This window comes from Pseudomonas sp. GG8 (genome assembly GCF_052976945.1).
On sequence record NZ_JBRIIP010000001.1, the window covers coordinates 5,340,600 to 5,562,121 of the forward strand.

Genomic DNA, 221,522 nt, shown 5'->3' on the forward strand with positions numbered 1-221,522 from the left:
GCAAAAGGGTCACACCGAGCTGTATCGCGGGGCGGAATACGTAGTCGACTTCCTGCCCAAGGTGAAAATCGATGTTGCGATCGATGACAAGGATCTTGATCGAGTGATCGAGGCAATAACCAAGGCTGCCAACACCGGCAAAATCGGTGACGGCAAGATCTTCGTGGTCAATCTGGAACAGGCCATTCGCATCCGTACCGGCGAAACCGATACCGACGCAATCTAAGCCGCCAACCCCAACGCCCCAGGAGTAAAACAATATGACTCTGCGTCAATTCGCAGGGCTAGGAGCCCTGTTGTCCCTTGTAATCCCTGGTCTGGCCATGGCGGCAGACCCAGTGGCTGCGCCTGTCCTCAATTCCGGCGACACTTCCTGGATGATGACCTCGACGGCGTTGGTGCTGTTCATGACCATTCCCGGCCTGGCGCTGTTCTACGGCGGTATGGTTCGGTCGAAAAACATTCTTTCTGTAATGATGCAGTGCTTCGCGATTACCGGTCTGATCAGTATTCTGTGGGTCATCTACGGCTACAGCATTGCATTCGATACGACGGGGATGGAGGTGGGCGTCGTCAACTTCAATTCCATCTTCGGCAGCCTGGGCAAGGCATTCCTCGCTGGCGTGACGCCATCGAGCATCACTGGCCCGGCAGCGCTGTTCCCTGAAGCGGTGTTCGTCATCTACCAGATGACCTTCGCCATCATCACCCCGGCGTTGATCGTCGGAGCATTCGCTGAACGGATGAAATTCTCCGCCATGCTGGTCTTCATGGGTATCTGGTTCACGCTGGTCTATGCGCCAATCGCGCACATGGTCTGGAGTGGTCCGGGCGCACTGTTGGGTGATTGGGGCGTTCTCGACTTCGCTGGCGGCACCGTGGTTCACATCAACGCCGGTGTAGCGGGCCTGGTTGCCTGTCTGGTACTGGGCAAACGTAAAGGCTTTCCGACCACCCCAATGGCTCCGCACAATCTGGGTTACACCCTGATCGGCGCGGCAATGCTTTGGGTAGGTTGGTTCGGCTTCAACGCCGGCTCCGCTGCTGCGGCCAACGGCACTGCCGGTATGGCAATGCTCGTGACCCAGATTGCGACCGCTGCTGCCGCACTGGGCTGGATGTTCGCTGAATGGCTGACCCACGGTAAGCCAAGTGCTCTGGGCATCGCTTCGGGTGTAGTTGCCGGTCTGGTTGCCATTACCCCTGCCGCCGGTACTGTTGGGCCAATGGGCTCCCTGGTGATCGGCCTGGCTGCTGGCGTGGTCTGCTTTTTCTGCGCTACAACCCTGAAACGCAAGCTGGGCTATGACGACTCCCTGGACGCTTTCGGTGTGCACGGTATCGGCGGTATCCTCGGCGCGATCCTGACCGGTGTATTCGCTGCACCTTCGATGGGTGGCTTCAATGCGGCAACCACCGACATTGCGGCACAGGTCTGGATCCAGTGCAAAGGCGTAGGCTTCACGATCATCTACACCGCGATTGTGACCTACGTCATTCTCAAGGTCCTGGACATGGTCATGGGTCTGCGTGTGACTGACGAGGAAGAAGCTGTCGGCCTCGACCTTGCGCTGCACAACGAACGTGGCTACAACCTGTAAGTCGACACACAAAAATTGCCCGGGCGACCGGGCATTTTTTTGTCTGAAGTTTGTCGATACACACAGGATAGAGAGGGTTATTTGCTTTTGGGCGGCGGCTTACACAAAAGGTGGTCTATTACGCGCTTTGTTTTTTCTTCCAGCGCGTTAGAATGCGCGCCGAAGCGTGGAGAACTGTATGTGGCAACAGACGCTGATTACTCTGCGAGCAAAGCCTCGCGGGTTTCATCTGGTAACCGACGAGATACTGGCAGGCCTGCCTGAGCTGCGCACTTGTCGGATCGGTCTATTGCATCTGTGGCTACAGCATACCTCGGCCTCGTTGACCATCAACGAGAATGCCGACCCGGCTGTGCGTCGTGATTTCGAGCGTTTTTTCAATCGTCTGGTGCCCCAGGGTATGGACGTATATGAACATGACGACGAAGGCCCCGATGACCTGCCGGCGCACTTCAAGGCCAGTTTGCTTGGCTGCCAGTTGAGTTTGCCGGTCACGGCGGGGCGATTGGCGCTGGGCACCTGGCAAGGTGTTTATCTGGGTGAGCATCGTGACGTTAGCGGTGCTCGCAGAGTCCTCGCCACCTTGTACGGTGATGAGGCATGACCACTGATTTTCAGCGGTCGTTGATTTTTTTCCGGCAGCCTTCGACAGTGGGCGTAGCTGGGCTATAACTAATCTGCTTTCGCAAGTCATGAGGTAGAACATGAGCGACGATGACAACGATGAAATGGTAGACGATCTGGAAGGTGAAGAGGACGGTGAGGAGCTCGCTGCTGCTGCCGAAGACGATGGCGCCGACGCTGATGACAGCATCGAAGCCTCGGTCACTCCCACCAAGGGTAAAGCCAAGGCCGCTGTCTCGGTGGATGAACTGCCGAGCGTAGAAGCCAAGAACAAAGAGCGCGACGCTCTGGCCCGTGCGATGGAAGAGTTCCTCTCCAAAGGCGGCAAGGTTGTCGAGGTGGAGCCCAACGTCGTTGCCGATCCGCCGAAGAAGCCTGACAACAAGTACGGTAGCCGACCTATCTAAACGGTCGTTTATCGAACAAAAAAAAGCCCGCTGTCGCCGCGGGCTTTTTCTTGTCTGAAAATTGCTCTCAGCCCCAACTCGCCAACAATTCCGGCAATTGCATCAGGCTTTGAATCTCGGCGTCAGGCTGCCTGTCGGCTTCCCAAGCTTTGCCTGTGGGATTGAACCAGATGGCGCGAAACCCAACCTGCTGCGCCCCTGCGATATCGTCGCCGGGGTGGTCGCCGATGTGCACGGCTGCGCTGGCATCGACCTTGCCGCGCTTCAGCGCTTCAAGGAACGGGGCCGGGTCGGGTTTGCCGATGCCCAGCTCTTCGGCACACAGGGCGAACGCGAAATAATCAGCCAACCCCAGGCGGCGGATGTCGGCATTGCCGTTAGTCACAACCCCCAGGGTGTAGGTTTTGGCGAGAATTTCCAGCGTCGGCTGAGCCTCGGGGAATATCTCGATTTGATGCCGTGCGTGCAGGAAGACTTCGAAGCTTTTGTCGGCCAATTCCTGCGCGTGGGCATGTGCGTAGCCAGCATCCTCCAGCGCATGAAACAGCACGCGTCGACGCAGCGCGCTGATTCGGTGCTTGAGCGTGGGGTCGGCCTCGACCAGTCGTGCGCGTATGGCCCACAGATGCTCCACCGGCACCGGGCCGAGATTCGGCGCGTGTTCGGCCAGCCAGTCACGCAGCACGGCTTCGGCGCTGACAATCACCGGCGCGGTGTCCCACAGGGTGTCATCGAGGTCGAAGGTAATCAGTTTAATCATGATCGGTGCCCTTGCTGCGTTTGGCCCTGGGATGGGCGCTGTCGTAAACCGTGGCCAGATGCTGGAAGTCCAGATGCGTATAGATCTGCGTGGTGGTGATGTCGGCGTGGCCGAGCAGTTCCTGCACCGCGCGTAGATCCTGTGAAGACTCGAGCAAGTGGCTGGCAAACGAATGGCGAAGCATGTGTGGATGCAGATTTTGCCCCAGTTCGCGTTCGCCCGCCGCTTTCACGCGTAGCTGAATTGCCCGGGGACCCAGGCGACGCCCTTGCTGGCCGATGAATACCGCATCGTCCTCCGGATTGGCCAGTGCGCGCAACGGCAACCATATTTCCAGGGCTTCACGAGCCTTCTTGCCCACTGGCAAAACGCGGGTCTTGCTGCCTTTGCCGAGTACTTGAATCAATCCGTCACTCAAATCGAGTTGTTCGAGATTGAGCCCGGTCAGTTCCGACAGGCGCAGGCCCGACGAGTAGAACAGTTCCAGGATCGCTTGATCGCGACGAGCCAGAAAGTCGTCCTCGACCGCGCCGTCGAGCAATTGCAGGGCGCGATCGGCATCAAGGGTCTTCGGCAGGCGGCGCTCGCCCTTGGGTGGCGACAAACCGTTGGCTGGATCGTGATCGCACAGGCCTTCGCGGTTCAAGTAACGGTATAGGCCGCGAACCGCTGACAACAGGCGCGCCAGGCTGCGCGAAGACTGGCCTTGCTGATGCAGACGGGCGATCAGGCTGCGCAGGTGCTGAATATCCAGCGCCGACCAACTGCTTAGCTGCTGTTTTTCGCAAAACGCGAGGACTTTGCCCAGGTCACGGCGGTAGGCTTCCAAGGTATGGGAGGACACTTGGCGCTCACTGCGCAGGTGCGTGCAGTAAGCGTCAAGTTGACTTTCCATGGTCAGCGAACCGAGCGTAGTGACTGGGTGAAGCGCGGCAACACCCGGCCCAATACTTCTGCGATATAGCTGAGAAACAGCGTGCCGACGGAGCTTTTGTAGTACTGCGGATCGCGGCTGCCGATGGCCAGAACGCCATGCAGGCCTTGATGAATCAGGGCAACGACGGCGGTTGAGCCGATTTGTTCGCCTTGTTCGCGGCCGAACAAAAAGGTCAGCTCGTGCTCGCGCAGTGCGCCGCAGACAGTCTTGTCGCCCGAGATCAGGCCACCGATGGCTTTCTGCGCGTCGGCACTGCTGACCCAGCGGCCTACGGGCATGGGGTTGTCGCTGAACAGAATGAGGCTGACGAAGGGCACCTGAAACTCTTCGCGGAGGCTGTCTTCCACGGCGATGACCACTTCTTCCAGGCTACTGGCGTCCATCAACGCGAGGATCAGGCGACGGGTCTTGTCGAACAGTCGATCATTGTCGCGCGCCACGTCCATCAGTTGCGAAAGGCGGTGGCGCATCTCGATATTGCGGTCGCGCAACAGTTTGAGCTGGCGCTCGACCAGCGATACGGTATCGCCGCGCTGGTGCGGGATGCGCAAGGCTGGCAGGAGCTCTTCGTGTTCAACAAAGAACTCCGGGTGATGACGCAAGTAAGCGGCGATAGCCTCCGCCTCAAGGGCTGGCGCTGCGTTGTCGGCAGGTGCTTCGCTGGGCTTTTCGGCTGAAATCTGAGGCTGATCGGTCATCGGATTTGCTCACTCATAGACGAACCTGTCCTTCGTAAACCCGCACTGCAGGACCCGTCATCATCACGGGATGGCCTGGGCCTTCCCACTCAATGGACAAGCGCCCGCCAGGCAGGTCGATCAACAGGGGCGAATCCATCCAGCCCTGACTGATGGCAGCCACCGCCGCCGCGCAAGCGCCGGTACCGCAGGCCTGGGTTTCCCCTGCACCACGCTCCCAGACGCGCAGTTGCGCGCGTTGGCGATCAACCACATGCAAGAAGCCGACATTGACCCGGGCCGGGAAGCGCGGGTGATGCTCCAGCTTCGGCCCAAGCTCATGCACGGGCGCATTATTGATGTCTTCGACACGCAAAACTGCGTGTGGATTGCCCATCGATACTGCGGCAAGCTCAATGATTTGGCCATCGACTTCGACGGGATAGCTCGGCGCCTGTTCGTCGGCCTGAAACGGAATCTCTTCTGGAATCAGGCGTGGAGGGCCCATGTTGACGCTGATCTGGCCGTCGCTGCGTATGTCCAGTTCGATGATGCCGCTTTTGGTTTCCACGCGAATCTGGCGCTTGGTGGTCAGGCGTTTGTCCAGCACGAAGCGGGCAAAGCAGCGCGCGCCGTTGCCGCACTGCTCGACCTCGGAGCCGTCGGAATTGAAAATCCGGTAACGGAAATCGACCTCCGGGTTGCTCGGCGCTTCGACCAGCAGCAGTTGGTCGAAGCCGATCCCGGTGTGGCGATCACCCCATTGTTTGGCGTGCTTGGGCAAAATGTGCGCGTGCTGGCTGACCAGGTCCAGAACCATGAAGTCGTTGCCCAAACCATGCATCTTGGTAAAACGCAGCAGCATGGGGTTACTCCGGCAGCAGGCTTTCGCCAGCAAACAGCTCTGCCACAGTCTCGCGGCGGCGCACTTCGAACGCTTCGGCGCCATCGACCAATACTTCGGCGGCGCGGCCGCGGGTGTTGTAGTTGGAACTCATGACGAAACCATAAGCCCCAGCCGAATGCACCGCCAGCAAATCACCCTCGGCCAGCACCAGTTGGCGCTCCTTGGCCAGGAAGTCACCGGTTTCGCAGATCGGTCCGACGATGTCGTAAGTGCGTGGCTGGCCGTCGCGTGGGCGAACGGCGCTCACGTCCATCCAGGCCTGATACAACGCTGGACGAATCAGGTCGTTCATCGCCGCATCGACGATGGCGAAATCTTTGTGTTCGGTGTGCTTGAGGTATTCAACCTGGGTCAGGAGCACGCCGGCATTGGCTACGATGAAGCGACCGGGCTCGAACACCAGTGCCAGGTCACGACCGTCAAGACGCTCACGCACAGCCTTGATGTAGTCGCTGGCCAGCGGGGGTTCTTCGTCGCGATAACGCACGCCCAAACCGCCGCCAAGATCCAGATGGCGCAAGTGAATGCCGCAATCGCCAAGGCGATCGACCAGCGCCAGCAAGCGATCCAGTGCATCAAGGAACGGCGGCAGGCTGGTCAGTTGCGAGCCGATATGGCAATCGACGCCGACTATATCCAGGTTCGGCAGTTGCGCGGCTCGGATGTACACGTCTTCGGCGTCGGCGATGGCGATGCCGAACTTGTTTTCTTTGAGCCCGGTGGAGATGTACGGGTGGGTGCCCGCATCGACATCCGGGTTGACGCGCAGGGAGATCGGCGCGCGTACGCCCAGCTCTGCGGCCACCACTTGCAGGCGCTCCAGCTCGTCGGTTGATTCGACGTTGAAGCAGTGCACGCCGACTTCCAGGGCGCGACGCATGTCTTCGCGAGTCTTGCCGACGCCGGAGAACACGATTTTTCCGGGTTCGCCGCCAGCGGCCAGCACGCGTTCCAGCTCACCCCGGGACACGATGTCGAAACCAGCGCCTAAACGCGCCAGGACATTGAGTACAGCCAGGTTGGAGTTGGCTTTTACCGCAAAGCACACAAGGTGCGGCATACCGTCCAGTGCATCGGCATAGGCACGGTATTGCGCTTCGATGTGCGCGCGGGAGTAGACGTAGGTCGGCGTGCCGAAACGCTCGGCAATGGCAGACAACGCTACAGCCTCCGCGAACAGTTCACCGTCGCGGTAGTTGAAGGCGTCCATGGGTGTTCCCTAGTAAGTAGAGTGCTTATGCGATTGCGATTGCGATGATTTTGCTTGGTCTTCAGGGGATTTGCTGTCGTCGGGCAGGTACAGCGGCCCTTTCTGACCACAGGCAGAGACGAGGCAAGCGACCGCGAGGAGCGCAGCAAGGGAAGAGATCAGGCGCTTCATGGCGAAATCCTTTGTAAAAGCATTAATTGCGCACGAGTATACCGGCCACCCAGCGCCTTGCCTATGCGGCCGCCTACCCGTCCGGCGGGGCTCCGGGCAAGGCCCTGATGATTTGTCCCGGCGCGATGATGCATTATCGACATTGCCGCCTGCTGTTGGGCGGGTATGCTTTGCATTTGTCCGAATGCGACCGTATCTTGCGGCGCTGCGTCACCGGTAGACACTTTTTTGAGGTTCCCGTAATGAGTTTGACTGAAGCCCGCTTTCACGATTTGGTCGATGCCACCCAGCAAGCGCTGGAGGATATTTTCGATGAGAGCGATCTGGATCTGGACCTGGAAAACTCGGCCGGCGTGCTGAGCGTGAAGTTTGAAAATGGGACCCAGCTTATTTTCAGCCGCCAGGAACCGTTGCGTCAGCTATGGCTGGCCGCGCGTTCCGGTGGTTTCCATTTCGACTACGACGAAGAGGAGAAGCGTTGGGTGTGCGACTCCAGTGATGAGTTGCTCAGCGAAATGCTCGCACGCATCACTCTGGATCAGGCCGGCGTCGAACTTGAGTTCGACGAGATCTGACAGTGGCCGACAGCACCGCTTCCGCGCCGGTCAAACCGGCGAAACCCTTGTTCAGCAATGTCAGCCCGGCAGTGCCGTCGCCCTGCATCAGCGTGTGCCGGCTCGATGAGCAAAAGGTTTGCCTGGGTTGCTGGCGTCCAGTCGAAGCTATTCGCGAATGGCGCTCGGCTGATGATCACCGGCGCCGGCAGATTTGCGCGGAGGCCGAGCAGCGCAGGCTAGGCCTCACTCGAACGTGAGTGGCTGTCCGCTAAACCTCGCCGGCTTGTGTATTTATTAGGCTGTGATAGTGTCCGGGCATGCCTCATTTGCTTGAGGCCCGTCAAAACCCCGCCCGAATCGGCGGGGTTTTGCTTTTATCAGGCAGAATAAAAGGAGCCTGTCAGGATCATGAGCACCGCACCTTCAATCATCCTCACCCGACTCGACGTGCAACGTCTTGAGCGTCTCCTCGACAGCCTGGATGAGGGCACGCCGGGCATTGAAGCGCTTCAAGCCGAGTTGGATCGCGCCGAACAAGTGGTCGGTCACGAAGAAGTGCCTGCCGGTGTCGTGACCATGAACTCACGTGTGCATTGCCGCGAAGAAAGCAGTGGCAAGGATTACCACCTGACGCTGGTCTACCCGCAAGATGCAGGCGCCGAAGGCACGGTGTCGGTGCTGGCGCCGGTCGGCTGTGCACTGCTGGGCTTGCAGGTTGGTCAACACATCGACTGGCCCGCGCCCGGCGGCAAGACGCTGAAGCTGACGTTGCTGGAAGTGGAATATCAGCCGGAAGCGGCGGGTGAGTACAACCAGTAAGGCCCCTGATCGCGGGCAAGCGCGCGTCTACACGTAGAGTGCCTGCCCTGCGGTCGCAGCTCAGGCTGCATCCATTGCGCTATTCAGCGCTCTTTCCAGATCCGCTTTGTAGCGTAGAAACAGAATGCTTTGCCCGCATACATCGCCCAGTAAACCGGACAGATCAAGGTCGGTGATGTAGCAGCGATAGCGCTCGGTTTCGCTGCGTTGTTCGAGAATCTGTTGGGCGACCACGGCGAATAACTGCTCACCATATTCCAGTTCGGAAAACTCTCGGTGGTTGCAGTACAAGGTGACATTCACCTGTCCTGGCGCCGCTTCGTCAATGATTGCCTGCACGTCATAGAACGGCTTTTCGAGTGGGATGGCGGGCGTCACGCGGGGCTCTACTCGCCGGGCGCGGCCTGCGCCGGTGGGCAGCACCTGGTAGTACAGGGTTTCCAGCGAGGACGGCTTCAGCGGATTGTCCAGCGGCAGCAGGGCGCCACGTCGATACACCAGCGACTGGAAGAAGCGTTGCAGCGGCACCAGCAGGCTTGATTCATCGTGGTACGGCAAACGCTGATGCCATAACGCGTTGTGCTCATCGAGCACATAGAGGTCTGCGTGGGGTTCGTTGATCCGGTAAAACACCTGAATGCATTCCGGCTGGCCATGGGGCAGGATCAGCGTCAGGTCATGCTCATCCAGTGCGTTCGTGTCCAGGTGCAACGGGCTGTAGCTCGGTAACTCCTCGCTCAAGTAATCAAGCAGCGCTGGCAAGCTGGGCAATGCCACGTGATTGACGTGTCCGGGCACCATTTCCAATACGTGGTAGTGCTGCTGAACCTGGATCAGGTAACGGTGATTGAGGCGTCGGGTGAGCAGCAATTGGGCGGTGTGGACCAACTCTTCGACCCGCTGGGCAATGGCTGTCGCGCGGTTATGGCAGAAGCAGCGCACGCGCACATGCGGTTGCTCCGGGCCTTCGGGCAGGTTGCTGAGGAATTCGCTCAGGCAGTCGAGTAGCGCATGGGGCCCGTCGTAACGGCTGACCAGTATTTCATTCCAGCTGTTGAGGGTGATCTGGTCGAGGGTCAGCACCAGATTTTCCCGAACGCCGGCATAGCTCAGCGAGTCGGTGCGTTCGGTGGTCATCAGGATATTCAGGTCCCGGTGATGTTTGAGCGGATCGATGCCGACGTTGATCAGTAACAGCACTTCGCTGGGCACGCTGGGGCGCAACAGCGATTCTTCGCTGACACTGGCGAGGGGCATTTCTATGGCCTGCTGCAGGCTGCCGATCAGGTTGAATAACTCAAATTCGGTCAAATCACTGCTGCCTGGGTGCAGCGCCAGGCGCGTGGTGGTGTCGATCACGTTGTTGCGATGGCACCAGACCAGCAGTTCAAGCAGTTCCCGGCTGCGCTTGATCGGTGAAAAATGCTCCCATTCCTGCGCGCCAAGGCTGCCGTTAAACAAGCCCCACTGGGTTTTTCCCGGCTCGCGGCGATTGGGCGAATGCACCAGTGTCAGTGTGTCTTCGGCCAGGTCCGGGGCGATGCCCGGATTGATGAACTCGACCTTGCCGGCCTTGCGCTCGAAGGCGGCATACAAACGACGGCCGAGCACGTTCAGGTCGCGCTTGTTGATCACGCTGACCGCCCGTTGCGTGCGGGCAAACTGAGTGAGAAACCGGTAGCTGTAATTGAGCTCGTTGACCAGCGCGCGGCGTTCAGTGGTGACCTGTCGGACTTTCCACTGGCTGCGACTGTCGAGCAGCGCCAGGTGGCGTTCGTCCCAGCCCCATTCCTTGGCCAGTCGCTCCAGCAGCACGTGCTGCCAACGGGAGGTACGCTGGCGTGCGGAGCCGGTGAGCTTTTTGTTGACCTTCAAATACAGGCTGCGCCGCACCAGTTCCAGACGCTCCGGTTCGTTCCGGGCGTTGAGGTACTCTTCTATGCGTCGGTACACAACCATGTACGGGTCCAGCTCGTCGAGGTCGAGCTTGTTGGCGAAGACCGCCTGTTTGAAGCGCAAACTCAGACACTGCCCGTGCGGATGTTCGCTGGCATAGACCTCGATCAGCAACAGTTTGAGCACCGACTTGTAAGGCGACTCAATGCCTTTAAACAGTTGCCACAGGCCTGCGCCAATGAACTCCCCAGGTGGAATGTGCGCCATATGACCGAGGTCGAGCATCTCTTCGGCCCGGATGAAGCGCTTGGACAGCAGCGTGTGGACGTACTCGCTGTACCGCTGTTCGTCGTAGACCGGCACCAGCCACCATAAGGGTGTGCGGCCTGCCAGCCAGATCGCGGTGCGATAGAACTCGTCCAGCAGCAGATAGTGCTGGGTGGTGCCGCAATCTTCCGAGCTGAGTTGGGCGTCGCGCTCACCGAGGGTGAAGCGTTTTGGATCGATCAGAAAGAAGTGTGCTTCAGCGCCCTGGGTCGCTGCCCACGCTTCCAGTGCCTGGCATTTTTTGCGCAGTTCGGTGAGCGCGTCCTCGCCCAGCTCGGAGTCGTGACAGACCCAGACATCCATGTCGCTTTGCTCGGCCTGGGCCAACGTGCCAAGGCTGCCCATCAGGAACAGGCCGTGGATCGGCTGCGGCGGATTGCCGTGGCGCGGCTTGTAGGAGAACGATCGGGTCAGTCGTTGGGCTTCGGCCAGTGCCAGGGTATCAGGTTCATAGCTCGTCACCCCGGCAGGCGTGCTGCCGGAAACGTAACCGGGTAGCAGCGGGTGATTGACGTGAAAGAACAGCGGCAGCAGCGTCAACACGGCCTGTTGCCGGGTTGACAGACCTTCCATTGCACGGCCGAGCCGCCCATCGTTGAGGGTCAGAAAGCGGGCGCGCAACTGGTTGAGGACCTTGCGGTCGATCCCCTCATCCAGGTCGGGACGAATTTCATACGTACGCGTCATCGCAAATAACCGGCGGGCGAGGCTCGAAAGGAGGGCTCAGGGCGATGAGCAGTTTACAGCCTGTGATCAGGTACTTTTAAGCTGATTATTTATTTTGACGTCAAAATTTGAACGAGTGCACTTCGGGGAAAATGAAGAGCATGAGGAAGGGCTCGCGAATTGGTTATGAGGGAGAACCAAACCTCCCGCGAGCCAGGCAGCGTTTCAGGCCGTTTCGGTTACATTCAGGATGGTCAACAGCGATTGGGTATGCTCGGCAGCTTCGAGCCCTAGACTGGTCAGATAACCGCCATCGGGTTGGGTGATCAGCCCTTTTTCGAAGAGTCGCTGTACTGCTGCAATCGCGGCGGGAGCGGCTACGTGATGGACTTTCAGGCCCTCAAGGGTATTGCCCAGATTGAACAGTGCGAGGATTTCCAGTTCGGCAACCAAATCAGGGGTATACGACATAGGCACTCCAGACATTTCCAGTAATACGCGGCAGCAGGTCTGTGGAGTGTCTCGAGTCAAGGCACAGGAACGAGCTGTTCTGCGCTTATTGAGCTCTTGAGGACCCATAAAGCCGGCTTGGCGTGACAGCCCCGGAGGTTATGCGGCAGCGGGGCCTTTGCAGTGTAGTCAGGCTGTAGCTTTTTTGCCTATGTATCTCTGGCCGGTCGTCATTTGGCTTCGGGCGGCAGCTCTGGCAGGGCGCGAAGTGCCTGTTCGTACCACTCAGTATTGAAAGGACGGTCCTCTTCAAGCAACGCATCAATTTCAACCGCCAGCACGTGGGCCATAAGCTGGAGGATTTCTGCACGCTCGTAACCCACCAGGGTGAGTTTGTTGAACGTGGCTTTGGCAGCGGGTGGATTGTCGCTTTCGATCTGGTTTTCGATGGCCTGAGTCAGGGTCGATTCAGCGAATTCTTCGTCATCGTCGTTGTTGTCAATTTGATCGGTCATAAATGTTCCTGAAAAAAGAAGGCTGTGTAGGAGCGCGCTTGCAACTCCGCGCTCCTGCAGGCTTTTATTTTAGCGGGTTGCCAGCAGCGCCTTGCCACGCACCACGGCCGCTTTGACCTGGGCGGGAGCCGTGCCGCCGATGTGGTTGCGGGCGTTGACCGAGCCTTCGAGGGTCAGCACCGCGAACACGTCCTGATCGATCTGGTCGCTGAACCGGCGCAGTTCTTCCAGGCTCATCTCGGCCAGGTCCTTGCCGCTTTCCACGCCGTATTTCACCGCATGCCCAACGATTTCGTGGCAATCACGGAACGGCAGGCCGCGACGGACCAGGTAGTCCGCAAGGTCGGTAGCGGTGGAGAAGCCACGCAAAGCCGCTTCACGCATTATCGCGTGCTTGGGTTTGATCGCCGGGATCATGTCGGCAAACGCACGCAGTGAGTCGCGCAGGGTGTCGGCGGCGTCGAACAAGGGTTCCTTGTCTTCCTGGTTGTCCTTGTTGTAGGCCAGTGGCTGGCCCTTCATCAAAGTCAGCAGGCCCATCAATGCACCAAAGACCCGGCCGCTTTTGCCGCGCACCAGTTCAGGCACATCGGGGTTTTTCTTTTGCGGCATGATCGAGCTGCCGGTGCAGAAGCGATCAGGCAGATCAATGAATTGGAACTGCGCGCTGGTCCACAGCACCAACTCTTCCGAGAAGCGCGACAGGTGCATCATCGCCACGCTGGCCGCAGCGCAGAACTCGATGGCGAAGTCACGATCGGAGACGCTGTCCAGCGAGTTGCCGCCGACAGCATCGAAGCCCAGCAGCGTGCAGGTCAGTTCGCGATCAATCGGGTAGGTGGTGCCGGCCAGCGCCGCGCTGCCCAATGGCAAGCGATTGAGGCGCTTGCGGCAGTCGACCAGACGCTCGTAGTCACGGCTGAGCATTTCGAACCAGGCCAGCATATGGTGGCCGAAGGTCACCGGCTGTGCGGTTTGCAGGTGGGTGAAGCCGGGCATGATGGTCTCGGCTTCACGCTCGGCTTGCCCCAGAAGACCTTCTTGCAGGCGGGTGATTTCGGCCAGGATCACATCGATTTCGTCGCGCAACCACAGGCGGATATCGGTCGCGACCTGGTCGTTACGGCTACGTCCGGTGTGCAGTTTTTTGCCGGTGATACCGATGCGGTCGGTCAGACGCGCTTCGATGTTCATGTGCACATCTTCCAGGTCGATACGCCAGTCAAAATTGCCGGCTTCGATCTCGGACTGAATGGTTTTCAGGCCGTCGATGATGGTGTCGCGCTCGGCGTCGGTCAACACGCCGACGTGGGCCAACATGGTCGCGTGGGCGATGGAGCCCAGGATGTCGTGGCGATAGAGGCGTTGATCGAAGGTGACGGAGGCGGTGAAGCGGGCGACGAACGCGTCGACGGGTTCACTGAAGCGGCCGCCCCAGGACTGATTGGTCTTGTCGGTGCTCATGGGTTCGCTCGTTAGTCTGCAGGCTGCTGTTTAAAAAAATATGGCGTGGCCGATTTTGAAATGGGCGCAGCGATAATAACAGGGTTGCTGTTATTTTATCCTTGACCGGCTTGCCGCTGGGTCCCGTGACGCAGAGACTGGTCCAATGCGAAATAACCGTTTGAACCCGGGTGCAGCGCCAGCGCCCGGCAAAGAGTTCTTCTTGCCCGAACTGTGCCTGCCTCAGGCATTATTGGTGCTTGTGGTGCTGGCCGAACTATTAGTGATGGTGCTGGTGTTGGTCGAGCCCATGTACCCGATGTTCGATTGGGTGCGACTGGCGTTGATTTCGCTGTTTGTACAATGGATCGTGCTGCTCTCGGCAGCCTTGCTGTGCGGGCTTCGGCCTTGGCTGGCGCGCCTGCGTGCGGGTGTCGCAGGTCTTTTGTGTTGCGTGCTGGTGGTTGGCTTGACCCTGCTGTGCACGGCGGTGACCGACTATTGTGAGCTGGATGGATCGGCTTCAGTTGGCGCAATGGTCGAGCGTTATCTACGGTATTCGTTGATTGCCTTGATTATGTCTGCGTTGATGCTGCGTTACTTTTATCTGCAGAGTCAGTGGCGCAAACAGCAACAGGCCGAATTGGGGGCCAGGATCGAATCGCTTCAGGCGCGCATTCGCCCGCACTTTCTGTTCAATACGCTCAACAGTATTGCTAGTCTGGTGGCCAGCGATCCGGTCAAGGCCGAGCACGCGGTGCTGGATCTTTCCGACCTGTTTCGTGCCAGTCTTGCCAAGCCGGGGAGTTTGGTGACATGGCATGATGAGCTGGAGTTGGCGAAACGTTATTTATCAATTGAGCAATATCGTCTTGGCGAACGTCTACAGTTGGAGTGGGCAGTGAGTGCAATTCCAGACGACTTGCCGATTCCACAGCTAACCTTACAACCACTGCTTGAAAACGCCTTGATCTACGGGATTGCTCCTCGGGTCGAAGGCGGCGTAGTAAGGGTTGAAGCAACCTATAAAAAGGGAGAGTTCATATTGTGTGTCAGCAATCCCTATGACGAAGTCGCCAAAAGGCAGACTTCTAACGGTACTCATCAGGCGCTGGTAAACATTGGTGCACGCATTGCGGCACTTTTTGGTCCCCGCGCCAGTCTGAGCGTGGAGCGCCGTGACGGTCGTCACTTCACCTGTCTACGCTATCCTTGTGCGAGACTTACGCAGGAAGCCAAAGCAATATGAATGTCCTGATCGTTGATGACGAACCCCTGGCCCGCGAGCGACTAAGCCGCCTGGTCAGCGAACTCGAGGGCTATCGGGTCCTCGAACCCAGCGCCACCAATGGTGAAGAAGCCTTGGCGTTGATCGACAGTCTCAAGCCTGATGTCGTGTTACTCGATATCCGTATGCCCGGCCTGGATGGTCTGCAAGTCGCCGCTCGATTGTGCGAGCGCGAGACGCCGCCCGCGGTGGTGTTTTGCACCGCCCATGACGAGTTTGCCCTGGATGCCTTTAAGGTTAGCGCCTTGGGTTATCTGGTCAAACCGGTGCGTGCCGAGTATTTGCTCGAAGCTTTGAAAAAAGCCGAACGACCCAATCGGGTGCAGCTGGCGGCATTGACCCGGCCAGCAGCCGAAAGCGGCACTGGCCCGCGGAGCCATATCAGTGCGCGAACCCGCAAAGGCATTGAACTGATTCCGCTCAACCAAGTGATTTATTTCATCGCGGATCATAAGTACGTGACCCTGCGCCATGAAGGCGGCGAGGTGCTGCTGGACGAGCCACTCAAGGCGTTGGAAGATGAGTTCGGTGATCGTTTCGTGCGTATCCACCGTAATGCACTGGTCGCCCGTGATCGCATCGAGCGCTTGCAACGTACGCCTTTGGGCCATTTCCAGCTGTTTCTCAAGGGCCTCAATGGTGATGCGTTGATCGTCAGCCGTCGGCATGTGGCCGGAGTGCGCAAGATGATGCAACAGTTGTAAAACGGCGCGGGCAAGCCCTTGCAGGAGTGCGCTTGCCGGCCGTAGCGGTTTGTTGAGTGCCTAAATGTTGATCCTGCAGATGCCATCGCGGGCAAGCGCGCTCCTACTGAGGTAATGGCTGAGCTGTTATTATCCGTCAAATCTATCAAGTACGGATTTACCCATGTCCTCTCGCGAAATCCGCATTGCTACCCGCAAAAGTGCGTTGGCCCTGTGGCAGGCCGAATACGTTAAAGCCCGTCTGGAGCAGTTTCATCCAGGGCTGGTCGTGACGCTGGTGCCCATGGTCAGTCGTGGCGACAAACTGCTCGACTCGCCGTTGTCCAAAATTGGCGGCAAGGGTTTGTTCGTCAAAGAGCTGGAAACGGCCCTGCTTGAGCATGAAGCCGACATCGCGGTGCACTCGATGAAAGACGTGCCCATGGACTTCCCCCCAAGCCTTGGCTTGTTCTGCATCTGCGAGCGTGAAGACCCACGCGACGCTTTTGTGTCCAACACGTTCTCCAGCCTGGATCAGTTGCCTGCGGGCAGCATCGTCGGCACGTCGAGCCTGCGTCGCCAGGCCCAATTACTGTCGCGTCGACCTGATCTGGAAATCCGTTTCTTGCGGGGTAACGTCAATACCCGACTGGCGAAACTGGATGCCGGCGAGTACGACGCGATCATCCTTGCCGCCGCCGGTTTGATTCGTCTTGGTTTCGAAAACCGCATCACCTCGGCAATCAGCGTCAACGACAGCTTGCCCGCTGGTGGCCAGGGTGCGGTTGGCATCGAATGCCGTAGCGCGGACACTGAAATTCATGCCTTGCTCGCACCGCTGCATCATGCCGACACGGCTGTGCGGGTTACCGCCGAGCGCGCCTTGAACAAACACCTGAATGGCGGTTGCCAGGTTCCTATTGCCTGTTACGCCGTACTTGAAGGCGGGCAGGTCTGGTTGCGTGGTTTGGTGGGCGACCCTGCGGGAGGTCTGCTGCTCAACGCTGAAGCCCGAGGCCCGCAATCCGAGGCTCAGGCACTGGGTGTGCAGGTCGCTGAAGCGTTGCTGGCCCAGGGCGCGCAAGCCATTCTGCAAGCGGTGTATGGCGAGGCAGGCGAAGAGTGACCGGTTGGCGCCTGCTGTTGACCCGTCCTGCGCAGGAATCGGCAGCGCTGGCGACAGTGCTGGCCGAGGCCGGCATTTATAGCAGTAGCCTGCCGTTGCTGGACATCGAGCCGCTGGCGATTACGCCGGCGCAGCGCTCGATCATTTTCGATCTGGACCTTTACCGCGTGGTGATCGTGGTCAGCAAGCCGGCCGCACGTCTGGGTTTGGCGTTGATCGACGAGCTCTGGCCGCAACCGCCGATACAGCAATGGTTCAGCGTTGGCGCGGCGACCGCGCAGATTCTTGAAGACTATGGCCTGGACGTCACTTATCCCGCGCGCGCCGACGACAGCGAAGCCTTGCTTGCGCTGCCGCAGTTGCAGCAAGCGCTGGCGCTGCCGGGAGCGCGCGTATTGATTCTGCGTGGGGAAGGTGGCCGGGAGTTGCTGGCCGAGCGGTTACGCGATCTAGGTGCTAGTGTCGACTATCTGCCGTTGTACCGACGTAATCTGCCGCATTATGCAGTTTCGGAGTTGCCACGACGCATCGCAGCGGAACGCTTGAACGGCCTGGTGGTCAGCAGTGGGCAGGGGTTTGAACACCTGCGTGAATTGGCGGGCAATGCCTGGCCTGATGTGGCCCGGTTACCGCTGTTCGTACCGAGCCCCCGGGTTGCCGAGTTGGCGCATGCCGCCGGGGCCCGGACAGTTGTTGATTGTCGTGGCGCTAATGCCGCGGCTTTGCTGGCGGCGTTACGGGAACACCCCGGGCCCGCCCTCTAGACGTAGCAAAGGCGAACTCTTTCAGAATAGAGTCGTCATTGATGTGACTGCGCCCTAATGCAAAGGATGGATACGTGAGCGAAACAGTCTTGCCTAAAGAGAATCTTGAACCGCGGCTTGAAGCGCCTGCGCCAATGTCGACCGAGCCTTCAAAGCGCCGTGGCAATAGCTTGGTGATTTTAGCGTTACTGCTGGGGGCTGCGGGTGTTGCTGCTGGTGGGTGGGGTGTCTGGCAGGTGCGCATTCTGCTGGCGGGCCATCAGCAACAGTCGGGGCAATTGCAGGATATTGGCGCGCAGACTCAGACGCTCAAAGAGAACGAGCTCCAGTTGGCGATGCGTCTTGCACAGTTGCCTGCAGCGGATGAACTGGAAAATCGTCGGCGGCTGGTCGCCCAGCTTCAGGGCGATCAGCAGCGCCTGAGCCAGCGCCTGGAAACCGTGCTGGGTGCCAGCCGAAAAGACTGGCGACTGGCCGAGGCCGAGCATCTGGTACGTCTGGCGAGTTTGCGCTTGTCGGCGCTGCAAGACATCAACAGTGCTCAGGCGCTGGTGCAGGGTGCGGATGAAATCCTTCGCGAACAGGATGACCCGGGTTCCTTTGCCGCACGCGAGCAGTTGGCTAAAAGCCTGGCTGCGTTGCGCAGCGTGGAGCAACCTGATCGCACCGGCCTGTTTCTGCAATTGGCGGCCTTGCGTGATCAGGCCGCACAGCTCAATGCGTTGGCGCCCGAATATGAAGACAAGGGCGGGTCGTTGCTGGGATTGACCTCCGACAGTGACACCTCCAGTCGTTGGGTGCAGTGGTGGGATAAAATCTCGCACTACATTCGTATTGACTTCAATGCGGACAAGAACATTCGTCCACTGTTGGCAGGACAGAGCCTGACACAGGTTCGACTGGCCTTGACCCTGGCGCTGGAGCAAGCTCAGTGGGCAGCCCTCAATGGCGAGCCGCAGGTGTATACCCAGGCCCTGACTGAAGCGCGCAGTGTGCTGCTCGGTAATTTCAATCAGGACAACCCGCAAAGCAAGTTCCTGGACGAGCGCATTCAAGCCCTGATTACTCAGCCGGTATCGGTGATGACACCCGATCTAGCGCAAAGCCTGAGCGCCGTGCAGGCTTACCTTGAGCGTCGTCATGCGTCTGTCGAGCAGCCTGCCGCACCTGCCAAGCAGGAGGCCCGTCCATGAAGCGTGCCTACCTGATCCTGTTCGGGGTGATTGTTGTCGCGGCGTTGATTGGCGTGGCTATCTCCGAGCACTCAGGCTACGTGTTGATCGCGTACCAAAACTTCCGTTACGAATCGAGCCTGTGGGCAACGCTGGCGCTGCTGGTGGTGATCTGGCTGGTGGTTTTCCTGCTGCGGGCTTTGTTCAATCTGCTGACAGCATCGGGTGGGGTGGTCAATCCGTGGTCGCGGTATAACCGCAGCCGTCGTGTGCAACTGGCGATCGAGCAAGGTCAGATGGACCTCGCCGAGGGCCGTTGGGCCAGTGCCCAGCGCCACCTCCAGCGTGCCGCCGAAGCTGAGCGTCAGCCGCTGTTGTATTACCTGGGCGCTGCACGCGCGGCAAATGAACTGGGCCGTTACGAGGACTGTGACAACCTGCTTGAGAGAGCGCTGGAGCGCCAGCCGCAAGCCGAGCTGGCGATTGCGTTGAGTCATGCGCAGTTGCAGCAGGATCGTAGTGACATCGAGGGTGCACTGGTGACCTTGCAAGCGATGCATGACCGCCATCCGCATAACGCCCAGGTGTTGCGCCAGTTACAGCGTTTGTATCAGCAGCGAGGGGATTGGTCGGCACTGATTCGACTGATGCCCGAGCTGCGCAAGGACAAAGTGCTGCCGCCGTCTGAGCTGGCGGAGCTTGAGCGCCGTGCCTGGGGTGAGAATCTCTCCCTTGCAGCGCAACGCGGGGAGGAAGGCGAAGCGGGTCTGCAGTCGCTCAACAAAGCCTGGCAACAGCTCACGTCGGCACAACGTCAGGAGCCGCCGCTGGTCTTGGCCTATGCCGAGCAATTACGCCAACTGGGCGCCGATGCCGAGGCGGAAGAGGTGCTGCGTACAGCACTCAAACGCGACTACAACAGTCATCTGGCCCGTCTTTACGGATTGTTGCGGGGCCGCGATCCCGCGCGACAACTGCAAACAGCTGAAGGTTGGCTCAAAAGTCACCCTAATGATCCAAGCCTGTTATTGACGCTGGGTCGTCTGTGCCTGCAAAGCAGTCTGTGGGGCAAGGCGCGGGACTATCTGGAAAGCAGTCTCGGCCAGCAGCGTAACCCAGAGGCTTGCGCCGAACTGGCTCGCTTGTTGGCGCAACTGGGGGAGACCGAGCGCAGTAATCAGCTGTTTCAAGAAGGTTTGGGCATGCTTGACGAGCGTTTGCTGGCTCGTCCGCTTCCGGCAGTGGGTCGGGCCTAGGCTGGTTGGGTGTGTCCGCCCCATTTTGTAGGAGGCGTCCTGCCGCCCAGTAGGGCGCAGGAATGATCTTGCAGAGAGCGGTATTTATTCCGTTCAACTGCGTCGGCACATGCCTACATCATTGCAGAAGTATCGCTATGCCCTCGCCTTGAAAGGGTTATGCGCTTTCCTCTACCGTAATGGCCCTCGCACTCTGTTACGGATTAGCCATGCACCTGGCCCGCTCGCGTTCTCTGTTCCTCTTGGCATTTATTGCCAGTGTGTTTGTCACTTGCGTAGCGTTATATCTGGAGTATGGCGTAGGGCTTCGGCCCTGCTCGCTGTGTATCCTGCAGCGCGCCTTTTTGATCACTTTCGGTGTCGTCTGCCTGGTCGCGGTTGTACATTCGCCTGATAAGGCCGGTTGGCGGATGTACTCGTTTATCGCCTTGCTCTGCGCCCTTTCGGGGGCGGTGGCGGCGGGGAGCCAGGTCTTACTGCAAAGCCCGCTTCGGGGCGACGTGGCGGCCTGCCTGCAAGCGCAGAACGCTTCGCAGGAGGCGATGCCCCTGTTCCTTGCGCAGGCATTTGAATGCGCCGCCGGCTGTACTGAAATCCATTGGTCGCTGCTGGGTATGAGCGTTGCCGAATGGAGCCTTTTGGCGTTCGCCGGCATGATTTTTTTTGCGGCTTACCCGTTGTTTCAGCGCGTCGGCGTCGGCGCGAACGATGCACAGGAAGCCTGAAATACGGGTAAATATTAAACGCTTGTATGAACTTTATCTCCTGCGTACCTTGATGGGGTTGGCGTGCGGGCATAATCTTGGCCGCACGCGTCATTGGAAATATGCTGCCTACCTGGCTTTATCAGACCCGTCTCTGTCATCGAGATTTATTAGAACGTCTGGAGGCGGGTACAGAGCAGCATGACCCTGAAGGGAAGAGAGATCATCATGTTGGAAAGTTGTCAGAATGCTCAGGAGCGTTGGGGCGGGGTCAATCTGCTGATCGATCGCTGGTTGCAGGAGCGTCACGAGCTGGTTCGAGCCTACGGTGCTCTCGGCGGGACGCCCGAGGCGTTGGCGGATGACCGCGTATCATTGCAGAAATTCTGCGAAATTCTGGTCGATTACGTTTCAGCGGGGCATTTCGAGGTCTACGAACAGCTGACCAATGAGGCCAAGGCCTTCGGCGATGAGCGTGGCCTTGAGTTGGCCGAAAAGATTTATCCGCGCCTGGATGTCATCACTGAAGTGGCGTTGGCGTTCAATGATCGCTGCGACAAAGGCGATTGTACCGATGGCGAAGTCGTTGCCGTTGAGCTCAAGAAGCTGGGCGGTCTACTGCATGAACGCTTCGAACTCGAAGACTGCCTGATCGAAGTGCTGCACACATCCCATGAAATAAAAGACGTGGCCCAAGCCTGAAGTCTCGACATTACCGGGCGCGCGCCCTGCGCCCCGGTTTCTGATACCCCGCTCTTACGGAGCGACACCCAATAGCTCAATATCGAACACCAGCGGCGTGTAAGGATCAATCAGATCCCCGGCGCCCTCTGCGCCATAGGCTTGCGCGGAAGGAATGACCAGCCGCCATTTCGCACCTACCGGCATGCCTTGCAATGCGCTGGTCCAGCCAGCAATCACGCTATCAAGGCGGAACCATTGCGGTTGGCTGTTTTGATCGAAGATGGTCCCATCCGGCAACCGACCTACATAGCGCACTTGCACTCGGTCCGAAGTCGTCGGTTTTGGACCGTTGCCAGGTGTCAGCTCTGTCAGCAGAATCCCGTCCTCCAAGACACGAACGCCCGGCTTGGCTTTTTCGCTGTCCAGGAAGCGTTGCTCGGAACTCATCGCAATTTCGCTTTGCGGCTCTGGTGGCGGACTGTCTTCTGCCTGCGCCATGGAGGCATCATGGTCTCTGAGTATCTGTTCAATGCGTTCATCTTTAAGCGCGAGCGGCTTGCCTTCATAGGCCCGCTGCAGTCCTTCGATCAGTGCCGGAAGCTGCAGGTTCGGAACCTCCTGGCGCAGGCGCTCGCCAAGGCTCGCGCCCAGACTGTAGGCCAGGTCATGGTCATTGGCAGGGGTGGCAGTTTCAGCAGCGTGAGCGAGTGGTAGCAAGAGAAACAGAGACATTAATACGTAACGCGACATGGTGCTCTCCAGCCTGGGAAGAGGGCAATTATGCCAGTGCAATCGCTAAGGTGTTGCTCGGTATGAAAGGAATTTCATGAGGTTGTCACACGCTCCTCTACCAACTTTCATCCCGTCGTGAACCGCACGGCCATTGTTACTGTCAACATGGCCTAGCGGCGGTGCAGGCAGAGGTCTAGTATGAGCCGCAATCAAGCCAGCCAGGAGGTCAGTCATGTCGGCCCAAAAGAAGCCAGTAAACACCCCATTGCATTTGCTCCAACAGCTCTCGAGCAGCCTGCTCGAACATCTTGAAACTGCTTGTTCCCAAGCGATGGCTGATGCTGAAAAATTGCTCGCCAAATTGGAAAAGCAACGCGGTAAAGCTCAAGAAAAACTGCACAAATCCCGTATCAAACTGCAGGATGCCGCTACCGCCGGTAAAGCCAAGGCGCAAGCCAAAGCCAAGCAGGGTGTGTCTGAACTTGAAGAGCTGCTCGATGCGCTGAAATCTCGTCAGTCCGAAACCCGCACTTACATTCTGCAGCTCAAGCGCGATGCTCAAGAGAGCCTGAAGCTGGCTCAGGGCATTGGTCGTGTCAAAGAGGCCGTGGGTAAAACCTTGAGCCTGCGTGATGCAAAACCGGTAGCCGTAAAAGCCTCTGCACCTGCAGCCGCCAAAGCTCCGGCTAAAACAGCCGCCGCGAAGGCTCCTGTAAAAGCGGCAGCAAAAGCTCCGGTCAAGGCGCCTGCCAAACCCGCTGTTAAAGCGCCCGTCGTAGCCGCCAAGCCAGCCGTAAAAGCTGCCGCCAAACCTGCCGCGAAAAAAACGGTTGCTGCAACCGCTGCTAAACCTGCTGCCAAGCCGGTCGTCAAACCTGCGGTCAAGGCACCTGTTAAAGCGGTCGCCGCCAAGCCGGCAGCCAAACCTGCTCTGGCTAAAGCGCCAGCTGCCAGGGCTCCCGCCAAAGTGGTTGCCAAGCCTGCTGCAGTGAAACCAGCCGCCAAGCCTGTTGCAAAACCTGCAACGCCGTCAGCGTCGACCACGCCGACTGCCGTTGCCCCTGCAGCAGCGCCAGCTACTGGCAACGTCACACCTGTCAGCGCTTCCTAAGGCTGGTTCGCCTCGACGCGCAGCACGTGCAGCGCGTCGAGGTTCTGGGGGGCAGCGTCGCCAGCAAGACCTTCCAGCCACGCCATCAGATCCTTCGTTGTCCCTGCTGACCAGTCCTGCGTCAGTGCTTCAAGCCGCGAAAGCAATTCGCGCTCGGCCTCCAGTTCCAGCCCCTTTACCTGCTCGCGCAACTTCCCCCACTCGACGTCATTGACCGCCGCTGCTCGCCAACGGATGCGTAATGCCCTGAGTGGTTGCACCACTTCATCGTGCCAGGGCGTGGCCAATTGTCTGATTTCCCGCAAACGGTCGGCGGTGCAAGCCACTCCACGTTGCCCCAGCCAGGCACCACACAGCAGGGTGCAGACGTTGGCCCCGCTGGCTTGCAGGCGCAGGCATGCCTTTTCCACACCCGGGCGGGTATAAAGAATGAGGGTGAAACTCCACAGATCAGAAGGCATAGTCATCTACTTGTTTCGGACGAAGCTGGTAGACTCCGCCGCCATTATGATTCGACTTCAAAACCTGACTTTACAGCGTGGCCCGCAACGTCTGCTAGAAGACGCTGAGCTGACCCTGCACCCCGGCCATAAAGCCGGCCTGATCGGCGCCAATGGCGCCGGCAAATCGAGCCTGTTCGCTTTGCTGCGGGGTGAACTGACCCCGGACGGCGGCGATTGCCTTGTGCCTGCCGATTGGCGCATTGCTCACATGCGCCAGGAGGTCGACACGCTCGATCGCCTGGCCGTGGACTATGTTCTGGACGGCGACTTGCGCCTGCGCCAGGTACAGAGCGATCTGGCAGCCGCCGAAGCCGCGCATGATGGCGCCGCCCAAGCGCGCTTGCATGCCGAGCTGGACAGTGCCGACGGCTACACTGCCGATGCACGAGCGCGAAAGTTGCTTGCCGGGCTGGGCTTTACCAATGAACAGACAGAACGTCAGGTCGGAGATTTCTCCGGTGGCTGGCGGATGCGTCTGAACCTGGCGCAGGCGCTGATGTGCCCGTCGGACCTGTTGCTGCTCGATGAGCCGACCAACCACTTGGACCTCGACGCCATTCTTTGGCTCGAAGACTGGCTTAAGGGCTATACCGGCACCCTGTTGCTGATCTCCCACGACAGGGATTTCCTTGATGCGGTGGTGGATCACATCGCTCACGTCGAGCAGAAAAAAATCATTCTTTACCGCGGGGGCTACAGCGCCTTCGAGCGCGCCCGTGCCGAGCGTCTGGCCCAGCAGCAGCAAGCCTACGACAAGCAACAAGTGCAGCGCGCGCACATGGAGAAATTCATTGCACGCTTCAAGGCTCAGGCGACCAAGGCCCGTCAGGCTCAAAGTCGGATCAAAGCCCTTGAGCGCATGGAAGAGTTGTCCGCGGCGCACGTCGATTCGCCGTTCGACTTTACCTTCCGTGAGTCCGATAAAATTTCCAGCCCGCTGCTCGATCTTTCGGATGCGCGTTTGGGCTACGGCGAAAGGGCCGTACTGGAAAAGGTCAAATTACAGCTTACGCCGGGTGCGCGAATCGGTTTGCTCGGTCCTAACGGGGCGGGTAAATCGACGCTGATCAAAAACCTCGCGGGCGAGCTTGAGCCGTTGAGCGGGCGATTGGTGCGTGGCGAAAACCTGATCGTTGGCTACTTCGCTCAACATCAGCTGGACTCCCTCGACTCCAAAGCCAGCCCGCTGTTACACCTGCAACGTATTGCGCCGACCGAGCGCGAGCAAACCTTGCGCGACTTCCTCGGTGGTTTCGACTTCCGCGGTCCGCGTCTGGACGAGCCGGTACTGAATTTCTCCGGCGGCGAAAAAGCGCGTCTGGCGTTGGCCTTGATCGCTTGGGGCAAGCCAAACCTGTTGCTGCTCGACGAACCGACCAACCACCTGGATCTGGAAATGCGCCTGGCTTTGACCATGGCCCTCCAGGAATTCAGTGGCGCGGTATTGGTGGTTTCCCACGACCGGCATTTGCTCAAAAGCACCACCGACGATTTTTTGTTGGTGGCCGATGGGCTGGTGCAGACCTTCGATGGCGACCTGGAAGATTACGCGCGCTGGCTGGTGGACTACCGTCTGCGCAATGCACCGGTTAGCAACACGCCGGTCAATGCCGATAAAACCGACAAGAAAGCCCAGCGCCAACAGGCTGCTGCTTTGCGTCAACAGCTGGCACCGCACAAGCGTGAGGCTGACAAGCTTGAGCGCGACCTCGGCACGTTGCATGAAAAGCTGACCAAGGTCGAAGCCGCATTGGCCGACAGTGCGAATTACGAGGCGGCGAACAAAGACAAGCTGCGGGACCTGTTGGCCGATCAAGCCAAGCTGAAGGTGCGTGAAGCCGAGCTTGAAGAAGCCTGGATGGAAGCCCTCGAGCTGCTTGAAGGCATGCAGGCCGAGCTGGAAGCCTTGTCCTGATCAATGCGCGTGCCTGTTGTGCATTGGCACGCAGGCCTTAAAAATAAATAGTCATTTTTCGGCGCAAACATTAGCTTAGAAGGCATTCCGGTCTTGCCTGAGGTGTGTGATGTTGCTTGAAACGTGGCTGGCATTTTTTGCCGCCTGCTGGGTTATCAGCCTGTCTCCAGGGGCTGGCGCTATCGCCTCCATGTCGTGCGGGTTGCAATACGGTTTCTGGCGCGGTTACTGGAACGTGCTGGGCCTGCAATTGGCGCTGGTGTTGCAGATTGCGATTGTTGCGGCGGGTGTGGGTGCAGTCCTTGCAGCGTCCGCACTGGCCTTCAGCCTGATCAAATGGTTTGGCGTACTCTATCTGGTCTATCTGGCCATCAAACAATGGCGCGCGCTGCCCAGCGACATGGCCGATGACGCCGCCGTACGCCCGATTGGTCGGCCCTTGAGCCTGGTCATGCGCGGCTTTCTGGTGAATATCAGCAACCCCAAGGCCCTGGTGTTCATGCTGGCGATCCTGCCGCAATTCATCGACCCGCATCAGCCGCTCCTCGCCCAATACCTGATCATCTGCGCCACTATGGTTGCGGTCGACCTGACGGTGATGGCCGGTTATACCGGGCTGGCTTCGCGAGTGTTGCGCCTGCTGCGCACGCCTAAGCAGCAGCGCCGGATGAACCGGACCTTTGCTGGATTGTTCGTCGGTGCAGCGGCATTTCTGGCCACGATCCATCGCGGTACCGCTTGATTCAAATCGTCGATGCCTGACTTGCCGTCATCGAGAATGAATTCGCTCCCGCAGAGATTGCGCGTTGGGCGCGCGCAGTCTCGTTCGCGAACAGACCATCGCACCCACAGACATGCTCAGGAGGCTGTGCGGCGCGGTGTCGCACCGTCCATCCCAAACGTAGCTGCATGCGAACGAGAAATATTGATACAATGTAATACAACGCATTCTTATTTGGGATTCCTTGATGTCTTTCCCCTCCCGTTTTTGGGCTTGGCTGATGCTGCCCGTGTTTGTCCTGTGCAGCTTCGAGTTGCTGGCTAACCCTGTTGATGGCGCCGCTCAGGCGTTACACATGCTGGGTTATATAGGTGCGGACTATCCCGCGACCGTTGCTGATGGAAAGGTCATCGATGAATCTGAATACCGCGAACAGTTGGAATTTCTGACCGTCTTGCAGGGTTTGATTGTCACGTTGCCTGCCCGTGCGGAGCGCACGGAGCTGGAGCAGGGCGTTGGCAGCTTGCGCGAGGCCGTGAGCGAGCATCAAGAGGGCGCGGCTGTAGCGCGCCAGGCTCGACTACTGGCGGCGAAGCTGGCGGTGACGTACGAAGTCAGCCAAGCCCCGGCAATCACCCCCGATCCTGCCCGCGGTGCGCCGCTATACGCCCAGCATTGCTCGGTGTGCCATGGTGACGCCGGGGCAGGTGATGGCCCGGCCGGGATTGGTTTGACGCCGCCGCCCGCCAATCTGCGTAACAAGGCCCGGCTCGACCACTTAAGTCTGTATGACGTTTACAACACGCTGGGCCTGGGCGTGCAAGGCACGGACATGCCCGCGTTCGCCGACCAACTGGACGACCGTCAGCGTTGGGACGTGGCGACCTATATCGCCAGTTTCACGGCTGATCCCGCTGCGGCCAAAGGCACGGTATTCAATTTGGCCGATCTGGCCCGGCAAACGCCGGCAGAAGTGAGTGCGGCTCAAGGTGTTGAGGTTGCCGCGACCTTCCGTGCCCAGCGCGCCCAGCCGCCGCAAGCACAACGTGGCCCTGGGCAACTGCTCGAATACACCCGCATGACGCTGGACAGGAGCCTGGCGGCGTACCGTGCAGGCGATCACGAGCAAGCGTATGACCTGTCGGTCGCGGCCTATCTGGAAGGGTTTGAGCTGGTTGAAAGCTCGCTGGACAACGTCGACCCCAACGTTCGCAAGGCCACTGAAAAATCCCTGATGGCTTACCGTCAGTCGTTGCAGGATGGCCTGCCGGTAGCGCAGGCAGCGCAGAAGCTGGAAGCGGCTAAAGCCCTGCTCAAACAATCGGCGGATCTGCTCGGCAGCGATGGCCTGAGTCTGTCGCTGAGCTATATCTCGGGTCTGCTGATTCTGCTGCGCGAAGGTCTGGAAGCGATTCTGGTGCTGGCGGCGATTCTGGCGTTCCTGCGCAACACTGGCCAGGAGTCGGCGGTACGCAGCGTCAACATGGGTTGGGGGCTGGCCCTGCTCGCGGGTCTCGCGACGTGGGCGGTGGCCGCGTATGTGATTGATGTCAGCGGCGCTCAGCGTGAATTGCTTGAAGGTGCCACGGCATTGTTTGCCAGCGTCATGGTGTTGTGGCTCGGGGTATGGATGCACGACCGCCGTCATGCCGCCGCCTGGCAGGATTACATCAAGAGCAGCCTGGTGGGCGGTGGTGGCCGTTTTGGCTTCGCAATCCTTGCCTTCTTCTCGGTCTATCGCGAGTTGTTCGAGGTCATCCTGTTCTACGAAACCCTGTGGCTGCAGGCCGGTCCAGCGGGTCATAACGCCGTGCTGGCCGGTGGCGCGACGGCGCTGGTGTTGTTGGTCGGTCTGGCTTGGGTGATTTTGCGCGGTTCGGCCAAGCTGCCACTGGCGCTGTTTTTCAGCATCAACGCAGGGCTGCTGTGCGGGTTGTCGGTGGTGTTTGCCGGGCATGGTGTCAAGGCGTTGCAAGAGGCCGGAATCTTCGGCACGCGTCCGGTGCCGTTCTTCGAGTTCGATTGGCTGGGTATTCATGCCGACGCGTACTCGCTGTCAGCACAGGCAGTTGCCTTGTTAGCGATTGCCGTGTTGTATGGCCGTAGCCGTTTGGCTGAGAAACGCCGCATTCCGGCGGTCTAGGAAAACTGTATGCGCGTCTGGATCGATGCCGACGCTTGCCCCCGGGCAGCTAAAGACCAAGTCATCAAGTTCGCTTTGAAGCGTCATTTCGAGGTATTGCTGGTGGCTGGGCAAAGCCAGGTCAAACCGACGTACGCGTGCGTCAAATTGATCGTGGTGTCCAGCGGGCCAGACGCGGCGGATGATTACCTGGTCGAGCATGCCGTGCCGGGCGAACTGGTGATTTGCAGCGATGTGCCGTTGGCGGATCGGCTGATCAAAAAAAGCGTTGCGGCACTCGACCCTCGGGGCCGCGAGTTCGACCCGCAGAACATGGGGGATCGTCTGGCGGTGCGAAACCTGTTCACTGACCTGCGTGATCAGGGGCAGATGAGCGGTGGCCCAGCGCCCCATGGCGACCGTGAAAAACAAGCGTTCGCCAATGCGCTGGACCGGATTCTGACGCGGCTGACGCGGGAATATCCTTAAATCAGGATTGGACGGTTTTCACCGTTAATCGTCGTTTTCCTGCGTCAACTCAATCACCCGATCCACCAGTTTGTTGATCCCGGCTGCCGCTTCGCTGATCGACTGGGCCGTCATGTAGGCCGGGGTGCTGACCAGTTTGCGTGCGGTGTCCTCGACAATCTCGTCAACTGCACACTCTTTGTGGATGCCGCCCATTTTGCAGATGGCCTTGGCGGTGTCCGGGTCGTTGCCGATGGTGCAGGTTACGCCCGGGCCATAGATTTTCGCGGCCAGCACGGGGGAAATGCAGATCAACCCTATGGGTTTCCCTGATTCGGCAAAGGCTTCGGCCAGCGTCAGAAGCTCAGGCTGCAGGCTGCAATGGACGCCTTCGAAGGCGAAATTGGACAGGTTTTTCGCCACGCCAAATCCACCCGGCATGATCAGCGCATCAAAATCCTCTGCATTGGCCTCGCGAATATCCTTGATCGCGCCACGGGCAATACGTGCAGACTCGATCAGGACGTTGCGCGACTCGGACATTTTTTCGCCGGTCAGATGGTTGATCACATCGTGTTGCGCAATATCAGGGGCAAAACATTGAACCTCGACGCCGCGTTGGTCCAGGCGCAGCAGGGTGAGGACGCTCTCATGGATCTCCGCTCCGTCCTGGACGCCGCAGCCGGAAAGAATCACTGCCACTCTCTTTTGCATCGCGTTTTTGCTCCTGTTCATGGCGCTGAATCGGCTGATTCGCACGCTGGCCGTTTCTTTAAAGGCTGTGACAAGAATGTCGTTAAATGTCCACTAATTTGTCATTCGCTGCCATAGGGTTTTGGCCAATCCGGGCCTAATCTTTGGCAAGAGGCCTCCTGAGTGGCAACCCCATGAATTTGATTCTGTATGCCGTGCCGTTCTTCTTTGTGCTGATTGCCGTGGAGCTGTTGGCTGATCGTTGGCGCAAGGTTAATACGTATCGCTTGTCCGATTCGATCAACAGCCTGAGCACGGGCGTGCTGTCGACTACCAGCGGCTTGCTGACCAAGGGCGTCGGCGTGCTGACCTACGCGTTTGCCCTTGAGCATCTGTCGCTGCAGCAGCTTTCGCCCGACAGCCCATGGGTGTGGGTGTTTGCGTTCGTGCTCTATGACTTCTGTTACTACTGGCTGCACCGCATGGGGCACGAGCGCAACGTATTGTGGGCGGCGCATTCAGTCCATCACCAGAGTGAGGAGTACAACCTCTCCACGGCTCTGCGTCAGACCAGCACCGGCTTTCTGCTCAGTTGGATTTTCTACCTGCCGATGGCAGTGCTGGGCGTGCCCTTGCTGGTGTTCGTCAGCGTCGCGGCGCTCAATTTGTTGTATCAGTTCTGGGTGCACACCCGCCACATTCCCAAGCTGGGCTGGTTCGAATGGGTGTTCGTGACCCCGTCCAATCATCGTGTTCACCATGCGCAGAACCCTGTTTACATGGATCGCAACTACGGCGGAGTGTTCATTGTCTGGGACAGATTATTGGGTTCTTTCCAGGAAGAGCTGGACAGTGATCCAACGATTTTCGGTGTCACCACGCCACTGGCGAGCTGGAATCCATTATGGGCAAACGTGCAGTTTTACGCCCAACTTGCCGCCGACGCACGGCGTACCGAGAGCCTGTGGGATGCGCTGCGGATCTGGTTTATGCGCACCGGCTGGCGCCCGGCGGATGTCGCGACCAAGTACCCGCTGGGCAAGGCAGACCTGAGCCAGTTTCGCAAATTCGAGGTGCCGTTAAGCCGTTCGCAGCAGGTCTACATCGCCGCGCAGTTCGCTATCCATGCTGCGTTGGGCAGCTACCTGATGGGGGTGGGCGACAGCTTGGCCCCGCCGGCACTGGTGCTCGGCTGGGTCTGGGTCACGCTTGGTTTGTTTGTGCTCGGCGTGGCGCTGGAGAACCGGCCTGGGGCGATCAAGCTGGAGTGCGCCCGTCTGGTGCTGAACGTGCCGTTAATGGGGCTTGCGCAGGCGCTGGGGCTTTGGGCCGTGAGTCCGCTGGGCTGGGTGACCTTGCTGACTTACGTGCTGCTGAGCGCAATGGGGCTGTATTGCGCTCGCGGACATTTCATTCGTTTGGCTGACTCTTGACGTCAACGGTGACGACTTTGGCGGACGTCATTTCCAGCTCTTTGGCAATGCGTGCGGCTTTGATTCGTCTACGTAGCCACAGAACGCCGCCAAGCAATAGCAGGGCGCCCAGCACCCAAAGCTCATATTTTTTGACGTTACCCAGCAGACCTTCGAGTAGTGCGCCAAAGTGATAAGCGGCCGCACCCAGTGCCGCGGCCCAGACACCGGCACCCAGGCCATTGAGCAGCAGGTAGCGCCCAGGCGGATAACCGGACAGGCCAATCGCCACCGGCATCACGGTACGCAGCCCATAGACGAAGCGAAAACTCAGCACCCAGATATCCGGGTGTTTGCGAATTTGCTCCAGGGCCTTGTCACCCAATAACTGCCAGCGCGGTTTGCGTGCCAGCAACTTGCGGCCGTGCTTACGCCCCAGGAAATACCAAAGCTGATCACCGGCGTAGCTTCCAAGGAAGGCCACGACCACGACCATGTTGATATCCATGTAACCTCGGAACGCAAGAAAGCCGGCGAGGACAAGGATCGTCTCACCTTCAAAAAAGGTTCCAAGGAAAAGGGCAAAGTAGCCAAAGTCCTGCAAAAATTGTTGGAGCATTGTCTGGGTGCTGGCGAAATGAACGCGCAGCCTAACGCTTAGAAGACATTCAGGAAAGTGTGGATATGTGTCTCGACGTGAAGAATTCCTACGGAGACAATGGTTGCGTCCTACCGTCGCACGTTGCGCATAGATGTCATACATTGGTCATAATGGTGGCTTATAACTGTCACGCTTGCCCGCCTGCGCGGGCTATGGAGTCTTGCCGTGAGCTTTACCCCCGCCAACCGCTTGTTTCCTCTTACCCGTTTGCGCCGTAATCGTCGTGATGATTTCTCCCGTCGCCTGGTCCGTGAAAACGTATTGACCGTCGACGACCTGATCCTTCCGGTTTTTGTTCTCGATGGTGAAAACCGTCGTGAAACGATTTCGTCGATGCCGGGCGTTGAGCGTCTGAGCATCGACTTGTTGTTGCAGGAAGCTGAGCAGTGGGTGGCGCTGGGCATTCCGGCGTTGGCGTTGTTTCCGGTGACCGCGCCCGAGAAAAAGTCCCTTGATGGTGCTGAAGCCTGGAACCCTGAGGGGATTGCTCAGCGAGCCACTCGCGCGCTGCGTGATCGTTTCCCTGAGTTGGGTGTGATTACCGACGTTGCCCTCGATCCGTTTACCACGCACGGTCAAGATGGCATTCTCGACGCAGATGGCTATGTGCAGAACGACATCACCGTCGATGCGCTGGTTAAACAAGCGCTGTCCCATGCGGCTGCCGGCGCGCAAGTAGTTGCGCCTTCTGACATGATGGACGGTCGCATTCAGGCGATCCGCGAAGCCCTTGAGCTTGCCGATCACGTGAATGTGCGGATCATGGCGTACTCGGCGAAATATGCCAGCGCCTACTACGGGCCGTTCCGCGATGCGGTAGGGTCGGCGCTGAACCTGGGTAAAGCCAACAAGGCGTCCTATCAAATGGACCCGGCCAACAGCAACGAGGCGCTGCACGAAGTCGCGGCCGACTTGTCTGAAGGGGCTGATATGGTGATGGTCAAGCCGGGTATGCCGTACCTGGACATCCTGTACCGGGTCAAAGACGAATTCAAGGTACCGACCTTCGTCTATCAGGTCAGCGGTGAGTACGCGATGCACATGGCCGCGATCCAGAATGGCTGGTTGAGTGAGGGTGTGATTCTTGAGTCCCTTACCGCTTTTAAACGTGCAGGTGCTGACGGCATTCTTACTTATTTCGCCGTTCGTGCTGCTCAACTGTTAAAAGGGCAATAGTCCCTATCAGGAACACCCATGAATACCGAAGGACTCACCGAAGCAGCTGTTCAGATCGCCGTCCAGGAGGCTCAGCCGGTGGTTGAGCCAAGCATCGAAGTGCTGCCCGTCCCTGAAGTGCTACCCGTACCGGTGGCACAGGCCATCGTCATCCCGAACCTGGACGACAGCAGCCTGTACATCCATCGCGAGCTGTCGCAATTGCAGTTCAATATTCGGGTACTGGAACAGGCGCTGGACGAGTCTTATCCATTACTGGAGCGGCTGAAGTTTCTGTTGATCTTCTCCAGTAACCTTGATGAGTTCTTCGAAATTCGTGTTGCCGGCCTGAAGAAGCAGATCACTTTCGCTCGAGAACAGGCGGGCGCAGACGGTTTGCAGCCCCATCAGGCGCTGGCACGGATCAGCGAGCTGGTGCATGGTCATGTTGATCGCCAATACGCGATCCTCAACGACATTTTGCTGCCCGAGCTGGAAAAACATCAGGTTCGCTTCATTCGTCGTCGTTACTGGACGGCGAAGCTCAAGGCTTGGGTTCGTCGCTATTTCCGTGACGAAATTGCGCCGATCATCACCCCGATCGGGCTCGACCCAACGCACCCGTTTCCGTTGCTGGTGAACAAGAGCCTGAACTTTATCGTCGAGCTGGAAGGCGTTGACGCCTTCGGTCGCGACTCAGGGCTGGCGATCATCCCGGCACCGCGTCTGTTGCCGCGAATCATCAAGGTTCCGGAAGAGATCGGTGGGACAGGGGACAATTATGTATTCCTGTCATCGATGATCCACGCTCACGCCGATGACCTGTTCCAGGGCATGAAGGTCAAGGGCTGCTACCAGTTCCGTTTGACCCGAAACGCCGACCTGGCGGTCGATACCGAGGACGTCGAAGACTTGGCCCGTGCTCTGCGTGGCGAACTTTTTTCGCGTCGTTATGGCGATGCAGTGCGCCTGGAAGTCGCTGATACATGCCCGAAACACCTGTCCGACTACTTGCTCAAACAGTTCAACCTGAGCGACACCGAACTGTATCGCGTCAACGGTCCGGTCAACCTCACGCGTCTGTTCAGTATCACCAGCCTGGACAGCCATCCTGAGCTTCAGTACACGCCGTTCACTCCAGCGATCCCCAAGCTGTTGCAGAACAGCGAGAACATTTTCAACGTGATCAGCAAGCAGGACATTCTGCTGCTGCACCCGTTCGAGTCCTTCACCCCCGTGGTGGACCTGCTGCGTCAGGCAGCGAAAGACCCGCATGTGTTGGCGGTCCGGCAGACCCTGTACCGCAGCGGTGCCAACTCGGAAATCGTCGATGCGCTGGTCGATGCTGCGCGTAACGGCAAAGAAGTTACGGTCGTGATCGAGTTGCGTGCGCGTTTCGATGAAGAATCCAACCTGCAACTGGCCAGCCGTCTGCAAGCGGCCGGTGCGGTGGTGATTTATGGTGTGGTCGGCTTCAAAACGCACGCCAAGATGATGCTCATCCTGCGCCGTGAAGCCGGTGAAATCGTCCGTTATGCGCACTTGGGGACGGGTAACTACCACGCCGGCAATGCTCGCCTATATACCGACTACAGCCTGCTGACCTCCGATGACGCCTTGTGCGAGGACGTCGGCAAGTTGTTCAGTCAGTTGATCGGCATGGGTAAAACGTTGCGCATGAAGAAGCTGCTGCATGCGCCGTTCACCCTGAAAAAAGGCATGCTCGACATGATTGCCCGCGAGACGCAGTTCGCGCTCGATGGCAAGCCGGCGCACATCATCGCCAAGTTCAACTCATTGACTGATCCGAAGATCATTCGCGCGTTGTACAAGGCCAGTCAGTCTGGCGTGCGTATCGATTTGGTGGTGCGGGGCATGTGCTGCCTGCGTCCTGGAATTGCCGGCGTTTCGCACAACATCTATGTGCGCTCGATCATCGGTCGCTTCCTGGAGCACACGCGGGTCTTCTACTTCCTCAATGGCGGTGAAGAGCAGATGTACCTGTCCAGCGCTGACTGGATGGAGCGCAACCTCGACAAGCGGGTCGAGACTTGCTTCCCGGTGGAAGGCAAAAAGTTGATCCTGCGGGTCAAGAGGGAGCTGGAAAGTTACCTGACCGACAACACCCATGCCTGGATCCTGCACTCGGACGGTCGTTACGTCCGCAGCACGCCAACCGGCAACCAGAACCCGCGCAGCGCCCAGGCCACTCTGCTTGAGCGCCTGAGCAACCCGGTCCTCAGCGTACGCTGAAGACGATACCGACTCGGGTCAACCACTCCGCTTCCTGCGCGAAGTCGGCCTGAGTCAGTTGGTTGTTTTCCAGCCAGTTGTCCGGGAACAGCGCGTCCAGGTTCTGACCGTTCGCGTGCAAGGTCACTTGCGGCATCTCTTGGGTGCCACGAATGTGATGGAACAGGATCGCAAAGCGCAGCAACACGCACAGGCGAATCAGCTTGATGCCTTCATCGCCGAACTCGGCGAACTTGTCCTTGGGAATATTGCGGCGGTGGCCACGCACCAGCAGGGCCAGCATGAGCTGATCTTCGCGGGAGAAACCGGCCAGGTCAGAGTGTTCGATCAGGTACGCGCCGTGCTTGTGGTAGTGATAGTGGGCGATGTCCAGCCCCACTTCATGCACCTTGGCGGCCCAGCTCAACAGCTCGCTGTACAGATCGTCTTCCAGGTCCCAGGCCGCAGCGACCTGCTCAAGGGCGTGCAGGGCTTTGTGCTCGACACGGGCGGCCTGTTCAAGGTCAACGTGGTAACGCTCCATCAGCGAGCTGAGGGTGCGTTCACGGACGTCTTCATGATGGTAGCGGCCCATCAGGTCGTAGAGCACACCTTCACGTAGGGCGCCTTCGCAGTGATCCATGCGGCTGAGTTCCAGCGCATCGAAAATCGCCTCGAGAATCGCCAGACCTGCCGGGAAAATCGCCCGGCGGTCAGGCTTGATGCCTTCAAAGTCGATTTTCTCGACATCGCCGAGTTTGAACATCTTGCGTTTGAGCCAGGACAGCCCTTCGGCGTTGACTTCACCCGTGCCATGTCCGCCGGCTTTGAGTGCCAGGCCAATGGCGCGGATGGTCCCAGACGAACCGATGGCTTCATCCCAGCTCAGGCGATGCAGCGCGTGTTCGATGCTCATGATTTCCAGACGCGCCGCCGTATAGGCCTGTGCATAACGGGCCGGGGTGATCTTGCCGTCACGGAAATAGCGTTGGGTGTAGCTGACGCAGCCCATCTGCAGGCTTTCGCGCAGCAGCGGTTCGAAGCGCTGGCCGATGATGAATTCGGTACTGCCGCCACCAATGTCGGCCACCAGGCGTTTGCCAGGCGTATCGGCCAGCGTATGGGACACGCCAAGGTAAATCAGGCGGGCTTCTTCGCGGCCGGAGATCACTTCCACGGGATGACCAAGAATCTCTTCGGCGCGGCGGATGAACTCGATGCGGTTGCGTGCTTCACGCAGGGCATTGGTGCCCACGATCCGCACCGAGCCAGGCTCCATGCCGTTGATCAGTTGGGCAAAGCGCTTGAGGCAATCGAGCCCGCGCTGCATGGATTCTTCAGTGAGCAGGCGCTCTTCAGTGATCCCGGCCGCCAGCTGAACCTTCTCGCCCAGCCGCTCCAGTATCCGGATTTCGCCAAGATTGGCTTTGGCCACGACCATATGAAAGCTGTTTGAGCCCAGGTCGATGGCGGCTATCAAAGAAAGATTCTTGGGTGGGGACTGCAGCATGATCAATGGTCTCGGTCGATAACCCGGCCATCGTGCCACGATCCACCTCTGGCGCCAACGCGAAGCGTCGCGTCAAGCCACCCGAGTCAGGCCATTCGCGAATAAATTCGCTTCTCTCCGCTCAGTTGCGTGCGGAAGGCCAAGGATTGGAGCCCGATTGAGGTGAGATGCTCATCGCCATAACCAGGCTCATGCATCGTCATAGCGAGACTCAATCACCCCTGACTTCCTGAATGCGGCCAGTCCCGCTATGATGAGCGACGTTTTTAGCCTACGACCTCGGAGACTTTCCATGAGTAGCGACCTTATCAAACACGTCAGCGATGCCAGCTTCGACGCCGATGTCCTCCAGGCTGCCGGTCCTGTACTTGTTGATTACTGGGCGGAGTGGTGTGGCCCTTGCAAGATGATTGCCCCTGTTTTGGACGAGATCGCCGAGACTTACAAGGGTAAGTTGACCATCGCCAAGCTGAACATCGACGAAAATCAGGAAACGCCAGCCAAGCATGGCGTGCGCGGTATCCCGACACTGATGCTGTTCAAGAACGGCAACGTAGAGGCCACCAAGGTGGGCGCGCTGTCGAAGTCGCAGTTGATGGCGTTTCTCGACGCAAATATCTGAAACACCAAAAGCCCCGCAGATTGCGGGGCTTTTTCATTGTGCGGGACTAGACGCCCTGAAAGTCAGGTGTTACATTCGGCCCCGCAATGGTTTCTCCGTTGTCCCCTGCTAGCCGTCGCCGACGCTCTCCTTTCGAATTAGTACGCGATCCTGTCGCTTTCTCTGCGGCGCGGCCTCATTAAGCCAAAAGCTTAATTTCCCCTCCCATACATGATTACGTCATTCCTATATGAACCTGACTGAACTCAAGCAAAAGCCGATTACCGATCTGCTCGAAATGGCCGAACAGATGGGCATAGAAAATATGGCCCGTTCGCGCAAGCAGGATGTGATTTTCTCCCTGCTGAAAAAGCACGCCAAAAGCGGCGAGGAAATTTCCGGTGATGGTGTGTTGGAGATTCTCCAGGACGGCTTCGGATTTCTCCGCTCTGCAGACGCTTCCTACCTTGCCGGTCCAGACGATATCTACGTCTCTCCCAGCCAGATCCGCCGTTTCAACCTGCGCACTGGCGACACCATCGTCGGCAAAATCCGTCCACCTAAAGAGGGCGAGCGTTATTTCGCGCTGCTCAAGGTCGACACGATCAACTACGACCGTCCGGAAAACGCGAAGAACAAGATTCTTTTCGAAAACCTGACGCCGTTGTTCCCGACAGTTCGCATGAAGATGGAAATCGGTAACGGTTCCACTGAAGACCTGACTGGCCGGGTGATCGATCTTTGCGCCCCGATCGGTAAAGGTCAGCGCGGTTTGATCGTTGCGCCGCCAAAGGCTGGCAAGACCATCATGCTGCAGAACATCGCGGCGAACATCACACGTAACAATCCGGAAGTGCATCTGATCGTACTGCTGATCGATGAGCGTCCGGAAGAAGTGACCGAAATGCAGCGCACTGTGCGCGGCGAAGTGGTTGCCTCGACATTCGACGAGCCGCCAACCCGGCACGTCCAGGTCGCCGAAATGGTGATCGAGAAGGCCAAGCGTCTGGTCGAGCACAAAAAGGATGTGGTCATCCTGCTGGACTCCATCACCCGTCTGGCTCGCGCCTACAACACCGTGATTCCAAGCTCCGGCAAAGTGCTCACCGGTGGTGTCGATGCTCACGCCCTGGAGAAACCGAAACGTTTCTTCGGTGCTGCACGGAACATCGAAGAAGGCGGCTCGCTGACCATCATCGCCACCGCGCTGGTTGAAACCGGCTCGAAGATGGATGAAGTGATTTACGAAGAATTCAAAGGCACGGGCAACATGGAACTGCCTCTGGATCGCAAAATCGCTGAAAAGCGTGTGTTCCCGGCGATCAACATCAACCGTTCCGGTACCCGCCGCGAAGAGTTGCTGACCGCTGATGACGAGCTGCAACGGATGTGGATTCTGCGCAAATTGCTGCACCCGATGGACGAAGTCGCTGCTATCGAGTTCCTGATCGATAAGCTGAAGCAGACCAAGACCAACGACGAGTTCTTCCTGTCGATGAAGCGTAAATAACAGGTCGGACCGTGTGAAAAGAATGGTGTCCCTCGGGGCACCATTTTTTTTAGCTGAAAATCCCCGTTAAGCGCAGCTATTGCGCGTTGATGAGCTGCCGCCGACCTTCAGAGCAGGTAGGATGTGCGTCTATTTGATGAATGGCCTGGTTAATGAAATTCAAGGATCTGCGGGATTTCGTGCAGCAGCTTGAGCAGCGCGGAGAGTTGAAACGCATTCAGGTGCCTGTCTCGCCGGTGCTTGAGATGACTGAAATTTGCGACCGGACCCTGCGCAACAAAGGTCCGGCTCTGCTCTTCGAAAAGCCCATCGGTTACGACATTCCGGTGCTTGGCAACCTGTTCGGCACGCCTCAGCGCGTGGCGATGGGCATGGGCGCCGAAGCCGTCAGCGAGCTGCGTGAAATCGGCAAGCTGTTGGCGTTCCTCAAGGAACCCGAGCCGCCTAAAGGCCTGAAAGACGCCTGGTCGAAGCTGCCGATCTTCCGAAAAATCATTGCCATGGCGCCTAAAGTCGTCAAAGACGCACCGTGCCAGGAAGTGGTCATCGAAGGCGATGATGTCGATCTCGGGATGCTGCCGGTACAAACCTGCTGGCCGGGCGATGTCGGTCCGCTGATTACGTGGGGACTGACAGTCACCAAGGGTCCGAACAAGGACCGGCAAAATCTCGGTATCTATCGTCAGCAAGTCATTGGCCGTAACAAAGTCATCATGCGCTGGCTCAGCCACCGTGGTGGTGCACTGGACTTCAAGGAGTGGTGCGATAAACACCCTGGCCAGCCGTTCCCGGTGGCGGTGGCGCTGGGTGCAGACCCCGCGACTATTCTCGGTGCCGTCACGCCGGTGCCTGACAGCCTGTCTGAATACGCCTTTGCCGGTTTGCTGCGGGGTAATCGCACCGAGCTGATCAAGTGCCGTGGCAACGACCTGCAAGTGCCTGCCAGTGCGGAAATCGTCCTGGAAGGCGTGATCCATCCCGGCGAAATGGCTGCCGAAGGCCCTTACGGCGACCATACCGGTTACTACAACGAAGTCGACAGCTTCCCGGTGTTCACCGTCCAGCGCATTACCCACCGGATAAAACCGATCTATCACAGCACCTACACCGGGCGGCCACCTGATGAACCGGCGATTCTCGGTGTGGCGTTGAACGAAGTCTTCGTGCCGATTCTGCAAAAGCAGTTCCCGGAGATCACGGACTTTTACTTGCCGCCTGAAGGTTGCTCGTACCGCATGGCCATCGTGACCATGAAGAAACAGTATCCCGGCCACGCCAAGCGCGTAATGCTGGGGGTTTGGTCGTTCCTGCGACAGTTCATGTACACCAAATTCGTTATCGTCACGGATGACGACATCAATGCCCGTGACTGGAACGACGTGGTCTGGGCTATCACCACGCGGATGGACCCCAAGCGTGACACTGTGATGATCGATAACACACCCATCGACTATCTGGACTTCGCGTCGCCGGTGTCCGGATTGGGGTCGAAGATGGGCCTGGACGCAACTCACAAATGGCCGGGAGAGACCACGCGCGAGTGGGGTCGGGTTATCGTCAAGGATGAGGCGGTGACACGCCGGATCGACGATATCTGGAACGAGTTAGGAATAGATTGATGCGCGTAACCTTGCAGCCGTCTGGTGCGGTACTGGAGATGTTGCCCGGCGAAGGGATACTCGACGCCGCGACACGTCTTGGCTATGAATGCCCACAAAGCTGCCGGAATGGTAACTGCCATATTTGTGCCGCGTTGTTGGTGGAAGGCCGCGTATTGCAGGCAGGGGTGACGCTGAATCATGGCGAGATCTACACCTGTCTGGCCGAGCCCCTGGAAGACTGCATCGTGATGTGGGACGGGGTGCTGGCGCGCGGAGAACTGCCGGTGCGCAAACTGGCCTGCCAGGTGAGTGAGTGCGTCGAAGTCGGTGGCGATGTGTGGCGGGTCGGCTTGAGAGCTCCCGCTGGCAAGCCGCCGCGCTATCACGCCGGGCAGTACTTGATGATCGAGCGCGAAAATGGCGAGAAATCAGCCTTTTCCATGGCCTCGGCCCCCCATTGCGGGCGCGATCTGGAGTTGCATGTGCTGGTGCGCGAAGCCAGCGCACAGAGCCTGATCGAACAATTACAGCGTAATCGCATCGTGCACATCGAAATGCCCTACGGCGATACCCATCTCGCTGAATTGCCCGAGGGGCCACTGGTGCTGATTGCCGCGGGTACGGGTATGGCGCAGATGCACAGCCTGATCGAGCATTGCCGTGCCAAGGGTTTCAAACACCCGGTGCACCTGTACTGGGGCGTGCGGCGGCCTGAAGACTTCTATGAGCTGTCCCATTGGGACGAGTGGAAGCAATTGCCTAACCTGCACCTGCATAAAGTGGTCAGTGATTTGTGCGGCTGGGAAGGTCGTTGCGGCATGCTCCATGAAGCCGTGTGCGAAGACATCAGCGATTTGTCGTCGGTGTATGTTTACGGCAGTGGCTCCCCGGCGATGATCTACGCCACCCTCGACGCCTTGGTATCAGCGGGCATGGATGCGCATCAGATGCGTGCCGATGTCTTTGCTTACGCCCCAAGGGCGTAGCAAGTCTGTGCGTAGGCTTTAGAAGCGTACGCCGACGTTGATCATGGTCGCCGAGGTCCCCAGCAGAACCAGTTCGGTGGTGACGGGGCCGAAGTGAACACCCACCGACGGGATGATCGCTGGCGCGATGCCAAAGCGATTCAGAGGGATCTTGTCGCGGTATTCGCCACGATATCCATAAAGCAGCCCGCCCGAGATCTTCACATAGACCGGATAATTGGCGCTCTCATAGCGCTTGCCGATATAGGCGTAGGCCGACTGTTGGTCGAACGAGTTGCGAAAGCTTGCCGCGCCATAGACCAGACCTGAGGCCTCGTTGCGCTCCAGACCAATCAGATGTTGATGGTCATTGTGATCGGAGTCGGAGGAAAAGTGACGGGTGTAGACGCTGGCCTGAACAAGCCAGAAGCCGTCTTTTTTATCTTGCGACTCTTCAGCAGCCTGCGTGCAGGTCGCCGAAATGAACAAAAGCGCGGCCAAGACCGTGCTTTTTCCTGATGTACTCATTATTGCTAACTCTCTCAGCCGGTATTGCCATGAAGCGGCTTTATACGCGGGTCGTATAGGTTGAAAGGGTAAATTGTCCATGATTTGAATAGGAAGTTCCTGTTTTTTCCTCAATGGGAGTAGCTGACAGGTCTTTTTATCTGCTCATTTGAGTGGGTTCAGGCTGGCGGGCCTGGGCGGTGGATTATTTATTGCATAATATTTTCAGACGTGTGGGCGCTGCAACGTGACGGGCAAGCCTCCGACAAAGTCTGATATTTAAGCGTCTGATGGCGAAGTTGTTGTCGATGCGTTTCCCCGCCCGATGCCAGCGGGGATGTTCTGCGGCGCAAAGGTCGGGTACAACTGGCAGTAGCAGGGCCAGGGGGGAAGGAAATGGGGAATGAATTCAATAGTTTGATGACGGCTGCTCATGCCGGTCTGGAACTCGGTTACCCACCAGTGATTGATCTGGGGCCGCAATTGACCCTCGAACAACTGATGAACTCAATGCAGAACACCATGAAGCTGCATCAGGGTGGCCCTGTCTGGTTGTTCGCCTACGGCTCCTTGATCTGGCGCCCCGAATGCTCCGCCGTGGAGCGGCAGCGCGGTAGGGTGCACGGTTATCATCGTGGTTTGTACCTGTGGTCCCACGAACATCGTGGCACGCCCGAACTTCCCGGCCTGGTGTTTGGCCTGGATCGCGGCGGCTCATGTAGCGGGTTTGCCTACCGCCTGCCCGAAGACTGTCTGCAAGAGTCTTTATTGGCGCTCTGGCAGCGCGAGATGCCTTATCCCTCCTACCGACCCCATTGGCTCAGCTGCCGCCTCGAAGATGGCACTCGGGTCCGCGCATTGGGTTTCGTGCTTGAGCGTCACCTGCCCAGCTACGCCGGCAACCTGCCCGACGCGGTCCTGAGCCAAGTGCTGGCCACGGCCTGCGGCCGCTCCGGCACGACCCGCGACTACGTCGAACAAACCGTCAGCGCCCTGCGCAGCCACGCCATGCCGGATTTGAACCTAGAGGCGCGGCTGAAACGGTGTCAGTCCGCGTCTTGTGTTTGACGCCGCACAGACAAGTCGGCTGTTATGGATTGGGCATTAACGAACCCGCACCACCACCTTTCCAACGGCTTTCCGCTGTCCCAGCGCATTAATCGCATCCGCCGTTTTTTCTAGCGGATAGACCTGAGACACCAGTGGTTTCAACTTTCCTTCCGCATACCAGTTAAACAACTGCTGGAAGTTGGCGGCATTGTCCTGAGGCTGTCTTTGCGCAAATGACCCCCAGAACACCCCAACCACCGAAGCCCCCTTTAACAATGCCAAATTAACCGGTAATTCTGGAATCCGGCCACTGGCAAACCCGACTACCAGCAACCGACCGTTCCAGGCGATGGCGCGGATGGCCTGGTCGAACAGGTCGCCGCCGACCGGGTCATAGATGACGTCGGCACCCAGGCCGTTGGTGAGGCGTTTGATTTCGTCTTTGAGGTTGGTTTCGCTGTAGTTGATCAGTTCATCGGCGCCAGCGGCTTTGGCGACGGCGAGTTTGTCGGCGCTGCTGGCGGCGGCGATGACTCTGGCGCCCATGGCTTTGCCGATTTCGACGGCGGCCAGGCCGACGCCGCCTGAGGCGCCGAGCACCAGCAGGGTTTCGCCGGGTTGGAGGTTGGCGCGTTGTTTCAGCGCGTGCATCGAGGTGCCGTAGGTCATGCTGAACGCGGCTGCGGTGGTGAAGTCCATCGTTTCAGGCATGGGCAGTACGTTGTAGGCGGGCACTGCGACGTGTTCGGCGAAGCTGCCCCAGCCGGTCAGGGCCATGACCCGGTCGCCGACTTTAAGATGGCTGACTTTTTCACCGACCGCTGAAATCACGCCTGCCGATTCGCCGCCCGGTGAGAAGGGGAAGGGCGGCTTGAACTGGTATTTGCCCTCGATGATCAGCGTGTCCGGAAAATTTACCCCGGCAGCATGCACGTCCATGACGATTTCGTTTTTCTTCGCTTCAGGGTTGGGGACTTCTTCCAGTACCAGCGTTTCGGCGGGACCGAAGGCTTTGCACAGCACGGCTTTCATCGGGCTATTCCTTTTGGAGTTATAGCCGATAAGTGTAGATAGGTGGGTTTGTGGGTCAATCAGCATGCCCCGGCCTGATAAGCAGGCATAAGCTGGCTCAAGCTGAAGTAAGCTACGCAGCAAATCGGATAAGGAGTGAACTGTGAAAGCGTGGATGATCATGTTGTTGGCGTTGTCACTGCCCCTGGCGGCATCGGCTCAAGAAAGCAAAGAAGGTAAAGAGGGCGATGCGACGAAAGTGGCTTATGTCACGCTGACGCCTGCGTTTGTCGGCAACTACGCCCTGGATGGCGGGCCGAAGTTGCGGGTCTATAAGGCCGATATCGCGCTGCGGGTTACTGGCGGGGATGCCGAGAAGGCGGTGAAGCGCAACGAGCCACTGATTCGTAATCAGCTGGTCGCGTTGTTCTCCCAGCAAACCGCTGAGACCATGAACAACGTCGAGGCCAAGGAAAAGCTGCGTCAGGAAGCGCTCAAGCAGACTCAGCAGATCATGAATGATGAAGAAGGTAAGCCGATTGTCGAAGACTTGCTCTTCAACAACCTGATCGTTCAGTAATCGGGCCTGTCTCTGGCCTCTATGAGGCCAGGCTTTTACGGAAGCGCATCAGCGCGACCACGAAGAACAGTAAGCCGATGGCGATCAGCGCCAGCAGGTCGGGCCAGACCACGGCAAGCCCGGCATCGCGGAACAGAATCGCGGCGCTGAGGCTGACGAAATGGGTGGAAGGCGAGGCCTGCATGACCCATTGCAGCCACTGCGGCATGCTGTCCAGCGGGGTGCTGCCGCCTGAAAGCAGGAGCATGGGGATGATCACCGGAATCGCCAGCAACCCGAACTGCGGTGTCGAGCGGGCGAGGGTAGCGAGGAATATCCCCAGTGCGGTACTGGCGAACAGATAAAACGCCGTGACCATCAGGAACAGGCTCATGGACCCGGCCAGCGGCACGCCCAGCGCGGCCTTGACGATCACTTCCAGTGAAAGCCAGGTACACACCACCACAACCAGCGCGTTGCTGCCGATTTTCGCCAGCATGATTTCCAGCGCGGTCAACGGCAAGACCAGCAAGTGGTCGAGGGTGCCGTGCTCGCGTTCGCGCAGCAGCGCGGTGCCGGTCAGGACGATCGCCAGAATGGTGATGTTGTTGACGATCTGAATCACCGCTAGAAACCAGCCGCCCTCCAGGTTCGAGTTGAACAGCGCCCGCGTGGTCATAGTCGCGGGTACGTTGCGGGCGGCGGCGTCCTGACCGCTGTACTCGAGCAGCACCCGTTGGAAGATCCGTGCAATGTAACCGGCACCCATGAACGCCTGGCTCATGGCGGTGGCATCGACGTTGACCTGCACTGTGGGCTGACGACCGGCCAGGAGATCGGCCTGAAAGTTGGCCGGTACGTTGATGACGAAGGTGTACTGACCGCCGTCCATGGTCTGATCCAGCCGGTTGTAGGCCAACGGCATCGGAACCTGGAATTCTGGGGGCAGCAGCGCCTCGCTGAGTTGTCGGGACACATGGCTGTGGTCTTCATCGACTATTGCCACGCTGGCATTGTGGACGCCGATCACGGAGCCGGCGGCCGGCATGTAAATCGCCACGGTGAAGGCGTACAGCAGGAACAGCAGCAATACGCTGTCGTGCCCGAGGCTGGTGAGTTCCTTGAAGCCCAGGCGCCAGATGTGTGCAAGTTTGTTCATCAGGCCTCCTGCTTTTTCAACATGGCCAGGCTCAGCCCGGTGAAGGCAATAAAGAACCCGAACAGCGCCAGGCACTGCGGCCAGAGTTCACGCAGGTCCAGCGCTTTGGTGAAGGTGCCTACGGCGATGTCGAGGAAGTACCCTGCGGGGAACAACATGCCCGAGACCGCTGCGGCGCCGTCCAGGGATGAGCGCGGCACGATCAGCCCGGAAAACTGAATGGTCGGCAGGCTAGTCAGAATCATGGTGCCGAGGATCGCGGCAATTTGCGTGCGGGTGAAGGCCGAGATGAGCAGGCCGAGGCTGGTGGTCGCCAGCACGTACAGCAATCCGCCGAATGCCAGGGTCAGGCCACTGCCCTTGAACGGTACGCCAAACAGCCACAGGTTCATCGCCACCAGCAGGGCCAGGTTGATCAGGCTGACCACCAGATAGGGCACCTGTTTGCCCAGCAGGAACTCCAGGCGGGTCAGAGGTGTGGCGTAGAAGTTGGTGATCGAGCCCAGTTCCTTTTCGCGGACGATGCCCAACGCCGTGAGCATTGCCGGGATAAACGCCAGGATCAGCGCCATGACACCGGGCCCGATAGCGTTCACGCTGACCACATCCTGGTTGTAGCGAAAGCGCGTTTCCAGCTTCGCGGCGGCACCGGGGCCTTGAGGTCGACTGCTCAGCGCCGCCATTTGCACCATGTTGTCCTGATGCACCTGCTCCACATAGTTGCGGCTGGTTTCGGCGCGAAACGGCATGCCGCCATCGAGCCATGCGGCGACGGCGGGTTGCCGCCCTGCATACAGGTCACGGCCAAAGCCGGGCGGGATTTCCAGTGCCAGTTTTATCTCCGAGCGTTGCAGGCGTTTGTGCAGCTGGACCGAATCGGTGATGGGCGTACGTTCGTCGAAATACCGGGAGCTGCGGAATGCTTCCAGGTAGGCGCGACTTTGCGGTGTCTGGTCCTGGTCGTACACCGCGAAGGCCAGGTTCTCGACATCCAGGGAAATGCCGTAGCCGAAGATCACCATCATGAACATCGCGCCCAGTAGCGCAAACCCAAGGCGAACCTTGTCGCGCAGCAACTCTTTGCCTTCACGGCTGGCCACGGCGATCAGACGTGCGAAGGTGAAACCTCGTTTCGTCGCCTTGGGTGCCGTGGGTTCAACACCCTGGATGGTTTCACTGTTGGACGGAGCTTTTTCGATATTGCCCTGAGCTTGCTCCAGGCAGGTGACAAATGCAGCTTCCAGCGTTTCGCCACCGAACTGCTTCTGTAGCGCGGCGGGCGTGTCGCAGGCCAGCACCTTACCGGCGTGCATCAACGAGATACGGTCGCAGCGCTGGGCTTCATTCATGAAGTGAGTGGAAAGAAAGATCGTCACCCCTTGCTCGCGGGACAGTTCGATCAGCAAGCGCCAGAAGTCATCCCGAGCGGCCGGGTCGACGCCCGAGGTAGGCTCATCGAGGATCAACACCTGCGGGCGGTGCAGCACTGCAACGGCCAATGACAGACGCTGACGCAAGCCCAGAGGCAAGTCGCCGGACTGCTGCGTGGCAACGTCGCCAAGGTCGAAGCGCTGGATCAGCTCGGCGATCCGTTCGCGGCTTTGGTCTTTGGGTAAATCGAACAGTCGCGCATGCAGCTCCAGATTCTGCTGCACGCTGAGTTCGCCATACAGCGAGAAGCTCTGCGACATGAAACCGACCTGCTTGCGTGTCTCCAGATCCTTGGCGTCCACGGCCTTGCCCAGCAGCGTGGCGCTGCCTTCGCTGGCCGGGATCAAGCCGGTGAGGACCTTCATGGTCGTGGTTTTGCCGCAACCGTTGGAACCGAGGAAGCCGAAAATCTCACCTCGGCCGATGGCAAAGCTGACCTTGTCCACTGCGGTAAAGTCGCCGAAACGCAATGTCAGCTCGTGGGCCTCAATGGCGATTTCGCTGTTGTCGCCCACGCGCGGTGTAATCACCAGTGGCTCGCTGTTGCGGCGCTTGTCGCTCTGGAAGTGAGTGAACGCCTCGTCGAGTTTGCCGCTTGGCGTGGCGCCTGCCAGCTCGCTGCTCAAACCCTGGGCGATCAACTTGCCGCGATCCAGCATCAGACACTGCTCGAACTGCTCGGCCTCTTCCATGTAGGCGGTAGCCACCAGCAGGGTCAGTTGCGGCCGTTGGCTGCGTACCTGCTCGACCAGCTCCCAGAAATGCCGACGTGACAACGGGTCAACGCCGGTGGTGGGTTCGTCGAGGATCAGCAGGTCGGGTTCATGGATCAGCGCGCAACACAGCCCCAGCTTCTGTTTCATGCCGCCGGACAGCTTGCCTGCCGGGCGGTCAGCGAAGCTCGTCAGGTCCGTCGCGGCCAGCAGGTTGAGCATGCGTTGATCGCTCTCGGCCCGGGACAGGCCGAACAGTGTGGCAAAGAAATGAATGTTTTCCCGGATGGACAGCTCGGGGTACAGGTTATTGCCCAAGCCTTGAGGCATGAACGCAATACGCGGATAAAGGCTGCTGCGATGGCTGCGTTTCTCGATTGAGCCACCGAGCACCTGCAAATCGCCTTGCTGAAGCTTTTTCACTCCGGCAATCAGCGCCAACAGGCTGGACTTGCCCGCACCATCGGGGCCGATCAGCCCGCACCGGGTGCCGCTGGGCAGGCTAAAGCTGATGTCGCTCAGGGCTTGCCGTTTGCCATAACGGTGGCTGACACCCTTGGCTTGCAGCGCCATATCGCTCATTGCAGGTTAGCCGGCCAGTCCACTGTGGCGGTGCGTACGTAACCTGCACCTGGCATGCCCGACTTGGCTTGAGGGATGGCGCTGACGTCGGTCAGGCGCAACTTGACCCGAAACACCAGTTTTTGTCGCTCATCCCTGGTTTCAACTTCTTTGGGGGTAAATTGCGACTTGTCCGCGACAAAACTGATACGGGCTGGCAAGGGTTGGAGGGGCAGTGCGTCGAGCAGGATGCGTGCATCGTCGCCGACGGTCAGCTTGCCGGTGACCGAGGTCGGCAGGTACAGATTCATGTATCGATCATTGGGGTCGATCAGCAGCAACACCCGTCCGCCTGCGGCCAATACTTCACCCGGCTCGGCCAGGCGCAGCTGGATAATGCCGTCCAGAGGGGCGCGCAAACTGCTGTCGTCAATCTCGCTGGTCAGCTGTGCAACCTGTGCCTGAGCGGCACCGATGGCTGCGCCCACCGCGCCGACTTGCGCACGGGCAGAGACGACTGCTGCGTTGGAGGTGTCGAGCTTTGCTTGCAACTGGTCAATCTGCTGGCGGCTGGCGTACCCGCGCTCAAACATGGTTTGGGCGCGCTTGAGTTCCTGGTTGGCCAGCAGTTGTTCGCTTTGGCGAAATTGCACATTGGCCTGGGCGGCAGCGTAGTTTTCCCGCGCACGCAGTACTTCGGCTTCGGCCTGGGCACGTTGTGCTTCCAGGGTGCGGGTGTCCATGCGCGCCAGGAGTTGGCCCTTGATCACCTTGTCGCCTTCATCCACACGGACTTCGGCCAGACGCCCCGGAATCTTGCTGGCGATCTGTACTTCGGTGGCCTCCAACCGACCATTGCCCATGTATAGCCCTTCGGGCAGGCGATCACGGGTAGATTTCCAGTAACCAAAGCCACCGGCAGCGACCAATAACACGATCAGGGCGATAGCAAAAAGACTGGAACGACGGCGATTCGTTGGCATGGGTGCATCCTGCTCTTAGTACATCCAATTCTGACAGACCCCGGGTTTACTCCCTTGATGTCAGTCAAACAGTCGGCGAAGCGTACGCCGTTTGGGAGTGTGCTGCATGTGGCGTGGTCGTGACTGCCGGGTTCTGCTTGATCAACGTAACGCCAGGATCGCTTCCCACTCATCAGGCGTCACCGGCATGACCGAGAGCCGGGTACCTTTTTGCACCAGCGGCATCTGTTCCAGCGCGCTCTGCTGCTTTAAATAACCTATTTTAATGACTTTCGGAAACGCTTCGACGAAGCCAACATTCACCGCGCTCCAGCGATTGTTGGCGGCGCTGGATTTGGCGTCGAAATAAGCGCCGCCCTGGTCCAGCGCAGTGGGGTCAGGGTAGGCAGCGTCGACAATGCGTCCGATGCCGACGATACCCGGCTCCGCACAGCTGGAATGATAGAAAAAGAACGTGTCACCTGGCGCCATGGCCCGCAGGAAGTTCCGTGCCTGGTAATTCCTCACCCCGTCCCAGCGGGTTTCGCCAAGACGCTGGAGGTCGTTGATCGACAGTTCTTCCGGCTCGGACTTCATCAGCCAGTAGGCCATGGGTTGCGCTCCTGAATCGGGTAATGGTCAAGTTGTTGAACGATTTCATGACTAACCGACGGTCGGTTGACGCCAGCATTTGCGTGTCAGTTCGCGTTGTCGGAGAATGCCCGGGATTTTAAGCATCGCGCTGCTGCACGGCCTATAAAAACCGTAGCGGACATCGTATTGATTTGCCTAAGGGGGGGCAGTCGATGAAACGCAAACCGGATGTATTGTGGGTATTGGCTTTCTTGTTCGGTTTGGGTGTGGTGACTACGGGTTACGCGCAAAGCCTGTGGGCAAACAACGCTGATGCTCCGGTTGAAATCGTACAACAGCAGAAAAAACCATTGCAGCGACACTGATTGCTCCCATGCCTGGCGTGGGGCGGATCAGCCATTCAATACCAGCGCTTATCCGTCACGGTGCCTTGTAGTGGCACATCCCAACTGGCTTGCGCCAATCGCTCCACCTTCTGGCATTCATGTGCGAGCCCAAGCAACACGGGTTTCTGCCAAGCCTTTCTGCGCGCCTGATAGGCCAGGCTGCGGTCGTAAAAACCGCCGCCCATGCCCAGCCGACCGCCTACGTCATCAAAGCCAACCAGTGGCAAGAAAATCAAATCCAGGGCCCAGATCGTGCGCTGCTTTGCCGCATTGATGTGGGGTTCCGGGATGCGGAAGCGATTGGGCCTGAATTTTTCGCCGTGGCGCACTTGCTGGAAAACCATCTTGGTTCGCGGCCAGGCGCTGAGCACGGGCAGATAGGTTTTCTTGCCGCGTCGTTGAGCCGCACGCAATATCAGGCGCGGATCGATTTCACCGTCATTGGGGAGATACAGGGCGATGTGTCTGGCGCGGCGAAACAGAGGATGTTGCGCCAACTGCCGGTATAAGCCGAGAGCGGCCTGGCGTTGCTGGCTTGGGTTCAAGGCGCGACGGGCCTTGCGCAACTGAGTGCGCAGTTGCTGGCGTGAAAGAGGCGCGGGATTGGTCATCTGCGCTGATCCAGAAGCGAGTACGGCACGGCGGCGTACGCGTGATGACCATTGCCAGTCAGCGAGACGGGCAATGGACAGAAATAAAAGACTCCCCGACGAACCGCTGTCGGTGTAGCCCTTGAACCCGAAAGTTCAAGGTGGAGATTGCAGGAGGACTTAAGGCTTTCCGTCAAGCGGACATGCACACCGTCCCCAACGTGCAACCCCCGTGGTTGTGCGTATCGGCTCAGGGACATGACCGACTGGCAAGCACTCCAGGGAGCGGTCGCAAGTATACCCGAAACGTTACGCAAGAATCACTTTTGGCTGGGTTCCGGATCGGTGGCCAGCACTAGATCAACCCTTTCCAGCAGATCGCGTACTTGCTCGCGGGTCGAGCCACTGGCTTGAACGTCAGGCACTGCCTGCTTGTGCAGCAAGTCATGAGTGATGTTCAGTGCCGCCATCACGGCGATGCGGTCGGCCCCGATGACTTTGCCGCTGCTGCGGATTTCGCGCATTTTGCCGTCCAGATAACGCGCCGCGCTGACCAGATTGGTGCGCTCTTCCTGAGGGCAGATGATCGAGTATTCTTTGTCGAGGATCTGAACGGTAACGCTGTTATTTGAACTCATGAGTCTTGCTCCAGGGCTTTGAGGCGCGAAATCATCGATTCAACCTTGTGACGGGCGATTTCGTTTTTCTCAATGAGGTGAGCGCGTTCCTCGCGCCAGGTTTTTTCCTGAGCTACTAAGAGTCCATTTTGGCTTTTAAGTTGCTCGACACGCTTAATCAGCAACTCCAGTCGAGCCATCAGCGCTTGCAAATCGGTGTCTTCCATTGTGTCCCACTGAATACTTTCTGATGAATGGCGCAGCAGCTGGCGTTTTGACACGCTAAAAACAGCGGCTTCGACAGTCTTGGCGAGTCTGCGGGTGCAATCGCTGGAAATAAATGACCGCACGCCCTAGGATACAAGACCTCCATTCTAGACATTGCGCCGCTTGGCGCCTAGTTACCCATGCCTATTCAGAATTCCCCGTACAAAGCTTTTGCCACCCTGCTCAACAGCAGCGGTCATTCCGTCTCTCCGGCCGAGTTGCACGGCTTTCTTCTGGGCCGCAGTTGTGCCGGTGCCGGCTTCGATGTCGACGGCTGGATGGTCGATGCGACCGAAGTACTGGGCGCCGCGCCTGAAGATAACGTACGTCAGGCGTTGATCGGATTACAGGAAATGGTCAAGGGTGAACTCACCAGCGACGACATGACGGTTGTGCTCTTGCTCCCCAGCGATGACGCGCCGCTTGGCGAACGCGCCATCGCGCTGGGCGAATGGTGCCAGGGCTTCCTCGCGGGTTTCGGGCTGACTGCTCGCGACAATGAGATCAGCACCGAAGCCATGGAAGTGTTGCAGGATTTGGCCGCTGTCGCTCAAGTGCAGGACGCGCTGGAAGACTCCGAAGACGGCGAGACCGACTACATGGAAGTGATGGAGTACTTGCGCGTCGCCCCCCTGTTACTGTTCACCGAATGCAACAAGCCCGCCGTGCCTGAGCCGAAACCTTCTTTGCATTGATTACTCATCATTGGCGCTCCCGGCGTTGAGCCTGTGATCCAGGCGCATCGCCGGCGGCGCCCAAAAGGGGACCTCACCTGCCTTATGATCCATATCCCGAAGTCGGAATACGCCCGTCGACGTAAAGCCCTGATGGCGCAGATGGTGCCCAACAGTATCGCCATTTTGCCAGCCTCTGCGGTGGCTATCCGCAATCGCGACGTCGAGCATGTCTACCGTCAGGACAGCGACTTCCAGTACCTCAGCGGCTTCCCCGAACCGGAAGCCGTGATTGTGCTGATCCCTGGCCGTGAGTACGGCGAGTACGTGCTGTTCTGCCGTGAACGCAACCCTACGCGCGAGCTGTGGGACGGTCTGCGTGCCGGGCAGGAAGGCGCAATGCGTGACTTTGGGGCCGACGACGCGTTCCCGATCAATGATATCGACGACATCCTGCCGGGCCTGATCGAAGGGCGTGACCGGGTGTATTCGGCTATGGGCAGCAACCCTGAATTCGATCGTCATTTGATGGACTGGATCAATGTGATTCGCTCCAAAGCGCATCTGGGTGCGCAGCCGCCGAACGAATTTGTTGCGCTGGATCATTTGCTGCACGACATGCGTCTGTATAAATCAGCGGCAGAAGTCAAAGTCATGCGCTGCGCCGCCGAGATCTCAGCGCGAGCCCATGTGCGCGCGATGCAGGCCAGCCGTGCCGGCTTGCATGAATTCAGTCTGGAAGCCGAGCTGGATTACGAGTTCCGCAAGGGCGGGGCGAAGATGCCGGCCTATGGTTCCATCGTGGCCTCGGGCCGCAATGCCTGCATCCTGCACTATCAGGGAAACGACGCATTGCTCAAGGATGGGGATCTGGTGCTGATCGACGCGGCCTGTGAGATCGACTGCTACGCCAGCGACATCACGCGGACGTTCCCGGTCAGCGGTAAATTTTCGCCTGAGCAGAAAGCGATCTACGAGTTGGTGCTCAAAGCGCAGGACGCCGCATTTGCCGCCATCGGCCCAGACAAGCACTGGAACCAAGCGCATGAAGCCACGGTGCAGGTCATTACGGCCGGGTTGGTCGAGCTCGGGCTGCTGGTGGGCGACGTTGGCGATTTGATCGTCAACGAGGCCTATAAAGCGTTTTACATGCACCGCGCCGGTCATTGGCTGGGCATGGACGTGCACGATGTCGGCGAATATAAAGTCGGCGGCGAATGGCGTGTGCTGGAAGTTGGCATGACGCTGACCGTGGAGCCGGGGATTTATATCGCCCCGGATAATCAGACCGTCGCGAAGAAATGGCGTGGGATTGGTGTACGGATCGAGGATGACGTTGTGGTGACTAAACACGGTTGTGAAATTCTTTCTGGTGGCGTGCCAAAAACCGTCGCCGAGATTGAGGCCTTGATGGCCGCTGCACGTGTCGAGGCAGCATGAGCCGGGTCAATCTTGCCATTGTGGGCGGCGGCCTGGTGGGTGCCAGTCTGGCGCTGGCCCTTCAGGCGGGCGCCAAGGCACGCGGCTGGAAGATCGTTCTGATCGAACCCTTTGCACCGGGTGATGCGTATCAGCCGAGCTACGACGCACGTTCGTCAGCGCTGTCGTTTGGCGCCCGGCGAATCTACGAGCGCCTGGGCGTGTGGCAGCAGATCAGCCGCCGTGCCGAACCGATCCTGCAGATCCAGGTGTCCGACCGTGGGCGTTTCGGCGCAGCACGTTTGTCGGCGATCGAAGAGGGCGTTCCGGCGCTGGGCTACGTCGTGGAGAACGCCTGGCTGGGCCAATGCCTGTGGCAAGGCCTGGACAAAGACGTGATCAGTTGGCGTTGCCCGGCCGAGGTCAAGCGCATGCAGCCGTTGACGGATGGTTATCGGCTGACCCTGGATGATGAAACCGAGCTGGAGTGCGACCTGGCGATTCTTGCCGACGGCGGTCGCTCGAGCCTGCGCGAGCAATTAGGCATTGGCGTCCGGCAGCGGCCTTATAACCAGAGCGCGCTGATCGCCAACATCACCCCGAGCGAAGCCCATTGCGGCCAGGCTTTCGAACGTTTCACCGAAGAAGGCCCGATGGCGCTGCTGCCGTTGCAGGAAAACCGCTGTGCGCTGGTCTGGACCCGTGCGGGGATGGATGCGCAGCGCTTGGCCAATCTGGATGATCGTAGTTTTCTCAGCGAGCTGCAGGGCGTGTTCGGTTATCGCCTGGGCGCTTTGCGTCAGGTCGGGGCGCGGCATATTTATCCGCTGACGCTGGTCGAGGCCGAAGAGCAAGTGCGGCCGCATCTGGCGGTACTGGGCAACGCCGCCCATAGCCTGCACCCGATTGCCGGTCAGGGTTTCAACCTGTCGTTGCGCGATGCCGATGCGCTGGCGGAGGCGCTGCTGGCGAGCCAAAGCATGCCTGGCGATTTCGCCACGTTGCAGGCCTATCGCGAGCGTCAGCGACTGGATCAGCAATTGACCGTGGGCTTCTCCGATCAGGTCACGCGACTGTTCGGCAGCTCCCAGCCCTTGGTCGGTGCCGGACGCAATCTGGGCCTGCTGGGACTGGATCTGTTACCGCCGGCCAAACGCTGGTTTGCCCGTCAGGCCATGGGGTTGGGAACTCGATCCGATGTGTGACGCGCGGATTCTTAAAACACGGCTTAGGCCACAAGCGAGAACGATTTAAAGCATGGAAACGCGCGCAGATCTGCTGATTGTCGGGGCTGGAATGGTCGGTAGCGCACTTGCGCTGGCGTTAAAGGACAGTGGCCTGGAAATTCTGGTGCTCGATGGCGGTCCGCTGAGCGTCAAGCCCTTCGATCCGCAGTCAGCGTTCGAGCCGCGGGTCAGTGCCTTGTCCGCAGCGAGCCAGCGCATTCTTGATCGTTTGAACGTGTGGGACGGCATCGCCGCACGCCGCGCCAGCCCGTATCGCGAGATGCAGGTGTGGGACGGCAGCGGCACCGGGCAGGTTCATTTCTCGGCGGCCAGCGTGCACGCCGACGTGCTGGGGCATATCGTCGAGAACCGCGTGGTTCAAGATGCTCTGCTTGAGCGCTTGCATGACAGTGACATCGGGCTGCTGGCCAACGCGCGTCTCGAACAGATGCGCCGTTCCGGGGACGATTGGCTGCTGACGCTGGCCGACGGTCGTGTGTTGCGTGCGCCGCTGGTGATCGCCGCTGATGGCGCTAACTCGGCGGTACGCCGCCTCACGGGGTGCGCGACCCGGGAGTGGGACTACCTGCACCACGCCATTGTCACCAGCGTGCGCACCGCTGATTCGCATCAGCACACCGCTTGGCAGCGCTTTACCGATGAGGGGCCGCTGGCGTTCCTGCCGTTGGAACGTGAAGGCGAGCATTGGTGCTCGATTGTCTGGTCGGTGACCCCGACCGAAGCGCAGCGCTTGATGGCGCTGGGCGATGATGAGTTCTGCCGCGACCTGGAAAAAGCCTTCGAAGGCCGTCTCGGCACCGTGCTCAGTGCTGACCCGCGGGTGTGCGTGCCATTGCGTCAACGGCACGCCAAGCGCTACGTGGCCGAAGGCCTGGCATTGATTGGCGATGCGGCGCACACCATTCACCCGCTGGCCGGGCAGGGCGTCAATCTGGGCTTTCTGGATGCCGCAGTGTTGGCCGAAGTGTTGCTGCATGCCGCCAGCCGAGGCGAACGCTTAGCCGATGTTCGCGTACTCAGCCGTTTTGAGCGCCGCCGCATGCCACACAACCTGGCATTGATGGCGGCAATGGAAGGCTTGGAACGCCTGTTCCAGGCCGATCCACTGCCCTTGCGCTGGTTGCGCAACACCGGCCTGAAGTGGGTCGATAGCCTGCCGGAAGCCAAAGCGATGTTCGTGCGTCAGGCGTTGGGATTGTCCGGTGACCTGCCTGAACTGGCCCGGTTGTAGGGGGCGGCGTAACATCCGGTAACGGCTCCGCTGTCAGTTTGGTTGAGAAGGCAAATGGGATTCACTACCATTTCGACTCAATTTTCTGACACGAGACCACTCCCATGCAGGTAAGCAAGCGTATTCTGACTGCCTTGGCACTGACAGTGCTCGGCAGCGCCGCCCAGGCCGCCGATGAGGTAGTGGTGTACTCATCGCGTATCGATGAGCTGATCAAACCGGTATTCGACGCTTACACCGCTGAAACCGGGGTCAAGATAAAGTTCATCACGGACAAGGAAGCGCCGCTGATGCAACGGATCAAGGCCGAGGGCAAGAACGCCACGGCGGACCTGCTGCTCACGGTCGACGCCGGTAACCTGTGGCAAGCCGAGCAAATGGGCATTCTCCAGCCGTTTACCTCACCCGTGATCGACGCCAACATTCCTAAACAATACCGCTCGTCCACCCACAGCTGGACCGGTCTGAGCCTGCGCGCGCGGACCATCGCCTACTCCACCGACCGGGTCAAACCGGCTGACTTGTCCACCTACGAAGCGCTGGCGGACAAAAATTGGGAAGGGCGCCTGTGCCTGCGTACGGCGAAGAAGGTCTACAACCAATCGCTGACGGCGACCCTGATCGAAACCCACGGTGCCGAGCAGTCCGAAAATATCCTCAAGGGTTGGGTCAATAACCTGTCGACCGACGTGTTCTCCGATGACATCGCTGTGCTGGAAGCGATCAACGCCGGGCAGTGTGATGTCGGCATCGTCAACACTTACTACTACGGTCGTCTGCACAAGCAGAACCCGAAACTGGCGGTGAAGTTGTTCTGGCCCAATCAGTCGGATCGTGGCGTTCACGTCAATCTTTCGGGCGTCGGCTTGACCCAGCACGCACCGCATCCTGAAGCGGCCAAGGCATTGGTCGAGTGGATGACCAAGCCGCAAGCGCAGAAAATCTTTGCGGACATCAATCAGGAGTTCCCTGCTAACCCAGCCGTTGCGCCATCGGCAGAAGTCGCCAGCTGGGGCGCCTTCAAGGCGGATACTATCCCCGTCGAAGTGGCAGGCAAGCGTCAGGCTGAAGCTATCCGCATGATGGATCGCGCTGGCTGGAATTGAGTTAGCCAGGCATACCCTGTCGCCTGGATCGCGGGCGAACGCGCGCCTACAGGTCGCAATCTGCTGTAGGCGCGCTTGCCCGCGATGGCACTTTTCGTATTTCCCCTCTTTTGAGAACCCTCCGTGGCCCATTCCGCACAACGCCGTTGGTACCCGCTGGTCTTTGCCATCGCGGCGTTGGTGCTGTTGCCGGTGAGTGTGTTGCTGCTGTCCTGGCAAACCATCGATCAGCAAATCTGGGGGCATTTGTGGGAAACCCAGATGCCGCGCCTGTTGGGCAACACTTTGCAGCTCATCGTGGGCGTCGGTATCGGGGTGACCGTGCTCGGTGTCAGCCTCGCGTGGCTGACCAGCTTGTGCGAGTTTCCCGGCCGTCGCTGGCTGGATTGGGCATTGATGTTGCCGTTTGCGATTCCGGCCTATGTGCTGGCGTTCGTCTTCGTCGGCCTGCTGGATTTCGCCGGGCCGGTGCAAACCCTGCTGCGCGACGTGTTTGGCAGCGGCCTGCGCCTGCCGCGCGTGCGATCCACCGGCGGGGTGATCATCGTCCTGGTGTTGGTGTTCTACCCGTATGTGTATCTGCTGGCGCGCACGGCGTTCCTTGCGCAGGGCAAGGGCTTGATGGAAGCGGCGCGAGTGCTCGGCCAATCGCCCTGGCAGGCGTTCTGGCGAGTGGCGTTGCCCATGGCGAGGCCCGCGATAGGCGCAGGTGTGGCGTTGGCGCTGATGGAGACGCTGGCGGACTTCGGTGCCGTGGCCGTGTTCAACTTTGACACCTTCACCACCGCCATCTACAAAACCTGGTACGGCTTCTTCAGTCTCTCCAGCGCGGCGCAGTTGGCGAGCCTGTTGCTGCTGGCAGTGATGGTCGTGCTGTATGGCGAGCGCCGTGCCCGTGGTGCAAGCCGCCCGAGTAACGAGCGCCCCAGGGTCAAGGCGCTGTACCACCTGCGCGGTTTGAAAGCGCTGGCCGCCAGTGCCTGGTGCGGCTTGGTGTTTGTCTGCGCGTTTGTGATTCCGCTGCTGCAATTGGTCGTGTGGGTCTGGCAGCGCGGCCGCTTCGATCTGGATGAGCGCTACACCGGGCTAATCCTGCACACCCTGTATTTGGGCAGCATGGCAGCACTGATCACTGTCAGTGTGGCGCTGATCCTGGCCTTCGCCCGCCGTTTGGCGCCGACCCAGGCGATCCGCTCTGGCGTGAGCCTGGCGAATCTGGGTTATGCGCTGCCGGGTTCGGTGTTGGCCGTGTCGATCATGCTGGCGTTCAGCTATCTGGATCGCGAGTTGGTCATCCCGCTGTCGACTTTGCTCGGCGGGGCTGGCAAGCCGTTGCTGCTGGGGAGTCTGGCGGCATTACTGCTGGCCTATCTGGTGCGGTTCATTGCGGTGGCCTATGGGCCGCTGGAAAATAGCCTGGCGCGCATCCGGCCTTCGCTTCCAGAAGCCGCGCGCAGTCTGGGGGTCAGCGGCCCACGGTTGTTCTTCAAGGTTTACCTGCCATTACTGGTGCCCGGCGCCTTGAGCGCTGCGCTGCTGGTCTTCGTCGATGTGCTGAAAGAGATGCCGGCAACCTTGCTGATGCGTCCATTTGGGTGGGATACCCTGGCGGTACGAATCTTCGAGATGACCAGTGAAGGCGAGTGGGCGAGAGCCGCGTTACCCGCGCTGACCCTGATTCTGGTGGGGTTGCTACCGGTCATCGGTTTGATCCGGCGTTCGGCCCGTCAGATCGGCTAGGTGCGGGCCCATCACCATGCGGATACAATGCGCCGCAATCGGTGCGGTCTGTCAGACTCGTCGGGTCGTTGAAACCTGCTGGAAGCCTCTGTTTTAGAGGCTTTGCCCGGTGTCGCGCCTCTCCGCACCTTCGCCACGCCCGGAAGGAGAAACCCATGGGACAGCGTACGCCCCTCTTTGACCTGCACGTCGCACTTGGCGCCAAGATGGTCGATTTTGGTGGTTGGGATATGCCGTTGCATTACGGCTCACAAGTCGAGGAGCACCATCAAGTGCGCCGCGACTGTGGGGTTTTCGATGTTTCTCATATGACCGTCATCGACATCGCTGGCAGTCAGGCCAAGGCCTGGCTCCAGTATTTACTGGCGAATGACGTCGGTCGCCTGCTTGAGCCTGGCCGAGCGCTGTACAGTGCAATGCTCAACACCGAGGGTGGTGTGATCGACGACATGCTCGTCTATCTCACCGACAGTGGTTATCGTCTGGTGGTAAATGCGGCGACTGGCGCCAAGGACCTTGCCTGGATGCACGCGCATCTGGCGGGCTTCGAGGTCCAACTGGTCGAGCGTAGCGACCTCGCGATGTTAGCGATTCAAGGCCCCCACGCGCGACACAAAATCGCCGAACTGGTGACCAGCGCACGCGGTGCATTGATCCAGCATCTGCAGCCCTTCGAAGGGCGCAGCGAAGGCGACTGGTTCATCGCCCGTACCGGTTACACCGGTGAAGACGGCCTGGAAATCATTCTGCCCGCGGCTCAAGCCCCAGGGTTTTTCAACGATCTGGTCGGCGCGGGTATTTCGCCTATCGGCCTGGGCGCACGCGATACGTTGCGCCTTGAGGCCGGGATGAACCTTTATGGCCAGGATATAGACGAGCAGGTATCGCCGTTGGCGGCCAACATGGCCTGGACCATCGCCTGGGAGCCTGCCGAGCGTGATTTCATCGGGCGCACCGCGGTTGAAAAAGAGCGGGCTGCGGGCGTGAAGCTCAAGCTGGTCGGGCTGGTGCTGGAGGAACGCGGGGTATTGCGCGCCCATCAGGTCGTCCGAATCGCAGAAGTTGGCGAAGGAGAGATCACCAGTGGTAGTTTCTCGCCTACGCTAAGCAAATCGATTGCCTTGGCGCGTGTGCCAATGGCGACCGCTGACCGGGCCGAGGTGGAAATCCGCGGCAAGTGGTATCCGGTTCGCGTGGTACAACCTAATTTCGTACGTCATGGCAAAGCCTTGATCTAACTTTCTCTGGCGGTTTTTCCGCTGACCTGATGTAGAGGATGACTATATGAGCAATATCCCCGCTGATCTGCGTTTTGCCGAAAGCCACGAATGGGCTCGCCTTGAAACTGACGGCACGGTAACCGTTGGTATCTCCGACCACGCTCAGGAAGCCTTGGGTGATGTCGTGTACGTCGAACTGCCGGAAATCGGCACAGTGTTTGCCGCTGGCGATACAGCGGGCGTGGTCGAGTCGGTTAAAGCAGCGTCGGATATTTACTCGCCAGTGTCGGGTGAAGTGATTGCGACCAACGAAGGCCTGGGTGGCTCCCCGGAGCTGTTGAACAGCGACCCATACGGGGCGTGGATCTTCAAGGTCAAGCCAGGCAACACCGCCGAGATGGAAAAACTGCTGGACGCAGCGGCTTATAAAAGCGCGATTGGCGAGTAACGATTTAGCGCAAAGAAGGGCCGCGTGAACAGTGTATAGATAGTTTCTCTACACAAATGGCAATCTCTTCCTAGACTCAATAGGCCTCGACCTGTCGAGGCTTTGTCTTATAAGAGAGCGCCGTCATGTCCCAGTTGCCGTCCTTGAGCCAGTTGCAAGACCCGAATGTCTTCCTGCGGCGCCACCTTGGCCCGGATGCCAGGGAGCAGCAGGCTATGCTCGAAACACTTGGCGTGACCAGCCGAACGGAACTGATCGAGCAGACGGTGCCGCCGGCCATCCGCTTCAATCGGGCGCTGGAGTTGCCTGCCGCGCTCGACGAGGACGCCGCGCTGGCCAAGCTCAAAGGCTACGCCGAGCAGAATCAGGTGTGGACCAGCCTGATCGGCATGGGCTACCACGGCACCCTCACGCCGACCGTGATTGTGCGCAACGTCCTGGAAAATCCTGGCTGGTACACCGCCTATACGCCTTATCAGCCCGAGATCGCTCAAGGCCGCCTTGAATCGCTGTTGAATTTTCAGCAACTGACCATCGACCTGACGGGTCTGGAACTGGCCAACGCCTCCTTGCTCGACGAAGCCACCGCTGCCGCCGAGGCCATGGCCCTGGCCAAGCGCGTCGCCAAGTCCAGAAGCAACTTGTTTTTCGTCGACGAAAACTGCCACCCGCAAACTATTTCCGTGGTTCAGACGCGGGCGCAAGGTTTCGGCTTCGAACTGATCATCGATTCGGTGGACAATCTCTCCAGGCACAAGGTCTTTGGTGCGCTGCTGCAATACCCGGATACCCACGGAGAAATTCGCGACCTGCGCCCGTTGATCGAGCAACTGCATGTCCAGCAAGCGCTGGCCTGCGTGTCGGCTGACCTGCTTAGCCTGTTGCTGCTGACCCCGCCGGGAGAAATGGGCGCCGACGTGGTATTTGGTTCGTCGCAACGTTTTGGCGTACCGATGGGCTATGGCGGCCCGCACGCGGCCTATTTTGCCTGTCGCGATGAGTTCAAACGTGCAATGCCGGGGCGGATCATCGGTGTGTCCAAAGACGCGCGTGGCAACGTGGCTTTGCGCATGGCCCTGCAAACCCGTGAACAGCATATCCGCCGCGAGAAGGCCAACTCCAATATCTGCACCGCGCAAGTCTTGCTGGCCAATATCGCCAGCTTCTATGCGGTGTATCACGGGCCTGAAGGGCTCAAACGCATCGCCCAGCGGGTTCACCGGCTGACGACCATTCTGGCTGCGGGTTTAGCGCGCAAAGGGCTGCAGCGCATCAACAGGCGGTTCTTCGACACCTTGACCCTGGATGTCGGCGGTAGCCAGAGCGCGATCCTCGACAGCGCCAGGGATGTACAGATTAACCTGCGCATTCTTGGGGACGGCAAGCTGGGGCTGAGCCTGGATGAACGTTGCAGCGAGGCGACCGTAGAGCGCCTGTTCGATATATTTCTGGGGGCCGATCATGGGCTTAACATCGCCGAACTGGACGCGGAAACTCTGGAATCAGGCATTCCCGGCGCGTTGCTGCGCACCTCGGCGTACCTGACCCATCCGGTGTTCAGCATGCATCACAGCGAAACCGAGATGCTGCGTTACCTCAAGCAGCTGGAGAACAAGGACCTGGCGCTGGACCAGTCAATGATTCCCCTCGGTTCGTGCACCATGAAACTCAACGCCACCAGCGAAATGATCCCTATTACCTGGCCCGAGTTCGCCAATCTGCATCCTTTCGTTCCACGTGAACAGGCGCTCGGTTACACCTCCATGATTGACGAACTCGAAGCCTGGCTGTGCGCGATCACCGGTTTCGACGCTGTTTGCATGCAACCCAACTCCGGCGCGCAAGGCGAATATGCCGGGCTGCTGGCGATCCACAAATACCACCTGAGCCGTCATGAGGATAAGCGTGAGATTTGCCTTATCCCTTCGTCGGCGCATGGCACCAACCCGGCATCGGCTCAGATGGCCGGTATGCACGTGGTGATCGTTGAGTGCGACAAGGCGGGTAACGTTGACCTTGCTGACTTGAAAGCCAAGGCGCAAGAAGCGGGGGACACGTTGTCGTGCCTGATGGTCACCTATCCCTCTACCCATGGCGTGTATGAAGAAGGCATTCGCGATATCTGCGAGATTATTCACAGCCATGGCGGCCAGGTGTACATGGATGGCGCCAACCTCAACGCCCAGGTCGGGCTGGCCCGGCCAGCAGACATCGGTGCCGATGTGTCGCACATGAACCTGCACAAAACGTTCTGTATCCCGCATGGCGGTGGCGGTCCAGGCATGGGGCCGATTGGCGTGCGCGCCCATTTGGCGCCGTTTGTGGCCAACCACCCGGTGGTCCCGCTGGAAGGGCCGAACCCGCAGAATACGGCTGTCAGCGCTGCGCCTTGGGGCAGCGCAAGCATTTTGCCGATCAGTTGGATGTACATCGCGATGATGGGCCCGCAATTGGCGGATGCCAGTGAAGTGGCGATCCTCAGCGCGAATTATCTGGCGCAGCAATTGGGTGGCGCGTTCCCGCTGCTCTACAGCGGCCGCAATGACCGCGTCGCGCACGAGTGCATCATTGATTTGCGTCCGATCAAGGCGCAAACGGGGATCAGCGAAGAGGACGTCGCCAAGCGCCTGATGGATTATGGTTTTCACGCGCCGACCATGTCATTCCCTGTCCCCGGCACCTTGATGATCGAGCCCACTGAAAGTGAGTCCAAGGCAGAACTGGATCGCTTTATCGAGGCGATGCTCAGTATTCGCGCGGAAATCACCGAGGTGCAAAACGGCAGTTGGCCTGGCGAAAACAATCCGTTGAAGGGCGCACCGCATACCCTGGCTGACATCACCGGCATCTGGGAACGCCCGTACAGCATCGCCCAGGCAGTCACGCCCACTCGGCATACACGGCTGCACAAGTATTGGCCCGCGGTGAACCGGGTAGACAACGTTTACGGTGACCGGAATCTGTTCTGCGCCTGCGTGCCGGTGGATGAATATCGCTAAGTAGTGGCCATAAAAAATGCCGCTCGATGAGCGGCATTTCAATGTGCGCTAGCGGTCAGTCATGAATCATTCGGCGGCAACCAGATTCTTTGTCAGAATCGCGTTCGCCAGTTCCATGTCCGTGGCTTTGAGCCCTGGGTTATCGGTACGTACCTGTTCCATGGCAGCTTCCAGGAACGGACCGCGGATACCACCTTCGCTGGCGACGAAGCTACCCGCATCATCCTGAGCGGCAACGATCAGCTTACGGTCATGTCTGAAGGTCAGGTATGTGGAAGCTGTTGTGGCGCCTGATGAAAGCACGTCTCGCAAGAATCCGTCTGCCATTGCTGACCCGACGGGGAGTGAAAGCAAAGCCAATGTAAATACTGCAAGCTTAAGGCGCATGATAGGTGACTCCGACGTGGTTGTTCTAAAAGATTGGATTGTCGAAGCCTCGTCGGAGTTCCGTACCTGACTCAGGATATAGCTTCAACTCTCAAAATAGCGCCTTCCTGTCTGACTACCCGCACCTGACTGCCCACCGGCAAGTCGGGGCCGATTACCATCCACACGCCATCATTCACTTTGATCTTTCCGCGTCCGCCGACAATCGCACTCTGGACCACAAACGTGTGCCCGATCAGTTCTTGCCCGCGCATGTTCAGACCCGGTTGATCCGAAGGACGAACCACGTTGCGTTGACGCCGCCACCAATACAACGCCGTCAGGACCGAAAGCAGACCGAACAACAGAAATTGCAGGGTCCATGGCAGCGCGGGGATCAAAAAGCTGATAACCCCGACGCCTGCCGCTGCGACACCGATCCACAGCAAATAGCCGCCAGCGCCGAACACTTCAAGAATCAGCAACACCGTGCCCAGCCCCAGCCAGTCCCAGAACGACAGGTGTTGCAGGTAGTCCCAGATCATGGGTCGCGCCTCAGCCCTTTTTAGTGTCGAAGGTAGCTTTGACGATCTCGCCGATACCGCCCACGGCACCAATCACTTGACTGGCTTCGAGTGGCATCAAGATCACTTTGCTGTTGTTGGCTGACGCGAGTTTACCCAGCGCATCGATGTATTTCTGTGCGACAAAATAGTTGATCGCCTGCACGTTGCCGTTGGCAATCGCTTCGGACACCACTTGGGTGGCCCGTGCCTCTGCTTCGGCTTGACGCTCCCGCGCCTCGGATTCAAGGAACGCCGCCTGACGACCGCCTTCGGCTTCGAGGATCTGTGCCTGCTTCTTGCCTTCAGCGGTGAGAATCGCCGATGCCCGAAGGCCTTCTGCTTCCAGAATCTGCGCGCGCTTGATCCGCTCCGCTTTCATCTGCCCGGACATTGCAGCCATCAGATCGGCGGGCGGGCTGATGTCCTTGATCTCGATCCGGGTGATCTTTATTCCCCATGGCGCGGTCGCTTCATCGACAGTGCGCAGCAGCTTTTCATTGATGCCGTCGCGCTGACTAAGCATGGCATCCAGTTCCATGGAGCCGAGCACCGTACGGATATTGGTTTGCAGCAGGTTACGGATCGCGTGCTCGAGGTTATTCACCTCGTACGCGGCCTGCGCGGTGTTGACCACCTGAAAGAAGCACACCGCATCAATCTGCACCGTGGCGTTGTCAGCGGTGATGACTTCCTGCGGCGGGATATCCAGCACGCTTTCCATCACATTGATCTTGCGCCCGATACGGTCCATCACCGGCACGATGATGTTGAGGCCCGGTTTCAGGGTATTGGTATAACGGCCAAAGCGTTCCACCGTCCATTGATAACCTTGCGGCACCACCTTGAAACCCATGAACACAATGGCAATCGCCAGCCCGACGAAAAGTAAAAGCACACTACCGATTTGCATAACGGTTCCCTGTTTTGGTTATGGATTGTCTGGTGATGAACGGCTCATTTAGGCAGAAATACGAGGGTGATGGCGATATAATTCAGAATAGATTTGTACAAAATGTGCCGAATACATTGGCTTCCACAGGACATGTGCTGTCCAGTGTGGAGCCAATTCATTCGCGATGACAGTGTGTCAGACAAGGATAACCATCACCGCTGCTCACTCTGCGGCGTTACCCGCAACACCTCTTCGAGCGTGGTCAGCCCGGCGGATATTTTCTGCGCGCCGGACAAGCGCAAGCTGCGCATGCCTTCCTTGAAGGCTTGGCGGCGTATGGCGGTGAGGTCGAGGTCGGCGCTGATCAGGGCTTTGACGCTGTCGGACATCAACATGATTTCGTACACTCCGGCGCGGCCGCGATACCCGGTGTCGCGACATTCTACGCAGCCGACAGCGCGTTGAGCACCGCTCGGGACAGGTGCTTGCCACGGGCGGGTCAGGGTTTGCCAGTCGCTTTCTTCCAGCTCGATGGGGGCTTTGCAGTGCGGGCAGAGAGTGCGCACCAGTCGTTGGGCCATGACGCCGAGGAGGGTGGCCTTGAGCAGGTAATGGGGCACGCCCAGTTCCAGTAGGCGGCTAATGGCGCTCGGCGCGTCGTTGGTGTGCAGGGTGGACAGCACGAGGTGGCCGGTCAGCGCGGCCTGGATCGCCATTTCTGCGGTCTCCAGATCACGAATTTCGCCGATCATGATGATGTCCGGGTCCTGACGCATCAGTGCGCGCACGCCGCTGGCAAACGTCAGGTCGATGTTGTGCTGGACCTGCATCTGGTTGAACGCCGGCTCGACCATCTCGATGGGGTCTTCAATGGTGCAGAGATTGACCTCCGAGGTCGCCAGCTTTTTCAGGGTTGTATAAAGCGTCGTGGTCTTGCCCGAACCGGTTGGGCCCGTGACCAGAATGATGCCGTTGGGTTGCTGAGTCATGTCCTGCCAGCGGCGCAGGTCATCGCCGGAAAAGCCCAGTTGATCGAAGTTTTTCAGCAGCACTTCCGGGTCGAAAATCCGCATCACCATCTTTTCGCCGAATGCGGTGGGCAAGGTCGACAGGCGCAGCTCGACTTCGCCGCCCTCAGGCGTGGTGGTCTTGACCCGGCCATCCTGCGGTTTGCGTTTCTCGGCAACGTTCATTCGCCCCAGGCTTTTCAGGCGGCTGACGATGGCCATGGTGACTTGGGCTGGAAATTGATAGACGTTGTGCAGCACGCCGTCGATGCGAAAACGCACGGTGCCCTGTTCACGGCGGGGCTCGATATGGATATCGCTGGCACGCTGCTGGAACGCATATTGGAACAGCCAATCGACGATGTTGACGATGTGCGCGTCGTTGGCGTCGGGTTCCTGGTCACTGGCGCCGAGCTTGAGCAACTGTTCAAAATTGCCCAGATTGCTCATTTTCAGATCAGAGGCATTGGCACCGCTGACCGACTTCGCCAGCCGGAAAAACTCCACGGCCAAACGCTGGATGTCTGCCGGATTGGCGACTACGCGTTTGATCGGCAATTTCAGTACATGCGTCAGGTCTGCTTCCCAGGCGCTGACGAAGGGCTGGGCACTGGCGATGGTCACCGATTCGCGGTCCACGGCCACCGCGAGGATCTTGTGTCGTTGGGCAAAAGCGTACGACATCAGCGGCGTGATGGCCGCAACGTCGATCTTCAGCGGATCGATGCGCAGGTAAGGCTGACCGACCTGCTGCGCGAGCCAGAGGGTGAGGCTTTCCAGGTCGAGCTTCTTGCCAGGCCGCTTTAAATCATCGAGATGTTGGGCGGCGATGAACTCCAGCGGGTGCAATTGAATGTTCAGAGCTGAACGGCGCAGAGTGAGCGCGTATTCAGCACTTTCTTGATCGGTAAACCCTTGAGCAACCAAGTCGTGTAGCAGATCGTTGAGATCCAGCCAACGGTCTTGGGTAACTGAGGCGAGGACGGACATGCGGGCTCCTTGGGACAGTTCTGCTCTGACCGGCTAATGGCAAGACAAGAATAGTCCCCGGCGCGTCGCATGTGTTACCCGGAGCGAGGTGAAGGGTTGCGAAAATTTACCGAATCATTATCCGACGGCCAGAACTACCTGTTGCGGTAAGACGTTCTGAATTGGATTGGGTTCCAGGGTGACTGAACAAATATTGATCAAGTTACGCATTTTTTCGCCAATGACTTGCGCCCGGTGCCAGCTTAATCCGTCCAGCTGGACGTCAATCATCAGCATCTGATCTTGCTGCAAAACGCTGACCTGTTGCGGAATCAAATACTGCATCGCAAACAGATTCAGCACCCGGCATAAAAGGTCGGGCTCTGCCTCGGCAAGGATTTGATAGTACGCACGGGTATGGGCATTGCTGGAGGACCAGACGTCAGGGCGCAGTGGCGCGGAACTTGAAAATTCAAACGTTGGCATGCGGGCCTCTCCTGTTTCTACTGAGGGAGATTTTTGCATACGGAAAAAGAAATTTCTTATCGATGATCGATTGGATTAGCCTTATTGCGACTTGTTAATGCAGGTTTATCTGTGAATAGGAGATTTTTATGCAAGGCGAGCTGGACCTCTATGATCGGAAAATTCTGGCGTTGCTGCAGGAAGACGCTTCGCTCTCCAGCGCGCAAATTGCCGAACAGGTCGGCTTGTCGCAATCGCCGTGTTGGCGGCGCATTCAGCGTCTCAAGGATGAGGGGGTAATCCGACGTCAGGTCACATTGCTGGACCGCAAGAAAATCGGCCTCAATACGCAAATTTTCGCCGAGGTAAAACTCAATGCCCATGGCCGCTCCAACTTCACGGAGTTTACCGAAGCCATTCGCGGTTTTCCGGAGGTGCTGGAGTGTTATGTGCTGATGGGGTCGGTGGACTTTTTGCTGCGCATTGTGACTGCGGATATCGAGGCTTATGAGCGGTTCTTCTTTGAGAAGTTATCGCTGGTGCCGGGGATTCAGGAGGTCAACTCGACGGTGGCGTTGTCAGAGATCAAATCCACCACGAGTTTGCCGATATTGGGCTGACGGGGTGCCAGGTGGACCGCGTCAGGCCATTCGCATTTGAATTCGCTCCCCCGGAAAACATGCAATCCTTGTGGGGCGAATTCATTTGTGAAGTCGGTATTACAACCGCAGCAAGGTCTTCCATGCGCGGCTTTGGAACACCACAACGGTCTGTTGCACGCGCGCGTCGAGGATTTCGTCGCTGATCGGCTCAAGCGCCAATTGCTCAAGTTTGTTCAGCTCGCCGTACAAGCGGTCCAACTCTGGCAAATCCAGTACGCCACGGGCCAAATGCAGCCAGGCCTGAATGCGTTCTATGCGCGGCAGTTGTTCCGCCAGGTCTTCCGGTTGTTGCTGATAGCGACCCAATTGCAGCGAAGTCGCTTCTTCAGCCAGCAGGCGCGGTACCCAGTTAGCCAGTTGCGCCGCGCCCTGGCGGTTGCCGCGGGTGTTGCGGTCAGCGGTCCAACTGCGAGCCAGCAGCCAGCGCGAGGTGTTCAAGGAGAACAGGCCCCAACGGGTGTCGGTAAGCTCTTCGATGAACTGGGCGGGCGCTTCGGTGCGGACGTCGGGGTCGTCTTGACCGGCCTGGACCAGCGGGCGCCAGTCTTCGAGCAAGGCGTCCAGCGATGCGCGCAACTCGTGGGTCGAGGTGCGTGGCGCGGCCTGACCCAGGCTGCCAACCAACGCGCGCAGTTCGGACAGCAACGCCACCCAATCCTGCAACAAACGCCAGTGGCCGTTGAAACGGTACTGCTCAGCCAGACGCTGGCTGCTGGCCAACAAATGCCAGGCCAGCGCGGCGAAGGCGTCGTCCAGCGGCATTTCTGCGGTCAGTTCAGGTGCCGGTAGGCTCAGTGAGTAGCTATTGGCGTCGAACAGGCGATAGCCACGCTCGGCTTTGCTGATGTCGCAGGGCATCAACGGCAGCGTGGCAGCCAGTTCAGCGGCCAGCTCCAGCAGCGCGGAAGGATCACCTTCGCGCAGTTCCAGCTCCAGTTCGCAGATTTCTTCTTCCTGCTTGCCAGCAACTACCCGGCCTAGGTCCAGAGCAGCTTCAATCACGACTTTAGCCTTGCCACGACCCCAGGCGATTTCCGCACGTTCGCGGACGAAGTCGGTGGTGAACGCCGGTTTGATGGTCTTTTTATCCAGCTCGGCCAGCTCTTCCGGCCAGCATTCGCCATCGAGCTTTTTAAGGTCGAGCTTGGCTTTGGGCAGATCCCAATTGTATTCATTGCGCTCGGACAGGCCAGCAACGCTTTGCCCGCGAGTCTTCAACGTCTGAATGATCGCGTCGCCATCACGGCGCAGGCGCAGGGCCACTTTGGCATTTGCCAGGTCGCGTTCAGGCGTGTCGAAATACTGATTGAACAGCTCAAGGCGTTCCCAGCCACTTTTGTTGCGCTTTTTCAGCAGTGGGTGGTCGCGCAGGGCGGCGAGGGTTTCGCGGCTGACGCGGAGTTTGATTTCGGTTTCTTTCTGCATGGCCGGGGAATCCAAGCGCTAATCGCTAATAACGGGAGCGCAGCCTGCAAATACGTGGCTGCTGAGGCCGAACAGTGTACAGGACATGTTTATTCATGGGGGCCGATAGCCCTATGATGGTGCTCAAACGAGGAGATTACTCATGCCCTTGCCGTCCATGAAAGACCAGTTTTCCGCGTTGATTGCAGCGCCGTCGGTGAGTTGCACCCAGCCCGCGCTGGATCAATCCAACCGTGCCGTGATCGATCTGCTGGCGACCTGGCTGGGTGATCTGGGGTTTGCCTGTGACATTCAGCAGGTGTCGCCCGGCAAGTTCAACCTGTTGGCGAGTTTCGGCAGCGGCCCGGGCGGTCTGGTATTGGCTGGGCACAGCGACACCGTGCCGTTCGATGGCGCGCTGTGGCAAACCGATCCGCTCAAACTGACCGAGGTCGATGGGCGTTGGGTAGGGCTGGGCAGTTGCGACATGAAAGGCTTCTTTGCCTTGGTCATCGATGCAGTGCAGCCGTTGCTCGATCAACCGTTCAAGCAACCGTTGTTGATTCTCGCCACCTGCGATGAAGAAAGCTCCATGGCCGGCGCTCGAGCGTTGGCCGCAGCGGGTCGTCCTTTGGGTCGTGCGGCGGTGATCGGTGAGCCGACCGGGCTCAAGCCGATTCGCCTGCACAAGGGCGTAATGATGGAGCGCATCAATATTCTCGGCCGCAGCGGCCATTCGTCCGACCCGAGTCTGGGTCACAGCGCGCTGGAGGCGATGCACGCGGCGATCAGCGAATTGAAGGGCCTGCGTCAGCAATGGCAAGGCGAATACCACAACCCGCAGTTCAGCGTGCCACAGCCGACCCTGAACTTCGGGTGCATTCATGGCGGTGACAACCCGAACCGGATTTGCGGTCAATGCTCGCTGGAGTTCGACATGCGGCCCCTGCCGGGCATGGACCCGCAGGTGTTGCGTGCCGCGATTCGGCAGAAGCTGCAACCGCTGGCAGAACTGCATAAGGTGCAAATAGACTATGCGCCGCTGTTTCCCGAAGTGCCGCCGTTCGAACAGGCCGCCGATGCCGAATTGGTGCGCGTCGCCGAACGTCTGACCGGGCATCGCGCCGAGGCAGTAGCGTTTGGCACCGAAGCGCCTTATCTTCAGCGCCTGGGCTGCGAAACCCTGGTTTTGGGCCCTGGTGACATTGCCTGTGCTCATCAGCCAGGCGAATACCTTGAAATGTCACGCTTGCAGCCTACGGTGCGTCTATTACGTCAGTTGGTTGAACATTATTGCCTGACCCCCGCATGAGTCGGGTCAGCTCAAGTGATTTCGAAGCCGTTGGGCTCTAAATAGAAGGAGAATGCGCGTGTTGCCAAGCCTGTTCCGACGATAACCACCACAGTGCTGTGTGTGTTCTTACGCGTTCGTCCAATCTTTTACAGGCTCTTCAAGTCATGCCCGACTACGTTAACTGGCTTCGCCACGCTTCGCCGTACATCAATGCCCACCGCGATTGCACCTTTGTTGTCATGCTGCCCGGCGACGGTATAGATCATCCGAATTTCGGCAATATCGTCCATGACCTGGTGCTGTTGCACAGCCTCGGCGTGCGACTGGTGCTGGTGTACGGCTCTCGCCCGCAGATTGAAAGCCGTCTGGCGGCGCGCGGCCTGACACCGCAATTCCATCGTAATTTGCGGGTCACCGATGCGGCGACCCTCGAATGCGTCATCGACGCGGTAGGCTCCCTGCGTGTCGCTATCGAAGCACGCCTGTCCATGGACATGGCCGCTTCACCGATGCAGGGTTCGCGCTTGCGCGTGGCGGGTGGCAATCTGGTGACTGCGCGGCCGATTGGTGTGGTCGAAGGCGTGGATTATCACCACACAGGCGAAGTGCGCCGGGTCGACCGCAAAGGCATCAACCGCCTGCTCGACGAGCGCTCCATCGTGTTGTTGTCGCCGCTGGGGTATTCGCCGACGGGGGAGACGTTCAACATCGCCTGCGAAGACGTCGCCACCCGCGCCGCCATTGACCTGGGCGCGGATAAATTGCTGCTGTTCGGTGCCGAGAGCGGCCTGCTGGATGACCAGGGCAAGTTGGTGCGCGAGCTGCGTCCACAACAAGTTCCGGCGCACATGCTAAGGCTGGGGAGCAACTATCAGGCCGAACTGCTCGATGCAGCGGCGCAAGCGTGCCGTGGCGGTGTCGGTCGCAGCCATATCATCAGTTACGCCGAAGACGGTGCTTTGTTGACCGAGCTGTTCACCCGCGACGGTTGCGGCACGCTGGTCGCGCAAGAGCAGTTTGAACTGGTGCGTGAGGCGGCGATTGAAGACGTCGGCGGTTTGCTGGATTTGATCACTCCGCTGGAAGAGCAGGGGATTCTGGTGCGCCGTTCGCGCGAAGTACTGGAGCGCGAGATCGAGCAATTCAGCGTGGTCGAGCGCGAAGGGCTGATCATTGCCTGTGCCGCGCTGTACCAGATCGCCGATTCAGATGCTGGCGAGTTGGCCTGCCTGGCCGTCAGTCCGGAATACCGCCATGGCCGGCGTGGCGATGAACTGTTGGAGAGGATTGAAGCCCGGGCCCGGGCGAAGGGCTTGAAGACCCTGTTCGTCCTCACCACCCGCACCGCGCATTGGTTCCGTGAGCGCGGGTTTGAGCCGAGCAGCGTCGACCGCCTGCCCAGCGCACGAGCATCGCTTTACAACTATCAGCGCAATTCGAAAATCTTCGAGAAGGCGTTGTAGGGGCTGTGTCCATCGCGGCGGAACGTGCTTGTAACTGCACGTCCTGCCGCGATGGCGTCAGTTACTGATCGCCAAAATGCTTGCTTGATACGAACCGACAAACGTATCGAAATCGACAATCTCTTCGGTTTGCTCCAGCTCGACCTGTTGGGTAATTGAGTTGCGGGCCAGGGTTTCGAAGTGCAACTGTTCTTCAGCGCTCAACGGTTCGCTGCGGAAGTACTCAGCGTGTACCTGGCTCTGACGGAAGGAGAACGCGGTGAAGCCTTCCTTGTGTTCAGTCATGCTTGCCAGCACTTGTGCCGAAGGTGTCCGTGAAGAATCGTTGACCTTGGCCAATTGCGCGGCCAGGGCTTTAACGTGTTCTTCGCCGCCGTGGCTCTGATCAAGTAGCTGCGACAACGGTGCGATTTTTTCCAGCAACTCGGTGGCCCAGGCTTTCAAGTCGATCGTGGTGTCGTTACGCCGCAATTCCAGACCCGGACGACGACCTTCCTTGACCACCGTCAGGAAGTTCGAGGCTGCGTTGGTACATTCGTTGTTCGCCAGTTGCGGGCTGTCCTGCAGGGCGCAATACAGCACGAACGCGTCGATGAAGCGCGCTTGCTGCAAATCGATACCCATAGGCAGGAAAGGGTTGATGTCCAGGCAGCGGACCTCAACGTATTGCACGCCACGGGCCACCAGCGCCTGAATCGGACGTTCGCCGGAGTAGGTCACGCGTTTAGGGCGAATGTTGGAGTAGTACTCGTTTTCGATCTGCAGGATGTTGGTGTTGAGCTGAATCCACTCGCCATCCTTGTGGGTGCCGATCTCGACATACGGCGGATACGGCGTCGCCACCGCTTTACGCAGGCTGTCGGTGTAGCTGGTCAAGTCGTTGTAGCACGGGGTCAAGCCGGCCTGGGCGTTGCTCTGGTAGCCCAGATCGCTCATGCGCAGGCTGGTGGCGTAGGGCAGGTACAGCGTGTCGGCGTCCCATTGCTCCAACTGATGCGAGCGACCGCGCAAGAAGCTTGCATCCAGTGCCGGCGAGGCGCCGAACAGGTACATCAGTAGCCAGCTGTAACGGCGGAAGTTGCGAATCAGGGCGATATAGGACGCCGACTGATAGTCGCGGTCCGTGCCGACAAAGCCTTCGGCCTGCTTGAGCAGCGGCCAGACTTTTTCCGGCAAGGAGAAGTTGTAGTGAATGCCGGCGATGCACTGCATGGTCTTGCCGTACCGCAAGGCCAGGCCTTTGCGATAGACGTACTTGAGCTGACCGATATTCGAGGTGCCGTAGTAGGCAATCGGGATATCTTCTTCGGCTGGCAGCGGACACGGCATCGAAGGGCTCCACAGGTACTCGTTGCCGAGCTTGCTGTAGGCGAATCGATGGATCTTGTCCAGGCTGGACAGGGTTTCGGCCGGGTCCGGCAGCGCGGGCGTGATGAACTCAAGCAGCGACTCGGAGTAATCGGTCGTGATTTGCTCGTGGGTCAGCGCTGCGCCCAGTTGTTCCGGGTGCGGTGTCTGCGCCAGGCGTGCTTCGCCCGTCACGCGCAGGCATTCACGCTCAATCCCGTGCAGGCACTGCTCCATCAGGGAGAGGTTAGTGCGCTCGCTAAGCAGAGCCAGGCGGCGGTTGAGAAGTTCGCTCAAGTTGGATTCCTTCACGCGTCGGTCGCCCCAATATGGGGGTGGAAATGACGGTCTACAAGGGTGAAGAGAGGAACTGGCGTTGTCGCCTGGTTTTGGTTTGAAACGCCGATGCCCGTTACTTGGTCTGGCCGCAGCCCGAACAGAAAATTCCGACACTGTTTTCGCAGTGCCGAAATTAACCCAAATCGACGTGCGACAGCTAGATGACTGCGAACGTCCCTTGTGCTTTTGCGACCAGTTTGTCGCCCTGCAGCACTTCTGCCTCGACAACCAGCGTGCGCCGCCCGGCATGCAACACCTTAGCGATGCACAGCACCTCGCCTTCGGACACAGCCCGGACGTAGTTGATCTTGCACTCGACCGTCACGCTCTGCTGATCGAAACCGTGGGAGCTGGAACAGGCCAGCCCCATGGCGATATCGACCAGGCTGAAGATCGCACCGCCATGCATCACGTTGCCGCGATTGCGCAGGTGAGGTTCCAGCGCCAGGCTGACTTCGGCAACGCCGTCGTCCAGGCGCTGCAGCTGGCAGCCGAGCATCTTGAAATAAGCGCTCTGGGTCAGCCCTTCGGGGATGACCATCAACGTTTCTTCAACTGTTTGGCGTTGGCGAACAACGAAGCCATTGCGTTATTGGTCGGTGCTGCGGCTACCGGGGCTTCCTTGCGGGGCGTGGTTTGTTGTTGCGAGCGAGGAGCAGACCCAGGACGCGCGCCACGGGCACCGTCGATTTTCTCGCCTGGGGTGTCGCTCATGCGCATCGACAGGCCGACGCGTTTGCGCGGGATATCGACTTCCATGACCTTGACCTTGACCACGTCACCGGCCTTGACCGCTTCACGCGGGTCCTTGATGAACTTCTCGGACAGCGCGGAGATATGGACCAGACCGTCCTGATGCACGCCGATATCGACGAAAGCGCCGAAGTTGGTCACGTTGGTGACCACGCCTTCGAGGATCATCCCCAACTCCAGGTCCTTGAGCTCTTCGACGCCGTCTTGGAACTCGGCTGTCTTGAACTCGGGGCGAGGGTCGCGGCCCGGTTTTTCCAGCTCTTGCAGAATGTCGGTGACGGTCGGCAGGCCGAAAGTTTCATCGGTGTATTTTTTCGGATCAAGGCGCTTGAGGAAGCTAGCGTCGCCAATCAACGAACGGATATCACGGTCTGTTTCAGCGGCGATGCGTTTTACGAGCGGATAGGCTTCCGGGTGAACTGCCGAGGAATCCAGTGGGTTGTCGCCGTTCATTACACGCAGGAAGCCGGCAGCCTGTTCGTAAGTCTTTTCGCCGAGGCGACTGACTTTCTTCAACGAAGCACGGGTCTTGAAGGCGCCGTTTTCATCGCGGTGAGCGACGATATTTTGCGCCAGCGTGGTGTTCAGGCCAGAGATGCGGGCGAGCAAGGCAACCGATGCGGTATTCACATCGACGCCAACAGCGTTCACGCAGTCCTCGACCACCGCATCCAGGCCTCGCGCCAGTTTCAGCTGCGAAACGTCGTGCTGGTACTGACCGACACCGATAGATTTCGGATCGATTTTCACCAGTTCGGCCAACGGGTCTTGCAGGCGGCGGGCAATCGACACCGCGCCACGGATCGTCACGTCCAGCTCCGGGAATTCCTTGGCAGCCAGCTCGGAAGCCGAGTACACAGAGGCACCGGCTTCGGACACCATCACTTTGGTCATTTTCAGACCTGGGTATTTTTTGATCAGTTCGGCGGCCAGTTTATCGGTCTCGCGGCTGGCAGTGCCGTTGCCGATAGCGATCAGGTCCACCGAATGCTTGGCGCACAGTGCGGCCAACACGGCGATGGTCTGGTCCCACTGATTCTTGGGTACGTGCGGATAAACCGTCGCGTAATCGAGCAGCTTGCCGGTCGCGTCGACCACCGCCACTTTGCACCCGGTGCGCAGACCAGGGTCCAGGCCCAAGGTGGCGCGAGGGCCAGCCGGTGCCGCCAGCAGCAGATCATGCAGATTGTGCGCGAACACATTGATCGCTTCGGTTTCCGCGCCGTCGCGCAGTTCGCCCAACAAGTCGGTTTCCAAATGGGTGTAGAGCTTGACCTTCCAGGTCCAGCGGACCACTTCGGCCAGCCATTTATCGGCGGGGCGATTCTGGTTTTGCAGGCCGAAACGCTCGCTGATCATCATTTCACACGGGTGCATGGCGCCAGGCAGCTCTTCGCCAACTTTCAGGGATGAGCTGAGAAAACCTTCGTTACGACCGCGAAAAATGGCCAGGGCGCGGTGCGATGGCATGCTTTTCAGGGGTTCGTCGTGTTCGAAGTAATCGCGGAACTTGGCGCCGGCTTCTTCCTTGCCAGCTACCACGCGGGCGCTGAGAACAGCCTCGTGTTTGAGGAAGCTGCGCAGTTTCTCCAGGAGGTTGGCGTCTTCGGCGAAGCGCTCCATCAGGATGTATTTGGCGCCTTCGAGGGCGGCTTTCACATCGGCCACGCCTTTTTCCGCGTCGACAAACCGTGCTGCCTCGCTTTCCGGGTTCAGGGTCGGGTCGTTGAACAGACCGTCGGCCAACTCGCCCAGGCCAGCTTCCAGGGCAATCTGGCCCTTGGTGCGGCGCTTTTGTTTGTAGGGCAGGTACAAATCTTCGAGGCGGGTTTTGGTGTCGGCGAGTTTGATGTCGCGCGCCAGCTCCGGGGTCAGCTTGCCTTGCTCTTCGATGCTCGCAAGGATGCTGATGCGCCGCTCGTCGAGTTCGCGCAGGTAGCGCAGGCGCTCTTCCAGGTGGCGTAACTGGGTGTCATCAAGGCTGCCGGTCACTTCTTTACGGTAACGGGAGATGAACGGCACGGTTGAGCCTTCATCCAGCAGAGCGACGGCCGCTGCGACCTGCTGTGGGCGGACACCGAGTTCCTCGGCGATGCGGCTGTTGATGCTGTCCATAAAACCACCTGGCAAATTGTGAGCAAATAAAACGCGATTGGCCATTGTCAGGCGCTACCTGACTTCAAGGCGGCGCATTATACCCAGCGATCTCTGAATAGGGGGATTGCGCCCTTTCACGAGGGCTACCAACAACCGTTGCTGGCGACTCAGGAAAAATCTGCTAACAATGCACACAGTACGTAAACCGGCAGCTACGCCATAATGCGCACCGAGATCAAAGGAGCATCTAATGAGCAGTACTGCACAACCTGCTGAAGGCGAAAAAATCCTCATCGTTGACGACGACCCAGGATTAAGCAGCCTGTTAGAGCGTTTTTTCACCAGCAAAGGCTATCGCGCGCGCGCCGTGGCCAACGTCGAGCAAATGGATCGCCTGCTCGCACGCGAGGTTTTCCACCTCGTTGTCCTCGATTTGATGCTGCCGGGTGAAGACGGGCTGTCCGCTTGCCGCCGCTTGCGTGCTGCGAACAATCAGGTGCCGATCATCATGCTGACCGCCAAAGGCGATGAGCTGAGCCGAATTCGTGGTCTGGAGTTGGGGGCTGACGATTACCTGTCCAAGCCGTTCAACCCCGATGAACTGGTGGCACGGGTCAAAGCCGTATTGCGTCGTCAGGCGGTGCCTGTTCCCGGTGCGCCAGGCAGTGAAGATGAGTCCGTGACATTCGGTGACTATGAACTGTCGCTGGCAACCCGTGAGCTCAAGCGTGGCGATGAAGTGCACATGCTGACCACTGGCGAATTCGCGGTGCTCAAAGCGTTGGTGATGCATGCCCGCGAGCCGTTGACCCGCGACAAGTTGATGAACCTGGCCCGTGGACGCGAGTGGGATGCGTTGGAGCGTTCCATCGATGTACAGATTTCGCGACTGCGTCGCTTGATCGAGCCGGACCCTTCCAAACCGCGCTACATCCAGACTGTCTGGGGCGTGGGTTATGTGTTTGTTCCCGATGGTGCCGGAACCAAGTGATTGGCGCTGTGTAGGCGCCAACCAGGACCGCTGAGTCCTGACTGACACACTCGATAGCCCTGTTCAGGGCTATCGACGTTTTGGGTCGAGGCGTTTACGCGACGGATACCAATCGCGCTTCGCCATTTTTGCGAGCCTGGCTCGCGCCTGCAAAGTGTGTAGCGACTGCAATGAAAACCCCGCTCTGGTTCCCGCAAAGCTTCTTCTCTCGCACTCTGTGGCTGGTGTTGATTGTCGTGCTGTTCTCCAAGGCACTGACCCTGGTTTATCTATTGATGAACGAGGACGTGCTGGTCGACAGGCAATACAGTCACGGTGTTGCGTTGACCTTACGCGCCTATTGGGCGGCGGATGAGCATGATCGCTCGGCGATTGCCGAGGCTGCCGGGTTGATTCGGGTGGTCGGCGGCGGCGTGCCCGAAGGCGAGCAACATTGGCCGTACAGCGAGATTTATCAGCGTCAGATGCAAGCCGAGTTGGGTGCGGACACCGAAGTGCGTCTGCGGGTGCATGCGCCGCCAGCCTTGTGGGTGCGGGCCCCAAGCCTGGGTGACGGTTGGCTGAAAGTACCGTTGTACCCGCACCCACTGCGCGGCCAGAAAATCTGGAGTGTGCTGGGCTGGTTCCTCGCCATTGGCTTGTTGTCCACAGCCTCTGCGTGGATCTTCGTTCGACAGCTTAATCAGCCGCTTAAGCGTCTGGTCTTTGCTGCCCGCCAGTTGGGGCAAGGGCGCAGTGTCCGATTGCCGATCAGCGACACGCCCAGCGAAATGGCCGAGGTATACCGCGCCTTCAACCAGATGGCCGAGGATGTCGAGCAGGCCGGGCAGGAGCGGGAATTGATGTTGGCGGGGGTCTCCCACGACTTGCGAACCCCCTTGACCCGCTTGCGTTTGTCCCTTGAGTTGATGACGCAAGAGAATGAACTGACCGATGGCATGGTCCGCGATATCGAAGACATGGATGCAATCCTTGATCAATTCCTGGCGTTTATTCGCGACGGGCGTGATGAGGAAGTCGAAGACGTCGACCTGAGCGATCTGGTGCGTGAAGTGGTGGCGCCGTTCAACCATCCGACCGAGCAGATTCGGTTGTGTCTGGAGCCGATTCCACCTTTCCCGTTGCGTCGGGTTTCGATGAAGCGCTTGCTGAACAACCTGATCGGCAACGCCATGCACCATGCCGGTAACGGCATTGAAGTCGCTGCTTATGTGTCAGGTGACGCCAATGCACCCTATGTGGTGCTGAGTGTGCTCGACCGGGGCGCCGGGATCGATCCGTCGGAGCTGGAGGGTATCTTCAACCCCTTCATCCGTGGCGACCGTGCGCGTAGCGGCAAAGGCACCGGTCTGGGCCTGGCCATCGTCAAGCGTATTGCGGCCATGCATGGTGGCAATGTCGAGCTGCGAAATCGTTCTGGAGGCGGCCTGGAAGCGCGAGTGCGCTTGCCATTGGGGCTGATGTTGCCGAGGGATGCGGTTTAAACGTTATGCACTGACTTCGCTCCCGATCCATCCATTGCGGGAGCGAATTCATTCGCGAAGACTCTTTGTTACTCTTCCTGCTCAACAAGACCTGACACTCCGGACAGGTCTTGTGTTTTATCCGTTCTGTCAGCCCTTGCCTTTGGTCCGTGTCATGTTCGGGCCGCTGTTTTTCTCCAGGTATTCAATGATCATCCCGGCAACGTCCTTGTTGGTGGTGGTTTCGATACCCTCAAGGCCCGGTGACGAGTTCACTTCCATCACCAACGGTCCGTGATTGGAGCGCAGGATATCCACGCCCGCCACGCTCAGCCCCATGACCTTGGCGGCGCGGATGGCCGTCATGCGCTCTTCGGGTGTGATTTTGATCAGGCTGGCGCTGCCGCCACGGTGCAGGTTCGAGCGAAACTCCCCCGGTTTTGCCTGACGCTTCATTGAGGCGATGACCTTGTCGCCGACCACGAAGCAGCGAATATCCGCACCGCCGGCTTCCTTGATGTACTCCTGAACCATGATGTCCTGCTTCAGGCCCATGAAAGCCTCGATCACCGATTCGGCGGCAGTGGCCGTTTCGCACAGCACCACACCAATGCCTTGAGTCCCTTCCAGCACCTTGATCACCAAGGGGGCGCCGTTGACCATCTGGATCAGGTCGGGGATGTCATCCGGGGAGTGCGCGAAACCGGTGACCGGCAGGCCGACGCCACGGCGGGAAAGCAATTGCAGCGAGCGAAGCTTGTCCCTGGAGCGCGCGATAGCGACCGACTCGTTGAGCGGGAAGACGTCCATCATTTCAAACTGACGCAGCACGGCGCAGCCATAGAACGTCACCGAAGCACCAATCCGCGGGATCACCGCATCAAAACCTTCCAGCGGCTTGCCGCGGTAGTGGATCTGCGGCTTATGACTGGCGATGTTCATATAAGCGCGCAAGGTGTCGATCACCACCATCTCATGGCCACGCTCGATGCCCGCTTCGACCAGGCGACGGGTGGAATACAGACGCGGGTTACGCGACAGCACAGCGATCTTCATGCAGCACCTTTGGTAGAGGTAGTAGAGGCCGGGAATGCCGGCTTGTCCTGAACGTATGTAATGCCTGGATTGACTACCAACTGGCCGTCGATCAAAGCGTTTGAGCCGAGCAGCAGCCGATAGCGCATGGCTTTACGGCAGGCCAGTGTGAACTCCACCGGCCAGACCCGATCACCCAACGCCAGGGTGGTGCGGATGACGTAGCGGACCTGTGCCTGGCCATTGGAGCTTTTTATGGTTTTCATCGCGACCAGTTGCGCTTCGCAACGGCGATGGCGCAGTTGCACCACCGTGCCGAGGTGCGCGTTGAAGCGCACCCACTTTTCCCCATCGCGTTCGAACGGCTCGATCTCGGTCGCGTGCAGGCTTGACGTGCTCGCCCCGGTATCGATTTTCGCGCGCAGGCCAGCCACCCCTAAATCAGGCAGCGCCACCCACTCGCGAAGGCCAACGACCGTTAAATGATCAAATGTTTTCAAAACGATTCCGTACGCCTCAAACAGTCCGCCAAGCACCAGGATCTATCTGGGCCAAGGCTTTAAATGCAGGTTTGGCGAACCAGAAGCCTTGCATCAGGAAAATCCCGCAGTCAGCCAGAAAGTCTCGCTCCCCAGGCGTTTCGATGCCTTCGGCGATGACTGTAACGCCTAACTCTTCACAGATTGTGACAACCCCACGAACGATAATCTGCCGAACGCGATCGTGATCGATATCGCGGATCAGCGCCATGTCGAGTTTGATCAGATCTGGCTGAAAGTCGGCCAGCAAATTAAGCCCGGAATACCCCGCGCCAAAATCGTCGATGGCTGTCTTGAAGCCGAATTCGCGGTATTCACGCAGAATATTGGTCAAATGGCGATTGTTATCTAAATGATCGCTTTCCAGGGTCTCGAAAATCAGCCGGTTTAGCGGGAAATCATGTTCCTTGGCTGCTTCCAGTGTGCTGCGGATACACAGCTCGGGACGATAGACAGCACTGGGCATAAAGTTGATCGACAGATTTTCTTTCATGCCGAGCTGTGCGGCCCCCTGAATCGCCTGTGTGCGGCAACGTTGGTCGAAACGGTAGCGATTCTGCTCGTTGACCTGGCTGAGGATCGACAACGCCCCTTCGCCGTTGGTGCCACGCACCAGTGCTTCATGGGCGAACACCGAGCGGTCGCGTAGATCGACAATCGGTTGATAGGCAAACGCAAAGGTAAAATCCAGGGCGGGGCTGCTTTGGCATCCTTGGCAACCCACTTTAGGAGAGGTCAACGAGCTTGGGAAATCAGTCACGTAGCACTCCGGTGCGAAAGGGACCTTCAACATAGGCGGCATATTAATCCAGGGATTGGTTTGCCGCCTGCTCGACGTGACGTAGTACAGTTCCGACTATTGCACGATTGAGGAATTCTGATGGCACAAAAACCAGAAGAGGACGACAAAGTTCGCCTGGACAAATGGCTTTGGGCGGCGAGATTCTTCAAAACTCGCGCCTTGGCCAAGGCGGCTATAGAAAGCGGCAAGGTCCATTGGCGGGGAGAGCGCTGCAAGCCCGGCAAGGAGCCGCGCATCGGCGACGAGTTTCAGATTCGTGCAGGTTTTGATGAGCGCACGGTGGTGGTTCAGGCATTATCGACCACACGCCGTGGTGCGCCAGAAGCGCAGGCGCTTTATGCCGAGACAGCCGAAAGCATCGCCAAGCGTGAAAACGCTGCGGCCATGCGCAAAGCGGGCGGTTTAGGCATCAGCACTGAAGGGCGACCGACCAAGAAGCAGCGTCGGCAGCTTCATCAGTTTCGCGACACGGGCAGTGACGATTGAACCCGGCGTCACCTTTAAAACGCCGTCATCCCGACGGCATTCGATCTGTCTTGGAAGAATTCGGGATTGTTCATAAAATGCCTTCCGTCGGCATGGCTTACAGCACCCGGTTATCAGGTGCTAAATAGCGTTTAGTCAGCGCTTTTCCTTATTTTGTCATCACTTTAGATACCTTTTCTTATGCCTGATTTTCCGGACAACGATTACACCCAGCGTTTCATTTTTGAAGAAAGCGATGTGCGCGGCGAGCTGGTCGCGCTGGAGCGTAGTTACGCTGGGGTGCTGGCCAAACATGACTACCCCGAGCCGGTCGCCCAGTTGCTCGGTGAGCTGCTCGCGGCTGCGGCTTTGCTGGTAGGCACCCTTAAATTCGACGGGTTGCTGGTACTTCAGGCGAACTCTAGCGGGCCGGTGTCGTTGCTAATGGTGGAATGCTCCAGCGACCGTGAAATACGCGGCATTGCGCGTTACGACGCTGAGCAGATAGCCCCTGACGCGGGACTGCGAGACTTGATGCCCGACGGCACCCTGACCCTGACCGTCGATCCTCGTCAGGGTAAGCGCTATCAAGGTGTCGTTGCTTTGGACGGCGCTGACCTGTCGGAAAGCCTGACGTCGTACTTTGCCCTGTCGGAACAATTGCAAACGCGTTTCTGGCTCAACGCCGACGGCACGCGCGCCCGTGGCTTGCTGTTGCAGCAACTGCCCGCCGACCGCCTGACCGACCCGGAAGACCGCGCCGCCAGTTGGCAGCATGTCACGACGCTGGCCAGCACCCTGACCGGCGAAGAGTTACTCAGCCTGGACAATGAAACCGTGCTGCATCGCCTCTTCAACGAAGACGCGGTACGCATGTTCGATATTCAGCCGATACAGTTCCGCTGCAGCTGCTCGCGAGAGCGCTCGGGCAATGCCCTGGTCAGTCTGGGCCTGGAAGACGCGCAACAACTGGTGATCGAGCATAACGGCAGCATCGAAATCGACTGTCAGTTCTGCAATCAACGCTATTTGTTCGATGCCACTGATGTTGCGCAGTTGTTCTCTGGCGGGGGCGTGGATTCGCCATCTGATACGCGCCATTAAACATAGGCTAATACGCCTTGAAACGCCGTACGGGACGCTTCGCAGCTGTTCTGACAGGAGGGTCCTACCTTATTTTCGGTGTTTCTGGCATAATCCGGCCCACTTTTTCCGCTGTAGTAGTGTGGGAATTTCTACTACAAAACGTTTGGAGCACTCGGCCAGTGGCCGACGGGGAACCTCATGACGCAAGCTAATAACGCCGTTTACACCGATCTGTGCATCGATGATCTGGTTAAAGAAGCCCTGAATCGCGGTGAAGGCGTACTTGCCGATACTGGCGCGCTGGTCGTGCAAACCGGTCACCGTACCGGCCGTTCGCCGATTGATCGTTACATCGTTGAAGAGCCAACCACTCAGGCTGCCATCGCCTGGGGCCCGATCAATCGCAAGTTCCCGGCCGACAAGTTCGATGCCCTGTGGAACCGCGTTGAAGCCTATCTGGGCGAGCGCGAGCGTTTTGTGTCCCACGTTCATGTAGGTTCTGACCCCGCGCACTACCTCGCGGTCAAAATGACCACCGAGACAGCATGGCACAACCTGTTCGGCCGGAGCCTGTTCATCAACCCTGAACAGTACAACCCGTCCGGCCACACCGAATGGCAGGTCATCAATGCCCCGGCCTTCGTCTGTGAGCCTGAGCGTGATGGCACCAACTCCGACGGCACCGTGATGATCAACTTCGCGGCCAAGAAAGTCCTGCTCGCGGGCATGCGTTATGCCGGCGAAATGAAAAAAGCCCTGTTCTCGGTACAAAACTTCCTGCTGCCAGCAGTCGACGTTCTGCCGATGCATTGTGCTGCCAACATGGGCGAAGAGGGTGACGTAACGTTGTTCTTCGGCCTGTCCGGCACCGGTAAAACCACCCTGTCCGCTGACGAAAGCCGTTACCTGATCGGCGACGACGAGCACGGCTGGGGCGTTGGCGTTGTGTTCAACATCGAAGGCGGTTGCTATGCCAAGTGCATCGACCTCTCCGAGAAGAACGAGCCGGTTATCTGGAAAGCCATCCAGCACGGCGCCGTGCTGGAAAACGTCGTACTCGACCCAGTCACCAAGAAAGCCGACTACGCCGACGACAGCCTGACCCAGAACAGCCGCGCCGCTTACCCGCGTGAACTGATCGAAAAACGCGCACCGCTGAACCTCGGTGGCGAGCCAAACGCAGTGATCTTCCTGACCTGCGACCTGACCGGCGTTCTGCCGCCAGTGTCGATCCTCAGCGAAGAACAAGCGGCCTACCACTTCCTGTCGGGTTACACCGCACTGGTTGGTTCCACTGAAATGGGTTCGGGCAGCGGCATCAAGTCGACCTTCTCTACCTGCTTCGGCGCACCGTTCTTCCCGCGCCCAGCTGGCGAATACGCTGAACTGTTGATCAAGCGCATCCGCGGCTTCGGCTCGAAGGTCTATCTGGTCAACACCGGCTGGACCGGCGGCGGCTACGGCGTTGGCAAACGCTTCAACATCCCGACCACCCGTGGCGTCATCGCAGCCATCCAGAGTGGCGCACTGATCGGCGTAGAAACCGAACACCTGGGCATCATCAACCTCGACGTACCGAAGTTGGTCCCAGGCGTAGACACCGCATTGCTCAACCCACGCAACACCTGGGCAGACAAAGCGGCCTACGACGAATCGGCTAAAGCACTTGCAGGTTTGTTCGTTGAGAACTTCAAGAAGTTTGATGTTTCAGACGCGATCAAAAATGCCGGTCCTCAGCTTTGATGTGATGGTTGCTGGATGAATAAAAAACCGCCTTTAGGGGCGGTTTTTTTTGACTGAGTTTTCAGGATTTCGCCTATAGCAGGGTTCACCCCATAGGGCTAAACCCGTTAGCCGCACTGCAATACCGTTCCTCCATCGCCTTGCTCAAGTCCGCTCGACCACTCTCCCAGCGCTTGCTCCACGCTCTGCATTCCTCTTTGAAGTACACCTTTGCGCCCTTGCGACATTCCCGATATTCGATTGAGCCGCGTCGATGGTTGCCGCAGACGCTGCTGCCGTCGATGCGGTTGCCGTAGGTTGTCCATTGAGCGAGATAGCTGCCGCGTCCGTCCCATTGGTGGACCCATGCCTGGTTGATGCCTTGATCGATGTTGCGGCCGGGACGGTTTCGACGGTTGATTTTGTCGGTCTCGTATTGCGCCAGGTACTCGGCAGAGACCATGCCTTGCGCATGCTGTTTCTGGCTAGGTTGTGGGAATTCGCCGTAGCGACAGGTGACAACGCTTGCGTCGATGACGTTCCCGGGCTTGATGCAGTCGGTGAGGGCTTGCGGGGCGCGGGCTGGGACGTTGATGGTTTGAAAGGTGGGGGTGACTGACGCGATGTCGTCAGGTGCCGTTGGCGGCTGCGCAATGGGGACCTGAACGTCGACTGACCTGGCGGTGAGTGGTAGGCCGAAGTCAGAGCGGTGGGTCAGAAGGTAGATAACGACTGTGAATAAGGCGAGCAGGGCGAAGACGTTTCGGTACAGGGTCGAGGCGGTGATGTTCTTTTTACGACGAAGCCCGGGCGGGGCGTCGTTATAGTCGGCACTGAAGTCGTCGTGAGGGGTGAAATCGTCCTGATTATGGCGTTTCATGGCATCCGTTCGTCGTTCCGTGGGTGTGGCGCAGATGTTCGCGGCGACGGCTACTCGTGAACGACCTTGGCCGGTGCTGCGTTAACGCTCGTTTTGCTGGTGTGAAGTTGGGTGGCGAGCAGGTAGGTGCCGATCACTAGAATGATGAGATACATCGCCAGTCGGGTAAAGGATTTGGGTGCTGGTGGGTCTGCGGCTTTACGCTTGCCGGGGTGGGCACCGAGTACGACATCGAAGTGCTCAGGGCTTAAGCGTTGAATACGCGTGAGGCCGTCATCATCCGGTTGTTTCATAATATCCATTTTCGCTTGTTGGGCGAGCCGTCTAGCACGGTGTGCTCTGCTTTTCGACGACAGCCTGACCCCTGCAATGTTCTTGCGGGAAGGTTAAACCGACTGATATCAGTTTGCCAGCACTGCTTACCAAGAGAATAGGATGAAATTTCCCGAGACGATCCAGGTGCGCCCTCATGCGTGTGCAATCAACCGCTTCGCGTTAAGGTCTAACACCTTCCCGGCGGTCAATGGAGTGGCAGCTTATGTATAAAAGTCTTGAACAGGTTTTCGGCTATCCACAGTTTCGTCCTGGGCAGGAAGCGGCGATTGTGGCGGTGCTGGCGGGGCGTTCGGCGGCGGCTATTTTTCCGACGGGCTCGGGCAAGTCGTTGTGCTATCAGTTGCCGGCGTTGTTGTTACCGCACCTGACACTGGTGGTGTCGCCCTTGCTGGCGTTGATCCAGGATCAGCTGGCGTTTTTACAGCGCCATGGCATTGCGGCGGCGAGTATCGATTCGGCGCAAAGTCGCGATGAGGTGGCGCAGGTGATGGCGCGTGCCCGCTCAGGTGAATTGAAAATTCTGATGATTTCCGTGGAGCGCCTGAAAAACGAGCGTTTTCGTCATTTCATCGCGCAGGTGCCGATTTCGTTGTTGGTGGTGGACGAAGCGCACTGCATTTCCGAGTGGGGCCATAACTTTCGCCCGGACTACCTCAAGCTGCCGGACTACCAGCGTCAGTTCAAGATTCCGCAGGCATTGTTGCTGACTGCGACAGCCACGCCCCAGGTGATCGCCGACATGCAGGCCAAGTTCGCCATCGCGCCGGACGATGTGGTGACCACCGGTTTCTACCGTCCCAATCTCAATCTGCTGGTGGAGCCGGTGAGTGGCCGCGACAAACGTCGGCGGCTGGTGGAGTGGTTAGGCGAGCGGGGCGGTCAGCCGACCATCGTTTACGTGACCCTGCAGAAGACTGCCGAACAGATCGCCGCGCACCTGAGCCAGAACGGCATTGCGGCCAGCGCGTATCACGCCGGTTTGCCCCATGATCAACGTGAGTCGATCCAGCAGCAATTCATGGCGGGGCGGTTGAACTGCATCGTGGCAACCATCGCTTTCGGGATGGGCATCGACAAGAGCGATATCCGCAATGTCGTGCATTTCGATCTGCCGAAATCGATCGAGAATTACAGCCAGGAGATTGGCCGGGCGGGGCGTGACGGTCAGCCGTCTGACTGTCTGGTGTTGGCCAACCGCGACAGCCTTAACGTGCTGGAGAACTTTGTTTACGGCGATACGCCGGAGTACGCGGGCATTCGTAACGTCCTCGATGAGCTGCTGACGGCGAGCGTGGACGGGCAATGGGAATTGCTCCTGGGGCCCTTGGCCGATCAAAGCAATATCCGTCAACTGCCGCTGAAAACCTTGTTGGTGCAACTGGAATTGCGCGAGATTATCGCGCCGCGTTTTTCTTATTTTGCTGAATACCGTTTCAAGTTTCTGATCGAACCCGAGGTGTTATTGCAGCGCTTCGAAGGCGAGCGGAAGCAGTTCGTCGAGGCGATTATCGAGACCTCGAGTCGGGCGCGGACATGGGCGACGGTAAGTTTCGAGGCGTTGTATCAGCAGCACCAGGCCGAACGGAGCAGGGTGGTTACCGCACTGGATTATTTCCAGGAGAAAGGCTGGATCGAGCTGGAAAGCAAGCAGATGACCGAGGTGTATAGCCTGCTCATCTGCGACTTCGACCCTCAAGCGCTAGCCCTTGAGCTGCACGACTATTTCAAGCAGCACGAAGTCACGGAAATCGCCCGTATCCACGCCATGCTCGACCTGTTTGCGACCGAGCAGTGCTTGAGTTATCGCCTGGCTCTTTATTTTGGCGATTATCAGGCGCCTGAACAGTGCGGACACTGTTCAGTGTGCCACGGCCATATCGCTCGCTTGCCTGAGCCGCCGGCATTGCCGGCCTTGGTTGGAGACAGTTTTCATGGGCTATGCGACGAGTTCGTGCACAGGCACCAGGACTACAGTGGCAGCGCCCCCAGTGCCGAATGCCTGACCCGGTTTCTCTGTGGGATCAGCGTGCCGCTGTTCACCAAACTCAAAGCACGCGGCATCAAGGGTTTTGCCGCGCTCGAGAATTACCCTTACGCGCAGGTGCGAGCGTGGGCACAAGGGGCGATGGCCGGGTAGACGTATCAGACGCAGGCCATCTGACCGGGAAAGACGATCAGGTCAAAAAATGTACAGTGTGTTGTCGGCGACCTTACGCTCAGGAGTTTTTGGCACGTAGGCACAATACCCTGGTCGCGGACCGATCTTTGGATGGTTGCGGCAGGTGTCGGGACGTTTTTCGTAGATCGTGCACAGTCGGCTTTTGCGATCCAGGTACAGGCAATCGTTGTTGCTCATGCGCTGCAGGGTGAATATTTCCGACTTCTGGTTATAGCGCTCGACGATCCCTTCCTTTTGCAGGCGCTTGGCAATGTTCTTCGCCGGTTCGCCGCGCTCGAATTCGTCGACGATGCCGATGCGGATCAAATCCTTGATCTTCACTTCCACCGGCAAGGTGCAACAGCTGGATACGCAGCCACCGCACATGGTGCTGGAGTATTTGGCCCAGGTATCGATTCGGTCGATTTCTGCGGCGGCGATCAGGTTGGGCTTCATGTGCTCAGGTTCCGGGTGTATCGGGCGCGGGATGATACCGGGGCTGGCGGAATTCGCGTAAGTAAAAATTACCTATACGACTGTCGGCACCGTTCAAGTGGATGGTATCAGGCGTCTGTCAGCAACTTGGCCAGCGCTTCAATCTGCTCCTGCCGCTCGGCCTGGGTCAGGCGCGGATGCGGGTTGAGGGATGACCATTGCGGGTGGGCGCGGGCTTTTTGCAGGCTGTCGGGGAGTTTCCCTTCACGCCAGGCTTTGTCCTGCGGGGCGCTCAGGGTGATCCTATCCATGGCGGCATGACCGCGTACGTCAAGGGCCTGGAGTAATTGCCGTTGGCGCAGGGCGAGGAGGCGCAACACTGCGTCGTCGACCGTCAGCTCGCGCTGGCCCTTGAGCTTGCCAAGCAGGCGTGAGCCGTAGCTGCGGGCTGTTTGCAGCGCGCCACCGGCAATCGCCCCGACCAATGCTGCGGCGCCCAAAGTAATCCCGCCCACCAGCAAATCCACACCAGCTCCGGCTGCGGCGCCCGCGGCGATCCCTCCGCCCAGGCGTACGCCCAGCAGCTTGAGGGTTTCCGGGTTGAATAAATCGTCGCCCCAACGCCCGTCCAGCAGCGGCAGGTCAGTGGCGGCAGCATCTTGCGGGCGGAAGGCGTACAGCTTGAGCAGGGCTTCGACGCAGCGTTGTTCGCGCAGGCGAATGGCCTTGCGCAGCGCGTCGATGGCGATTTGTTCCTGACCTGATCCGGTGGCCACGCTGCGACGGCAAGCGGCACAATCCAGCAGCAGTTCAGCGATCAGGCGAGCCGCGCTTTGCTGGCGCGCCAGACGTTGCGCTTGCTGGTCGATAATCAGCCGTTGCAGTTGCTCACGGGAATTTTCCAGCAGCAGGGCGAGGCTTTCGTACAGTCGACGCTCGCCATCTTCCGGTGGCGCAACGCTGTCGAATCGCACCAGCGCATGCAGGCCCAGACGCGCCAGGGCTTCGCGCCAGTCCGCTTCGCGGTGTTCGGCACTGCTGACAAAATTCAGCACCGGCAGCAGAGGTTTGCCGCAACTGGCCAGCACCGCCAATTCATCACGGTATTTGGCCAGCACCGGTTCGCGTGCGTCGATCACATACAAGCCGGCATCCGAGGCCAGCAACTGGCGCAGCACCTTGGCTTCCTGCTCGAAGCGCTGGCGAGCTTCGCTGCCGTCGAGAAAACGCGCCAAGCGTGCCGGTCCATCCAGACGCTCGCCGGGACGGTCCAGGCGCTCTAGATAGTCGAGCAGGGCGATGGCATCTTCCAGGCCGGGCGTGTCGTAAAGCTCCAGCAGGGCCTCGCCGTCTACCGACAACCGAGCGCCTTCCACGTGCCGCGTGGTGCTGGGGCGGTGTGAGACGTCACCGAAACCGACATCGCGGGTCAGGGTGCGCAGCAACGAGGTTTTGCCGACATTGGTGTGGCCAACCACCGCCAGCTTGAGCGCTTTAGTCATGGCCGGTCTCCAGCCACTTCAGCGGCGCGCTGTCGGCGTAAGTGATGTCGAGCTTTTGCAGGGCTGAATGCCAGTCGCCCAAACGCTCTGCGTCCAGTGCCTGGCCGGGCGGTGCTTGCAGCAGCCAGATCCGTGTTGCCCCGGCACAACGGGCCAGTTCTGCAATCAGCGCTAGGCTGCCACGGTCCGGCGAGCGGCGCGGGTCGCACGCGATGGTCAGGCGCGCAGGTGGAAAGCGGGTCAGTTGATCGAGCAGCTTTTGTCGGGATTCGCGGCTGTCGAGAATCCCCGCGTCTATGACGCTCTTCGGCAGACTCGGCGGCCATGGGCGCTGATCGTCGAGCTCGATGGCGACCAGCAACGCGCCGTCGCTGTCGAGCGCTACCGTGCCTGATTGCGTGCTGTGCAGTTGCTCGGGCGCGGCATCGCTGATACCCAGGCGCTCACTGCTGGGCATCAGGCGTTCGCGAAGCTGGCTGTAACCGGGCATGTTCAGATCGAGGCTGAGGGCGGCACGGCCACGTCGCCAATGCCACAGGCAGACCAGGGCCAACAGCAGGCGTGGGACGATCCCATAGACCAGCAATACGCCGACCAACCAGCCCGCCCACGCCTGGCGCGCGCTTTCGATGCTCAATGCCGTGTCGCCGCTGGCGCGGATCATGGTTTCAGTCGGTACGCTAAACCCCAGCAACGCGGGCAGCGCGCCGAGGGCCTGGGTGACGGTGACGAACGTATCCCCCCGCAAAATAGTGGTTTCCCAGACAAACCCATAGCGCCGGGTCGCCATCAGCATCAGCAGAATTACTAGCGCGCTGAGCAGCGCCAGCAGCCACGCGCCGTTGACCACCATGCCCAACGCCCAACGGTTCAGCCGTTGACGTTGCAACAATAAGACCAGCGCGGGCGCCAGTTGCGCCGCCTGGGCATCGCGGGCGAGCTTTTCACTCAGCCATAACCACAGCCGACCAAGGCTGGCCGTGCTTTCCCCGGCGAACAGCATGCTCAGCGCCCAACTGAGCAGCAGGATCAGGTTGAGCCCCAGCAGACTGCCCAAGGCCCAGAACACATTGACCGGCGCTTGCCCGTTGCCCAGTGCCGCAAATGCCAGGCCGGCCCCGGTGATCACCACCATAATGGCCAGGACAATCAATGCCAGTCGCGCGCCTTGTTTCCAGTGATGCAGAGCGTTTAGCAAACCATCGCGCTCGGCCAGCCATAGGGCGCGGTTCTGAATGCGTGTCGGCAAGTCGCCTGCGGTGGTGCGCGCGCGGCGATTGGCCTCCAGGTCTTCCAGAGGGCCCGCGTGTTCTTCGCGCAGGCGCACGGCTTCAGTCAGCCAGAGGCTATCCAGAGGGGTCAGAGCAGTCACGCGGCGTCTCGTCGATAAAGTCAGCCGTGAGCATAACCTCTGTGGCCGGGCTCGGGGCAAACACTCGCTTCTGCTATCCTCGCGCCCATGAAAACTCATCTCCCCCTCAGCCTGATTGCCGCCCTCGGTGAAAACCGTGTGATCGGTGTCGACAATTCCATGCCCTGGCATTTGCCGGGGGACTTCAAATACTTCAAGGCGACGACCCTCGGCAAGCCGATCATCATGGGCCGCAAGACCTGGGATTCGCTGGGCAGGCCCTTGCCGGGGCGGTTGAACCTGGTGGTCAGTCGCCAGGCCGATCTGCAGCTCGAAGGCGCGGAAGTGTTTACCTCACTCGACGCCGCTGTGGTTCGTGCCGAGCAATGGGCGCGGGAGCAGGGCGTCGATGAAGTGATGCTGATTGGCGGGGCGCAGTTGTATGCGCAAGGCCTGGCGCAGGCAGACCGCCTGTACCTGACCCGCGTGGCGCTCAGCCCTGAAGGCGATGCCTGGTTCCCCGAGTTCGATACCGCGCAGTGGAGGCTGGTGTCCAACACCCCTAACCCGGCGCAGGACGACAAGCCGGCTTACAGCTTTGAAGTGTGGGAAAAAATGTAAACCCAGGCACAGATCCCTTGTGGGCCTTGTCGTTTTTGACGCGCGTGTCGCGAATCGTTATCAGCATGACGTCTTCACGACACGGGCGGTCGTTGATGCGCTAGAGATGTCACGAGATTTTGCTACGGTCAGTCTTCAACCTTGAGGAGGGACCCCGTTATGAATCTCGCGCCAAAACTGTTTGCCGCCGTGCTGACGTTGGGACTGAGCGTAGCGCTCGCCAGCCAGACGTTTGCCACCGAATTGACCCATTGGCCCGCACCTGCGGCCAAGCAGCTCAATGCCATGATCGAAGCCAACGCCAACAAGGGTAACTTCGCCGTGTTCGACATGGACAACACCAGCTACCGCTACGATCTGGAAGAGTCGCTGCTGCCGTTCATGGAAAACAAGGGCCTGATCACCCGCGAAAGCCTCGATCCCTCTCTTAAATTGATCCCGTTCAAGGACACGGCCGACCACAAGGAAAGCCTGTTCAGCTACTACTACCGTCTGTGTGAAATCGACGACATGGTGTGCTACCCATGGGTGGCTCAGGTGTTCTCCGGGTTCACGCTCGCGGAACTCAAAGGTTACGTCGATGAGCTGATGGCGTCGGGCAAACCGGTGCCGAGCACGTATTACGATGGCGATACGGTCAAAAATATCGACGTCCAGCCACCCAAGGTTTTCACCGGGCAGGCCGAGCTGTACAACAAGCTGATGGAGAACGGCATCGAGGTCTACGTGATGACCGCTGCTTCAGAGGAGTTGGTGCGTATGGTCGCGGCTGATCCCAAGTACGGCTACAACGTCAAACCGCAGAACGTGATTGGCGTGACCACGCTACTGAAAAATCGCACGACAGGCGAACTGACGACTGCGCGCAAGCAGATCACAGCGGGCAAATACGATGAGAAGAGCAACCTGGGTCTGGAGCTGACGCCGTACCTGTGGACGCCTGCAACCTGGATGGCAGGTAAACAAGCGGCAATCCTGACGTACATCGACCAGTGGAAAAAACCGGTGCTGGTGGGTGGCGACACCCCAACCAGTGACGGCTACATGCTGTTTCACAGCGTCGACGTCAGTAAGGGCGGTGTCCATTTGTGGGTCAACCGCAAAGACAAGTACATGACTCAGCTCAACGGCATGATGACCACAAACGCGGCTGCCCAAGCCAAAGAAGGCCTGGCCGTCACGGCGGACAAGAATTGGGTGATCGTGAAACCAGAGGAAATTCAGTAAGGCGAAGGATGTACAACCTGTAGAAGCCAACTTATTGGCGAAGCGGTGTGCCTGGCACACCGCATTAGCCCTTCGCCAAAAAGGCTGCGCGCCGCAGTTGCTCCTAAAGAGCCTTCGCTTCCAGCTATTGCACGATAACGCACGTTACAGCCTGACAAGCCCCCACCTTTCCAGTCACCGTCACGTATTTGATGGCAGCAGTTCCACTGACAGGCGTGACGCCTACGGGCTGTGTTGAGTAATTCTGAATCTGGGCAGTCGCTTTCGGCAAGACCTCTTGTTTAAGACCTTTCTGGGTTACGTAAATTGTAAAGGTCGAGTTATTTCTGACTTCAATGGTTGTGTCCACCACAACTGCCGCTGTTTTTGCGTCTTCTGTTTGGTCACTTGGCGCCAATGCATATAGGTATGTAGACAGGAGCATTGCAGCCGCACAGATAAGTAGTTTCGTTTTCATAATAAGCTTCCTTTCTATCGTGATTTAGTTCCTTGTAATCAGATATTTCTTGGCTTAGGTCCTACTCTAAATCGCCTCGTAACAAAAAAATAGCTGTCAGAAATGACAGGGTTAAGTGTCTTCATGGCTGAATGAGCCCCAATAAAAAGCCCGGCATCAATGCCGGGCTAATGGACGTTCTGGCTACTTATTACGGCATCAACTTATCAAGCATCGCCTTGTCACGCACCGCGCCTTTGTCGGCGCTGGTCGCCAGCAGGGCGTAGGCCTTCAGAGCGGTGGTCACTTTGCGCGGGCGCTTCTCGACCGGCTTCCAGCCTTTGGCATCTTGCTCGGCACGGCGTCCGGCCATTTCTTCATCGCTGATCAACAGGTTGATCGAGCGGTTCGGAATGTCGATCAGCACTTTGTCGCCATCGCGCACCAGACCAATCGCACCGCCCGCTGCTGCTTCTGGCGATGCGTGGCCGATGGACAGGCCCGAGGTGCCGCCGGAGAAGCGACCGTCGGTGAGCAAGGCGCAGGCTTTGCCCAGGCCTTTGGATTTCAGGTACGACGTCGGGTAGAGCATTTCCTGCATGCCCGGGCCGCCTTTCGGACCTTCGTAACGGATGATCACGATGTCGCCAGCCTTCACTTCGTCGGCGAGGATGCCGCGTACGGCGCTGTCCTGGCTTTCGAAGATCTTCGCGTTGCCTTCAAAGACATGGATCGACTCATCGACACCTGCGGTTTTCACCACGCAGCCGTCCAGCGCGATGTTGCCGTACAGCACGGCCAGGCCGCCTTCTTGCGAATACGCGTGTTCCACGCTGCGGATACAGCCGTTCTCACGGTCGTCATCCAGGGTTTCCCAACGAGTCGACTGACTGAATGCAGTCTGGGTCGGAATGCCCGCAGGACCAGCCTTGAAGAAGGTGTGTACCGCTTCGTCGTCAGTCTGGGTGATGTCCCATTTGGCGATGCCTTCGGCCATGGTCTTGCTGTGGACGGTCGGCAGATCGGTGTGCAGCAGGCCACCGCGAGCCAGTTCGCCGAGGATGCTGAAAATCCCGCCGGCACGGTGCACGTCTTCCATGTGGTACTTCTGGATATTCGGCGCGACCTTGCACAGTTGCGGCACTTTGCGTGACAGACGGTCGATGTCCTTCAAGTCGAAATCGATTTCACCTTCCTGTGCCGACGCCAGCAAATGCAGGATGGTATTGGTCGAGCCACCCATGGCGATGTCCAGGGTCATGGCGTTTTCGAAGGCTTTGAAGTTGGCGATATTACGTGGCAGTACCGACTCATCGTTCTCGGTGTAGTACTGGCGGCACAGGTCGACGATGGTGCGGCCAGCCTGCAGGAACAGTTGCTCGCGGTCGCTGTGGGTCGCCAGTTGCGAACCGTTGCCCGGCAGCGCAAGGCCCAGGGCTTCTGTCAGGCAGTTCATCGAGTTGGCGGTGAACATGCCGGAGCAAGAGCCGCATGTCGGGCACGCACTGCGCTCGTATTCGGCGACTTTTTCATCGCTGGCTTCGGAGTCAGCGGCGATCACCATCGCGTCGACCAGGTCCAGACCGTGGCTGGCCAGTTTGGTCTTGCCAGCTTCCATCGGGCCGCCGGACACGAAGATCACCGGGATATTCAGGCGCAAGGCGGCCATCAACATACCGGGGGTGATTTTGTCGCAGTTGGAAATGCAGACGATGGCGTCGGCGCAGTGGGCGTTGACCATGTATTCCACGGAGTCGGCGATGATCTCGCGGCTCGGCAGCGAATACAGCATGCCGTCGTGACCCATGGCGATGCCGTCATCCACGGCAATGGTGTTGAATTCCTTGGCCACGCCACCGGCGCGTTCGATTTCGCGAGCGACCAGTTGGCCCATGTCTTTGAGGTGCACATGGCCGGGCACGAACTGGGTGAACGAGTTGGCGATGGCAATGATCGGTTTTTTGAAGTCGGCGTCTTTCATCCCGGTGGCGCGCCACAAAGCGCGAGCGCCGGCCATATTGCGGCCGTGGGTAGACGTTTTCGAGCGGTAATCAGGCATGGAGCGCTCCTGGCGGCAAATCAGGTATCAGGAAAGGGAGATAGCTTCTATTGACGACACAGACACCCGGCAGTGACCGGATGCTGCGGTGAACCGATGACGCCACGGGATCGCCGCGCGCTCGGCCTGAGCTCATAAACCCGCCGGGGATGACTGGCGATGAATAAAGGCGATTCTACACCTGCGGCGTCAGGAAGGAATGCCGAAGGTCGTTCCGACCTTAATCGCGGGCAAACCCGCTCCTACAGTAGGAGCGGGCTTGCCCGCGATTGGCCGAGAAGCAGTGATCAGCTGTTTGGCAGCAACCGGCAGGTCATGCTTTTGATATAGCGCGTTTCGGCAATCGCCGGGTGCACCGGGTGGTCCGGGCCTTGGCCGCCGCGTTCCAGCAACTGCATGTTGCGGTCCAGATGGCGGGCGCTGGTCAGGAGGATGTTTTGCAGGTCGTCCTCCGGCAGGTGCATCGAGCAGGAAGCGCTGATCAGAATCCCGTCTTTGCTGAGCAGGCGCATGGCCTGTTCGTTGAGACGGCGGTAAGCGCCTTCGCCGTTTTTCAGGTCTTTTTTGCGTTTGATGAAGGCCGGTGGATCAGCAACGATCACGTCGAAACGCTCTTCGCCGTTTTTCAGCTCCTTCAATGCTTCGAACACGTCGCCTTCGATGCACGCCACTTTGTCGGTGAAACCGTTGAGTGCCGCGTTACGTTCAACGCCGTCCAGCGCGAAGGAAGATGCGTCGACGCAGGTGACATCGCTGGCACCGAAAGCGGCCGCTTGCACGCCCCAGCCGCCGATGTAGCTGAACAGGTCCAGGACGCGTTTGCCTTTGACGTACGGTGCCATGCGCGCGCGGTTCATGCGGTGGTCATAGAACCAGCCGGTTTTCTGTCCGGCCATGACCGGCGCTTCGAATTTCACCCCGTTCTCTTCCAGCGCAACCCACTCAGGCACTAGGCCGAAGGCGGTCTCGACGTAACGGTTGAGGCCTTCGGCATCGCGTGCGGCGGAGTCGTTCTTGAACAGGATACCGCTCGGCTTGATTACTTGAATCAAGGCCGCGAGCAGGTCGTCCTTGTGGTTTTCCATGGTGGCGGAAGCCAGTTGCACCACTAGGATGTCGCCAAAACGATCGACCACCAGACCCGGCAGCAGGTCGGAGTCGCCGAACACCAGGCGGTAATAAGGCTTGTCGAACAGGCGTTCGCGCAACGACAGCGCGACGTTCAGGCGGTGTACCAGCAACGATTTATCCAGCGGCACTTTGATGTCGCGGGACAGCAGGCGTGCGCAGATCAGGTTGTTGGGGCTCATTGCCACAATGCCCAACGGCTTGCCGCCGGCAGCTTCCAGAATGGCTTGATCGCCCGCAGCAAAGCCGTTGAGCGGGGTGGCGGCTACATCGATTTCGTTGCTGTAGACCCACAAGTGGCCGGCGCGCAAGCGACGGTCGGCATTGGCTTTGAGGCGCAAGCTAGGCAGGGACATGACGTCGCTCCGGAAAAAAGAGCGAGATTATAACGCGTCATCCACGCTCGGGGCCCTGATCACTGGAATAAACCACTGGCGGAGTCTATTGCATCGTTCTGAGTGTTGTCGGATGCCCCTCCACAAAGGTTAAAATTGCCGCCTAGTCCTGAGTGTGTATTTATGTCCCAAGCGCTAACCACCGAGCAGATTCAGCAGGCCTTGCAAGGCATCAGTGTGCCGCCACAGCCGCAGATCATGGTGGATTTGCAGATGGAGCAATACATGCCTGATCCGGACCTGGGGGCGATTGCCCGGTTGATCGCGCAGGATCCGGGCTTGTCCGGCGCATTGTTGAAAATCGTTAATTCACCGTATTACGGCCTGACCAATAAAATCGCCTCGATTGAGCGCGCGGTAAATCTGCTGGGCAGTGCCTCGATCATCAACCTGATCAACGCGCAGTCGATCAAGGGCGAGATGACCGACGAAACCATCGTTACCCTCAACCGTTTCTGGGACTCCGCGCAGGATGTGGCGATGACCAGCCTGACGCTGGCCAAACGCACCGGCTCACAGGCGGTGGACGAGGCCTATGCGCTGGGGCTGTTCCATGACTGTGGCATTCCGCTGATGCTCAAGCGCTTCCCCAACTACATGAGTGTGTTGGAAGACGCTTACGCCAAGGCGAGCCCGACCTGTCGTGTGGTGGACACAGAGAACCATACATTCAATACCAACCATGCCGTGGTCGGTTATTTCACCGCCAAGTCCTGGCGTTTGCCGGAGCATGTCAGCAACGCTATTGCCAACCATCACAATGCGTTGGCGATCTTCCAGGACGAGTCGGGTCACAACAGCCAACTGAAGAACTTGCTGGCGATCCTGAAAATGGCCGAACATGTCTGTGCGTCCTATCGGGTGCTGGGCAATCAGGGTGAAGACCATGAGTGGAACAGCATCGGTCATCTGATTCTGGATTACGTGGGGCTTTCCGATTACGATTTTGAGAACCTCAAAGAATCCATTCACGAGTTGGGCGTCCGCTAGCCCGATCACTCGTTCCTTTGTCCGGGTCGCCAATGCCTGAATTACCTGAAGTCGAAACCACCCGCCGGGGCATCGCGCCGTATCTGGAAGGTCAGCGCGTCAGTCGCGTGATCGTTCGTGACCGGCGTTTGCGCTGGCCGATCCCCGAGGACCTGGACGTGCGCCTGTCCGGGCAGCGGATTGTATCGGTGGCGCGTCGCGCCAAGTACCTGTTGATCAATGCCGAGGTCGGAACGTTGATCAGTCATTTGGGCATGTCGGGTAATTTGCGTCTGGTCGACGCCGGATTGCCTGCGGCCAAGCATGAGCATGTGGATATCGAGCTGGAGTCGGGCATGGCCCTGCGCTACACCGACCCGCGCCGTTTTGGTGCGATGCTCTGGAGCCTTGACCCGCTCAATCACGAATTGCTGATTCGTCTCGGGCCGGAGCCGTTGACCGAGCTGTTCGATGGGGAACGTCTGTTCGAACGTTCCCGGGGACGCTCAATGGCGGTCAAACCTTTCATCATGGACAACGCGGTGGTGGTCGGAGTCGGTAATATTTACGCGACTGAAGCCTTGTTTGCCGCCGGTATCGACCCGCGTCGCGAGGCTAAGAGCATCTCCCGGGCGCGTTATATGAAGCTGGCGATCGAGATCAAGCGCATTCTTATCCACGCCATCGAGCGCGGCGGCACCACCCTCAAGGATTTTATCGGCGGCGATGGTCAGCCCGGCTACTTTCAGCAGGAGCTGTTCGTTTACGGTCGCGGCCATCAGCCGTGCAAAGTCTGCGGTACCGAGTTGCGCGAAGTAAAACTCGGTCAACGTACCAGCGTGTACTGCCCGCGTTGCCAGACATAGATATCCTGTAATCGCGGCCTTGCCCGCGCCTGCCTGAAATGGCATCTGACAGCTGCAAACCTTGCGTAACCAGCGCCGCTGTTTATAGTGACGATCATTACTACCGTTGAGCTTGAAGGATCACGCCATGAGTCCGTTTCGTACCCTCGCTGTTGCCTTGGCCTTGCTGTTCGGATTGCAGGTGCTGCCTGCACAGGCTCAAGCAGAGTCACACGGGAGCGGAGATCCAACCTACTCCCTCGAAGCGCCGCCGGCCTACGCCATGATCGGCGACCTGTTGATTGCCCGGCCTTTGCTGATCGCGGCAACTCTGGTGGGTGCCGTACTGTTCGTGGTGGCGCTGCCGTTTACCGCAACTGGCGGTGGCATTGGCGACGCGGGCAAGGCGTTGGTGGTGGACCCTGGTAAGTCCGCGTTCGTCCGCTGCCTGGGTTGTACGGGCGATGGCTACAACAAACGCGAATAACCGGCGTCGCGATAAACGCTAAGGCGCGGCTTGCCTGACTGTCGGGTCGAACACTGCTGGAATCCCAAGCCCGCGAGGATCGCTCGCGGCTTCGACCTTGGCGTTGTCCTTGTTCCAGAACAGCACCTGCTGATTGCCATAGGCGCGCTTGGTGTCCTTGAGGCTGTAGCCGCGTGCTTGCAGCTCAGTCAGTTGCTCTGGAGAAAAGGCGTCGGGTTCGTACTCGATAACATCCGGCAAATACTGGTGGTGATAGCGCGGCACGGCAGGCCATGTCGCAACGGGTTGTCCGTCCAGGTATTGCAGGATCGACAGCAGCACCATGCTCGGAATACGGCTGCCGCCCGGTGTGCCGAAGGCGCTGAACTCGGTTGGACTTTCAATAAAGCTTGGGCTCATGCTCGACAGCGGCCGCTTGCCCGCCGCGATGGCGTTCGCTTGGCTGCCGGCCAGACCGTAAGCGTTGCTGCCTTGCGGGTCGGCGGCAAAGTCGTCCATTTCGTTATTCAATACCACGCCAGTACCGGGCACGCTGAAGGCTGACCCGAACGGCAGATTCACCGAAAGCGTCGCAGCGACCGCATTGCCCTCGCTGTCGAGGATGGCGAAATGAGTGGTGTGATCGCCCTCACGCCATTTAGGCGCAGGCGGCAGGCTGGCGCTGGGCGTCGCGTCGTGTGGGTCGATGTCGCGAGCCAGCTGCTTTAGGTAGTCGCGATCAAGTACATGGGCCAATGGGTTGCTGACGAAATCCGGATCGCCCAGCAAGCCTCGGTCGCGGTAAGCCCGGCGCAGGACTTCGACCACGTAGTGGGCACGCTGCACCTTGTCGGCCTCACGCCACGGCAACTGCTGCAACATCGTCAGGCTCTGGGCCAGCGCGATGCCGCCTGCGGAGGGTGGCGGGGCGCTGATCAACTCGCGATTATCCGCTAATGGGAAGCGTAGCGGCGCGCGGGCAACCACTCGATAGCGCTGCAGATCGTCGTCTGTCCAGATGCCGCCAGCGGACCTGACCCCTTTGACCAGCGCCTGACCGGTCAGGCCTTCGTAGAAACCGGCGCGCCCCTTGTCGGCAAAACGATCAAGGGTCAGCCCCAGTTCCGGTTGTTTGATGATCTCGCCCAGCGCCGGGATGTTCCCGTGGCGCAGAAACAGCCGGGTGCTCTCCGGGTCGTCGCGCAAGGCGGACAAACGCCAGCCAGCGCGCTCCCGGTAAACAGGATCGACGGCAAACCCCTGATACGCCAAGCGGATGGCCGGGGCCAGCGAGGTTTTCAGCGGCAGTTTACCGTAATGCTCGGCCAGTTCGACCAGCGCCGCTGGCAAGCCCGGAATGGCGGCGGCCAGTGGGCCGTTGAGCGACAGCGTGGGTTGTACCTTGCCGTCGCGGCGATACATGCTCTGGTTGGCCTGGAGTGGTGCGCGTTCGCGGGCATCAAGGAACTGATAGCGAATCGGCTCAGCGCTTTGCCGCAGCAGGAAGAACCCGCCACCGCCCAGCCCGGAAGCATAAGGCTCGACCACCGCCAGCGCGGCACTGACCGCCACGGCAGCGTCGAACGCGTTGCCGCCGATGAACAATATTTCTCGACCGGCGGCTGTGGCTTGCGGATGGGGGCTGGCGATGGCGGCCTGTTGCGGTGCCTTGGCCTGAGCGGCAAGGGCGCACAGCAGGAGCAGGGCGCCGAGCAGGGAGGGGAGACGATTCAGCGTACGGGTCATCCGGAACTCGCTTTTGTCGACAGGCAGTGCAGCCCGGCTGGCGAGTGCAGGAGCGTCGAAGGGGCTAGGCTTTGTGGGTCAAAATCAGGTATTTGGCCATCAGTTCGTCTTTGCTCTCGACGTGGGTTTCATCCAGCGGGATGCAATCCACGGGGCAGACTTGCTGGCACTGCGGTTCGTCGTAATGGCCAACGCATTCGGTGCACAGGTTCGGATTGATCACGTAGATCTCCTCACCTTGAGAAATTGCCTCGTTCGGGCACTCGGGTTCGCAGACGTCGCAATTGATGCAGTCGTCGGTGATGATCAGGGACATGAAGCACTCCTGCCACGGGCAGCGCCGGGGCATATGAAAACTAATGCGGCGAATTGTGCCGCATTAGTTCGTCCGATGCACCTTAGCGTTTGAACCGTTCGGTCAACGCCTCAGCTACCGCCGGGTGTACAAACTTGGTGATATCGCCGCCCAGTGCCGCGATTTCACGGACCAGCGTTGAGGAAATGAACGAATAACGCTCGGACGGTGTAAGGAACAGGCTTTCCACGTCCGGGGCCAATTGGCGGTTCATGTTGGCCAGCTGGAACTCGTATTCGAAATCCGATACCGCCCGCAACCCGCGCAGGAACACGTTGGCGTGCTGCTCTTTGGCGAAGTGCGCCAGCAAGGTGGAGAAACCTACCACCTCGACATTGGGCAGGTGTTTAGTGACCTCTCGGGCCAGCGCCACGCGCTGTTCCAGGGGAAACAGCGGGTTTTTCTTCGGGCTGGCAGCAACCGCGATGACCACTTGGTCGAACAGGCGCGAGGCGCGTTCGACCAGATCGCCATGGCCCTTGGTGATAGGGTCGAAGGTGCCTGGGTACAACACTCGGTTCATCGCGTCGTCCTGGTCGGAGTCCGTTGGGGAGTCGGATGGTAGCGCAGCAATCCCGGTGGGCCAAGTCGGCTTATGGATAGCAGGGGCATTATTGCTTTGGCAAATGAGGCGTTTCCGCCGCTTTTACAGCGCCTTCCGGTGCTACGCATCTAAGCCGATCTTAGCCTTTCACCCAGCAAAGTCGCCAGTTGCGCGGTCAGTCCATAGACCGAAAGTTGCGGGTTGGCACCGATACTGGTGGGAAATAACGAGCCGTCATGGATCGACAGATTGCTCAACTGATGATGCCGGCCAAGGCTATCGCATACAGCGGTTTTTGGCTCTTCACCCATGGCACAACCGCCCATCACATGGGCGCTGCCCAGTCGGGTGCGGTACGTTTCCATGCTCAAACCGTCGATGACTGATCGTGCCTCGGCCAGGCTTTTCACGTAGCCAGCGTCTTCGTGTACCGGCATCACCGCCTTAGCTCCGCCAGCAAACTGGATCTCGGCCATGCTGTGATAAGCCCGGCGAATGCCATCCCAGGCGTAAGACGACACCTGATAATCGAGCACTGGCGTGCCGTCGCCGCGCAGTTCCACGCTGCCGCCCGGGCTGCCCGGGTGAAAACCGTCACGCATCAAGGCCAGCATCATGTGGGTATTAGGCAGTTGGGCCATGCGCTCTGCGTTTTCCTGGCCGAAGCCGCCGAGCAGCGTGCTGGCCAGCGCCGGTTGCAGGGGCGGTACTTCGAGCTTGTAAGACATCTGCCCTGTGGCACCGTCGGTCCATTGGAAATGGTCGGAATAAATCGACTGCGGTGCGCCGTAAAACGGATTAATCACCCGGTCGAACAACGCTGCGGAAAAACTCGTCAGGTGCAGAAACGTGCGCTTGCCCACGCGCTTGTCCGGGTCCGGGGCGTCGGAGCGCATCAGTAAGGCAGGGCTGTTGATACCGCCACCGGCCAGTACGTAGTGCTTTGCCTTGACTGTGATACTGCGACCGTTGGGCGCCACACAGCGCTCATCCATGCCCACGCATTGCAGGCCGACAACCTTGTCACCTTTGATCACCAGCCGTTCTGCGCGGGCCAGGTACAGCAGCTCGCCGCCCTTATCCAGAGTCGCGGGGATGGTCGTGACCAGCATCGATTGTTTGGCATTGGTCGGGCAGCCCATGCCGCAATACCCTAGGTTCCAGCAGCCGCGTACATTGCGCGGGATGACTTTCCAGCTGTAACCCAACTGCTCGCATCCGTTGCGGATCACATCGTTGTTGGCGTTGGGTGGCATGACCCACGGGGCAACGCCCAGACGCTGTTCCATTTTGGCGAACCACGGCGCCATTTCGGCTGCGCTGTGGCCTTTGACCGCGTGTTCTTTGGCCCAGTGTTCCAGGGTTGGTTCGGGGGTGCGAAAGCTCGACGTCCAGTTGATCAGCGTGGTGCCGCCGACGGCTCGTCCCTGGAGGATGGTAATCGCGCCATCCTTGCTCATGCGGCCGATGCCTTCCTGATAAAGGCTGGAATAAGCCTGATCTTCGAGCATCTTGAAGTCGCTGCTGGTTTTCAACGGGCCTTCTTCGATCAGCAATACCTTATAGCCAGCCGCGCTGAGGATTTCTGCCGTGGTGCCACCGCCAGCGCCGCTGCCGATGATCGCGACATCCGCCTCCAGCGTCAGGTCATGGGTCAATTGCGCGCCGCTGTAGGTTTTCCAGCCACGGGCAAGGCCTTCTCGAAACACATCAGGAACCGGCATAGGGCCTCGATCTATCTATTTTTATTGGGGGGGTGGGGCATGTGTGGTTCAAACAGTCGGCGGGCCGGGATAACCGCAATGCGCCCACGATTCCGGGCGGCTGTACCAAGCCATCGTCACCAGCTTCAGCAAGGCGCCATGGCCCATGCGTAACAGGCTCAATGCGCTGTTTTCCCAGCGATTGAGGAAGGCCGTCATCTGCAACGGGCTGGCATTTTCCCAGCCGCCCCAGACACCGGTCAATGGACCTCGGGTGACGGGCAGCGCCAGTACATCGAACAGTTGCTGCGTCAGTTTGAGCATCTCCGGCGACAGTCGATCAAGGCTGGCGTCGATGCTTTGCAGGGTGCCCGCGATGGCGTTCGGTAGCGCAATCTCACCCAGACTGCCTTTGAGCATCACTGGAATCAGTGCGCGCAGGAATGGCAGATCACTGCTGCGTAATACGGCAAAGCCGCTGGCAGGCGTGTTGGCCGAGCAACCGCTCAGGCTCGCCGCGAGCCCGGCAGAGGACAGGAAGGCGCTGGCGCACAGGCCGATTTTCAGCACGCCCCGACGTGATAGGTTGGGGCTTTCAGACAGGCTGTTGTTCATTGTTTTTGTGGCCCTGTTCTTATGGATTTGTTGGACGGCGGTTGTCAGTCAGGGCTAACGAATGAACAGCTTGTAGACCAGCCGCTGGATCGCCTTGCCGTACGGCGGGTAAATCAACCGGGCTGCATTGAAGCGTTGCTTGATGAAGACACCCTTGGCCTTGCTGAAGGTCAGAAAGCCTTCATGGCCATGGTAGTGGCCCATGCCGGAGGGGCCGACGCCGCCGAACGGCATGTCATCCTGGGCGACATGCATTAGCGTGTCGTTCAGGCACACGCCGCCGGAGTGGGTCTGTTCCAGTACGCGCTGCTGCTCGGCCTTGTTGTAGCCAAAGTAGTACAACGCCAATGGGCGCGGGCGCTGATTGATGTAGGCAAACGCCTGATCAATGCGGCTGTAGGGAACAATGGGCAGCAGCGGGCCGAAGATTTCGTCCTGCATCACGGTCATGTCATCACTGACATTCAGCAGCAGACTGAACGGCATGCGCCGTCCCTGGCCCTGCTCGAACAGCGGAATCACTCGCGCGCCTTTGCTGCTGGCGTCGTCGAGGTAGCGATTGAGTCGGGCCAACTGTCGGTCGTTGATGATCGCGGTGTAGTCCGGGTTGTCGATCAGTGTCGGATAAAACTTCTGTACCGCTTTTCGGTAGGCGTCGACAAACCCGTCGACCCGGTCTTCGGGCACTAACACGTAGTCGGGCGCGACGCAGGTTTGTCCGGCATTCAGGGTTTTGCCGAAAGCGATGCGTTCGGCGGCGTCCTCGAGCGGCACATCGCTGGACACGATGGCAGGGGATTTTCCGCCCAGCTCCAGGGTGACCGGGGTCAGGTTCTCGGCTGCGGCGCGCATTACGTGCTTACCGATGCTGCTGGCCCCGGTGAACAATAAATGATCAAAAGGCAATGTCGAGAAGGCCATGCCGACCTCGGCTTCACCCAGCACAACCGTGACCAAATCTTCAGGGAACACTTGGGCGAACAGGCGCTTGAGCAACTGACCGGTGGTTGGCGTCGATTCGCTGAGCTTGAGCATCACCCGATTACCCGCAGACAGTGCGCCGACCAGTGGGCCGATGGCGAGAAATAGCGGGTAATTCCACGGCACGATCACCCCGACCACGCCCAATGGTTGATAGATCACTTTGGCCGACGCCGGTTGAAACGCCATACCAACGTGTCGGCGCGAAGGCTTTATCCATTTTTTCAGATGTTTGCTGGCGTACTGGATGCCCAACAGGCTTGGCATCAACTCAGCCAGCAGGGTTTCATCGGCGCTGCGGTGGCTAAAATCGCTGTTGATGGCGTCGACCAACGCCTGCCGTTCATCGCTCAATAGCGTGCGCAAGGTCTTGAGCCATTGCAGACGCTGGCCGGCGAGCGGCATAGGATTGGCCGCGAAGGCCCGTCGCTGATTGTTGAACAGCTGCTCAAGCTCATTGAAGGCTTGCTCGGACTCTTGCTGACAGGCGATTTCGGCGGGCATGGTCGTGGCTCGTATTAGCGTTATGCTGTACTTTTAGAGTTATTGCTCTATAAAGTCAAATCCAGAACCGAGCGGTCTTCTTCGCGAATGAAGTCGCTCCCTCAAAATGGGGGGCAATGCGAAGGCGGTATACCTGACATTGCCTGCGCTAAGATGCGGCATATTCTCCACACGTTTAAGCGGTCGAGCTGAACATGGCACCACGCATCAAAACCCGCGAACGTATCGTGCAAAACAGCCTGGAGCTGTTCAATCAGCAGGGTGAGCGCAGCGTCAGCACCAACCACATTGCTGCGCACATGGAAATGTCGCCGGGCAATCTGTATTACCACTTCCCCAATAAGCAGGCGATCATCGCCGAGCTGTTCACCGAGTACGAAGCCTTGGTGGACAGCTTTCTGCGTCCGCCCAAGGGGCGTCTGCCGAGTGTCGAGGACAAGCGTTTCTATTTGATGGAGCTGCTCGACGGCATGTGGCGCTACCGTTTCCTGCATCGCGATCTGGAGCATCTGCTCGACGCCGATCCAGAACTGGCTGCGCGTTACCGACGGTTTTCCCAGCACTGTCTGATTCAGGGCATGGCCATCTACAGTGGCTTCGTCGAGGCCGGTATCTTGCGCATGGATAAGGTGCAGATTGAGTCGTTGACCCTCAATGTGTGGATTATCCTTACGTCGTGGGTGCGGTTTTTGTGCACCACGCTGGAAGACGCCACGCGACTCAGTGAAGACGCCATGCGCCGAGGCGTGTACCAGGTGCTGATGCTGGAACTGGGTTACGTCACGCCAGAGGCACGGGACGCGGTGAATGCGCTGTGTGAAGAATTTTATGTGCCGTTGGGGCGGGCGTTAGAGGAAACGCCCTGACGTTTTTTTTGTCATAACATTGATCTGAATTTTTCTCACAGGAACTTGCCATGTCCATCGCGCAACTGATCAGCCCGGAACAACTGGCCGCTCGCCAACAGCACCCAGGGCTAGTGATTCTCGATTGTCGCTTTGCCCTGGAAGACCCTGACTATGGCCAGCGCAGTTATGCCGAAGGGCATATCGCGGGCGCCAGGTTCGCTGATCTGGAGCGTGATTTCAGCGACAAGGTGATCAAGGGCGTGACAGGCCGTCATCCGTTGCCAAAACCGGACGTGCTGATTCAGCGATTGCAGGAGTGGGGCATCAGTCAGGACAGCGATATTGTGCTGTACGACGACGGCCCCGGCGCGTTTGCTGCTCGTGGATGGTGGTTGCTGGCGTGGCTGGGCAAGCGTGACGGCGTGTACTTGCTGGATGGCGGCCTCAAAGCCTGGCACGCGGCGGGTTTGCCGTTGAGTCTGGACGCGCCGCAAAACAAGAAAGGGACCTTCACCGGTGAGCCGGATGATTCGTTGCTGCTCAGCGCCCAGGCGCTGCAAGCGCGTCTGGGCCAACCAGACATGACGCTGCTCGATGCCCGCGCCGCGCCGCGTTTCCGTGGTGAGGTGGAGCCGATCGATCCGGTCGCCGGCCATATTCCGGGTGCGCAGTGTGTTGCGTTCAACGAAAACCTGAGTGCCGACGGCCGCTTTCTGCCAGCAGACCAGCTCAAACAACGCTTTGCGGCAACGCTGGGTGATCGTTCGCCAAATCATCTGGTGGCCTACTGCGGCTCAGGCGTCACGGCCTGCCATAACCTGTTCGCGCTGTGCCTGGCGGGGTATCCACTGGGTTCGCTGTACGCCGGGTCGTGGAGCGAATGGATCACCGATCCGAATCGCGCTGTCGCCACTGGCGCCTGAGGTCAGCCAGAAACACACCGGTCTCAACCCTAAATCTGCCCCAGCGCCCAGCGCAGCAGGAAGAACACCAGCAAGCCGCCGCCAATGGTCGCCAGCAGGTTGCGGCTGAAGGCGGCGATGGCGATGGCTGCGAGGCCGGCCAGCAAGTAGGCGTTACTTGCGTTCAATTGCCAATGCTCGCCATCGGGCAGCAGCATGCCCGGCACCACAATCGCGGTCAGCACGGCCGTGGGCACATAGTGCAGCCCTTGGCGTACCACGGGCGGAAAGCGCAAATGCGGCCAGGCGAACAGGCTGTAGCGCATCAGGAACGTAATAGCGGTCATGCCGCCAATCAGCCACCAGTAACTCATGATCGCACCTCGTGACTCGACGCTTCGTCGCTGGCGCCAGAGCGTCGACGCTCAAGCAAGACGCCCACGGCGATCCCGCTGAATGCCGCCGCCATCAGGCCCAGTTTGTAAGGCCAGGTATGCGTCATCAAGGCCACCGCGCCAGCGGCGAGTGCCGCCGCGATTTGCGGTTGATTGCGCAGTAAAGGCACGACGATTCCGATAAAGGTCGCGAGCATGGCGAACTCCAGCCCCCAGCCCGCCAGATCAGGCACCGCCTGGCCAAACAGCACGCCCACCACCGAACTGCTGACCCAGCAGGCATACAACGCGCTGGCGACACCGACCCAATACCAATGCCCAAGCGGCGAACGCCCGTGCACGATATAAAAGCGTTGAACCACGGCGAACGTCTCGTCGGTCAGCCAGAACGCCAGCAGCACCCGCCAGCGTTGAGGCAGTGCACTCACCTGGGGTTGCAGCGTGGCGCTGTACAGCACATGGCGCAGATTGACGATAAAGGTGGTCAGCAGAATCACCACCGCACTGGCGCCAGCGCCCATCAGACTGACGACGATAAATTGCGCGGAGCCGGCGTACACGAACATCGACATGCCGAGCGCTTGCCACAACGACAAACCGCCCGCGCCTGCCAGCGTGCCGAAAATAATGCCGAAGGGTGCGATGCCGACCAACATGGGCACGCTGTCGCGTATGCCACGGGTATAAAGCTGATAGCGGGACATGAGTCTCTCCTTGAGTCCGCATCTTAAATAGTCAGGGAGAGACTGTCTTGAAGGATTGTGCAATGTCGCTGAAGTCTGTCACTCACCCCAAAGCGGTGGCCGAACGATGGGCAGTGCTCAACCACAGTGGAATGCGCCGCTCTAGGTAATAGCTCGGGTTTTTCAGCGACCCGTCAACGAACCCGACGTGACCGCCTCGGGCTTGCAGTTCGAAGTGGGTGCTGGACGACAGCTCGTCGGCTTCTGGCAGGCTGTGGGGGAATACGAAAGGATCGTCGGCGGCGTGGATGATCAGCGTGGGCGTACGAATCTCACCCAGGAAGTACCGGCTGGAAGCGCGACGGTAATAATCCTCGGCGTCGGCAAAACCATTCAAGGGCGCGGTGACCCGGCCATCAAAATCCCAGAAGGTGCGCATGTTCTCCAGCGAGCCGAGTGCCGCCAGTTCCGCGAGGCCTTCGCTGAGTCCTTCGTGCTGAAAGCGCCGCTGCTTGTCTTTGATGTACACCAGCATTTCACGCATGAAATGTGCTTGGTATACCTTGGAGAAGCCTTGGCCAATGCGGTCGGCACACTGGTCCAGACGGAACGGCACCGACACGGCAACGGCTCCTTGCAGCAAGCTGTTGCTGCCCACTTCGCCCAAGTGCTTGAGCAGCACATTGCCGCCCAGCGAATAGCCCACCGCATACAACGGCGCCAAGGGTCGCAGGGTGCGCAGATGGGCAATGACGCTGGCGAGGTCTTCACTGGCGCCGGAGTGGTAGCTGCGTGGCAAAAGATTGGGTTCGCCAGAGCAACCACGCCAGTTCAACGCCACGCTGGCCCAGCCTTGGAGGGCCAGAGCCTGCTGCAAACCCACCACGTAAGGCGAGTTCGACGAGCCGGTCAGACCGTGCAACACCAGGACCAAAGGCGTGTCTGCCTCATGCGGGCCGTGCCAGTCCATATCCAGAAAGTCGCCGTCGGCCAACCAAATACGTTCACGCGGGCGTTCAAGCTTTGCTTTTTTTCGCCACAAGGGGCCCCACAGCGTTTGCAGGTGCGGGTTAGCCAGTCCTAAAGCGGGAATGAACGGGTCTGGAAGCGTGGTCGTAGCAAGTTGGATAGGCACGTTCGAACTCGTCGGCAATTCACGTTTACTGCATAAACGCTACGTTGCCACAACTGCGGACAGGCGTGCCGGAGTTTTTCTTCAGCGGTAGGGTTGAAGCCTACTGTGTGTCACTCATGACGCCTTCGCCAATGAATCCACCCCACGCAGACCTTGCGGGTTCTGCGGGAGTGAATGCATATGGCTGGCACCGCGATCAGGCGTCTACCTCGGTACTCCGCTGCCATAGCGCGTAATACACCTGCCCGGCTTTCTTCTCCCGGTGCAGGCGCCAGTTGCCTGGCAAACCGACAGACGACGGCGGGATTTCGCTTTCCGTGTAAATCCAGGCGTTGTCAGCCAGCCAATGACGCTCTTCAAGAAGGGCGCAGGCGGCAGGCAGCAGGTTCTGGTGGAAGGGCGGGTCGAGAAAGACCAGATCGAACTGGGCAGGCGTCTGGGTTTCCAGATAACGCAGGCTGTCGGTATGTGATACCTGGCCAACCGTGCACCCGAGCATGTCCAGGTTCCGTCGCAGGCTGGCGAGGGCCTCTGCGTTATTGTCCAGCGCCAGGGCCATGCCCGCGCCGCGCGACAGGGCTTCCAGGTAAAGCGCGCCGCTGCCGGTGAATACGTCGAGTACGCGCGCGCCTTCGATGTGCGTTGCGAGCCAGTTAAACAGCGTTTCGCGCACGCGGTCCGGCGTTGGACGCAGGCCTGGAGCGTCGGGGAAGGTCAGGCGACGGCTACCCCATTCGCCACCGATGATGCGCAGTTGACCCAGGCCGTTATGGCCCTTTGGTCTTGGATTGGCCATTAGTGCTCCGGGACCCCGAGAGGTTGCTGAGTAGGTTTGTCAGTAGGGGGTGGCAACGGCTTTTGCGGCACCGTCGGGCCCGCGGTGACGATCACCATCTTATCCGCGCTCAGGTGCTTGTTCATGGCAGCTTTGACTTGCTCGACCGTCACGTTTTGCGCCTGTTGCATAAAGTCTTCCAGGTACGTCAGCGGCAGGTCGTAGAAACCAATCGCACCTAGCTGACCAACGATATCGGCGTTGCTGGCCGTGGACAGGGGGAAGCTGCCGGACAATTCACGCTTGGCGTCGTCCAGTTCTTTCTGGGTCGGGCCTGTGATGAGGAAGTCACGCACGATGTCCTGAACCAGCTTCAGGGTATTTTCGCTGAGTTCGGCGCGGGTTTGCAGGGTGATCATGAACGGGCCTGGCACCTGCATCGGGGTGAAACCCGATGAAACGCCATAGGTCAGGCCACGTTTTTCCCGCACTTCCGTCATCAAACGACTGCCGAAGCCGCCACCGCCGAGTACCGAGTTGCCGAGTGTCAGCGCGACGAAATCCGGGTCGTTACGTTCGATCCCCAGTTGCGCGAGCATCAAGTGCGTTTGCTTGGACGCGAACTCGATGTGGGTTTCACCGGCTTTAGGATCGACCGGTTGTTCGATTTTCGGCAGCGCCGGGCCTTTAGGCAGGGCAGAGGAAACCTGGGCAGCAATCGCTTCTGCTTCGGATCGGGACAGGTCGCCGACCAATGCGATCACCGCATTGCCTGCGGCATAGGCTTTGGCGTGGAAGGCCTTGAGCTGCGCGATGCTAATAGGTGAAATGCTTTTGGCCGTCCCTTCGCTCGGGTGCGCATAAGGGTGGTCGCCATAGAGACGCTTGAACAACTCATTGCCCGCGAGTTTGCCGGGGTTTTGTTTCTGGTATTCGAAGCCGGCCAGCAACTGGTTCTTGATCCGCGCCAGTGAGTCGGCAGGGAATGTCGGTTTACCGACGACTTGGGCAAATAGCTTCAGCGCCGGCTCGCGCTTGTCCACGGCGCTCAGGCTGCGCAGGGAGGTCACTGCCATGTCGCGGTAAGCGCCGTTGCTGAAATCAGCGCCCAAGCCTTCGAAGCCCTCGGCGATGGCGCCCACATTCTTCCCGGCCACGCCTTCATTGAGCATGGCGTTGGTCAGTACGGCGATGCCGGGGGTGCTTCGATCCTGACTGCTGCCGGCGGCGTAGGTCAGGCGCAAGTTGAACATCGGTAATTCACGCGCTTCGACGAACATCACCTTGGCGCCTTCGGCAGTTTTCCAGGTCTGGATGTTCAAGGTGCGCCGTGCTGGCGGTTTGCCGTCGAGTTCTTTGAGCGATTGCAGGTTGTTGTCAGGGAGAGCCTGGACGGTGTCCTTCAGCGTGGTGCTGTCAGGTGCGATGCTTTCAGCCTCGGCCTGGGGAGCGATAAAGGCGCCGAGCATGACCACCAGCCCCAAGGCTCCCAGGCCAAGTAGCCCATAACGTGGACCCTTGTGCTCACTCATGTGCAGTCTCCTCGGGCAAAACGTGCGCAACGCTGAGACGTTCGCGGATGAAATAGGTGCGGGCGGCTTTCTGGATATCGGCCGGGGTCACGCTTTTAAGTGCGTCCAGTTCTTCGTCCATCAGCTTCCACGACAAGCCGACGGTTTCCAGTTCGCCGATCGTGCTGGCCTGGCTGGTAATCGAATCGCGCTGGTAGACCAGGCTGGCAATCACTTGCGCCCGAACCCGTTCCAACTCTTCATTGGACGGCGGCGTGGTTTTCAGCTCATTCAACAGGCGCCAGATACCGGCTTCAACATCGGCCAGGTTTTTTTTCTTCTGCGTGTTAGGGGTTGCGCTGAGCATGAACAGGCTATCGCCACGGCTGTAGGCGTCGTAACTCGACGAGGCGCCTGAAACCAGCTCTTCGCCTCGCTCCAGACGGGTCGGAATGCGTGCGCTGTAGCCGCCGTCAAGCAGGGCGGAAATCAGGCGCAGCGCATTGACCGAGCGTGGATCCGCAGCGGTGGACAGGCTGGGTACGTTGAAACCGTACATAAGGCTCGGCAATTGAGTCTGTACGTGCAGGGTGATTTTGCGTTCGCCGGGCTCAGCCAGCTCCAGCGGGGCTTTCGACGGTGGTACGTCGCGCCGCTGGATCGGCCCGAAATAACGTTGCGCCAGGGCTTTTACGTCGTCGGGCTGCACGTCGCCGACCACCACCAAGGTGGCGTTGTTCGGCACGTACCAGGCTTCGTACCAATGACGAAGCTCCTCAACCTTCATCCGGTCCAGGTCTGCCATCCAGCCGATGGTCGGCGTGTGGTAACCGCTGGCGGGGTAGGCCATGGCCTGGAAGCGCTCATAGGCTTTGGCGCTGGGCTTGTCGTCAGTGCGCAGGCGGCGTTCTTCCTTGATGACTTCAATTTCGCGGCTGAATTCTTCAGGGGGCAGAAGCAGGCTGGCCATGCGATCGGCTTCCAGCTCGAAGGCTACTCCCAGGCGATCACGGGCCAAAACCTGGTAATACGCGGTGTAGTCGTCGCTGGTGAACGCGTTTTCTTCAGCGCCCAGATCACGCAAAATCAGTGAAGCCTGGCCTGGCCCCACGTTTTTGCTGCCTTTGAACATCATGTGTTCCAGGGCATGGGACAAACCGGTCTGGCCAGGGGTTTCATAGCTGGAACCGACTTTGTACCAGACCTGCGAAACCACCACGGGCGCGCGATGGTCTTCGCGGACGATGATTTTCAGGCCATTGTCCAGGGTGAATTCGTGAGTAGGTTGCGGGTCTGCAGCCAATGCTGACAGTGGCAGACACACTGTGCTGAGTAGCAGGCCTGCGGCACGGCGGGCTAGAGCATTCATTCGTTTTGAACCTGTTAGGCGGCCTGCTTGAACTTAGCGTCGGCGGGCGCGGGGGTGTTAGGATACGGGTCCGTGTGGCCGGCGGCCACGGCTAGAATGGTTACATGAACTATTGGTCCTGGTCTGGCACGGTTGAAACGGGCTGAAATGACGTTTTTGTACCGGTGAACGCCTACAATTTCGGGGCTGCGGATGAACAAGCCGGGTCAAAAGCAGTCTGTTTTGCATTGACAGAATTTTCCTGAGGCGCCGCTTTGGCGCGTCGCTACCTTGAGATAGCCGTCCTCCATGTTTGGTTCCAACGACGACAAGAAGACCCCAGCTCCGGCTGCAGAGAAAAAAGGCCTGTTCGGATGGCTGCGCAAAAAGCCGCAGGAAACCGTTGCCGAGCAGCCACAAAACCTACCCACAGCAGCGCCTGAGGTGGTCATCGACCACGCGCCAGTCGCTGTTGAGCCACAACTCGCGCCGCAATCGGCTCCAGAGCCTCAGCCTTGGCTGATATTACCGGTGGCCGAAGAGTCCGTGGCGCTGATCGATGAGCTTGAGCCTCACGTGACGCCGCCGATTCCGGCGCACAGCGTGCCGGATGTGCAGCCGATGCCCGCCGAGCTGGCGCCTGTGGCTGTGGCTGTGGCTGTGCCTGTGGCTGTGCCTGAGCTGATTGTCGTGCCAGTGCCCGTTTCGGCACCGGCACCCCAGTCGGTCGCGCGAGTGGCTGAAGTTGCTCCTGCTCCCGTTTCCGTGCCTGCTCCGGTCACCCCGACAGCCACAGAAGCCAGTAAAGCCGGCTTTTTCGCTCGTCTCAAGCAAGGTTTGTCGAAAACCAGCGCCAGTCTGGGCGAGGGCATGGCCAGCCTGTTCCTCGGCAAGAAGCTGATCGACGATGACCTGCTCGAAGAGATCGAAACCCGGCTGCTGACCGCCGATGTGGGCGTCGATGCGACAGCGGTGATTATTCAAAGCCTGACCCAGAAGGTCGCGCGCAAGCAGCTGACCGACAGCGACGCTCTGTATAAGTCGTTGCAGGCTGAACTGACGGCCTTGCTCAAGCCCGTCGAGAAGCCATTGGTCATCGCCGGGCAGAACAAGCCGTTCGTGATCCTAGTGGTGGGCGTCAATGGCGCAGGCAAAACAACGACCATCGGCAAGCTGGCGAAAAAGCTCCAGCTCGAAGGTAAAAAAGTCATGCTCGCCGCCGGTGACACCTTCCGCGCGGCAGCGGTGGAGCAGCTGCAGGTCTGGGGTGAGCGCAATCACATTCCAGTCATCGCCCAGCACACCGGCGCGGATTCGGCTTCGGTGATCTTTGACGCGGTGCAGGCGGCCAAGGCTCGCGGCATTGATGTGCTGATCGCCGACACCGCGGGTCGGCTCCACACCAAAGACAACCTGATGGAAGAACTGAAAAAAGTTCGCCGGGTCATCGGCAAGCTCGACGCCGACGCGCCGCATGAAGTGCTGTTGGTGCTGGACGCGGGCACTGGGCAGAACGCAATCAATCAGGCCAAGCAGTTCAATCAGACCGTGACCTTGACCGGTCTGGCCCTGACCAAACTCGACGGTACCGCCAAAGGGGGTGTGATCTTCGCCCTGGCCAAGCAGTTTGGTCTGCCGATTCGGTATATCGGCGTGGGTGAAGGCATCGACGATTTGCGTACTTTTGAAGCTGAACCCTTTGTTCAAGCTCTGTTCGCCGAGCGGGAGCGCACATGATTCGTTTCGAACAGGTCGGTAAACGCTATCCGAACGGACACGTCGGCTTGCATGAGCTGAGCTTTCGAGTACGTCGTGGCGAGTTTTTGTTTGTCACCGGCCATTCTGGCGCCGGCAAAAGCACTCTGTTGCGCTTGCTCCTGGCCATGGAACGCCCGACCACCGGCAAATTGTTGCTGGCCGGTCAGGATCTGGGCCAGATCAGTACCTCGCAAATCCCGTTTCTGCGTCGTCAGATAGGCGTGGTGTTCCAGAATCACCAGCTACTGTTCGACCGTACGGTGTTCAATAACATCGCCTTGCCACTGCAGATTCTTGGCTTGTCCAAGGCGGAAATCACCAAGCGCGTCGATTCGGCCCTGGAGCGCGTGGCGCTCTCGGATAAAACCGATCTGTACCCCGGTGACTTATCCACAGGCCAGCAACAGCGGGTCGGCATCGCTCGGGCCATCGTCCACCGTCCGGCGTTACTGCTGGCGGATGAACCCACCGGTAACCTTGACCCACGTCTGGCAGCGGAAATCATGGGTGTATTCGAAGATATCAACCGTTTGGGCACCAGTGTGCTGATCGCCAGCCATGACCTGGCGTTGATTGCGCGCATGCGTCATCGCATGCTGACGCTCCAGCGTGGTCGCTTGATTGGCGACGGGGAGGCCGTATGAGCGCGACACGCAGCCCTAAAGTGTCGGAGCGTGTCGCGCCCAAGGCGGCCGAACCGCAACCGCAGAAAAAGAAAAAGCCTGGTGACGACGATGACGGTCCAGACTTCAGCACCTTGCTGCATGCCTGGCTGGAAGCGCACCGCTCCAGCGTGCTCGACAGCGTGCGCCGTTTGGGCAAACAGCCGATTGGCAGCTTCTTTACCTGTCTGGTGATGGCCATCGCCTTGAGCCTGCCCATGGGTTTATCGCTGCTGTTGAACAACGTCGAGCGATTGGGCGGTTCGTGGCAGCGTGCAGCACAGATTTCGCTTTACCTGGAGCTGAACGCCAGCGCCAGTGAGGGCAACGCCCTGAGCGAGCAGATCAAGCGGATGCCCGGCGTGGCAGAGGCCGAATACATCAGCAAGGATCAGGCTCTGGTTGAGTTTCAGCAGCAATCCGGGCTTGGCGAAGCGTTGAAGGAGTTGCCACAGAACCCGCTTCCGGGCGTTGTACTGGTGACGCCGAATGAAGTGGATAAGCCTGCTTTGGAAGCACTGCGCACGCGTCTGGCAGAGTTGCCGAAGGTGCAGCAGGCTCAGCTTGATCTAGTATGGGTTGAGCGTCTGGCTGCGATCCTCAAGCTGGGCGACCGTTTTGTTTTTGGTCTGACCGTCCTGCTGGTGCTCGCGCTGCTGCTGGTAATTGGTAACACGATACGTCTGCATATCGAGAACCGCCGCGTCGAGATCGAGGTGATCAAACTGGTAGGCGGTACTGACGCCTACGTGCGTCGGCCTTTTCTGTATATGGGCGCGCTGTATGGCCTGGGGGCCGGTTTTCTGTCCTGGGGCGTGCTCGCTTTTGGTCTAGACTGGCTCAACGATGCCGTAGTTGGGTTGGCGGGTCTGTACGGGAGCGACTTCTCTTTGGCGGGTGTGCCGCTTGCTGATGGCTTTTCGCTCTTGCTTGGAGCGGTATTGTTAGGGTATATCGGTGCTTGGATTGCAGTAGCACGCCACTTGAGAGAGCTGGCGCCTCGTTAGAATTATTTTTTAATATTGACGTTTTCAGCGGTTTAGGGAACTTGTCTAGTGGTTCCCGGTCAATTTCGCAGTGCTGAACTGCACGAGTTATGTGAGTCGGAGGTTTTTTTCGTATGACCACTTCTTTGCAACCTGTTTATGCATTAGCGGCCCCAGGCGCAAACCTGGAGGCCTACGTGCACACGGTCAACAGCATTCCATTGCTGACGCCCGAGCAGGAGCGTGAACTGGCCGAGAGTCTCTATTATGAGCAGGATCTAGGGGCGGCTCGGCAGATGGTGCTCGCCCACCTGCGTTTTGTGGTGCATATCGCACGCAGTTATTCCGGTTATGGCCTGGCACAGGCTGACCTGATCCAGGAAGGTAACGTTGGCCTGATGAAGGCCGTCAAACGCTTCAACCCGGAAATGGGTGTGCGCCTGGTGTCGTTCGCTGTGCACTGGATCAAAGCTGAAATTCATGAATTCATTCTGCGCAACTGGCGCATCGTCAAAGTCGCCACGACCAAGGCGCAGCGCAAGCTGTTCTTCAATCTGCGCAGCCAGAAAAAACGTCTGGCGTGGCTGAACAATGAAGAAGTCCATCGTGTGGCGGAAAGCCTCGGTGTAGAGCCGCGCGAAGTGCGCGAAATGGAAAGCCGCCTGACGGGCCACGACATGGCATTCGATCCGGCTGCCGAAGCGGACGATGACAGCGCCTTCCAGTCGCCTGCCAATTACCTGGAAGACCACCGTTACGACCCGGCCCGGCAGTTGGAAGATTCCGACTGGACCGATAACTCCACTGCCAATCTGCACCAGGCGCTGGATGTCCTTGATGACCGTAGCCGTGACATTCTTTATCAGCGCTGGTTGTCTGAGGAGAAGGCCACGTTGCATGACTTGGCGCAGAAGTACAACGTCTCCGCCGAGCGTATTCGTCAGCTGGAAAAGAGCGCGATGAACAAGCTCAAATTGTCGATCGCTGCGTAAACAGCTGCTCGACACAAAAAAACGCCCCGATCATGTGATCGGGGCGTTTTTTGTTGTGTCAGATAAGCGCGAAGGCGTCAGTCCAGACACCAACGATGCTGAATTAAAACTTCCGGCTGTGGTTCAAGCCCACCAGATATTCATCCCCACCCAACTGGCGCATCTGCTGGCGAATCCAGCCGGCACGGCGCGCCACGTAGCTATTGGGGTGGCTGGCGCTCCACTGGCGGGGATTGGGCAGCACGGCGGCGAGGTAGCTGGCCTGCTGCATCGAGAGCCCGCCAGCGCTCACGCCGAAGTGATGCCGCGCAGCCGCTTCGGCGCCAAACACGCCGTCGTCCCACTCGACGCTGTTGAGGTAAACCTCGAGAATTCGCTGCTTGGACCAGAACACCTCGATCAACCCGGTGAACCAGGCCTCCAACCCTTTGCGCAGCCAGCTACGGCCCGACCACAGGAACAGGTTCTTCGATACCTGCTGGCTCAGCGTACTGGCGCCGCGTACCGAGCCACCGAGTTCGTTATGGGCCAGCGCAGCCTGAATCGCGTCGACATCGAACCCCCAGTGCTCGGCGAATTTCTGGTCTTCACCCGCGATCACCGCCACTTTCAGGTCGTTGGAGATTTTGTCCCAGGGCTGCCAGGTGCGTTGCAGGTCGATAGGCTGGCCGTCGGTCCAGGACTCGATCTTGCGCTCGACCATCAGCGCGGTACCGGGTGGCGGCACCCAACGAAAGATCAATACCAGCACAACGCTGGCTGCTGCGAACCAGAACAGGGCTTTGACGACACGGTTGAAGAGGAAACGCAGCATAAGAGATGGCTTGGCCGGAGCAGTCGAGCGGGCCATTATACAGACCCTGCGCAATTGAATGATCGTTGACTGGAGTTTGAGATGTTTCGTGGCTTCTTGATGCTTGCTGCCTTTTTCGGTTTTACCGGCGTAGCCCTGGGTGCGTTTGCCGCTCACGGCCTGAAAAATCGCCTGAGCGCGGAGTATCTGGCGATTTTCCATACAGGTGTGATGTACCAGCTGGTCCACACCTTGGCCTTATTAGCCGTTGCATTGCTTGCCGTGCAGATCCCTGGCCGTTTGATGACGTGGGCGGGGATCTCGTTTGTCGTCGGTATTGTGTTGTTCTCTGGCAGCCTGTACCTGTTGACCCTGACCGGTGTCACCCGGCTTGGGATCATCACTCCGTTTGGTGGGCTGGCCTTCCTGATGGGCTGGCTGCTGCTGGGCCTGGCGGCATGGCGCCTGGGCACGGTCTAACATATTCGAGCCTGACCCCTAGGCTCCACTTGAGACGAATGGCGTGGCTTTGCCTTGGTCATACGTAATGATCGGGCTAGAATGCTGGCCCTTAAAATGATGGCTGCTTATCGCATGCACATTCAGTTGAACGGTGAATCCTTTGAACTGCCCGACGGTGAAACCGTCGCGGGGTTACTTATCCGTCTGGACCTGACCGGGCGTCGAGTGGCGGTCGAGCTCAATCAGGATATTGTCCCGCGCAGCCAGCACGTTTCCACGGCCCTGCGCGAAGGCGACCAGGTCGAAGTGGTGCACGCCATCGGTGGCGGCTAGGCCGCTTCAGTCGATCCAGCGGGTCGTCAGTCTTTCGATTCAAATCTGCAAGAACCTCAACCTTAAAGAGGATTTCCGATGAGCAACGTTCGCACCGACAAGCCTTTCACTCTGGCCGGTCGTACTTTCCAGTCGCGCCTGCTGGTTGGCACGGGCAAGTACCCGGACATGGAGTCCACGCGCCTGGCCATTGAAGCCTCGGGTGCCGAAATTGTCACCGTCGCCGTGCGTCGGACCAACCTTGGGCAGAACCCGGGTGAGCCGAACCTGCTCGACATCCTGCCGCCGGATCGCTACACCATCCTGCCGAACACCGCCGGTTGTTTCGACGCTATCGAAGCGGTGCGCACCTGCCGTCTGGCCCGTGAGCTGCTCGACGGTAAAAACCTGGTCAAGCTGGAAGTGTTGGCCGACCAGAAAACCCTGTTCCCGAACGTGATCGAAACCCTCAAGGCCGCCGAGATTCTGGTCAAAGATGGTTTCGACGTCATGGTCTACACCAGTGACGACCCGATTATTGCGCGCCAACTGGCGGAAATCGGCTGCATCGCGGTCATGCCGCTGGCAGGCCTGATCGGCACCGGTCTGGGTATCTGCAATCCCTACAACCTGCAGATCATCCTCGAAGAGGCCAAAGTGCCGGTTCTGGTCGATGCGGGCGTCGGTACTGCTTCCGATGCCACCATCGCCATGGAATTGGGCTGTGAGGCGGTGCTGATGAACTCGGCCATCGCCCATGCGCAAAATCCGGTGATGATGGCCGAAGCCATGAAGCACGCGATTGTCGCCGGTCGTCTGGCGTATCTCGCTGGCCGTATGCCCAAGAAACTCTATGCCAGCGCCTCCTCGCCGCTGGATGGTCTGATCAAGTAAGAGCCCGTTGATGACTGATTCGCACGTTTCCAACCCAGAGCCGTCTGTTCCCGAACAGGGCGAAGAGCGCCAACACCGTCGCATCAAGAGTTTCGTGATGCGCGCCGGACGTATGACCGAAGGCCAGCAACGCGGCCTCGATCAAGGCCGGCCGCTGTTCGTCTTGCCGCTGGCTGATGCGCCCGTGGATTTTGATCAGGTATTCGGTCGCTCGGCGCCACGTACCCTGGAAATCGGCTTCGGCATGGGCCATTCGCTGCTGGAAATGGCGGCAGCCTCGCTCGAGCACGATTTCATTGGCGTCGAAGTGCATCACCCGGGTGTGGGCGCGCTGCTGAATGGCGTGCTGACCCAGGGGCTGACAAACGTGCGCGTCTACGATTGCGATGCCATCGAAGTGCTCAACCGTTGCATTGCCGACAACAGCCTCGACCGTTTGATGCTGTTCTTCCCGGACCCGTGGCACAAAAGCCGTCACCACAAGCGCCGTATCGTTCAGCCGGAGTTCGCCGAGTTGGTGCGCAGCAAGCTCAAGGTCGGCGGCATTCTGCACATGGCCACCGATTGGGAACCCTATGCCGAGTACATGCTGGAAGTGATGAACGTCGCGCCGGGCTATCGCAACCAGGCCGAAGACGGAAAATGCGTACCTCGCCCAACCGAGCGCCCGATCACCAAGTTTGAACGTCGCGGTGAGCGGCTTGGGCATGGCGTGTGGGATTTGAAGTTCGAGAAGCTGGCGTAAAACCTGTAGGAGCGGGCTTGCATCCTTAAGGTCGTGCCGACCTTATCGCGGGTAAGCGCGCTCCTATAGGTGTTCTTTAGCGGCGATCCGCTACAACCCCAATCAAGATCAACACCACCAACAGCACAGGCGCAAGGCTGTAGTTGTTGAACTGGCTCAGCCCGCGGATAACCCATGGGGTGGCGTAGATCAGTGCCGCGCCGCTGCCGATTGTGCACAAAAGGGCCATGACGGGTACGCGCAACGCGCCCGCCAAGCCACCGATACGTCCTTCCAGCCAGCCTTTGATGTCGGCACCAAACAACACCAATAGACAACCGACCAACGCCAGGGCGATTTCGGAAAGGTTGCTGCGGCTCCAGCGCGAGACGGTGGCGAGCAGGTCGAGTACAAGGTCCATGCAAAGTCCTTAGGTCAAAAAATAGTGCAGCAAGTCATTGAGGAACAACTGGCCCCGGGCGCTGGCGACCAGGCGAGTCGGATCGGCGTCCAGAAGGCCGCGCTGCTCGGCCTGTTGCCGGGCGCTGGCCAGGGTGTCGAGGCTTAGACCGGTGCGCTCGCGAAATAGCTCCGCGTCGACGCCATTTGTCAGGCGCAGGGCATTCATCAGGAATTCGAAGGGCATTTCTTCGTTGCTGAGCAGCTTTTCGCCAGCCTTGAACGCCTTGTTCGGGTTCAGATAATCCTTGGGCAGGCGGGTCTTCCAGGTGCGTACGATGCGCCCGTCGGGATGGCTGAGCTTGCCATGCGCGCCGGCACCGATGCCGATGAAGTCGCCGAAGCTCCAGTAATTGAGGTTATGCCGCGCAGGTCTGCCGGGTTGGGCGTAGGCCGACACTTCGTATTGCGCATAACCGTGCTCGGCGAGCAACGCCTGTCCGGCTTCTTGAATGTCCCACAGGATGTCGTCCTCCGGCAGGCTCGGCGGCTGGTTCCAGAACACCGTGTTCGGTTCCAGCGTCAGTTGGTACCACGACAGATGCGTCGGCGCTAACGCGATGGCCTGGCGCAAATCGTTTAGTGCGTCTTCCTGCGACTGATCCGGCAAACCGTGCATCAAGTCCAGGTTGAAGTTATCGAAACCAGCCTGGCGCGCCATGTCGGCTGCGCGAATGGCTTCATCGCCATTGTGGATGCGGCCCAGCGCTTTGAGCTTCTCTTCCTGGAAACTCTGAATACCAATCGACAGCCGATTGATGCCAAGCCCGCGATACGCGCTGAATTTGGCTTGCTCAAAAGTGCCGGGGTTGGCTTCAAGGGTGATTTCGATGTCGCCGGCAAAACGGATGCGCTGTTCCACGCCCTTGAGCAGACGGCCCAGCGCGTTGGCGCTGAACAGGCTGGGCGTGCCGCCGCCGAAGAAAATCGAGCTCAGCTCGCGGCCATGAACGTGCCGCAGGTCTTGATCAAGGTCCGCCAGCAATGCGTCGACGTATTCCTGTTCGGGCAATACCGGGCTGGCCGTGTGCGAGTTGAAGTCGCAGTACGGGCATTTGCGCACGCACCACGGGATATGGATGTACAGCGCCAAGGGTGGCAGGTGTGGCAAGCCTGCCCTCGGGCTCTGGGTGGAAGGAGCGGCCGAGGAAAAACCGGTCTCACCCAGAAACAGCGGTTGTACGGGCGTATCCGGTGTCATTGCAGGCTCAAGCGCTGACGCAGCAACGCCATGGCGCGGGCGCGGTGGCTAAGCTGGTTTTTTTCCACGGGGCTGAGCTCTGCGCTCGAACAGTCACGCTCGGGCACCCAGAACAAAGGGTCGTAGCCGAAACCGTGTGCACCGCTTGCAGCGCTCAGGATGCGCCCGTGCCACAGGCCTTCGCAGATGATCGGCAGCGGATCATCTGCGTGCCGCACCAGTGCCAGAACACAGACGAATTGCGCGCCACGCTGGTCGGCGGGTACATCCTTCAACGCCTCCAGCAGCTTGGCGTTGTTCGCCGCATCGCCCTGGCCGTCGGCGTACCGGGCCGAATAAATGCCTGGCGCACCACCCAGAAAGTCCACGGCCAACCCGGAGTCGTCGGCCAGCGCCGGCAGTCCGGAAATCCGGGCGGCATTGCGCGCCTTGAGGATCGCGTTTTCGACGAATGACAGGCCGGTCTCTTCCGGCTCGACACTGCTGAACTCACCGATGGAACGCAGGTGCACGGAGTCACCAAGCATGGCCTGGAGTTCTTTCAGCTTGCCAGCGTTATGGCTGGCCAGAACAAGTTGCGTGAACGTCATCATTCGCCTGGAAACAGTTCCTGGTTAAAGCTGAAGCTGTTGGTCGCGCCACCAGCCTGAACATTGATAGTGAAAGTGAGGGTTTCTTGCTGCACGATCGGGAATTGCGCAATGTAATACACCGCGCCCTGATCGGTGATTTGCTTGAACGTCAGGGTGGTGCTGCGACCGGTCAGGTCTTTGACCGTGCCGGTGACGCTGGCGGCACTGGGCTTGTCGGCCTTGAGCACGGCGATGTTCATGACCCCCTGATTCTTGCTGCGCACGAGGCCGGAGGCCTTGGCAATGTCAGGCTGCAGGAAGCTGGACGTGAAGGCGCTGTAGTGCACCGTCACATCGCCAAATTTTTCCAGGCGTTCGGGCTTGGCGTAATCCGCGGCCATGGCCGGCAGGGCCAGGCATAGAGCACATAGAAACAGAGCTAAGCGACGCATGATCGTTCTCCTTGGGCAGTGATTCAAATCGCGATCCGGTGATCTTGCAGGCCAGGGCTGCTGACGCGGTAGATCCCGATCTCACCTAACAGATTAGGCCATAGCTTGCTGGCCCAGCCATGTCGATGTTGCTGATCGACGGCCAGCCGGTTGATGACGCGCGCTTTGCGGCCACGGCACAGCTCTTCGAAGTCGCCGAACGTACAGAAGTGGATGTTCGGCGTGTTGTACCAGGTATACGGCAGAAAGTCCGACACCGGCATCCGGCCCTTGCTGGCCAGGTACCAACGGCAGCGCCAGTGACCGAAGTTGGGGAAGGTGATGATGCACTGGCGACCGACCCGCAGCATCTCGTCGAGAATCCGGTCGGGGTAGTGCACGGCTTGCAGGGCCTGGGTCATGACTACGACATCGAAGCTGTTGCTGGCGAAGTTGCCGAGACCTTTGTCCAGATCCTGCTCGATGACGTTAACGCCCTTGGCGACGCAGTGAGCGATGTTATCGGCGTCGTTTTCCAGGCCGTAACCCGTGACTTGCTTGTGATCGCGCAGCCAGGCCAGCAGTTCGCCATCGCCGCAGCCGAGGTCGAGCACCCGGCTGCCGGCAGGGATCCAGTCTTGGATAATTTCCAGGTCGGCTCTCATGGTGTCCTCAGAGTGCAATTCGGTTCATGTAGCTGGTGAAGGCCTGCAAGTAGCGCGGGATCGGAATCAGAAAGGCGTCATGGCCTTGCGGAGCATCGATTTCCAGGTAGCAGACGTTCTTTTTCGCCGCCATCAGCGCATCCACCAGCTCCCGCGAACGGGCTGGCGAGAAGCGCCAGTCGGTGGTGAAGGAGATCACGCAGAAATCAGCCTTGGCCCCGGCAAAGGTCAGTGCCAGGTTGTCGCCGTGATTGGCGGCCGGGTCGAAGTAGTCCAGCGCCTTGGTCATCAGCAGGTAGGTGTTGGCATCGAAGCGCCCGGAGAACTCTTCGCCCTGATAGCGCAGGTAGCTTTCAACCTGGAACTCGACGCTGTGGAAGTCGTAGTTGAGTTTTTCGCTCTTCAGGCCACGCCCGAATTTCTCGCCCATCGAGTCATCGGACAGGTACGTGATGTGCCCGACCATGCGCGCCAGCATCAGGCCGCGCTTGGGGATCACACCGTATTCCTGGAAATAACCGCCATGAAAGTCCGGGTCGGACAGGATCGCCTGTCGCGCCACTTCATTGAAGGCGATGTTCTGCGCCGACAACTTGGGCGCCGATGCGATGGCCAGGCAGTGGCGGACCCGGTCCGGGTAGCTGATGGTCCACTGCAACGCCTGCATGCCGCCCAGGCTGCCACCGACCACGGCCGCCCATTGCTGGATGCCCAGGGTGTCGGCCAGGCGTGCCTGACTGTTGACCCAGTCTTCCACGGTCAGCACCGGGAAATCGGCGCCGAAAGGCTTGCCGGTCTCGGGATTGATGCTGCTGGGGCCGGTCGAGCCATTGCAGCCGCCAAGGTTGTTCAGGCTGACGACAAAGAACGTGTTGGTGTCGATAGGCTTGCCGGGACCGATGCAGCTGTCCCACCAACCGGGCTTGCGCTCATCGACGCTATGGAAGCCGGCCGCATGATGGTGCCCGGAGAGTGCATGGCAGATCAGCACGGCGTTGCTGGCGGCAGCATTGAGCTCGCCGTAGGTTTCGTAAATCAGGTCGTAGGCAGGCAGCGAACGACCGCACGCCAACGCTAGCGGCTCGCTGAAATGCACCAGTTGCGGCGTGACCAGACCAACAGAATCGTGGGGAAAGACCGTGGGCATCGACCCTGCTCTCGCATAAATGAGGCGTAAGTCTAAAGACCGCGGCCCTTAGCAGCAAGCAAACACCGGACCTGCCGGTGCCTGCATGTGGCGGAGTGAGGCTTAGATCAGCAGACGCAGGGCTTCAGGCATATAGGTCATGGCGGCGAGGTTGTTGATCACCAGCATGTCCAGCAGCTTGAGTGCCATGAACGCCAGGATCGGCGAAATATCCAGGCCGCCCAGGTTCGGCAGAATCTTGCGGAACGGCGCCAGAGCAGGCTCGCAAATCTGGTTGACCAGTTCTGCCCCTGGATTATGGCTGCCCGGTGCGACCCAGGACAGGATCACGCTGATGATCAGGGCGTAGAAGAAAATCTTCAGGAACAGTGAGGTGACCGCAATCAGCGACCAGACCAACAGCAGCAGCGGGTTGTTTATGTACCCTACAGCCAGCAGGAAGATCAGGGCGAACAGCAAAAACTGCACGATGATCGCCAGAACCAGCGAGGACATGTCCAGCCCGAACATGCTCGGAATGATCCGCCGCAGTGGTTTGAGCAGCGGCTGGGTGGCACGCACGGCGAACTGGCTCAGAGGGTTGTAGAAGTCTGCGCGAACCAGTTGCAGCACGAAGCGCAGCAGAATGATCAGCAGGTATAAGCTGCCGACGGTTTGCAGAACATAAATTGCAGCGGTGTTCAGTCCGATCATCGGTCTGCTCCTCAATGGCCTAAAAAGTTACTGGCCCAGCTGTTCGGCCATTTCTGCCGAACGATGCGCGGCAGCAGTGAGTGCTGTTTCGACCAGGGCTTCGAAGCCGCCAGCCTGGAAAGATTTGATAGCCGCTTCCGTGGTACCCGCAGGGGAGGTTACACGGCGGCGCAGCTCAGCGGCATCAACATCGCTGCCAGTGGCCATCAGTGCCGCGCCCAAGGCGGTCTGCAGGGTTAGTTGAGCAGCGGTCTCGCGCGGCAGGCCGAGTTTTTCGCCTGCGGCGGTCATGGCTTCGATCAACAGGAAAAAATACGCCGGACCACTGCCGGACACTGCGGTGACAGCGTCCAGCTGCTTTTCATCGTCCAGCCACAGCACAATGCCGACGGCCGACAGGAGTTGCCCGGCCTGCTCGCGTTGTTCGCTGGAAACACTGGCGGTGGCGTACAGGCCGCTCACGCCCTGGCGCAGGAGTGCCGGAGTATTGGGCATGCAGCGCACGATCGGGTGTTCACCCAGCCACTTGTTCATGCTGGCGCAGGTGATACCGGCGGCGATGGACACGACCAGTTGGCCGGGCTTGAGGCTTGGGCGCAATGCTTCGCACACGGCCTTCATCATTTGTGGCTTTACCGCGATCAGCACGACGTCCGCGCCTTCGATGGCCTGGGCGTTATCGGCGAACAGCTCAATGCCATGCTCGGCGGCGACTTTGGCGCGTTGCTCGGCGCCGGGATCGCTGGCACGAATCAGTGCCGCGTCCACGCCTTGGGCGCGCAACCCGCCGATCAGGCTGGTGGCCATGTTTCCGGCACCGATAAAGGCAATACGAGTGTTGCTCATGACTGAGTTCCTGTTAGCAAAATGGATTTATGGCTGGCCGTAATCGCGGGCACCAAAAAGAGCCGTTCCGATTCGAACCCAGGTTGCGCCTTGTGCAATGGCGGCTTCCAGGTCGTGGCTCATGCCCATGGACAGTGTGTCCAGCGGCAGGTTCAGGCTGTCTTGCAGGCGGCGTACCGTCGCAAAAGCAGCGTTTTGTTCCGCGCTGTCATCGGTGGGTTCGGGAATCGCCATCAGCCCGCGCAACTTCAAGCGCGGCAATGCGCTGATCGCGGCGGCCAAGGCGGGCAGGTCGGCCGGCGTGCAACCAGACTTGCTCGCTTCGCCACTGACGTTGACCTGAATGCAGATGTTGAGCGGCGGGAGCTCTGCGGGGCGTTGCTCGGACAGGCGTTGAGCGATTTTCAAGCGATCCACAGAGTGCACCCAGGCAAAGTGCTCGGCGATAGCGCGAGTCTTGTTTGACTGAATGGGGCCGATGAAATGCCAACACAAGGGCAGGTCAGCTAATTCAAGCTGTTTGCTCAAGGCTTCCTGCAAGTAGTTTTCGCCGAAGTCACGCAGTCCGGCGGCAAACGCCTCGCGCAAAGCAGCGGCAGGTTTGGTCTTGCTTACGGCCAGCAAGTGGATGGTCGATGGGTCGCGTTGCGCCGCAAGGGCTGCTGCGCGAATTCGCTCATCAACTTGGGAAACGTTGTCTGCTATCGTGGACATTGATTTGCGCCAGCAGGGCTAAGGTCTGCGGCATTCTATGTGATTGGGGAGCCCTATGGATATTACCGAGCTGCTGGCTTTCAGTGCCAAGCAGGGCGCGTCGGACTTGCATCTCTCCGCCGGGCTGCCACCGATGATTCGAGTCGATGGCGATGTACGGCGGATCAACCTGCCGGCGCTGGACCACAAACAGGTTCAGGAACTGATCTACGACATCATGAACGACAAGCAGCGCAAGGACTTTGAGGAGTTTTTGGAGACTGACTTTTCCTTCGAGGTGCCTGGTATTGCGCGGTTCCGGGTGAACGCTTTCAACCAGAATCGGGGTGCCGGTGCGGTGTTTCGGACTATTCCGTCGAAAGTCCTGACCATGGACGATCTCGGCATGGGAGAAGTGTTTCGCAAGATTACCGACGTGCCGCGCGGGCTGGTATTGGTTACCGGCCCGACCGGTTCAGGGAAGTCCACCACCCTGGCGGCGATGATCGATTACCTGAACAGTAACAAGCATCACCACATTCTGACGATTGAAGACCCGATCGAGTTCGTCCACGAGTCGAAGAAGTGCCTGGTCAACCAGCGCGAAGTCCATCGAGACACGTTGGGCTTCTCTGAGGCCTTGCGTTCGGCCTTGCGGGAAGACCCGGACATCATTCTGGTGGGTGAAATGCGTGACCTTGAAACCATCCGCCTGGCGCTGACCGCTGCGGAAACCGGGCATTTGGTGTTCGGCACGCTGCACACCACGTCGGCGGCGAAAACCATCGACCGGGTTGTCGATGTATTCCCGGCGCAAGAGAAATCGATGGTGCGCTCGATGCTGTCCGAGTCGTTGCAGGCCGTTATCTCGCAAACGCTGGTCAAGAAAGTCGGTGGCGGGCGGGTCGCCGCACACGAAATCATGATTGGTACACCGGCGATCCGTAACCTTATTCGCGAGGACAAGGTCGCGCAGATGTACTCATCGATCCAGACGGGAGGTTCGTTGGGCATGCAGACGCTGGACATGAGCTTGAAAGAGTTGGTGACCAGAGGCCTGATCACCCGCGAAGGTGCTCGGGAGAAGGCCAAGACGCCAGATAACTTCTAATAAGCGCGAGCTAATTGCGGGGGGAGAAGAAAGGATGCGCCGAAGGACACTCCGGCGCATTGCCTGCGTGAACGCAGGCTATACCGTCAACGCTGAGAGATGCGCAGGACGGGATCGTTCTTTGGCAGGACCCGCTTGGCGAGCACGTAATGGTCGTCCCAATAAGGCTTCTTCAGCGTATCGATCGACACTGCTTTGCCGCGACGAGGGGCATGGATGAAGCGGTCATTGCCCAGGTAAATGGCAACATGATTGACCTTGCTGCTCTTTATAGTGAAGAACAACAAGTCTCCCGGTTTCAAATCCTTGCGTTCAACTTTCTGCCCGTGGCCTGCAGCCATGGCATTCGAGGTGCGCGGTAAATCGGCTTCGTTCACATCGCGGAAAGCGTATTTGACCAGACCGCTGCAATCGAACCCTTTACTTGGGCTGCTGCCGCCCCAACGATAAGGAGTACCAAGCACATTCACTGCCCGGCTTAACACCGCGCTGCTCTGTTTGACCGGCATTTGTGCGACGGTGCCGGTTTTGCCTTTGTTCTTGGTTTTTGCAGCGGTTTTGCTCACGGATTTTCCGTGAGCGGGACGGTGACTTGTCCGGGTTGGAGCTGTTGGTTCGATGGAAGCGGTGGCTACGGGTGTTGGTGAAGAATGGGATTTTGCGGTGAAACCAGTGAAGCTTGGCGGTAACTGTTGCTCACGGTTGGTGGCGTGGGCGGCCAGCGGCATAAGCAGGCAAATAGTTAGCCATGTCTTGAAAATTGGACGCATTAGGCAGGGCTCTTATTGGTCAGCGCGCAACTTTATAACAGCTTTTTGCGTCGTTCTGACCCCGCTGGTCGAAACAAATGCGGAACGAACGTGCCCATTATTGCGGTAATGTGTCACATGGATTTTGGCAAAGCCCTTAATTACAAGGGGTTGCGCCAAGCTTTTAAGGTTTGTGCCATACGTCGGAGCTCCACATTAAAGTCACAAAATTTACAGATATTTTTTTCTATCAGCTTAAAAGAGGCAGTGAATGAACAGCTATCGTCAGGACATCCAACCTCAGGACACCCACAGCAAGATTCTTGGTTACCTGCTATGGATTGTTGGTTTTACCGGATCGCATCGCTTCTATTACGGCAAGCCAGTCACCGGAACTATCTGGTTTTTTACGTTGGGTCTGCTGGGTATCGGTTGGCTGATCGACCTGTTTTTGATCCCGAGCATGGACCGCGAAGCCGACCTGCGTTTTAACGCGGGTTCCATCGACTACAGCGTCGCCTGGATCTTGCTGACATTCCTTGGCGTGTTCGGCGTGCACCGGATGTACCAAGGCAAATGGATCACCGGGATCATCTATCTATTCACCGGCGGATTTTTTCTGCTGGGCGTGTTGTATGACTTCTGGACCCTGAATGACCAGATTTCTATCGAGAATGCGCGACGGGGGTAAAGCCAGTAATGCTCCCATCAAGCTAGCTGTAACTGATAGAAATTTTCTACAGTCGGTGGAACGACCGCGCCTTACTCGTGCAACGTTGCATCGCTATCGAATGCCCGCACACATTTTATTATTTCCATTTCCTTCAAATACCCCCCCCTGATATCCCCTAACCGCCCTTCTCACGAACGGCGGTTTTTTTGTAGGTCAACCTTTCAGACCTTTCCTGCAACACGGGACTGATTTGGCCTACAGACGATAAAAAACCTTTCGCTGACTATGCCTTGGACAACTTTCCTTACAAAAGGCAGGGCAGCGGAATGCCGAAACTGACTCATCAGCCCGCCATGGGCTTTGAAATCCCCGCGTGTCTGCGCGACCTGAAACAACACGCAGACGCAGCAAGCCTCGACCACCTCGACATGATCATCAACGCCACGTTGCTGGATTACCCCTTGCTGCAACGGCTGGCCGAACTCGACCCGCCGCCCTTGCACACACCGCTGCTTGAGGGCACGCCGGAACACGCACTGGCCGCACAAGGCCCTGTGCATGTTCGTGTGTTCTGGGCACATGCGGCCCAGGTGAACTGGCTGGGGACGTTTGTCAGGGCGTTCGAACGCGAGTCCCGCGTGCTGTCGCTGTTAAGCCCCTGGCCGTTCGACGCGTTGAGCGAGCACCTGCGTTATTACACCCAGGCGCATTGGGACAAAGGCGCCAAGAGCGGCATCCTGCGTTACTACGACAACCGGTTGTTCAAGCACATCAGTGGCGTGTTTATCGAAGACGCGGCTCGCGATTTCCATGCCCCCGTCATCAGTTGGCACTGGACCGACCGCGATCACAAAGCGCAGATCATCGGTGGCGACTACCTCCCCTTTCACGAATTTACCCGCCCCAGTACGCCCTTGATGATGGACGCGTTTCAGGTCGAATCCGTGTGCACCTGGAGTGCTGCCGAGCAATGGGAAGAAACCCACGGTCTGCGCAAACGGAACTACCGGGTCGGCAAGGAACAACGGGTATCCCTGCTGTATTTGGGGCACCTCGCCGCCAGTGACCGCCGCCTTAAAGGCGAGGAACACCGGGCATTTATGATCGAGTGGCTGGCCCAACACTTGCCCGAAGACCTGCCGCAGAACGGCGGCTTGGCATGAGGCGTCCGCTCGCGCTTTGCCTGCTGACCTGCCTTGCGCTGCAAGCCTGCAGCCAATCCCTGCCCGACCGACTGGGTGCGCCTATCGAGGGGTACAGCCATACCTCGGCGGCGATCAACTACTTCATGGTCAACGGCAACGGCGGGCCGAACATCGGGCCTTACGGCGGGGGCGGCAGCCAGAACTGCTGCGTGAGCCTGCCGCGCAAGTGGCATCCCGGCCTGACCGTGGTGGTGGAGTGGGAGAAGGATCCGACGCCGCACGCCTACGGCAAATGGCCTGAGCGCCCGTTCAGCGATGCTTGGAACAAGCGAATGCAGGAACACGAGTCTAAAAACACCCGCCATCGCGCCGTCGTGGAGGTGGCGCCGTATGAGCAACTTGGCCTGGTCAATGTGCATTTTCTGCCTTGCGATCAAGTCAAGGTCGCCGCCAGTCCTAGCTACCACGGTCGCCCCAATCATCCCTACAACTATCCTATGAAAATGGAAGAGCCTGCCGTATGTCCCGCACCCTAAAACCTGGCACCCCACGCCGAAGGCCAGCGCTTTGGGTGGCGGCTGCGCTCGCCTGCCTTGCGCTGCAAGCGTGCAGCCAATCATTGCCCGACCGGCTCGGCGCGCCCATCGAGGGGTACAGCCACACCTCGGCGGCGATCAACTACTTCATGGTCAACGGCAACGGCGGCCCGAACATCGGCCCTTACGGCGGGGGCGGCAGCCAGAACTGCTGCGTGAGCCTGCCCCGCAAGTGGCACCCCGGCCTGACCGTGGTGGTGGAGTGGGAGAAGGATCCGAATGTCGGTGCGTCACGGTATTGGGGTGTCCCCCCGTTTTCTGATGCGTGGCGTGCACGAATGAAAGAACACCGATCCAAATACACCCGCCATCGCGCCGTCGTGGAGGTGGCGCCGTATGAGCAACTCGGGTTGGTCAATGTGCACTTTCTGCCTTGCGATCAAGTCAAGGTCGCCGCCAGTCCCAGCTACCACGGTCGCCCCAATCATCCCTACAACTACCCCCTTAAAATGGAAGTCCCTGCCGTATGTCCCGCACCCTAAACCCTGGCGCCCCACGCCGAAGGCCAGCGCTTTGGGCGGCGGCTGCGCTCGCTTGCCTTGCGCTGCAAGCGTGCAGCCAATCATTGCCCGACCGACTTGGCGCGCCTATCGAGGGCTACAGCCATACCTCGGCGGCGATCAATTACTTCATGGTCAACGGTAACGGCGGCCCGAACATCGGCCCTTACGGCGGGGGCGGCAAGCAGAACTGCTGCGTGAGCCTGCCGCGCAAGTGGCATCCCGGGCTGACCGTGGTGGTGGAGTGGGAGAAGGATCCGACGCCGCACGCCTATGGCAAATGGCCTGAGCGCCCGTTCAGCGACGCTTGGAACAAGCGAATGCAGGAACACGAGTCTAAAAACACCCGCCATCGCGCCGTCGTGGAGGTGGCGCCGTATGAAGAACTCGGCGTCATCGATGTTCATTTCTTGCCCTGCAACCAAGTTGCCGTTTCGGCTGTCGCCGTTACGCCCGGCAACGCCGGTTATCCCTTCAACTACCCCTCCAAAATGGAAGAGCCCTCGGTATGTCCAGCACTTTGAATTCAGGTTCTCAACGCCCTGCCCCGGCGCCGTTAACGCCGACCCCGCCGTTCCCCAAAGAGGGGCTGCTGCCGCGCACGTCCGAGGATGTGGGGCTTAACTACCGCACACAATTTCGGCCCGAGCTTCTGGCCGGCTATGCGGCTGAACGCGCCGCCGAGGCGGCGGGTGAAACGTATACCGGCCCGCCGTGCATGAATGTGCTGAACATCTCCCTGTGTTTCGACGGCACCAACAACCACGAACCTTCAGACAAACTCGGTCAACCCCCGAGCACCAGCAACGTGGCGCGGCTTTACCACGCCAGCGTCGGTGCCGACTCAGGCACAGAGCAGAGCCGGGCGAACACAAACGGGTTTTACGCCTATTACATGCAAGGGGTCGGCACCGAGTTCAAGGAGATCGGCGAGTTCGAACCACGAGACCTGGGGCTGATCGGCGCGGTCGGCGGTGAGAACCGGATCAATTGGGGTATCACGCGCCTGCTGGATGCGGTGGGTCGGGCTTGCGGTGAACCACGTCTCAAACCTTCAGACGCCTATGAGTTGGTGCAGAAAATGGGCACCTCGTTCACTGAAGAGATGCTCGGCGCGACGTTGCTCAAGAGCGGTGACAGCCGTCGGCGAGAGGCCTTGCACGCGCCGTTGCTGGCGCTGCAAAAAAAGGTCGACTTTGTGCATGTGCGCAAGACCCAGCCGCGGATCATCGGCCTGCGCCTGTACGTGTATGGCTTTTCCCGGGGCGCCGCCGAAGCCCGGGCCTTTGCCACCTGGCTGGAAAGTTTGACCCAAGTCGAGGTCGAGGGTGAAACCTGTTACCTGTTTGCCGGCCTGCCGATCTGCATTGCCTTCCTGGGTTTGTTCGACACCGTGGCCTCCACCGGCATGGCCTACGCGATGCCGTTCGCCGAGGGCCATATGGGGTGGGCCGATGACTCCATGCGCCTGTCGGACTCGGAGAAGTTTTTGGAGCGCTGCGTGCATCTGGTCGCCGCCCATGAGCAACGCACCTGTTTCCCGGTGGACTCGATTCGGCGCAAGAACGACCCCGATGACCCGAGTTGCCCTTCGACCTACCGCGCCAACACGGTCGAATACCTGTACCCCGGCATGCACTCCGATGTCGGTGGTGGGTATTCGCCGGGCGATCAGGGCAAGTCGCTGGGCGGTCCTCAGGACGTAATGTCGCAACTTCCGTTGCAGCATATGTACGCTGAAGCCTACGCAGTCGGCGCTCCGTTGCAGGCGCCATCGATTGCACTCAGCGACGAGCAAAAAGCGAAATGGCCTTGGCTGGAAATGGACGCTAAAACATTCAAAGCCTTCGCCATCTCCGAAACCCTCACCCTCCGCTTCAACACCTGGCTCGCCCACCATAAAACCGGCCCGCTGGAAGGCGCCTTGGCCGGTGAGCAGGCGCTGTTGACGGGGTGGCGGATCAATCGTTATGGCAGCTATCACTTCAGGACAACCTCCGCCTACCAGCATGTCAACGGCAAGGACATGACCCAGGAAGAGTGGGATGCCCTTAAAGCACTGCATGAGCGACAGCTGGCCGAGAACAAGGCCAACCATGAGGGCCAACCGCTCAAGGAGTTGTCAGGCACCTCGCTGGCAACGCATCAGGAATATCGGGCGCTCAAACAGGGTTATGAACAACGCGTCGGCGCGGCACAACCCATCGACTTTAATACCCACAAAGCCTTTGAGCCCACGCTCGATCAGCGCCAGATGGACAGGGCCATGACCGAGTTCGGTCGCGACTATGACCCGAGCAACTGGTCGCTGGCGTTGGCCGGTGACGCCATCAGTTGGGCGACCATTCCTCATCTGCTGTTCGGGGGGTTGATATACCTGACCAACGAGCAGGATGAAGCCCAGGAATACCGTGACCTGCGCACCTCTGGTAACCAGGCTTACCTGGCGCTCTATGACTTAAAAACCGCCGAGCCCCTGACCGACACCGCTCGCACGCTCACCGACTTTTTCGACGAGCAGGTCCACGATTCACGCGCCTGGTTCATGAACTCAACGGCCTTGGGCGAGCGCGAAGTGTTCAGTGATTACTTCCGCTACCGCTGCATCTTTTTCGACACCGAATCCAACAAGTCCCTGTCGCCGGTGGCGAGGGCCGGGCAAGTGATTGGGGTGGGTATTGCGGTGGCCAGTGTCGGTTTAAGCATCAAGCGCCACGACCCGCGTTATCTGGTGGGTCTGCTGATTCCATCGCTGGGCATCCCCGTGTTTCGCGGCAAGGTGGGCTTTCCGCAAGTCAGCGCGTTTGATTCTGTCACGGGCATCGCCCTGCCGATGCTGGACAATCTCGACAACATTCGGGCGTTCAGCAAAGACCCTGGCGATATGCTGAAGTTGGTGAAAGCCTTGCCCACACCGCCAGCCCTCAGCGCAGAAACCGCGACCACGCCCGAGCTGCAAAAACTGCTCAAGGCCACGGAGGCGGCGAAGGCTTTAGCGAAGGTCAAGGATCTGCTCGACCGGTTGCCTGACGAATCGAAGATGGGGTTGTTGGATCAGGTGAAGGGAGCGTTGGGTAGCGGGGTGAGTTGATGACTGCTTCGCAGCGGGACGCATAGTTGCAAGACTACGTGTCCCGCTGCGAAGCAGTTTAAGCGGTGCATCTGACGCACCGCGATCAAGACCCAATCAGCTGCTGTAGCTGATCCGTCCATCCACCAGGGTGTAGCGCACGGCCCCTGGCAGGCAGTGGCCAAGGAACGGGCAGTTTTCGCCTTTGGACAGCCATTTCTCGCCAACAACAGTAGACGCCGTCGGATCGAACAGCACCAGATCCGCTGGCGCACCGACACGCAATTGACCGGCAGGCAGGCGCAAGGCTGCTGCAGGGCCCGCGCTGAGGCGTGCCAGCAGGGTAGGGAGGTCGAGCAGGCCGTCTGCGACCAACGTCATCGCCAGCGGTAATAGCAGCTCAACGCTGCTGATGCCCGGCTCGGTCGCACCGAACGGGGCCAGCTTGGCATCGCGTTCATGGGGTTGGTGATGGCTGGAGATGGCTTGAACCACCCCGGACTTAACGGCTTCACGCAGGCCATCGCGGTCGGCGCGGGTGCGCAGCGGCGGCTGGACGTGGTACAGGCTGGAGAAGTCGATCAGCGCTTCATCGGTGAGGATAAGCTGATACATCGCCACGTCGGCGGTGACCGGCAGCCCACGGGCCTGCGCCTGAGCGATCAGTTCCACACCGCGTGCACTGGTCAATTGGCTGAAGTGCGCACGCACGCCGCTTTGTTCCACCAGCAGCAGGTCCCGAGCCAAGGCCACGGTTTCGGCGGTCTCGGGAATGCCCGGCAAGCCGAGGAAGCTGGCAGTAGGGCCTTCATGGGCCAGACCCCCTTCAGCCAGATCGCGGTCCTGAGAATGGAAAATTACCGTCAGGTCGAAGGTCGCGGCGTATTCCAGTGCCCGACACAACGTCCGGGTATTGCGAAAACTGTCCAGACCATTACCGAAGGCGATGCAGCCCGCATCGCGCAAGGCAATCAGCTCGGCCAGTTGCTCGCCTTCCAGACCCTTGCTGAAGGCGCCGATGGGGAACACTTTGCAATTGCCGGCTTCGCGGGCGCGGTCGATGATCAGCTCGGCCACGGCGGAGGTGTCGAGCACGGGTTTAGTCCGTGGCGGGCAGCACAGGCTGGTGACGCCACCGGCTGCTGCAGCCCTGGTTTCGCTGGCGATGGAGCCTTTGCGGCTGTAACCCGGCTCGCGCAGGGCTACGTTGAGGTCGACCAGGCCGGGGGCGGCGACCAGGCCCTTGGCCTCGATCGTTTGGCTGGTAACGAAACCTGCTGGCGCCTCGCCGAAGGCGATAATTTTGCCGGCTTCCAGGTGCAAATCAATGACGTTGTCCAGACCGCTGGTGGGGTCGATGACGCGGGCGCCGAGGATGCTGAGCTTCACTGGGCGTTCTCCTGCTCGAATTGACGTTGTGCGGTTTGCCCGCTCATGGCCATGGACAGCACGGCCATGCGTACTGCGATGCCGTAGGTGACCTGGTTGAGGATTACCGAATGGGCGCCGTCGGCCACTGCCGACTCGATTTCGACGCCGCGGTTGATCGGGCCTGGGTGCATGACAATCACATCCGGTTTGGCGCCAGCCAGACGAGCGGTGGTCAAGCCGAACAGGCGATAGAACTCACCTTCGCTGGGCAACAGACCGCCCTGCATGCGTTCGCGCTGCAGGCGCAGCATGATCACCACGTCTACGTCTTTGAGGCCGGCAGCCAGGTCGGTGTAGACCTTGACCCCGTACTGCTCGACGCCTACCGGCAACAACGTTTTCGGCGCGACCACGCGGATGTCCGGGCAGCCGAGGGCTTTGAGCGCAATCATGTTCGAGCGCGCGACTCGCGAGTGCAGGATGTCGCCAACGATGGCCACAGAGAGGTTTTCGAAACCGCCTTTGTGCCGACGAATGGTGAGCATGTCGAGCATTCCCTGGGTCGGGTGCGCATGGCGGCCGTCGCCACCGTTGATGATCGCGACCTCCGGGCAGACATGTTCGGCGATGAAGTGCGCGGCGCCCGAGTCGCCATGACGCACGACGAACATGTCGGCGGCCATCGCTTCAAGGTTGCGCAGGGTGTCGAACAGCGTTTCGCCCTTACTGGTGGACGAGGTCGAGACATTCAGGGTGATCACGTCGGCCGACAGCCGTTGGGCAGCCAGTTCGAATGTGGTGCGGGTGCGGGTCGAGTTCTCGAAGAACACGTTGCACACCGTCTTGCCGCGCAGCAGCGGGACTTTCTTTACCGCCCGGGCGCCGACTTCCAGAAAGGAATCGGCGGTGTCGAGAATTTCGGTGAGTAACTCGCGGGGCAAACCGTCGAGCGAGAGAAAGTGGCGCAGCTGGCCCTGATGATTGAGCTGCAGTGGGCGCTTGGCGTCGATAGGCGTCATCGCAAGGACTCTTTATTAGGGGCTAGAGGGCGGCGGCAGAGAGGTTCTGGTATTCAAGTGCGAGCGGCGCGGGGCCGAGCAATTTTACCCGCTCATCGGGCGCCAGCGACAGGGTGGCGCCGACCACGTCGGGGCTAATCGGCAGTTCCCCGGCGTTAAGATCGAGCAGGCAGACCAGGGTCACGCTGGCCGGACGGCCGTAATCGAACAGTTCGTTGAGCGCAGCGCGGATGGTCCGGCCGCTCATCAGCACGTCATCGATCAGTACCAAGTGCTGGCCTTCGATCTCGAACGGCAGGGCCGAGGGACGCACTTGCGGGTGCAGGCCGCTCTGGCTGAAATCGTCGCGGTAGAAGGACACGTCCAGTGTGCCCAACGGCGACTGGCTGCCCAGCGCTTCAAGCAACGCCTGTGCGACCCAGATGCCGCCCGTGCGAATGCCGATATAACGCGGTTCAGTGATGTTGCGCTGGCTCAGATAGGCCTTCAGATCAATGGCCATCTGGCTGATCAGTGCGGCGGGATTGGGCAGGCTCATGGTTGCTCCTTCAGGGGCCTGAGCGTCTTTCACGCAGGTTGCTCAGGCTGAAAACTGGATGTCTATTCTTTCAATAAAGAGATCGATAAAGCGATCACGCGTCAAACAGGGCGCCGTTGGCATCCAGCCAGCCCTGTAACAACAGCGCGGCAGCAATGGCATCCACCGGGTTGTCGCGATAGCTGCCTTTCTGCCCGCCACGGGACAGACGCTCGCCCTTGGCTTCAAAGGTGGTCAGGCGCTCGTCGTGGGTATACACCGGCAGGTTGTAGCGGCCGTTGAGTCGACGCGAGAATTTTTCAGCACGGGCACTCATGTCGCTCGGCGTGCCGTCCATGTTTAGCGGCAGGCCGACGACAATGGCGTCGGGCTTCCATTCTCGGATCAATGCTTCGACCTTGTCCCAGTCCGGGATACCGTTCTGCGCTTTCAAGATGCACAGCTCGCGGGCCTGGCCGGTAATCACCTGACCAACGGCAACGCCGATCTGTTTGGTGCCGTAATCGAAGCCCAGCAAAAGACGTAAAGCCATCAGGCGTGGCCCGCCTGACTGGTCAGCAAGCTGAGATTGACGCCCAGGCCGGCCGCCGCCGCGTGGAGGCGATGCTCACTCGGGATATCGAACAGGATGGCCGGATCGAACGGGCAGGTCAGCCAGATGTTGGCGGCCAGCTCGGCGTCCAGTTGCCCGGCTTCCCAGCCCGCATACCCGAGGGTGATTACATGTTGATCCGGGCCGTAGCCGTCAGCGATAGAGAACAGCACATCCTGAGACGTCGACAGCGCGAGGCCGCCGAGTTCGACCGTTGCCTGAAACTGCGGTCCGCTCGGGTGCAGGACAAAGCCGCGATCGGTTTGCACTGGGCCACCGGTATGAATCGGGATGTGCTGGCAGCGCAATGGCGGTTCGGTTTCCGGGCGCAGTTGCTCAAGAATGTCCGCCAGCGTCAGGCCCTGTGGACGGTTGATCACCAGGCCCATGGCGCCATTTGCGTTGTGCTCGACGATGTAGGTCAAGGTGTGCGCAAAGTTCGGATCGGCCATGTGCGGCATGGCAATCAGGAAGTGATGCTTGAGGTAGCTTGCGGGGACGTTTTTCATGAGCCCTAGTGTGGCGCTGCCCGACGGGCCTGACAACTGGCTAATGTGATAGGTGTTCAGGTCTTCAGTTGCTGGACAGCTTATCGCCACGGGCGAAACGCCAGGTGCGAATGATCTCCAGTCGGTCGATGTCAGCCAGATCGCCGGTGAACGGCGCAAAAGGCGCCGCCAATCGCACAATACGTTGCGCAGCTTGATCGAGCAGCGGCTGACCGGACGACTCCAGCACTAATATTTCGAACAGGGAGCCATCGCGGTTGATCGACACCATCATCCGCAAATTACCGTACACCTGGTTGCGCCGCGCTTCTTCCGGATAGTTGAGATTGCCTATCCGTTCGATTTTTTTACGCCAGTCTTCTTTATACCAGGCGCCTTTGTCGCGCATGGTCGACGCAGCGCTGAGGCGATGGATCTTAGGGCGCTTGGCGTACAGCTGTTGTTCGTTGGAGAGCTCGGCTTCCAGGCTGGAAATTTCGCTGGTCAGCTGCGAGCTGTCAAAGGTCGGCGCGGCCTTGACGGCGGGTTCTTGTTTGATCTCTTCGCGCTTGGTCACGGTTTTCTGGGTTTTCTGCGCGGTGGTCGCGACCGCCGTTTTCGGTGCTACCTGCTTTTCCACCGGCTTGGCGGCAGGGGGTGGCGTCACCTTGTTGATCTTGGTGTCCTGAAATGGCGCCAGCTCGGTCGTCTTGGGGATCGCCTTCTTGTCCAGCGTGCCACTGCCCTGCTGATTATCCTGGGCGAGAAAATCGGCTTTTTTCGGCGGGGCTTCGCTTTTGAAGGTGGCGAGGGTGATTTCCAGGGTTTTGCTGATGTCTGGCGGTTTGACGTAAGCGAAGCCCACACCGAGGATCAGTGCTACGTGGATCAGCGCTGCAATCATCAGGGTAAACCCAAGCCGATCAGCCGGGCGCACGCCAGCACGGGCGAGTTCAGGGGGCAGATCGTCGGCCAAAGCGTTCATCATCAGTCCAACATTTTCACAAGCCGCGCATGATAGCGCACTGTCGCAAATACTGCGGTGTGCGCTGGTCTGGAGCAGGCCGGATCGGCCTCATTCCTGTGCAACCCGCACGGGGATCAGGCCGGGGATAGCGTTTACCTGGCCTTGAGCTTCTTCTCGATGGCATCCATCAGCATGGACGCAATGTTGGTGCCGAAGGCATTGTCGATTTCACGAATGCACGTCGGGCTGGTGACGTTGATTTCGGTGAGGTGCTCGCCGATGATATCGATGCCTACGAATAGCAGGCCTCTTTCACGCAGTGTCGGGCCGACTTCGGCCGCGATCCAGCGGTCATGCGGGGTCAAGGGGCGGGCTTCGCCACGACCACCGGCGGCCAGGTTGCCACGGGTTTCGCCAGCGGCCGGGATACGTGCGAGGCAGTAAGGCACGGGCTCGCCGTCAATCATCAGGATGCGTTTGTCGCCGTCCTTGATCGCTGGCAGGTAACCTTGGGCCATAATCTGCTGCGTGCCATTGGCCGTCAGGATTTCGAGGGTCACCGACAGGTTTGGATCGCCCTCGCGGTGGCGGAAGATGGATGTGCCGCCCATGCCGTCCAGCGGTTTGAGAATCACATCGCCATGCAGTTCGGCGAATTCGCGCAAGATGTCCATACGGCGGCTGACCAGAGTCGGCGGCGTGCATTGCGGGAACAGCGTGGCAAATAGCTTCTCGTTGCAGTCACGCAGGCTCTGTGGGCGGTTGACCACCAGTACGCCGGCGCGTTCAGCTTGTTCGAGCAGGTACGTGGAGTACACGAACTCCATATTGAACGGCGGATCCTTACGCATCAGGATCACGTCGAGGTCGTCCAGGCCGCTGTCGATTTCGGCTCCCAGTTCGAACCAGTGTTCGGGGTCGGCGAAGACTTTCAGTGGTTTCATCCGGGCGCGTGCCTGGCCGGCGTTTTGGTACAAATCGTGCTGTTCCATATAGAACAGCGACCAACCGCGATCCTGGGCGGCAAGGAGCATGGCCAGCGAGCTGTCCTTTTTATAGGAGATGTCCTCGATGGGGTCCATGACAATCCCTAGGCGAACGCTCATGGGCAATATCCTCTGTCGGTAAGGGCCGCTTGGGCCTGAAAATAGGCGTCAGGGTGGCGCCGTGCATGCGCTGGGTCAAGAGGCAAGCGCGCAGCGTCGGGCTTTATGGATTGCGTCTGGAGAGTGTGCTAAAAAGGCTCGGCACTTGGCCTTGGGCCCCGTTAATTAAGGGGCTGGGGGCTCATGGTAGCTCCATGTCAGCCTGAAGACGCCGGGCACAACGCAGCAAATCGACTCGCCGCGGCGATGGTAGAGCAAACATGGAACAGCATTCCACAGCTTTGAAAGTGATGATCATCGACGATTCGAAGACGATTCGCCGCACCGCAGAGACGTTATTGAAGAACGTCGGTTGCGAAGTCATCACCGCGATAGACGGGTTCGATGCGCTGGCGAAGATCGCCGACAATCACCCGCGAATCATTTTCGTCGACATCATGATGCCGCGCCTGGATGGCTATCAGACCTGTGCACTGATCAAGAATAACCGGGCATTCAAGTCAACGCCGGTGATCATGCTGTCCTCCAGGGATGGCCTGTTCGACAAGGCCAAGGGCCGGATAGTCGGCTCAGACCAGTTTCTGACCAAGCCTTTCAGCAAGGAAGAACTACTGAACGCGATCAAGGCCCATGTGCCGGAGTTCGTTGCAGTAGAACAACAAGTATCTTGATGCCCTGTGACCCTGGCGGGTCGAGAGCATCCATTGCGTATGGGGAATACCATGGCTCGAATTCTGATCGTTGATGATTCGCCGACTGAAATGTACAAGTTGACCGGCATGCTGGAAAAGCACGGTCATCACGTCTTGAAAGCCGAAAACGGCGCTGATGGCGTTGCCCTGGCCCGTCAGGAAAAACCCGACGCGGTGCTCATGGATATCGTGATGCCCGGTCTCAATGGTTTCCAGGCCACGCGCCAGCTGACTAAAGACGCTGACACCAACATGATTCCGGTGATCATCATCACGACCAAGGATCAGGAAACCGATAAAGTCTGGGGCAAGCGCCAGGGCGCGCGTGATTATCTGACCAAGCCGGTGGACGAAGAAACCCTGATGAAAACCCTGAATGCGGTATTGGCCGGCTGACGGTCCGCACTCATGGCTGAGTCGCAAACCGCCTTCCAGTTGCTCCTTGAAATCGATCAGCGCTGTCGCTCTCTCGCGGCCGGTCTGCCTTTGCAGGAGACGCGACTGCAAGACTGGAGCGGGATCGGTTTTCGCATGGGCGATCAGTGTTACGTGGCGCCCATGGGGGAGATCAGCGAGATCCTGCATGAGCCGCGTTACTCCGTATTGCCTGGGGTAAAGCCTTGGGTCAAGGGTGTGGCCAACCTGCGGGGGCGGTTGCTGCCGATCATGGATTTGTGTGCGTTTTTTGATCATGAGTTGTCGCCTGTGCGCAAGCAGCGGCGGGTGCTGGTGGTCGACTATCAAGATGTGTTCGCCGGGCTGATGGTCGATGAAGTATTGGGTGTGCAGCATTTCAATCAACGCAGCCTGATGCCTGAGCCACTTGTGGCGTTCGAAGCGGGGGTCGCGCCGTTCATTCAGGGGCAGTTCTTACGTGAACAGGCCTGGTTGGTCTTCAGCCCGCATGCGCTGGCGCAATCACCGGGCTTCATGGATGTCGCGCTGTAACGTTTTTCGGCGGGCCTCGACGGGCCCTTTTTTATTTCCGGGATGAATAGATGTTGCTGGCCAGGCGGGGCCCTGAATAATGAGCAAGACAGGTAGGTCATTGGAGGGTGAGCGCAGTCGGTCGCAGATCGCCGCGCTGTTTGTCGCCCTGATCATTTTTATCATGTTGCTGTTCGCTAACTTCGCCTACCTCAACACGCAGTCGAATTACGATAAACAGTACATCGGCCACGCAGGCGAGCTGCGCGTGTTGTCTCAGCGAATCGCCAAAAACGCCTCCGAAGCCGCCGCGGGCAAGGCGCCTGCGTTCAAGCTGTTGGCCGACGCACGCAACGATTTTGATCTGCGCTGGGGTTTCCTGAAAAAAGGTGACAAGGCCACGGGGTTGCCGTCGGCGCCGTCAGCCGTGAGTCAGGAAATGCAGGCCGTGCAGAAGGACTGGGAGAGTCTGCGCAAGAGCACCGACGTGATTGTCGCCAGTGAACAGACCGTTCTGTCCCTGCATCAAGTGGCGGCAACCCTGGCCGAAACCATTCCGCAGTTGCAGGTCGAGTACGAAAAAGTCGTCGACAGCCTTCTGCAAAATCATGCGCCGGCCAGTCAGGTGGCGGTGGCGCAGCGTCAGTCGCTGTTGGCTGAGCGAATTCTCGGTTCGGTCAACACTGTACTGTCCGGGGATGACACCGCGGTGCAGGCCGCCGATGCGTTCGGTCGCGACGCAAGCCTGTTTGGCCGGGTGCTCAATGGCATGATTGAAGGCAATCCGGTGATGAACATCACCCAGGTCCAGGACCACGATTCCCGTGTGCGCCTGACCGAAATTGCCGAGCTGTTCCAGTTCGTTTCAGGCTCCGTGGATGAAATTCTCGAAACTTCGCCCGAGCTGCTTCAAGTGCGTGAATCGGCCAGCACTATCTTCACCACCTCGCAAACCCTGCTCGATGAAGCGTCGGTGCTGGCCGATCATTTTGAGCACCTGGCCAGTGGGCGTTCGATGCACAGCATCGGCGGCTACCTGCTGGGCCTGCTGGCCTTGATGTCGATCATTTTGATCGGCATCGTGATGGTGCGCGAAACCAACCGGCAGTTGCGCGAAACCGCCGAGAAGAACGAGCGCAATCAGCACGCGATCATGCGTCTGCTCGATGAGATCGAAAACCTCGCCGACGGTGATCTGAGAGTCGCCGCGTCCGTGACCGAAGACTTCACCGGGGCAATTGCCGACTCGATCAATTACTCCATCGACCAGTTGCGCGACCTGGTGGCCACGATCAACCTGACTGCGGAGCAAGTCGCGTCAGCGGTTGCAGATACTCAGACCACGGCCATGCAGTTGGCGGCGGCGTCCGAGCATCAGGCGTTGCAGATTGCGGCTGCCTCGACCGCGATCAATAACATGGCGATTTCCATCGATGAGGTCTCGGCCAATGCGTCGGAGTCGTCGGCGGTGGCGGAGCGTTCGGTGGCCATTGCCAATAAAGGTAACGAGGTGGTGCATAACACCATCAACGGTATGGACAACATCCGTGAGCAGATTCAGGACACTTCCAAGCGGATCAAACGTTTGGGCGAGTCTTCCCAGGAAATCGGCGACATTGTCAGCTTGATCGATGATATTGCCGATCAGACCAACATTCTGGCCCTCAATGCGGCGATACAAGCCTCGATGGCCGGGGATGCCGGACGTGGCTTTGCGGTGGTTGCCGACGAAGTGCAACGGCTGGCAGAGCGCTCTTCGTCGGCCACCAAGCAGATTGAGACCCTGGTTCGGGCCATTCAGAACGACACCAACGAGGCGGTCATCTCCATGGAGCAGACGACCAGCGAAGTGGTGCGCGGCGCCCGACTGGCGCACGATGCCGGGGTGGCACTGGAGGAAATCGAGGGTGTTTCGAAAACCCTCGCGGCGTTGATTCAGAGCATCACCAACGCTGCGCAGCAGCAGGCGTCCTCTGCGGGGCAGATTTCCCGGACCATGAGCGTGATTCACCAGACCACGACACAAACGACGTCTGGCACCACGGCCACGGCGGAAAGTATCGGCAACCTGGCGAAAATGGCCAGCGAGATGCGGCGTTCGGTGTCTGGTTTTACCTTGCCACCGTCGTAAGGCCCTGGTTGAACACCCGGGTAAATAATAGGTAATGACTGGAGTTGTTATGGCTGATCGGCACGACTACGTGGCCCTCGAATGGGTCAAGGGCGAAATTGCCGAAACGCTCAAACAGGCCCGCCAAGCCCTCGAAGCGTTTGTCGCACACCCACAGGACCCGGCCTCAATGGTTGAGTGCCTGAGCTGTGTGCACCAGGTGCATGGCAGCCTGCAAATGATCGAATTCTATGGCGCGGCGCTGCTCGCCGAAGAAATCGAGCAACTGGCGCTGGCGTTGCAGCAACGTCGCGTGGCGCAACAGGCCGAAGCCGTGTATTTGCTGACACAGGCTATGGTGCAGATGCCGGTTTACCTCGACCGCATCCATACCGCCAGACGCGATTTGCCGCTTGTGGTGCTGCCGCTGCTGAATGATTTGCGCAGCGCCCGAGGCGAGAGCTTGCTGTCGGAAACCAGTCTGTTTGCCCCGCAACTGCTCTGTGTTCCCGAACTCGACGCGCAGGCATTGGCCAAGCTAGACAGCCCTGACTTGGCGGCGCTGCTGCGCAAGTGGCGGCAAATGCTCCAAGCGGCGTTGGTTGGTTTACTGCGTGAGCAGGAGGTGCAGACCAACCTCGGTCACATGGCCAAAGTGTTTAGCCGCCTTGAGGCATTGTGCAAAGACGCGCCGCTCGGTCTGTTGTGGCAGATTGCGTCGGCGCTGGTCGCAACCATGGCTGACGGCCAGTTCACCAATAGCCCGGCGCTGCGCGGTCTGCTCAAAGAGTCTGACAAGGAACTCAAGCGCTTGCTCGAGCAGGGTATCAGCGCAATCAATCAGCCGGCGCCAGATGAGTTGCTCAAGAGCCTGTTGTTTTACATCGCCAAATCCGACAGCCAGGCGCCACCTATGTTGCTGCTCAAAGATCAATACGGCCTCGCCGAGTCCCTGCCCGATACCGCGCTGGTCGACGAAGAGCGTGCGCGGCTGGCGGGCCCGGATCGCGATGCGATGCGCTCGGTGGTGGTCGCGCTATGCGAGGAGCTGGTCAGGGTCAAAGATCGCCTGGACGTCTTCGTGCGCAGCGACCGCAAGCACGTTGGTGAACTCAACAGCCTGCTGCCGCCGCTGCAACAGGTCGCGGATACCTTGGCCGTCCTTGGCTTCGGTCAGCCACGTAAAGTCATCATCGATCAATTGGCGGTTGTTCAGGGTTTGGCCCAGGGCCAACGTGAAGCCGATGACTCTGCGTTGATGGATGTCGCTGGCGCACTCTTGTACGTCGAAGCGACCCTGGCCGGGATGGTAGGCACCGTGGAGCAGACGCACCGTGAAAACAGCCGCTTGCCAACGACAGACCTGACCCAGATCCATCAGTTGGTGATCAAGGAGGCGCGTATCGGGCTGCAGCAGGCCAAGGACATGATCATCGATTATATCGACGGCCCTTGGGATCGGCAGCGGCTCGAGCCTTTGCCCGCGCTGCTGGTGCAGGTACGCGGGGCACTGGCGATGATTCCGCTGGCGCGAGCAGCCAGCCTGCTCGCGGTTTGCAACGAATACATCCAGGAGCATTTGCTGGAGGACAACACGCCACCAACCTGGGGTCAGCTCGATGGTCTGGCAGACGCCCTCACCAGTATTGAGTATTACCTGGAGCGTTTGGGCCAGGATCATGAAGCGCCGGGTGAGCAAGTGCTCGACCGGGCTCAGTCCAGTCTGGAGGGGCTTGGGTATTCGCCGATACCGGACGCCGTTGTCGAGGTGCCGCTGCTCGATGAGGTGATCAGTCAGGACGAGTTGCTTGAGTTGCAGGCCCGTCAGGAACTGGTCAGCCCGACGCAGACCATCGCCCAAGTGCTTGCCAGCCCGGTTTCGGCCGTTAATCCGCCGGCCCTCTATGTGCCAACCAGCCTGTTGCCGCCGCCCGCCGATGAAGAACGGGTGGACGACGAGTTGCTTGAGGTGTTTCTCGAAGAGACCGATGAGGTGTTGGTGGCGCTGCACGAGCACTTGCCACAATGGTTCGATGACCCTCGTGATACCGCCGCGCTGACCGAAGTCCGCCGGGCATTTCATACCCTAAAAGGCAGCGGGCGGATGGTCCGTGCGTTGATCCTCGGCGAGTTGGCCTGGTCCGCGGAGAACCTGCTCAACCGGATCATGGAGAACAGCGTCAAACCCGATCAGCGCGTTCGGCGTTTACTGGCTGACGTGCTGGCCTTATTGCCTGAGGTTATTCGCGAATTCGCCGACAATGCCCAGCATCAGCGTGATGATGTCGACCTGTTGGCTGCATGTGCCCACGCGCTGGCCAAGGGCGAAGAGGTGCTCATCGCTGCGGTCATGGCTCATACCGTCAATGCCAACGATGAGGCGTTGGACCCGCATCTGCTGGAGATTTTCCGTCAGGAAGCGCGAAGCCATCTCGACACGCTCAATCGCTTTCTCGACAGCGCCACCGAAGCGGTGTCACCGCCCATCAGCGACGACCTGCAGCGCGCCCTGCACACGCTCAAAGGCAGCGCTTACATGGCGGGCGTGCTGCCCATAGCCGAGTTGGCCAGACCCCTGGATCAGTTGATCCTCGAGTTTAAATCCAATCTGATTCCGCTGAGGCAGGCAGGAATTCAGCTACTGAAGGCCGCCGAACCCTTGTTTCGACAGGGCCTGCTCCAGCTCGACAGTGACCCGCTGGCTACCATCGTGGGCGCAGCGGCGCTGATCGACGAGGCGCATTCGCTGCTGGACATCCGCCTGGCGGCTGCCCTTAGCGCACCGAGCAACGGCCTGCGCATCAAGCGCAATCCGCAATTGATCGCGACCTTTCTGGCCGAGGGCATGGACATTCTGCTCGATGCCGAAAGCCTGTTGCAGCGCTGGCAGCAGCATCCCGGCGAGCGCCAGGAATTAAGCGCTCTGCTCGAAGAGTTGACCACCTTGGGTCATGGGGCGCACATGGCCGATCTGCCGCAGGTGGATGAGCTGTGTGAGGCACTGCTGGACTTGTATGGCGCGGTTGAAGAAAGCAGCCTGGCGGTCAGCGAGCGCTTCTTTCATGAGGTTGAAAGGGCGCACGAAGCCCTGATCGACATGCTTGACCAAGTGGCGGCAGGCCAAGAGGTGGATGCCAGCCCGGAGCGCATTCGGGCCTTGCGCGAATTGCTCGATCAAGCCCTCGACCCTGGCGCCATGGGCCTGATCAAAAGCGACGGTAGCCGCTCGCTGAGCATCACCGAACTGAATGCAGCGACCGAGCAACTCGCGATTGAACAGTCGGTTGAACACGCTATTCAGTCCGCAGTGCAGGAGCCCGGAGAGACCGATGCACCGCTAAGCGGCCTCGATGACGAGATCGTGGAAATCTTCCTCGAAGAGGCGGTGGATATTCTCGACAGCGCCGGGCAGGCATTGCACCGTTGGTTGTCCGATCCTGACAACCCGTTGCCGCTGTCCTCGCTGCAACGCGATTTGCACACCCTCAAGGGCGGCGCGCGCATGGCTGAAATCGGCCCCGTGGGCGATCTGGGTCATGAGCTGGAATCCCTATACGAAGGCTTGATCGACCGCCGCTACTGTCACTCGTCCGCATTGGCTGACTTGCTGCTGCAAAGCCACGACCTTCTGGCGATCCTGCTGGAGCAATTGCAAGACCATCAGCCGCTCAGCAGTCCGGCTGAGTTGATTGAATATATCCGTGATTTTCGCCAGGGCACTGGCCAAGGTTCACGCCCTGACGTCGAGCCGAAACCCGTCAGATCAGCGGTCGATATCCTCGAAGAGCGCGACCCTGAATTGCTGGAGATCTTCCTTGAGGAAGGCTTCGACATTGTCGAAAGCTCCGGCGGCGCCTTGACCCGCTGGCAGGACGAGCCGCAAAACACGGTTGAGGTGGAAAACCTGCTGCGTGATCTGCACACCCTCAAGGGCGGCGCACGGATGGTGGAAATCGCCCCGATTGGCGACCTGGCCCATGAACTTGAATTTCTCTATGAAGGCCTGTCAGCCGGGTTGTTGCACAGTAATCCACTGCTGATCAGCCTGTTGCAAAGCGGGCACGACCTGTTGGCTGGCATGCTTGACGCCGTGCGTGCGCGGCATCCGCTGCCCAGCGCCACGTTGTTGATCGAGAGCATCCATCGTTTCAGCAGCCCAAACGGCTTGGGGTCGCTCACCGCCAAAGCGACACTGGACGATGCGCCGCGCGAGGCTGCACCCTCCAGCGCGGTGGCAGTGTCTTCGACGGCCGAAGCCGAGGCTGAGCGCACCCCACCGGAAATGGTCAAGGTGGCGGCCGAACAGCTGGAAAGCCTGGTCAATCTGGCGGGTGAAACGTCGATCTTCCGGGAGCGTATCGAACAGCAAGTCAGCGATGCCCATGTCACTTTGGTTGAGATGGAAACCACCATCGAGCGCATGCGCGACCAGTTGCGGCGTCTGGACATAGAAACCCAGGGGCGAATTCTCAGCCGCGAGCAGGTGCAAGCCGAGCGATTGGGCTATGAAGAATTCGATCCGCTGGAGATGGACCGTCATTCGCAGTTGCAGCAACTTTCGCGGGCCTTGTTCGAGTCTGCATCCGACCTGCTCGACCTTAAAGAAACCCTCGACACCCGAAATCACGACGCGCAAGCGCTGTTGTCACAACAGGCGCGGGTCAATACGGAGTTGCAGGAAAGCCTGATGCGCACGCGCATGGTGCCGTTCGAACGCCTGCTCCCACGGTTGCGGCGGATCGTGCGTCAGGTCTCCGGCGAGCTGGATAAACAGGTTCGCTTCGACGTGGGTGACGCAGAAGGTGAAATGGACCGTAGCGTGCTGGAACGCATGGTCGCGCCGCTGGAGCATATGCTGCGTAATGCCATCGATCACGGTCTGGAAAGTGCCGAAGAACGCCGAGCCGTAGGCAAGCCGCAAGAGGGGCGGATCAGCCTGAGCATGGTTCACGAAGGCGGCGATATCGTCATCGAGATGCGTGACGATGGCGGCGGTATTGATCTCGGGGCCGTGCGCCGCAAAGCCATAAAGCGTGGTTTGATGGAAGCGGATGCCGAACTGAGTGATTACGAGTTGCTCCAGTTTATCCTCCAGGCCGGGTTTTCCACGGCCGAAAAAGTCACCCAGATCTCCGGTCGCGGCGTGGGCATGGACGTGGTGCACGCCGAGGTCAAACAGCTTGGCGGCTCAATGGTCATCGACTCGACGCCGGGGCAGGGCACGTGCTTTCAAATCCGTTTACCGTTCACCGTGTCGGTCAACCGGGCGTTGATGGTGCAGTGTGGGGAAGAGCAATACGCGGTGCCGCTCAATACGGTCGAAGGCATCGTGCGGGTGATGCCTGGCGAGCTGGAAACCTGTTACCTGTCCGATCCACCACGCTACCACTTCGCCGAGCGAAGCTACGAGCTGCGCTACCTCGGCGAGCTGTTGAACAATGGCCTGCCCCCCAAACTGCTCGGCCAGACCCAGCCGTTGCCCGTGCTGTTGGTGCATGTGCACGACCATTGGGTGGCCGTGCAGGTGGATGCGCTGGCGGGCTCGCGGGAAATCGTGGTGAAAAGCCTCGGTGCGCAATTCGCCGGGGTGCAGGGCATTTCCGGCGCGACCATTCTTGGCGATGGGCGCGTGGTGTTCATTCTCGATCTGCCAGCGCATATCCGCGCCTTGTATGGTCGTCTGCAAGCGCAGCATGCCGCGGGCCAAAGAGCACCGAAGTTCATTGAGGTCACACAAGCCCGTCCGTTGTTGGTGATGGTGGTGGACGACTCGGTGACGGTGCGCAAGGTCACCAGCCGTCTGCTTGAGCGCAACGGCATGAGTGTGCTGACGGCCAAAGACGGAATCGATGCCATGGCGCTGTTGCAGGAACACACCCCCGACATTCTGCTGCTGGACATCGAAATGCCGCGCATGGACGGCTTCGAAGTCGCCAGCAAAATTCGCAATGACGACCGGCTCAAAGACCTGCCGATCATCATGATCACGTCCCGCTCCGGACAAAAACACCGCGACCACGCCATGGCTATTGGTGTTAACGACTACCTGAGCAAGCCGTATCAGGAGTCAGTATTGCTGGAAAGCATCGCCCAATGGAGTCCGGTACATGTCTAGCGCAACCCCCAGCCAACTGACCACCCTGACGGGGTTGCTGCTGCCCTTGGGCGACCGCAACCTGCTGGTGCCCAACGTCGCCGTGGCTGAGCTGATCGACTATCAGGACAGCAACGCCGAGCCCGATGCGCCCATCTGGTACCTGGGGCCGATTTACTGGCGTAACCGCACCTTGCCGCTGCTCAGCTTCGAAGCCACCTGCGGCAGCCGCACCCGCGTCGGCGGCCGGGCCCGTATCGTCGTTCTCAACGCCCTGGGTGGCCGCGCCGACCTTGAGTTCATTGCGCTGCTGACCCAGGGCATTCCTCGCTCCTGCAAACTCGACAGCCAACTCAGCTACGTCGACGTGCCCTTGGCCGAACTGGAACTGGCGGCGGTGCAAGTCGGCGACACCGTCGCGAAAATCCCGGACCTGGTGGGCCTGGAGGAATTGTTGGTGGCGGCGGGGTTGGTTTAGACGGTGTGGGCGTGCCTGCGATATAGACGATGAGCCGAATAAATCGCACAATCGGCTCACCTAATGAGCCGAATAACGCTTTTATTCGGCTCACACGTTTCAGGACGACCCATGAACGAACCCACCGACTGGATATGGCAGCAATCCGACTGGCCGCATTTCACGTGGCGGGCTGATCGACTCGCGCCGTTGTTACGGGGGTGCTCGCAGGCTCAGGGGCGGTTGCTGGGAATGATCGGTGCGGCAGGGGTAGATGCCAGCGCGCAGACCGAACTGGATACGTTGCTGCAGAACATCATTACCTCATCGGCCATTGAGGGTGAGCAGCTGAATGCAGGATCTGTGCGCTCTTCTCTGGCGCGTCGCCTGGGGTTAACGGGGGATCAGCGTGTCAGTCAACGCAGCGAGGGTTTGGCTGAGCTGATGCTTGATGCCACCCGGCAACACCTGTCGCCCTTGACCCTTGAGCGGTTGTTGCACTGGCATACGTTGCTCTTTCCTGCGGAAGAAACGGTGCTGATGCGTGGTATCCGCGTCGGCACCTTGCGCGGCGAAGAGGCGATGCAAGTGGTGTCTGGAAGGCTGGATCGGCCTACCGTGCACTTTGAGGCGCCACCGCGAGCAGGGCTGGACGTACAGCTCACTCGTTTCCTTGCGTGGTTCAACAGTAGTCGTACAGACGCCAGTCTCGACCCGTTGTTGCGAGCGGGCATCGCGCATTTCTGGTTCGTGACGGTGCACCCGTTTGACGATGGCAATGGTCGTCTGACGCGCGCAATCACCGACCTTGCTTTGGCTCAAGGCGAAGATCAGTCCATTCGCTTTTATGCGATGTCGGCAAGCATCCTCAGTGCGCGTCAATCCTATTACAGCATTCTCGAAGCCAGTCAGAAGGCTACGCTGGATATCACGCCATGGCTGGAGTGGTTTCTGCACACGTTGCTGCATACGCTGGAGCAGGCCATAAAGCGCATTGACCGAGTCCTGGCCAAGGCGCGCTATTGGCAGCAGTACCGCGAGCACGGCCTCTCTGCCGAGCAAATTAAAGTGCTCAACCGTTTACTCGACGGGGATGTGTTGGTTGATAAACCTGGCGCAGGTTTCGACGCGGGTATTAGCGCTGCGCAGTACCAGACCGTTGCGAAAGTGAGTAAAGCCACCGCCACCCGGCATCTCCGTGATCTGTTGGACAAAGGCTGTCTGGAGAAACTCCCAGGCGGCGGGCGCAGCACTCGGTATCAGATCAACTGGGCGGTTTGATTTACAGGGTCCATGTAGGAGATTCCGCCCTGTCTTCGACGCCGCGCTGTCGCGCAGCAAACTGTAGGAGCGCGCTTGCCCGCGAAAAGGCCGGCACGGCCTTCCGGCGGCGGTGAATTCACTACTTTTTCCAACGCTTCGCGCTGGATCGCAGACAAGTCAGCTCCTACAGAGGATCAGCGTCTGGCTGAAATCATTACTCCAGCCGTAATGATTTCATCCCTTGCTTGATTGATGCGCTTCACCATTCCCTCATAAGGTGGCTCACGACAGCGAAAACGCGTGGAGTGAGCATGACAACAATAAATACACCCGATCCGCGCTGGTCGCGTCGGCGCAGCGAAAAGCAGCGGCGACTCGAGCAGGTGCGGTCTCTCGCCGATGGCGTGGTATTGCCGACCGAGAATATCGTCGCCGCGCTGGAAGCCTTGTTGGCCCCCGGCGACCGTGTGGTGCTTGAAGGCAACAACCAGAAGCAGGCAGATTTTCTTTCCCGTTCCCTGGCCAAGGTCGATCCGGCCAAGCTGCACGATCTGCACATGATCATGCCCAGCGTCGGCCGGTCCGAGCATTTGGATCTGTTTGAACGCGGGATCGCCCGCAAGCTGGACTTTTCCTTCGCCGGCACGCAAAGCCTGCGCATCAGCCAGTTGCTGGAAGATGGCTTGTTGGAAATCGGCGCCATCCATACCTACATCGAATTGTACTCACGGCTGGTGGTCGATCTGATCCCCAACGTGGTGTTGGCGGCCGGCTTCATGGCGGATCGTGCCGGTAACATTTACACCGGCCCCAGCACTGAAGACACGCCGGCACTGGTCGAACCGGCGGCGTTCAGCGATGGCATCGTGATCTTCCAGGTCAATCAGTTGGTGGATGATGTCAGCGACCTGCCTCGGGTCGATATTCCAGCGTCCTGGGTCGACTTCGTGGTGGTGGCGGATCAGCCGTTTTACATCGAGCCGCTGTTCACCCGTGACCCGCGCCACATCAAGCCTGTGCACGTGTTGATGGCGATGATGGCGATTCGCGGCATTTATGAAAAACACAATGTGCAGTCGCTGAACCACGGCATCGGTTTCAATACGGCCGCCATTGAGCTGATTTTGCCCACCTACGGCGAGTCTCTGGGCCTGAAAGGTAAAATCTGCCGCAACTGGACCCTCAACCCGCACCCAACGCTGATTCCAGCCATCGAAAGTGGCTGGGTCGAAAGCATTCATTGCTTCGGCACTGAGTTGGGCATGGAAAATTACATCGCTGCGCGTCCGGACGTGTTCTTCACCGGCCGTGACGGCTCGCTGCGCTCCAACCGGATGATTTGCCAATTGGCCGGTCAGTACGCGGTTGATCTGTTTATCGGCGCAACGTTGCAGGTGGATGGCGATGGCCATTCCTCGACCGTGACCCGTGGGCGCCTGGCCGGTTTCGGCGGCGCACCGAACATGGGCCATGACCCGCACGGCCGTCGTCATGCGACCCCGGCCTGGCTGGACATGCGCCAGCAGACCGGTGACGGTCCGGCCGCCTACCTTGAGCGCGGCAAGAAGCTGGTGGTGCAGATGGTCGAGACCTTCCAGGAAGGCGGTAAACCGACGTTCGTCGAAACCCTGGACGCGATCGATGTGGCGAAGAAGAGCGGTATGCCACTGGCGCCGATCATGATTTACGGCGATGACGTGACCCACTTGCTCACCGAAGAAGGCATCGCCTATCTGTACAAGGCGCGGACTCTGGAAGAGCGTCAGGCGATGATCGCTGCGGTCGCAGGCGTGACGGCCATCGGCATGCGTCACAACCCTAAAGATACAGCGCGCATGCGCCGCGAAGGCTTGATCGCCTTACCTGAAGATTTGGGCATCCGCCGCACCGACGCCAGCCGCGAATTGCTGGCCGCGAAAAGCGTCGCCGATCTGGTCGAGTGGTCCGGCGGCCTGTACAACCCGCCCGCCCAATTCAGGAGCTGGTGATGCGCGCACTCAACCTGCAACCTGTCGTTGTTTCGTTGGCCGACCGTTTGGCTGACCTGGCCGTGGATGCGCTGATCGATGAAGCAGACCTGTCGCCGAAACCGGCGTTGGTCGACCGTCGCGGTAGCGGCGCGCATCAGGATCTGCACCTGGGCTTGATGCACGCTTCTGCGCTGTCGTTGTGGCCAGCGTTCAAGCACATGGCCGAAGCCGCCCTTGAGTTTGGCGTCGTTGGCCAGCCACTGCGCGAGGCCGTGGGCCGGATCGGTCGCGAAGGTGAAGTGGCGATGCTCAACACCACCGGTGGCGTGAACACCCATCGTGGGGCTATTTGGGCTTTGGGTCTGTTGGTGACGGCGGTGGCCCTGGAGCCTGGCCATTGCACGGCGGCGGGCATGAGCCTGCGGGCAGCGAAACTGGCATTGATCGATGACCGCCATTCGCCGTTGCAGAACAGCCACGGTGCCAGAGTCGCCCAGCGTTATGGCGCACGCGGCGCTCGGGAGCAGGCGCAGCTGGGCTTTCCAGCCGTGATCCAACATGGCCTGCCGCAGTTGCAACGCAGCCGCGCCGCCGGGCACGGCGAACAGAGCGCTCGACTCGATGCGCTGCTGGCGATCATGACCACCCTGGCCGACACCTGTGTGCTGTACCGCGCTGGCCAGCCGGGACTTGAAGCCATGCAACTCGGCGCGCAACGGGTCCTGGATGCTGGCGGCAGCGCCAGCCTCGGCGGTCGGCGTTGCCTGCATGAACTGGATCAACAGCTGTTGAGCCTGAACGCATCGCCGGGTGGCGCTGCGGACCTGCTCGCCGCGTGCCTGTTTATCGATAGCCTTGAGCCTGGGCTCGGCGATCAATCGAGGATTTTTTGATCATGGAAACCCTGTCTTTTGAATTCCCTGCCGGGCAGCCGCCCCTGAGGCGTGCGTTGGTGGGTTGTGTCGGTTCGGGTGATCTGGAAGCCCTGCTTGAGCCGGGTCAGCCGGGCAAGCTATCGATACAGGTGGTGACATCGGTCAACGGCAGTGCCGCCCGTTGGCAGCACTTGTTCGAGCGCATGTTCGACGGGCAATTGCCGCCCGCGCTGGCCATCGATATTCATGATTTCGGCGCGACACCGGGTGTGGTGCGGTTGCGTCTGGAGCAAGGTTTCGAGGAGATCGGTCATGACTGACAACGCGCGTTTATTGCGTCAGCACAGCTTCGTCGAACTCAATGCTCGCCAACGTGCCCGCGCCATACTGGATGCCGGGAGCTTCCGTGAGTTGCTCGACCCTTTCGCCCGGATGATGTCGCCTTGGCTGGCCAAGCAAGGCGTTGTGCCGCAGGCCGATGATGGCGTGGTGATCGCCAAAGGTTCTATCGGCGGCCTGCCGGTGGTGGTCGCCGCCATTGAAGGCGCGTTTCAGGGCGGTAGCCTCGGCGAAGTCGGCGGGGCGAAGATTGCGGGTGCGCTGGAACTGGCCGCCGAGGACAACCGTAACGGCATTCCAACCGCCGCCGTGTTGCTCCTGGAAACCGGCGGTGTGCGCCTGCAAGAGGCCAATCTTGGGCTGGCGGCGATTGCTGATATCCACGCGGCGATTGTCGATTTGCGCCAGTACCAGCCGGTGATTGGTGTGATTGCCGGGAGCGTTGGCTGCTTCGGCGGGATGTCCATCGCTGCCGGTCTATGCAGCTATATATTGGTGACTCGCGAGGCCCGTCTGGGTTTGAACGGACCACAGGTGATTGAGCAGGAAGCAGGCATCGAAGAGTACGACTCGCGCAACCGACCTTTCATCTGGAGCCTGACCGGGGGTGAGCAGCGCTTCGCCAGCGGCTTGGCAGATGGTTTCTCGATTGATGATGTGACGAGCATTCAGCGTCAGGTCGATACCTGGCTCAAGCAGGGTTTGCCTGAACAGCAACGCAGCGGTCAATACGCACTGTTTCTGCAGCGCCTGGCGCAGCTGGATACAGCACCCCAAATCGATCCACAGACGGTGCGCACCCTTTATCAAGGAGAACGGCCATGAGCGAGTACGTAACCATGAGCGAGTATTCGCAACGCGGGTTGCACTGGTTTTTGGCGTTGAGTGGCGGGGCGACTGAAGTTGTGGGTTTGCCTGCATCGCTCAAGGTGGCCGACGGCATGCTGGGCGATCAGCCGGTACGTTTTCTGGCGGTGGTCGCTGACCCTGAAAACCGTTTCCCTCGGGCGCGCAACGGCGAAGTCGGGCTGCTTGAAGGGTGGGGATTGGCCAAGGCGGTGGATGACGCGATAACGCTGGATCAGCGCAGTGAGCACAAGCGCGCCTTGATCGTCATTGTCGATGTGCCGAGCCAGGCGTACGGTCGGCGCGAAGAAGCGCTGGGCATTCATCAAGCCCTCGCCGGTGCGGTGGACAGCTATGCGCGCGCGCGTCTGGCCGGGCATCCGGTGATTGCTTTACTGGTGGGCAAGGCCATGTCCGGTGCCTTTCTGGCTCATGGTTATCAGGCCAACCGTCTGATTGCCCTGCGTGACCCGGGCGTCATGGTGCATGCCATGGGCAAGGCTTCAGCCGCCCGGGTCACCTTGCGCACCGTTGAGGAGCTGGAAAAACTGGCCGCCAGCGTGCCGCCAATGGCCTACGACATCGACAGTTACGCGACCCTCGGGTTGCTGTGGGAAAGTCTGTCCGTCAGCCAGATTGAGCAACCGACGGCGCAAGACATTGATCATGTTCAGGCGTGCCTGACACTGGCGATCAAGGATGTGCAAGCGACCGGCACGGACCTGGCCAGCCGCCTGGGTGCGAGCAACCGTGCGGCGTCTGCCAAGGTGCGTGAATTACTCCGGGCGCAGTGGTAAATGAACGCCTCCGTTGCTGTGCTGCCCCACGACTTGCTCTGGGGGTTGCCTGTGCACGCGCTGGCTGACGATGCGCCGAGCTGGGTCGCCGAGGCGTTGAGCCTTGGCCATCCAGTGGTGGTGCGTCGCGCGGTGTGCTCAGCGGATAAGATCGCGGTCGGTGTTCGTGGTCAGCAGCGCGAACAGCGCTACGCCACGCTGATCAAGTGCGCAGATGTCCAGCGCCAGGTGCAGCCGGAGCAACTCATTCATGTGGAGAGTCAAGAGGGTCGCGACTGGCCTGCGCTACGAGCACTGGCGCAGGTTCGGCCGCTGATGGAAGACCTGGGGTTAGTGTGGGGCGTCAGCGGCAGTGCCGGTTTTGAACTGGCCAGCGGGTTGGCTGCGCTGCATCGTGACAGTGACCTTGATTTGATTTTGCGCACGCCACAGTTCTTCAGCCGCGAGCAGGCGGCCGAGCTGGTCCGCGTATTGGATGCGACGATGACGCGAACGGGCTGCCGGATCGATCTGCAATTACAAGTCCCTGGCGGCGGTATGGCCTTGCGCGAGTGGGCTGGCCCAGCGCGCAAAGTCCTGCTTAAAACTTCTGAGGGCGCGTGTCTGCTCAGCGATCCTTGGCGATTGATTGAGCACGCCGCATGAGCAGCCTTATGGTGTTTCCCGGCCAGGGCGCGCAACAGCCGCACATGCTGCATCGTTTGCCGGACGAAACGTTGGTCCGCGATTGCCTGCGCCAGGCCAGCGACGAACTGGGTGAAGAGGTACTGGCACTCGATTCGGTCGAAGCCCTGGCCGATAGCCGCGCCGTGCAGTTGTGTTTGTTGATTGCGGGTGTGGCGTGTGCCCGCGTGCTGATCGAGCGCGCAAGCCCCCCCGATTACGTAGCAGGCTTGTCCATCGGCGCTTATCCAGCGGCGGTGATTGCCGGTTCGCTGGCGTTTGGCGATGCCGTGCGTCTGGTGGCCCTGCGCGGTGAGCTGATGCAGGGCGCTTACCCTCATGGTTACGGCATGACTGCAATCATGGGGCTGGATCAACCTGCTGTCGAAGCGTTGATCGGGCAGGTTCACGGCCCGGACACGCCGGTTTATCTTGCCAATATCAATGCGGATAACCAGTTGGTGATCGCGGGCAGCGATGGCGCGATGGCAGAGGTCGCCGAGCGAGCAAAAAAAATCGGTGCTTCGGCGGTCAAGCGCCTGGCGGTCAGTGTGCCATCTCATTGCGCCTTGTTGGAGCAACCCGCTGTAACGTTGGCGGAGGCTTTTGCCAAAGTGTCTGTGCAGGCCCCGACCTTGCGCTATCTCAGCGGCAGTACTGCGCGGTTGGTGCTGACCGCCGATAAATTACGCGACGACCTGGCGTTCAACATGTGCCGGGTGATTGATTGGCGCAGCACCGTGCAAACCGCGTATGAGCGCGGCGTGCGTCTACAGATCGAGTTACCGCCAGGCACCGTGTTGACGTGCCTGGCCAGAAAAGTGTTCGAACAAGGAGCGGCAGTCGCCTTTCAAGGGGCTCGCCTGGATACGCTGAGTGCGCTGCTGCGAGAGGAGGAAACCCGCAACCCCTAGACCGTACGCCAGCTGCGAAGGATAAAAACAACAACTTCGGCAACGCAATGTGAGGATAAAAATAATGATTATTTACGGTGTGGCCTTACTGGCTATCTGCACCCTGGCAGGCGTCATTCTTGGCGATATGCTCGGCATGCTGCTGGGCGTTAAATCCAATGTGGGCGGGGTTGGCATTGCCATGATCCTGTTGATCTGCGCCCGTCTGTGGATGCACAACCGCGGCGGTATGACCAAGGAATGCGACTTGGGCGTGGGTTTCTGGGGTGCCATGTACATTCCTGTCGTGGTCGCCATGGCCGCGCAACAGAACGTGGTCGCAGCCTTGCACGGTGGACCGGTTGCGGTATTGGCGGCCATTGGCTCGGTGGTGGTTTGTGCTTGTGCCATTGCGCTGATCAGTCGAACTCATAAGGGCGAACCTTTGCCGGACGAAGAGCCGACGCTTATTCCCGGTGTGACGTCGGTAGGGGGGCGTTGATATGTGGGCGCTCATGGAAAAAGGTTTGGCAAATAACGGCCTGGTCACTGCGTTCGCCTTTATCGGCGTGGTGATGTGGATTTCGGTGGTGATCTCAAGAAGACTGACGTTCGGGCGCATTCACGGCTCGGCCATTGCCATCGTTATCGGGCTGGTACTGGCGTGGGTCGGCGGTACCATGACGGGCGGACAAAAAGGCTTGGCGGACCTCACGCTGTTTTCGGGCATCGGCTTGATGGGCGGTGCCATGTTGCGTGACTTCGCCATTGTCGCTACAGCGTTCGAAGTGCAAGCCAGTGAGGCGCGCAAGGCCGGATTGATAGGGGTCGTTGCCTTGCTATTGGGCACCACACTGCCGTTCATTGTTGGCGCGAGCATCGCCTGGATGTTCGGTTATCGTGATGCGGTCAGCATGACCACCATCGGCGCAGGTGCGGTGACTTACATCGTCGGGCCGGTAACCGGCGCAGCGATTGGCGCGAGTTCGGATGTGGTGGCGCTGTCCATCGCGACAGGCTTGATCAAAGCGATTTTTGTGATGGTCGGCACACCGATGGCTGCACGCTGGATGGGCCTGGATAACCCGCGCTCGGCGATGGTGTTCGGTGGTTTGGCCGGCACGGTCAGCGGCGTGACCGCAGGCCTGGCGGCGACGGACCGTCGGCTGGTGCCTTACGGCGCCCTGACCGCGACCTTCCACACCGGGTTGGGCTGCCTGTTGGGGCCGTCGGTGTTGTACTTCATCGTGCGCGGGATTATGGGGGCGTAACAACGCCATTCGCAGCGGGACGCATAGTCACTTATACCTACGCGTCCCGCTACGAAGCTTTTCAAGTCTCAGGCTGCGAATGCCGGTTGGCGTACATCCGGCATTCGGCCACAAACGCCAGCAGGTTTGGGTCGCGTTCCTTCGATTTGAGGAACACGACACCAATATGCTGCTGCATCCGATAGCGTGCCTGCAACGGAATCAAGCGCACCCTATTCTCATAAACGGCGGCCACTCGTCCTGGCAGCAACGCATAACCGACCCCGGAGCTGACCATGCTCAGCAGGGTGAAAATGTCGTTGACCTGCATCGCCACCTTTGGCTCGAAGCCCGCCTGCTGGAACACTCGAACCCCGTCCTGATGCGTCGCGAAACCCTGTGCCAGGGTAATGAATGTCGCTTCGCGCAGATCGCTCAAATCCACTTCGCTTTGCTGTGAAAACGGTGACTCTGCGGGCGCGGCGAGGAAAATATCATCGGAAAACAGCGGCAGGTGTTCGCAGTCAAGATCGTTGACGCTTTCATTGAGCGATACCAGAATCGCGTCCACTTCCATGTTCTTCAGTTTGTAGAACAGGTCGATGTTGGAGCCCATGATCAAATCGATGTTCAGCTCACTGCGACGCAGTTTCAGGCCCATGATCAGCTGCGGCACAGTCTTGATGGTCAACGAGTACAGCGAGCCCAACTTGAACCGTGCGGCTGAAAAGCCGGCGGCCTGACGGGTCAACTCCACTGTGGCGACCACGTCCTGAATCAATTTCTGCGCGCGCTCTTCCAGCACGTAAGCGCTTTCGAGCGGCGTCAGGTTGCGACCTTCGTGCTTGAACAGTGGGCAGCGCAGGGCGCTCTCCAGTGAATGGATAGCCCGATGCACGCTGACATTGCTGGTCTGCAACTCCACTGCGGCCCGCGCGAGATTGCCGGTGCGCATAAAAGCCAGGAAGATCTCCAGCTTCTTGAGGGTCAGTTCTTCGTCGATCAGCATGGCAGGGACTCTTATTCGTAGCTCTTCAATAATGTGAGCAGGTGGATTGTGCCTAACTCAGCGCGTGCTGGCTGCAAGCGATTTCAGCATTTAGGGCTTTAAAAATATCGCGTGGGCCCGCGTGGGGCATTGCACTTTTCGCGTAGAACCCTGAGCCTTGCGCAGTCGGTGTTTTTGGAGGTTTGCGAACATGTATCACGGAGAACGCTTCAACGCCTGGACGCATCTGGTCGGCGCGGTGCTGGCTTTTGTCGGTGCGGTCTGGATGCTGGTGCTGGCAAGCATGGACGGCGATGTATGGAAGATCGTCAGCACGGCGATCTACGGCGTGACCTTGTTGCTGCTGTATAGCGTATCGACCGTGTATCACAGCGTCCGGGGACGGGCGAAGGTGATCATGCAAAAGGTTGATCATCTGTCGATCTATCTGCTGATCGCGGGCAGCTACACCCCGTTCTGCCTGGTGACGTTGCGTGGGCCATGGGGCTGGACACTGTTCGGGGTTGTCTGGGGACTGGCGGTGATCGGCATGTTGCAGGAGATCAAACCACGCTCCGAGGCGCGCGTGATGTCCCTCGTGATCTACGCGGTGATGGGCTGGATCGTGCTGGTGGCAGTCAAGCCACTGATGGCTGCGCTGGGAACGGCGGGCTTCACTTGGCTGGCGGCCGGAGGGGTGTTTTATACCGTGGGGATTATCTTTTTTGCTTTCGATAGCCGCTTCCGGCATTGGCACGGTATCTGGCACTTGTTCGTGATCGCCGGCAGTTTGCTGCACTTTGTGGCAATCATGTTTTATGTGCTTTGACACATAACCCGTAGGCGCTTGGTCCCCCTTGTCTGCGATAAGCCTGGGTCGCGCTCGACCCGAAGGACCTTCCAGCGGTGGTGAACTCACCATCTTGGCCAGCGCTCCGCACTGGATTGCAGACAAGTCAGCTCCTACGGATGGTGTGGTACGACAGTTTAGAAATCACCCCACAATTGCTGCGCCACGCTCAATGCGACCACGGGTGCGGTTTCTGTGCGCAGTACGCGCGGGCCGAGGCGGGCGGCGTGGAAGCCCGCATCCTGGGCCTGATCGACTTCGGCATCATTAAGCCCGCCTTCCGGGCCGATCAAAAAGGCCAGGGTGCCGGGTTTGTTGTGGCTGGTCAGCGGTTCTGCGACCGGGTGCAATACCAGCTTCAGGTCGGCTTCGGTCTTCTTGATCCAGTCAGCCAGCACCATGGGCGCATGAATCACCGGCACCACAGAGCGCCCGCATTGCTCGCACGCGCTGATCGCAATCTGTTGCCAGTGGGCCTGGCGCTTTTCTGCACGCTCATCTTTGAGGCGAACTTCACAACGCTCACTGACGATGGGCGTGATTTCGCTGACGCCCAGTTCGGTCGCCTTCTGAATCGCCCAGTCCATACGCTCGCCGCGTGACAGCCCCTGCCCCAAATGAATCCGCAACGGCGATTCGATTTGCCCGGCAAACTGTTCATTCAGCTGCACCCGCACGCGCTTCTTGCCCACTTCGAGCAATGTGCCGCGAAACTCGCTGCCCGAGCCGTCGAATACTTGCAGCGCGTCACCTTCGGCCATGCGTAATACGCGACCGATGTAGTGCGCCTGGGCTTCTGGCAGCTCGTGCTCGCCGAGGCTCAAGGGCGCATCGATAAAAAAGCGGGACAGTCTCATGTTCGTTCTCTGAAAGTGTTTAGGTCCTTGTAGGAGCGGGCAAGTGCGCTTCCACAAGGGATCAGCCTGGATCTCGAAAGTCTGGATGAAAGTTTTCGTGCACCGCAACGCTGATGCTGGTGCGGGTCGCGATGTCGATGCCTTCGGTGGCCACCTCGGCAAGAAAGTCGATTTCTTCCGGGGTGATGACATATGGCGGCAGGAAATACACCACGCTGCCGAGCGGCCGCAGCAGGGCACCCCGTTCGAGGGCATGCTGGAACACCTTCAAACCGCGTCGTTCTTGCCAGGGGTAAGCGGCTTTAGTGGCTTTGTCCTGCACCATCTCGATGGCCAGCGCCATGCCGGTTTGACGGACTTCGGCGACATGGGGGTGATCGACCAGATGCGCGGTGGCGCTGGCCATGCGTTGCGCCAGGGCCTTGTTGTTCTCGATGACGTTGTCTTGCTCGAAGATGTCCAGCGTCGCCAGTGCCGCCGCACACGCCAGCGGATTGCCAGTGTAGCTGTGCGAATGGAGGAAGGCGCGCAGGGTCGAGTAGTCATCGTAGAACGCGTTGTACACGTCATCGGTGGTGATGCACGCCGCCAAGGGCAGATAACCACCGGTCAGGGCTTTGGACAGGCAGAGGAAGTCCGGACGGATGCCAGCCTGTTCGCACGCGAACATCGTTCCGGTGCGCCCGAAGCCGACGGCGATTTCGTCGTGAATCAAATGCACGCCATACCGATCACAGGCCTCGCGCAACAGCTTGAGGTACACCGGGTGATACATGCGCATGCCGCCCGCGCCCTGAATCAACGGCTCGACAATCACCGCCGCGACAGTGTCGTGGTTCTCAGCCAGGGTCTGCTCCATGGCGGCGAACATGTTGCGCGAGTGTTCTTCCCAGCCCATGCCTTCAGGCCGGTGGTAGCAGTCCGGGCTCGGCACCTTGATGGTGTCGAGCAGCAGCGCTTTGTACGTCTCGGTAAACAGCGGCACGTCGCCCACCGACATCGCCGCCATGGTTTCGCCGTGGTAGCTGTTGGTCAGAGTGACGAAGCGCTTTTTATTCGGCTGGCCGCGGTTGAGCCAGTAGTGAAAGCTCATTTTTAGCGCGACTTCGATGCAGGACGAACCATTATCTGCGTAGAAGCAGCGGGTCAGGCCCTCGGGCGTCATCTTGATCAGACGCTCGGACAGTTCGATCACCGGTTGGTGGCTGAAACCGGCAAGAATCACGTGCTCCAGCTGGTCGACCTGATCTTTGATCCGTTGATTGATGCGCGGGTTCGAGTGACCGAACACGTTGACCCACCAGGAGCTCACGGCATCCAGGTAACGCTTGCCTTCAAAATCTTCTAGCCAGACGCCTTTGCCGCTCTTGATCGGGATCAGCGGCAGGCTTTCGTGGTCTTTCATCTGGGTGCACGGATGCCACAGCACCGCAAGGTCGCGTTGCATCCACTGGTTATTCAGGCCCATTGGCAATCTCCGGGTGGCAACTCGCATGGCGCGAGGGCAAACAATCGCGCAAGCCTATGCAATGCGTGGCTGCGGAACAACCTCTTGTGACGCAGAATGACAATGTGGTGCCACTCATCGGGATCGAATGTCCGATTGTCACGGTGCAGTATTGTCGGTCGGGCATTAACGGGATGCTGGCATCCGGCTGAAAGGAGTCAGCCTATGATCGTATTTCTCGATATTTCAAAGCGAAATTTTGCGCTTTCATTCGATAGATAAAAAGTTAGTCTGAGGCCCACTTTTGAAGGTAACTGTGATGCAGCTACGCAACTCCTCCTCTCGTTACGGTCTGGTCAGCATCTTGCTGCACTGGGGTGTGGCGCTTGTTGTCTTTGGTTTGTTCGCACTGGGTCTGTGGATGGTCGACCTCGACTACTACGATACCTGGCGCAAAGCGGCTCCTGACCTGCACAAGAGCATCGGTCTTACCTTGTTCGCTGTGATGGTGGTCAGGGTGGTCTGGCGCTTCATCAGCCCGCCACCTCCTGCACTGTCCGCTCAGAGTCGGCTCGTCCAATGGGGTGCTAAGTTCGGACATCTGTTTCTTTATGTCGGTTTGTTTGCCGTGATGTTTGCCGGTTACCTCATTTCCACCGCCGACGGTGTGGGGATTCCGGTGTTTGATCTGTTCGAGGTGCCGGCGTTGATTTCCAGCATCCCCGATCAGGCAGACGTCGCGGGCGCTGTTCATGAGTACCTGGCCTGGGCATTGGTGATTTTCGCTGGATTTCACGCCCTGGCCGCATTGAAACACCACTTTATTGATCGCGATGCGACCCTTACGCGCATGTTGGGTCGCGACTAATGTTCAACCTAAACGGAAATAAACGCATGTTGAAGAAGACGCTCGCCGCTCTGGCTCTGGGTACTGCTCTGTTGTCCGCCGGGCAAGTGATGGCCGCTGATTACAAAGTCGATAAGGAAGGCCAGCACGCCTTCGTTAACTTCAAGATCAGCCATTTGGGCTTCAGCTACATCTACGGCACGTTCAAGGACTGGGACGGCACCTTCAGCTTCGACGCGAAGAACCCGGAAGCCAGCAAGATTAATGTCACGCTGAAAACTGCCAGCGTCGACACTAACCATGCTGAACGTGACAAGCACATCCGCACCCCTGATTTCCTGGACGTAGCAAAATTCCCGGAAGCCAAATTCGTATCGACTTCGGTCAAGTCGACTGGCACCGACACGGCTGACGTGACCGGTAACCTGACACTGCACGGCGTGACCAAGCCAGTCGTGATCGCTGCGCATTTCCTGGGCGAAGGCAAAGATCCATGGGGCGGCTACCGTGCAGCCTTTGAAGGCACCACCACTATCAAGCTGAAGGACTTCGCGATTCAGAAAGATCTGGGCCCTAAAACCCAGGAACTTGAGCTGATCTTCTCGTTTGAAGGCGTTCAAGCCAAGTAAGGTTTGCTCGCAACATAAAAACGCCGACCTTTGGGTCGGCGTTTTTATGTCTGGAGTCGCATGATATCCAGACCAAAAAAACGCCCCGGTCGGGGCGTTTTTTTATGCAGCGTGTCTGGCTTTAACCTTCGCGGTTGCGGGTCAGCAATGCGGGTTTCTCGCCGCGTGGACGGCTTGGCAGTTGGTCGAGTTGATCAGCCGACGGGAAGCGATCGCTTTTTGACTCTTTGTGCACGATCTTCGGCTGCGGTGCACCTTCGCGAGGACCTTTGACCACAGGTTCCTGACGTGCGGGCTGATCATCGCGAGCGGCGGCAGGGCGACGATTGCGTGGCGCGTCGTCACGACGGGCCTGGCCATCGCGTGGCGCGCCGTTACGTGGACCAGAACGGGCGGCAGGCGGTGTACCCGTGGTCGAGCCAGCGCCGGTGCGAGGACCGCTTGGGCGACCCGAGCTTGGCGCGCGAGCAGCAGGTGCTGCACCGCCTGCGGTAGCCGCAGGTGCCGGAGCGCCCGGACGACGACCACGACTCTGGCCTTTATTCGGGTACGGGCTCACGTAGTCAGCGCGGTTGCCGAAGTTATCCACTTCGTCGTCCAGGAACTCGTCCGGGGCACGGTCGGCACGCGGGGTTGCCTGACGCTGCTCGCGGGCAGGTGTGCCCTCGCGCGGCTTCTGGGCTGGACGCTCAGGACGTGCGGCGGCTGCCGGCTTTTCCTGACCCTTGTCCTTGCCTTTATCCTTACGGCCGCCACCACCGCCACTGCCGGTCGGGCCATCGCCGCGAGGGCCACGGGGTGCGCGTGGGTTACGCACATCCGGACGCTCACGTACTTCTGGCTTCTCTGCTTCAACCGTTGTGATATCGAAGCCCATCAGGTCGCCATCGGCGATTTTCTGTTTGGTCATGCGCTCAATGCTTTTGAGCAGCTTCTCTTCGTCCGGCGCGACCAGCGAAATCGCTTCGCCGCTACGGCCCGCACGGCCTGTACGGCCGATACGGTGCACGTAGTCTTCGTCGACGTTCGGCAGTTCGAAGTTGACGACGTGGGGCAGCTGGTCGATATCGAGACCGCGCGCGGCGATATCGGTGGCGACCATGATCCGCACCTGGCCAGCCTTGAAGTCAGCCAGTGCTTTGGTTCGGGCGTTCTGGCTCTTGTTACCGTGGATCGCCACCGCCGTGAGGCCGTGCTTGTCCAGGTACTCAGCCAGACGGTTTGCACCGTGCTTGGTCCGGGTGAAAACCAGCACCTGTTCCCAGGCACCTGCGGTAATCAAATGCGCCAGCAACGAGCGTTTATGGCTCGAAGACAGACGGAATACGCGCTGTTCGATACGCTCGACCGTGGTGTTCGGCGGCGTGACTTCGATGCGTTCCGGGTTGTGCAGCAGCTTGCCGGCCAAGGCCGTGATGTCGTTGGAGAAGGTCGCCGAGAACAGCAGGTTCTGGCGCTTGGCAGGCAGGCGAGCCAAGACTTTCTTCACATCATGCACGAAGCCCATGTCGAGCATCCGGTCGGCTTCATCGAGCACCAGAATTTCAACGCGGGACAAATCGACGCTGCCCTGACCGGCCAGATCGAGTAGACGGCCTGGGCAGGCCACCAACACGTCAACGCCTCTAGCCATGGCCTGGACTTGCGGGTTCGTGCCGACACCGCCAAAAATAACGGCGCTGACGAACTTCAGATCCCGGGCATACACCTTGAAGCTATCGTGTACTTGCGCCGCGAGCTCGCGGGTTGGGGTCAGGACCAAAACGCGCGGTTGGCGCGGGCCGTGACGCTGGGATTTGTCCGGATGACCGTTGGGGAACAACCGTTCCAGAATCGGAAGGGCGAAGCCGCCGGTTTTACCAGTACCTGTCTGCGCCGCAACCATAAGGTCGCGACCTTGCAACACGGCGGGAATGGCCCGCTGTTGCACCGGAGTAGGCTCGGTATAGCCCGCTGCCTCGATGGCGCGGACTAAAGCCTCGGAGAGACCGAGGGAAGCAAAGGACATGAGTAATCCTGTTTTAGTTAGGGCTGGGCCCATTGAGAAGGTCTTGCCTGGCGTGAATGGCGTTTAGAGGACGCAATCCCGTCCGGTCCTGCTGGGTCTTGACGTGCGTCTCGGCATATCGGCGCGGGAAAGAAAAGTCGCGACTGACGTGATCGAGATGCCTTATGCAAGGCCGAGCGTCCGGGCGTAAGCCTGGCGGGAATGCCGGAGTATAACAGAGCAATCACAACGCGCTGCTTTCCTGCTGCTCAACGGTTTTTTCAGGCGCAGACGCCGGCTGCAGTGGCGTGGTGAGCAACGTGGTAGCCGTTGGCGTCGCCTCGCCAGCATAGCGGGCACTCAACTCGGCGTACGCCGGTTCGCGTTTGAAGCGTTTGAGCTCGGCACCAAAGCGCTGCACCAGCAGGTCCATGCCCACATTTTTGCGCAGAGCAAGGTATTGCGGCTCACGGCTGATGACGGTTGGCAACTGGCTGATTTGCTCGCGAACCTTCAATTCATCAAGCAGATACTGGCCGACACGGCGGTCGGTAATCACCAGATCGATCCGCCCGCGCAGAAGCTTGCCGAAATTGGCTTCATGGGTGGGCGCTTCTTCACGGGCGAACAGCGGTGAATCCCTAAATTCCGGGCTGTAAAGATAGCCCGGCGAAACCCCTACGGTCAGGCCGCGCAGGTCTTCCAGGCTTTGAAACGGGTGGGGACGGGCGTTGGCGTAGAACAGCACGAACTCGACATCGGACAGAGGTTCGCTGGGGTACAGCAATGAATCAGTGCGCTCGGCGTTCTGGAAAATATCCAGTGCGCCGTCGGCCTGGCCCTGTTCAAGCATCGCCAGGCAACGCTTCCAGGGCAGGAAATGCCACTCCACTTCGATGCCCAGGCGCTGGAAGATGATCGACGTTGTTTCGTAGTCCAGCCCGCGTGCCTGACCATCCTCCATGTACACGTAAGGTGCCCAGGGTTCGGTGACGATGCGCAGTTTTTCGCCTAAAGCAGTGAAGCTAAGACAAGTGAGGACCAGGGCAGTCAGGAGTCGGACAATGTGAGACATCGCCTGAGATTACGACGGACGTTGCCTAAATAGAAACGCCGGATCGGACCTCTGCGGCTAATGGATCACTTCTGTTCATGTCGGCGTTGCATCATCTTGCCAACAGCAGCCATGCGAAACATCGCTGGAAGTAGTCACGTAGTCCAAGGTGTCAGCCGAGTCTCGATGAGGCGAGATCCGGCTGATTCAACGTGCTGGATGTTACACGCGCAAGATGATCACGTTAGATTGGTTTTTAACGTGGAAGCTTGAGGTTATTCCAGATCGCCAGGCTGGGTTCTGCCTGGTTAAGGGTATAGAAATGCAGCCCTGGTGCGCCACCTTGCAACAGGCGCTCGCACATTTGTGTGATGACCTGTTCGCCGAACGCCTGGATGCTTTGCACGTCATCGCCGTAAGCTTCCAGCTGCTTGCGGACCCAGCGCGGGATTTCTGCACCGCAGGCGTCAGAGAAGCGCGCGAGCTTGCTGTAGTTAGTGATCGGCATGATGCCCGGCACGATAGGAATGTTCACGCCCATCCTCCGCACACGCTCGACGAAGTAGAAGTAGCTGTCGGCGTTGAAGAAGTATTGGGTGATAGCGCTGTCGGCACCGGCCTTGGCCTTGCGCACGAAGTTTTGCAGATCGTCTTCGAAGTTGCGTGCCTGCGGATGCATCTCCGGGTAGGCGGCGACCTCGATATGGAAGTGACTGCCGGTCTCTTCACGAATGAAGCTCACCAGATCGTTGGCGTGGCGCAGCTCACCGCTGGCCATGCCCATGCCTGAGGGCAGGTCACCGCGCAGGGCGACGATGCGTTTGATCCCGGCGTCTTTGTACTGCGTTAGCAGTGCGCGCAGGTCAGCCTTGCTGTCGCCCACGCAGGACAAATGCGGGGCCGCAGGGACTTTGACTTCGCTTTCCAGCTGCAGCACGGTGCTGATCGTGCGGTCGCGGGTCGAGCCACCGGCACCGTAGGTGCAGGAGAAAAAATCAGGGTTGTAGCTGGCCAGGTGACGGGCCGTGGTGAGCAGTTTTTCATGCCCTGCATCGGTCTTCGTCGGGAAGAATTCGAAGCTGAAGCGACGGTCGTTAGACATGGACGCCGATCTCATTGTAGGAGCGGGCAAGCCCGCGATAAGGTCGGAACGACCTTCAAAATGCTGAAACCACATCGGTTCGCGTGTCTGATCGCGACGACCGCTACGCGGCCGATCATCCGGATGCGGCCCAGACCAAGCCCGCTCCTATGGGGAGCGGGCTACCTGATCAATCAGTAGCGGTAGGCGTGCGGCTTGAACGGACCTTCAACGGTCACGCCGATGTAGTCGGCTTGTTGCTTGGTCAACTGAGTGACCACGCCACCGAAACCACGGACCATTTCCAGCGCCACTTCTTCGTCGAGTTTTTTCGGCAGTACTTCAACCGTCAAACGCTCGGCTTTCTGTGCCGGTGCCAGGTTGGCGTACTTCTGGTCGAACAGGAAGATCTGCGCCAGTACCTGGTTAGCGAACGAACCGTCCATGATCCGGCTCGGGTGACCGGTAGCGTTACCCAGGTTTACCAGACGGCCTTCGGCCAGCAGGATCAGGTAGTCATCGTTGTGCGGATCGAAGGTGCCAGCGCCGGTGCGGTGAACCTTGTGCACCTGTGGCTTCACTTCTTCCCATGCCCAGTGCTTGCGCATGAAAGCGGTGTCGATTTCATTGTCGAAGTGACCGATGTTGCACACGACCGCGCGTTTCTTCAGGGCCTTGAGCATGTTCGAGTCGCAGACATTGACGTTACCTGTGGTGGTCACGATCAGGTCGATCTTGCCCAGCAGTGCAGTGTCGATGCTGGCGGCAGTGCCGTCGTTGATCCCGTCGATGAACGGCGAAACCAGTTCGAAACCGTCCATGCACGCTTGCATCGCGCAGATTGGGTCAACTTCGGAAACCTTGACGATCATGCCTTCCTGGCGCAGCGACTGCGAAGAGCCCTTGCCCACGTCGCCATAGCCAATGACCAGCGCTTGCTTGCCGGACAGCAGGTGGTCGGTACCGCGCTTGATCGCATCGTTCAGGCTATGACGGCAGCCGTACTTGTTGTCGTTCTTGCTCTTGGTCACCGAGTCATTGACGTTGATGGCCGGGATTTTCAGCTCGCCCTTGGCCAGCATGTCCAGCAGGCGGTGTACGCCGGTGGTGGTTTCTTCGGTAACGCCGTGGATCTTGTTCAGCATCGCCGGGTATTTCTTGTGGATGATCTCGGTCAGGTCGCCGCCGTCGTCGAGGATCATGTTGGCGTCCCAAGGCTGGCCATCTTTAAGGATGGTTTGCTCGATGCACCACTCGTACTCTTCTTCGGTCTCGCCTTTCCAGGCGTAAACCGCGATGCCGGCAGCCGCGATAGCAGCAGCAGCCTGGTCTTGAGTCGAGAAAATGTTGCAGGACGACCAGCGTACTTCGGCACCCAGAGCAACCAGGGTTTCGATCAGCACGGCCGTCTGGATGGTCATGTGGATGCAACCGAGAATCTTCGCGCCCTTGAGCGGTTGCTCGCCAGCATATTTGCGGCGCAGACCCATCAGGGCAGGCATTTCGGATTCGGCGATGATGGTTTCGCGACGGCCCCAGGCAGCCAGGGACATGTCGGCGACTTTGTAGTCGTTAAAATCTGCAGGCGTGATTACAGCACTCATTTAGAGTCTCCATTCGTAGTGTGCGAATGGGCGCCGTTGTGCGTTTAAGGCTCGTCCGGACTGATTCAGTAAGGTCAGCCGATCAAGCAACGCCCCATCCGAGCCTGACAGGACAAGCCTGCTGCAGCGCCCCTCGGACAGGTGGCGGGAACGGTCATGGGCTGTTTAGACAATCGAGCCGACGGTGACCGTTTTTGAAGCTCGGCGATTATAGCCGTGCTCGAGGCGTAGCCCAAGACCTTTCCATCGCATAACCCTGCAAAAAACTAATCGCTACGTAAGCCGATGCCCGATAGAGGTAACGCGCCGGGTCTGCCATTATTAGCGCCATCAATTGGCAATACGGTCAGGAGTGAGCATGAATTTCCACACCCGCAAGTGGGTTAAACCCGAAGACCTCAACCCCAACGGCACGCTGTTTGGTGGCAGTCTGTTGCGCTGGATCGACGAAGAAGCCGCGATCTACGCCATCGTCCAGCTGGGCAATCAACGGGTGGTAACCAAGTACATTTCCGAGATCAACTTCGTCAGCGCCTCGCGGCAGGGCGACATCATTGAGCTGGGCATCACTGCGACCGAATTTGGTCGGACCTCGATTACCCTGACCTGTCAGGTGCGCAACAAAATCACGCGCAAAAGCATCCTCACAGTGGAAAAGCTGGTCTTCGTCAACCTCGGTGAAGACGGCCTGCCAGCCCCGCACGGCAAGACCGAAATCACCTACGTGAAGGACCAGTTCAAGGACAGCGACACTCATTGAGGATGTCGTAGACCCGGCTGAGTATCAGGCGTTGACTATTTGCGCCTGACGCCGCTGCAAATAGAGGTAGAACAGCGCAGTTAGTACGGTCAATACCCCGACGGCTGCGCCCGTCCACGGCAGGTCGGCAAGGTCGGCGCCGCTGGCAACCACCAGGCCGCCGATCCAGGCACCGGCCGCGTTGCCGAGGTTGAAAGCGCTTTGATTGAGGGTTGAACCCAGATTCGGCGCATCGCTGGCTTGGTCGATGATCAGCAACTGCAGAATCGGGCACAACGCGAACGCCACCACGCCCCACAGCAGCAGGGTAATGGCAGCGGGAATGACCGAATGGCTGGTCTGGCTGAACAAGGCCACGATCAGTACGACGGCAATCGACATTCCTAGCAGCGCAGGCAGCAAACGACTGTCGGCCAGTCGGCCTCCGAGCATGCTGCCGCCGGTCAGGCCCAGGCCGAACAACAGCAGCATGAAGGTCACGCCGTGCGGGGTGACACCGGTAACGTCGCGCAGAATCGGGGCGATGTAGGTGAATACGCTGAACAGACTGGTCGACGCCAGGACGCTCATCGCCAGCGCCAGTAATACATTGGGTTTGCCCAATACGCGGAATTCGGTGACCAGATTGCCCTTTTCCATAGGGATCTCCTTGGGCAGCCAGACCATTTGCGCAATCACCGCGATCACACCAATTACGGCCACTGCCCAGAAGGTTGAACGCCAGCCTGCGTATTGCCCGAGCGCGGTGCCCAGCGGCACGCCCAATACATTCGCCAGGGTCAATCCGGTGAACATCAGCGCGATGGCCTGCGCGCGTTTGTTCGGCGCGACCAACCCTGCCGCCACCACGGAGCCAATGCCAAAGAACGCACCGTGGCACAGGGCGGTAATCACCCGTGCGGCCATCAGCGTGGCATAGGTCGGCGCCAGCGCGCAGAGGACATTGCCGAGGATGAACATCAGTGTCATGCCCAGCAATGTGGCTTTGCGCGGCATGTTCGCGGTAGCAATGGCGAGGATCGGCGCGCCAAACACCACGCCCAACGCGTAGCCGGTGATCAGCAGGCCGGCGTCAGGAATGCTGACGCTCAGATCATTGGCGACCTCGGGCAGCAAGCCCATGATCACGAATTCGGTGGTGCCGATACCGAAAGCGGCAACGGCGAGTGCAAGCAAAGCGAGTGGCATGTGTAGAGGCTCCGTCTTAAGGGATATGTCGATAGTCTTGACGTCCCGATCAGGCGTGCGCAGGCGAGCGACTGAACTCGATCCGGTAAAGGCTGAGTCCGTAGAAGCAAAATTATTGGAATAGTTAGGGTGCGCAACGGGGGTGTGACGTAATCGGTGTCAGTATATCCAGCTGCTGGTAGATGGCGAATCAATTGCTCCCGGCGGTAACTTCCCGGATAACGACCCTTTTGAACAAGGAAGCGGCCAGTGCTGGCGACGGCTTTGGTGTTGATTGCAGCCCTCCTGCATGCGACCTGGAATACCCTGATCAAATTCAGTGGCGAACGGCTATTGGTCATCGCCAGCATGGATGGGGTCGCTCTGGTTTTCGCCGTATTGGCGCTTACTTTCGTGACACCGCCGCCTGCTGAAGTCTGGCCGTGGATGCTGGCCTCGGCCGCTTTCGAACTGGTTTATCGTGGCCTGCTGATCAGGGCGTACCGAGTGGGCGATCTGGGCCTGGTCTATCCGTTGATGCGCGGGCTTTCACCCCTGGTGGTGTTGGGGTTGACGCTGATGTTTGCTGGCGAACAATTGAGCACACAACAAATTCTCGGCATTTTATTGATCCCGTGCGGCATGGTCTGCCTGTTGTGGCAGGGTGGTGGCGGCGAGCGTTTGCCTTGGTCGATGCTGCCGGTGGTTGGGTTGATCGGCCTATGCATCGGCTGCTACACGTGGATCGACGGCCAGGCACTCAGGATCGGCGCGCAGCCACTGGACTATCTGGTATGGCTGACGCTGATCAGTGCCTGGCCGTTTCCATTGTTGGCGATATGCAACAAGCGTCAGGCGTTTACCCTGTTTTGGTGCGAGCAGTGGCGCCTTGGGCTAGGCGTCGGGTTGTGTGTGTTGTTCAGCTACGCTCTGGTGCTATGGGCCATGCAGCTGGGGTCGGTGGCAGAGGCTGCGGCCTTGCGCGAAATCAGTGTGGTGCTGGTGGTGTTGTTCGGCATGCGCTACCTGAAAGAACCTTTTGGTCGGCCCAGGCTCTTAGCGTGTGGGCTAGTGTTGCTCGGCATGCTTCTAATGAAGCTGAAACTATAAGGATTTGCTTATGACTCCTGCTTTCTGGTGCATATTGATCGCGATATGCCTGCCTTACCTATGTATCGGCGTGGCCAAGTTCAGTGGCGGCAAGTTCGGCCTGCGGGAGAACCATGACCCGCGCACCTTTCTCGACAATCTTGAAGGGTTTGCCAAGCGTGCGCATGCAGCGCAACTCAATAGCTTTGAGGTGACGCCAGCGTTTGCCGCCGCAGTGATCATTGCCGACATCGTCGGTAACGCCCAAGCGGTCACCATTGATGTGCTGGCGGTGCTGTTTATCACCAGTCGTCTGCTGTACATCATTTTTTACCTGGCGGACCTGGCAGTTTTGCGCTCCCTGGCCTGGGCAATTGGCATGGGGGTTATCGTGACGTTGTTCATCGTTTCCGCCTAAGAGAAGTTCCTGCTGCGGCAACGGTACGCTTGGTCTTTTGCGATGAGCCGAGGATACTGGCCGCCGTTTCCACCAGCCTGTAGCGATCATGACCTTGAAAAGACTTTCCGTGGTATTGCTGGCCTGCCTGACCTTGAGCGCCTGTGGCGGGGTTGATCCCAATTCACCTTTGGGTCAGCGCAAGGCGATCTTCAAAGAGATGCTCAAAACCAGCGAAGACTTGGGCGGCATGCTGCGTGGCCGCGTGACGTTCGACGGCCAGCGCTTCACCGACGGCGCGATCAAGCTCGACAGCCTGGCCCACGAGCCGTGGAAGCATTTCCCCGTGGTCAAGGAAGCCGACCATACCAGCGCCAAGGATGATGTCTGGCAAAAACAGGCACATTTCCAGGAACTGGCCCGGTCACTCGAATCGGCCACCGGGGAACTGGTGCTCGCCACCAATGCCAAGCCCTTCAAGGCCAGCACCCTGAGCCCTGCGGTGCAGAAGGTCGAAGATGCGTGCGAGGCATGCCATAAAGGGTTTCGCGATCATTGATGTGCAGTGATTGACACACTGCTTTGCGGTGTATCAATCATAGTTCGGCTCGACCTTCTCCAGCTCCACTTGAGCGTCATGCAGTTCTTTACGCGACTCGGCGAGTTTGTCTTTGCGCGTGTTGATCTTGTCCGGGTCGCCTTTGCTCATCGCTTTGGTCAGGTCTGACTGGCGCCGGCTGACGTCGCGTTTGGCCTCCAGCACTTTCTGTTCAAGTTGCTTGAGCAAGGAGGCGTCGGCGCAGGTGGTCGATACCTCACTCAAGGCATTTTCCAGCCCGGCTTGCTGGTCGCTGTTGCCGTTGGCCTTGGCGAGTTCGATCCGGGCGCTGATGTCCTGGCTCTTGGCCGCGCAGCCCGTCAGTTGGGGGGCTTCCTCGGCGGCGAACAGCGGTGCTGCCAGCAGGCTGCATGCCGTGAACAGGGTCAGCGGTGACAAGCACTTCATGGGGGCTCCCTTGAAAATAGTGACGCGATAAGCGAACGAAGACTCGCCTGTCCCTGAAAAATGATATTGACCTAAAAACCTTCTATCCCTTGCACCCGCAATTGCTCACTCAATGCCTGTACCTGCGGATTTTGAAAAAACGCATTGAGCTGTGCGGCCCTTCCTGGACCGATTCCCGGCTCGCTTATCCACTGTTCGACACTCTTGGCCGCCAGTTCACTCCACTGGCTACCGAGGTCAACGCCAGCGGTCGGCGGTAACCCGAGCGCTTTCACCCAGCGATGAAACGGTTGCTGTCGAGCCTGTTGAAAACTGCCAAGCAGTTTAGCGCTGCTGCGCTCGGCGAGGCCGGCAATGTTAGCAAGCTGCACGGCATCAAGGGTCATCCAATCGAGCAGGCCGTTAATCTTTCCGGCCCTGAGCAACGCATCCCACGTGCCAGGTCCCACTCCGGGCATTGCCAGCCCTTGCTTGCCGCCGAGCCAAACCAGGCGCGCCTGAAACTGGCTTTCGCATCCCGGGCTCGGCTGCCAGCAACTGAGGGCGTGGTAGTCGCTCGCCTGCGGCACGTTGAACTCAGCCCGTTCAACGCTGCGTGACACCACGCTGTCCAGGCGTGGGATGGTCAATCCTGCCAGACTGATTGCGATCTGGTCGCCGGGGCGGATGTCCATTTTTTGCCAGCGTACCAGGGACCCGACATTGATCCGCTTGACGTTCCGATCATCCAGACGCACCGGGTCCACGTCCAGAACCGGCGTGATTCGGCCGCTGCGCCCGATGTTGAAGTTGACCTTGCGCACGTTCGCGATCACTTGGGCGTAGGGGTATTTCCAGGCTGCGATCCAGTAGGGCGCCTTGGCTTGCCAACGTTGTGCAGAGGGTCGCTGGCTCTGGCGCATGACCACTCCATCGGTGGCGAAGGGCAGCGCATTGCGGTACCAGTGCTCGCGCCATTGCTGCGCTTGAGCGAAGTTTTGCAGGGGCTTGCTATAGAGCGCACTGTCGGTGAACCCCATGGCACTCAATCCGTCGAGGCGTTCGGTCAGGTGCTCCGGCCCGCTTGGCCAGTCCCAGACGAACAGGCCTACATTTGCCGCCTCGTCCGGGGTAATGGTCTTGCGTGCCAGCAACCCGGCGACCTTGCTGCGCGCGTTCAGGCTGCCGCCGTCGGCTTGCACGTGGTCTGCCAGCCGCCAGTACAACTCGCCTTGCAGCACCAGACTTTCCCGCCAGGGCAGGTGCTGCGCGATGGCGGGTAACTGGCGTGCGTTGTGGGTCCAGTCCTGTCCTGTGAGCCCATCGCCTCGGCTAATGACCTGCTTCAACTGGCCGCTTTCATACACCAGCGTGACCGCGACTCCGTCGACCTTGGGCTGAATCCACACGTCCTCACGGTCCTTGAGCCAGGCTTGGACTGCGCGTTCGTTGCGCAGTTTGCTCAGCCCGGTATGGGGTATGGGATGAACGAGCGGACCGGCCGCTGTTTTCAGCGGATTGTCGTCAGGCGCCTTCTGAGCAAAGCACCCACGCCACAGCGACAGGCGTGCGCGAGACTGGTCATAAAGCTCATCCGCGATCAGAGAAACTCCCTGGCGGTGATAGCTGTCATCCCATTGGGCAATGTGTTGTTGCAGAGCAACTATTTCGGTGCGGACCTTGGCGGGCGGCCAGTCGGGGCAGGTGTCGGCGTTGACGGTTAACGAGGCGAGCGCGAAAACAGCACTGGTCAATACACGCAGAACGGGCAGCATCGAAGCATCCTTGCTTGGGGTTTGCTTATGAGGCTAGTTGCTAGGTTGGGGGGGAAGAGCATTGACTGGTTACCGGATTTTGCAGTGCCCGCGATGGCGGAGGGATTTCCAGCGGACACAAAAAAGCCCCCGCCGACCAACGTCGACGGGGGCTGTTTTTAACTTGAAACGCTGGCGCTATTACAAACCGGCAGCGATGCGCAGGGCGTCGGCGCGGTCGGTGCGTTCCCAGGTGAAGGCGGTGAAGGTGTCATCGCCAACAGTCATTTCTACTGGCGTACGACCGAAGTGGCCGTAGGCAGCAGTGGCCTGGTACATCGGGTGCAGCAGGTCGAGCATGGTGGTGATTGCGTAAGGGCGCAGGTCGAAGTGTTCACGCACCAGGGCGATAATCTTCGAGTCTGGCAACTTGCCGGTGCCGAACGTGTTCAACGAAATCGAGGTCGGTTGTGCAACGCCGATGGCGTAGGACACCTGGATCTCGCAACGCTCAGCCAAGCCTGCGGCGACGATGTTCTTCGCCACATAACGACCCGCGTACGCTGCGGAACGGTCAACCTTAGATGGATCCTTGCCGGAGAACGCGCCACCGCCGTGACGGGCCATGCCGCCGTAGGTGTCGACGATGATCTTGCGACCGGTCAGGCCGCAGTCGCCCACGGGGCCACCGATAATGAAGTTGCCGGTAGGGTTGATGTGGAACTGAGTGTCTTTGTGCAGCAGCTCGGCTGGTAGCACGTGTTTGACGATCAGCTCCATCACGCCTTCGCGCAGGTCTTTGTAGGACACTTCAGGATTGTGCTGGGTGGAGAGCACGATCGCGTCGATGCCCACGACCTTGCCGTGTTCATAACGGCAAGTAACCTGGGATTTGGCATCCGGGCGCAGCCATGGCAGCAGGCCGGATTTGCGGGCTTCGGCCTGACGCTTTACCAGTGCGTGGGAGAAGGTGATCGGCGCAGGCATCAGCACGTCGGTTTCGTTGCTGGCGTAGCCGAACATCAGGCCCTGATCGCCAGCGCCCTGATCTTCAGGCTTGCTGCGGTCAACGCCTTGGGCGATGTCCACCGACTGCTTGCCGATGATGTTCATCACGCCGCACGTCGCGCCGTCAAAGCCGACGTCGGAGCTGTTGTAGCCGATATCGAGAATAACGTTACGGACGATGTCTTCCAGGTCGACCCAGGCCGACGTGGTCACTTCACCCGCGATGATCGCTACGCCGGTTTTGACCAGCGTTTCGCAGGCGACGCGGGCAAACTTGTCTTCGGCAATAATGGCGTCCAGAACCGCATCGGAAATCTGGTCGGCGATTTTGTCCGGATGTCCTTCGGACACGGATTCGGAGGTGAAAAGTGAGTATTCGCTCATATCGACGGGTTTCCTGAATTTACCGATGGTGAGTGTTGCCAGCCGGTCGCTGAAAGTGGCGAACCTGGATCTGGAAACCATTACGTAGCCCTATATAGAGGCTTTCCCCGGGAACGAGTCCCGCAGCAGTGGCCCAACGGGCCAGATCATCCTGTTCAAAACCCAACCAGAGATCGCCGCAGGCCTCCTTGGCCCAACTCTGGTCGTGGCTACACAACTCTGTCACCAACAGACTACCGCCTGGTTGCACCAGGTGAGCCAGCTGTTTAAGTGCTTCGGCCGGTGCAGCAAAATGATGAAGCACCATATTCAATACGACGCAGTCGGCGCGCACAGTGGCGTTGACCAAGGCGTCAGCCAGTTGCAGCTCGACATTGCCCAGCGCTTCGCGCTCGCAGACCTGGCGGGCCAGTTCCAGCATCGCCGGGCTGTTGTCCAGCGCGGTGACGTGGCGAAAGCGCCGCGCCAGTTCCGGTAGAAAACCACCATCGCCTGGGCCGACTTCCACCGCAGTGGCGTCGCGGCTGAAACTCAGCGTGTCCAGAAGTGATAGCAGGCTCTCGCGATATTGCGCCAGACCCGCGATCAAATCCTGCTGGGCACGAAATTTTTCCGCGACCCGCGCGAAGAAGTCCTGACTGGCGGTCGCCCGTTGCCGGTGCACCAGACCAATGCGCGCCTGGACATCGCCGGGCAAGGCCAGGTTATCGACTTCGTCGAGCAGTGCCGCGTGCAGCCTGCCGCCCGGTTGTTCGGTATGGGGCAGGGCGCGACGGTAAAAAATCGCATTGCCTTCGCGGCGCGTCGCTACCAGCTCGGCCTGAGACAGCACCTTTAAATGGTGGCTCATGCCGGATTGACCGATGGCGAAAATCTGCGCCAGTTCCAGGACCCCGAACGAATCGTTGGCCAGCGCGCGCAGCACATTGAGTCGCAGCGGATCGCCTCCGGCTTTGCACAAGGCAGCCAGATCGTCGCTGTCATCATGGCGGATTGCAGGCACGCGAAGGTTCATAGGGCTGGCAGTCTAGAGAGCGATTGTTCGTCTCGCAAGACCAATATCAAAAAGTTTTGATATTGGTCGATGGGTGGTGTCCGTCATGCGCATTCGGCACCGAGTGAACGCGCCAGACAGGTTTGTGTCTGAGGAATATCCGGTTTGGCCGTGTAATAACGAGGACAGCGCAGGAAAAAGGCCTTCCAACGACTATCTGTCATTGCCCCGAAGCAATGCCTGAGGGAAAATGCTCACCTTTTTTCCGATCCCATCCTTTCAGTTCCAGGAGATCAGCGATGCCCAGCCGTCGTGAGCGTGCCAACGCCATTCGTGCCCTCAGCATGGATGCCGTGCAAAAAGCCAACAGCGGCCATCCCGGTGCCCCTATGGGCATGGCGGATATCGCCGAGGTGCTTTGGCGTGATTACCTCAAACACAACCCGAGCAATCCATCGTTCGCCGACCGTGACCGCTTCATCATGTCCAACGGCCACGGCTCGATGCTGGTTTACTCGCTGCTGCACCTGACCGGTTACGACCTGTCCATCGACGACCTGAAAAATTTCCGTCAGTTGCACAGCCGTACGCCGGGTCACCCTGAATATGGCTACACCCCTGGCGTCGAGACAACCACCGGTCCTTTGGGGCAGGGCTTGGCCAATGCCGTCGGTTTTGCCATCGCTGAAAAAGTGCTGGCCGAGCAGTTCAACCGTCCGGGCCACAATATCGTCGATCACCACACCTACGTGTTCCTGGGTGATGGCTGCATGATGGAAGGCATTTCCCACGAAGTCGGCTCGCTGGCCGGTACCTTGGGTCTGGGCAAACTGATCGCGTTCTACGATGACAACGGCATTTCCATCGATGGCGAAGTCGAAGGCTGGTTCACCGACGATACGCCGAAGCGTTTCGAAGCCTACAACTGGCAAGTGATCCGTAATGTCGACGGCCACGATGCCGAAGAAATCAAGATCGCCATCGAAACAGCACGTAAAAGCGCGCAACCCACGCTGATCTGCTGCAAGACCACCATTGGTTTCGGCTCGCCAAACAAGCAAGGCAAGGAAGACTGCCACGGCGCTCCACTGGGCGACGCGGAAATTGCGCTGACCCGTGCCGCGCTGAAATGGAATTACGGCCCTTTTGAAATTCCGGCGGATATCTACGCCGAGTGGGACGCCAAGGAAGCGGGTCTTGCTGTAGAAGCCGAGTGGGATCAACGTTTTGCTGCCTACTCCGCCGAACACCCGGAACTGGCCAACGAATTGATCCGTCGCATGAGTGGCGAGCTGCCGGCTGATTTTGCCGAAAAGGCCGATGCCTACATCGCCGAAGTCGATGCCAAGGGCGAAACCATCGCCAGCCGTAAAGCCAGCCAGAACGCATTGAATGCCTTCGGTCCGCTGCTGCCTGAGTTCCTTGGCGGTTCGGCTGACCTGGCAGGCTCCAACCTGACTATCTGGAAAGGCTGCAAGAGCCTCACGGCTGAAGATTTCAGCGGTAACTACCTGCATTACGGCGTTCGCGAATTCGGCATGAGCGCGATCATGAACGGTATCGCCCTGCATGGCGGTTTCGTACCGTACGGCGCGACCTTCCTGATTTTCATGGAATACGCGCGCAACGCAGTGCGCATGGCTTCGCTGATGAAAAAACGCGTGCTGTTCGTCTACACCCACGACTCCATCGGTCTGGGCGAAGACGGTCCGACGCACCAGCCGATCGAGCAACTGGCCAGCCTGCGTGGCACGCCGAACCTCGATACTTGGCGCCCGGCAGATGCTGTGGAGTCGGCAGTGGCCTGGAAATACGCGATTGAGCGTAACGACGGTCCATCGGCCCTGGTGTTCTCTCGTCAGAACCTGACTCACCAATCCCGCAATGCCATTCAAGTGGCGGAAATCGCCCGTGGCGGTTACGTGCTGCGCGACTGTGTGGGTGAGCCTGAGCTGATCCTGATCTCCACCGGTTCCGAAGTGGGCCTGGCGGTACTGGCTTACGAGAAACTGACTGCACAAGGCCGTAACGTGCGCGTGGTTTCCATGCCGTGCACCAGCGTCTTCGATGCCCAGGATGCGATGTACAAGCAAACGGTTCTGCCGTTGCAAGTCAGCGCGCGTATCGCCATCGAAGCCGCTCACGCGGACTACTGGTACAAATACGTTGGTCTGGAAGGTCGGGTCATCGGCATGACCACCTTCGGCGAGTCGGCACCTGCGCCGGCCTTGTTCGAAGAGTTCGGTTTCACCCTGGAAAACATCCTGGGTACGGCTGAAGAGCTGCTTGAAGACTAAGCAGTAATGCGTTCCCCTTGTAGGAGCGCGCTTGCCCGCGATTGGCTGCGCAGCAGTCACACGATGTTGTCTTGCATCGGAAGGCCGTTCCGGCCTTATCGCGGGCAAGCGCGCTCCTACAGGTTTTAACACCTGCCAGCGAGAACCCCATGCCTCAGCCACGCCTGTATAAAGTTGCTCTCAACGGCTACGGCCGTATCGGTCGTTGCGTCTTGCGCGCGCTGTGTGAGCGAGGGGCGAAAGCCGGGTTTGAAGTGGTTGCATTGAACGATCTGGCAGACATAGCCAGTCTCGAATACCTCACGCGCTTTGACTCAACCCACGGTCGCTTTCCTGGCGAAGTGCGGGTCGAAGACGACTACTTGTACATCAACGAGCACGGCATCAAGGTGCTGCGCAGCGCAACCCCTGAAGGGATCGATTGGGCTGGGCTAGGCGTCGATCTGGTGCTTGAATGCTCGGGTGCTTACAACACACGGGAAGATGGCCAGCGCTTTCTCGACGCAGGCGCCCCCCGCGTGTTGTTCTCGCAACCGATGGCCAGCGAAGCGGATGTTGATGCCACCATCGTGTATGGCATCAATCAGGACAAACTGACGGGCACCGAATTGCTGGTGTCCAATGCTTCCTGCACCACTAATTGCAGTGTGCCGCTGTTGCGTTTGCTCGATCAGGCCATCGGCCTGGAATACATTTCCATCACCACCATCCACTCGGCGATGAACGACCAACCGGTGATCGACGCCTATCATCACGAAGACCTGCGCCGTACGCGTTCGGCCTTTCAGTCGATTATTCCGGTGTCCACTGGTCTGGCGCGCGGCATCGAACGGCTTTTGCCGGAACTTGCCGGGCGAATTCAGGCCAAAGCAGTGCGTGTGCCAACGGTTAACGTCTCTTGCCTCGATATCACCCTGCAGACAGCGCGTGATACCGATGCCGCCGAGATCAACCGGATACTTCGCGACGCCGCCACCAGCGGCCCGCTCAAAGGGTTGTTGGCGTATACCGAACTGCCGCATGCCAGCTGTGATTTCAATCATGACCCTCATTCGGCGATTGTCGATGCCAGTCAGACACGCGTTTCCGGCCCACGGCTGGTGAACCTGCTGGCCTGGTTCGACAACGAATGGGGTTTTGCCAATCGAATGCTCGACGTCGCCGATCACTATCTGCGCGTTGCTCACACACAACAGTAAACCAGGGACAGCCTCATGACCGTGTTGAAGATGACCGACCTCGATCTGCAAGGTAAGCGTGTATTGATCCGTGAAGACCTTAACGTCCCGATCAAGGACGGTGTGGTAACCAGCGATGCGCGGATTCTTGCTTCGCTGCCGACCATCAAACTGGCGCTGGAAAAGGGCGCCGCCGTCATGGTCTGCTCGCATTTGGGCCGTCCGACCGAGGGCGAGTTCTCCGCTGAAAACAGCCTCAAACCCGTTGCCGACTACCTGAGCAAGGCGTTGGGTCGTGACGTACCGCTGATTGCCGACTACCTGAACGGTGTCGAGATCAAGGCGGGCGACATCGTGCTATTCGAGAACGTGCGCTTCAATAAGGGCGAGAAGAAAAACACCGACGAGCTGGCGCAAAAATACGCTGCCCTGTGCGATGTATTCGTGATGGACGCTTTCGGTACAGCTCACCGCGCCGAGGGCTCGACCCACGGCGTCAGCAAGTTCGCCAAAGTCGCGTGTGCCGGCCCGTTGCTGGCTGCCGAGCTGGATGCATTGGGCAAAGCCCTTGGCGCTCCGGCCCAGCCAATGGCGGCTATCGTCGCGGGCTCCAAGGTCTCCACTAAACTGGATGTGCTTAACAGCCTGAGCCAGATCTGCAACCAGTTGATCGTCGGTGGCGGCATCGCCAACACCTTCCTCGCAGCGGCCGGGCACAATGTCGGCAAATCGCTGTACGAGCCTGATCTGCTGGACACCGCCCGCGCCATCGCCGCCAAAGTCAGCGTGCCGCTGCCGGTGGATGTGGTAGTGGCCAAGGAATTCGCCGAAAACGCTGTAGCGACGGTCAAACTGATCGCTGACGTGGCTGACGACGACATGATTCTGGATATCGGTCCGCAAACTGCAGGGCACTTCGCCGACTTGTTGAAATCGTCGAAGACTATCCTGTGGAACGGTCCGGTTGGCGTGTTCGAGTTCGATCAATTCGGCGAAGGCACCAAGACGTTGGCCAAGGCTATTGCGGCTAGCGATGCATTTTCCATTGCGGGCGGTGGCGATACGCTGGCGGCCATCGATAAATATGGCGTAGCGGATAAAATCTCCTACATTTCTACCGGTGGCGGCGCTTTCCTTGAGTTCGTCGAAGGCAAAGTCCTGCCCGCGGTTGAAGTATTGGAGCAGCGGGCCAAGGCCTGAGCGTCCGGTGTGGGTGAAGGGGATTTACATGGTCAAGCGGTTACCACTGTTTGTCATTGCCGGTCTGATGGCCGGGTGTGCCAGTGAGCCCGGCGCTGAAGACGCAAAAGCCGCGCCCAAGGCACCTCGGGCAAGCTGTTACGAAGCTGACTGGCAGGCGGAAACCGTGCCGATCATCTATAAGCGCGGCGGCCCGGATGTACTGGACAAGTATGAGGTCATGCCTGCTGAGGTAAAGGCAGGCTGTCCTTGAGGCTTGGGGTGCGATTGAGCCTACGATGATGCAATCAGGAACAAAACCGCCCCTGATCGACCGAAGTGATTGGCACTTGCCGAGCTTCATGGGGTGGCCAGGAGAAGTAATGAAAGGCTTAATCGCCCTTGCGACATTTGCAGTGCTGGGCGGATGCGCCAGTATGAATGCACCGGAACAACAGAGCGCGTGGACCCGTTGGGTGTGTGACAGTCAGGCCGAAGTGCTATGGCATTTCACCGACAGTACCAAGACTCAAGTCGATGTTCGCCTGGGTGGCAAAGATCAGGTCTATCGTTTGAAGCCTGAGCCTGGCGCTTCCGGGGAGTTGTACAGCGACGGTGTCTTGGCGTTTCACATAAAGGGTGAGGAAGGCCTGGTGTACTGGGTCGCCACCAATGATTTGATCGGTCGCGCTTGCAAGGCTCCCTAGTTCGGCGCTGAGTATGTTTGCGACTGCCTGTTGAGCGCGCTCGGCCATTGTCCGATGCGCAAAATTTGAATAGCAGCCGCCGTTAAGGCAGGCTTGCACGATTAACGACCCAACCGGGAGAGAAACCTAAAATGGCACTTATCAGCATGCGCCAGATGTTGGACCACGCAGCCGAGTTCGGCTACGGCGTCCCAGCTTTCAACGTCAACAACCTGGAACAGATGCGCGCCATTATGGAAGCGGCCGACAAGACCGATTCCCCGGTGATCGTTCAGGCTTCGGCCGGCGCCCGCAAATACGCCGGTGCTCCGTTCCTGCGTCACTTGATCCTCGCCGCCATCGAAGAATTCCCGCACATCCCGGTGGTCATGCACCAGGATCACGGCACCAGCCCTGATATCTGCCAGCGCTCGATCCAGTTGGGTTTCAGCTCGGTCATGATGGATGGCTCCCTTGCCGAAGACGGCAAGACCCCGACTGATTACGAGTACAACGTACGCGTAACTCAGCAAACCGTGGCCATGGCGCATGCCTGCGGCGTATCGGTCGAAGGCGAGTTGGGTTGCCTGGGTTCCCTGGAAACCGGTATGGCTGGCGAAGAAGACGGCGTGGGTGCAGAAGGCGTGCTTGATCACAGCCAACTGTTGACCGACCCGGAAGAAGCCGCTGACTTCGTCAAAAGGACTCAGGTCGATGCCCTGGCTATCGCCATCGGTACCAGCCACGGCGCGTACAAGTTCACCAAGCCGCCTACCGGCGACACCTTGGCGATTGAACGCATCAAAGAAATCCACAAGCGCATCCCCAACACCCACTTGGTGATGCACGGTTCGTCTTCGGTCCCGCAAGAATGGTTGAAAATCATCAACCAATACGGCGGCGACATTAAAGAGACCTACGGTGTACCCGTCGAAGAAATCGTCGAAGGCATCAAGTACGGCGTGCGCAAGGTCAACATCGACACCGACCTGCGTCTGGCGTCCACCGGTGCGATGCGTCGCCTGATGGCCACCAACCCGAGCGAATTTGACCCACGTAAATTCTTCGGCGAAACCATCGTTGCCATGCGTGACATCTGCATCGCGCGTTACGAAGCGTTCGGTACTGCTGGTCAGGCATCGAAGATCAAGCCGATGTCGCTGGAAAAAATGTACCTGCGTTATGCCAAAGGCGAGTTGAACGCCAAGGTCAACTGAGTTTGAGTTGATTGAAAAACCCGCAGCGATGCGGGTTTTTTTATACCTCAAGTTACCTGTAGCAGCGCTGCATCTACCGTTGCAATACCCGAATGCGCGACAGCAGTTCATCGCGGTCTATGTAGCAACCCTGGAAGTGCCGCGCCCCGGTTGCCGGGTCGAACGCATTACGGGCGTGAAGGGTGCGGCGATTGTCGAAGCACCACATGTCGCCGGGGCTCAGCCGCGCACTCACTCGAAAGCGCGCTTCGCGGGTCATGGCGATAAAGCGTCGATAGGCCCGATACAGTGCGGGCATCTGCTCTGCAGGCGCATCGAACGGGCCGCGCAGGAAGTTTGCCATGCGGATTTCACGGACCTGGCCCAAGGTGTCCAATGCAATGATCGGCGCGAGGCACCGGTAGTCGCTGTGGCGATCCTTGTTGCGAAACTCCAGCGGAATCTCGCACAGGCTGCGAAACGCTTCCGGGTCTTCATGGCGCAGGGCATTGGCAATCGCGAAGCCGTCGACGAACACACTTTCGCCGCCCACCGCGTCATTCACCAGACAATGCAGAAATTGCAACCCCGGTTGCAGCTCGCGGGTTGGTAGGTCGCTGTGTAACGGTAGGTTGAAGGCGGTGTAGGCGTTGCTGTCGGCATCGGCTTTTGATTGCACATTGAACAGCACGCCGAAATTACTCTCGCGGATAAACGAAATCCGCTTGGCGATTTGCGCCAATGAGCCAGGTTCCGTGGGCACGCCGCGCACCTGCGTCAGGCCGATATCACGCAGCGCCAGCAGCCACTGAAGCAGCGCCTTCGGGTCCTCCATGATCGCGTGATATTCGAACACCGGCAGTTGCAGGTTGGCGGTCCACAGTTGGCTTTTCGGTGTGGCCTCGAACCGCTCGGCGCGCGACGCCTCGTCGTAAGCATGGGCACGCAGCCAGCCAGGATCGAAGCGGCTTTGATGGCCGTCTTGCCATTCCACCCACAGGCAACCCTGGGCGTCGATCAGACTGGTGTTGGGCACCAGGTCTTCAGCGACATCGACGATTTCCAGCACCTGCTCACGGGTCACGTTGTACACGCATTCAGGGCACGGGCAGTTATCCCGCAGCCATTGATGATGAAAGGGGCTGAGCCGCCCATCGGCCCATTGCACGTGCAACCTGTCCGCCAAGGGTTGTACGGCGGTCAACGCGCTGATCAACGGGTAATTGCGAAAGTCGGCGACGGCGGGAGTGTTAATGGCGATCTCCTTTTCTATTGTCGTAGGTGGCGGCAGAGGGTCAGACGGGCAAACCAATCACGCGGCCGATGTAGGCGGGCCGCGGCAGGTCTTTTTGGGTTTCGACCAAGGCCAGCAGGGTGTTCAATACCGGCTCGCTGAACGGTGCCGAGCGTGGGCCCGCCAGGTCGACGTGCAACAGCATTTGTTCGTTGGCGGCCAAGAGTTCGTCGCTGCCGGGTTTGTGCAGGCTGTGGTAGAGGTGCACGCGTTTACGGTCGTGGCCGATGACTTGAGTGCGGACTTCGACCTCTTCACCCTGCTTCACTTCATGCAGATAATTGAGATGGCATTCGAGGGTGAACAACGAGTGACCGCTGGCTTCGCGGTTGTCGCTGTCCAGGCCCAAATGGTCCATGAAAGCGTCCGTGGCGTAGCTGAAAATCAGCAGATAGAACGCATCGCGCAGATGCCCGTTGTAATCGACCCAGTCGGCGAGGACTGGGGTTGTGTAGGTGGTGAGTGTTGGCATGGCAGTCTCATCAATTTTTATCTGGAATGAATTCCCTGTAGGAGCGGGCTACTCGCTAAACGCCATTCCATGCTTGGCTTTAGTGGTTTTCACCGCGTCAAGTACGGCCAGCAGGCAGTCATCGCGATAGCGTTCCAGGGCTGAAATACTGTGGCTGCCGAGCTGGTCGGTGGTGCCGTCGACCACATCGTCGATCAGCTTGTCGGTCAGTTCGGGGGCCGGCAAATAAGTCCACGGCAGTTGCAGCGCCGGGCCGAATTGCGCCATGAAGTGGCGCATGCCAGCATCGCCACCTGCCAGGGTGTAGGTGAGGAAGGTGCCCATGAACGACCAGCGCAGGCCTGCGCCAAAGCGGATCGCATCGTCGATTTCGCCGGTGGTGGCCACCCCGTCGTTGACCAGGTGCAAGGCCTCGCGCCACAGCGCTTCAAGCAGACGGTCGGCGATAAAGCCCGGCACTTCCTTACGCACATGCAGCGGCCGCATGCCCAGGGATTCATACACCTTGATCGCCGCTTGTACGGCCTCGGGGGCCGTGTGTTTGCCACCGACCACTTCAACCAGAGGCAGCAGGTAGACCGGGTTGAATGGGTGACCGACCACGCAGCGTTCTGGGTGGATGGCGCTTTCGTAAAATTCGCTGGGCAACAGACCCGAGGTGCTGGAGCCGATCAAGGCATTGGGCTTGGCTGCGGCGCTGATCTTGCTGTGCAGGTCCAGCTTCAGGTCGAGACGCTCGGGGGCGCTTTCTTGAATAAAGTCGGCGTCACGCACGCATTCTTCAATCGTCGCGACAAAGCGCAGGCGACTTTGCGACGCCCCAGGGGCTAGGCCCTGTTTTTCCAGGGCGGACCAGGCATTGGCCACGCGTTTGCGCAGGGCCTCCTCAGCGCCGGGCGCCGGGTCCCAGGCGATCACGTCCAGGCCGTGAGCCAGTGCGCGGGAAACCCAACCGCTGCCGATAACACCGCTACCGAGCGCAGCGAAGATTTTGATGTCAGTGATAAAAGTCATCGAAAATTCCTGAAAAAAGTCGCTTTTGTAGCTGGCTTGTCTGCGAATGCCAGACGACACGGTCTATCAGATACACCGCGCTGAATGGTCTTCGCAGCGGGACGCGTAGTGACAAGTCAGCTCCTACAGTTCGGGGTGTCGTTAGCCGCGTTTCTTGAGGCCCATCTTGACCCGGCCTTCAGCAGGGGTCAGAACCCGGGCGCCCAAGCGGATGAGGATTTCCGAGGCGCGTTCGACCAGTGCGCCATTGCTGGCCAGCACGCCGCGATCAAGCCAGATGTTGTCTTCCAGACCCACACGCACGTTGCCGCCGAGCAGCACGGCCTGGGCTGCCATCGGCATCTGCATGCGGCCGATACCAAAGGCTGCCCACACGGCGTTTTCCGGCAGGTTATCGACCATGGCTTTCATGGTTGTGGTGTCAGCAGGCGCGCCCCACGGGATGCCCATGCACAGCTGGAACAGTGGGTCGTCGAGCAGACCTTCCTTGATCATCTGCTTGGCGAACCACAGGTGACCGGTGTCGAAAATTTCCAGCTCGGCTTTCACGCCCAGCTCTTGAATGCGTTTGGCGCCAGCGCGCAGTTGGGCCGGGGTGGACACGTAGATGGTGTCGCCATCGCCAAAGTTCAGGGTGCCGCAATCGAGGGTGCAGATTTCCGGCAGCAGTGCTTCGACGTGTGCCAAGCGACTCAGCGGGCCGATCAGGTCGGTGTTCGGACCGAACTCCATCGGGTTCTCGCCTGCGCCAATCTCTAGGTCGCCACCCATGCCGGCGGTGAGGTTGACGATGATGTCGACGTCGGCTTCGCGAATGCGCTCCATCACTTCACGGTACAGGGCCACGTCGCGGCTGAACTTGCCGGTGTCAGGGTTGCGTACATGGCAATGGACCACGGTCGCCCCGGCTTTGGCGGCTTCAACGGCGGCGGCAGCGATTTGTTTGGGAGTGACCGGGACCAGATGGCTCTTCCCGGTAGTGTCGCCAGCACCGGTCAGTGCGCAGGTGATGATGACGTCATGGTTCATTTCAGGTTCCTTACAGGCGGTTTTTAGAGTGTGGTGATCCCTTCCGCAGCCTGTTCAGGCTGCGGATCGGTGGTTCGGATACGCTACGGGTTGCTGCTAAGTTTCAGGTTTTCAGCGGCGTCTTTGCCGTCAAAGGTTTTCACCCCAGCGAGCCAGCGCTTGAGGTCTTGCGGATGGTCTTTGAGCCATTGCCGGGCTGATTCAAGCGCGTCTTTGTGGTTGAGCAACGGCTGCATCATCCGACTCTCGTCTTCAGCGGTGAAACTCAGGTTGGTCAGCAGCTTGTCGACGTTCGGGCAACGCTGGGCGTAATCCGGTGCGGTAACGGTCCAGACTTTGGCCTCGCCTTCATTCGGGCCGAGGGCGTTATCACTGCCGGTGAGGTAGGTCATTTTCTGGTTGACGTTCATTGGGTGCGGCGCCCACCCGAAGAACACGATGGCTTCGTTGCGATTGACCGCCCGGGTGACTGCCGACAACATTCCGGCTTCGCCTGATTCCACCAACTGGAAGTCGCCGAGGCCAAACTGGTTCTTGGCGATCATTTCCTTGATCTGGGTGTTGGCGCCCGATCCGGGCTCGATGCCGTAGATTTTGCCGCCCAGTTCTTTCTTGAACTTGGCGATGTCGGCAAAGGTTTTCAGGCCCTTGTCGGCGAGGTAGGTTGGAACGGCGAGGGTCGCGCGAGCGTCTTTGAGGCTGGGTTCAGGCAGGATGCGCACCTGATTTTTTTCCACGAACGGGGTGATGGTCTGGGTCATCAACGGGTCCCAGTAGCCGAGGAACATGTCCAGGCGCTGATCGCGGATACCGGCGAAGATGATTTGCTGTGAGGCGCTGGTCTGTTTGGTCTTGTAGCCCAGGCCATCGAGCAGAACCTGGGTCATGGCGCTGGTAGCCATAACGTCGGTCCAGTTGACCACGCCCAGGCGTACGTTCTGACAGGTTGCCGCTTCAGCTGCACTGGCGCTGTTGGCGATGAAGGTGGTTCCGGTGAGTGCCAGCAAACAACAGCTGATCAGTCGTTTCATGATGGATTCCCTCGGCAGTCGTTATTGTGGGGTTCCGACGTCTGCGCGCCGTGATGCAACGTTACGCAGCCGCAGCCCCTGGAAAACGCACAGCGGCGACGCGCTCTTGCACAGTAGCGACTTGTTCTCTTGCTGTCCTCATTCAACTGGCGTATGTGGTGAGTGATGCTGACCCCGCGAGTACCGCCGATGTCCCAGGACTATTACTTTTTGCTCATGCCAGGGTTCTCGGTGATGGGCTTCGTCTCGGCCGTCGAGCCGCTGCGCGTCGCCAATCGCTTCGGTGGCGAGCTGTATCGCTGGCATGTGCTGAGTGTCGATGGCGGGGCGGTGGTTGCCAGTAATGGCATGTCGGTCAACGCCGATGCCGCGCTGGAGCCGCTGAAGAAAGGCACGACGTTGTGGGTGGTGGCTGGCTTTGAGCCGCTGAAATTCTGCACCCCGGCACTGGAGCACTGGCTGCGTCGACTCGACCACGAAGGCGTGACCCTTGGTGGCATCGACACCGGCAGTTTTATCCTGGCGCAGGCAGGCCTGCTCGACGGCCATCGTCTGACCCTGCATTGGGAGGCGCTGGGGGCGTTCAAGGAGTCTTATCCACAGCTGGCAGTGACTCAGGAGTTGTTTGAAATCGACCGTCGCCGCATCACGTCCGCAGGCGGCACGGCGTCCATCGACATGATGCTCGACCTGATCGGCCAGGCCCACGGGCCGGAACTGGCGATTCAGGTCTCGGAACAGTTCGTGCTCGGCCGGATTCGCCCACGCAAAGACCACCAACGCATGCAGATCGCCACGCGTTACGGTATCAACAACAAAAAGCTGGTGCAGGTGATTGGCGAAATGGAGCAGCACACTGAGCCACCGCTCAGCACCCTGGACCTGGCAGAAGGCATCCAGGTCACCCGCCGCCAGCTGGAGCGCCTTTTTCGCCTGCATTTGAAAGACACACCGAGCAATTTCTATCTCGGGCTGCGCCTGGAGAAGGCGCGGCAACTGCTGCGCCAGACCGACATGAGTGTGCTGGAAGTCAGCCTGGCCTGCGGCTTTGAATCGCCATCGTATTTCACTCGCAGTTACCGCGCGCGGTTTGCGCGCTGCCCGAGAGAGGATCGACAGCGGACGAATGCGTGAATCACTATCAGGCGCTGCTTCACTCCATCCCGATCGACTGCAAATACTCCGACCGTTGATCGCTCATCTGCGAGAAGCAATCGTTTTGCCCGATTTCTAGGGTCTGGCTGCCTTTTTCGCTCAGGAAGGTTTGTACCGCGCAGTCAGCCTCGCGCAGTTTGGTCCAGATTTGTTGGGCATTTTTTATTTTGGCGAGGTAGTCGTTCAGCTGCGCCGGGTGGTTGGCGTACTGAGAGCTGATCCGGTCGACCAGGTCTTTATAAGCGCTGTCCAGCTCGTGCTGGGAGGTGGTTTTGTTGAAGGCTGAGCACTCGAAGCTCTGCTGGGTGGTTTCCACGTTGTCGCAGGGGGTGCTGTCTTCGGCTTGAGCACCGGTTGCCAGCACTGCCAGCACCAATAACATTGACCTCATTTGCAACATCCTCGCCGGTTGTTCAGAGCAATCGCCAAGGATTTTCCCCCAGCCGCCGCGTAAAGAATAGAGGCCCAATGGTCTATCTATGTAGACGGCGCTTACCCTTTGTCGTTTCTTGACGCTTTCGGCAAACCCCCTGTCGTTTTTGCACCCGGCTCGCTCAACCCTCAGGCATATGCTGGCCCCAAAGCGCCGGCAGACGATTCGGCGCATGAATCACCCAGAGGGGACAGCCTGATGAGCCCAGCCGAATTGCACGCCGACAGCATCGTTATTGACGGGCTGATCATTGCCAAGTGGAACCGTGAGCTGTTCGAAGACATGCGCAAAGGCGGCCTGACCGCAGCCAACTGCACCGTGTCGGTGTGGGAAGGTTTCCAGGCGACCATCAACAGCATCTGCACCAGCCAGAAGCTGATGCGTGAAAACAGTGACCTGGTCATCCCCGTGCGTACCACGGCGGATATCCGCAAGGCTAAAGAACAAGGCAAGACCGGCATCCTCTTCGGTTTCCAGAACGCCCACGCTTATGAAGACCAGATTGGCTACGTCGAGATCTTCAAGCAGCTCGGCGTTGGCATTGTGCAGATGTGCTACAACACGCAAAACCTGGTCGGCACCGGCTGTTACGAACGTGACGGCGGCCTGTCGGGCTTCGGTCGCGAGATCGTTGCCGAAATGAACCGCGTCGGTGTCATGTGCGACCTGTCTCACGTGGGTTCAAAAACCTCCGAAGAAGTCATCCTCGAATCGAAAAAACCGGTCTGCTACTCGCATTGCCTGCCGTCCGGCTTGAAAGAACATCCGCGCAACAAGTCCGATGAAGAACTGAAGTTCATCGCTGACCATGGCGGTTTTGTCGGCGTGACCATGTTTGCGCCGTTCCTCGCCAAGGGTATCGATTCGACCATCGACGACTACGCCGAAGCCATCGAATATGTGATGAACATTGTCGGTGAAGACGCCATCGGTATCGGCACTGACTTCACACAGGGTCACGGTCAGGACTTCTTCGAATACCTGACCCACGACAAGGGCTACGCGCGGCGTCTGACCAGCTTCGGCAAGATCATCAACCCGCTGGGTATTCGTACCGTGGGTGAGTTCCCCAACCTGACCGAAACCCTGCTCAAACGCGGCCACCCCGAGCGCGTCGTGCGCAAAATCATGGGCGAGAACTGGGTAAGCGTCCTCAAGGATGTTTGGGGCGAGTAACGCTCACACCGTATCTGCATTGAATAGCTGACCCCACTGCCATCCGCGCAGTGGGCGCAACCCGAATTTCTGGAGTGTTACCCCATGGCTAAAATCGCCCCGCAACTGCCTATCGAAGTCGACAGCGAAACCGGTGTCTGGACGTCTGATGCGTTGCCGATGCTCTACGTGCCACGTCACTTTTTCGTCAACAACCACATGGGCATCGAAGAAGTGTTGGGCGCTGACGCCTACGCCGAAATTCTCTACAAGGCGGGTTACAAATCGGCCTGGCACTGGTGCGAGAAAGAAGCTGAATGCCACGGCCTGGAAGGCGTCGCGGTGTTCGAACACTACATGAAGCGTTTGTCGCAACGCGGCTGGGGGCTGTTCAAGATCGAAGCCATTGACCTGGAAAAAGGCACCGCCAGCATCCGCCTGGAGCACTCGTGCTTCGTCTATGTGTACGGCAAGGTCGGGCGCAAGGTCGATTATATGTTCACCGGCTGGTTCGCGGGTGCCATGGATCAAATCCTGGCCGCCAAAGGCAGTCCGATCCGCACTGTGGCCGAGCAGGTTTACGGTGGTTCTGAAGAAGGCCACGACGATGGCCTGTTCATCGTCAAACCGTTGTAAGTCGAGGTTTCCGTCATGGCTTTCGAAGCAATGTTCCAGCCTATCCAGATCGGCAAACTGACCATCCGCAACCGCGTACTCAGTACCGCACACGCCGAGGTTTATGCCACCGATGGCGGCATGACCACTGACCGGTACGTGAAGTATTACGAGGAGAAAGCCAAGGGCGGCATCGGCCTGGCCATTTGTGGCGGGTCCTCCAGCGTGGCCATCGACAGCCCGCAAGGCTGGTGGAAATCGGTCAACCTGGCCACCGACAAGATCATCCCGCATTTCCAGAACCTGGCGGATGCCATGCACAAGCATGGCGCCAAGATCATGATTCAGATTACTCACATGGGTCGTCGTTCGCGCTGGGACGGCGACCATTGGCCGACCCTGCTGTCACCGTCCGGCATTCGTGAGCCGGTACACCGCGCGACCTGCAAAACCATCGAGCCGGAAGAAATCTGGCGCGTGATCGGCAACTACGCCAGCGCTGCCGGGCGGGCCAAGGCCGGTGGCCTGGATGGCGTCGAACTGTCCGCCGTGCACCAGCACATGATCGATCAGTTCTGGAGCCCTCGGGTTAACAAACGCACCGATGAGTGGGGCGGCAGTTTCGAAAACCGCATGCGTTTCGGTCTGGAAGTGCTCAAGGCTGTGCGCAAGGAAGTCGGTCCGGATTTCTGCGTCGGCATTCGTCTGTGCGGCGATGAATTCCATCCCGATGGCCTGAGCCATGAGGACATGAAGCAGATCGCCAAGTACTACGACGACACCGGCATGCTCGACTTTATCGGTGTGGTCGGTTCGGGGTGTGACACCCACAACACCCTGGCCAACGTTATCCCCAACATGAGTTATCCACCGGAGCCGTTCCTGCATTTGGCCGCCGGTATCAAAGAAGTGGTCAAGGCCCCGGTCCTGCACGCGCAGAACATCAAGGACCCGAACCAGGCGACACGGATTCTGGAAGGCGGCTACGTCGACATGGTCGGCATGACCCGTGCGCACATCGCGGACCCGCACCTGATCGCCAAGATCAAAATGGGCCAGGTCGATCAGATCAAGCAATGCGTGGGTGCCAACTACTGCATCGACCGTCAGTACCAAGGGCTGGATGTGCTATGCATCCAGAACGCCGCGACCTCCCGTGAGTACATGGGCGTGCCGCACATCATCGAAAAATCCACCGGCGTGAAACGCAAAGTGGTGGTGGTCGGTGCAGGTCCTGCAGGCCTGGAAGCCGCACGCGTGGCTGCCGAGCGTGGGCATGATGTGACGTTGTTCGAGAAAAAAGACGTGCTCGGCGGGCAGATCACTACCGCATCGAAAGCGCCGCAGCGCGATCAGATCGCCGGTATCACCCGCTGGTTCCAGCTGGAATTGGCGCGCTTGAAAGTCGACGTGCGTCTGGGGACTGCGGCCGACCCTGCAACCATCCTGGACTTGCGTCCGGACGTGGTCGTGCTGGCAAACGGCGGTCACCCGTTCCTGGAACAGAATGAACATTGGGGCGCGGATGAAGGCCTGGTGGTCAGCAGTTGGGACATCCTCGACGGCAAAGTTGCGCCGGGCAAGAACGTGCTGGTCTACGACACCATCTGTGAGTTCACCGGGATGTCGGTTGCCGACTTCCTCGCGGACAAAGGCAGTCAGGTCGAGATTGTCACTGACGACATCAAACCGGGCGTGGCCATTGGCGGAACATCGTTCCCGACGTACTACCGCAGCATGTACCCCAAAGAAGTGATCATGACCGGCGACCTGATGCTGGAGAAGGTCTATCGCGAGGGTGACAAGTTGGTCGCGGTGCTGGAGAACGAGTACACCGGCGCCAAAGAGGAGCGGGTGATCGACCAAGTGGTGATCGAGAACGGCGTGCGTCCAGACGAAGAAATCTACTACGCGCTGAAAGAGGCCTCGCGTAACAAGGGCCAGATCGACATCGAAGCGTTGTTCGCTATCCAGCCGCAACCTTCGCTGAGTCAGCCGGGCGAAGGTTACTTGCTGTTCCGCATCGGCGACTGCGTGGCCCAGCGCAACATCCATGCGGCGATCTACGACGCATTGCGGTTGTGTAAGGATTTTTAAATCAATACCTCTGTAGGAGTGAACGTGTTCGCGATTGGGCGCGGAGCGGCCAAAAAGGATTTGTTCATTTGATGAACGCCTGAAGGCCGCCCCGGCCTTATCGCGAACACGTTCACTCCTACGGTAAATGCGTTTCTCCGCTTTCCCGGTGGGAGCTCCACATGTTGAACACCCTTCTTCCCATCCTGTTGTTCGTCGCCCTGGCCCTGGCCGTGTTGGGCGCAGTGCGGCGGATGCTGCTGTGGCGCCAAGGCCGGGCGGCCAAGGTCGACTTGCTCGGCGGTCTGCTGGCCATGCCCAAGCGCTATATGGTCGATCTGCACCACGTCGTGGCACGGGATAAATACATCGCCAACACCCACGTTGCGACGGCGGGCGGTTTTGTCTTGGCGGCCGTACTGGCGATCCTGGTACACGGCTTCGGCTTGCATAACCGGATCCTCGGCTACGCCTTGCTGTTGGCGTCGGCGATCATGTTTGTCGGCGCAATTTTCATGGCACTGCGCCGGCTCAATCCGCCTGCGCGGCTGTCGAAAGGTCCATGGATGCGCCTGCCGAAAAGCCTGATGGCCTTTTCCGTCAGCTTCTTTCTGGTGACCCTGCCAGTGGCGGGCATCCTGCCGGAGCACTTTGGCGGTTGGGTTCTCGTCGTGCTGCTGGGCGTGGCCGTGGCCTTGAGCTTGACGGAAATGTTCTTCGGCATGACTTGGGGCGGGCCGATGAAGCACGCCTTTGCCGGCGCTTTGCACCTGGCCTGGCACCGTCGCGCCGAGCGCTTTGGTGGCGGCCGTTCCACCGGTTTGAAACCGCTGGACTTGAGTGACCGCAGCGCACCTTTGGGCGTGGAAAAGCCCGAGGATTTCACCTGGAACCAACTGCTGGGCTTCGACGCCTGTGTGCAGTGCGGCAAATGCGAAGCCGCCTGCCCGGCGTTCGCTGCCGGCCAGCCGCTGAACCCGAAAAAACTGATTCAAGACATGGTGGTCGGCTTGGCTGGCGGCACCGATGCCAAGTTCGCGGGGAGCCCGTATCCATCTCTTGACGGCAGGGGCAAACCGATCGGCGAACACGGCGGCAATGCCCATCAACCGATCGTCAACGGTCTGGTGGACGCCGAAACCCTGTGGTCTTGCACCACCTGCCGCGCCTGCGTCGAAGAATGCCCGATGATGATCGAGCACGTTGACGCCATCGTCGACATGCGCCGTTTCCTGACCCTGGAAAAAGGTGCGACGCCGAACAAGGGCGCCGAAGTGCTGGACAACCTGATCGCCACGGACAACCCAGGCGGCTTTGCGCCGGGTGACCGGATGAACTGGGCGGCCGACCTAAACCTCAATCTGCTAAGCGAGAAGAAGACCGCCGACGTGCTGTTCTGGGTCGGCGACGGCGCGTTCGACATGCGTAATCAGCGGACCTTGCGCGCCTTCGTCAAAGTACTGAAAGCCGCCAATGTCGACTTCGCGGTGTTGGGTCTCGAAGAGCGCGACAGTGGCGACGTGGCTCGCCGTTTGGGCGATGAAGCGACGTTTCAGATGCTTGCCAAACGCAACATCCAGACCCTGTCCAAGTACGCTTTCAAGCGTATTGTCACCTGCGATCCGCACAGCTTCCATGTGCTGAAAAACGAGTACGGTGCTTTTGATGGCAACTATCAAGTGCAGCACCACAGCACCTACATGGCCGAGTTGATCCAGGCGGGTGCGTTGAACCTTGGCCAACACAAAGGCTCCAGCGTGACGTATCACGACCCGTGCTACCTCGGTCGTTACAACGGCGAATACGAGGCGCCGCGTGAGGTATTGCGTGCACTGGGTATCGAGATCAAGGAAATGCAGCGTTCCGGTTTTCGCTCCCGTTGCTGCGGCGGAGGTGGCGGCGCGCCGATCACCGACATTCCTGGCAAGCAGCGGATTCCCGACATGCGCATGGAAGACATCCGCGAAACCGGCGCCGAGCTGGTGGCTGTGGGTTGCCCGCAATGTACGGCGATGCTTGAAGGGGTGGTCGAGCCTCGGCCACTGATCAAAGACATTGCTGAACTGGTCGCCGATGCGTTGCTGGAAGACGTCGTCACCAGCAAACCGACACCTGTTAAACGCCAACCTGCGGAGGTGAATTGATGAGCGACATTATCCGCCGCGACCCCCGCGCCGAATGGATCGCCCGTAACCGCCTGCACCCGCTGCACGCGGCCATGCAACCCGCGCAAACCCGCTGGATGGGGCCCAACGGCATCGTGCGCAAAGATGTGCACAACGTGGGTTTCATTGGCCCTAATGGTATCAAGCGGATCGACCGCAGCGGCGCGCAGCAGGGCGGTGCAGTCAAACGTTCTGCTGCGGCCGACGTGCAGTTGCCGCTGCATGTCATCGCGCAACCGGCGTTCTACATTTGCGTCGCACCGGACATGGTCGGCGGCCGCTTGAGCAGTCACGACCGCGACGTGTTGGGCCAGGCTCGTCAATTGGCCGGCAACGACGGTGCAGTGCTGGCCGTGGTATTCGGCGAGCACAAGGAAACTGCGTTTGCCACCGCCGGCGTCGACCGTCTGTTGCTGCTCGACGGCAGCGAGTTCAGCGGTTATTCACCGGAACAGCGTGTTCAGGGTCTACGGGCTGTGGATAACCAGTTCAATCCGCGTCATTGGCTGCTGCCTGACAGCCGCAGCGGTGGCGGTGAGCTGGGTCGACGTTTTGCCGCAAGCCTGGGCGAACGTCCGGCAACACGGGTCTGGCAGGTGACTGACGAGCAGTGCATCGGCCGCGCGGGTGCGGGTCGTGAAGACTTGGCCCGTCCATTGGCTCGCTTGATTCTGGCCGCCGTCGAATGCGCCGAGCCAGTCAGTGAAACCCTTCACGAAGCCTTGCCGGTGGAGTTATCCACAGCCGTCGCTCGCAGTCTGTCGCGTATCGAAGACCTCGGCGCAGTGGCGGTGGACCCGGCAGCCGTCCCCATGGCTGAAGCGGAGTTCATCTTCTCGGGTGGCAATGGCGTGAAAGATTGGGATTTGTTTCACCGAACTGCAGCGGCATTGGGCGCCACCGAAGGCGCATCCCGTGTGGCGGTGGACGATGGCTACATGGCGCGTGATCGTCAGGTCGGCGCCAGTGGTACTTGGGTCACAGCTCGGGTGTATGTGGCTGTCGGTATCTCCGGCGCGATCCAGCATCTGCAAGGCATTGGTGCCTGCGACAAGGTGGTGGCGATCAACCTCGATCCGGGGTGCGACATGATCAAACGTGCTGACCTGTCGGTGATCGGTGAAAGCGCGGACATACTCAAGGCACTGATTGTTGCCGTTGAGGCTTACCGCAATGAGGGGAAACGCGATGCTGCATAATTCGAAGGCCCCTGTGGATAACAGTGCAATTCACATCATCAGCCTGGTGTCCATCGGTGCGCACCCGACGTCCGGCCGTCCACGCCGCGCCGAACAAGATGCGCGCGCTGTCGAACTGGGCCTGCAACTGGCTGGGGACAACTTGCACGTGCTGCACGCGGGCAATGTCGACGAGCCTGCGCTGCGGGCTTACTTGGGCATGGGCCTGGACGAACTGCATGTACTGGAGCAGCCCCCAGGCGCGGATGCCTTGCCAGCGCTGATCGATTATCTGCGCGAAGCCAATGTTCAAGTGGTGCTCACCGGCAGCCAGGCGGAAACCGGTGAAGGCTCGGGCATGTTGCCGTTTCTGTTGGCGGAAAAACTGGGCTGGCCGCTGGTGGTCGGATTGGCGCAGGTCGAATCGCTGGATAACGGCGTGGCCCATGTGCTGCAAGCGCTGCCACGCGGTCAACGTCGTCGTCTGAAGGTCCGCCTGCCGTTTCTCGCGACTGTGGATAACGCCGCGCCCAAGTCCCGGCAGAGTGCCTACGGGCCTGCACAGCGCGGCGTGCTTGCGGCTGATCAGGTTGAAGTGGTGGTGGACGAACTGCTCGCAGCGTCATCACTGCAACCCGCCAAACCAAGGCCAAAACGTCTGAAAGTGATCAAAGGCAAAAGCGGCGCTGACCGCATGAAAGCCGCAACAGCCAAGGCCAGCGGTGGCGGTGGGCAAGTACTCAAAGGCCTCGGCGCCAAAGAAGGCGCCGAGGCGATTTTGAAGTTGTTGATTGAGGAAGGCGTGGTGCGGTAGGTGCGCAGGAAGTACCACTGCGACTTCTGGATGATTACTCCGGATATCACGCCCCGGCGTTGCAGCCGGGGGGGGGGGGCGAATGTCTGGCCTGCATGGCCCGAGCTACTTAAGCTGGAACTGCGGATCTCCCGTGAGTTTGAACAGCAACTCAACGCCCTCGGGCCAGGGCCCATACCCGGTTTGGCCGTTGATATGGCCGGCATTTTCCACCCGGACCAGTTCACTGCCCCAGGCCTGGCTGAAAGCCTTGGCCCGCTCCTGGGTGACATACGGATCATCCGTACTCGCCACCATGATCGTTGGAAAAGGCAGGCATTGCGTCGACATCGGCACAAATCCCGATGTGCCTGACGGATAGCTATCCGCCTCGGTATCACTCGGAGCCACCAGCAATGCGCCACGAACCTTGTGCGCCTCGGGATACTGCTGCGCCCAGCGGGTGATCAAGGTACAAGCCAGGCTGTGGGCCACCAGCACGACCTCCCCGTCGGCAGCAGCAATTTCCTGATTTAAGCGCTCCACCCAATCCTTCGCGGTTGGCGTTTCCCAGTCTTGCTGCTCGACCCTGTGCAGGCCTGAAAACTGCCGCTCCCACTGTGGCTGCCAATGTGCTTCACCCGAATTGAACAGGCCCGGCAAGATCAAAACCCTGACTGTCATCGTTCTTCTCCTTCACGATCATTCACACGCCAGCAAAGAGCCATTGGCTGCAAAAAACACCAGCACACCGATGAAACTCGACAACAACATACGCCGAGTCAGGAAAAACAGCACAAAAACAGCCAGGGACTTCGTGTAAGTAGCTCTTGGAGGAGGCGTGCTGCCGTACAGCGGTCGTAAACCAGTGAATGCATTTTCAGACTGAAACTGAGTTCAGTGTCTTCGGACCGCCTCGCGATCTATCGCGAGCAAGCTCGCTCCTGCAATTTAATTAAGCAGCTGATTGAATAAGGCGTGTTCGTTAAATAGCTTTCGCAAGCAAGCTGGCGCGGTATCAAAATACTTGCCCACAATCTCTGTTGGCGCTTCTGTGGATAACATGTTCACGGTCCTTTGCAGGCCACTATCAACGTGGCTTTGCGCGACATGATCAAAAAACAATCAATAGTGCCCTGAAAGGGTACTTCCTGATAAGTCACGGTTTTTCTTGGGTTTTTCCACAGGCAAAATTCGACTTGCCCACAATTGCTGTGGGTGGGTCTGTGGATAAGTTGTTGGCGGAAGGCCAGGAAGGGCGGCGGGGTTGGTGTTGGCAGGTATTGGTTAAAAATTAATCACCTGTAGGCGCGAGTTCATTGACGGCGCAGTGTGACGGACACACCGCGCCATCTCCCCTTACTCGTGACTGACTGGCACACCCTTCAGGTACGTTGCCGGCTCTGCGCCGAGGTTGCTCAGCAGGCGTTCGCTGTACCAGTCGATGAAGTTGACCACGCCGAACTCGTACGTCTTGGAGTACGGGCCTGGCTGATAAGCCGTGGAGTTGATCCCTCGCTGGTTTTCTTCTGCCAGACGACGGTCCTGGTCGTTGGTAGCGTCCCACACCTTGCGCATATTGGCCGGGTCGTAATCGACGCCTTCAACCGCATCCTTGTGCACCAGCCATTTGGTGCTGACCATGGTTTCCTGTGCGCTGATCGGCCACACGGTGAAGACGATGATGTGATCGCCCATGCAGTGGTTCCAGGAATGCGGCAAGTGCAGAATGCGCATCGAGCCCAGGTCCGGGTTTTTGATCCGGCCCATGAGTTTCTTGCAGCCTTGCTTACCATCCATGGTCATCGACACCGTGCCTTTGAGCAGCGGCATGCGCACGATGCGGTTACGCAGGCCGAAGCTGGCGTGAGCGTAGGGAATCTTCTCGGCTTCCCAGGCAGCGGCAGACGCGGCCACGTGATCCTTGAAGGCCTGGTCGGCACGCGGGTCGGTGACGTCGTCCCATTCCAGCAGGGTTTTCAACAGTTCCGGGTGCGATGCATTGCAGTGGTAACACTCGCGGTTGTTTTCCAGCACCAGCTTCCAGTTGGCTTTTTCCATCAAGGTGGTTTGCACCGCCACCTTGGTGTTCTCCATGTCGTACGGTTCCATGTAATGAGTGAGCGTCGCCAGGAACTCATCGATGGCTGGTGGGTTTTCCGCCAGGCTGATGAAGATGTAACCCCCTGCGGTTTTTACGTTCACCGGCTTGAGGCCGTACTGCTTCATATCGAAGTCGGCGCCCATCTCGCTGCCCGCGAATAACAGGCGACCGTTCAGCTCGTAGGTCCACTGGTGATACGGGCACACCAGCTTGGCGACCTTGCCTTTTTCCCCGGTGCACAGACGCGAGCCACGATGGCGGCAGACGTTGTGAAACGCGTTGATCTGACCGTCAGGACCCCGAAGGACGATGATAGGGTTCTTGCCGATTTGCAGGGTCAGGTAATTGCCCTTGGTCGGAATCTCGCAGGTCATGCCCGCGACCAGCCACTCTTTTTGAAAGATTTCCTGCATGTCGATTTCAAACAGCCGCTCGTCACTGTAGAAAGGCTGCGGCAGCGAAAACGTGCGTTCGCGGTTCTGCAGCATTTCGGCGGTGGCCTTACGTGCAGATTCCAGCGGATCGCCCAAGCTCAAGGTTGCGGTGACGTCCATCTTTCAAGTCCTCATGACCGGTTTCAACGGTCGGCGAATGTGGCTAATAAGGTTCTTTAGGTCAGTTGCACGTAAGGCGACGGTTCTTTTGCCGTTCATGCTCATGGTTACGCTTTTCATTGCAAAGCGGGCATGGATACTTAGAGCCGAGTGTGGGGTCCGGCGCTGACCGAACCTTATCCATGGGCGACATGGCCGAATCCGTTTCCGACGCGTGAACCCCGGTCGTTAGGGGCTGGTCGCGATAAGTACGTCAATGTCGCAGATAGGCAAGTGGGCAATCTGCGGCTTACGCAGAATCCTCAACATAAGGCCGACAGTCGGCCGTGGAGATGAGCATGTCTAACAGTTTCCTCAGCCCGGTAAATACCCAGACCTGGGCCAATGGCCGCCACCTGGTTCGTGTCGTCAAGGTGATCCAGGAAACCTGGGACGTGCGCACCTTCTGTTTCATGGCCGACCAGCCGATTTTGTTCTTTTTCAAGCCGGGTCAGTTCGTCACCCTGGAGCTGGAAATCGACGGCGAGTCAGTGATGCGCTCGTACACCATCTCCAGCTCGCCCTCCGTGCCGTACAGCTTCTCTATCACCATCAAGCGTGTGCCCGGCGGCAAGGTCTCGAACTGGCTGCACGACACTCTGCATGAAGGCCAGGAGCTGGCGGTGCACGGGCCGGTGGGTTTGTTCAACGCCATCGATTTCCCCAACCCGAAAATTCTCTACCTCAGCGGCGGTGTCGGTATCACGCCAGTCATGTCCATGGCGCGCTGGTTTTACGACACTAACGCCAATGTCGACATGGTTTTTGTCCACAGCGCCCGCTCGCCCAAAGACATCATTTACCACCGCGAGCTGGAGCACATGGCGTCGCGAATCGACAACTTCAGCCTGCACCTGGTGTGCGAGAAGCATGGCCTCGGCGAACCATGGGCCGGTTATCGCGGTTACCTGAACCAGAAAATGCTCGAATTGATGGTGCCGGATTTTCTTGAGCGCGAGGTGTTCTGCTGCGGACCGACGCCTTACATGAACGCCATCAAACGCCTGCTCGAAGCCAATGGCTTCAACATGGATCAGTACCATGAAGAGTCGTTCGGCGCGACGCCGCCTGAAGCCCGCGCCGATGCGGTGGAACAAGCCGAGCAAGCGGCCGACGCCCCTGAGATCGATCTGGCGGACCTGCATCAAGTGGAGTTCATTTCGACCGGCAAGAGCATCCGCGTCGGTCCGGGCGAAACCGTACACGCTGCTGCCGCCAAGCTTGGCCTGATGATTCCAAAAGCCTGCGGCATGGGCATCTGCGGGACCTGCAAGGTGTTGAAGCTGGGCGGGGAAGTAGAGATGGAGCACAACGGCGGCATCACCGATGAAGACGTGGCCGAGGGTTATATCCTGTCGTGCTGCAGTGTGCCTAAAGGTGATGTGCGGATCGATTACTGATGCGGTGTGTCAGGCACACCGCATCAGGCCGTTCGCCAACAAGCTGACGCCTGCCGATGATGGTGTAGCGTTTACAGACTAAACCGCGCAACCATGCTGTTTAGGTCGACCGCCAGGCGAGACAATTCGTTGCTGGCGGCGCTGGTCTGATTGGCACCCGTCGCCGATTGCACCGACAGGTCACGGATGTTCACCAGATTACGGTCCACTTCGCGGGCGACTTGTGCCTGCTCCTCGGCGGCGCTGGCGATTACCAGATTGCGCTCGTTGATCTGCACGATGGCCTGATTGATGGTATCCAGCGCCATGCCCGCGCCTTTGGCGATGTTCAGCGTCGATTCAGCCCGCTCGGTGCTGTTGCGCATCGAGTTGACAGCCTGTTCGGTGCCACCCTGAATGCTGCCTACCATCCGCTCGATTTCGCTGGTCGACTGTTGGGTGCGATGCGCCAGGGCGCGAACTTCGTCGGCAACCACCGCGAACCCACGACCCGCTTCACCGGCACGTGCCGCTTCAATGGCCGCGTTGAGGGCCAGCAAGTTGGTCTGATCCGCCAGACCACGAATCACATCAAGTACCTTGCCGATATCCCGCGACTCGTTGGCCAGATTACCAATCAGCTCGGCGGTGCTTTGCACGTCACCGCTCATCCGCTCGATAGCACCGACCGTTTCCATCACCAGTTCCCGGCCATCGCCCGCTGAGGTGGTCGCGCTTTTCGAGGCATCGGAAGTGCTCACGGCATTGCGCGCGACTTCTTCCACGGCGCTGGTCATTTGATTGACGGCCGTTGCGGCCTGCTCGATTTCCTTGTTCTGTTGCGAGAGTCCGCGCGCGCTTTCGTCGGTGACGGCGTTCAGTTCTTCGGCTGCGGATGCGAGCTGAGTGGCCGAGCCGGAAATCCGTTGCAGGGTATCGCGCAGTTTTCCCTGCATTTTTTCCATGGCAGCCAGCAGGCGGCCGGCTTCATCACTGCCATTGACTTTGATCGGGCGTGTCAGATTACCCTCGGCGATGTCTTCGGCGGCGGCCAAGGCCTGGGAGATGGGCAGGGTGATGCTGGTGGTCAGGAGCCAGGCGAAGAGGACGGTGAGGAGGGTAGAGACAATCAGGATCCCGACCAGAAGATCGAATGCCATGCTGTACTGGTCGCTCGTTTCTTTGTTGCTTTCGCTCAACTGACGGGTATTGATATCGACCAGTTTGCTCAGTACGGCATTCATTTGTTCCGAGTTGCTCAGCAGGTCCGCGTTGAGTATTGAACGCAGTTCATCAACCTGGTTGTTGCGCGACAGCGTCTTGATTCTCTCTTCAAGCTGGCGGTACTCGGCGAGCTTTTGCACGTATTGGTCATACGCAGTACGTTCCTCCGAACGGACGATCAGCTTCTCGTAGATGTTTTGTGCGGCGCGAATCTGCTCGTTTCTTAGCTGAAACAACTCAATGGTTTTCTGTTGAACGTCGGGCTCGCGATTGATCAGCAAGCGGTAAGACAGGACGCGCAGACGCAGTGTCAGTTGGGTGAACTCATCAAGGGCCTTGATGCTGGGCAAGCTGTTCTGCTCGATCGCCATGCCAGCCGCACGGATCTTGCTCATCTGCGTCAGGGCGAAGATGCCAAGGATTAGCATCAGGCTGCCAATCAGGGCAAACCCGAGAAACGCACGGGGAGCGATGTTCATATTGCGAAGGGACATAAGGGGTTCCGATGAGGGCGCGTTCCATGCGGGTAAGGCAAAAAAGTGTGGCTTGCATCACCTATCGGACATAAGACTAAAGTCTTGAGCATTGCTGGCGAACTTGTCCGTATTTGTCGCAGACGGCTTGGTCCGACGAGCAGCAGGAACCCCACAAGGAAAATGCAGTCAGTAACATTCCTATGCGTTTACATCGGCAACTCTTGAAAAGAAGCGCATCGGCGAGGAATCAAAGGCGTGAACGCCTTGATAAGCCTGGCGTGTGCAGTGACTTTTCTTTATCGTGTGCGCCCTTTGAAATTTGCTCGAGAAATCAAAATGTTGGAAGCATCCCTGAGTCAATTGGAACAACTGGTCAGTGACCTTGTGCAGCAGAATCAGACCCTTCACGCCGCGAACGCGCAATTGAGTGCCGAGCTGGTCCAGGTCAAGGATGACAACGACAGCCTGCAATTGAGTCTGCTGGAGCAGGAAGAAAAACAGGGCGCTACCGCTGCCCGTATTCAGGCATTGGTTCAGCGTGCCACTAGCGTCAACCCTGTCAGCGCATGAGTAGCGATAGTCATGCAGTGAAGGTCGTCTCTATTCTGGGCAACGACTATTCGATCAAGGCCCCCCTGGGGGAAGAGCAGGCCTTGCTGGATGCGGCGGTCATGCTCAAGGCCGCCCTGGCTGACACCAAAAAGAAATACCCAAGCCTGATCGGCGATAAATTGCTGGTATTGGCGGCGTTGAACCTGTGTTCGCAGCAGGTAGAACTCAAACGCCAGCACAAGATGGACCTCAACCGTTATCAAGAGCAGGTCAGCGCCACGGTTGAAGTCATCTCCAAGACCCTGGCTCAGGGTTGAATTGAGCTGGCAAATACAAAAACGATTATTTTGCAGGCGCGCGGGCAAGCGCGCTCCTGCAAGTGCCGTATTTGCTACGCGACCGCGCAGTATCCCATCCAGAAGACCGGCTTTATCCCGCCTGCATCACCGTTCGGATATCCGCTGCCAACTCGCGCACGCGGTCTTCTTCGGTGTCCCATGAGCACATGAAGCGCGCGCCGCCGTTGCCGATAAAGGTATAGAAGCGCCAGCCTTTATGGGTCAACGCCTTGATCGCCGGTTCCGACAGTTGCAGGAATACGCCGTTGGCCTGCACCGGGAACATCAGCTCTACGCCAGGGATGTCCTTCACCAGTTCGCTGAGCAATTGCGCGCAGTGGTTGGCGTGGCGTGCATGTTTGAGCCAGGCATCGTTCTCCAGCAGCCCGACCCACGGCGCTGAGAGAAAGCGCATTTTCGAGGCCAGTTGCCCAGCCTGTTTGCAGCGGTAGTCAAAGTCTTCAGCCAGTTTATGGTTGAAGAACAGAATCGCCTCGCCCACCGCCATGCCATTTTTAGTGCCGCCGAAGCACAGCACATCGATCCCGGATTTCCAAGTCAGTTCTGCCGGGGAGCAATTGAGGTAGGCGCAGGCATTGGCGAAACGCGCGCCGTCCATGTGCAGATTGAGGCCCAGTTCCTTGCAGGTGGCGCTGATGGCCTTGAGCTCTTCGGGCTGATAGACACTGCCGACTTCCGTCGCCTGAGTCAGGGTCACGACCCGAGGTTTTGGGTAGTGAATGTCCTGACGTTTGAGTGCGACTTCACGAATCGATTCTGGGGTCAGCTTGCCGTTTTCGCTGCGGGCGGTCAGCAGCTTGGAGCCGTTGGAGAAAAACTCCGGTGCGCCGCATTCATCGGTTTCGACGTGGGCGGTTTCCGAGCAGATAACGCTGTGGTAACTCTGGCACAACGACGACAGCGCCAGAGAGTTGGCTGCGGTACCGTTGAAGGCGAAAAAGACTTCGCAGTCGGTTTCGAACAGTTTGCGAAAATGATCAGAGGCGCGAGCGGTCCACTCATCGTCACCATAGGCGCGCTGATGGCCGTGGTTTGCCTGTTCCATGGCGGCCCAGGCTTCGGGGCAGATCCCGGAATAGTTGTCGCTGGCAAACTGCTGGCTTTTATCTGTCATGGCCGATTCCCTGTGATCGAATAAGGTCGCACTTTAACCATGATTGTTGGCGCGGGTCATGCGTTGTTCTGTTTCCCGCTTTTTTCATCACGTGCATGGAGCCTTATGAGGTCGTTGCTGAAGCATCCGATAACCACCGGGCGAGACGCTGCGCTGGACCTGCTCAAGTGGCTGGCGATGCTGAGCATGGTGCTCGATCACCTGCGTTACGTCGGCTGGTCGGTGGACTTCCTGTATGTGCCGGGGCGATTTGCGTTTCCGTGGTTTTGCTTGGCAATCGCCGCCAATCTGGCGCGTGGCGGGGCTGGACAGGTTGAGGGCGTTGAATGGCGCTATCTGGCCTGGCTGCTGGTGTTCGCCGGGCTGGCGGAGCTGCCTTACCGGTTGTTCATGCTTCACGCAGACACCTTGAACGTGTTGCCGACGCTGGGGTTGGGGCTGTTGCTGGCGCAGGGTTGGCGCGACCGTACGCCGTGGGCGTTGTGTCTGGCGGGCGTGGTGTTGCTGGTGGCGGCGGTTTTCCAGGCGCAGCTGATGTTCGGCTTTTTTGGCGTCGCGCTGCCGCTGGCATTTTTGTGGGTGCTGCGCGGGCCATGGTACGGGGCACTATTGCCGGGGCTGGTGTGTCTGGCGAGCAACGCCTGGCCAGAGATGTTCGCGGCGGCGCGGTGGGGCGACAGTGTGTCGATACAGGGCATTGCGGTGTGCCTGATGGCGCCGCTGGTCGGATTGGCACTGCTGAAGACCCGGCTGACTGTCGCGGTCTGGCCAATGCGGCGCTGGGCGTATGCGATCTACCCCGTGCATTTTTTGCTGTTGGTCGGGGTCAGGTTTTGGGTGGCGGGGTGAATGCGTTCTATCGGTCAGATCGCGCCGGCTTCTTTCGCGAAGGCGTCGGTTGAGACAACATAAACCTCCCGCCAAGCCCCATAACAGGGCCTTTCCCAGCTACCAATTATCTCTGCGCGCCAAGCCATGTCGTAAACGCACCTTTGCGTGGCGCCCATAGGCATTTGGCCTCTCTGCGTCGGACCTAACATCGCATCCAAAGGGCACTCTACACGCCCTATCGATAAGTCAGGCGCAGCGCCGCCGCTGGGAGAACCGCGATGTTCAGCAAGCAAGACAAAATCCAAGGCTATGACGATGTACTGTTGGCGGCGATGAATGCTGAAGAGCAACGCCAGGAAGACCACATCGAGCTGATCGCTTCGGAAAACTACACCAGCAAACGCGTGATGGAAGCCCAGGGCAGCGGCCTGACCAATAAATACGCAGAAGGCTATCCGGGCAAGCGCTACTACGGTGGTTGCGAGCATGTGGACAAGGTCGAGCAGTTGGCCATTGATCGCGCCAAACAGCTGTTCGGCGCCGATTACGCGAACGTCCAGCCGCACTCCGGCAGCCAGGCCAACGCCGCTGTCTATCTGGCCCTGCTGCAAGCGGGCGACACCGTGCTGGGCATGAGCCTGGCCCACGGCGGTCACCTGACCCACGGCGCCAAAGTCAGCTTCTCCGGCAAACTGTACAACGCTGTGCAATATGGCATCGACACCGCCACCGGCTTGATCGATTACGACGAAGTCGAGCGCATCGCCGTTGAATGCAAGCCAAAAATGATCATTGCCGGTTTCTCGGCCTACTCGAAAACCCTGGATTTCCCACGCTTCCGCGCCATCGCCGACAAAGTGGGCGCCTATCTGTTTGTTGATATGGCCCACGTGGCCGGTCTGGTTGCTGCTGGCCTGTACCCGAACCCGCTGCCGTACGCCGACGTGGTGACCACCACGACCCATAAAACCCTGCGCGGTCCACGTGGCGGCCTGATCCTGGCCAAAGCCAACGAAGAGATCGAGAAGAAACTCAACTCTGCAGTATTCCCTGGTGGTCAGGGCGGCCCGTTGATGCACGTTATCGCGGCCAAGGCCGTGTGTTTCAAGGAAGCGCTGGAGCCAGGGTTCAAGGTCTATCAGCAACAAGTGATCGATAACGCAAAGGCGATGGCGAAGGTGTTCATCGACCGTGGTTACGACGTGGTGTCCGGCGGTACCGACTGCCACCTGTTCCTGGTCAGTCTGATCCGTCAGGGCCTCACCGGTAAAGACGCCGACGCCGCCTTGGGTCGTGCGCACATCACCGTGAACAAGAACTCCGTACCGAACGATCCACAATCGCCGTTCGTGACTTCGGGTCTGCGTATCGGCACCCCGGCCGTCACCACGCGAGGTTTCAAAGTTCCACAATGTGTCGAACTGGCCGGCTGGGTCTGTGACATTCTCGACAACCTCGGCGATGCAGATGTCGAGGCCAATGTCGCCAGCCAGGTTGCGGCACTGTGCGCCGATTTCCCGGTTTATCGCTGAGTCAGGAGTAGCCCCATGCAGCATTACTCAGGCTTCGGCCTCTTCAAGCACTCTCTCAGCCACCACGAAAACTGGCAGCGCATGTGGCGCACGCCGACCCCGAAAAAAGTCTACGACGTGGTCATCGTCGGCGGCGGCGGTCATGGTTTGGCGACTGCGTATTACCTGGCCAAGGAGCACGGCATCACCAACGTGGCCGTGGTCGAGAAAGGCTGGCTGGGCGGCGGTAATACCGCACGCAACACCACCATCGTGCGCTCCAACTACCTCTGGGATGAGTCGGCGCACCTGTACGAACACGCGATGAAACTGTGGGAAGGCCTGTCGCAGGACATCAACTACAACGTGATGTTCTCTCAACGCGGCGTGTACAACCTGTGCCACACCCTGCAAGACATTCGTGACTCGGAACGCCGGGTCAGCGCCAACCGCCTCAATGGCGTGGATGGCGAGTTGCTCAATGCCAAACAGGTCGCGGAAGAAATCCCGTACCTGGATTGCTCGAAAAACACCCGTTACCCGATCATTGGCGCGACGGTTCAGCGCCGTGGCGGCGTAGCTCGTCACGATGCCGTGGCCTGGGGTTTTGCGCGTGCCGCCGACGCCTTGGGCGTCGACCTGATTCAACAGACCGAAGTGATCGGTTTCCGTAAGGAAAACGGCGTGTGCATCGGCGTCGAGACCAACAAAGGCTTCATCGGCGCCAAGCGCGTCGGCGTGGTGACGGCCGGTAACTCCGGGCACATGGCGAAACTGGCCGGCTTCCGCTTGCCGATTGAATCCCATCCGCTGCAAGCGCTGGTGTCCGAGCCGATCAAACCGATTATCGACAGCGTGATCATGTCCAACGCGGTTCACGGATACATCAGCCAGTCGGACAAAGGCGACCTGGTGATTGGTGCCGGTATCGACGGCTACAACGGTTACGGCCAGCGCGGTTCGTACCCGGTGATTGAGCATACTATTCAAGCCATCGTCGAGATGTTTCCGGTCCTGTCCCGGGTGCGCATGAACCGTCAGTGGGGCGGCATCGTCGACACCACGCCGGACGCCTGCCCGATCATTTCCAAAACACCCGTGCCGAATATGTTCTTTAACTGCGGTTGGGGCACCGGTGGCTTCAAGGCCACGCCGGGCTCGGGCAACGTATTTGCCGCCAGTCTCGCCAAAGGTGAAATGCACCCCTTGGCCAAGCCATTCTCCATCGACCGTTTCCACAACGGTGCGCTGATCGACGAACACGGCGCCGCGGCCGTAGCTCACTAAGCCCACTACAGGAGAAATACCTATGTTGCACATCTTCTGTCCTCACTGTGGCGAACTGCGCTCCGAAGAGGAATTCCACGCGTCGGGCCAGGCTCATATCCCGCGTCCGCTGGACCCGAACGCCTGCACCGATGAGCAGTGGGGCGATTACATGTTCTTCCGCGACAACCCGCGTGGGCTGCACCATGAACTGTGGAATCACGCTGCCGGTTGCCGTCAGTACTTCAACGCCACGCGTGACACCGTGACGTACGAGATTCTCGAAACCTACCCGATTGGCGCCAAGCCGCAATTCACGGCTAAAGCCGCCAGTACGCGTGCGGGAGACAAGGTATGAGCCAGAATAATCGACTGCCCAACGGCGGCCGTATCGACCGTAGCAAGGTGCTGAATTTCACCTTCAACGGTCAGCAGTATCAAGGTTTTGAAGGCGACAGCCTGGCCGCAGCATTGCTGGCCAATGGCGTCGACATCATTGGCCGCAGCTTCAAGTATTCGCGTCCTCGCGGGATTTTCGCGGCAGGTTCCGAAGAGCCGAACGCGGTGTTGCAGATCGGTGCCACTGAAGCGACCCAGATTCCTAACGTGCGAGCCACGCAACAAGCGCTGTATCAAGGTCTGGTCGCTACCAGCACCAACGGCTGGCCGAGCGTAAACACCGACGTGATGGGGATTCTTGGCAAGGTCGGTGGCAAGCTGATGCCGCCGGGCTTCTACTACAAAACCTTCATGTACCCACAATCGTTCTGGATGACCTACGAGAAGTACATCCGTAAGGCGGCGGGCCTTGGTCGCTCGCCTACCGAGAACGACCCGGACAGCTATGACGCGATGAACCAGCACTGCGACGTGCTGATCGTCGGCGCCGGCCCTGCTGGCCTGGCCGCAGCCCTGGCTGCCGGTCGCAGCGGTGCGCGGGTGATTCTGGCGGATGAGCAGGAAGAGTTTGGCGGCAGTCTGCTGGACAGCCGTGAAAGCCTGGATGGCAAACCGGCGGCCGAGTGGGTTGCCACCGTGCTGGCCGAGCTGAAAAAAATGCCGGAAGTGACCTTGCTGCCACGGGCGACGGTGAACGGCTATCACGATCATAATTTCCTGACCATTCACGAGCGTCTGGCCGATCACCTCGGTGACCGCGCGCCGATTGGTCAAGTGCGTCAGCGTATGCACCGGGTTCGCGCCAAGCGCGTGGTGTTGGCGACCGGTACTCACGAACGTCCGCTGGTGTATGGCAACAACGATGTGCCGGGCAACATGCTCGCGGGGTCCATTTCCACCTACGTCCGCCGTTATGGTGTGGCGCCTGGCAAAAAACTGGTGCTGTCGACCAACAACGATCATGCCTACCGCGTAGCGCTGGACTGGCTCGATGCCAGCCTGCAAGTGGTGGCAATCGCTGATGCCCGGAGCAATCCGCGTGGCGCACTGGTTGAAGAAGCACGGGCCAAAGGGATTCGTATCCTGACCTCCAGCGCCGTTGTCGAAGCGCGTGGCAGCAAGCATGTAACCGCTGCCCGCATTGCGGCCATCGACGTCAAAGGCCATCGCGTTACCAGCCCCGGCGAATGGCTCGATTGCGATCTGGTAGGCAGCTCTGGCGGCTATAGCCCTATCGTGCATTTGGCGTCCCACTTGGGCGGCAAGCCGATCTGGCGTGAAGACATCCTCGGTTTCGTACCGGGCGAAGCGCCGCAAAAGCGCGTCTGCGTCGGTGGCATAAACGGTGTGTACGGACTGGCTGATGCCTTGGCCGATGGTTTCGAGGGCGGCGCTCGCGCAGCCAACGAAGCAGGCTTTAGGGTGGTCGAAGGCGTCTTGCCAAAAGCACTGACCCGCCATGAAGAAGCGACTCTGGCACTGTTCCAGGTGCCGCATGAAAAAGCCACCGCACGGGCGCCGAAGCAATTCGTCGACCTGCAGAACGACGTCACCGCTGCCGCCATCGAACTGGCGACCCGCGAGGGCTTCGAGTCGGTCGAGCACGTCAAACGCTACACAGCGCTGGGCTTCGGCACCGATCAAGGCAAGCTCGGCAACGTCAACGGTCTGGCGATTGCCGCCCGTTCGCTGAAGATGTCGATCACCGACATGGGCACCACCATGTTCCGCCCGAACTACACGCCCGTTACCTTCGGCGCTGTAGCGGGTCGTCATTGCGGGCACATTTTCGAGCCGGTGCGCTTCACCGCGCTGCATGCCTGGCACGTTAAGAACGGTGCCGAGTTTGAAGACGTCGGCCAGTGGAAGCGGCCTTGGTACTTCCCGAAAAATGGCGAAGACCTGCACGCTGCCGTCAGCCGTGAATGCAAAGCCGTGCGTGCCAGCGTTGGCCTGCTCGATGCCTCCACACTGGGCAAAATCGACATTCAAGGTCCGGATGCACGTGAGTTTCTCAACCGTATCTACAGCAACGCCTGGACCAAGCTCGATGTGGGCAAGGCGCGTTACGGCCTGATGTGTAAAGAAGACGGGATGGTCTTCGACGATGGCGTGACCGCCTGTATCGCCGATAACCACTTCCTGATGACCACCACCACCGGTGGCGCTGCACGCGTGCTGCAATGGCTGGAAATCTATCAACAGACCGAATGGCCAGACCTGAAGGTGTACTTCACGTCCGTCACTGACCATTGGGCAACCCTGACCTTATCCGGCCCTAACAGCCGCAAGCTGCTCAGCGAAGTCACGGCCATCGACCTGGGCAAGGACGCTTTCCCGTTCATGACCTGGAAAGAAGGTCTGGTGGGTGGTGTGCCGGCTCGGGTGTTCCGTATCTCCTTTACCGGTGAGCTGTCGTACGAGGTCAACATCCAGGCTGACTACGCCATGGGTGTGCTGGAAAAAATCGTCGCAGCGGGCAAGCAGTACAACCTGACGCCGTACGGCACTGAAACCATGCACGTCCTGCGGGCCGAGAAGGGTTTCATTATTGTCGGTCAGGACACCGATGGCTCGATGACCCCTGACGACCTGAACATGGGCTGGTGTGTTGGCCGGACCAAACCGTTCTCGTGGCTCGGCTGGCGTGGCATGAACCGCGAAGACTGTGTGCGTGATCAACGTAAGCAGCTGGTTGGTCTGAAACCGATCGATCCGACCAAATGGCTGCCTGAAGGGGCGCAGTTGGTATTCGACACCAAACAGTCGATTCCGATGAGCATGGTCGGGCACGTGACCTCCAGTTACACCAACGGCTCACTGGGTTATTCGTTCGCGCTGGGCGTGGTCAAAGGCGGCCTGAAACGCATGGGCGAACGGGTGTTCGCACCGTTGGTCGATGGCACCGTGATCGAGGCCGAAATCGTGTCTTCGGTGTTCTTCGATCCGAAGGGTGAGCAGCAGAACGTCTAGCGATTCACCGCTCCTACACATTGGTGTTTCGGCAACACAACAGAATTCAGGACAGGTGCTCTATGACCATAGCCAACGTTTACCAACAGCGGCCAACGACCGGCGAAAAGGCCGAGTCGCCGCTGTTCCACGCCGACCTCAATAGCCTGGTTGGCAAAGGCCGCAACAACCCTGGCGTGACCTTGCGCGAGAAGAAGCTGCTGGGCCATCTGACCCTGCGTGGCGACGGCAAAGACCCGGCGTTCGTGGCCGGTGTCGCCAAGGCGCTGGGCATGGAATTGCCGGTTGCGCTGACTGTCGTTGCCAACGGCGACAGCTCACTGCAATGGCTGGGCCCGGATGAATGGCTGCTGATCGTCCCGAGTGGCGAAGAGCTGGCGACCGAACAGCGTCTGCGTGCAGCACTGGATGGGCTGCACATCGCCGTGGTCAACGTCAGCGGCGGGCAAACTCTGCTGGAACTGACCGGGCCCAAGGTTCGCGAACTGCTGATGAAATCCACCAGCTACGATGTGCACCCGAACAACTTCCCGGTGGGTAAAGCCATCGGCACGGTGTTCGCCAAGTCGCAATTGGTGATTCGCCGCACGGGTGAAGAGACCTGGGAATTGCTGATCCGCCGCTCGTTCTCCGACTACTGGTGGCTGTGGTTGCAAGACGCCAGCGCTGAGTACGGGTTGAGCATCAAGGCCTGACGCAATTCCTGTAGGAGCGGACTTGTCCGCGAAAGCGTCGGTCCCTGCAAAGAGGTTTCAACAGTACCAACAAGGAGTCACCGCCAGATGAGCCGCGCCCCCGATACATGGATTCTGACTGCCGACTGTCCGAGCGTTTTAGGCACGGTGGACGCGGTGACTCGCTATTTGTTCGAGCAGAGCTGTTACGTCACCGAGCACCATTCCTTCGATGATCGACTGTCGAGCCGGTTCTTTATCCGCGTCGAGTTTCGTCAGCCGGAGGGTTTCGATGAACAAGCTTTCCGGGTGGGCCTGGCCGCACGCGGTGCAGCCTTCGGTATGGTCTTCGAGCTGACTGCGCCCAACTATCGGCCCAAAGTGGTGATCATGGTCTCCAAGGCCGATCACTGCCTGAACGATCTGCTCTATCGCCAACGCATCGGCCAGTTGTCCATGGACGTGGTGGCGGTGATCTCCAACCACCCGGATCTGGAACCGCTGGCGCGCTGGCATGAGGTTCCTTATTACCACTTCGCCCTCGACCCCAATGACAAGCCAGCGCAGGAGCGTCAGGTCTGGCAAGTGATTCAGGAGTCCGGTGCAGAGCTGGTGATTCTTGCCCGCTACATGCAGGTGTTGTCACCCGAGCTGTGCCGTCGTCTCGACGGTTGGGCGATCAACATTCATCACTCATTGCTGCCCGGCTTCAAGGGCGCAAAACCCTACCATCAGGCTTACAACAAGGGCGTGAAACTGGTCGGTGCAACGGCGCATTACATCAACAACGACCTCGACGAAGGCCCGATCATTGCCCAGGGCGTCGAAGCGGTCGATCACAGCCACTACCCCGAAGACCTGATCGCCAAAGGCCGGGATGTCGAGGCCCAGACGTTGGCGAGGGCAGTGGGTTATCACATCGAGCGGCGCGTGTTCTTGAACGCGAATCGCACGGTGGTTCTTTAGTACCGAGGTGCTGCGAAGACGGCACCACAGACAACATCAATTCAACGCTCCATTAAAAAAATAACAGCGAGGTGAAAGCATGTCTGGTAATCGTGGTGTGGTGTATCTCGGCGGCGGCAAGGTCGAAGTACAAACAATTCCTTTCCCGAAAATGCAAAACCCACAAGGCAAACGCATTGATCACGGTGTGATCCTGCGTGTGGTGTCGACCAACATCTGCGGCTCGGACCAACACATGGTACGCGGCCGTACCACGGCACAGACCGGTCTGGTACTGGGCCATGAAATCACCGGCGAAGTGATCGAAGCCGGTCGCGATGTTGAAAACCTCAAGGTCGGTGATCTGGTTTCCGTGCCGTTCAACGTGGCGTGCGGTCGTTGCCGCAGCTGTAAAGAGCAAAACACCGGCGTGTGCCTGACCGTCAACCCGGCGCGTCCGGGCGGTGCTTACGGTTATGTCGACATGGGTGACTGGGTCGGCGGCCAGGCTGAATATGTGTTGGTACCGTATGCCGACTTCAACCTGCTGAAACTCCCGGACCGCGACGCGGCGATGGAAAAAATCCGCGACCTGACCTGTCTCTCCGACATTCTGCCGACCGGTTATCACGGCGCAGTGACGGCAGGTGTTGGCCCAGGCAGCACCGTGTATGTTGCGGGCGCGGGCCCTGTGGGTCTGGCCGCTGCTGCTTCTGCGCGCTTGCTCGGCGCTGCGGTAGTGATCATCGGCGACGTCAACCCGGTTCGCTTGATTCACGCCAAGGCTCAAGGCTTCGAAGTCGCCGACCTGTCGCTGGACACACCACTGCACGAGCAAATCGCTGCGCTGCTGGGCGAACCGGAAGTGGACTGTGCTATCGACGCCGTAGGCTTCGAAGCCCGTGGTCACGGTCATGACGGTGTGAAACACGAAGCACCGGCTACGGTTCTGAACTCACTGATGGGTGTGGTCCGCGTTGCAGGCAAAATCGGTATTCCGGGCCTGTACGTCACCGAAGATCCAGGCGCAGTCGACGCTGCCGCGAAAATGGGCAGCTTGAGCATCCGCCTGGGTCTGGGCTGGGCTAAATCCCACAGTTTCCACACCGGCCAAACCCCTGTCATGAAATACAACCGCCAACTGATGCAAGCCATCATGTGGGACCGGATCAAAATCGCAGACATCGTCGGCGTCGAAGTCATCAGCCTCGACGAAGCTCCTCGCGGTTACGGCGAGTTCGATGCCGGCGTACCGAAGAAGTTTGTGATTGATCCGCACAAGTTGTTCAGTGCTGCTTAAGTTTGTTTCATAAATAGAAAGGGCGACTTTATGTCGCCCTTTCTATTTATGAATTCAGACCCCACAGCGTGTTCTGATCAAAGCCCCGCCAATGCCCCTTTGTACAACACCGGCCCAGTAGGTTGTCCGGTGGGTGAGCCGCCTTCGGGTTCCAGGCTGACGGCCAGAGTGACAGGTGCAACGAGCAGTTTTTGTTGGCTTTCGCTCAGGATGATCCGGCCTTTGCCGTGTGCGGGCAACAGGCCGAGGGAGACCGGTTTTCCATCTGCCGGGATGGCCCACAGCTCCAGGCTGCGCCCCGTTTCGACGGAAGGCAGGGCCAGGGGCGCGACGTTCAGATAGTGGCTGTAGGCCTGAACACTGATCGCGGGTTGCTGATTGACCGCCATCAGTGTGGCGCTGTAGTTGAGGGTGTCGCGGTTGTAGAGGACGCCCGCGATGATTGCGACGACGAGTGAGCAGGCGACGGCGGTCACGCGCAGCCAGTTCCAGAACGGACGTTTGGCCGGGATGTGCAGTTTTTGCGGGTCGATCCGGGCCTCGATGGCGTGCCAGACGTGGTCGGGCACTGGGTGTTCTGGCAGTGGGGCGGTGAGCGTGGCAAGGGTGGTCTGCCACTGCGCCAGTTCGGCGCGCAAGCCTGGATCGTCCAGCAGCAGGTGTTCGAATCGGCGGCGCGCGGTAAGCGGCATCAAGCCAATGGCATAGTCGGCGGCGAGGGCGCGGCGTAGAGCAGGTTGTTGGTAATTCATGATTCAAGGCACCTGCGCAGGCGCTCCATGCCTCGGCGAATCCAGGACTTTACTGAACCGAGCGGCGCCGCCAATTGCATGGCCAGATCGGCATAGGACACCCCCTGGAAATAAGCAGTGACGATCGATGTGCGCTGCATGCCTTCAAGCATATCCAGGCAGTGCTGCAACGCCTGTGCTTCACGTTGACTGTCGAGTTGTTCGTGGGCACTCGGGCTGTCGTC

The 221,522-nt window shown here is 59.2% G+C and carries 214 protein-coding genes, 1 other RNA gene, 3 pseudogenes and 1 riboswitch (2 of these 219 cut by a window edge); of the genes and pseudogenes, 118 read left to right on the forward strand and 100 right to left on the reverse strand.

Going from position 1 to position 221,522, the window contains the following annotated elements:
* From glnK to ACVBEG_RS25140, 4 genes are all read left to right on the forward strand, one after another.
* Window positions 1–226: the 3' portion of a P-II family nitrogen regulator gene (gene glnK / locus ACVBEG_RS25125; protein WP_002555808.1), read on the forward strand. 113 nt of this gene lie to the left of the window's left edge; only the last 226 of its 339 coding nucleotides appear in the window; its start codon lies beyond the left edge, outside the window; it ends in the stop codon at window positions 224–226.
* A 34-nt stretch (window positions 227–260) separates the two neighbouring features.
* Window positions 261–1,601, forward strand: coding sequence for an ammonium transporter (locus ACVBEG_RS25130; RefSeq protein WP_322176980.1), 1,341 nt, complete (start codon window positions 261–263; stop codon window positions 1,599–1,601).
* 178 nt (window positions 1,602–1,779) lie between these two features.
* Window positions 1,780–2,205, forward strand: coding sequence for a secondary thiamine-phosphate synthase enzyme YjbQ (locus ACVBEG_RS25135; protein ID WP_322176979.1), 426 nt, complete (start codon window positions 1,780–1,782; stop codon window positions 2,203–2,205).
* A gap of 100 nt (window positions 2,206–2,305) precedes the next feature.
* Window positions 2,306–2,632 (forward strand): hypothetical protein, encoded by a 327-nt coding sequence (locus ACVBEG_RS25140; RefSeq protein WP_219063024.1) that lies wholly within the window; start codon window positions 2,306–2,308, stop codon window positions 2,630–2,632.
* A 67-nt stretch (window positions 2,633–2,699) separates the two neighbouring features.
* On the opposite strand, the gene ACVBEG_RS25145 is transcribed toward ACVBEG_RS25140, so the two are convergent.
* Genes ACVBEG_RS25145 through lptM form a run of 6 tightly spaced genes read right to left on the reverse strand, consistent with a single transcriptional unit; the run spans window position 2,700 to window position 7,294 of the window.
* Entirely contained in the window at window positions 2,700–3,392 is a 693-nt protein-coding gene (locus ACVBEG_RS25145; protein ID WP_322176978.1) for an HAD family hydrolase, read from the reverse strand.
* Window positions 3,385–4,287, reverse strand: a complete 903-nt coding sequence (gene xerC, locus ACVBEG_RS25150; protein WP_322176977.1) for a tyrosine recombinase XerC — start codon at window positions 4,285–4,287, stop codon at window positions 3,385–3,387. Before xerC ends, ACVBEG_RS25145 begins: the two co-directional genes overlap by 8 nt.
* A gap of 2 nt (window positions 4,288–4,289) precedes the next feature.
* Window positions 4,290–5,027 carry a DUF484 family protein gene (locus ACVBEG_RS25155; RefSeq protein WP_322176976.1) on the reverse strand — a complete coding sequence of 246 codons (738 nt, stop codon included), beginning with the start codon at window positions 5,025–5,027 and terminating at the stop codon, window positions 4,290–4,292.
* Between the two features lie 13 nt (window positions 5,028–5,040).
* Complete coding sequence (gene dapF, locus ACVBEG_RS25160) at window positions 5,041–5,871, reverse strand: diaminopimelate epimerase (RefSeq protein WP_322176975.1); 831 nt, start codon at window positions 5,869–5,871, stop codon at window positions 5,041–5,043.
* Window positions 5,872–5,875: 4 nt separating this feature from the next.
* Window positions 5,876–7,123: a diaminopimelate decarboxylase gene (gene lysA, locus ACVBEG_RS25165; RefSeq protein WP_322176974.1), complete on the reverse strand. Its 1,248-nt coding sequence runs from the start codon at window positions 7,121–7,123 to the stop codon at window positions 5,876–5,878.
* Between the two features lie 9 nt (window positions 7,124–7,132).
* Entirely contained in the window at window positions 7,133–7,294 is a 162-nt protein-coding gene (gene lptM, locus ACVBEG_RS25170) for an LPS translocon maturation chaperone LptM (protein ID WP_219063018.1), read from the reverse strand.
* Window positions 7,295–7,536: 242 nt separating this feature from the next.
* On the opposite strand from lptM, the gene cyaY reads away from it, so the two are divergent.
* From cyaY to rnk, 3 genes are all read left to right on the forward strand, one after another.
* Window positions 7,537–7,869, forward strand: coding sequence for an iron donor protein CyaY (gene cyaY / locus ACVBEG_RS25175; RefSeq protein ID WP_322218542.1), 333 nt, complete (start codon window positions 7,537–7,539; stop codon window positions 7,867–7,869).
* Between the two features lie 2 nt (window positions 7,870–7,871).
* Window positions 7,872–8,108 (forward strand): DUF1289 domain-containing protein, encoded by a 237-nt coding sequence (locus ACVBEG_RS25180; protein ID WP_322176972.1) that lies wholly within the window; start codon window positions 7,872–7,874, stop codon window positions 8,106–8,108.
* A 151-nt stretch (window positions 8,109–8,259) separates the two neighbouring features.
* Window positions 8,260–8,670 carry a nucleoside diphosphate kinase regulator gene (rnk, locus tag ACVBEG_RS25185; protein ID WP_322176971.1) on the forward strand — a complete coding sequence of 137 codons (411 nt, stop codon included), beginning with the start codon at window positions 8,260–8,262 and terminating at the stop codon, window positions 8,668–8,670.
* Window positions 8,671–8,730: 60 nt separating this feature from the next.
* Here the strand turns inward: rnk and ACVBEG_RS25190 are convergent, their stop codons facing one another.
* From ACVBEG_RS25190 to argH, 4 genes are all read right to left on the reverse strand, one after another.
* Window positions 8,731–11,580, reverse strand: a complete 2,850-nt coding sequence (locus tag ACVBEG_RS25190) for a class I adenylate cyclase (RefSeq protein ID WP_323565860.1) — start codon at window positions 11,578–11,580, stop codon at window positions 8,731–8,733.
* A gap of 204 nt (window positions 11,581–11,784) precedes the next feature.
* On the reverse strand, window positions 11,785–12,030 hold the full coding sequence (locus ACVBEG_RS25195) for a TIGR02647 family protein (RefSeq protein WP_322176969.1): 246 nt from the start codon (window positions 12,028–12,030) through the stop codon (window positions 11,785–11,787).
* 209 nt (window positions 12,031–12,239) lie between these two features.
* Window positions 12,240–12,524 (reverse strand): hypothetical protein, encoded by a 285-nt coding sequence (locus ACVBEG_RS25200; RefSeq protein WP_322176968.1) that lies wholly within the window; start codon window positions 12,522–12,524, stop codon window positions 12,240–12,242.
* 69 nt (window positions 12,525–12,593) lie between these two features.
* On the reverse strand, window positions 12,594–13,988 hold the full coding sequence (gene argH / locus ACVBEG_RS25205; RefSeq protein ID WP_322176967.1) for an argininosuccinate lyase: 1,395 nt from the start codon (window positions 13,986–13,988) through the stop codon (window positions 12,594–12,596).
* 145 nt (window positions 13,989–14,133) lie between these two features.
* On the opposite strand from argH, the gene ACVBEG_RS25210 reads away from it, so the two are divergent.
* The 8 genes from ACVBEG_RS25210 to rsd all read left to right on the forward strand — a co-directional run bounded on the left by ACVBEG_RS25210 (window position 14,134) and on the right by rsd (window position 21,662).
* A complete protein-coding gene (locus ACVBEG_RS25210; protein ID WP_447108394.1) occupies window positions 14,134–15,216 on the forward strand; it encodes a sensor histidine kinase in 1,083 nt (360 codons plus the stop codon).
* Window positions 15,213–15,959 carry a LytR/AlgR family response regulator transcription factor gene (locus ACVBEG_RS25215; protein WP_447108395.1) on the forward strand — a complete coding sequence of 249 codons (747 nt, stop codon included), beginning with the start codon at window positions 15,213–15,215 and terminating at the stop codon, window positions 15,957–15,959. Before ACVBEG_RS25210 ends, ACVBEG_RS25215 begins: the two co-directional genes overlap by 4 nt.
* Window positions 15,960–16,122: 163 nt before the next feature.
* Window positions 16,123–17,064, forward strand: a complete 942-nt coding sequence (gene hemC / locus ACVBEG_RS25220; RefSeq protein ID WP_447108396.1) for a hydroxymethylbilane synthase — start codon at window positions 16,123–16,125, stop codon at window positions 17,062–17,064.
* Window positions 17,061–17,828: a uroporphyrinogen-III synthase gene (locus ACVBEG_RS25225; protein WP_447108397.1), complete on the forward strand. Its 768-nt coding sequence runs from the start codon at window positions 17,061–17,063 to the stop codon at window positions 17,826–17,828. Before hemC ends, ACVBEG_RS25225 begins: the two co-directional genes overlap by 4 nt.
* A gap of 134 nt (window positions 17,829–17,962) precedes the next feature.
* Window positions 17,963–19,021 carry a uroporphyrinogen-III C-methyltransferase gene (locus ACVBEG_RS25230; protein WP_322182938.1) on the forward strand — a complete coding sequence of 353 codons (1,059 nt, stop codon included), beginning with the start codon at window positions 17,963–17,965 and terminating at the stop codon, window positions 19,019–19,021.
* A complete protein-coding gene (locus tag ACVBEG_RS25235) occupies window positions 19,018–20,256 on the forward strand; it encodes a heme biosynthesis protein HemY (RefSeq protein ID WP_322218529.1) in 1,239 nt (412 codons plus the stop codon). The genes ACVBEG_RS25230 and ACVBEG_RS25235 overlap by 4 nt, the downstream gene beginning before the upstream one ends.
* Window positions 20,257–20,465: 209 nt before the next feature.
* Window positions 20,466–20,981: a disulfide bond formation protein B gene (locus ACVBEG_RS25240; protein ID WP_322176961.1), complete on the forward strand. Its 516-nt coding sequence runs from the start codon at window positions 20,466–20,468 to the stop codon at window positions 20,979–20,981.
* Between the two features lie 207 nt (window positions 20,982–21,188).
* On the forward strand, window positions 21,189–21,662 hold the full coding sequence (rsd, locus tag ACVBEG_RS25245) for a sigma D regulator (RefSeq protein ID WP_322176960.1): 474 nt from the start codon (window positions 21,189–21,191) through the stop codon (window positions 21,660–21,662).
* Between the two features lie 54 nt (window positions 21,663–21,716).
* Here the strand turns inward: rsd and ACVBEG_RS25250 are convergent, their stop codons facing one another.
* Window positions 21,717–22,394: an FKBP-type peptidyl-prolyl cis-trans isomerase gene (locus ACVBEG_RS25250; RefSeq protein WP_322176959.1), complete on the reverse strand. Its 678-nt coding sequence runs from the start codon at window positions 22,392–22,394 to the stop codon at window positions 21,717–21,719.
* Window positions 22,395–22,608: 214 nt separating this feature from the next.
* Between ACVBEG_RS25250 and ACVBEG_RS25255 the strand changes: the two genes are divergently transcribed.
* Complete coding sequence (locus ACVBEG_RS25255) at window positions 22,609–23,487, forward strand: AlgP family protein (protein ID WP_330200916.1); 879 nt, start codon at window positions 22,609–22,611, stop codon at window positions 23,485–23,487.
* On the opposite strand, the gene ACVBEG_RS25260 is transcribed toward ACVBEG_RS25255, so the two are convergent.
* Entirely contained in the window at window positions 23,484–23,948 is a 465-nt protein-coding gene (locus ACVBEG_RS25260) for a TIGR02444 family protein (RefSeq protein WP_322176957.1), read from the reverse strand. The genes ACVBEG_RS25255 and ACVBEG_RS25260 overlap by 4 nt on opposite strands.
* 46 nt (window positions 23,949–23,994) lie before the next feature.
* Here ACVBEG_RS25260 and ACVBEG_RS25265 point away from each other — a divergent pair, with 46 nt between their 5' ends.
* The 4 genes from ACVBEG_RS25265 to ACVBEG_RS25280 all read left to right on the forward strand — a co-directional run bounded on the left by ACVBEG_RS25265 (window position 23,995) and on the right by ACVBEG_RS25280 (window position 29,237).
* On the forward strand, window positions 23,995–25,905 hold the full coding sequence (locus ACVBEG_RS25265) for an ATP-binding cassette domain-containing protein (protein WP_322176956.1): 1,911 nt from the start codon (window positions 23,995–23,997) through the stop codon (window positions 25,903–25,905).
* A 109-nt stretch (window positions 25,906–26,014) separates the two neighbouring features.
* Complete coding sequence (locus ACVBEG_RS25270) at window positions 26,015–26,647, forward strand: LysE family transporter (protein WP_322218520.1); 633 nt, start codon at window positions 26,015–26,017, stop codon at window positions 26,645–26,647.
* A 226-nt stretch (window positions 26,648–26,873) separates the two neighbouring features.
* On the forward strand, window positions 26,874–28,769 hold the full coding sequence (locus ACVBEG_RS25275) for a cytochrome c/FTR1 family iron permease (protein WP_323565858.1): 1,896 nt from the start codon (window positions 26,874–26,876) through the stop codon (window positions 28,767–28,769).
* Between the two features lie 9 nt (window positions 28,770–28,778).
* The gene (locus tag ACVBEG_RS25280; RefSeq protein WP_447108398.1) at window positions 28,779–29,237 is read left to right on the forward strand and encodes a YaiI/YqxD family protein; all 459 of its coding nucleotides are present in this window, start codon (window positions 28,779–28,781) and stop codon (window positions 29,235–29,237) included.
* Window positions 29,238–29,261: 24 nt separating this feature from the next.
* Here the strand turns inward: ACVBEG_RS25280 and elbB are convergent, their stop codons facing one another.
* Complete coding sequence (gene elbB, locus ACVBEG_RS25285; protein ID WP_323565856.1) at window positions 29,262–29,930, reverse strand: isoprenoid biosynthesis glyoxalase ElbB; 669 nt, start codon at window positions 29,928–29,930, stop codon at window positions 29,262–29,264.
* 173 nt (window positions 29,931–30,103) lie between these two features.
* Here elbB and ACVBEG_RS25290 point away from each other — a divergent pair, with 173 nt between their 5' ends.
* Complete coding sequence (locus ACVBEG_RS25290; protein ID WP_322176951.1) at window positions 30,104–31,342, forward strand: sterol desaturase family protein; 1,239 nt, start codon at window positions 30,104–30,106, stop codon at window positions 31,340–31,342.
* On the opposite strand, the gene ACVBEG_RS25295 is transcribed toward ACVBEG_RS25290, so the two are convergent.
* Entirely contained in the window at window positions 31,320–31,940 is a 621-nt protein-coding gene (locus ACVBEG_RS25295) for a DedA family protein (RefSeq protein ID WP_322176950.1), read from the reverse strand. The genes ACVBEG_RS25290 and ACVBEG_RS25295 overlap by 23 nt on opposite strands.
* Window positions 31,941–32,147: 207 nt before the next feature.
* Between ACVBEG_RS25295 and hemB the strand changes: the two genes are divergently transcribed.
* Both hemB and ppk1 read left to right on the forward strand, forming a co-directional pair.
* A complete protein-coding gene (gene hemB / locus ACVBEG_RS25300; RefSeq protein WP_322176949.1) occupies window positions 32,148–33,158 on the forward strand; it encodes a porphobilinogen synthase in 1,011 nt (336 codons plus the stop codon).
* Between the two features lie 18 nt (window positions 33,159–33,176).
* The gene (gene ppk1 / locus ACVBEG_RS25305) at window positions 33,177–35,390 is read left to right on the forward strand and encodes a polyphosphate kinase 1 (RefSeq protein ID WP_322176948.1); all 2,214 of its coding nucleotides are present in this window, start codon (window positions 33,177–33,179) and stop codon (window positions 35,388–35,390) included.
* Here ppk1 and ppx read toward each other — a convergent pair.
* Entirely contained in the window at window positions 35,377–36,879 is a 1,503-nt protein-coding gene (ppx, locus tag ACVBEG_RS25310; protein ID WP_322176947.1) for an exopolyphosphatase, read from the reverse strand. The genes ppk1 and ppx overlap by 14 nt on opposite strands.
* A 292-nt stretch (window positions 36,880–37,171) precedes the next feature.
* Between ppx and trxA the strand changes: the two genes are divergently transcribed.
* The 4 genes from trxA (at window position 37,172) to ACVBEG_RS25330 (ending at window position 41,577) form a co-directional block, all read left to right on the forward strand.
* On the forward strand, window positions 37,172–37,501 hold the full coding sequence (gene trxA, locus ACVBEG_RS25315; RefSeq protein ID WP_219062988.1) for a thioredoxin TrxA: 330 nt from the start codon (window positions 37,172–37,174) through the stop codon (window positions 37,499–37,501).
* A 229-nt stretch (window positions 37,502–37,730) separates the two neighbouring features.
* Complete coding sequence (rho, locus tag ACVBEG_RS25320; RefSeq protein ID WP_219062987.1) at window positions 37,731–38,990, forward strand: transcription termination factor Rho; 1,260 nt, start codon at window positions 37,731–37,733, stop codon at window positions 38,988–38,990.
* Between the two features lie 152 nt (window positions 38,991–39,142).
* Complete coding sequence (gene ubiD / locus ACVBEG_RS25325) at window positions 39,143–40,609, forward strand: 4-hydroxy-3-polyprenylbenzoate decarboxylase (protein ID WP_322176946.1); 1,467 nt, start codon at window positions 39,143–39,145, stop codon at window positions 40,607–40,609.
* Window positions 40,609–41,577 carry a CDP-6-deoxy-delta-3,4-glucoseen reductase gene (locus ACVBEG_RS25330; protein ID WP_322176945.1) on the forward strand — a complete coding sequence of 323 codons (969 nt, stop codon included), beginning with the start codon at window positions 40,609–40,611 and terminating at the stop codon, window positions 41,575–41,577. Before ubiD ends, ACVBEG_RS25330 begins: the two co-directional genes overlap by 1 nt.
* A gap of 18 nt (window positions 41,578–41,595) precedes the next feature.
* Here the strand turns inward: ACVBEG_RS25330 and ACVBEG_RS25335 are convergent, their stop codons facing one another.
* Window positions 41,596–42,084 (reverse strand): sn-glycerol-3-phosphate transporter, encoded by a 489-nt coding sequence (locus tag ACVBEG_RS25335; RefSeq protein WP_322176944.1) that lies wholly within the window; start codon window positions 42,082–42,084, stop codon window positions 41,596–41,598.
* 375 nt (window positions 42,085–42,459) lie between these two features.
* On the opposite strand from ACVBEG_RS25335, the gene ACVBEG_RS25340 reads away from it, so the two are divergent.
* Entirely contained in the window at window positions 42,460–43,131 is a 672-nt protein-coding gene (locus tag ACVBEG_RS25340) for a gamma-glutamylcyclotransferase (RefSeq protein WP_407074610.1), read from the forward strand.
* Window positions 43,132–43,167: 36 nt separating this feature from the next.
* Here the strand turns inward: ACVBEG_RS25340 and ACVBEG_RS25345 are convergent, their stop codons facing one another.
* Complete coding sequence (locus tag ACVBEG_RS25345; protein ID WP_322176943.1) at window positions 43,168–44,145, reverse strand: NADPH:quinone oxidoreductase family protein; 978 nt, start codon at window positions 44,143–44,145, stop codon at window positions 43,168–43,170.
* 142 nt (window positions 44,146–44,287) lie between these two features.
* Here ACVBEG_RS25345 and ACVBEG_RS25350 point away from each other — a divergent pair, with 142 nt between their 5' ends.
* Window positions 44,288–44,704, forward strand: coding sequence for a flagellar basal body-associated protein FliL (locus ACVBEG_RS25350; protein ID WP_322176942.1), 417 nt, complete (start codon window positions 44,288–44,290; stop codon window positions 44,702–44,704).
* A gap of 19 nt (window positions 44,705–44,723) precedes the next feature.
* Here the strand turns inward: ACVBEG_RS25350 and ACVBEG_RS25355 are convergent, their stop codons facing one another.
* From ACVBEG_RS25355 to ACVBEG_RS25370, 4 genes are all read right to left on the reverse strand, one after another.
* Window positions 44,724–45,842, reverse strand: coding sequence for an ABC transporter permease (locus ACVBEG_RS25355; RefSeq protein WP_322176941.1), 1,119 nt, complete (start codon window positions 45,840–45,842; stop codon window positions 44,724–44,726).
* Window positions 45,842–48,568, reverse strand: a complete 2,727-nt coding sequence (gene rbbA, locus ACVBEG_RS25360) for a ribosome-associated ATPase/putative transporter RbbA (protein ID WP_322176940.1) — start codon at window positions 48,566–48,568, stop codon at window positions 45,842–45,844. The genes ACVBEG_RS25355 and rbbA overlap by 1 nt, the downstream gene beginning before the upstream one ends.
* Entirely contained in the window at window positions 48,565–49,530 is a 966-nt protein-coding gene (locus ACVBEG_RS25365; RefSeq protein ID WP_322176939.1) for an HlyD family secretion protein, read from the reverse strand. Before ACVBEG_RS25365 ends, rbbA begins: the two co-directional genes overlap by 4 nt.
* A gap of 141 nt (window positions 49,531–49,671) precedes the next feature.
* Window positions 49,672–50,121 (reverse strand): EVE domain-containing protein, encoded by a 450-nt coding sequence (locus ACVBEG_RS25370; protein ID WP_322176938.1) that lies wholly within the window; start codon window positions 50,119–50,121, stop codon window positions 49,672–49,674.
* 194 nt (window positions 50,122–50,315) lie between these two features.
* On the opposite strand from ACVBEG_RS25370, the gene ACVBEG_RS25375 reads away from it, so the two are divergent.
* On the forward strand, window positions 50,316–50,468 hold the full coding sequence (locus ACVBEG_RS25375; RefSeq protein WP_322176937.1) for a hypothetical protein: 153 nt from the start codon (window positions 50,316–50,318) through the stop codon (window positions 50,466–50,468).
* Window positions 50,469–50,503: 35 nt separating this feature from the next.
* Here the strand turns inward: ACVBEG_RS25375 and ACVBEG_RS25380 are convergent, their stop codons facing one another.
* The 4 genes from ACVBEG_RS25380 to ACVBEG_RS25395 form a co-directional block, all read right to left on the reverse strand.
* Window positions 50,504–51,100, reverse strand: a complete 597-nt coding sequence (locus tag ACVBEG_RS25380) for a 5-formyltetrahydrofolate cyclo-ligase (protein WP_322176936.1) — start codon at window positions 51,098–51,100, stop codon at window positions 50,504–50,506.
* 88 nt (window positions 51,101–51,188) lie between these two features.
* A non-coding RNA gene (gene ssrS, locus ACVBEG_RS25385) (6S RNA) lies at window positions 51,189–51,367 on the reverse strand.
* Window positions 51,368–51,399: 32 nt separating this feature from the next.
* Window positions 51,400–51,717: a cell division protein ZapA gene (locus ACVBEG_RS25390; RefSeq protein ID WP_219062964.1), complete on the reverse strand. Its 318-nt coding sequence runs from the start codon at window positions 51,715–51,717 to the stop codon at window positions 51,400–51,402.
* Window positions 51,714–51,923 (reverse strand): TIGR02449 family protein, encoded by a 210-nt coding sequence (locus ACVBEG_RS25395; protein ID WP_322182934.1) that lies wholly within the window; start codon window positions 51,921–51,923, stop codon window positions 51,714–51,716. The genes ACVBEG_RS25390 and ACVBEG_RS25395 overlap by 4 nt, the downstream gene beginning before the upstream one ends.
* A 180-nt stretch (window positions 51,924–52,103) precedes the next feature.
* Between ACVBEG_RS25395 and ACVBEG_RS25400 the strand changes: the two genes are divergently transcribed.
* The 9 genes from ACVBEG_RS25400 (at window position 52,104) to gcvP (ending at window position 64,047) form a co-directional block, all read left to right on the forward strand.
* On the forward strand, window positions 52,104–52,658 hold the full coding sequence (locus ACVBEG_RS25400) for a YecA/YgfB family protein (protein WP_322176935.1): 555 nt from the start codon (window positions 52,104–52,106) through the stop codon (window positions 52,656–52,658).
* 84 nt (window positions 52,659–52,742) lie between these two features.
* Window positions 52,743–54,077 (forward strand): Xaa-Pro aminopeptidase, encoded by a 1,335-nt coding sequence (gene pepP / locus ACVBEG_RS25405; protein ID WP_322176934.1) that lies wholly within the window; start codon window positions 52,743–52,745, stop codon window positions 54,075–54,077.
* Complete coding sequence (gene ubiH, locus ACVBEG_RS25410; RefSeq protein ID WP_323566298.1) at window positions 54,074–55,261, forward strand: 2-octaprenyl-6-methoxyphenyl hydroxylase; 1,188 nt, start codon at window positions 54,074–54,076, stop codon at window positions 55,259–55,261. The genes pepP and ubiH overlap by 4 nt, the downstream gene beginning before the upstream one ends.
* 52 nt (window positions 55,262–55,313) lie before the next feature.
* Window positions 55,314–56,534, forward strand: a complete 1,221-nt coding sequence (locus tag ACVBEG_RS25415; protein ID WP_322176932.1) for a 2-octaprenyl-3-methyl-6-methoxy-1,4-benzoquinol hydroxylase — start codon at window positions 55,314–55,316, stop codon at window positions 56,532–56,534.
* A 104-nt stretch (window positions 56,535–56,638) separates the two neighbouring features.
* A complete protein-coding gene (locus tag ACVBEG_RS25420) occupies window positions 56,639–57,640 on the forward strand; it encodes an extracellular solute-binding protein (protein WP_447108399.1) in 1,002 nt (333 codons plus the stop codon).
* A 123-nt stretch (window positions 57,641–57,763) separates the two neighbouring features.
* Entirely contained in the window at window positions 57,764–59,380 is a 1,617-nt protein-coding gene (locus ACVBEG_RS25425; RefSeq protein ID WP_322176930.1) for an ABC transporter permease, read from the forward strand.
* Window positions 59,381–59,535: 155 nt separating this feature from the next.
* Window positions 59,536–60,618 carry a glycine cleavage system aminomethyltransferase GcvT gene (gcvT, locus tag ACVBEG_RS25430; RefSeq protein ID WP_322176929.1) on the forward strand — a complete coding sequence of 361 codons (1,083 nt, stop codon included), beginning with the start codon at window positions 59,536–59,538 and terminating at the stop codon, window positions 60,616–60,618.
* A 46-nt stretch (window positions 60,619–60,664) separates the two neighbouring features.
* Window positions 60,665–61,048, forward strand: coding sequence for a glycine cleavage system protein GcvH (gene gcvH, locus ACVBEG_RS25435; RefSeq protein ID WP_322176928.1), 384 nt, complete (start codon window positions 60,665–60,667; stop codon window positions 61,046–61,048).
* A 125-nt stretch (window positions 61,049–61,173) separates the two neighbouring features.
* Window positions 61,174–64,047, forward strand: a complete 2,874-nt coding sequence (gcvP, locus tag ACVBEG_RS25440; RefSeq protein ID WP_447108400.1) for an aminomethyl-transferring glycine dehydrogenase — start codon at window positions 61,174–61,176, stop codon at window positions 64,045–64,047.
* A 66-nt stretch (window positions 64,048–64,113) separates the two neighbouring features.
* On the opposite strand, the gene ACVBEG_RS25445 is transcribed toward gcvP, so the two are convergent.
* From ACVBEG_RS25445 to ACVBEG_RS25465, 5 genes are all read right to left on the reverse strand, one after another.
* Complete coding sequence (locus ACVBEG_RS25445) at window positions 64,114–64,434, reverse strand: DUF2388 domain-containing protein (protein ID WP_322176926.1); 321 nt, start codon at window positions 64,432–64,434, stop codon at window positions 64,114–64,116.
* A 71-nt stretch (window positions 64,435–64,505) separates the two neighbouring features.
* Window positions 64,506–64,955 (reverse strand): NfeD family protein, encoded by a 450-nt coding sequence (locus ACVBEG_RS25450; protein ID WP_322182932.1) that lies wholly within the window; start codon window positions 64,953–64,955, stop codon window positions 64,506–64,508.
* A 13-nt stretch (window positions 64,956–64,968) separates the two neighbouring features.
* Window positions 64,969–65,889, reverse strand: coding sequence for an SPFH domain-containing protein (locus ACVBEG_RS25455; protein WP_219062944.1), 921 nt, complete (start codon window positions 65,887–65,889; stop codon window positions 64,969–64,971).
* 194 nt (window positions 65,890–66,083) lie between these two features.
* Window positions 66,084–67,868 carry a GspE/PulE family protein gene (locus tag ACVBEG_RS25460; RefSeq protein ID WP_322176925.1) on the reverse strand — a complete coding sequence of 595 codons (1,785 nt, stop codon included), beginning with the start codon at window positions 67,866–67,868 and terminating at the stop codon, window positions 66,084–66,086.
* A 117-nt stretch (window positions 67,869–67,985) separates the two neighbouring features.
* Entirely contained in the window at window positions 67,986–68,333 is a 348-nt protein-coding gene (locus ACVBEG_RS25465; RefSeq protein ID WP_322176924.1) for a hypothetical protein, read from the reverse strand.
* A gap of 128 nt (window positions 68,334–68,461) precedes the next feature.
* Here ACVBEG_RS25465 and ACVBEG_RS25470 point away from each other — a divergent pair, with 128 nt between their 5' ends.
* On the forward strand, window positions 68,462–68,932 hold the full coding sequence (locus tag ACVBEG_RS25470; RefSeq protein WP_322176923.1) for an Lrp/AsnC family transcriptional regulator: 471 nt from the start codon (window positions 68,462–68,464) through the stop codon (window positions 68,930–68,932).
* 99 nt (window positions 68,933–69,031) lie between these two features.
* On the opposite strand, the gene ACVBEG_RS25475 is transcribed toward ACVBEG_RS25470, so the two are convergent.
* Window positions 69,032–70,399 carry a CYTH domain-containing protein gene (locus tag ACVBEG_RS25475; protein WP_322176922.1) on the reverse strand — a complete coding sequence of 456 codons (1,368 nt, stop codon included), beginning with the start codon at window positions 70,397–70,399 and terminating at the stop codon, window positions 69,032–69,034.
* 142 nt (window positions 70,400–70,541) lie between these two features.
* Here ACVBEG_RS25475 and argE point away from each other — a divergent pair, with 142 nt between their 5' ends.
* Together argE and argA are read left to right on the forward strand one after the other, a co-directional pair.
* Entirely contained in the window at window positions 70,542–71,690 is a 1,149-nt protein-coding gene (gene argE / locus ACVBEG_RS25480; protein ID WP_447108401.1) for an acetylornithine deacetylase, read from the forward strand.
* Window positions 71,691–71,836: 146 nt separating this feature from the next.
* Window positions 71,837–73,135: an amino-acid N-acetyltransferase gene (gene argA, locus ACVBEG_RS25485; protein ID WP_322176920.1), complete on the forward strand. Its 1,299-nt coding sequence runs from the start codon at window positions 71,837–71,839 to the stop codon at window positions 73,133–73,135.
* 57 nt (window positions 73,136–73,192) lie between these two features.
* Here the strand turns inward: argA and gshA are convergent, their stop codons facing one another.
* The 3 genes from gshA to ACVBEG_RS25500 all read right to left on the reverse strand — a co-directional run bounded on the left by gshA (window position 73,193) and on the right by ACVBEG_RS25500 (window position 77,689).
* Window positions 73,193–74,779: a glutamate--cysteine ligase gene (gene gshA, locus ACVBEG_RS25490; protein WP_322176919.1), complete on the reverse strand. Its 1,587-nt coding sequence runs from the start codon at window positions 74,777–74,779 to the stop codon at window positions 73,193–73,195.
* A 199-nt stretch (window positions 74,780–74,978) separates the two neighbouring features.
* Window positions 74,979–75,362 (reverse strand): PaaI family thioesterase, encoded by a 384-nt coding sequence (locus ACVBEG_RS25495; protein WP_322176918.1) that lies wholly within the window; start codon window positions 75,360–75,362, stop codon window positions 74,979–74,981.
* Window positions 75,362–77,689 (reverse strand): Tex family protein, encoded by a 2,328-nt coding sequence (locus ACVBEG_RS25500; RefSeq protein ID WP_322176917.1) that lies wholly within the window; start codon window positions 77,687–77,689, stop codon window positions 75,362–75,364. The genes ACVBEG_RS25495 and ACVBEG_RS25500 overlap by 1 nt, the downstream gene beginning before the upstream one ends.
* 232 nt (window positions 77,690–77,921) lie before the next feature.
* Between ACVBEG_RS25500 and ompR the strand changes: the two genes are divergently transcribed.
* Together ompR and ACVBEG_RS25510 are read left to right on the forward strand one after the other, a co-directional pair.
* On the forward strand, window positions 77,922–78,662 hold the full coding sequence (gene ompR, locus ACVBEG_RS25505) for an osmolarity response regulator transcription factor OmpR (protein ID WP_219062907.1): 741 nt from the start codon (window positions 77,922–77,924) through the stop codon (window positions 78,660–78,662).
* Window positions 78,663–78,832: 170 nt separating this feature from the next.
* Window positions 78,833–80,146, forward strand: a complete 1,314-nt coding sequence (locus tag ACVBEG_RS25510; RefSeq protein WP_322176916.1) for an ATP-binding protein — start codon at window positions 78,833–78,835, stop codon at window positions 80,144–80,146.
* Window positions 80,147–80,275: 129 nt separating this feature from the next.
* Here the strand turns inward: ACVBEG_RS25510 and rimK are convergent, their stop codons facing one another.
* The 3 genes from rimK to rimA are packed head-to-tail and all read right to left on the reverse strand — an operon-like array spanning window position 80,276 to window position 82,459.
* The gene (gene rimK / locus ACVBEG_RS25515; RefSeq protein WP_219062904.1) at window positions 80,276–81,181 is read right to left on the reverse strand and encodes a 30S ribosomal protein S6--L-glutamate ligase; all 906 of its coding nucleotides are present in this window, start codon (window positions 81,179–81,181) and stop codon (window positions 80,276–80,278) included.
* On the reverse strand, window positions 81,178–81,660 hold the full coding sequence (gene rimB, locus ACVBEG_RS25520) for a retropepsin-like aspartic endopeptidase RimB (protein WP_219062902.1): 483 nt from the start codon (window positions 81,658–81,660) through the stop codon (window positions 81,178–81,180). Before rimB ends, rimK begins: the two co-directional genes overlap by 4 nt.
* 16 nt (window positions 81,661–81,676) lie before the next feature.
* Complete coding sequence (rimA, locus tag ACVBEG_RS25525; protein WP_322176915.1) at window positions 81,677–82,459, reverse strand: S6 modification regulatory phosphodiesterase RimA; 783 nt, start codon at window positions 82,457–82,459, stop codon at window positions 81,677–81,679.
* Between the two features lie 120 nt (window positions 82,460–82,579).
* Here rimA and ACVBEG_RS25530 point away from each other — a divergent pair, with 120 nt between their 5' ends.
* The 3 genes from ACVBEG_RS25530 (at window position 82,580) to ACVBEG_RS25540 (ending at window position 85,795) form a co-directional block, all read left to right on the forward strand.
* Window positions 82,580–82,987: an RNA-binding S4 domain-containing protein gene (locus ACVBEG_RS25530; RefSeq protein WP_322176914.1), complete on the forward strand. Its 408-nt coding sequence runs from the start codon at window positions 82,580–82,582 to the stop codon at window positions 82,985–82,987.
* A 180-nt stretch (window positions 82,988–83,167) separates the two neighbouring features.
* Window positions 83,168–84,070, forward strand: a complete 903-nt coding sequence (hslO, locus tag ACVBEG_RS25535) for an Hsp33 family molecular chaperone HslO (RefSeq protein WP_322176913.1) — start codon at window positions 83,168–83,170, stop codon at window positions 84,068–84,070.
* A gap of 180 nt (window positions 84,071–84,250) precedes the next feature.
* The gene (locus ACVBEG_RS25540; RefSeq protein ID WP_322218482.1) at window positions 84,251–85,795 is read left to right on the forward strand and encodes a phosphoenolpyruvate carboxykinase; all 1,545 of its coding nucleotides are present in this window, start codon (window positions 84,251–84,253) and stop codon (window positions 85,793–85,795) included.
* 85 nt (window positions 85,796–85,880) lie between these two features.
* On the opposite strand, the gene ACVBEG_RS25545 is transcribed toward ACVBEG_RS25540, so the two are convergent.
* Together ACVBEG_RS25545 and ACVBEG_RS25550 are read right to left on the reverse strand one after the other, a co-directional pair.
* Window positions 85,881–86,654, reverse strand: a complete 774-nt coding sequence (locus ACVBEG_RS25545) for a hypothetical protein (RefSeq protein ID WP_322176911.1) — start codon at window positions 86,652–86,654, stop codon at window positions 85,881–85,883.
* Between the two features lie 50 nt (window positions 86,655–86,704).
* Window positions 86,705–86,956: a hypothetical protein gene (locus ACVBEG_RS25550; RefSeq protein ID WP_322176910.1), complete on the reverse strand. Its 252-nt coding sequence runs from the start codon at window positions 86,954–86,956 to the stop codon at window positions 86,705–86,707.
* A 236-nt stretch (window positions 86,957–87,192) separates the two neighbouring features.
* Here ACVBEG_RS25550 and ACVBEG_RS25555 point away from each other — a divergent pair, with 236 nt between their 5' ends.
* Window positions 87,193–89,127 carry a RecQ family ATP-dependent DNA helicase gene (locus ACVBEG_RS25555; RefSeq protein ID WP_322176909.1) on the forward strand — a complete coding sequence of 645 codons (1,935 nt, stop codon included), beginning with the start codon at window positions 87,193–87,195 and terminating at the stop codon, window positions 89,125–89,127.
* Window positions 89,128–89,169: 42 nt separating this feature from the next.
* Here ACVBEG_RS25555 and ACVBEG_RS25560 read toward each other — a convergent pair whose 3' ends face one another.
* From ACVBEG_RS25560 to ACVBEG_RS25570, 3 genes are all read right to left on the reverse strand, one after another.
* Window positions 89,170–89,604 (reverse strand): YkgJ family cysteine cluster protein, encoded by a 435-nt coding sequence (locus tag ACVBEG_RS25560; protein WP_219062893.1) that lies wholly within the window; start codon window positions 89,602–89,604, stop codon window positions 89,170–89,172.
* A gap of 107 nt (window positions 89,605–89,711) precedes the next feature.
* Window positions 89,712–91,085 (reverse strand): DUF3482 domain-containing protein, encoded by a 1,374-nt coding sequence (locus ACVBEG_RS25565; RefSeq protein WP_322218476.1) that lies wholly within the window; start codon window positions 91,083–91,085, stop codon window positions 89,712–89,714.
* Window positions 91,078–92,457 carry a DUF2868 domain-containing protein gene (locus tag ACVBEG_RS25570; protein WP_322176907.1) on the reverse strand — a complete coding sequence of 460 codons (1,380 nt, stop codon included), beginning with the start codon at window positions 92,455–92,457 and terminating at the stop codon, window positions 91,078–91,080. Before ACVBEG_RS25570 ends, ACVBEG_RS25565 begins: the two co-directional genes overlap by 8 nt.
* A gap of 87 nt (window positions 92,458–92,544) precedes the next feature.
* Here ACVBEG_RS25570 and ACVBEG_RS25575 point away from each other — a divergent pair, with 87 nt between their 5' ends.
* Complete coding sequence (locus ACVBEG_RS25575; RefSeq protein WP_322176906.1) at window positions 92,545–93,057, forward strand: dihydrofolate reductase; 513 nt, start codon at window positions 92,545–92,547, stop codon at window positions 93,055–93,057.
* Between the two features lie 159 nt (window positions 93,058–93,216).
* Window positions 93,217–94,284 (forward strand): haloacid dehalogenase-like hydrolase, encoded by a 1,068-nt coding sequence (locus ACVBEG_RS25580; protein WP_322176905.1) that lies wholly within the window; start codon window positions 93,217–93,219, stop codon window positions 94,282–94,284.
* 124 nt (window positions 94,285–94,408) lie between these two features.
* Here ACVBEG_RS25580 and ACVBEG_RS25585 read toward each other — a convergent pair whose 3' ends face one another.
* From ACVBEG_RS25585 to ACVBEG_RS25595, 3 genes are all read right to left on the reverse strand, one after another.
* Window positions 94,409–94,741, reverse strand: coding sequence for a hypothetical protein (locus ACVBEG_RS25585; RefSeq protein WP_322176904.1), 333 nt, complete (start codon window positions 94,739–94,741; stop codon window positions 94,409–94,411).
* A 190-nt stretch (window positions 94,742–94,931) separates the two neighbouring features.
* Entirely contained in the window at window positions 94,932–96,779 is a 1,848-nt protein-coding gene (gene ilvD, locus ACVBEG_RS25590; protein WP_322176903.1) for a dihydroxy-acid dehydratase, read from the reverse strand.
* Between the two features lie 287 nt (window positions 96,780–97,066).
* Complete coding sequence (locus ACVBEG_RS25595; protein ID WP_322176902.1) at window positions 97,067–98,263, reverse strand: class I SAM-dependent rRNA methyltransferase; 1,197 nt, start codon at window positions 98,261–98,263, stop codon at window positions 97,067–97,069.
* A 216-nt stretch (window positions 98,264–98,479) separates the two neighbouring features.
* Here ACVBEG_RS25595 and ACVBEG_RS25600 point away from each other — a divergent pair, with 216 nt between their 5' ends.
* The 3 genes from ACVBEG_RS25600 to ACVBEG_RS25610 all read left to right on the forward strand — a co-directional run bounded on the left by ACVBEG_RS25600 (window position 98,480) and on the right by ACVBEG_RS25610 (window position 100,603).
* Window positions 98,480–99,292 carry an HDOD domain-containing protein gene (locus tag ACVBEG_RS25600; protein WP_322182928.1) on the forward strand — a complete coding sequence of 271 codons (813 nt, stop codon included), beginning with the start codon at window positions 98,480–98,482 and terminating at the stop codon, window positions 99,290–99,292.
* A 32-nt stretch (window positions 99,293–99,324) separates the two neighbouring features.
* On the forward strand, window positions 99,325–100,137 hold the full coding sequence (gene mutM / locus ACVBEG_RS25605; RefSeq protein WP_322176901.1) for a bifunctional DNA-formamidopyrimidine glycosylase/DNA-(apurinic or apyrimidinic site) lyase: 813 nt from the start codon (window positions 99,325–99,327) through the stop codon (window positions 100,135–100,137).
* 127 nt (window positions 100,138–100,264) lie between these two features.
* Window positions 100,265–100,603, forward strand: coding sequence for a multidrug transporter (locus tag ACVBEG_RS25610; protein WP_322176900.1), 339 nt, complete (start codon window positions 100,265–100,267; stop codon window positions 100,601–100,603).
* A gap of 18 nt (window positions 100,604–100,621) precedes the next feature.
* On the opposite strand, the gene ggt is transcribed toward ACVBEG_RS25610, so the two are convergent.
* The 6 genes from ggt to ACVBEG_RS25640 form a co-directional block, all read right to left on the reverse strand.
* Window positions 100,622–102,328: a gamma-glutamyltransferase gene (gene ggt, locus ACVBEG_RS25615; RefSeq protein ID WP_322176899.1), complete on the reverse strand. Its 1,707-nt coding sequence runs from the start codon at window positions 102,326–102,328 to the stop codon at window positions 100,622–100,624.
* A gap of 64 nt (window positions 102,329–102,392) precedes the next feature.
* Complete coding sequence (locus ACVBEG_RS25620; RefSeq protein ID WP_219062877.1) at window positions 102,393–102,644, reverse strand: YfhL family 4Fe-4S dicluster ferredoxin; 252 nt, start codon at window positions 102,642–102,644, stop codon at window positions 102,393–102,395.
* A gap of 82 nt (window positions 102,645–102,726) precedes the next feature.
* Entirely contained in the window at window positions 102,727–103,206 is a 480-nt protein-coding gene (coaD, locus tag ACVBEG_RS25625) for a pantetheine-phosphate adenylyltransferase (RefSeq protein WP_322176898.1), read from the reverse strand.
* 149 nt (window positions 103,207–103,355) lie between these two features.
* The gene (locus tag ACVBEG_RS25630; RefSeq protein WP_322176897.1) at window positions 103,356–104,951 is read right to left on the reverse strand and encodes a GMC family oxidoreductase; all 1,596 of its coding nucleotides are present in this window, start codon (window positions 104,949–104,951) and stop codon (window positions 103,356–103,358) included.
* A 48-nt stretch (window positions 104,952–104,999) separates the two neighbouring features.
* Window positions 105,000–105,545 carry a twin-arginine translocation pathway signal protein gene (locus ACVBEG_RS25635; protein WP_322218463.1) on the reverse strand — a complete coding sequence of 182 codons (546 nt, stop codon included), beginning with the start codon at window positions 105,543–105,545 and terminating at the stop codon, window positions 105,000–105,002.
* A gap of 54 nt (window positions 105,546–105,599) precedes the next feature.
* Window positions 105,600–107,030: a coniferyl aldehyde dehydrogenase gene (locus ACVBEG_RS25640; protein WP_447108403.1), complete on the reverse strand. Its 1,431-nt coding sequence runs from the start codon at window positions 107,028–107,030 to the stop codon at window positions 105,600–105,602.
* A 194-nt stretch (window positions 107,031–107,224) separates the two neighbouring features.
* Between ACVBEG_RS25640 and ACVBEG_RS25645 the strand changes: the two genes are divergently transcribed.
* Both ACVBEG_RS25645 and ACVBEG_RS25650 read left to right on the forward strand, forming a co-directional pair.
* Entirely contained in the window at window positions 107,225–107,896 is a 672-nt protein-coding gene (locus ACVBEG_RS25645) for a TetR/AcrR family transcriptional regulator (protein ID WP_322218460.1), read from the forward strand.
* Window positions 107,897–107,946: 50 nt separating this feature from the next.
* Window positions 107,947–108,801 carry a sulfurtransferase gene (locus tag ACVBEG_RS25650; RefSeq protein WP_447108404.1) on the forward strand — a complete coding sequence of 285 codons (855 nt, stop codon included), beginning with the start codon at window positions 107,947–107,949 and terminating at the stop codon, window positions 108,799–108,801.
* 29 nt (window positions 108,802–108,830) lie between these two features.
* Here ACVBEG_RS25650 and ACVBEG_RS25655 read toward each other — a convergent pair whose 3' ends face one another.
* From ACVBEG_RS25655 to ACVBEG_RS25680, 6 genes are all read right to left on the reverse strand, one after another.
* Window positions 108,831–109,154 (reverse strand): AzlD domain-containing protein, encoded by a 324-nt coding sequence (locus ACVBEG_RS25655; protein ID WP_322176892.1) that lies wholly within the window; start codon window positions 109,152–109,154, stop codon window positions 108,831–108,833.
* Window positions 109,151–109,879: an AzlC family ABC transporter permease gene (locus tag ACVBEG_RS25660; protein WP_322176891.1), complete on the reverse strand. Its 729-nt coding sequence runs from the start codon at window positions 109,877–109,879 to the stop codon at window positions 109,151–109,153. The genes ACVBEG_RS25655 and ACVBEG_RS25660 overlap by 4 nt, the downstream gene beginning before the upstream one ends.
* Window positions 109,880–109,961: 82 nt before the next feature.
* Window positions 109,962–110,993, reverse strand: coding sequence for a hydrolase (locus ACVBEG_RS25665; protein ID WP_322176890.1), 1,032 nt, complete (start codon window positions 110,991–110,993; stop codon window positions 109,962–109,964).
* 196 nt (window positions 110,994–111,189) lie between these two features.
* Window positions 111,190–111,789, reverse strand: coding sequence for a 16S rRNA (guanine(966)-N(2))-methyltransferase RsmD (gene rsmD, locus ACVBEG_RS25670; RefSeq protein ID WP_322218454.1), 600 nt, complete (start codon window positions 111,787–111,789; stop codon window positions 111,190–111,192).
* Window positions 111,789–113,300, reverse strand: a complete 1,512-nt coding sequence (locus ACVBEG_RS25675) for a M16 family metallopeptidase (protein WP_322176888.1) — start codon at window positions 113,298–113,300, stop codon at window positions 111,789–111,791. Before ACVBEG_RS25675 ends, rsmD begins: the two co-directional genes overlap by 1 nt.
* The gene (locus ACVBEG_RS25680) at window positions 113,293–114,648 is read right to left on the reverse strand and encodes a M16 family metallopeptidase (protein WP_322176887.1); all 1,356 of its coding nucleotides are present in this window, start codon (window positions 114,646–114,648) and stop codon (window positions 113,293–113,295) included. The genes ACVBEG_RS25675 and ACVBEG_RS25680 overlap by 8 nt, the downstream gene beginning before the upstream one ends.
* A gap of 288 nt (window positions 114,649–114,936) precedes the next feature.
* Between ACVBEG_RS25680 and ftsY the strand changes: the two genes are divergently transcribed.
* The 4 genes from ftsY (at window position 114,937) to rpoH (ending at window position 119,025) form a co-directional block, all read left to right on the forward strand.
* Window positions 114,937–116,364: a signal recognition particle-docking protein FtsY gene (ftsY, locus tag ACVBEG_RS25685; RefSeq protein ID WP_447108405.1), complete on the forward strand. Its 1,428-nt coding sequence runs from the start codon at window positions 114,937–114,939 to the stop codon at window positions 116,362–116,364.
* Window positions 116,361–117,029 carry a cell division ATP-binding protein FtsE gene (gene ftsE / locus ACVBEG_RS25690; RefSeq protein WP_219062857.1) on the forward strand — a complete coding sequence of 223 codons (669 nt, stop codon included), beginning with the start codon at window positions 116,361–116,363 and terminating at the stop codon, window positions 117,027–117,029. Before ftsY ends, ftsE begins: the two co-directional genes overlap by 4 nt.
* On the forward strand, window positions 117,026–118,054 hold the full coding sequence (ftsX, locus tag ACVBEG_RS25695) for a permease-like cell division protein FtsX (protein ID WP_322176885.1): 1,029 nt from the start codon (window positions 117,026–117,028) through the stop codon (window positions 118,052–118,054). The genes ftsE and ftsX overlap by 4 nt, the downstream gene beginning before the upstream one ends.
* A 113-nt stretch (window positions 118,055–118,167) precedes the next feature.
* On the forward strand, window positions 118,168–119,025 hold the full coding sequence (rpoH, locus tag ACVBEG_RS25700) for an RNA polymerase sigma factor RpoH (protein ID WP_219062854.1): 858 nt from the start codon (window positions 118,168–118,170) through the stop codon (window positions 119,023–119,025).
* A 103-nt stretch (window positions 119,026–119,128) separates the two neighbouring features.
* Here the strand turns inward: rpoH and mtgA are convergent, their stop codons facing one another.
* Complete coding sequence (gene mtgA / locus ACVBEG_RS25705; protein WP_322182926.1) at window positions 119,129–119,839, reverse strand: monofunctional biosynthetic peptidoglycan transglycosylase; 711 nt, start codon at window positions 119,837–119,839, stop codon at window positions 119,129–119,131.
* A gap of 81 nt (window positions 119,840–119,920) precedes the next feature.
* On the opposite strand from mtgA, the gene ACVBEG_RS25710 reads away from it, so the two are divergent.
* The 4 genes from ACVBEG_RS25710 to trmB all read left to right on the forward strand — a co-directional run bounded on the left by ACVBEG_RS25710 (window position 119,921) and on the right by trmB (window position 122,231).
* The gene (locus ACVBEG_RS25710; protein ID WP_322176884.1) at window positions 119,921–120,298 is read left to right on the forward strand and encodes a DUF423 domain-containing protein; all 378 of its coding nucleotides are present in this window, start codon (window positions 119,921–119,923) and stop codon (window positions 120,296–120,298) included.
* Between the two features lie 114 nt (window positions 120,299–120,412).
* The gene (thiS, locus tag ACVBEG_RS25715; protein WP_322182924.1) at window positions 120,413–120,613 is read left to right on the forward strand and encodes a sulfur carrier protein ThiS; all 201 of its coding nucleotides are present in this window, start codon (window positions 120,413–120,415) and stop codon (window positions 120,611–120,613) included.
* Window positions 120,614–120,691: 78 nt separating this feature from the next.
* Window positions 120,692–121,486 carry a thiazole synthase gene (locus ACVBEG_RS25720; RefSeq protein ID WP_219062850.1) on the forward strand — a complete coding sequence of 265 codons (795 nt, stop codon included), beginning with the start codon at window positions 120,692–120,694 and terminating at the stop codon, window positions 121,484–121,486.
* Between the two features lie 97 nt (window positions 121,487–121,583).
* Entirely contained in the window at window positions 121,584–122,231 is a 648-nt protein-coding gene (gene trmB, locus ACVBEG_RS25725) for a tRNA (guanosine(46)-N7)-methyltransferase TrmB (protein ID WP_322182922.1), read from the forward strand.
* 76 nt (window positions 122,232–122,307) lie between these two features.
* Here the strand turns inward: trmB and ACVBEG_RS25730 are convergent, their stop codons facing one another.
* The 9 genes from ACVBEG_RS25730 to ACVBEG_RS25770 form a co-directional block, all read right to left on the reverse strand.
* Window positions 122,308–122,631, reverse strand: coding sequence for a DUF3392 domain-containing protein (locus ACVBEG_RS25730; RefSeq protein WP_322176883.1), 324 nt, complete (start codon window positions 122,629–122,631; stop codon window positions 122,308–122,310).
* A gap of 9 nt (window positions 122,632–122,640) precedes the next feature.
* Complete coding sequence (gene hemW / locus ACVBEG_RS25735) at window positions 122,641–123,870, reverse strand: radical SAM family heme chaperone HemW (protein WP_322176882.1); 1,230 nt, start codon at window positions 123,868–123,870, stop codon at window positions 122,641–122,643.
* Window positions 123,867–124,463, reverse strand: a complete 597-nt coding sequence (gene rdgB, locus ACVBEG_RS25740) for an RdgB/HAM1 family non-canonical purine NTP pyrophosphatase (RefSeq protein ID WP_322176881.1) — start codon at window positions 124,461–124,463, stop codon at window positions 123,867–123,869. Before rdgB ends, hemW begins: the two co-directional genes overlap by 4 nt.
* Window positions 124,460–124,894, reverse strand: coding sequence for a DUF4426 domain-containing protein (locus tag ACVBEG_RS25745; protein ID WP_322176880.1), 435 nt, complete (start codon window positions 124,892–124,894; stop codon window positions 124,460–124,462). The genes rdgB and ACVBEG_RS25745 overlap by 4 nt, the downstream gene beginning before the upstream one ends.
* A 23-nt stretch (window positions 124,895–124,917) precedes the next feature.
* Window positions 124,918–125,538 (reverse strand): methionine biosynthesis protein MetW, encoded by a 621-nt coding sequence (metW, locus tag ACVBEG_RS25750; RefSeq protein ID WP_322176879.1) that lies wholly within the window; start codon window positions 125,536–125,538, stop codon window positions 124,918–124,920.
* A gap of 7 nt (window positions 125,539–125,545) precedes the next feature.
* Window positions 125,546–126,685 (reverse strand): homoserine O-succinyltransferase MetX, encoded by a 1,140-nt coding sequence (gene metX / locus ACVBEG_RS25755; RefSeq protein WP_322176878.1) that lies wholly within the window; start codon window positions 126,683–126,685, stop codon window positions 125,546–125,548.
* A gap of 102 nt (window positions 126,686–126,787) precedes the next feature.
* The gene (locus tag ACVBEG_RS25760; protein ID WP_322176877.1) at window positions 126,788–127,378 is read right to left on the reverse strand and encodes a YggT family protein; all 591 of its coding nucleotides are present in this window, start codon (window positions 127,376–127,378) and stop codon (window positions 126,788–126,790) included.
* Between the two features lie 27 nt (window positions 127,379–127,405).
* The gene (gene proC / locus ACVBEG_RS25765) at window positions 127,406–128,224 is read right to left on the reverse strand and encodes a pyrroline-5-carboxylate reductase (protein WP_322176876.1); all 819 of its coding nucleotides are present in this window, start codon (window positions 128,222–128,224) and stop codon (window positions 127,406–127,408) included.
* 27 nt (window positions 128,225–128,251) lie between these two features.
* Window positions 128,252–128,938, reverse strand: a complete 687-nt coding sequence (locus ACVBEG_RS25770) for a YggS family pyridoxal phosphate-dependent enzyme (protein WP_322176875.1) — start codon at window positions 128,936–128,938, stop codon at window positions 128,252–128,254.
* A gap of 55 nt (window positions 128,939–128,993) precedes the next feature.
* Between ACVBEG_RS25770 and ACVBEG_RS25775 the strand changes: the two genes are divergently transcribed.
* Entirely contained in the window at window positions 128,994–130,028 is a 1,035-nt protein-coding gene (locus ACVBEG_RS25775) for a type IV pilus twitching motility protein PilT (RefSeq protein WP_322176874.1), read from the forward strand.
* 86 nt (window positions 130,029–130,114) lie between these two features.
* Here ACVBEG_RS25775 and ACVBEG_RS25780 read toward each other — a convergent pair whose 3' ends face one another.
* Window positions 130,115–130,798, reverse strand: coding sequence for a C40 family peptidase (locus ACVBEG_RS25780; RefSeq protein WP_322218438.1), 684 nt, complete (start codon window positions 130,796–130,798; stop codon window positions 130,115–130,117).
* Between the two features lie 250 nt (window positions 130,799–131,048).
* Between ACVBEG_RS25780 and ACVBEG_RS25785 the strand changes: the two genes are divergently transcribed.
* The 6 genes from ACVBEG_RS25785 (at window position 131,049) to ACVBEG_RS25810 (ending at window position 136,782) form a co-directional block, all read left to right on the forward strand.
* Complete coding sequence (locus tag ACVBEG_RS25785) at window positions 131,049–131,468, forward strand: TM2 domain-containing protein (RefSeq protein WP_322218436.1); 420 nt, start codon at window positions 131,049–131,051, stop codon at window positions 131,466–131,468.
* A 308-nt stretch (window positions 131,469–131,776) separates the two neighbouring features.
* A complete protein-coding gene (locus ACVBEG_RS25790; RefSeq protein WP_447108406.1) occupies window positions 131,777–132,613 on the forward strand; it encodes a DUF4123 domain-containing protein in 837 nt (278 codons plus the stop codon).
* A complete protein-coding gene (locus ACVBEG_RS25795; RefSeq protein ID WP_447108407.1) occupies window positions 132,610–133,131 on the forward strand; it encodes a DUF3304 domain-containing protein in 522 nt (173 codons plus the stop codon). The genes ACVBEG_RS25790 and ACVBEG_RS25795 overlap by 4 nt, the downstream gene beginning before the upstream one ends.
* Entirely contained in the window at window positions 133,116–133,673 is a 558-nt protein-coding gene (locus tag ACVBEG_RS25800) for a DUF3304 domain-containing protein (protein WP_447108408.1), read from the forward strand. The genes ACVBEG_RS25795 and ACVBEG_RS25800 overlap by 16 nt, the downstream gene beginning before the upstream one ends.
* Window positions 133,658–134,215 (forward strand): DUF3304 domain-containing protein, encoded by a 558-nt coding sequence (locus tag ACVBEG_RS25805; protein WP_447108409.1) that lies wholly within the window; start codon window positions 133,658–133,660, stop codon window positions 134,213–134,215. Before ACVBEG_RS25800 ends, ACVBEG_RS25805 begins: the two co-directional genes overlap by 16 nt.
* Window positions 134,200–136,782, forward strand: a complete 2,583-nt coding sequence (locus ACVBEG_RS25810) for a T6SS phospholipase effector Tle1-like catalytic domain-containing protein (protein ID WP_447108410.1) — start codon at window positions 134,200–134,202, stop codon at window positions 136,780–136,782. The genes ACVBEG_RS25805 and ACVBEG_RS25810 overlap by 16 nt, the downstream gene beginning before the upstream one ends.
* Before the next feature lie 96 nt (window positions 136,783–136,878).
* Here the strand turns inward: ACVBEG_RS25810 and ACVBEG_RS25815 are convergent, their stop codons facing one another.
* From ACVBEG_RS25815 to gshB, 7 genes are all read right to left on the reverse strand, one after another.
* Window positions 136,879–138,150 (reverse strand): dihydroorotase, encoded by a 1,272-nt coding sequence (locus ACVBEG_RS25815; RefSeq protein ID WP_447108411.1) that lies wholly within the window; start codon window positions 138,148–138,150, stop codon window positions 136,879–136,881.
* Window positions 138,147–139,151 carry an aspartate carbamoyltransferase catalytic subunit gene (locus ACVBEG_RS25820; protein WP_330200982.1) on the reverse strand — a complete coding sequence of 335 codons (1,005 nt, stop codon included), beginning with the start codon at window positions 139,149–139,151 and terminating at the stop codon, window positions 138,147–138,149. Before ACVBEG_RS25820 ends, ACVBEG_RS25815 begins: the two co-directional genes overlap by 4 nt.
* 22 nt (window positions 139,152–139,173) lie before the next feature.
* Window positions 139,174–139,689 carry a bifunctional pyr operon transcriptional regulator/uracil phosphoribosyltransferase PyrR gene (pyrR, locus tag ACVBEG_RS25825; RefSeq protein ID WP_322176866.1) on the reverse strand — a complete coding sequence of 172 codons (516 nt, stop codon included), beginning with the start codon at window positions 139,687–139,689 and terminating at the stop codon, window positions 139,174–139,176.
* 94 nt (window positions 139,690–139,783) lie between these two features.
* Window positions 139,784–140,221, reverse strand: a complete 438-nt coding sequence (ruvX, locus tag ACVBEG_RS25830) for a Holliday junction resolvase RuvX (protein WP_219063978.1) — start codon at window positions 140,219–140,221, stop codon at window positions 139,784–139,786.
* Window positions 140,221–140,790, reverse strand: coding sequence for a YqgE/AlgH family protein (locus ACVBEG_RS25835; protein WP_322176865.1), 570 nt, complete (start codon window positions 140,788–140,790; stop codon window positions 140,221–140,223). The genes ruvX and ACVBEG_RS25835 overlap by 1 nt, the downstream gene beginning before the upstream one ends.
* A 64-nt stretch (window positions 140,791–140,854) precedes the next feature.
* Window positions 140,855–141,757, reverse strand: coding sequence for an energy transducer TonB (locus ACVBEG_RS25840; protein ID WP_407074604.1), 903 nt, complete (start codon window positions 141,755–141,757; stop codon window positions 140,855–140,857).
* 131 nt (window positions 141,758–141,888) lie between these two features.
* A complete protein-coding gene (gene gshB / locus ACVBEG_RS25845) occupies window positions 141,889–142,842 on the reverse strand; it encodes a glutathione synthase (protein WP_322176864.1) in 954 nt (317 codons plus the stop codon).
* Between the two features lie 260 nt (window positions 142,843–143,102).
* Between gshB and pilG the strand changes: the two genes are divergently transcribed.
* From pilG to madM, 17 genes and pseudogenes are all read left to right on the forward strand, one after another.
* Window positions 143,103–143,513: a twitching motility response regulator PilG gene (gene pilG, locus ACVBEG_RS25850; protein WP_219063982.1), complete on the forward strand. Its 411-nt coding sequence runs from the start codon at window positions 143,103–143,105 to the stop codon at window positions 143,511–143,513.
* Between the two features lie 51 nt (window positions 143,514–143,564).
* Window positions 143,565–143,930 carry a twitching motility response regulator PilH gene (gene pilH / locus ACVBEG_RS25855; RefSeq protein ID WP_322176863.1) on the forward strand — a complete coding sequence of 122 codons (366 nt, stop codon included), beginning with the start codon at window positions 143,565–143,567 and terminating at the stop codon, window positions 143,928–143,930.
* A 12-nt stretch (window positions 143,931–143,942) separates the two neighbouring features.
* A complete protein-coding gene (locus ACVBEG_RS25860; protein WP_322176862.1) occupies window positions 143,943–144,482 on the forward strand; it encodes a chemotaxis protein CheW in 540 nt (179 codons plus the stop codon).
* 79 nt (window positions 144,483–144,561) lie between these two features.
* Complete coding sequence (locus tag ACVBEG_RS25865; RefSeq protein WP_322176861.1) at window positions 144,562–146,592, forward strand: methyl-accepting chemotaxis protein; 2,031 nt, start codon at window positions 144,562–144,564, stop codon at window positions 146,590–146,592.
* A 49-nt stretch (window positions 146,593–146,641) separates the two neighbouring features.
* A pseudogene (locus tag ACVBEG_RS25870) lies at window positions 146,642–150,275 on the forward strand (Hpt domain-containing protein); the annotation flags it as partial.
* Between the two features lie 80 nt (window positions 150,276–150,355).
* Window positions 150,356–152,686 (forward strand): annotated as a pseudogene (locus ACVBEG_RS25875) (hybrid sensor histidine kinase/response regulator); the annotation flags it as partial.
* Window positions 152,679–153,143 (forward strand): chemotaxis protein CheW, encoded by a 465-nt coding sequence (locus ACVBEG_RS25880; RefSeq protein WP_219063987.1) that lies wholly within the window; start codon window positions 152,679–152,681, stop codon window positions 153,141–153,143. The pseudogene ACVBEG_RS25875 and the gene ACVBEG_RS25880, both read left to right, overlap by 8 nt.
* Window positions 153,144–153,254: 111 nt before the next feature.
* Window positions 153,255–154,403 (forward strand): Fic family protein, encoded by a 1,149-nt coding sequence (locus ACVBEG_RS25885; protein ID WP_322218426.1) that lies wholly within the window; start codon window positions 153,255–153,257, stop codon window positions 154,401–154,403.
* Between the two features lie 293 nt (window positions 154,404–154,696).
* Window positions 154,697–156,373, forward strand: coding sequence for a malonate decarboxylase subunit alpha (gene mdcA / locus ACVBEG_RS25890; RefSeq protein ID WP_322218424.1), 1,677 nt, complete (start codon window positions 154,697–154,699; stop codon window positions 156,371–156,373).
* Window positions 156,373–157,248: a triphosphoribosyl-dephospho-CoA synthase gene (locus ACVBEG_RS25895; protein ID WP_330200978.1), complete on the forward strand. Its 876-nt coding sequence runs from the start codon at window positions 156,373–156,375 to the stop codon at window positions 157,246–157,248. Before mdcA ends, ACVBEG_RS25895 begins: the two co-directional genes overlap by 1 nt.
* A 2-nt stretch (window positions 157,249–157,250) precedes the next feature.
* Entirely contained in the window at window positions 157,251–157,550 is a 300-nt protein-coding gene (locus ACVBEG_RS25900; RefSeq protein ID WP_219063991.1) for a malonate decarboxylase subunit delta, read from the forward strand.
* Entirely contained in the window at window positions 157,543–158,394 is an 852-nt protein-coding gene (locus ACVBEG_RS25905) for a biotin-independent malonate decarboxylase subunit beta (RefSeq protein ID WP_322176856.1), read from the forward strand. Before ACVBEG_RS25900 ends, ACVBEG_RS25905 begins: the two co-directional genes overlap by 8 nt.
* Before the next feature lie 14 nt (window positions 158,395–158,408).
* On the forward strand, window positions 158,409–159,212 hold the full coding sequence (gene mdcE, locus ACVBEG_RS25910; RefSeq protein ID WP_322278471.1) for a biotin-independent malonate decarboxylase subunit gamma: 804 nt from the start codon (window positions 158,409–158,411) through the stop codon (window positions 159,210–159,212).
* Window positions 159,213–159,857: a malonate decarboxylase holo-ACP synthase gene (locus ACVBEG_RS25915; protein ID WP_322176855.1), complete on the forward strand. Its 645-nt coding sequence runs from the start codon at window positions 159,213–159,215 to the stop codon at window positions 159,855–159,857.
* Complete coding sequence (gene mdcH / locus ACVBEG_RS25920; RefSeq protein WP_322218420.1) at window positions 159,854–160,789, forward strand: malonate decarboxylase subunit epsilon; 936 nt, start codon at window positions 159,854–159,856, stop codon at window positions 160,787–160,789. The genes ACVBEG_RS25915 and mdcH overlap by 4 nt, the downstream gene beginning before the upstream one ends.
* A 64-nt stretch (window positions 160,790–160,853) precedes the next feature.
* Entirely contained in the window at window positions 160,854–161,270 is a 417-nt protein-coding gene (madL, locus tag ACVBEG_RS25925) for a malonate transporter subunit MadL (RefSeq protein ID WP_322176853.1), read from the forward strand.
* Between the two features lies 1 nt (window position 161,271).
* Window positions 161,272–162,039, forward strand: a complete 768-nt coding sequence (madM, locus tag ACVBEG_RS25930; protein ID WP_322176852.1) for a malonate transporter subunit MadM — start codon at window positions 161,272–161,274, stop codon at window positions 162,037–162,039.
* A gap of 61 nt (window positions 162,040–162,100) precedes the next feature.
* Here madM and ACVBEG_RS25935 read toward each other — a convergent pair whose 3' ends face one another.
* Complete coding sequence (locus tag ACVBEG_RS25935; RefSeq protein ID WP_322176851.1) at window positions 162,101–163,027, reverse strand: LysR family transcriptional regulator; 927 nt, start codon at window positions 163,025–163,027, stop codon at window positions 162,101–162,103.
* Window positions 163,028–163,217: 190 nt separating this feature from the next.
* Between ACVBEG_RS25935 and trhA the strand changes: the two genes are divergently transcribed.
* Window positions 163,218–163,835 carry a PAQR family membrane homeostasis protein TrhA gene (gene trhA / locus ACVBEG_RS25940; protein ID WP_322176850.1) on the forward strand — a complete coding sequence of 206 codons (618 nt, stop codon included), beginning with the start codon at window positions 163,218–163,220 and terminating at the stop codon, window positions 163,833–163,835.
* A gap of 158 nt (window positions 163,836–163,993) precedes the next feature.
* Here the strand turns inward: trhA and ACVBEG_RS25945 are convergent, their stop codons facing one another.
* A complete protein-coding gene (locus ACVBEG_RS25945; RefSeq protein ID WP_322176849.1) occupies window positions 163,994–164,713 on the reverse strand; it encodes a 16S rRNA (uracil(1498)-N(3))-methyltransferase in 720 nt (239 codons plus the stop codon).
* 61 nt (window positions 164,714–164,774) lie between these two features.
* Window positions 164,775–166,181: an adenosylmethionine--8-amino-7-oxononanoate transaminase gene (locus tag ACVBEG_RS25950; protein ID WP_322176848.1), complete on the reverse strand. Its 1,407-nt coding sequence runs from the start codon at window positions 166,179–166,181 to the stop codon at window positions 164,775–164,777.
* A 298-nt stretch (window positions 166,182–166,479) separates the two neighbouring features.
* Here ACVBEG_RS25950 and ACVBEG_RS25955 point away from each other — a divergent pair, with 298 nt between their 5' ends.
* Complete coding sequence (locus ACVBEG_RS25955; protein WP_322218416.1) at window positions 166,480–167,028, forward strand: cytochrome b; 549 nt, start codon at window positions 166,480–166,482, stop codon at window positions 167,026–167,028.
* Window positions 167,029–167,054: 26 nt separating this feature from the next.
* Window positions 167,055–167,636 carry a YceI family protein gene (locus tag ACVBEG_RS25960; protein ID WP_219064003.1) on the forward strand — a complete coding sequence of 194 codons (582 nt, stop codon included), beginning with the start codon at window positions 167,055–167,057 and terminating at the stop codon, window positions 167,634–167,636.
* Between the two features lie 121 nt (window positions 167,637–167,757).
* On the opposite strand, the gene ACVBEG_RS25965 is transcribed toward ACVBEG_RS25960, so the two are convergent.
* From ACVBEG_RS25965 to ahcY, 4 genes are all read right to left on the reverse strand, one after another.
* The gene (locus tag ACVBEG_RS25965; RefSeq protein ID WP_322176846.1) at window positions 167,758–169,644 is read right to left on the reverse strand and encodes a DEAD/DEAH box helicase; all 1,887 of its coding nucleotides are present in this window, start codon (window positions 169,642–169,644) and stop codon (window positions 167,758–167,760) included.
* 223 nt (window positions 169,645–169,867) lie between these two features.
* Window positions 169,868–170,698, reverse strand: a complete 831-nt coding sequence (locus ACVBEG_RS25970) for a substrate-binding periplasmic protein (protein ID WP_322218411.1) — start codon at window positions 170,696–170,698, stop codon at window positions 169,868–169,870.
* Between the two features lie 235 nt (window positions 170,699–170,933).
* On the reverse strand, window positions 170,934–171,779 hold the full coding sequence (gene metF / locus ACVBEG_RS25975) for a methylenetetrahydrofolate reductase [NAD(P)H] (RefSeq protein ID WP_322176844.1): 846 nt from the start codon (window positions 171,777–171,779) through the stop codon (window positions 170,934–170,936).
* Between the two features lie 173 nt (window positions 171,780–171,952).
* Window positions 171,953–173,362 carry an adenosylhomocysteinase gene (ahcY, locus tag ACVBEG_RS25980; RefSeq protein ID WP_322176843.1) on the reverse strand — a complete coding sequence of 470 codons (1,410 nt, stop codon included), beginning with the start codon at window positions 173,360–173,362 and terminating at the stop codon, window positions 171,953–171,955.
* A gap of 21 nt (window positions 173,363–173,383) precedes the next feature.
* Window positions 173,384–173,503: riboswitch (S-adenosyl-L-homocysteine riboswitch) on the reverse strand.
* A gap of 217 nt (window positions 173,504–173,720) precedes the next feature.
* Between ahcY and ACVBEG_RS25985 the strand changes: the two genes are divergently transcribed.
* Window positions 173,721–174,122, forward strand: a complete 402-nt coding sequence (locus tag ACVBEG_RS25985) for an acyl-CoA thioesterase (protein ID WP_322176842.1) — start codon at window positions 173,721–173,723, stop codon at window positions 174,120–174,122.
* Between the two features lie 24 nt (window positions 174,123–174,146).
* Here the strand turns inward: ACVBEG_RS25985 and ACVBEG_RS25990 are convergent, their stop codons facing one another.
* Window positions 174,147–175,310: an MFS transporter gene (locus ACVBEG_RS25990; RefSeq protein ID WP_322176841.1), complete on the reverse strand. Its 1,164-nt coding sequence runs from the start codon at window positions 175,308–175,310 to the stop codon at window positions 174,147–174,149.
* Between the two features lie 249 nt (window positions 175,311–175,559).
* Between ACVBEG_RS25990 and ACVBEG_RS25995 the strand changes: the two genes are divergently transcribed.
* The 3 genes from ACVBEG_RS25995 (at window position 175,560) to ACVBEG_RS26005 (ending at window position 177,334) form a co-directional block, all read left to right on the forward strand.
* Window positions 175,560–176,399 carry a DMT family transporter gene (locus ACVBEG_RS25995; RefSeq protein WP_322176840.1) on the forward strand — a complete coding sequence of 280 codons (840 nt, stop codon included), beginning with the start codon at window positions 175,560–175,562 and terminating at the stop codon, window positions 176,397–176,399.
* 10 nt (window positions 176,400–176,409) lie between these two features.
* Window positions 176,410–176,796, forward strand: coding sequence for an MAPEG family protein (locus ACVBEG_RS26000; RefSeq protein ID WP_322176839.1), 387 nt, complete (start codon window positions 176,410–176,412; stop codon window positions 176,794–176,796).
* A gap of 88 nt (window positions 176,797–176,884) precedes the next feature.
* Window positions 176,885–177,334, forward strand: coding sequence for a c-type cytochrome (locus tag ACVBEG_RS26005; RefSeq protein WP_447108412.1), 450 nt, complete (start codon window positions 176,885–176,887; stop codon window positions 177,332–177,334).
* 33 nt (window positions 177,335–177,367) lie between these two features.
* Here ACVBEG_RS26005 and ACVBEG_RS26010 read toward each other — a convergent pair whose 3' ends face one another.
* The 4 genes from ACVBEG_RS26010 to ACVBEG_RS26025 all read right to left on the reverse strand — a co-directional run bounded on the left by ACVBEG_RS26010 (window position 177,368) and on the right by ACVBEG_RS26025 (window position 181,921).
* The gene (locus tag ACVBEG_RS26010; RefSeq protein WP_447108413.1) at window positions 177,368–177,781 is read right to left on the reverse strand and encodes a DUF1090 domain-containing protein; all 414 of its coding nucleotides are present in this window, start codon (window positions 177,779–177,781) and stop codon (window positions 177,368–177,370) included.
* 71 nt (window positions 177,782–177,852) lie between these two features.
* Entirely contained in the window at window positions 177,853–179,535 is a 1,683-nt protein-coding gene (gene ligB / locus ACVBEG_RS26015; RefSeq protein WP_322176837.1) for an NAD-dependent DNA ligase LigB, read from the reverse strand.
* Window positions 179,536–179,715: 180 nt separating this feature from the next.
* Window positions 179,716–180,906: a methionine adenosyltransferase gene (metK, locus tag ACVBEG_RS26020; RefSeq protein WP_219064016.1), complete on the reverse strand. Its 1,191-nt coding sequence runs from the start codon at window positions 180,904–180,906 to the stop codon at window positions 179,716–179,718.
* Between the two features lie 19 nt (window positions 180,907–180,925).
* The gene (locus tag ACVBEG_RS26025) at window positions 180,926–181,921 is read right to left on the reverse strand and encodes an ArsR/SmtB family transcription factor (RefSeq protein WP_322176836.1); all 996 of its coding nucleotides are present in this window, start codon (window positions 181,919–181,921) and stop codon (window positions 180,926–180,928) included.
* Window positions 181,922–182,199: 278 nt separating this feature from the next.
* On the opposite strand from ACVBEG_RS26025, the gene tkt reads away from it, so the two are divergent.
* From tkt to fba, 6 genes are all read left to right on the forward strand, one after another.
* Complete coding sequence (gene tkt, locus ACVBEG_RS26030; RefSeq protein ID WP_322218401.1) at window positions 182,200–184,197, forward strand: transketolase; 1,998 nt, start codon at window positions 182,200–182,202, stop codon at window positions 184,195–184,197.
* Window positions 184,198–184,346: 149 nt separating this feature from the next.
* A complete protein-coding gene (gene epd / locus ACVBEG_RS26035; protein WP_322176834.1) occupies window positions 184,347–185,396 on the forward strand; it encodes an erythrose-4-phosphate dehydrogenase in 1,050 nt (349 codons plus the stop codon).
* 15 nt (window positions 185,397–185,411) lie between these two features.
* Window positions 185,412–186,575 (forward strand): phosphoglycerate kinase, encoded by a 1,164-nt coding sequence (locus tag ACVBEG_RS26040; RefSeq protein WP_447108414.1) that lies wholly within the window; start codon window positions 185,412–185,414, stop codon window positions 186,573–186,575.
* Window positions 186,576–186,603: 28 nt separating this feature from the next.
* Window positions 186,604–186,828, forward strand: coding sequence for a hypothetical protein (locus tag ACVBEG_RS26045; protein ID WP_322176832.1), 225 nt, complete (start codon window positions 186,604–186,606; stop codon window positions 186,826–186,828).
* 109 nt (window positions 186,829–186,937) lie between these two features.
* On the forward strand, window positions 186,938–187,261 hold the full coding sequence (locus tag ACVBEG_RS26050) for an MliC family protein (RefSeq protein WP_219064022.1): 324 nt from the start codon (window positions 186,938–186,940) through the stop codon (window positions 187,259–187,261).
* Window positions 187,262–187,392: 131 nt separating this feature from the next.
* Window positions 187,393–188,457, forward strand: a complete 1,065-nt coding sequence (gene fba / locus ACVBEG_RS26055) for a class II fructose-bisphosphate aldolase (protein ID WP_219064023.1) — start codon at window positions 187,393–187,395, stop codon at window positions 188,455–188,457.
* Window positions 188,458–188,530: 73 nt separating this feature from the next.
* Here the strand turns inward: fba and ACVBEG_RS26060 are convergent, their stop codons facing one another.
* From ACVBEG_RS26060 to choX, 5 genes are all read right to left on the reverse strand, one after another.
* The gene (locus tag ACVBEG_RS26060) at window positions 188,531–189,691 is read right to left on the reverse strand and encodes a gamma-butyrobetaine dioxygenase (RefSeq protein WP_322182913.1); all 1,161 of its coding nucleotides are present in this window, start codon (window positions 189,689–189,691) and stop codon (window positions 188,531–188,533) included.
* 40 nt (window positions 189,692–189,731) lie between these two features.
* Window positions 189,732–190,202, reverse strand: a complete 471-nt coding sequence (locus ACVBEG_RS26065) for a thioesterase family protein (protein WP_322182673.1) — start codon at window positions 190,200–190,202, stop codon at window positions 189,732–189,734.
* A gap of 48 nt (window positions 190,203–190,250) precedes the next feature.
* The gene (locus ACVBEG_RS26070) at window positions 190,251–191,216 is read right to left on the reverse strand and encodes an L-carnitine dehydrogenase (protein ID WP_322182671.1); all 966 of its coding nucleotides are present in this window, start codon (window positions 191,214–191,216) and stop codon (window positions 190,251–190,253) included.
* Between the two features lie 141 nt (window positions 191,217–191,357).
* Window positions 191,358–192,245 (reverse strand): 3-keto-5-aminohexanoate cleavage protein, encoded by an 888-nt coding sequence (locus ACVBEG_RS26075; protein WP_447108415.1) that lies wholly within the window; start codon window positions 192,243–192,245, stop codon window positions 191,358–191,360.
* Window positions 192,246–192,328: 83 nt separating this feature from the next.
* On the reverse strand, window positions 192,329–193,276 hold the full coding sequence (gene choX, locus ACVBEG_RS26080; protein WP_322182667.1) for a choline ABC transporter substrate-binding protein: 948 nt from the start codon (window positions 193,274–193,276) through the stop codon (window positions 192,329–192,331).
* A 189-nt stretch (window positions 193,277–193,465) separates the two neighbouring features.
* On the opposite strand from choX, the gene ACVBEG_RS26085 reads away from it, so the two are divergent.
* Window positions 193,466–194,410 (forward strand): GlxA family transcriptional regulator, encoded by a 945-nt coding sequence (locus ACVBEG_RS26085; RefSeq protein WP_322182911.1) that lies wholly within the window; start codon window positions 193,466–193,468, stop codon window positions 194,408–194,410.
* Between the two features lie 19 nt (window positions 194,411–194,429).
* Here ACVBEG_RS26085 and ACVBEG_RS26090 read toward each other — a convergent pair whose 3' ends face one another.
* Window positions 194,430–194,822, reverse strand: a complete 393-nt coding sequence (locus ACVBEG_RS26090; RefSeq protein ID WP_322182665.1) for a lysozyme inhibitor LprI family protein — start codon at window positions 194,820–194,822, stop codon at window positions 194,430–194,432.
* A 240-nt stretch (window positions 194,823–195,062) separates the two neighbouring features.
* On the opposite strand from ACVBEG_RS26090, the gene ACVBEG_RS26095 reads away from it, so the two are divergent.
* From ACVBEG_RS26095 to etfB, 6 genes are all read left to right on the forward strand, one after another.
* A complete protein-coding gene (locus ACVBEG_RS26095; protein ID WP_322182663.1) occupies window positions 195,063–196,040 on the forward strand; it encodes a dipeptidase in 978 nt (325 codons plus the stop codon).
* An 84-nt stretch (window positions 196,041–196,124) separates the two neighbouring features.
* A complete protein-coding gene (locus ACVBEG_RS26100; RefSeq protein ID WP_219064030.1) occupies window positions 196,125–196,655 on the forward strand; it encodes a DUF5943 domain-containing protein in 531 nt (176 codons plus the stop codon).
* 15 nt (window positions 196,656–196,670) lie between these two features.
* Window positions 196,671–198,731, forward strand: a complete 2,061-nt coding sequence (gene dgcA / locus ACVBEG_RS26105; RefSeq protein ID WP_322182660.1) for a dimethylglycine demethylation protein DgcA — start codon at window positions 196,671–196,673, stop codon at window positions 198,729–198,731.
* 161 nt (window positions 198,732–198,892) lie between these two features.
* A complete protein-coding gene (gene dgcB / locus ACVBEG_RS26110) occupies window positions 198,893–200,854 on the forward strand; it encodes a dimethylglycine demethylation protein DgcB (RefSeq protein ID WP_447108416.1) in 1,962 nt (653 codons plus the stop codon).
* Window positions 200,854–202,074: an electron transfer flavoprotein subunit alpha gene (gene etfA / locus ACVBEG_RS26115; RefSeq protein WP_323566138.1), complete on the forward strand. Its 1,221-nt coding sequence runs from the start codon at window positions 200,854–200,856 to the stop codon at window positions 202,072–202,074. Before dgcB ends, etfA begins: the two co-directional genes overlap by 1 nt.
* Window positions 202,064–202,867: an electron transfer flavoprotein subunit beta gene (etfB, locus tag ACVBEG_RS26120; RefSeq protein WP_322182652.1), complete on the forward strand. Its 804-nt coding sequence runs from the start codon at window positions 202,064–202,066 to the stop codon at window positions 202,865–202,867. Before etfA ends, etfB begins: the two co-directional genes overlap by 11 nt.
* 105 nt (window positions 202,868–202,972) lie before the next feature.
* Here etfB and ACVBEG_RS26125 read toward each other — a convergent pair whose 3' ends face one another.
* Together ACVBEG_RS26125 and gbcA are read right to left on the reverse strand one after the other, a co-directional pair.
* Window positions 202,973–203,530, reverse strand: coding sequence for an RBBP9/YdeN family alpha/beta hydrolase (locus tag ACVBEG_RS26125; protein WP_447108417.1), 558 nt, complete (start codon window positions 203,528–203,530; stop codon window positions 202,973–202,975).
* A gap of 675 nt (window positions 203,531–204,205) precedes the next feature.
* Window positions 204,206–205,504, reverse strand: a complete 1,299-nt coding sequence (gene gbcA / locus ACVBEG_RS26130) for a glycine-betaine demethylase subunit GbcA (protein ID WP_447108418.1) — start codon at window positions 205,502–205,504, stop codon at window positions 204,206–204,208.
* 338 nt (window positions 205,505–205,842) lie between these two features.
* Here gbcA and gbcB point away from each other — a divergent pair, with 338 nt between their 5' ends.
* Window positions 205,843–206,943: a glycine-betaine demethylase subunit GbcB gene (gene gbcB, locus ACVBEG_RS26135; protein ID WP_322182646.1), complete on the forward strand. Its 1,101-nt coding sequence runs from the start codon at window positions 205,843–205,845 to the stop codon at window positions 206,941–206,943.
* A 71-nt stretch (window positions 206,944–207,014) separates the two neighbouring features.
* Here gbcB and ACVBEG_RS26140 read toward each other — a convergent pair whose 3' ends face one another.
* Complete coding sequence (locus ACVBEG_RS26140; protein WP_407074608.1) at window positions 207,015–207,887, reverse strand: methyl-accepting chemotaxis protein; 873 nt, start codon at window positions 207,885–207,887, stop codon at window positions 207,015–207,017.
* Window positions 207,870–208,640 (reverse strand): annotated as a pseudogene (locus ACVBEG_RS26145) (MCP four helix bundle domain-containing protein); the annotation flags it as partial. The gene ACVBEG_RS26140 and the pseudogene ACVBEG_RS26145, both read right to left, overlap by 18 nt.
* 318 nt (window positions 208,641–208,958) lie before the next feature.
* Between ACVBEG_RS26145 and ACVBEG_RS26150 the strand changes: the two are divergent.
* Both ACVBEG_RS26150 and ACVBEG_RS26155 read left to right on the forward strand, forming a co-directional pair.
* The gene (locus ACVBEG_RS26150) at window positions 208,959–209,192 is read left to right on the forward strand and encodes a hypothetical protein (protein ID WP_322182642.1); all 234 of its coding nucleotides are present in this window, start codon (window positions 208,959–208,961) and stop codon (window positions 209,190–209,192) included.
* Window positions 209,189–209,491, forward strand: a complete 303-nt coding sequence (locus ACVBEG_RS26155; RefSeq protein WP_219064042.1) for a cell division protein ZapA — start codon at window positions 209,189–209,191, stop codon at window positions 209,489–209,491. The genes ACVBEG_RS26150 and ACVBEG_RS26155 overlap by 4 nt, the downstream gene beginning before the upstream one ends.
* A gap of 112 nt (window positions 209,492–209,603) precedes the next feature.
* Here the strand turns inward: ACVBEG_RS26155 and ACVBEG_RS26160 are convergent, their stop codons facing one another.
* Window positions 209,604–210,647, reverse strand: coding sequence for a threonine aldolase family protein (locus ACVBEG_RS26160; RefSeq protein WP_322182639.1), 1,044 nt, complete (start codon window positions 210,645–210,647; stop codon window positions 209,604–209,606).
* A 105-nt stretch (window positions 210,648–210,752) separates the two neighbouring features.
* On the opposite strand from ACVBEG_RS26160, the gene ACVBEG_RS26165 reads away from it, so the two are divergent.
* The 8 genes from ACVBEG_RS26165 to fdhA all read left to right on the forward strand — a co-directional run bounded on the left by ACVBEG_RS26165 (window position 210,753) and on the right by fdhA (window position 220,546).
* Complete coding sequence (locus ACVBEG_RS26165) at window positions 210,753–211,496, forward strand: TraX family protein (protein WP_447108419.1); 744 nt, start codon at window positions 210,753–210,755, stop codon at window positions 211,494–211,496.
* A 260-nt stretch (window positions 211,497–211,756) separates the two neighbouring features.
* The gene (gene glyA / locus ACVBEG_RS26170; RefSeq protein WP_322182635.1) at window positions 211,757–213,010 is read left to right on the forward strand and encodes a serine hydroxymethyltransferase; all 1,254 of its coding nucleotides are present in this window, start codon (window positions 211,757–211,759) and stop codon (window positions 213,008–213,010) included.
* A gap of 15 nt (window positions 213,011–213,025) precedes the next feature.
* Window positions 213,026–214,276, forward strand: coding sequence for a sarcosine oxidase subunit beta family protein (locus ACVBEG_RS26175; RefSeq protein ID WP_219064046.1), 1,251 nt, complete (start codon window positions 213,026–213,028; stop codon window positions 214,274–214,276).
* A 22-nt stretch (window positions 214,277–214,298) separates the two neighbouring features.
* Window positions 214,299–214,613 carry a sarcosine oxidase subunit delta gene (locus ACVBEG_RS26180; RefSeq protein ID WP_219064047.1) on the forward strand — a complete coding sequence of 105 codons (315 nt, stop codon included), beginning with the start codon at window positions 214,299–214,301 and terminating at the stop codon, window positions 214,611–214,613.
* Window positions 214,610–217,627, forward strand: a complete 3,018-nt coding sequence (locus ACVBEG_RS26185; protein ID WP_322182632.1) for a sarcosine oxidase subunit alpha — start codon at window positions 214,610–214,612, stop codon at window positions 217,625–217,627. The genes ACVBEG_RS26180 and ACVBEG_RS26185 overlap by 4 nt, the downstream gene beginning before the upstream one ends.
* A gap of 62 nt (window positions 217,628–217,689) precedes the next feature.
* On the forward strand, window positions 217,690–218,322 hold the full coding sequence (locus ACVBEG_RS26190) for a sarcosine oxidase subunit gamma (protein ID WP_322182630.1): 633 nt from the start codon (window positions 217,690–217,692) through the stop codon (window positions 218,320–218,322).
* Between the two features lie 87 nt (window positions 218,323–218,409).
* Complete coding sequence (purU, locus tag ACVBEG_RS26195; protein WP_322182628.1) at window positions 218,410–219,267, forward strand: formyltetrahydrofolate deformylase; 858 nt, start codon at window positions 218,410–218,412, stop codon at window positions 219,265–219,267.
* Between the two features lie 79 nt (window positions 219,268–219,346).
* Complete coding sequence (gene fdhA / locus ACVBEG_RS26200) at window positions 219,347–220,546, forward strand: formaldehyde dehydrogenase, glutathione-independent (protein ID WP_219064051.1); 1,200 nt, start codon at window positions 219,347–219,349, stop codon at window positions 220,544–220,546.
* 77 nt (window positions 220,547–220,623) lie between these two features.
* Here fdhA and ACVBEG_RS26205 read toward each other — a convergent pair whose 3' ends face one another.
* Together ACVBEG_RS26205 and ACVBEG_RS26210 are read right to left on the reverse strand one after the other, a co-directional pair.
* A complete protein-coding gene (locus ACVBEG_RS26205) occupies window positions 220,624–221,298 on the reverse strand; it encodes an anti-sigma factor (protein ID WP_322182624.1) in 675 nt (224 codons plus the stop codon).
* Window positions 221,295–221,522, reverse strand: partial view of a sigma-70 family RNA polymerase sigma factor gene (locus ACVBEG_RS26210; RefSeq protein WP_407074605.1) — the final stretch only. The gene runs 411 nt beyond the window's last position; only the last 228 of its 639 coding nucleotides appear in the window; its start codon lies off the right edge, out of view; its stop codon occupies window positions 221,295–221,297. The genes ACVBEG_RS26205 and ACVBEG_RS26210 overlap by 4 nt, the downstream gene beginning before the upstream one ends.

What these genes read in the sequence shown, in the direction of transcription:
- ACVBEG_RS25130 (WP_322176980.1), top strand. Translation starts at nt 261, where the DNA reads ATGACTCTGCGTCAATTCGCAGGGCTAGGAGCCCTGTTGTCCCTTGTA.
- ACVBEG_RS25135 (WP_322176979.1), top strand. Translation starts at nt 1,780, where the DNA reads ATGTGGCAACAGACGCTGATTACTCTGCGAGCAAAGCCTCGCGGGTTT.
- ACVBEG_RS25140 (WP_219063024.1), top strand. Translation starts at nt 2,306, where the DNA reads ATGAGCGACGATGACAACGATGAAATGGTAGACGATCTGGAAGGTGAA.
- ACVBEG_RS25145 (WP_322176978.1), bottom strand. Translation starts at nt 3,392, where the DNA reads ATGATTAAACTGATTACCTTCGACCTCGATGACACCCTGTGGGACACC.
- xerC (WP_322176977.1), bottom strand. Translation starts at nt 4,287, where the DNA reads ATGGAAAGTCAACTTGACGCTTACTGCACGCACCTGCGCAGTGAGCGC.
- ACVBEG_RS25155 (WP_322176976.1), bottom strand. Translation starts at nt 5,027, where the DNA reads ATGACCGATCAGCCTCAGATTTCAGCCGAAAAGCCCAGCGAAGCACCT.
- dapF (WP_322176975.1), bottom strand. Translation starts at nt 5,871, where the DNA reads ATGCTGCTGCGTTTTACCAAGATGCATGGTTTGGGCAACGACTTCATG.
- lysA (WP_322176974.1), bottom strand. Translation starts at nt 7,123, where the DNA reads ATGGACGCCTTCAACTACCGCGACGGTGAACTGTTCGCGGAGGCTGTA.
- lptM (WP_219063018.1), bottom strand. Translation starts at nt 7,294, where the DNA reads ATGAAGCGCCTGATCTCTTCCCTTGCTGCGCTCCTCGCGGTCGCTTGC.
- cyaY (WP_322218542.1), top strand. Translation starts at nt 7,537, where the DNA reads ATGAGTTTGACTGAAGCCCGCTTTCACGATTTGGTCGATGCCACCCAG.
- rnk (WP_322176971.1), top strand. Translation starts at nt 8,260, where the DNA reads ATGAGCACCGCACCTTCAATCATCCTCACCCGACTCGACGTGCAACGT.
- ACVBEG_RS25190 (WP_323565860.1), bottom strand. Translation starts at nt 11,580, where the DNA reads ATGACGCGTACGTATGAAATTCGTCCCGACCTGGATGAGGGGATCGAC.
- ACVBEG_RS25195 (WP_322176969.1), bottom strand. Translation starts at nt 12,030, where the DNA reads ATGTCGTATACCCCTGATTTGGTTGCCGAACTGGAAATCCTCGCACTG.
- ACVBEG_RS25200 (WP_322176968.1), bottom strand. Translation starts at nt 12,524, where the DNA reads ATGACCGATCAAATTGACAACAACGACGATGACGAAGAATTCGCTGAA.
- argH (WP_322176967.1), bottom strand. Translation starts at nt 13,988, where the DNA reads ATGAGCACCGACAAGACCAATCAGTCCTGGGGCGGCCGCTTCAGTGAA.
- ACVBEG_RS25210 (WP_447108394.1), top strand. Translation starts at nt 14,134, where the DNA reads ATGCGAAATAACCGTTTGAACCCGGGTGCAGCGCCAGCGCCCGGCAAA.
- ACVBEG_RS25215 (WP_447108395.1), top strand. Translation starts at nt 15,213, where the DNA reads ATGAATGTCCTGATCGTTGATGACGAACCCCTGGCCCGCGAGCGACTA.
- hemC (WP_447108396.1), top strand. Translation starts at nt 16,123, where the DNA reads ATGTCCTCTCGCGAAATCCGCATTGCTACCCGCAAAAGTGCGTTGGCC.
- ACVBEG_RS25230 (WP_322182938.1), top strand. Translation starts at nt 17,963, where the DNA reads ATGTCGACCGAGCCTTCAAAGCGCCGTGGCAATAGCTTGGTGATTTTA.
- ACVBEG_RS25235 (WP_322218529.1), top strand. Translation starts at nt 19,018, where the DNA reads ATGAAGCGTGCCTACCTGATCCTGTTCGGGGTGATTGTTGTCGCGGCG.
- ACVBEG_RS25240 (WP_322176961.1), top strand. Translation starts at nt 20,466, where the DNA reads ATGCACCTGGCCCGCTCGCGTTCTCTGTTCCTCTTGGCATTTATTGCC.
- rsd (WP_322176960.1), top strand. Translation starts at nt 21,189, where the DNA reads ATGTTGGAAAGTTGTCAGAATGCTCAGGAGCGTTGGGGCGGGGTCAAT.
- ACVBEG_RS25250 (WP_322176959.1), bottom strand. Translation starts at nt 22,394, where the DNA reads ATGTCGCGTTACGTATTAATGTCTCTGTTTCTCTTGCTACCACTCGCT.
- ACVBEG_RS25255 (WP_330200916.1), top strand. Translation starts at nt 22,609, where the DNA reads ATGTCGGCCCAAAAGAAGCCAGTAAACACCCCATTGCATTTGCTCCAA.
- ACVBEG_RS25260 (WP_322176957.1), bottom strand. Translation starts at nt 23,948, where the DNA reads ATGCCTTCTGATCTGTGGAGTTTCACCCTCATTCTTTATACCCGCCCG.
- ACVBEG_RS25265 (WP_322176956.1), top strand. Translation starts at nt 23,995, where the DNA reads ATGATTCGACTTCAAAACCTGACTTTACAGCGTGGCCCGCAACGTCTG.
- ACVBEG_RS25270 (WP_322218520.1), top strand. Translation starts at nt 26,015, where the DNA reads ATGTTGCTTGAAACGTGGCTGGCATTTTTTGCCGCCTGCTGGGTTATC.
- ACVBEG_RS25275 (WP_323565858.1), top strand. Translation starts at nt 26,874, where the DNA reads ATGTCTTTCCCCTCCCGTTTTTGGGCTTGGCTGATGCTGCCCGTGTTT.
- ACVBEG_RS25280 (WP_447108398.1), top strand. Translation starts at nt 28,779, where the DNA reads ATGCGCGTCTGGATCGATGCCGACGCTTGCCCCCGGGCAGCTAAAGAC.
- elbB (WP_323565856.1), bottom strand. Translation starts at nt 29,930, where the DNA reads ATGCAAAAGAGAGTGGCAGTGATTCTTTCCGGCTGCGGCGTCCAGGAC.
- ACVBEG_RS25290 (WP_322176951.1), top strand. Translation starts at nt 30,104, where the DNA reads ATGAATTTGATTCTGTATGCCGTGCCGTTCTTCTTTGTGCTGATTGCC.
- ACVBEG_RS25295 (WP_322176950.1), bottom strand. Translation starts at nt 31,940, where the DNA reads ATGCTCCAACAATTTTTGCAGGACTTTGGCTACTTTGCCCTTTTCCTT.
- ppk1 (WP_322176948.1), top strand. Translation starts at nt 33,177, where the DNA reads ATGAATACCGAAGGACTCACCGAAGCAGCTGTTCAGATCGCCGTCCAG.
- ppx (WP_322176947.1), bottom strand. Translation starts at nt 36,879, where the DNA reads ATGCTGCAGTCCCCACCCAAGAATCTTTCTTTGATAGCCGCCATCGAC.
- trxA (WP_219062988.1), top strand. Translation starts at nt 37,172, where the DNA reads ATGAGTAGCGACCTTATCAAACACGTCAGCGATGCCAGCTTCGACGCC.
- rho (WP_219062987.1), top strand. Translation starts at nt 37,731, where the DNA reads ATGAACCTGACTGAACTCAAGCAAAAGCCGATTACCGATCTGCTCGAA.
- ubiD (WP_322176946.1), top strand. Translation starts at nt 39,143, where the DNA reads ATGAAATTCAAGGATCTGCGGGATTTCGTGCAGCAGCTTGAGCAGCGC.
- ACVBEG_RS25330 (WP_322176945.1), top strand. Translation starts at nt 40,609, where the DNA reads ATGCGCGTAACCTTGCAGCCGTCTGGTGCGGTACTGGAGATGTTGCCC.
- ACVBEG_RS25335 (WP_322176944.1), bottom strand. Translation starts at nt 42,084, where the DNA reads ATGAGTACATCAGGAAAAAGCACGGTCTTGGCCGCGCTTTTGTTCATT.
- ACVBEG_RS25340 (WP_407074610.1), top strand. Translation starts at nt 42,460, where the DNA reads ATGGGGAATGAATTCAATAGTTTGATGACGGCTGCTCATGCCGGTCTG.
- ACVBEG_RS25345 (WP_322176943.1), bottom strand. Translation starts at nt 44,145, where the DNA reads ATGAAAGCCGTGCTGTGCAAAGCCTTCGGTCCCGCCGAAACGCTGGTA.
- ACVBEG_RS25355 (WP_322176941.1), bottom strand. Translation starts at nt 45,842, where the DNA reads ATGAACAAACTTGCACACATCTGGCGCCTGGGCTTCAAGGAACTCACC.
- rbbA (WP_322176940.1), bottom strand. Translation starts at nt 48,568, where the DNA reads ATGAGCGATATGGCGCTGCAAGCCAAGGGTGTCAGCCACCGTTATGGC.
- ACVBEG_RS25365 (WP_322176939.1), bottom strand. Translation starts at nt 49,530, where the DNA reads ATGCCAACGAATCGCCGTCGTTCCAGTCTTTTTGCTATCGCCCTGATC.
- ACVBEG_RS25370 (WP_322176938.1), bottom strand. Translation starts at nt 50,121, where the DNA reads ATGGCCTACTGGCTGATGAAGTCCGAGCCGGAAGAACTGTCGATCAAC.
- ACVBEG_RS25375 (WP_322176937.1), top strand. Translation starts at nt 50,316, where the DNA reads ATGAAACGCAAACCGGATGTATTGTGGGTATTGGCTTTCTTGTTCGGT.
- ACVBEG_RS25380 (WP_322176936.1), bottom strand. Translation starts at nt 51,100, where the DNA reads ATGACCAATCCCGCGCCTCTTTCACGCCAGCAACTGCGCACTCAGTTG.
- ACVBEG_RS25390 (WP_219062964.1), bottom strand. Translation starts at nt 51,717, where the DNA reads ATGAGTTCAAATAACAGCGTTACCGTTCAGATCCTCGACAAAGAATAC.
- ACVBEG_RS25395 (WP_322182934.1), bottom strand. Translation starts at nt 51,923, where the DNA reads ATGGAAGACACCGATTTGCAAGCGCTGATGGCTCGACTGGAGTTGCTG.
- ACVBEG_RS25400 (WP_322176935.1), top strand. Translation starts at nt 52,104, where the DNA reads ATGCCTATTCAGAATTCCCCGTACAAAGCTTTTGCCACCCTGCTCAAC.
- pepP (WP_322176934.1), top strand. Translation starts at nt 52,743, where the DNA reads ATGATCCATATCCCGAAGTCGGAATACGCCCGTCGACGTAAAGCCCTG.
- ubiH (WP_323566298.1), top strand. Translation starts at nt 54,074, where the DNA reads ATGAGCCGGGTCAATCTTGCCATTGTGGGCGGCGGCCTGGTGGGTGCC.
- ACVBEG_RS25415 (WP_322176932.1), top strand. Translation starts at nt 55,314, where the DNA reads ATGGAAACGCGCGCAGATCTGCTGATTGTCGGGGCTGGAATGGTCGGT.
- ACVBEG_RS25420 (WP_447108399.1), top strand. Translation starts at nt 56,639, where the DNA reads ATGCAGGTAAGCAAGCGTATTCTGACTGCCTTGGCACTGACAGTGCTC.
- gcvT (WP_322176929.1), top strand. Translation starts at nt 59,536, where the DNA reads ATGGGACAGCGTACGCCCCTCTTTGACCTGCACGTCGCACTTGGCGCC.
- gcvH (WP_322176928.1), top strand. Translation starts at nt 60,665, where the DNA reads ATGAGCAATATCCCCGCTGATCTGCGTTTTGCCGAAAGCCACGAATGG.
- gcvP (WP_447108400.1), top strand. Translation starts at nt 61,174, where the DNA reads ATGTCCCAGTTGCCGTCCTTGAGCCAGTTGCAAGACCCGAATGTCTTC.
- ACVBEG_RS25445 (WP_322176926.1), bottom strand. Translation starts at nt 64,434, where the DNA reads ATGCGCCTTAAGCTTGCAGTATTTACATTGGCTTTGCTTTCACTCCCC.
- ACVBEG_RS25455 (WP_219062944.1), bottom strand. Translation starts at nt 65,889, where the DNA reads ATGCAAATCGGTAGTGTGCTTTTACTTTTCGTCGGGCTGGCGATTGCC.
- ACVBEG_RS25460 (WP_322176925.1), bottom strand. Translation starts at nt 67,868, where the DNA reads ATGTCCGTCCTCGCCTCAGTTACCCAAGACCGTTGGCTGGATCTCAAC.
- ACVBEG_RS25465 (WP_322176924.1), bottom strand. Translation starts at nt 68,333, where the DNA reads ATGCCAACGTTTGAATTTTCAAGTTCCGCGCCACTGCGCCCTGACGTC.
- ACVBEG_RS25470 (WP_322176923.1), top strand. Translation starts at nt 68,462, where the DNA reads ATGCAAGGCGAGCTGGACCTCTATGATCGGAAAATTCTGGCGTTGCTG.
- ACVBEG_RS25475 (WP_322176922.1), bottom strand. Translation starts at nt 70,399, where the DNA reads ATGCAGAAAGAAACCGAAATCAAACTCCGCGTCAGCCGCGAAACCCTC.
- argE (WP_447108401.1), top strand. Translation starts at nt 70,542, where the DNA reads ATGCCCTTGCCGTCCATGAAAGACCAGTTTTCCGCGTTGATTGCAGCG.
- argA (WP_322176920.1), top strand. Translation starts at nt 71,837, where the DNA reads ATGCCCGACTACGTTAACTGGCTTCGCCACGCTTCGCCGTACATCAAT.
- ACVBEG_RS25495 (WP_322176918.1), bottom strand. Translation starts at nt 75,362, where the DNA reads ATGGTCATCCCCGAAGGGCTGACCCAGAGCGCTTATTTCAAGATGCTC.
- ACVBEG_RS25500 (WP_322176917.1), bottom strand. Translation starts at nt 77,689, where the DNA reads ATGGACAGCATCAACAGCCGCATCGCCGAGGAACTCGGTGTCCGCCCA.
- ompR (WP_219062907.1), top strand. Translation starts at nt 77,922, where the DNA reads ATGAGCAGTACTGCACAACCTGCTGAAGGCGAAAAAATCCTCATCGTT.
- ACVBEG_RS25510 (WP_322176916.1), top strand. Translation starts at nt 78,833, where the DNA reads ATGAAAACCCCGCTCTGGTTCCCGCAAAGCTTCTTCTCTCGCACTCTG.
- rimK (WP_219062904.1), bottom strand. Translation starts at nt 81,181, where the DNA reads ATGAAGATCGCTGTGCTGTCGCGTAACCCGCGTCTGTATTCCACCCGT.
- ACVBEG_RS25530 (WP_322176914.1), top strand. Translation starts at nt 82,580, where the DNA reads ATGGCACAAAAACCAGAAGAGGACGACAAAGTTCGCCTGGACAAATGG.
- hslO (WP_322176913.1), top strand. Translation starts at nt 83,168, where the DNA reads ATGCCTGATTTTCCGGACAACGATTACACCCAGCGTTTCATTTTTGAA.
- ACVBEG_RS25540 (WP_322218482.1), top strand. Translation starts at nt 84,251, where the DNA reads ATGACGCAAGCTAATAACGCCGTTTACACCGATCTGTGCATCGATGAT.
- ACVBEG_RS25545 (WP_322176911.1), bottom strand. Translation starts at nt 86,654, where the DNA reads ATGAAACGCCATAATCAGGACGATTTCACCCCTCACGACGACTTCAGT.
- ACVBEG_RS25550 (WP_322176910.1), bottom strand. Translation starts at nt 86,956, where the DNA reads ATGGATATTATGAAACAACCGGATGATGACGGCCTCACGCGTATTCAA.
- ACVBEG_RS25555 (WP_322176909.1), top strand. Translation starts at nt 87,193, where the DNA reads ATGTATAAAAGTCTTGAACAGGTTTTCGGCTATCCACAGTTTCGTCCT.
- ACVBEG_RS25560 (WP_219062893.1), bottom strand. Translation starts at nt 89,604, where the DNA reads ATGAAGCCCAACCTGATCGCCGCCGCAGAAATCGACCGAATCGATACC.
- ACVBEG_RS25565 (WP_322218476.1), bottom strand. Translation starts at nt 91,085, where the DNA reads ATGACTAAAGCGCTCAAGCTGGCGGTGGTTGGCCACACCAATGTCGGC.
- ACVBEG_RS25575 (WP_322176906.1), top strand. Translation starts at nt 92,545, where the DNA reads ATGAAAACTCATCTCCCCCTCAGCCTGATTGCCGCCCTCGGTGAAAAC.
- ACVBEG_RS25580 (WP_322176905.1), top strand. Translation starts at nt 93,217, where the DNA reads ATGAATCTCGCGCCAAAACTGTTTGCCGCCGTGCTGACGTTGGGACTG.
- ACVBEG_RS25585 (WP_322176904.1), bottom strand. Translation starts at nt 94,741, where the DNA reads ATGAAAACGAAACTACTTATCTGTGCGGCTGCAATGCTCCTGTCTACA.
- ilvD (WP_322176903.1), bottom strand. Translation starts at nt 96,779, where the DNA reads ATGCCTGATTACCGCTCGAAAACGTCTACCCACGGCCGCAATATGGCC.
- ACVBEG_RS25595 (WP_322176902.1), bottom strand. Translation starts at nt 98,263, where the DNA reads ATGTCCCTGCCTAGCTTGCGCCTCAAAGCCAATGCCGACCGTCGCTTG.
- mutM (WP_322176901.1), top strand. Translation starts at nt 99,325, where the DNA reads ATGCCTGAATTACCTGAAGTCGAAACCACCCGCCGGGGCATCGCGCCG.
- ACVBEG_RS25610 (WP_322176900.1), top strand. Translation starts at nt 100,265, where the DNA reads ATGAGTCCGTTTCGTACCCTCGCTGTTGCCTTGGCCTTGCTGTTCGGA.
- ggt (WP_322176899.1), bottom strand. Translation starts at nt 102,328, where the DNA reads ATGACCCGTACGCTGAATCGTCTCCCCTCCCTGCTCGGCGCCCTGCTC.
- ACVBEG_RS25620 (WP_219062877.1), bottom strand. Translation starts at nt 102,644, where the DNA reads ATGTCCCTGATCATCACCGACGACTGCATCAATTGCGACGTCTGCGAA.
- coaD (WP_322176898.1), bottom strand. Translation starts at nt 103,206, where the DNA reads ATGAACCGAGTGTTGTACCCAGGCACCTTCGACCCTATCACCAAGGGC.
- ACVBEG_RS25630 (WP_322176897.1), bottom strand. Translation starts at nt 104,951, where the DNA reads ATGCCGGTTCCTGATGTGTTTCGAGAAGGCCTTGCCCGTGGCTGGAAA.
- ACVBEG_RS25635 (WP_322218463.1), bottom strand. Translation starts at nt 105,545, where the DNA reads ATGAACAACAGCCTGTCTGAAAGCCCCAACCTATCACGTCGGGGCGTG.
- ACVBEG_RS25640 (WP_447108403.1), bottom strand. Translation starts at nt 107,030, where the DNA reads ATGCCCGCCGAAATCGCCTGTCAGCAAGAGTCCGAGCAAGCCTTCAAT.
- ACVBEG_RS25645 (WP_322218460.1), top strand. Translation starts at nt 107,225, where the DNA reads ATGGCACCACGCATCAAAACCCGCGAACGTATCGTGCAAAACAGCCTG.
- ACVBEG_RS25650 (WP_447108404.1), top strand. Translation starts at nt 107,947, where the DNA reads ATGTCCATCGCGCAACTGATCAGCCCGGAACAACTGGCCGCTCGCCAA.
- ACVBEG_RS25655 (WP_322176892.1), bottom strand. Translation starts at nt 109,154, where the DNA reads ATGAGTTACTGGTGGCTGATTGGCGGCATGACCGCTATTACGTTCCTG.
- ACVBEG_RS25660 (WP_322176891.1), bottom strand. Translation starts at nt 109,879, where the DNA reads ATGTCCCGCTATCAGCTTTATACCCGTGGCATACGCGACAGCGTGCCC.
- rsmD (WP_322218454.1), bottom strand. Translation starts at nt 111,789, where the DNA reads ATGGCCAATCCAAGACCAAAGGGCCATAACGGCCTGGGTCAACTGCGC.
- ACVBEG_RS25675 (WP_322176888.1), bottom strand. Translation starts at nt 113,300, where the DNA reads ATGAGTGAGCACAAGGGTCCACGTTATGGGCTACTTGGCCTGGGAGCC.
- ACVBEG_RS25680 (WP_322176887.1), bottom strand. Translation starts at nt 114,648, where the DNA reads ATGAATGCTCTAGCCCGCCGTGCCGCAGGCCTGCTACTCAGCACAGTG.
- ftsY (WP_447108405.1), top strand. Translation starts at nt 114,937, where the DNA reads ATGTTTGGTTCCAACGACGACAAGAAGACCCCAGCTCCGGCTGCAGAG.
- ftsE (WP_219062857.1), top strand. Translation starts at nt 116,361, where the DNA reads ATGATTCGTTTCGAACAGGTCGGTAAACGCTATCCGAACGGACACGTC.
- ftsX (WP_322176885.1), top strand. Translation starts at nt 117,026, where the DNA reads ATGAGCGCGACACGCAGCCCTAAAGTGTCGGAGCGTGTCGCGCCCAAG.
- rpoH (WP_219062854.1), top strand. Translation starts at nt 118,168, where the DNA reads ATGACCACTTCTTTGCAACCTGTTTATGCATTAGCGGCCCCAGGCGCA.
- mtgA (WP_322182926.1), bottom strand. Translation starts at nt 119,839, where the DNA reads ATGCTGCGTTTCCTCTTCAACCGTGTCGTCAAAGCCCTGTTCTGGTTC.
- ACVBEG_RS25710 (WP_322176884.1), top strand. Translation starts at nt 119,921, where the DNA reads ATGTTTCGTGGCTTCTTGATGCTTGCTGCCTTTTTCGGTTTTACCGGC.
- thiS (WP_322182924.1), top strand. Translation starts at nt 120,413, where the DNA reads ATGCACATTCAGTTGAACGGTGAATCCTTTGAACTGCCCGACGGTGAA.
- ACVBEG_RS25720 (WP_219062850.1), top strand. Translation starts at nt 120,692, where the DNA reads ATGAGCAACGTTCGCACCGACAAGCCTTTCACTCTGGCCGGTCGTACT.
- trmB (WP_322182922.1), top strand. Translation starts at nt 121,584, where the DNA reads ATGCGCGCCGGACGTATGACCGAAGGCCAGCAACGCGGCCTCGATCAA.
- ACVBEG_RS25730 (WP_322176883.1), bottom strand. Translation starts at nt 122,631, where the DNA reads ATGGACCTTGTACTCGACCTGCTCGCCACCGTCTCGCGCTGGAGCCGC.
- hemW (WP_322176882.1), bottom strand. Translation starts at nt 123,870, where the DNA reads ATGACACCGGATACGCCCGTACAACCGCTGTTTCTGGGTGAGACCGGT.
- rdgB (WP_322176881.1), bottom strand. Translation starts at nt 124,463, where the DNA reads ATGATGACGTTCACGCAACTTGTTCTGGCCAGCCATAACGCTGGCAAG.
- ACVBEG_RS25745 (WP_322176880.1), bottom strand. Translation starts at nt 124,894, where the DNA reads ATGCGTCGCTTAGCTCTGTTTCTATGTGCTCTATGCCTGGCCCTGCCG.
- metW (WP_322176879.1), bottom strand. Translation starts at nt 125,538, where the DNA reads ATGAGAGCCGACCTGGAAATTATCCAAGACTGGATCCCTGCCGGCAGC.
- metX (WP_322176878.1), bottom strand. Translation starts at nt 126,685, where the DNA reads ATGCCCACGGTCTTTCCCCACGATTCTGTTGGTCTGGTCACGCCGCAA.
- ACVBEG_RS25760 (WP_322176877.1), bottom strand. Translation starts at nt 127,378, where the DNA reads ATGATCGGACTGAACACCGCTGCAATTTATGTTCTGCAAACCGTCGGC.
- proC (WP_322176876.1), bottom strand. Translation starts at nt 128,224, where the DNA reads ATGAGCAACACTCGTATTGCCTTTATCGGTGCCGGAAACATGGCCACC.
- ACVBEG_RS25770 (WP_322176875.1), bottom strand. Translation starts at nt 128,938, where the DNA reads ATGTCCACGATAGCAGACAACGTTTCCCAAGTTGATGAGCGAATTCGC.
- ACVBEG_RS25775 (WP_322176874.1), top strand. Translation starts at nt 128,994, where the DNA reads ATGGATATTACCGAGCTGCTGGCTTTCAGTGCCAAGCAGGGCGCGTCG.
- ACVBEG_RS25780 (WP_322218438.1), bottom strand. Translation starts at nt 130,798, where the DNA reads ATGCGTCCAATTTTCAAGACATGGCTAACTATTTGCCTGCTTATGCCG.
- ACVBEG_RS25785 (WP_322218436.1), top strand. Translation starts at nt 131,049, where the DNA reads ATGAACAGCTATCGTCAGGACATCCAACCTCAGGACACCCACAGCAAG.
- ACVBEG_RS25790 (WP_447108406.1), top strand. Translation starts at nt 131,777, where the DNA reads ATGCCGAAACTGACTCATCAGCCCGCCATGGGCTTTGAAATCCCCGCG.
- ACVBEG_RS25795 (WP_447108407.1), top strand. Translation starts at nt 132,610, where the DNA reads ATGAGGCGTCCGCTCGCGCTTTGCCTGCTGACCTGCCTTGCGCTGCAA.
- ACVBEG_RS25800 (WP_447108408.1), top strand. Translation starts at nt 133,116, where the DNA reads ATGTCCCGCACCCTAAAACCTGGCACCCCACGCCGAAGGCCAGCGCTT.
- ACVBEG_RS25805 (WP_447108409.1), top strand. Translation starts at nt 133,658, where the DNA reads ATGTCCCGCACCCTAAACCCTGGCGCCCCACGCCGAAGGCCAGCGCTT.
- ACVBEG_RS25810 (WP_447108410.1), top strand. Translation starts at nt 134,200, where the DNA reads ATGTCCAGCACTTTGAATTCAGGTTCTCAACGCCCTGCCCCGGCGCCG.
- ACVBEG_RS25820 (WP_330200982.1), bottom strand. Translation starts at nt 139,151, where the DNA reads ATGACGCCTATCGACGCCAAGCGCCCACTGCAGCTCAATCATCAGGGC.
- pyrR (WP_322176866.1), bottom strand. Translation starts at nt 139,689, where the DNA reads ATGAGCCTGCCCAATCCCGCCGCACTGATCAGCCAGATGGCCATTGAT.
- ruvX (WP_219063978.1), bottom strand. Translation starts at nt 140,221, where the DNA reads ATGGCTTTACGTCTTTTGCTGGGCTTCGATTACGGCACCAAACAGATC.
- ACVBEG_RS25835 (WP_322176865.1), bottom strand. Translation starts at nt 140,790, where the DNA reads ATGAAAAACGTCCCCGCAAGCTACCTCAAGCATCACTTCCTGATTGCC.
- ACVBEG_RS25840 (WP_407074604.1), bottom strand. Translation starts at nt 141,757, where the DNA reads ATGATGAACGCTTTGGCCGACGATCTGCCCCCTGAACTCGCCCGTGCT.
- gshB (WP_322176864.1), bottom strand. Translation starts at nt 142,842, where the DNA reads ATGAGCGTTCGCCTAGGGATTGTCATGGACCCCATCGAGGACATCTCC.
- pilG (WP_219063982.1), top strand. Translation starts at nt 143,103, where the DNA reads ATGGAACAGCATTCCACAGCTTTGAAAGTGATGATCATCGACGATTCG.
- pilH (WP_322176863.1), top strand. Translation starts at nt 143,565, where the DNA reads ATGGCTCGAATTCTGATCGTTGATGATTCGCCGACTGAAATGTACAAG.
- ACVBEG_RS25860 (WP_322176862.1), top strand. Translation starts at nt 143,943, where the DNA reads ATGGCTGAGTCGCAAACCGCCTTCCAGTTGCTCCTTGAAATCGATCAG.
- ACVBEG_RS25865 (WP_322176861.1), top strand. Translation starts at nt 144,562, where the DNA reads ATGAGCAAGACAGGTAGGTCATTGGAGGGTGAGCGCAGTCGGTCGCAG.
- ACVBEG_RS25880 (WP_219063987.1), top strand. Translation starts at nt 152,679, where the DNA reads ATGTCTAGCGCAACCCCCAGCCAACTGACCACCCTGACGGGGTTGCTG.
- ACVBEG_RS25885 (WP_322218426.1), top strand. Translation starts at nt 153,255, where the DNA reads ATGAACGAACCCACCGACTGGATATGGCAGCAATCCGACTGGCCGCAT.
- mdcA (WP_322218424.1), top strand. Translation starts at nt 154,697, where the DNA reads ATGACAACAATAAATACACCCGATCCGCGCTGGTCGCGTCGGCGCAGC.
- ACVBEG_RS25895 (WP_330200978.1), top strand. Translation starts at nt 156,373, where the DNA reads ATGCGCGCACTCAACCTGCAACCTGTCGTTGTTTCGTTGGCCGACCGT.
- ACVBEG_RS25900 (WP_219063991.1), top strand. Translation starts at nt 157,251, where the DNA reads ATGGAAACCCTGTCTTTTGAATTCCCTGCCGGGCAGCCGCCCCTGAGG.
- ACVBEG_RS25905 (WP_322176856.1), top strand. Translation starts at nt 157,543, where the DNA reads ATGACTGACAACGCGCGTTTATTGCGTCAGCACAGCTTCGTCGAACTC.
- mdcE (WP_322278471.1), top strand. Translation starts at nt 158,409, where the DNA reads ATGAGCGAGTATTCGCAACGCGGGTTGCACTGGTTTTTGGCGTTGAGT.
- ACVBEG_RS25915 (WP_322176855.1), top strand. Translation starts at nt 159,213, where the DNA reads ATGAACGCCTCCGTTGCTGTGCTGCCCCACGACTTGCTCTGGGGGTTG.
- mdcH (WP_322218420.1), top strand. Translation starts at nt 159,854, where the DNA reads ATGAGCAGCCTTATGGTGTTTCCCGGCCAGGGCGCGCAACAGCCGCAC.
- madL (WP_322176853.1), top strand. Translation starts at nt 160,854, where the DNA reads ATGATTATTTACGGTGTGGCCTTACTGGCTATCTGCACCCTGGCAGGC.
- madM (WP_322176852.1), top strand. Translation starts at nt 161,272, where the DNA reads ATGTGGGCGCTCATGGAAAAAGGTTTGGCAAATAACGGCCTGGTCACT.
- ACVBEG_RS25935 (WP_322176851.1), bottom strand. Translation starts at nt 163,027, where the DNA reads ATGCTGATCGACGAAGAACTGACCCTCAAGAAGCTGGAGATCTTCCTG.
- trhA (WP_322176850.1), top strand. Translation starts at nt 163,218, where the DNA reads ATGTATCACGGAGAACGCTTCAACGCCTGGACGCATCTGGTCGGCGCG.
- ACVBEG_RS25945 (WP_322176849.1), bottom strand. Translation starts at nt 164,713, where the DNA reads ATGAGACTGTCCCGCTTTTTTATCGATGCGCCCTTGAGCCTCGGCGAG.
- ACVBEG_RS25950 (WP_322176848.1), bottom strand. Translation starts at nt 166,181, where the DNA reads ATGGGCCTGAATAACCAGTGGATGCAACGCGACCTTGCGGTGCTGTGG.
- ACVBEG_RS25955 (WP_322218416.1), top strand. Translation starts at nt 166,480, where the DNA reads ATGCAGCTACGCAACTCCTCCTCTCGTTACGGTCTGGTCAGCATCTTG.
- ACVBEG_RS25960 (WP_219064003.1), top strand. Translation starts at nt 167,055, where the DNA reads ATGTTGAAGAAGACGCTCGCCGCTCTGGCTCTGGGTACTGCTCTGTTG.
- ACVBEG_RS25965 (WP_322176846.1), bottom strand. Translation starts at nt 169,644, where the DNA reads ATGTCCTTTGCTTCCCTCGGTCTCTCCGAGGCTTTAGTCCGCGCCATC.
- ACVBEG_RS25970 (WP_322218411.1), bottom strand. Translation starts at nt 170,698, where the DNA reads ATGTCTCACATTGTCCGACTCCTGACTGCCCTGGTCCTCACTTGTCTT.
- metF (WP_322176844.1), bottom strand. Translation starts at nt 171,779, where the DNA reads ATGTCTAACGACCGTCGCTTCAGCTTCGAATTCTTCCCGACGAAGACC.
- ahcY (WP_322176843.1), bottom strand. Translation starts at nt 173,362, where the DNA reads ATGAGTGCTGTAATCACGCCTGCAGATTTTAACGACTACAAAGTCGCC.
- ACVBEG_RS25985 (WP_322176842.1), top strand. Translation starts at nt 173,721, where the DNA reads ATGAATTTCCACACCCGCAAGTGGGTTAAACCCGAAGACCTCAACCCC.
- ACVBEG_RS25990 (WP_322176841.1), bottom strand. Translation starts at nt 175,310, where the DNA reads ATGCCACTCGCTTTGCTTGCACTCGCCGTTGCCGCTTTCGGTATCGGC.
- ACVBEG_RS26000 (WP_322176839.1), top strand. Translation starts at nt 176,410, where the DNA reads ATGACTCCTGCTTTCTGGTGCATATTGATCGCGATATGCCTGCCTTAC.
- ACVBEG_RS26005 (WP_447108412.1), top strand. Translation starts at nt 176,885, where the DNA reads ATGACCTTGAAAAGACTTTCCGTGGTATTGCTGGCCTGCCTGACCTTG.
- ACVBEG_RS26010 (WP_447108413.1), bottom strand. Translation starts at nt 177,781, where the DNA reads ATGAAGTGCTTGTCACCGCTGACCCTGTTCACGGCATGCAGCCTGCTG.
- ligB (WP_322176837.1), bottom strand. Translation starts at nt 179,535, where the DNA reads ATGCTGCCCGTTCTGCGTGTATTGACCAGTGCTGTTTTCGCGCTCGCC.
- metK (WP_219064016.1), bottom strand. Translation starts at nt 180,906, where the DNA reads ATGAGCGAATACTCACTTTTCACCTCCGAATCCGTGTCCGAAGGACAT.
- ACVBEG_RS26025 (WP_322176836.1), bottom strand. Translation starts at nt 181,921, where the DNA reads ATGAACCTTCGCGTGCCTGCAATCCGCCATGATGACAGCGACGATCTG.
- tkt (WP_322218401.1), top strand. Translation starts at nt 182,200, where the DNA reads ATGCCCAGCCGTCGTGAGCGTGCCAACGCCATTCGTGCCCTCAGCATG.
- epd (WP_322176834.1), top strand. Translation starts at nt 184,347, where the DNA reads ATGCCTCAGCCACGCCTGTATAAAGTTGCTCTCAACGGCTACGGCCGT.
- ACVBEG_RS26040 (WP_447108414.1), top strand. Translation starts at nt 185,412, where the DNA reads ATGACCGTGTTGAAGATGACCGACCTCGATCTGCAAGGTAAGCGTGTA.
- ACVBEG_RS26045 (WP_322176832.1), top strand. Translation starts at nt 186,604, where the DNA reads ATGGTCAAGCGGTTACCACTGTTTGTCATTGCCGGTCTGATGGCCGGG.
- ACVBEG_RS26050 (WP_219064022.1), top strand. Translation starts at nt 186,938, where the DNA reads ATGAAAGGCTTAATCGCCCTTGCGACATTTGCAGTGCTGGGCGGATGC.
- fba (WP_219064023.1), top strand. Translation starts at nt 187,393, where the DNA reads ATGGCACTTATCAGCATGCGCCAGATGTTGGACCACGCAGCCGAGTTC.
- ACVBEG_RS26065 (WP_322182673.1), bottom strand. Translation starts at nt 190,202, where the DNA reads ATGCCAACACTCACCACCTACACAACCCCAGTCCTCGCCGACTGGGTC.
- ACVBEG_RS26070 (WP_322182671.1), bottom strand. Translation starts at nt 191,216, where the DNA reads ATGACTTTTATCACTGACATCAAAATCTTCGCTGCGCTCGGTAGCGGT.
- ACVBEG_RS26075 (WP_447108415.1), bottom strand. Translation starts at nt 192,245, where the DNA reads ATGAACCATGACGTCATCATCACCTGCGCACTGACCGGTGCTGGCGAC.
- choX (WP_322182667.1), bottom strand. Translation starts at nt 193,276, where the DNA reads ATGAAACGACTGATCAGCTGTTGTTTGCTGGCACTCACCGGAACCACC.
- ACVBEG_RS26085 (WP_322182911.1), top strand. Translation starts at nt 193,466, where the DNA reads ATGTCCCAGGACTATTACTTTTTGCTCATGCCAGGGTTCTCGGTGATG.
- ACVBEG_RS26090 (WP_322182665.1), bottom strand. Translation starts at nt 194,822, where the DNA reads ATGAGGTCAATGTTATTGGTGCTGGCAGTGCTGGCAACCGGTGCTCAA.
- ACVBEG_RS26095 (WP_322182663.1), top strand. Translation starts at nt 195,063, where the DNA reads ATGAGCCCAGCCGAATTGCACGCCGACAGCATCGTTATTGACGGGCTG.
- ACVBEG_RS26100 (WP_219064030.1), top strand. Translation starts at nt 196,125, where the DNA reads ATGGCTAAAATCGCCCCGCAACTGCCTATCGAAGTCGACAGCGAAACC.
- dgcA (WP_322182660.1), top strand. Translation starts at nt 196,671, where the DNA reads ATGGCTTTCGAAGCAATGTTCCAGCCTATCCAGATCGGCAAACTGACC.
- dgcB (WP_447108416.1), top strand. Translation starts at nt 198,893, where the DNA reads ATGTTGAACACCCTTCTTCCCATCCTGTTGTTCGTCGCCCTGGCCCTG.
- etfA (WP_323566138.1), top strand. Translation starts at nt 200,854, where the DNA reads ATGAGCGACATTATCCGCCGCGACCCCCGCGCCGAATGGATCGCCCGT.
- etfB (WP_322182652.1), top strand. Translation starts at nt 202,064, where the DNA reads ATGCTGCATAATTCGAAGGCCCCTGTGGATAACAGTGCAATTCACATC.
- ACVBEG_RS26125 (WP_447108417.1), bottom strand. Translation starts at nt 203,530, where the DNA reads ATGACAGTCAGGGTTTTGATCTTGCCGGGCCTGTTCAATTCGGGTGAA.
- gbcA (WP_447108418.1), bottom strand. Translation starts at nt 205,504, where the DNA reads ATGGACGTCACCGCAACCTTGAGCTTGGGCGATCCGCTGGAATCTGCA.
- gbcB (WP_322182646.1), top strand. Translation starts at nt 205,843, where the DNA reads ATGTCTAACAGTTTCCTCAGCCCGGTAAATACCCAGACCTGGGCCAAT.
- ACVBEG_RS26140 (WP_407074608.1), bottom strand. Translation starts at nt 207,887, where the DNA reads ATGGAAAAAATGCAGGGAAAACTGCGCGATACCCTGCAACGGATTTCC.
- ACVBEG_RS26150 (WP_322182642.1), top strand. Translation starts at nt 208,959, where the DNA reads ATGTTGGAAGCATCCCTGAGTCAATTGGAACAACTGGTCAGTGACCTT.
- ACVBEG_RS26155 (WP_219064042.1), top strand. Translation starts at nt 209,189, where the DNA reads ATGAGTAGCGATAGTCATGCAGTGAAGGTCGTCTCTATTCTGGGCAAC.
- ACVBEG_RS26160 (WP_322182639.1), bottom strand. Translation starts at nt 210,647, where the DNA reads ATGACAGATAAAAGCCAGCAGTTTGCCAGCGACAACTATTCCGGGATC.
- ACVBEG_RS26165 (WP_447108419.1), top strand. Translation starts at nt 210,753, where the DNA reads ATGAGGTCGTTGCTGAAGCATCCGATAACCACCGGGCGAGACGCTGCG.
- glyA (WP_322182635.1), top strand. Translation starts at nt 211,757, where the DNA reads ATGTTCAGCAAGCAAGACAAAATCCAAGGCTATGACGATGTACTGTTG.
- ACVBEG_RS26175 (WP_219064046.1), top strand. Translation starts at nt 213,026, where the DNA reads ATGCAGCATTACTCAGGCTTCGGCCTCTTCAAGCACTCTCTCAGCCAC.
- ACVBEG_RS26180 (WP_219064047.1), top strand. Translation starts at nt 214,299, where the DNA reads ATGTTGCACATCTTCTGTCCTCACTGTGGCGAACTGCGCTCCGAAGAG.
- ACVBEG_RS26185 (WP_322182632.1), top strand. Translation starts at nt 214,610, where the DNA reads ATGAGCCAGAATAATCGACTGCCCAACGGCGGCCGTATCGACCGTAGC.
- ACVBEG_RS26190 (WP_322182630.1), top strand. Translation starts at nt 217,690, where the DNA reads ATGACCATAGCCAACGTTTACCAACAGCGGCCAACGACCGGCGAAAAG.
- purU (WP_322182628.1), top strand. Translation starts at nt 218,410, where the DNA reads ATGAGCCGCGCCCCCGATACATGGATTCTGACTGCCGACTGTCCGAGC.
- fdhA (WP_219064051.1), top strand. Translation starts at nt 219,347, where the DNA reads ATGTCTGGTAATCGTGGTGTGGTGTATCTCGGCGGCGGCAAGGTCGAA.
- ACVBEG_RS26205 (WP_322182624.1), bottom strand. Translation starts at nt 221,298, where the DNA reads ATGAATTACCAACAACCTGCTCTACGCCGCGCCCTCGCCGCCGACTAT.